Here is a 189950-nt window from a genome sequence, read left to right as displayed (position 1 = left end):
CGATCCAGCAGCTTGCGGAACATTTCAACACCGGTACAGGTGGTTTTCTTGGTGTCGCGGATGCCGACGATTTCGATCTCGTCGCCAACATTGATCACGCCACGCTCAACACGACCGGTCACAACTGTACCACGGCCCGAGATCGAGAACACGTCTTCGACCGGCATCAGGAACGGCTGGTCAACAGCACGCTCAGGCGTCGGGATGTACTCGTCCACGGCAGCCATCAGCTTGCGGATCGATTCTTCGCCGATTTCCGGGTTGTTGCCTTCCATCGCAGCCAGTGCCGAACCGGCAATGATCGGAATGTCGTCGCCAGGGTAATCATACGAGCTCAGCAGCTCGCGGATTTCCATTTCAACCAGCTCCAGCAGCTCTTCGTCGTCAACCTGGTCAACTTTGTTCATGAACACGACCATGGTCGGGATACCAACCTGGCGGCCCAGCAGAATGTGCTCGCGGGTCTGAGGCATCGGGCCGTCAGCCGCGTTCACAACCAGAATCGCGCCGTCCATTTGCGCCGCACCGGTGATCATGTTCTTGACGTAGTCGGCGTGGCCGGGGCAGTCAACGTGGGCGTAGTGACGCGCATCGGTCTCGTATTCCACGTGGGCCGTCGAGATGGTGATGCCGCGGGCCTTCTCTTCCGGCGCGCCGTCAATCTGGTCATACGCTTTGAAGTCACCGAAATACTTGGTGATTGCTGCGGTCAGCGTCGTCTTGCCGTGGTCAACGTGGCCAATCGTGCCGATGTTGACGTGCGGCTTATTACGCTCAAACTTTTCCTTTGCCATGATGGCCTCCTTTATCGGTAATGAAGGGAGCCCGCTAATCGAGCTCCCTCAAATTTTCGCTTATGCGTATTTCGCCTGGATCTCGTCCGAGATGTTCTGCGGAACCGGATCGTAGTGGTCGAACTGCATGGTGAACTGGGCACGGCCAGACGACATCGAACGCAAGGTGTTGATGTAGCCGAACATGTTGGCCAGCGGCACAAACGCGTCAATCGCGATGGCGTTGCCACGGTTTTCCTGCCCGGAAACCTGTCCCCGACGCGATGTCAGGTCACCAATGATGCCACCGGTATATTCTTCCGGTGTGATCACTTCGACCTTCATGATCGGTTCAAGCAGTTTCGCACCCGCTTTGCGCATGCCTTCGCGCATACCCATACGAGCGGCGATTTCAAAGGCCAGAACCGAAGAGTCCACATCGTGGAATTTACCTTCGATCAGGGCAACCTTGAAGTCGATCACAGGGAAGCCAGCCAGCGGGCCGCTATCCATGACGGATCTGATGCCTTTTTCAACGCCCGGGATGTATTCCTTGGGCACCGAACCACCAACAACACGAGATTCGAACGAATAACCTTCGCCCGGCTCTGTTGGGGTGATGATCATCTTCACCTCGGCGAACTGACCCGAACCACCCGACTGTTTCTTGTGGGTGTAAACGATCTCGGCTTCGTGACCGATGGTTTCGCGATAGGCCACCTGCGGCGCACCAATATTCGCTTCAACCTTGAATTCACGCTTGAGACGGTCAATCAGGATGTCCAGGTGAAGTTCGCCCATGCCCTTCATGATGGTCTGACCCGATTCCAGATCAGTTTCCACACGGAAGGACGGGTCTTCGGCGGCCAAACGGCCCAGACCCTGGCTCATTTTTTCCTGGTCAGCCTTGGTTTTCGGCTCAACCGCGATCTCGATCACCGGATCGGGGAAGGTCATGGTTTCCAGAACCACCGGATCGCCGGTCGAACACAGAGTGTCGCCCGTGGTGGTGTCTTTCAGACCTGCCAGCGCAATGATGTCGCCCGCGAACGCTTCGGTGATTTCCTCACGTTCGTTCGAGTGCATCATCATCATCCGGCCGATACGCTCTTTCTTACCCTTGGTCGAGTTCAGAAGCGTGTCGCCCTTGGACAGAGTGCCCGAGTAGATGCGGGTAAAGGTCAGCGAGCCAACAAAGGGGTCGTTCATGATTTTGAACGCCAGACCCGAGAACGCCATATCATCATCCGCACGGCGGGCGATGTTACGGGTTTCTTCTTCGTCACCGGGTTTGAAGCCCATGTAATCGACAACGTCCAGCGGGCTGGGCAGATAGTCGATCACAGCGTTCAGCAGCGGCTGAACACCTTTGTTTTTGAACGCCGAACCACCCAGAACCGGAACAAACGCGATTTCCAGAGTACCTTTGCGCAGCAGGGCGCGCAGGGTTGGAACGTCGGGCTCATTGCCTTCCAGGTATTCCATCATCGCGTCGTCGTCCATTTCGACGGCCGCTTCGACCATTTTACCGCGCCATTCGTCAGCCATGTCCTTCAGGCTGTCGCGGATCGGTGCTTTGACCCAGCTTGCGCCTAGGTCTTCGCCCTGCCACAGCCATTCTTCCATGGTGACCAGGTCGATCAGGCCTTCCAATTCGGTCTCTGCGCCGATCGGAATACCAACCGGAACAGCGCGTGCGCCGGTACGGTCTTCGATCATTGCAACGCAGTTGAAGAAGTCCGCGCCGATCTTGTCCATCTTGTTGACGAACACCATCCGTGGAACCTTATAGCGGTCAGCCTGACGCCACACGGTTTCGGTCTGAGGTTCAACACCGGCGTTTGCGTCAAGAACGCAGACGGCACCGTCGAGAACCGCCAGCGAGCGTTCAACTTCGATGGTGAAGTCAACGTGGCCGGGGGTGTCGATGATGTTCAGGCGGTGCTTGGGCGAGTCAGCAGTTACACCGTCTTCGGTGCGTTCCCAGAAAGTGGTCGTCGCAGCCGAGGTGATGGTGATCCCGCGTTCCTGCTCCTGCTCCATCCAGTCCATGGTGGCTGCACCGTCGTGCACCTCACCGATGTTGTGGGATTTGCCGGTGTAGTACAGGATGCGTTCCGAGCAGGTCGTTTTACCTGCATCGATATGCGCCATGATACCGAAGTTACGGTAATGGTTGAGTGTATATTCGCGTGCCATTTCAATAAGCCTCTGGAATTACCAACGGTAGTGGCTGAAGGCTTTGTTCGCCTCGGCCATCTTGTGGGTGTCTTCACGCTTCTTCACAGCGGTACCGCGGGACTGTACAGCGTCCAGCAGCTCACCGGCGAGGCGTTCTTCCATGGTGTTTTCGTTGCGGCCACGCGCAGCAGTGATCAGCCAGCGGATGGCCAGTGCTTCGCGGCGCTCGGGGCGCACTTCGACCGGAACCTGATAAGTTGCACCACCAACCCGGCGCGAGCGAACCTCGACCGACGGCTTGATGTTGTCGAGTGCTTCGTGGAACACTTCGACAGGGGCGCGCTTGATCTTGCCTTCAACGCGGTCAAAGGCGTTGTAAACGATGCGCTCTGCAACCGACTTTTTACCGTCGATCATCAGGTTGTTCATGAATTTAGTCAGTACCTTGTCGCCAAATTTGGCGTCAGGCAGGACTTCGCGTTTTTCGGCGGCGTGACGACGTGACATATCAGCCTCTCCTTCTTATTTGGGACGCTTCGCGCCGTATTTCGAACGACGTTGCTTACGGTCTTTGACGCCTTGGGTATCCAAAACACCACGCAGAATGTGGTAACGGACACCGGGAAGGTCTTTTACACGGCCGCCACGGATCAGAACAACCGAGTGTTCCTGCAGGTTGTGGCTTTCACCGGGGATGTACGAGATGACCTCGAACCCGTTTGTCAGGCGCACTTTGGCAACCTTACGCATCGCCGAGTTCGGCTTTTTCGGTGTGGTTGTGTAAACACGTGTGCAGACGCCGCGTTTCTGCGGGCACTGCTCCAGGTGCATGGACTTCGAGCGTTTTACTTTCGGCTGCCGCGGCTTGCGGATCAGCTGTTGGATCGTTGGCATTCCGGTTATATCCCCGTTTTGCAACACACATGACATGCACGCGTGATGCGTGCGGTTAAATTCGCTGCACTCGTGCGTCCACAAGCGCAAAACCCGCGAGCGTTCCCATTCCGAGGTGAACGTCGCGGTTTGTTATCAGAGGGCGCGAACGATAAAAGAGTTCGGGCCTTGACCAGTTCATTACTGAAATCGGTTTTGGGGCGGCCCCCGGTACCGAGATGTGGCGCGTAATAGGGGGAGTCGGACCCAGTGTCAACAGTACAGCTAATCCGTTCCACATCAGGCCGTTTCGCGCTGGAACAAAAGCTCATCCAGTCTTACCGCCCGTTGCAGGAACAGGTCCGTGCAGGCATAGTCAGCCCATTGGTCTGGACCACGGATGAATCATGCAAATACTTGGCCTGTGTCGTTTTTCCTATCCCGCCCATGGCGGCTTTCAGATCGAACACGAAACGATCGAGGACCGGCGCTCCTATCTGTATCAACCTGACCGGCTGGAAGAGCGGTTTCGCCTGTTTGAAACTACTAGCCTGCCCTGCATAAAAGAGCAAACCGACGAGGATTTTCAGTTTCTCATCGTGATCGGTACATGCCTGCCAAACACGGCACGCGAACGTCTTTACGACTTAACAGCGGGCATGCCTCAGGTACAGATCATCGCGCGCGAACCAAAGCGTCATCGCAGGGTCATGAAAGAAATCCTGAATTCAGCACGCACCAAACCGGACGCCCCCTGCATCCAGTTCCGCCACGATGATGACGATGCGGTTTCGGTCGATTTCGTTGAGCGCTTGCGCATCGCCGCAGATGAGTGTCAGGGCTTAATGCAGAACCACAAAACCGTTGCGATTGACTACAATCAGGGGTTCCTGGCCCGTTTCGATGCAGATGGCATCAAGGCGGCACAGGTGTATCAACCTTTGTTGGGGGTGGGCTTTGCAATGTACTCCGCCGGGGGAAGTGACTTGACGATCATGAATTTCGCACATCACCGGATCGGAAATTTCATGCCCGTTATCAGCTATCCGGATGCACCTATGTGGGTCCGCACGCTTAACCAGTTCAACGATTCTCCGCATGCGCGAAACAGTAAGACCGAGCTGTCCCCCCTAACCTCTGAACAGGAAGGCGAATTCATCGCACGGTTCGCCATCGACCAGGACGCCGTTCGCCGCATTCATTCGGCAGATTGACGCGTCCTTTCACGGAACAGCATGAACATTCCTGCCCCAACCACTAAGGCCGCGCCCGCCATCGTAATCCTGTCGGGCCAGTCCCCAAATACGGCCCAGCCCAAACCCAACGCCCAGATCAGACTGGAATAACGAAACGGCGCGATAAAGCCGATCTCACCAGCGCGCATGACAATGACGCTGAACAAATATCCCGTCAGAACAAAGACTGCAGCACACGCTACCATCGAACCGGCGGCTGCCGGAACCGGAACCCAGCCCGAGACAGAGGTGACAAGAACCGCCGTCAATGTAATCGTCGCGGTTGTTGCCAGCGTTACTGCAAGTGATGGCACATGCACTGACATGCGTCGCGTAATCAAATCCCGGGCAGTTACCGAAGCAACTGCGATCAAAGCATATATCGCGTAGATGCTGAAACCGTCCGTGCCCGGGCGAACGATCAGCAACATACCGGCGAACCCGAAAACGATGGCAAGAATCCGACGCCAACCGATATGCTCTTGAAAAAACAACGCGGCTCCAAGTGTTACGGTTAATGGCAAGGCCAGCAGAATGGCAGTCACGTTTGCCAACGGCATATGAAGCAGCGCGACCAAAAAGAAAATTGTCGCCAACAATTCGGCGAGACAACGTGCCGCGACCAACCACTTGTCATGACGCGGAAAGTTCAGATGCAACGCCCCATAGTACCGTGCCAGAAGATACACCAGAATGGTCGCCAAAACCCCGCGGATGGCAACCATCTGAAACAGCGGTAACTGGGCTCCGGCGGCCTTGATCAAAGTGTCATTGATGGTGAAGGCAGCCATGCTGCCCATCATCAGCAAAGCACCCCTGAAATTCGGCGTCACTCTTTTTGAACTCCGCATTTGGCCACGAAGTGCATTTGGCGGCGTTCAAGAAAGAGATGTCAATATGGCTCCGCCCGCCAATGCTCTGCTAGCATGACATTTCCAATGGCGCTTCATGCAGAGCCACACCCGAGCCTGAAATGAAAAGGCCCCGCGAAATCGCGGGGCCTGATCTTTGGAATTTAGGATCGCTTATTCGCGACTTTCCGGTGTTTCCACCAGAACATCCAGCTCATCCCCGACCATATCGTCATCCATCATCGGCGCAGCCAGAGCAGCGGCGGCTTCGGCCTCTTCCCGGCGGGCTTCGATGACAACGTTGTCACGCGACTGCGCGACGCGCTGTACGCTTTGCGTTGCGCCACCGGTACCGGCAGGGATTAGACGACCGACGATCACGTTCTCTTTCAGGCCAACCAGCTTGTCTTTCTTGCCCTGAACCGAAGCCTCGGTCAGAACCCGTGTGGTTTCCTGGAACGACGCCGCCGAGATGAACGAACGCGTCTGCAGCGAGGCTTTGGTGATCCCCAAGAGGATCGGCTCGCCCTGAGCCGGACGTCCACCGCGGGCGAGGGTCTTCTCGTTGGCCGCGTCGAACTCCTGCTTGTCGACATGTTCGCCTTTCAGCAGGGTGGTGTCACCTGAATCCAGGATCTCCCACTTCTGCAGCATCTGGCGCACGATCACTTCGATGTGCTTGTCGTTGATCTTCACGCCCTGCAGACGATAAACATCCTGCACTTCGTCGATCATGTAATCCGCCAGCGCTTCGACACCCATGATGGACAGGATGTCATGCGGGGCCGGGTTACCGTCCATCAGGTATTCACCCTTCTGGATGAAGTCACCTTCTGCAACCGGGATGTGCTTACCCTTGGGCACCATATACTCGATGGTCTCCATGGACTCGTCAGCCGGTTCGATGCTGATGCGACGCTTGTTCTTGTAGTCGCGACCAAAGCGCACGTAACCATCGGCTTCTGCGATGATCGCGTGATCTTTCGGGCGACGGGCTTCGAACAGTTCGGCAACACGCGGCAGACCACCGGTGATGTCCTTGGTCTTGGCACCTTCACGCGGGATACGCGCGACAACTTCACCAGCTTCGATCTGCTGACCGTCTTCGATCGACAGGATCGCGTCCACCGACATCGGATAGTGAACCGGGTTGCCCGCATCGTTACGGACTGGTTCGCCATCTTCGCCAACCAGAATGATCTCAGGCTTGAGGTCGCTGCCTTTGGGGGCCGCGCGCCAGTCGATCACGATCTTCTGGGTCATACCGGTTGCATCGTCGGTCACGTCGCGGACAGCAATGCCCGAAACCAGATCAACATATTTCGCGGTACCGGACTTTTCGGCGATGATCGGCAGGGTGTAAGGATCCCATTCGAACAGCTTGTCGCCACGGTTCACCTTGGTGCCATCCTTGACGAACAGCTTCGAGCCATAACCCAACTTGTGGTTGGCACGCTCTTCGCCATGTTCGTCTTTGATCACCATCTTCATGTTCCGGCCCATGACCAGGCTTTCGCCCGCGGAATTGACCAGGATCTGCGGGTTCTCAAACGAAACGACACCGTCGTGGCTGGCTTCCTGGAACGACTGCTGACCACCTTGCGCAACACCACCGATGTGGAAGGTCCGCATTGTCAGCTGCGTACCGGGTTCACCGATGGACTGGGCGGCGATGATGCCGACAGCTTCACCCGTGTTGACCATAGTACCGCGTGCAAGGTCACGACCGTAGCAGGTTGCACAGACGCCTTCCTCGGACTCACAGGTCAGAGGCGAACGGATGCGCATCGACGCAACAGCGGCCTCATCAATGATATCAGCCATGCGTTCGTCGATCAGCTGACCCGCAGCGACCAGAACCTCATCGGTACCGGGACGCAGAACGTCATCGGCAGAGACACGGCCCAGCACACGTTCGGCTAGCGAAGCAACAACTTCACCGTCGTTTACCGCGGCTTCCGCAGTGATCGCACGCTCGGTTCCGCAATCGAGCTCACGCACGATGCAGTCCTGTGCGACGTCCACCAGACGGCGGGTCAGGTAACCCGAGTTCGCCGTTTTCAGAGCGGTATCCGACAGACCCTTACGGGCGCCGTGGGTCGAGTTGAAGTATTCAAGAACGGTCAGACCTTCCTTGAAGTTCGAGATGATCGGAGTCTCGATGATGTCGCCGTTCGGCTTGGCCATCAGGCCACGCATACCGCCCAGCTGTTTCATCTGAGTGACCGAGCCACGCGCACCCGAGTGGGCCATCATGTAGACCGAGTTCGGTTCCTTTTCAGACCCGTCCTCTGCCCGATCCGAAGATGAGATCGTGCTCATCATCGCTTCGGTTACACGATCGTTACACTTCGACCAGGCATCAACAACTTTGTTGTACTTTTCACCCTGAGTGATCAGGCCGTCCATGTACTGCTGTTCAAAATCCTTCACCTGACCACGGGTTTCATCGACGATGCCCCATTTGTCATCAGGGATCACCATGTCGTCCTTACCGAACGAGATACCGGCGCGGAACGCTTCCTTGAAGCCCATCGACATGATCTGGTCACAGAAGATGACCGACTCTTTCTGACCGCAGTAACGGTAGACGGTGTCGATCACTTGCTGCACTTCTTTCTTCCGCAGCAGGCGGTTGACCAGTTCGAACGGGGCCTTGTTGTTCATCGGCAGCAGGGCCCCCAGACGCACACGGCCCGGAGTGGTTTCAAACCGCTGTTGAACTTCGTTGCCTTCGCTGTCGATCTGAGTAATCCGCGCAGTGATCTTGGTGTGCAGATGCACTTCACCTGCGTCCAGCGCGTGCTGAACTTCGTCGATCGAGCCAAAGACCTTGCCTTCGCCTGGCATACCTTCGCGTTCCAGGGTCACATAGTACAGACCCAGGATCATATCCTGCGACGGAACGATGATCGGCGCGCCGTTTGCTGGCGACAGAACGTTGTTTGTCGACATCATCAGAACGCGGGCTTCCAGCTGGGCCTCAAGGCTCAGCGGCACGTGAACGGCCATCTGGTCCCCGTCGAAGTCGGCGTTAAAGGCCGAACAGACCAACGGGTGCAGCTGGATGGCTTTACCTTCGATCAGAACCGGTTCAAACGCCTGAATGCCAAGACGGTGCAGTGTTGGCGCACGGTTCAGCATGACAGGGTGTTCGCGGATCACCTCGTCGAGGATATCCCACACTTCGGGACGCTCTTTCTCGACCAGTTTCTTCGCCTGTTTCACGGTCGAAGACAGACCCTTGGCTTCAAGGCGCGAGTAGATGAACGGCTTGAACAGTTCCAGCGCCATCTTTTTGGGCAGACCACACTGGTGCAGCTTGAGTTCCGGACCGGTCACGATGACCGAACGGCCCGAGAAGTCGACGCGCTTACCCAGAAGGTTTTGACGGAAGCGACCCTGCTTACCCTTCAGCATGTCCGAAAGCGATTTCAGCGGACGCTTATTGGCGCCGGTGATCACGCGGCCACGACGGCCATTGTCGAACAGAGCATCGACGGATTCCTGCAGCATCCGCTTTTCGTTGCGGACGATGATGTCAGGTGCGCGCAGTTCGATCAGACGCTTCAGGCGGTTGTTCCGGTTGATGACGCGGCGATACAGATCGTTCAGATCCGAAGTCGCAAAACGACCACCATCCAGTGGAACCAGCGGACGCAGTTCCGGCGGAATCACCGGGATCACGGTCATCACCATCCACTCAGGCCGGTTGCCCGACTCAAGGAAGGATTCAACAACCTTCAGACGCTTGATGATCTTCTTGGGCTTCAGTTCACCAGTTGCTTCGGCCAGATCAGCACGCAGCTGTTCGGCTTCGGCTTCCAGATCGATCTGGGCCAGCATCTCACGGATAGCTTCGGCACCGATGTTCGCGGTGAACGCGTCCATGCCATAGGCATCCTGCGCGTCCATGAACTCTTCTTCGGTCAGCATCTGACCATAGGAGAGGTCGGTCAGACCGGGCTCGATGACGACATAGTTTTCAAAGTACAGAACGCGTTCCAGATCGCGCAGCGTCATGTCCAGCATCAGACCGATGCGGGACGGCAGCGATTTCAGGAACCAAATGTGTGCGACGGGCGCGGCCAGCTCGATATGACCCATACGCTCGCGGCGGACTTTCTGCAGGGTGACTTCCACACCGCATTTCTCGCAGACAACGCCGCGATATTTCATCCGCTTATATTTACCGCACAGACATTCGTAATCTTTGATCGGGCCAAAGATACGCGCGCAGAACAGACCGTCACGTTCGGGTTTGAACGTCCGGTAGTTGATGGTTTCGGGTTTCTTGATCTCGCCATAAGACCAAGAGAGAATCCGTTCCGGGCTGGCCAATGAGACCTTGATCTCGTCAAAGACCTTAGGCGGCGTCAGCGGGTTGAACGGGTTATTGGTAATTTCCTGGTTCATTTTGCGTCCTTACAAATTGGGATGGGATGAGTTTGGGGCGTTGCCGCCCCTACTCTTCCTCCGCATCCAGGAGTTCCATATTCAGGCCGAGGCCACGGACTTCTTTCACCAGAACGTTAAACGATTCCGGTACGCCCGCTTCAAAGTTATCCTCGCCCTTGACGATCGACTCGTACACTTTGGTCCGGCCGGCGACGTCATCCGATTTCACGGTGAGCATTTCCTGCAGGGTGTAGGCGGCGCCGTAAGCTTCCAGAGCCCAGACTTCCATCTCACCAAAGCGCTGACCACCGAACTGCGCCTTACCACCCAGCGGCTGCTGGGTAACCAGGCTGTAAGGCCCGGTTGAACGCGCGTGGATTTTGTCATCCACAAGGTGGTGCAGTTTCAGCAGGTACTTGATGCCCACGGTCACCGGACGTGCAAACTGCTCACCCGTACGACCGTCGAACAGAACCGACTGACCGCTTTGCGAGAAGCCCGCGCGCACCAGAGCGTCATTGACGTCTGCCTCTTTGGCGCCATCAAAGACCGGAGTCGCGATCGGAACACCACGGGTCACGTTGCCCGCAGCCTCGATCAGGTGACCCTCGTCCATGCCAGTGATGCCTTCTTCATAGACATCGTCGCCATAGGCCAGCTTCATTGCTTCGCGAACCGGGGTCAGGTCGCCAGAGCGGCGATATTCACCCAGCGCGTCGTCGATGTTCAGACCCAGACCGCGCGCGGCCCAACCCATGTGGGTTTCAAGGATCTGACCAACGTTCATACGCGAAGGAACACCCAGCGGGTTCAGACAGAAGTCAACCGGCGTACCATCGGCCAGGAACGGCATGTCTTCCATCGGAACAACCTTGGAAATTACACCTTTGTTCCCGTGACGACCGGCCATCTTATCGCCCGGCTGCAGCTTGCGCTTCACGGCGATGAAGACTTTGACCATCTTCATCACACCCGGCGGCAGGTCGTCGCCACGACGAACCTTCTCGACCTTGTCTTCGAAACGGGCGTCCAGAGCACGCTTTTGCACTTCGTACTGCTCGTTCAGAGCCTCAACGATCTGTGCGTCCTGCTCATCTTCCAGCGCCAGCTGCCACCACTGACCACGGGTCAGGGTTTCCAACAGGTCCTCGGTGATCACCGACCCTGGCTTGACGCCTTTCGGGCCTTTGACCGCGGTTTTACCCATGATCAGGCCTTGCAGACGCGCATAGATGTTGCGGTCCAGGATCGCCAACTCGTCGTCCCGGTCACGAGCCAGACGTTCGACTTCTTCCCGCTCGATCTGCAGCGCACGCTCGTCTTTCTCGACGCCGTGACGGTTGAAGACGCGGACCTCAACGACCGTACCGTAATCGCCCGGCTTCACGCGCAGCGAAGTGTCGCGCACGTCAGATGCTTTTTCGCCAAAGATAGCGCGCAGCAGCTTTTCTTCCGGGGTCATCGGGCTTTCGCCCTTCGGAGTGATCTTGCCGACCAGGATATCGCCCGGTTCAACATCCGCGCCGATGTAAACGATGCCCGCCTCGTCAAGGTTACGCAGCGCTTCTTCACCGACATTCGGAATATCGCGGGTGATCTCTTCCGGACCCAGCTTGGTGTCACGGGCGGCGACTTCAAATTCCTCGATATGGACCGAGGTAAAGACGTCGTCACGCGCAATACGTTCCGAGATCAGGATCGAGTCTTCGTAGTTGTAACCGTTCCACGGCATGAACGCGACGACCACGTTCTTACCCAGGGCCAGTTCACCCATATCGGTCGACGGACCATCAGCAATGACTTCGCCCTTCTGGACGGTGTCACCCACTTTGATCAGCGGACGCTGGTTGATGCAGGTGTTCTGGTTCGACCGCTGGAATTTGCGCAGACGATAGATGTCAACGCCAGCGTCGCCCAGTTCCAGATCCTCAGTCGCGCGGATAACGATACGCTGGGCATCGACCTGATCGATGATACCGGCGCGTTTCGCCTGAATCGCAGCACCTGAGTCAATCGCAACCTTTTCCTCGATTCCGGTACCAATCAGCGGTGCCTCGGCCCGCAGCAGCGGAACCGCCTGACGTTGCATGTTCGAGCCCATCAGAGCGCGGTTAGCATCGTCATTTTCAAGGAACGGGATCAGCGATGCAGCAACCGATACCAGCTGTTTTGGGCTGACGTCGATCAGGTCCACATTCTCGCGCGGGGCCAGAGTGTAGTCACCTGACTGACGGGTCGAAACCAGATCGTTGATGAACTTGCCATCCGAATCCAGTGTCGCGTTCGCCTGTGCCACCGTGTGACGCATTTCCTCGGTCGCGGACATGTAGTGAACCTCATCGGTCACCTCGGCGTCTTTGACGACACGGTACGGTGTTTCGATGAAGCCATACTTGTTCACACGGGCAAAGGTCGCCAGCGAGTTGATCAGACCGATGTTCGGGCCTTCCGGCGTTTCAATCGGGCACATCCGGCCATAGTGTGTCGGATGAACGTCGCGCACCTCAAAGCCCGCACGCTCGCGTGTCAGGCCACCGGGGCCAAGCGCCGAAAGGCGGCGTTTGTGGGTAACTTCCGACAGCGGGTTGGTCTGGTCCATGAACTGCGACAGCTGCGACGAGCCGAAGAATTCGCGGACAGCAGCAGCAGCCGGTTTCGCATTGATCAGGTCCTGAGGCATGACGGTGTCGATCTCGACCGACGACATACGCTCTTTGATCGCGCGCTCCATGCGCAGCAGGCCAACGCGGTACTGGTTTTCCATCAGTTCGCCGACCGAACGCACACGACGGTTGCCGAGGTGGTCGATATCGTCGATGTCCCCTTTGCCGTCACGCAGTTCAACCAGAGCCTTGATGCAGGCCACGATGTCTTCGCGGCGCAGGGTGCGCAGCGTATCGGGCGCATCCAGAGCCAGACGCATGTTCATCTTTACACGGCCAACGGCGGACAGGTCATAGCGCTCGCTGTCAAAGAACAGCGTTTCGAACAGCGCCGAGGCCGCTTCGACGGTGGGCGGCTCACCCGGGCGCATGACGCGATAGATATCCATCAGCGCTGTGTCGCGGCCCATGTTCTTGTCTGCCGCCATGGTGTTGCGCATGTAGGGGCCGACATTGATGTTGTCGATATCCAGAACCGGAATATCAGTGACGCCCGCGTCGATCAGCTCTTTCGCGGTGCCTCCGATCAGCTCGCCGTCTTTGTCGTATTCCAGCGTCAGCTCATCACCAGCTTCGACATAGATCGCGCCGGTTTCTTCGTTGATGATGTCCTTGGCGACAAACTTCCCGACGATGTGATCGAACGGAACCAACAGCTCGGTGACGTTGCCTTCATCGATCAGCTTCTTGACCGCGCGCGGGGTAACTTTCTTGCCCGCTTCGGCAATCACTTCACCGGATTTGGCGTCGATCAGGTCATAGGTCGGACGCGTACCGCGTGCACGCTCGGGGAAGAACGGTGCTATCCAGCCCTTCTTCTTGTCCAGCTTGTACGACACCGTGTTGTAATAGGCGTCCATGATCGCTTCTTGATCCAGACCCAGCGCATACAGCAGCGTTGTCACAGGCAGTTTGCGGCGACGGTCGATACGGGCGAACACGATGTCCTTGGCGTCGAACTCAAAGTCCAGCCAGCTGCCGCGATACGGGATGATGCGGCAGGCAAACAACAGCTTGCCCGAGGAATGGGTCTTGCCCTTGTCGTGGTCAAAGAACACACCGGGCGAACGGTGCATTTGGGACACGATCACACGCTCGGTACCGTTCACAATGAACGTCCCGTTTGGTGTCATCAGGGGCATATCCCCCATGAACACGTCCTGTTCCTTGATGTCTTTGACCGACTTGGCGCCAGTGTCCTCGTCGACATCAAACACGATCAGACGCAGAGTGACTTTCAGCGGCGCGCTGTAGGTCATGTCGCGCTGCATGCACTCTTCGACGTCGTATTTGGGTTTTTCCAAATCGTATTTCACGAACTCCAGAACGGAGGTTTCGTTGAAATCCTTGATCGGGAAAACCGACTGGAACACGCCTTTGATGCCTTCGCCGTCTGTCGGCACATCTGCATCGCCGGAGCGCAGGAATAGATCATATGAAGATTTTTGTACCTCAATGAGGTTCGGCATCTCCAGCACTTCGCGGATTTTGCCGTAATATTTCCGAAGACGTTTCTGGCCAAGGAACGATTGAGCCATGTCAGATGTCACCTTTCGATGTTCTCAGCGGACAAAGACACCGTCGGGCCCCGGTGCCTTGCACATTAGAGACAACACGTCCGGATCAATTCGTGGCCACCGTCCCGAATGGCGGCCTCCCGATCCATGAACCGCGTCTTAGAAAACACCCCAATCCATGAGGTCCTTTCTAAGACAGGTTCGGCTGGACCCGGATTTCTCCGGGACCAGCCAAATTTCCGGTGCATCTGCGATGCACCAAAAGACTGACTTAGGCCAGTTCGACCTCGGCGCCAGCTGCTTCCAGCTTGCCTTTGATGTCTTCGGCTTCGTCTTTCGACACAGCTTCTTTGATCTTGCCGCCAGCTTCGACCAGCTCTTTGGCTTCTTTCAGGCCCAGACCGGTGATGCCGCGAACTTCTTTGATCACGTTGATTTTCGAAGCGCCGGCGTTCTTCAGAACGACGTCGAATTCGGTTTTTTCTTCCTCAGCTGCGCCACCGGCGTCGCCACCGGCTGCCATGACAACTGCGCCGCCTGCTGCGGGCTCGATGCCATATTCGTCTTTGAGGATGGTTTTCAGTTCTTGTGCTTCCAGCAGGGTCAGACCCACGATGCTTTCTGCGAGTGCTTTCAGATCAGCCATTTTATCAGCTCTTTCCGTTTACAGTGTGTGTTCCAACGTCAGGGTGACTACCCTACGCAGATCATTCAGTGCCAACCGCTTACGCAGCTTCCGCCTTCTCTTCGATGGTGGAAAGGATGCTTGCGATGTTGCTTGCAGGTGCGCCAATTGCGCCAGCGATGTTCGAAGCAGGTGCGCCCAGCATGCCCGCGATAGTAGCAATAAGCTCCTCGCGCGAAGGCATTTTGGACACGGCTTCAACGCCGGCACGATCCAGAGCGTTCTCACCCATTGCACCGCCAAGAATTTCGAACTTTTGGTTCTCTTTGGCGTAGTCCTGGGCCACTTTGGCTGCTGCCACAGGGTCCTCAGAATAGGTCAGAACGGTCATCCCCGTCAGCAGGTCGGCAATGCTTTCACATGGCTTTCCGTCGAGGGCGATTTTGGCGAGCCTGTTCTTGGCAACACGCACGGCACCACCCGCGTCACGAGCACGTGCGCGAAGGTCCTGCATCTCGGCAACTGTCAGACCGGCGTAGTGTGCAACCACTACGACGCCAGAGCTTTCGAAGATTTGGCCGAGCTCGTCGACCACTTTCTCTTTCTGGGCTCTATCCACAGTTTTCTCCAAGTTAGGGGTGATATCTCACCCCGGCTCATATTTGCCGCAGCTTACGCTCCGGCGTTCAGGTCCGTTGTTACGGGATTAGCCAAAATTCGCCCGAGGATCGAAGCCCTCAGAATTCTTTGGTCTTACCCGTCTCAGGCAGGGAATTAAGGGGTCAGATGACACCACCCACCGTCTTGGACGAAACAAAATAAAGCGCACGACGAATCGCACGCTTTACTTCGCAGCTCTCTTTATGGCAGTTACGCCGGGTTTCCAAGGGGTAAATTGGGCCGAAACCGGAAATGATCGAGCAGCGCAGCCGGCATCGGAACAGTGTCCTAGATTGACATGTTCCATACGCTGAGGTCCAGTCTGGCTAAGCCCCTTTCTTCTTAGGTATCCATCCCTGAATGCTGACCCTCACCACAGACGAATACGAACGCGCGCGCGGCTTTGTTCAGGAGTTCCTGGATCAAACGCCAGAGGATGGACCGGCGGGTTTCGAGTGCGTCTATCGTTCTCATGATTTTGCGGGCTCGCGTATAGTGCTCAGGGTCCGAGGTGCGCGCCAGGACTATGCCCTAAAGATCGATACGGAATCGCCCGGGACGGGACGTTTGCGCGATGAGTTTGATATGCTCAGAAAGCTGACCGACCACTTTGCGCAGTACGAAACCGCGGGGGTTGTCGATCCGGTCTATATGTCACCGGGTGAGGCGTTTTTTGTGACGCAGTTTATTGACCGCCCCACCGCTGCGGATCTTATCCATAACAGCCTGGATGACGACCAGATCGGCCGCATCTATCGCCGCGCCGGATCGTGGCTGAACGAGCTGCACAGCTTTCAACCCATCAAGACCTATGATTTCCGCCCTAGCTGGATGATCGACAGGCTTCAGGCTTTGCTACGTCTTGCCCCGGACATAGCACAGCCCTGGGGGCGGAATATGGTCCAGCATCTGACTGACGAGGCATTACAGCTAAAAGGCACCCCTGAACTGCTGGTCCTTGCACACGGAGATTGTCACAGTCAAAATCTGATCGTCGGGCAAGGCGAAATGATCGGCCTGGATTTTACCGAAACGCGGGAAAAGCTGGCTGTATATGATATTGTCGACTTTCTAAAGTCCGATATCTTTCGCGATGGCACTGATGATCAGGTTGATCAAAGCGGCATCCTGAAAACGAACAAAGACATGTTCTTTCGCAAATATCGCCATCCAATTCAGATGGACGTTCTGGATATGTGCATGCGCGCACGTCTGGTGATGGATTGGCTGGACTTATGGCGATTGGACAGATCCTGCAGCGAATACGAGAGCTTTCGCAGAGACCGCCTGAACCTGCGCCTGCAAGCCGTGTATGAGTGAGGGCTGAAAAAGAAAGACCCGAACAGCCTTTACCGTTCGGGTCTAGTCATTTTAGCTATAGGCTAGGGGCTTATTCGCCCGCAGCAGCAGCCACATCCAGAGTCACGCCTGGGCCCATGGTCGAGCTCAGCGCGATTTTCTTCATGTAAGTGCCTTTGGCGCCTGTTGGCTTGGCTTTGGCAACAGCGGTCACAAATGCACGAACGTTTTCTGCCAGCTTGGCTTCGTCGAAGGACGCTTTGCCAACGCCAGCGTGCACAACGCCGCCTTTTTCAGCTTTGAACTGAACTTCGCCGCCTTTAGCTGCTTCTACGGCCGCTTTCACGTCCATGGTCACAGTGCCAACCTTGGGGTTCGGCATCAGGTTGCGGGGGCCCAGAACTTTACCAAGACGACCAACGATGGGCATCATGTCCGGGGTTGCTATGCAACGATCGAATTCAATGGTGCCGCCCTGAATGGTTTCCATCAGGTCTTCTGCGCCGATGATGTCCGCGCCTGCTTCTTTCGCTTCGTCAGCCTTGGGGCCACGAGCGAATACAGCAACGCGCATTGTTTTACCGGTGCCATTCGGCAGGCCAACAACGCCACGAACCATCTGGTCCGCGTGACGGGTGTCAACGCCCAGGTTCAGAGCGATTTCGATGGTCTCATCGAATTTCGAAGTTGCGTTGGCTTTGACCAGGGCAACTGCTTCTTCGACCGACAGGTTTTCCTTGCCAGCGACAGCTTCGCGCGCAGCGCGGGTACGTTTACCGAGTTTTGCCATCTTACTTCACCTCGATGCCCATAGAGCGGGCCGAGCCCAGGATGATCTGCATTGCGCCTTCGACGTCGTTGGCGTTCAGATCTTTCATTTTGGCTTCGGCGATTTCGCGAACCTGCTTCGAGGTCACGGATGCCACGGTCTCACGACCTGGGTTTTCCGCACCACGGGGGCGATTACGCTTGCCAACCGGCTTCAGGCCAGCTGCTTTCTTCAGGTAATAAGACGCTGGTGGCGTCTTGATGTCCATGGTGAAGGACTTGTCCTGATAATAGGTGATCACGGTCGGGCAAGGCGCGCCTTGCTCCATGTCTGCGGTCTTGGCGTTGAACGCCTTGCAGAATTCCATGATGTTGATGCCGCGCTGACCCAGCGCCGGACCAACTGGCGGCGACGGGTTCGCCTGACCTGCAGGAACCTGCAGTTTCATTGTACCAGCAAGCTTCTTGGCCATTTGGTTTTCCTTTCAACTAAAGTGAAACGCGTTTCACCCAGATTATGTTGCGTGGTCCGATCCGGGATCGCGATCCCGGTAATCTCCCACGAGAGAATCTCGCCCAAAGACGATAGAGGCGGCATTTACAGGGGAACGGAAGTGTTGGCAAGGGTTTGAATCACGGCCTGAAGCAGCCACATCGAACCCAAACCGACCCTCGCACAAAAGCTAAGCAACAGCAAACCAGCATCTGTCATCGCCCAATGAGATTGCACCCGCTACATGCACAACCTTGCGGGCTATCAGAGCAACTTAGCAGCCGCCATAATTCTTGTTTCCACTCGCCGTGATTGTGTAGGTTCCGCCTCTTGGACCCGTGTAGCATCGTGAGGTCACGCGCCTAACGCTGGCAACCGGTCGGCGGTACGAAGATACTTTCCTGATCTGAGCACCCCACTCACACGCGAGACCATCGCCATCAAGATCCATATTATGTGGATCAGATACAGGTCCACCAGAGGCTAAGAAGAACCTTTGCGCTGCTGCGCCATTCGGAAAGTCATCACAATCATAGTCACCCCCTGCTGCCTCGGATGAAAACGGTCGCTCGTAGGATTTGGTCCCAGCTGTAGACAGGCTGTACTGACCATAATTGCTATAACCACATTGGTTTACTTTTCGAGCAGCCAGCTCTGCTTCGATCATCAGTTTCCCCCGCAATGTCGTACTTGGGAGCCGATATGCGGAACACAGCTCTGCGGACGATGCGCGCGCTACTTTCGAGGACAACACTTCGGGTGACAAAACATCAGCGGTACACGCAGCCAAAATCAAGAAAACAAAATAGATGAACGCACGCATGAAAAACGCCTTGTGGTCACTTTTCGAAAAAAACATTCGGTCAAATCAATAGGGCAGTTTTGTACCAAGCCAGATCATCAATGTAAACGTTCAGCCAGCCAAGATGCTGCACTGGCTAGGGCAATGCGACGCCTCAAAATCCACCGAAAAAATTTTGCCTCCTGCCTCTGGTCATCCACGCCCTCGACCATCCCGTCGAAATCCACGAATGGACCAGAGTAGGCCGTGATCTACTCGCCGATTTCAAACGAGATCATCAGCTTGGGCGCTTCGCCACCTCGCCGAGTGATGTAGAAAACCTGGTGCACCTCTGCCTTGCTTGCCAGTTGTCGCGCAAAGGCTAATCAGGACTGTGTGATTGCCAATATCCCGAGCGCGATCAGGCTGGCCCAGCCGATGCGGTGAAGAAAACGCGGCTCTTTCAGGACGAGCGCGGCAAGGACTACGGATACCGGAATCGAGGCCTGCCGGACCGCGCTGACAGGTGCGGCCTCGGCGCCTAACTGGAAAGCTTTCAGGATAAAAAGATAGGATAGATAGGACGCAATCCCTGCGAATACGATCCGCCACGGGGCGAGTGTCCAGCCTCGTACCACGCCTAGAAATGGGGTCGACATATGGCGATCTTCCCAGGCCCGGATGCCGGCAAGGGTCGATGTCACCAGGATATAACAGTAGAACAGGAAAGGCGCGGGGGTTGTTTTTTGCATAGCGCTCGCATCGCTCAGCGAATAGGCGGCCGAGCCCAGCATCGCCATGACAGCCAGCGCAAAAGCCTTGTGATCATGCAGCAATCCGCCCGGAGATTTCTGGATCATCAGGCTGCCCATCAAGACCAGCGAAATCCCCACAAGGATGAGCCACGAATACTGCTGATCCAGCGCAAGCCAGCTAAAGGCAACGATGGCAATCGGCGAGGACCGGATGATCGGATAATACACCGAAAGGTTGCCCCGGCGCAGGGCTGAAAGCGTGCCATAGTAATAAAAACTCAACCCCAGGGAAGAGACCAGCACCAGAGGCCAGACCTCGCGGCTGACGATCAGGGGCTGGCCAACCAGTCGAGCGTGAAGCGCCGCAAGAATGACCCAGGTCAGCGCTACACCGACATAACAGGACACCGGATGCGCCGTGTCTTTCAACAACAGATCCCGCAGCGGATGTGTCGCCGCCGAAATCAGAACCAGAACAATCAGGCCAAGTTCCATATCTCAGGTCTGATGAAGCGGATTGCGCTGCAGAAAGGTGTTATAGTGCACAGTCATCTGGTCGTCCGCAATCTGCACAACTCCATAGGCTGGCGGTTCATCACAGAATTCCCCGTCAACGCTGTCGGCAGTCAGAGGGATTTGGTGATTGAGGCTGGGCAGACTGGTGAACGGGATGCCACGCCAATTCACATAGGTCATGCGATGGACATGCCCATAGAAGACGTGGCGAATGTTACGCCCGTGACCGAGTGTTTCAAAAAACACTTCGGCTTCGACCAGGCGGATGTCGTCCACATAGGGAATGCCGATGTCAAAAGGCGGGTGGTGCATGAACAAATAGCAGGGCTTATCCCCCGCCGAGATCAGCTGTTCTTTCAGCCAATTCAAACGCAAGGTGCACAGCTGGCCTTCATGCATATCCGCACCGTCTTTTGTCGTATCCAGAAAGATAAACTTTCCCGCGTCGGTCTCGATGCTGTGCTGAACAAAGCCATTTGAATCCACTGGGTCATCCGTAAAGACCGTTCTGAAAACCTTACGATCATCATGGTTGCCGATCATCAGGTGACAAGGAAGCTGGAAACCGTCCAGATGTGACTTGAGCACCTGATAGGCTTCAGCCCTTCCAAACTCGGCCAGGTCGCCGGATATCACGCAAAACGCTGCATCCGAATGCCATTTGGCGATATCCTCAAGGCAACGGGAAAATTGGGTCGAAGGAACGCCGCCATTCAGGTGACCGTCTTGGTCAACAAGGTGGATATCTGTGATATGTATGAATTTCATCTACCTGCCCACTTGCCTTGTATGGGTGTCCAAATATGCCAGGCGGCCGGGTTCCATCCCGATTGGTTACGACAAAGATTATCCCGATTTCGACAGATCAGTTCCGCCCTGATTTGCCCGGGTCAGATAACGGGCTGAAGGCTCCAAAACAAGAAACGCCGCAGTGCCCAGGGCAACGCGGCGTTGTCAAATTTCGCTAATTGGAAATTAGCTTTGTTTGGTGACCTGAGTGAAGTCCAGCTCGACCGGGGTTTCCCGACCAAAGATCGAGACCGAGACCTTCAGCTTCTGGTTATCGTCATCCACACCTTCGACCATGCCGTCGAAATCCTCGAACGGACCGTCATTCACCTTGACCTTCTCGCCAATTTCGAACGAGATCATCAACTTGGGCGCTTCTTCGCCCTCCTGGACACGGTTGAGGATCTGGTTCACCTCGGCATCGCGCATCGGCATCGGGCGGCCTTGCGGACCCAGAAAACCAGTGACCCGGTTGATCGAGTTGACCAGGTGATACCCTTGATCCGACATTTCCATATGTACCAGCACGTAACCCGGCATAAAGCGACGTTCGGTTGTGACTTTCTTGCCCCGGCGCACTTCGATCACCTCTTCGGTGGGCACCAGAACTTCGTCAATGTCATCCTCAAGGCCCTGCTCGGCCACCGACGTGCGGATCTGCTCTGCGATCTTCTTTTCGAAATTCGAAAGAACGCTGACCGAGTACCACCGTTTCGCCATGAACCTGTCGTCCTTGTTTGCCTTCGGCTGCATTCCATGTACCGGAAAAGCCGTTATTGAAAATCTGTCGCGTCATCCGGAATAAAAAGCGGCGCACAGCCCGAATCGCCGCACGCCCATTCCGAATAGTACCGCGTCACCTACTCTGACATCGCAAGCTGTGCAAGGGGGCAGCGACGTTTCCGACCTGCCCGGCCCGGTTTAACCGAACATGCCCAGAATCAGCTGCAGGCCACCACGAATACCAAGATCGACCAGCGCAAAGAACACAGCCGTCAGTGCTGCCATGATGAACACCATGACCGTGGTCAGCAACACCTCGCGGCGGGTTGGCCAGACGACCTTTGAAACCTCGGCACGGACCTGCTGAATAAACTGGATCGGATTCATAGTTGCCATTTGGCTTTGTTCTCTCTGCTAGCGGATGGGCCGGACATAACCGGGCATTGAGGCAATTTCAAGGGGGCCGTCAGGGCTTGGGCTTATCGTCCCATTCGTCGCTTAGAATGCGGCGCGCATCGCCTTCGGGGTCGTCATATTGGTTCGACCGAACGGTATAGATGAACGCAAACAGGCCAACCCCTCCCAAAAGCAGGGAAATCGGTATGAGATAGGCCAGAACTTCCATTCAGATCACCTTAGCCGCAGCGCGTTCAGAGAAACGGTAATGGACGAGGTCGACATTGCCAATGCCGCGATCAGCGGCGTGGCTAGGCCCGCAACCGCCAGTGGCACTGCAATGATATTATAGATGGTTGCAATACGGAAGTTCTCGCGAATCCGTTTCGTTGCCTTAACCGCAGTATCGCAGGCACCCGCAATCGGCGACAGGTCGTTACCCAACAGCACGATATCGGATGCCACGCGCGCAGCATCTAGCGCCGAGGCCGGTGAAATCGACACATGCGCCGCGGCCAGCGCCGCCGTGTCGTTCAGCCCGTCACCAACCATCAGGACGTGGCAGCCTTGATCCCGCAGGCTTTGCACATGGGTTGCCTTGTCCTGCGGCAGGGCCTGCGCAATCCATGTCTCAATCCCCAGCTTACCGGCCAGCGTCTCAACCGCGCCTTGCGTATCGCCCGAGATCAAAATGACCTTTTTCCCCTCATCGCGAAACGCCTGAACCGCCTCAGCCGCACCGGCGCGCAATGTGTCCGAGAACAAGAACACTGAAGGCGCCCGCCCTGCTAACGACAGCCAGGCCGCAGTTTGTTCAGCCTCTTGCCCACCGGTCCATTCGGCGCGTCCCAGACGCACGGGATGGTCCTGAAAGATGCCTTCGGTGCCGTACCCCGGAACTTCAGAGATCCCCTCGACATTTGCGGGCGTGACCCCCGCTTGACGGGCAGCCTGCGCCAGCGCAACAGAGAGCGGGTGCGACGAGGCCTCGGCCAGTGCCAGTGCGATTTCCAGATCGCCGGGCGCATGATCCGCAAGATTGGTCAGCTCCGGCGTTCCCGAGGTCAGCGTTCCCGTCTTGTCGAACACAACCGTATCCACCTCGGCGAGGCGTTCCAGCGCTGTGGCGTGTTTGATCAGCATCCCTTTGCGGAACAACCGGCCCGAGGCCGCCGTCGTCACCGCCGGTACGGCCAGACCCAGCGCACAGGGGCAGGTGATGATCAGCACCGCCGCTGCGATATTCAGCGCGGTGCGGATATCGCCGGAATAGATATACCAGCCAAGAAAGCTCAGCGCCGACAGGATATGCACGCCCGGTGCATAAAGCTTGGCTGCCTTATCCGCCAGCGAAGTATAACGCGACCGCCCAGATTCCGCGATGGCCACAAGATCGGCCATGCGGTGCAGCGATGTATCCTCACCCACAGCTGTCGCCCGTACGGTCAATGGACCCGTTAGATTTACCTCGCCAGCACTGACCGTCAGACCGGTTTCCGCAAATACCGGCAAGGTTTCACCCGTCAGCAGCGATCGGTCGAGCTCGGATTGCCCGGAAACGATTTCGCCATCCACCGGCATTCGGCCTCCGGGACGTACCAGGATCAGATCACCCACGCTCAGCGTTGCGACGGGCACCTCAACTTCTTGACCATCGGCCAGCCTGATCGCGCGCGGAACTTCCAACGCGGTCAACTCCTCGGCTGCGGATCGGGCGGCGGCGCGGGTACGGTAGTCCAGATAGCGTCCGGCCAGCAGAAAGAACGTCAGGGTCAGGGCGGCGTCAAAATAGGCGTGCTCACCACTCAGCGCGGTTTCCCACAGCGATGTGGCCAATGCCAACAGGATTGCCAACACGATCGGCACATCCATATTCAGGCGACCGACGCGCAAGGCGCTCCAGGCATTGGCAAAGAAGGGCTGCGCCGAAAACGCGATCGCAGGCAAAGCAATCGCTGCCGAAATCCAGTGGAACATGTCCCGCGTTGCATCGGTCGCCCCTGACCAGACAGAGACAGACAGCAACATTACATTCATCGAGGCAAAACCAGCCACCGCCAACCGCATCAACAGGTCGCGACCAGCCTTGTCGGACTGCGTGGCAGACAGGGATCCAGGGTCCAGCTCGTGCGCCTCAAAGCCTGCGCGTTCAAGCACCGGGATCAGATCGGCGGCCCGCAGATCGGGCGCGGCTTTGACCATCGCGCGTTTCAAGGTCAGGTTCACGCGCGCGTCCTCGACTCCGGGCTGGGCATTCAATTCACGCTCGACCGTGGCAATACAGGCCGAGCAGTGAATTCCCGGCAATGACAGCGCGATCTGCACATCCTGCGGGATCGGCCTTGCGGGCTCTGCCGGGGCGGCGATACAGCCGGGGCAAGCTGCGGTGCCGGAGGACATCTGCGCAGACATCCCCTAGCCCTTCACATAAAGCGGCACGCGCTGTGCAAACTCGGCCCCGCTGTGATCTTTGGCAACCAGCCGAATGTTCCAGTTGCCCGGACCCAGCGATGCCGGAGTCGCATATGCAGTCCCGTCGAATGTGAAATCAGGAGCAAAATCATCTTTGACATGGGTCGCGCGGCCCACAACGGCCTGCAGGTCAGCCACCTTGACCGGTGCGCCCGTCTGATCGGTTATATGCAGGATCAGCAAGCCGCCCGACATCTCGGCGCGGATAAACCAGCCCAGCGCCTGATGTTCCTTCAGGCGTTCGTTGAATTCCTGGCTGGCCACATAAGAATTCTTGACCTCGAGCCCCGGAAAGGTCTTCACCGCGCTATAGGCCAGAACCAGGTTCACCGTGATGATCACGCCAAAGGATGCAACGAACACAGCCAGCGCATGTTTGCCGGTGAATTTACGTTCAGCCATGTTCAGTTCCCTCGTCCGTTAAACGTGGTGTCCTTATAGGCGCGCTCACCGCTCTGCAGGTCTTCGACCCAGATGCGGACCGGCGTCGTATCCAAAGTTGCTGGCCCGGTGTCGCCCGATGCGACGATGTAAACACGGGTCAACTGTGCCGTATCCGCCGTCACATTGACAGTCTCACCTTCAACCCCCTCGATCTGTATCTTCAGGGCCGGATCACCGGACAGGGTCAGTTGGAATGGGCGGTCCTCGCCATGTTTGTTCCGCAGTCGTACATCATAAGTGTTACGGATAGTGCCGTCAGAAAGGGTTACAAATGTCGGGTTTCGCACCGGCGCTACGGTCAGATCAATGTCAGACCGGATGAACAGGGCGAACAAAAGCGCGAAGCCAACCGCAGACCACATACCCGTATACATAATGGTCCGAGGCCGCAGGATGTGTTTCCAGACATTCTTGGGCGGATGACCGGCGCGTTCACTCGATTCGTCGCTCAACGCCATGTAGTCGATCAAGCCACGCGGCTTGCCAATTTTGGCCATCATGTCATCGCAGGCGTCGATGCACAGCGCACAGGTGATACATTCAAGCTGCTGACCGTCGCGGATGTCGATACCGACAGGGCAGACATTCACACAGGCCATGCAATCAATGCAGTCCCCAAGATCGGAATCCGCGGTCCGCTTGCCTTTGCCGCGCGGTTCACCGCGCCATTCGCGATACCCAACCACCAGAGTATCCTCGTCCATCATCGCGGCCTGAATGCGCGGCCAGGGACAGGCGTAAATACAGATCTGCTCGCGTGCGAACCCACCGAACAAAAAGGTCGTCCCCGTCAGGATCAATATGGTTGTATAGGCGACCGGATGTGCATTTCCGGTCACTAGATCACGGACAAGCGTTGGCGCATCCGCGAAATAGAACACCCAGGCACCACCCGTTGCCAGACCAATAAACAGCCAGGCGACCCATTTGGTGACGCGCAGCCTTGCTTTGTGGAAATCCATCTTTTTCTGACGATGCAGGCGCAGACGGGCGTTTCGATCACCTTCGATCCAGCGCTCGACCAAGATATACAAATCAGTCCAGACGGTCTGCGGGCAGGCATAGCCGCACCACACGCGCCCCAGCGCCGATGTAAACAGAAACAGGCCCAGACCGGCCATGATCAGCAACCCGGCCACGAAATAGAACTCGTGCGGCCAGATCTCGATCCAGAAAAAGTAAAAGCGCCGGTTGGCCAGATCCAGCAGCACCGCCTGGTCCGGAAGGCTGGGACCGCGATCCCATCTGATCCAGGGTGTGACGTAATAGATCCCCAGCGTTACCGCCATGATGAACCATTTCAGGTTGCGAAACGGGCCGGACACGCGGCGGGGAAAGATCGGTTCGCGCGCTGCGTATAGGCTGGGGGCGGGGTCGGAATCGCTCACGGGCTGGCTCCAGATGTAGCTGTTCTACGGCGTCTTCTTCCAGATCATACGGGCAGCCACTTTGACATGGGTCAAAAGCGCATCGTAAAGACACCTTTTGTCACATCTTACCAGCTTGCCGCCTGAGCCACCTGATAAATATCTTCACCCCAGGACGAAGCGGCATATTTCCGGTGACAATATGGTATCCGCGCCCGTCGGGTTCGCGGAACAGTTCGACCAATCGACCCGCAATGATATCCGCTTCGACAAAATGCCGCACGGTGGCTGTTACACCCTGCCCGGCGCGCACTCCCTCAAGCAGCAGGTTTCCCGGCAAGGCGATGCGGCCAGCGCCGGGGCTGTGGTCCACGCCGTGACGGGCCAGCCATTGCGTTGCCTCCGTTGTGCCGAACTCCTCAAGCCAGGGCAGACGGCTGAGTGCTTTAGGTGTCACAGGTGCCCGCCCAGTCAACAGGGATGGCGCAGCGACAATCACGATCGGACTTTGCAACAGCAGTTCGGCCGTCACATCGGGCCAGTCCCCTGCCCCATATCTGATCGCCAGATCCACGCCGCCCGGGCGCAGATCGACCAACCGGGGCGAAGGATCCAGCGCAAGGTGAATGCCTGGATGCTCGGCCTGAAATGCGGGCAAGCGCGGCATAAGCCACGAAGCTGCGAAAGAGGCCGTCAGCGATACGTGGACCGGGCGATCCTCGGTTGTACGCTTCAGGTCAGTGACCGCCGCACCTATGGCCCCAAATCCCAAATGCAGGGCACGCGCCAGAACCTTGCCCTCGGCCGTCAGGGTCATGGATTTACCGGATCGGTCCAGAAGGGCCAGATCCAGGTGTTTTTCAAGCGCACGCAGTTGTTGGCTGATCGCTGCGTGACTGACATTCAGCGACGCCCCTGCCTGAACAACATTTCCAGTCTCAGCAAAGGCAGAAAAGGCGCGCAAAGCCGCAAGCGGCGGCATATCCATCCAGTTCATCTGTAAGTCCTACTTACATATTGGAATGGTAATTGAGTCGCATTTATCAGGCTAAAGATCAATCCTGATAACAGCGGCAACACAATCCAGGAGGGATCAGATGCTTGCGATACTGGCACGAAGTTTCATGGTAGCCACCAAAACAGAGGCTAACGGCAAAGGCACTGGCACAGATAGCCGTGACCTTGCGCGCGGCAGTTGGCTGCCGGACCATCACTGGTGGATTGAAAAGTCTGGCCCGCGCGAAAAGGCGCATCTGGACTGCACCAATGGGGGCCTGTAGTCTGAAAATAGTAGCACCGGCTGTTCAGGAAACGCGCGAACAGAGAGAACAGCCGGTGCCTTAACCTTCGGGCGGCGAACCGTCCGAAGGTATTCTTTTGGCCTTACTGACCGCCACCCAACTGGTGGACATAGGCCGTCACAGCGCGGATCTGCGCGTCGGTAAGGCGGTTTTCCCAAGCAGGCATTACACCGAAACGGCTATTGGTCACGGTCTCAGTCAATGCCTCTGCGTCGCCACCATAGAGCCAGATCGCATCGGTCAGGTTGGGTGCGCCCTGAAAGACGTCACCAGTGCCATCCTCGCCATGACAGGACGAACAGTTATCTTCGAAGACGACCTTGCCTGCCTGCGCAGCTACGTCATCAGTCTGCGCATTGGTCAGGGACATCACGTATTGAACCACTTGGGTGATCTCGTCATGTTCCAGGATTTCGCCAAATGCAGGCATTTCGGAATAGCGCGCATCGTCGCTTTCCTCGTTGCGAATGCCATAGGCGATTGTGGTCTCGATATCCTCAAGCGAACCGCCCCACAGCCAGGCGTCATCCAGCAGGTTCGGGAATCCTGGTGCACCCTGCGCGCCTGAGCCGTGGCATTGCGCACACCAGGTACGGAACACCGCGCCCCCGGCATTCGCCGCGTATTGCTGCAGTTCGGGATCTGCCGAGATATCTTCAAGCGATGTTTCCACAAGCTTGGCGTTCCAAGGGGCATTCGCCTCTTCAAACGCAATCATCTCTTCTTGTACCAGAGCGCGAGAGGACCAGCCCAAAACGCCAGCAGTGGCGGATTGAACCAAGGGCCATGCGGGATACATGATCGTATAGATCACCGCCCAGAAGATGGTGGCGTAGAATGTCCACAACCACCAGCGCGGCATCGGGTTTTCGAATTCTTCGATACCATCCCAGCTGTGGCCGGTTGTACTCGGATCACCCGGCTGTTTTTCAGGTGTCTTGCTCATTGCCGCGCCTCCTTGGATGTGGCGGGATTGTCGTCGCCCCGCAGGGGCGCTGGTGCATCATCATGCCGAAACGGGATATTCGCGGTGTCCTTGTATTCCTTGCTGGAACCCGGGCGAAAAACCCAGATTATGATCCCAACAAAGAAAACAAAGAGCAGCAGCAACATCCAGCTATCCGCGAATTGCCGTAAGAGTGTATATTCTTCCATCACACCCTCCTTTACCGGTTCGCGTCTGGGGTGAAGGTCGAGAAATCGACCAGCGTTCCCAGCATCTGCAGATAAGCGACCATCGCATCCGCTTCAGTCAGCTCGGGCTGACCATCGAAGTTCCGCACGCTGACCTTGTCACCATAGCGTTCCAGCAGGCCGTCATAGTCACTGTCGGGATCGGCCTGCGCCCGGAAATCCGCCACGGCGTTCTCCAGCATCTCTTCGGTATAGGGCGTGCCTACCAGCGCATTCGCCTTCATGACATCACCGATATACTTACCGTCAATCTTGCGATGCTCGAGGAAGCCGTATTTCGGCATTACAGATTCAGGCACCACCGACTGCGGGTTGCGCAGGTGATCCACATGCCACTGGTCAGAATAACGACCACCGACACGGGCCAGATCAGGGCCGGTGCGTTTGGACCCCCACTGGAACGGATGATCATACATTGATTCAGCCGCCAGCGAGTAGTGGCCATAGCGCTCGACCTCATCCCGCATCGGGCGGATCATCTGACTGTGGCAGACATAGCAACCTTCGCGGATATAGATGTCACGGCCCGCCATTTCCAAGGGGGTGTAAGGGCGCATGCCCTCCACCTTTTCGATGGTGTTCTCAAGATAGAACAGCGGGGTGATCTGCACGATGCCACCGATGGTCACGACCAGGAAGCTGAAGATCAGCAGGAGGGTCGCGTTGGTCTCGAGGATCTTATGTTTGTCGAGAATTGCCATTGCTCCGGCCCTCCTTATTCAGCCGGGACCGCGACGGTCAGGCTGGCCTCTTTGGCCGGCGCTTTCCGCACAGTCATCCACAGGTTGTAGCACATGATCAGCGCCCCAGCGAGGAACATGACCCCACCCAGAGCTCGCACCACATACATCGGGAACTTGGCAGCCACGGTGTCGGCGAACGAGTTCACAAGGAAACCGTTGGCATCCACTTCGCGCCACATCAGGCCTTCCATGATACCTGTCACCCACATCGACGCGGCGTAGAGCACGATGCCGATAGTGGCGAGCCAGAAGTGCCAGCTGACCATCTGCAGCGAATACAGACGCTCACGCTTCCACAAGACGGGCACCAGGAAGTACAGCGCACCAAAGGTGATCATGCCGTTCCAACCCAGCGCACCCGAATGCACGTGACCAATGGTCCAGTCGGTATAGTGGCTCAAAGAGTTAACCGCTCGGATCGACATCATCGGGCCCTCAAAAGTGGACATGCCATAGAAGCCGACCGAGATCACCATCATCCGGATCACCGGGTCCGTACGCAGCTTGTCCCACGCACCCGATAGGGTCATCAGGCCGTTGATCATGCCACCCCAGGACGGCATCCACAGCACGATCGAGAACACCATGCCCAGTGTCGAGGCCCAGTCAGGCAGCGCGGTATAGTGCAAATGGTGCGGACCAGCCCAGATATACAGGAAGATCAGCGCCCAGAAGTGGATGATCGACAGCTTGTAACTGAACACCGGTCGCTCGGCCTGTTTCGGGATGAAGTAGTACATCATACCCAGAAAGCCGGCTGTCAGGAAAAAGCCCACAGCGTTGTGGCCGTACCACCACTGGATCATTGCGTCCTGAACGCCTGACCAGACGATGACAGATTTCGAACCCCAGATGCTGACAGGGATAGTCATGTTGTTGACCAGATGCAGCATGGCGACGGTAACAATAAAGGCCAGGTAGAACCAGTTCGCCACATAAATGTGCGGCTCTTTCCGCCTGACAATCGTCCCAAGGAACACAGCCAGATAGGCCACCCAGACGATGGTCAGCCACAGATCGACATACCACTCCGGCTCGGCGTATTCCTTGGACTGGGTTCCACCCAGCACATACCCGGTCGCAGCCAGCACAATGAACAGCTGGTAGCCCCAGAAAACGAACCATGCCAGATTGCCGCCCCACAGGCGCGCGGCGCTGGTCCGCTGGACGACGTAGAAGGACGTTGCGATTAGTGCGTTGCCGCCAAAGGCAAAGATAACCGCCGATGTATGTAGCGGACGCAATCGGCCAAAATTCAGATATCCTTGTGCCCATTCAAAGTTCAGCACCGGATAGGCCAGCTGAAAGGCGATGAATGTCCCGGCAAGAAAACCAACCACGCCCCAAAAGGCCGTCGCGATTACGCCGTAACGGACCACATCGTCCATGTACTCGCCTGAACGATCTATGAGGATATCTGGCTCATCCGTGTTTCTAAGCGTCCAGATGAACAATCCCGCGGCGATCAACATCACCAGAATTGCATGCACCTGATACGCCAAATCGCGTGCATAATTGGTCCCGATCGCTGCAAACAGCACGATCAGACCAAGCACGATCAGCTTGATGTAATTTGACATATTGCGTCCCTTTGCCATGCTCCGCGCGATTCTTTTTTGTCGCGGAACCCATTTGACTGGTTGTTGTTTTGTCCGAGGACAGCCCAAACTGCTTTGATCTGTATCAAGACAGAATAGCGAATATTGTGACAAGGCTACAGAAATGATTTGGCCGGAATGTCGCGGACGGAACGGCCCTGGAGGCAAGAGGTCAAGATGGCGTATAAATCCCTTCTCACAGTTCTAACGGAAACGGAACAATCGGCCCCGGCGCTGGCACAAATGGCAGCCCTGGCCACAGCCCAGGATGCGCATGCCGAAGCCCTGTGCCTGGGGGTCGATCGCAGTCAGACCGGTTATTACTATGCTGGCGCCAACGCGCTGATTCTGCAGGAGACCCTGTCCCGCGCCAAAGCAGAGGCGGAGGACACCCTGCACTATGCAGAGACCTATCTGAACAGTTCCGGCGTACGCTGGTCTGCAGAAAGCGGCGTGGCCCAGATTGCCGATATTGGTCGCCACGTTGCCCATCGGGCGCGGTTCTCGGACCTTGTTATTCTGCCGCAACCTTACGGAAAAGACCGCAGCGTCGAAGCAGAGCCTATCGTCGAGGCAGCCATGTTCGAAGGTCACGCTCCGGTTCTGGTCATACCCGAAAACACGACGCCTTTTGACAAGCCCGGTACTGTCTTGGTCGGCTGGAACGAAAGCGTCGAGGCCATGCGCGCCATTCGCTGCGCCCTACCCTTCCTGATCGAGGCCGATCAGGTGCGGATCGTGGTGATCGACCCACCAACGCATGGGCCGGATCGCTCGGACCCCGGTGGGTTGTTGTCCCAGATGCTGTCACGCCACGGAGTTAAGTGCGAAATCGACGTGCTCAGCAAAACAATGTCGCGTGTATCGGACATCCTGAACCGCCATGCGACGGATACCGAAACAGATATGATCGTCATGGGCGCCTATGGGCACTCCCGATTCCGAGAAGCCATCCTGGGCGGCGCGACACGTAATATGCTGGAACAATCGACTGTTCCGGTGTTCATGGCACATTGAAACGGCAGAGCCGCCCAGCGGGCGGCTTTTATCCGCGTTTCACAAGGCCGATCAGGAAAAGCAGAATGATTGCCCCAATGGTGGCGAAAATAATTGACGAGACCAGACCGCCGCCGACGGCAAAACCAAGGGCTGGGAAAATCAGCCCGGCCAGAAATGCCCCGACAACGCCAACGATGATGTTACCAATCAAGCCGAATCCCCGGCCTTCCATGATCTTTCCGGACAACCATCCCGCGATGGCACCAATAAGCAGCATGGCCAAAAGGCTGCTGAATCCCATGACTTACTCCTGACGCAGTTTCACTGGTCCCACTAAACCACGGTTAAGACAACGGGTCACGCCGTATGTGAATCACACCAGATATCCGCCATCGGAATCGTCGCCTGCCTCTTCCATCAACCGGCCCATATCCGGAACAGATACACGGCGCTTTCCTTCTAGCAAGATGATCTCGTCTTTCTTCAAGGCGGATATCTGACGGCTGACAGTTTCCAGTGTAAGGCCAAGGTAGTCTGCCATCGCCTCGCGCGTCAGCGGAAGATCAAAAACGATTGGGCTGGAACTCCCGTTCTGCCCAATCGACGCATCCCGGCGCGCGATGATGGACAACAGGCTTGCGATTTTTTCGCGCGCAGTCTTGCGCCCCAGCACCAGCATCCATTCACGGGCAGCGTCCAGCTCATCCAATGTCATCTGAAGCAAACGATGCGCGATATGCGGAGTCGCACCCATCAGTTCTTCGAACGGCTTCTTACGGAAACAGCACATGACAATGTCAGTCGTTGCCACGACGTCGTAAGGCGCTGAATCTCGACCGGGACGACCGACGAAATCGCTGGGCAGCAAAAGGCCAACCATCTGCGTGCGCCCATCTTCCATGGTCTGAGTCAAAGAAGCGATCCCCGACACGACCGAGCCCACGAAATTCATCTGATCACCGGACCAGATGATTGTCTGCCCAGCCTCGAAGCTGCGATAATATTTAATACCTTCAAGAAGCTCCAGCTCATGAACATCGCAATGCGCACAGACTGCTCTGTGGCGGATTGGACAATCTTCACAGTTTGTATGATCGATTTTGAAAATCTGTGTCATGCGCGTTCCCACTTGATCTCTATCAAGGTTGCTAGGCGTGCCGTCCTCTAACGGTATCGCCATGATAGTTAAACCACAACTTGCAAAGCTTGGACTATTTGACGCGAAAGTACCGCGCTACACAAGCTATCCAACAGCCCCTCACTTCAACAATGATGTGGGGGTAAACCTTTACGAAGACTGGATTACCGGCATTAAACCCGGCAGCTCCGTCTCGTTGTACATACACGTGCCCTTCTGCCGCAGGCTGTGTTGGTTTTGTGCCTGCCGAACACAGGGGACGCAAACTGACAACCCGGTCATCGCCTATGTCGACGTCCTCAAGGCCGAGCTTGATCTGCTGGCCGCGCGCCTGCCTCAAGGCGTCACCCTCTCGCGTCTGCACTGGGGCGGCGGCACACCAACGCTGTTGAATCCCGATCTGATGCGGGATCTGGCCACACGCATTCTGGATGTTGTCCCGCTGGGCCCGGGTGCTGAATTCTCGGTCGAAATCGACCCGAACGAGATTGACCAAGCCCGACTGGACGCGCTGGCCGAAGCGGGCATGAACCGTGCCTCGATCGGCGTGCAGGATTTCGACGATGAGATTCAGAAAACAATCGGTCGCGTCCAAAGCTATGACACCACGCGCGCAGCTGTGGACATGATCCGTGCCCGCGGCATTACTAGCCTGAACGCTGATATCCTGTACGGTCTGCCGCATCAGACCAAATCAAGGATGACAGAAAGCGTACAGAAACTGCTGTCACTGAACCCCGACCGCGTTGCGCTGTATGGATACGCCCACGTGCCGTGGATGGCCAAGCGGCAACAGTTGATTCCTTCGGACGCATTGCCCACGCCCGAGCAACGTCTGGAGCTGTTCGAAACGGCGCGTCGACTGTTCCTCTGGGATGATTACGCCGAGATCGGAATTGACCACTTTGCCACGCAGGATGATGGTCTGACACATGCGCTCAGGGCCGGGCGACTGAAACGGAACTTTCAGGGTTATACGGATGATCAGGCCGAGGTGCTGATCGGTGTGGGCGCAAGCTCGATCTCGCGGTTTCCTCAGGGCTACGCCCAGAACGCACCGGCAACATCGGCCTATACGAAAGCCATCCGCGAGGGGCGCTTTTCGACCTCGCGCGGGCATTTGTTCAAAGGGCAGGACATTTTGCGCGCACGTCTGATCGAAGCGCTGATGTGTGATTTTCAGATCAATTCGGCTGAGATTCTGCGTGACCACAACATATCCGCCCAAGAGCTGAACGAGATGTATCAGAGGGCCAATGCCGACTTCAACAATCTGCTACACGTCACCAAGGATGGCCTGTTCATTCCACCCGAGGCCCGGCCGCTGACCCGAATGATTGCCCGCAGCTTTGACGCCTATGACCTGAGCAAGGCAGGCCACAGCTCGGCGATCTGATTGCTTACAGGTAGGCCCGGTTGTGCGGCCCGCCGCTTAGATACCAGTACAGGGGCTTGACGCGAGCCTCTGGTTGTCTTCACACTTGGGCGGAACGATCCGAACCCTGAGGCAGGTGAATTCGCAGTCAATTCTCGCCCACGCAGCCGTGTGGGTCGACCCTTTTCGTGCAGGTATTACTGCAACCTGAAAAGAGGGACATCACTCATGCGCGTATTCACCGTCCTCGGCCCCAGCCAATCTGGCAAGACAACCCTGGTCGAGGCCATAAGCCGCCTCGACAACCGACCCACCACATTCGATGTCTCCGGAACCGTGCACTTGCACGGTTTTTCTTACTTGGACGAGCCCTGGTGCGCGATCGATGTGGACGGGGGCAGCGACAATCTGGGTTATGTCGGACCAGCCATGGCGATTTCGGATGCGGCGGTTGTGGTTGTCCCGCCGGACCCAGACGCGGCTGTCTTGTGCGCGCCCTATCTGCGGCTGGTTGAAGAGGCGGGCATTCCCTGTTTCCTGTTCATCAATCGGATGGATGCCCCAAATGGCCGTATCCGGGATATCATCGCCGCGCTACAGACCTACTGCACCCACCACATCGCCCTACGTCAGGTCCCTATTCGCGACGGCGAGACAATAGTCGGCGCGGTCGATCTGATCTCGGAGCGGGCTTGGAAATATCAGGAAGGCCAGCCCTCGGCCCTGATCGAACTGCCGCTCTCGGTCGAGGACCGCGAACAAGAAGCCCGCACCGAGCTGCTAGAGACGCTGTCGGATTTTGACGATCACCTGTTGGAGCAGCTGATCGAAGACAAACAGCCCGCAAGTGCCGAGATCTACGATCTGGCCGCGCAGGTTTTGCAGAACCACCAGTTGATCCCCGCCTGTCTGGGCGCGGCCAGCCATGGCAATGGCCTGACCCGCCTGATGAAAGCCCTGCGGCACGAAGCCCCTGAGTTTAACATTGCCGCCAACCGCGATGAGGCCACCGAGACTGCCCGCGCCATTGCGGGATTCGCGGACGTGAAGAAACATATCGGCAAGATCATCGTCCTTCGTGGCCTGGGAGATGGCGTGCGTGCGCATGAAGCTTTGGGAGGTGAGACAGTCGGCAATCTGACGACACTTGACGCCAAGACCCAGATTTCCGGGCTGGAGGCAGGTCAGATCGGGCTGGCCGTGAAATCCGATCACCTGATCCCCGGCAATATTTACGACAGCAAATCCGAATCTCCGTTACCGGAATGGGCATCATCACATCCAGCCGCCCAACGTCAGATCGTATCACCCGCGCATGAGCGAGATGACGTGCGCCTGTCGAATGCCCTGACCCGTCTGGTCGAGATCGACCCCGGTCTCCATCTGGAGCAGGATGAGCTGAGCGGCCATGCGGTGCTGGGCTCTCAAGGCCCGCAGCACATGCGCAGGATCACCGCCAAACTGGCTGAAGATTTCGGGATCGAAATCGTGGCCGACCCGATCGAGACCGCCTATCGCGAAACCATCCGCGCGCCCATCGAACACCGCCACCGTCACCGCAAGCAATCCGGTGGTGCGGGTCAGTTTGCAGATGTCGTGATCTCGGTCACGCCCATGCCGCGCGGATCAGGGTTTCAATTCGAAGAGATCGTGAAAGGCGGTTCGGTGCCGCGCAACTATATTCCCTCAGTTGAACACGGGGCCAAGGACGCGCTTGAGCAGGGGCCTGAGGGCTTCCCTGTTGTTGATGTCAAAATCACGCTGAGTGACGGCAAACACCACAATGTGGACAGTTCCGATTATGCTTTCCGCACCGCAGGCAAGAACGCCGTACGCGAGGCGCTGCCTCAGGCCAAACCGGTGGTCCTGCAACCCATTCTGAACGCAGAGATTCACCTGCCATCCGATTTCGTCGGTGATCTTGTCCCGACGATCAGTTCCTTACAGGGTCAAGTGCTGGGATTCGAAGGCAACCCCAACGCTTCGGGCTGGGAGATTTTCAATGCCCAACTTCCTGCCGTGGCCGAGGATGAGTTGCATCGCACCCTGGCCAGCGCCACACGCGGCACCGGTTGGGTAAAGTTAAGCTTTGATCACTATGAAGAACTGCGCGGCCCGATACCGAAAGCGGCAACACGGGAAACCGCAAACGCGTGAAAAACACGGCGAGCGGGCTTCAGCCCGCTGCCGCAATCAATTCGCGGGTGTAATCTGTCTGCGCGTTTTCGAACAGGTCTTCGGCAGCGCCCATTTCAATCACGTCACCGTTCCGCATAACGATGACATTATGTGACATCGCCCGGACCACTTTTAGGTCATGGCTGATGAACAGATATGCCAACCCGTATTTCCGCTGCAGATCTCGCAGCAAGTCTACGATCTGCACCTGAACCGTCATGTCCAGCGCGCTTGTCGGCTCATCCAGCACCAGAAGTTTGGGACGGAGCACCATCGCCCGTGCGATGGCGATACGCTGCCGCTGCCCGCCCGAGAACTCGTGCGGATACCGGTCCATCGACGCCGGGTCCAGCCCCACTTCGGTCATCACATCCGCCACCAGATCACGCGGGGAGCGGTGTGGATCAACCTTGTGGATTGCCAGACCTTCGGCGATGATTTGCATACAGGTCATGCGCGGGCTCAGGCTGCCAAACGGGTCCTGAAACACAATCTGCATATCCTTGCGCAAACGGCGCAATTCGCGTGTGGACCAACGGCGCACATCCTGGTCGCGAAAGGTGATACCACCCTCGGACGCGATCAGCCGCATGATGGCCAGCGCCAACGTGGTCTTGCCCGACCCGCTTTCGCCCACGATCCCCACGGTTTCGCCGGCGCGCACGCTGAGGCTGGCGTCATTCACCGCCTTAACATGGCCGACAGTTCGCTTGAGAAAGCCGCGCTGGATCGGGAACCAGACTTTCAGATGATCAGTGCGGGCGACCTCTTCTGCATCCGCGGCGACCGGATCGGGTTGGCCCGACGGTTCGGCCGCCAGCAATTTCCGGGTATAGGGATGCTGAGGGTTCTCGAAGATGTCCGCGGTTGCACCGGCTTCGACAATCTCTCCGTCCTTCATGACGCAAACTCGATCGGCGATCCGGCGCACGATGCCAAGGTCATGGGTGATGAACAGCATCCCCATGTTTTCGGCTTTCTGCAGGTCTGCCAGCAACTCGAGTATCTGTGCCTGAATGGTCACGTCCAGCGCCGTGGTCGGTTCATCTGCGATCAGTATGTCCGGCTTATTGGCAAGCGCCATGGCGATCATGACGCGCTGCCGTTGTCCGCCCGAAAGTTGGTGCGGATAGCTGTCCAACCGATCCTTCGGGTCCCGGATACCAACCTTCGTCAGCAACTCGACAATCCGATCACGGGCCGCGTCGCCCACCACCCCCTGATGCAGCGCCAGCGACTCTGCCATCTGCTTCTGGATCGTGTGCAACGGGTTCAACGATGTCATCGGTTCTTGAAAGATGAAACTGATGTCGTTGCCGCGCACATCCATCAGATGTTGCTCGGACGTCCCGATCATCTCTTGCCCGTCATATTTCACCGAACCTTCGACAATCGCACTGTCTCCCAACAGCGAGACGGTCGACAAGGCGGTCACAGATTTTCCGGACCCGGATTCCCCTACCAAAGCCACGGTTTCCCCACGATCCACGGTGAAGGACACGCCCTTGACCGCCGCACTGACCTGCCCGTCCTGCCGGAACGAAACCTTGAGGTTGTTTACATCCAGCAGGCTCATGAGAAGGTCTTTCTGGGATCAAACGCATCGCGGACGCCTTCGAAAATGAAGACCAGAAGCGACAGCATGATGGCAAAGGTGAAAAAGGCGGTAAAGGCCAGCCAAGGGGCCTGCAAGTTCTGTTTTGCCTGCAAGGTCAGCTCGCCAAGTGACGGGGCCGAGGACGGCAGGCCGAAGCCCAGAAAATCCAGCGAGGCCAGCCCGCCAATCGTTCCGGTGACGATGAAGGGCATGAAGGTCAGCGTGGCGACCATTGCATTGGGCAGCATGTGGCGGAACATGATCGTCCGGTTGCTGACGCCCAACGCCCGCGCCGCCCGGACATATTCAAGGTTTCGCGCCCGCAGGAACTCAGCTCGAACAACGCCAACCAATCCGGTCCAGCTGAACAGGATCATAAGCAACACCAGCAACCAGAAACTGCGCCCTAGAATAGCGAACATGATGATGATCACATAAAGCGATGGGGTGGCCGACCAAATCTCGATGATCCTTTGAAAGATCAAATCCAGCCAGCCGCCGAAAAAGCCCTGAATTGCGCCTGCGAAGATACCGATCAGGCTGGCGACACCTGTGACCATCAGCGTGAACAGAATGGACAGACGGAACCCATAGATCACCCGTGCAAGCACATCGCGCTTGGTGTCATCGGTGCCCAACAGGTTCTGACCATTGGGCGGCAGCGGGGCGGCGCCCGGCCGATCAACGCTGGTTTTGAAAGAGTATGGGATCAGCGGCCAGATGGCCCAGCCGCGCTCGAACCCGTCGGCGGCAAAGGATCCGGCCTCGATCTGTTCGATAATACCGTCAGGATCGTCAAAGCACTGATCCAAACCGCCACTGTCTATCAGACAACGCACTTCGGGGTCGCGATAGATTGCTTCGGTTTGGAAATCACCGCCAAACTCGGTCTCTGGGTAGAAATTGAAGATCGGCGTATAAAGCTCACCGCGGTATTTCACCAGGATCGGTTTGTCATTTGCGATAAATTCAGCAAATAGCGACAGGCCGAACAGGATCGAGAAGATGATCAGCGACCAGAACGCCCGGCCATTGCGACGGAAGTTGCGCCACCGGCGCTGATTCAGGGGGGAAAGCGCCATTTACCCCTCCCGCTTTTCAAAGTCGATGCGCGGATCAACCAGCACATACATCAGATCACTGATGATGCCGACCACCAGCCCCATCAGGCCAAAGATGAACAGCGTTCCAAAGATAACCGGGTAGTCGCGCGCGACCGCCGCCTCGAACCCAAGGCGACCCAATCCATCCAGCGAAAAGATGGTTTCGATGATGATTGACCCTCCGAAAAACACACCGATGAAGACGGCCGGAAAACCCGCAATTACGATCAGCATCGCATTGCGGAATACGTGGCCATACAGCACCCGGCTTTCGCTCAGGCCCTTGGCGCGGGCGGTCATGACATATTGCTTTTTGATCTCGTCCAGAAACGAGTTTTTGGTCAGCAAGGTGAGCGTTGCGAAGGCCGATATGGTCAGCGCCAGGATCGGCAACGCGATATGCCAGAAGTAATCGGCAATCTTGCCAAATACACTCAGGCTGTCCCAGTTGTCCGAGGTAAGCCCCCGCAGCGGAAAGATTTGCCAATAGGACCCACCGGCAAATAGCACCAGCAGCAAAATGGCGAACAGAAATCCCGGGATAGCATAGGCCACGATGATGGCGCCACTGGTCCAGGTGTCAAAGCTTGATCCGTCCCTGATCGCCTTGCGAATACCCAGAGGGATCGACACCAGATAGGCAATCAGCGTCGACCAAAGCCCCAGCGAAATAGACACCGGCATCTTTTCCAGCACCAGATCGGTCACACTGATCGACCGGAAATAGCTCTCGCCAAAATCCAGAGTCAGGTAATTACCCATCATATTCAGAAACCGTTCCAAGGGCGGTTTGTCGAACCCGAATTCTTTTTCCAGTTCTTCGATGAATTCAGGCGGCAGGCCACGCCCGCCGATATAGCGGTCATTTGTTCCGCCGGTCTGCTGCTCAATATCGCCACCACCGCCAGCGATACCTTCAAATACATCTCCACCACCCTCCATCTGGGCGATGATCTGTTCAATCGGGCCGCCTGGCACAAACTGCACAAGGGTGAAGTTGACGATCATGATTCCCAGCAGTGTGGGAATGACCAGCAGCAGGCGTCTTAGAATATATGCTCCCATTTGGGCGGATTACCTCAAGGCGCCGGAGGATTTCAACTGGGCTTCCTGCTCGGCGTTGATCCACCACAGGTCTTCGACTCCCAATGAATAAGGCGGCAGGTTTTCCGGGTATTCATACATGTCCCAATAGGCAACCCAGTATTTGCCCAAATACCAAGTGGGCACCATGATCCGCTTGGCCCGCAGAACACGGTCCAGGGCGCGAACATTGGCAAACAACTCTTCGCTGTTGGTCGCTGCCACGATGTTGTCGATCAGTGGTTCAATATCCGGGCCGTGCGCGCCGGACGGGTTGAATACGGAATACGAGGCCGCCTCGGTTCCGAATTGCTGGTACAGTCCCGTCGAAGGTTGCAGCGAACTTGGGTACCCGCCGAAAATCATGTCGAAATCCCGGTCACGGCGGCGCAGGGTGAATTGCGCATTGTCCACACGATTGTAGGTCGCATCGATACCCATCGTCCTCAGGTTAGCGACAAATGGCTGGATTATACGATCAAGAGTCGGCTGGTCTGACAGAAATTCTATGGCTAGTACTTCACCGTTTTGATTGCGGCGGATACCGTCTTCGCCCACCTGCCAACCGGCCTCATCCAGCAGCTTCATCGCGGCGCGCAGATTGCGACGATCGTTCTGACGCTCGGCGCGGGATTCATGGGCAACGACCGGTTGGTCGGTCAGTACCGCAGGGTCCAGCGCATCGCCCAGGCTTTGCAGAACCTCCAGTTCACGCCCCTCGGGCAGCCCCGTCGCCTCTAGGTGAGTTCCCTGCCAGAATGAGTCGCGCTGCTGAAACAGGCCATATTGCAAGCTTTCATTCGTCCATTCGAAGTTGAACCCTAACTGGACGGCTTCGCGCATCTTGGGATCCTGAAATTGCGGCCGGTCCAGGTTCATGACAAAGCCCGAAGCGTTGGGGACATCCCCGTCTTCCAGCTCTACCCGAACCACTGTTCCGTTTGCTATGGCAGGAAAATCATAGGCCGTTGCCCAGCTTTTCGAGTTGTTTTCCTGGCGCAGTGTGAACGTGCCCGCTTTGAACCCCTCCATCGCAGCAATCGAGTCCGCGAAATATTCGATCCGGATGGAGTCATAGTTGTTGCGGCCAATATTCACATTAACGTGGTCGCCCCAATAGTCCGGGTTGCGCTTGTAGACGATGCGCCGGTTGATGTCATAGCTGTCCAAAACATAAGGTCCGGATCCGATACCGGGCTCAAGCCGGGATTTGTCGAGCCGCCGGTTTTCAGGGTCTGCCTCAAACCAGGCCTTGGAAAACACAGATGTCCCGGCAACCTGACTTATTAGGCCACGGCGCGGGATATCCGGTGCGAAGTAGAATTTAACCCGATGATCATCCAGCGCTTCGGCACGCGGAATCATCTCGCGGACGGCGTCGGCATAGGATTTTAACCCCTGTTCCAGCAGCAGATTATGCGAAAACACAACATCTTCGGCAGTCACCGGGGTTCCATCGGAAAACCGCGCCTCAGGTCGCATGTTGAAGATGACCCAATCCTGGCTTTCCGGGTATTCAAGGCTTTCTGCCAGCAGACCGTAGTAAGTGGCCGTTTCATCATAGGACGCGACCATCAGGGATTCATACTGATCCGCAGAACGCGCACCCGCGCGGCCCTGCCGCGTGTAGGGGTTGAAACTGTCAAATGTCCCTTGCGCTGCATAAGACAACTCTCCGCCGCGCGGCGCATCAGGATTTACATAATCGAAATGGGCAAACCCTTCAGGGTACTTCAAATCGCCAAATTCCGAGAATCCGTGGCTTTTGATGATGGTCTCTTCGGCAAACAGTTGAGAGGTCATGAGCGCAAGCAGCAAAAAGCCGGTAATCGGTATGGTCAACCAACCTCTGAAATCCAATGCACGTGCCTGAACAATCTGTCGGTTGGATTCCATTTGGCTCATCCCCTGTTGCGTCACTTCTTATAGTCTTGCGCCTGAACGAAGCTAAAGGTCCAGCGTTGACTGATTCAAGTTTAGAATGCGTGAGCGCATTGTGAAGGTTTCTTCATACAAAAAAAGCCGCTGCACGGGGCAGCGGCTTTGAATTTCAGATGTGCCGGTGTGGCATCAGTTGCCGATTGTCTGCAGATAGGCAATCAGATCGGCACGGTCCTGCGGTTTTTTCAGGCCAGCAAAACTCATGGATGTGCCCGAGATATAGCTGCTTGGCTTGGTCAGGAAGGCATCCAGTGCTTCGGGTGTCCAGTTGCCGCCATGGGCCTGCATCGGTGGCGAATAGCCGGTAAAACCGCTGGCCGTTGCGACAGGGCGGTCAACGACACCATACAGATAGGGGCCTGTGCCGTTTGCACCGTCTTCCAGCTTGTGACACGCGGTACACTTGCGGAAAACTTTGGCGCCTTTTTCAACGTCGGCGGCGGCCAGCAGCTCTTCAAATACTACCTCTTCACCGTTGGCGCTTTCGCCTGCGCTTTCGGTTTCGATGATGTACGAAGCCGTCTCGCCATGGGCATCGGCGTGGTAAAGCTCTTCTGCGGCCCATTTGGCCAGAAGCAGCACCAGGAAGGTGCCAAACAGGCCTGCTGCGGCCTTGGTAACTGTCATCGTGTCGAACATTGATCGCGAGTCCATTTCAGCTGTCTGCGGGGTGTCTAAGGCTTCCCCTTACAAGAGGCAAGGTATAGACACCGCGACTAAACGCCCAATTCTGGAACTTGTTGCACGGAATCGACCAAATGACAAAACGTATCGCATTTCAGGGAGAACCCGGTGCCTATAGCCACGAGGCATGCCGAAACGCTCGTCCCGATATGGAGGCCCTGCCCTGCCGCACATTTGAGGATGTTATCGAATCAGTTCGGTCCGGCAAAGCAGACCTGGCGATGCTTCCGGTCGAAAATACGACCTATGGGCGGGTGGCCGATATTCACCGCCTGCTGCCCCATAGCGGGTTGCATATCATCGACGAAGCTTTTGTTCGCGTACACATCAATTTGTTGGCAGTCCCCGGTGCCAAGCTGAGCGACATCACCGAAGCGCATTCGCATCTGGTGCTGCTGCCACAATGCGCTGGGTTCCTGAAGCAGCACGGCATTCAGGGACGCGTCAGCCCGGACAATGCCCGCGCCGCGCGCGAGGTTTCCGAGGCCGCCGAACTGCATTCTGCCGCGCTGGCCAGCGAGTTGGCCGGAGAGATCTATAACCTGAACGTCCTGGCCCGCCATATCGAGGACAGCGACGACAACACCACGCGCTTTTTGATCATGTCACGCGACGCGGATCTGTCGCGGCGCGGGGCGCATGGGATGATCACCAGTTTTGTGTTTCAGGTCCGCAACATCCCGGCCGCGCTGTATAAGGCGATGGGCGGCTTCGCCACCAATGGTGTCAACATGACCAAGCTGGAAAGCTATATGGTCGACGGGTCGTTCACGGCCACGCAGTTCTATGCGGATATTGTCGGGCACCCGGATGACCGCAATGTACAACTGGCCTTGGAAGAGCTGGAACATTTCACCACCAATGTCGAGATTCTGGGCGTGTATCCAGCCGTCCAGCCGCGCGGCTAGCTCAGGCTAACTGGTATTTCTTGCACACCGCACCTTCATGTGACCGGTAACCGACAAATCCCATGGCCGCGTAATAGGCCAGGCCTTCGGCATTTTGCGCTCCAATGGTCGCGTCTATTGCAGGCAGACCTGCGGCTCGGGCCGCCAGCAGCGTTTTCTGAAACAGGGCCCGCCCGACCCCCATGCGCGCGGCTGACGGGCGTATATGTGTTCCGATGATGCCCCAACCGGCTGTTACGCCATAAGTGTTTCCGTCGACGGACAGTTTCAGCGCCTGAAAGCCCAATACCTGTGAACCCTGCACCGCCACGGTGCATTGGATGCTGCCGCAGTGGCTGATGTAATGCTCTTTGGCAAAACTCTCATCGCTGGGTTTGGTGCGCTTACCGGCGGTCACGATCTCTTGCAGGACCTCGGAAATACCTTTGGCGTCATCCACAACTGCGCTGCGCAATATCACATCAGACATTCAAGGCCTCTTGTCTCGGAATTCTCATGAACCGTGCAGATGACGTTCTTCCATTTCCCGCGCGAATTCGCTGAGGCGGGCCTGAAACTGTCGCCGGAACCGCGACTGACCCAATCTGAGCGATTGCAGCAACAGCCGTGCAGGCAGGGATTTGGCCGATAGCGACATATCCACGGTCAGCCGGGTTCTACGTTGCGACAGGGCCAGAAACTCGACCCTGGTTGAGCCATTCATTCCCTTGCTTGCCGCCTCGAACCGCATATGGGTCGGTGGATCACATTCGGCCATATTGATTTCCACGCGCCGAGGCTTTCCGCGCATACGGAACTCGGTCTCCCAGGATGTACCGGGCACAACGCCCATATGCCCTGACAAACGCCGGACCTCGATCCCGCGGCGCATTGCCATCCGCTCGAACCGTTCGAAATCCGCAAACATTTCGAACACTGCGTTGACAGGGGCCTGAATATCTTCACGTGCGGAGAATTGCATGGTGGGTTATCGTTCTCTTGCCTATTCGCCCAGTATTTTGTCAGTCGAGCGTATCTGCAAGCCAGTTTTGCAGCAGAAAATGCGCAATCGCGCCTTTGCGCGCTGGCAGAAGGCTGGGATGTTCCCCAGCAAAGACCTGCATCATTTCAGCCTTATCCACCCATATCGCGTCTTCGATTTCAACCGGATCTATAGTGATTTCTTGCGACAATGCCTCGCCTGCACAGCCAAACATCAGTGACGCCGGAAAGGGCCAGGGCTGGCTGGAAAGATAGGTTACTTGCCCGACGGGGACACCGGCCTCTTCCATCACCTCTCTGCGCACCGCCGCTTCCAGCGTTTCTCCGGGTTCGACAAATCCGGCCAGTAGCGAATACATGCCTTCAGGCCATCCCGGGGATCGCCCCATCAGCACCGAATTCCCATATGTGATCAACATGATGACGACCGGGTCGGTGCGTGGGAAATGCTGCCCCCCACACGACGGGCAACTGCGTTGCCATCCTGCTTGCGACATCTCGCTGGCGGCGCCGCAACGGGCGCAAAACCTATGGGTTTCATGCCAGGCGATGACCGCCTTGGCGGAAGCCGAAAGTTCGGCATCACGTGGGGAAAGGCGCGCCATGATGCGGCGCAATTCGACAAAAACCTGACCTTCAGGCAAATCCGGGTGCTGTTGCTCTGATCGGTCGAAGAATGCCCCAAGCTCGGACAGGTCAACGCCCTCGGGCATCCAATCGGATATATCAAAGGCAAAAACCGGAACTTCATCCGAGAGACCAAGCAATACTGGCGCTGGGACGATCCCACCGGGACCATTTGCGATCAGCTCATGCAAGACAGGTAACAAGCAGAGTTGATCAAGGGCCTCTCCTTGAACCAGCAGCTTTCCGCGCCACAGCAACAGGCATTTCGCTTTCGGATGTGCTCGCGCTGCTGCCATCGTGTCGACGTCTCCGCGAAGATGTGCGGCACGATCCAGCCCTGATCCACCAAACGTTACCTGTTCCGCGTTCTTCATTTAAATTCCTCTGGTTCGCCTGCACAGGGCTGCCATGACAGCTTCGGTGTTGCAACGACAATTCCACGACCGAAAACCGAGGCGATCCCGTCAAATTACCGCAAGTGCATAAAAAAATTTGCACTTACTATGCTTTTTGTTGAAGTTGTTATTCATAAAACTGCCAAAAGTAGAGTATTAAAAACAATTTCGCATTTGTCTGATCAGTCTGTAGGTATCCGGATTTTGGCGACCACCGATCTGCACATGAACCTGTGCAGTTTTGATTATTACGCGGATCAAGACGAACCTACGATCGGATTGACCCGAACGGCCAGCCTGATCCGGCAGGCGCGGAACGAGGCTGAGGCAGACGGAGATATCGTCTTGCTCTTCGACAACGGAGACGCTCTGCAGGGTACACCGTTGGGGGATTGGGCTGCCGATCCCGCCAATGCGCCGCACATCCTGATGCAGGCCTTCGGCAGCCTGGGATATGACGCGATTGGCCTGGGAAACCACGACTTCGGATTCGCGCTTCAATTCTTACAGCACGTTATCTCTGACGCCCCCTGCCCTGTGCTCAGCAGCAATGCCTTGCGCACGAATGGGCCTCAGATCTGGCAAGATCATGTCATTTTGCACAAAGAGATCCCTGGCTCGCCGACACCTATGGCTTTGAAAATTGGGGTTTTTTCGGTCCTCCCGCCTCAGACAGCGCAATGGGAGGCGCACAAGCTGCACGACACCCTTACCACTCAGGACATCCTGACTTGTGCGGCAAACAAAGTCAGAAAGCTCCAAAACGAAAATTGCGACCTGATCATCGCGTTGGCCCATACCGGTTTCGGACCGGACAGGTCACAACGGAATATGGAAAACGCGATTATTCCGCTAGCCGAAATCGAAGGTATCGACGCAATAATTGCTGGTCATTCCCATTTGACCTATCCCGCCAAGGCCGGCTCTGAAAACACTCTGGTGCATGGCAAACCAGTTGTCCTACCCGGAACGGCCGGATCACATCTGGGGGTGATTGACTTGAAACTTCACTCGGCAGAGCGCGGCGGCTGGACCGCTGGCGAAGCCCGGGCGACGCTGCGACCGATATCTGCGGGGCGTCCCGACGAAATCGTATCACTGGCGCCTGAAGATCCAGAATTGTTGCATCTGTTTTCCTCTGGTCATGCCGAAACCCGCAGGCGAGCGGGCCAGCCGGTCGGCCGCACCCCGCACCATCTGCACAGCTATTTCAGCTTTTGCGCCGAGGACCGTGGGCTGAGGCTGGTCGCCGCCGCCCAGGCTGCCGCGTTACGTCTGTGTATGTCCGATACCGACCTGGCAGATATTCCGATTTTATCGGCGGTTTCACCTTCGAAATTCGGCGGTCGGGCCGGGCCGCGATTCTATACGGATGTTAAGCCTGGCGAGATATTCCTGCGTAACGTGGTTGACCTGCATATTTTTCCAAACGAATTGCAGGGTGTCATTGTATCCGGTGACCAAATCGTGGACTGGCTTGAGATGTCCGCAGCTGTTTTCAACCAGATTTCGACCGGATCTGCATCCGAACTTATTTGCGAAAATCGGGTGGGTCACAACTTTGATGTGCTATACGGGCTGTCCTGCAGAATTGATCTGACACAACCTCCGCGTTTCGACGATATGGGCACCTTGATCAATGCCGAAAACCGGCGTGTTTCAGAGGTTCTGGTCGGTGCCACCCCCATTGCGTCGGATCAGCAATTTGCCGTCGCGCTTAACAATTATCGCGCCAGCGGGGGCGGGCATTTCCCATTTGCGGGTAATGCGCAACGTATCGACATGCCCATCCTGCCGGTCCAGCAAGCCCTGCTGGATTATCTGTCAGGCACCTTGGTCAGCGATCCGCTGGAAGAGGCCCAGGAACCCTTCAGAATCACTAGTAACACGGGTACGCAGGCGATCTTACGCACCGGTCCAAATGCCCACCGACATCTGCAGGACATTCAGGAATTTGATCCACATGTCCTTGGAACTGACGGAAATGGCTTTTTACGGATTCTTCTGACCTTCTGACGGGTTGTGTTTTTCCGGCCAACTGCCTATATCCACCCTCGAGAGGTTGGCGCGGGCGAGCGCCTCGCCAACCTGGTCAGATCCGGAAGGAAGCAGCCACAACGAGCCCCGCTTGGGTCGATGTCCAACCTCTCACTTACGCGCAACGACTGCCGCAGGAGGGACTTTATGATTGTAGCAATGACCCTTCGGGCAGAGCGTTTCCGGGACTAACCCCCGCTTTTGCCTGAACACGTTACCGATGGGTGCGCGCCTGCCACCCTGATGGTTTCCTGTATCTGAACACAGGCAGAACAATGTCCAAAACACTTTCGGACCTGGGATGGTCCTCTCATTTTGCAGCCCAACATGCTGTGAACCCTACCTGCACACCGCATCGCATCAACGCCGTCCATCGTGATCGCCTGATCGGCCTGAATGCGCTTGGCGGCACATCTGATCTGACCCCTGACCGATCAACCGGCGAATTTGCGGTTGGCGATTGGGTCCTTGCGGATGATCAAAACCGCATTCGGCATCTTTTGGAGCGCAAAAGCCTCTTGCAACGCCGGGCCGCAGGCACCGGTGCGCAGGTTCAGCTGATCGCGGCGAATGTGGATGTGCAGTATATCGTCAGTTCCTGCAATGCCGATTTCAATCTGGCACGGCTTGAGCGTTATCTGGCGCTGGCGCATCAGGCCGGGTGCTATCCGGTTGTTGTCCTGACCAAGGCCGACAGCTGCCCTGACCCAGAGAGCTATGCCAGTCAGGCCAGTTCGCTGGCTCGGTTTCTGACCGTTCTAACCGTCAACGCGCTGGAGGCGTCAGAGATTCATCCGATCCTGTCCTGGTGCCCTGCCGGGCAAACTGCTGCTTTGGTCGGCTCATCCGGTGTCGGCAAAACCACATTGGCGAACGCCATGACTGGTCAGGCCGGGGCAACGGCGGGGATCCGCGAGGATGACGCACGGGGTCGCCACACCACGACCCATCGTGCGCTTCACCCGATGCGAAACGGGGGGTGGCTGATTGATACGCCAGGAATGCGCGCCCTGCGTTTGATGGATGCCCAAGACGGCGTGGATGAGGTTTTCTCAGACCTTCTGGAATTGGCTGCGACCTGCCGGTTTTCAGATTGCCAGCATCAGGCCGAACCCGGTTGCGCCGTGCAAGAGGCGATTGCCGATGGCCTGCTCTCGCCGGACCGGCTGGAACGCTGGAACAAGCTGCGGCGCGAGGATCAGAGGAACTCTGAAACCCTTGCGCAATCCCGGGCGCGCGACAAAGCCTTTGGTAAAATGGTGCGGTCTGTCATGCATGACAAAAAGTCTCGCAACAGACCCTAACGGGGACGGAAAAGCGCGTCTTCAGGCAATCAACCGGGGCCAAAGCGCCTGATTTCTGCGGGCAAAGGCACCGATATGACCGATCTCGGGCACTCCGATCTCTTTCGGAGACAGCAGATGCCGCCGCGCCTTTGGTCCATACAGATCGGCAAGCCGCCAGACAGCGTCTGGCGGCACCATCTGGTCGTCCTCGAAGGTGAACAGGTCCACCGGCGTATTCGATTGCGCCCATCTCGCTTCGGGCAGAGCGTCACCGATCTGCGGCACATAATTCTGCGGCGCCGTGCACCAGCTACGCCATTGCCAATAGACCGGACCAGGCAAATCGGCACCGATCCCCACAGCTTTGCCCGGCAGATACCCCAGTGCATTCACTGCCAGACGCCCATGCACATGCCAGAACATCCACGCCAGCCCGCGATAGGGCCAGGGATGGTCGGACAGAGTAACCAGCCCCGAACATACACAGATCATCCGGTCGATCTGATCAATGTCTGGCTGCACCGGCCCCAGCAAGCCGCCAAGGGAATGACCGATGCTCCACTGCAAAGCGTCCGGGAACCGCCTGCGCATCTCAGCCCGTGCGGCGGGCATGTCGACCAAGGCCCAATCCGCCATGGTCACCTCGGAGGTTTTGAGTTTGTCGCGCAGCGAATGCCCGAAATCGCTGTAGTCATAGGTCAAACAGGCAATACCCTGTTCGGCGGCCAGCCAACGGGCAAAATGCTGGTAATATTCGCGCGGCACTGCAGTTGCGCTGTGAATCACCACGGCGATCTTCGGCTCGGTTGCAGGCAGATACAGCCGTGCCGACAGGCTGGCAGAGCCTGAGGCAAAGTCAAAGTCAAAGTCCTTAGTCTGGACGCAGGGCGTGGTATCAAGCATGGCGCCTCCGACAAATTCTGAACTACTCGGTTCACTCAACAATCGGCCCGATTTCGGCCACCAGAGTCAAGATTTCATCAAGATGACCAAACGTCCGGTTTGCACCCCAACAGGTGGCTTGACTCGGGGTCTGCATAGCCGCTAGCGATGTGGTGATGGTTCTTGCCCCGGAAATGGGGCGGGATGAAAAGGGAACACGGTGCGGTCTGCCCCGGCGATGCCGGAAAGGGCCAACTCCGCGACTGCCCCCGCAACTGTAAGCGGTGAGCAATGCCGAAATACCACTGGCCCCAGGGCTGGGAAGGTCGGCAAAGCGACGACCCGCAAGTCAGGAGACCTGCCATCGTATCGAAACCGAAACTCGGGCGGGGTGTCCGGGCAGGTCGTCAGCGCGCTGTCACACCTGATCCTCACCCTTCGTCCTGCGCGCGGAGGGCGCATTATGATCTGGAAGACAAAAACACACGAATTCACCGCAACCGTCTGTCAGAGGACCGGGAAACCCTGCCCCGCCCTTGCCCGAATGGCACGCGCCATGGCCGAGGCGATGGCGACGGCAAGGCCTGCGACATCCAAAACATTCGAGGTCGAAGGTACCAGCGATCTGACCCATTGCACCGAAGGCTGCACGGCCCGTTTTCGGGCCCAATCAGAACAGATCAGGGTCTATTGCGGCACCAGCACAGACACGCCGACAGAAAAGCTGGACGCCTATGGCGACATGATATTCGGGCCGGAGTTCACCCAGAAATCCGCTGGTTTTCTGTCAGAACCACCCTGTGCGATGCTCGACGTTTCGACCCTGCCGCCGCGCAGCGACAGTATTCCGTATCAAGTGTCTGCCTGATTCAGGGAAGGGTTCGGGCCGGCAACCCGGCCCAGTCCTTTTGCGCGTCGGTTTCCACCGCGCAGGGCCGAACCGCACGCAACCGCCGAAGCGCTTGGTCAGGCGCTTCGCCGCATTCCACCATTAGCCGCATCACAACCATCCCCGAGCGTCCGCACCCACCGCGGCAATGCACCAGCACCTTGCCGCCACTGGCAAGGACATGTTGGGCGGCGGCGCTGGCTTGCGGCCAAAGCGCCTCAACCTCAGGCGTGGGGACGCCGAAATCGCGGATTGGAAGGTGAACCCAGGCAATCCGTTCGCACTGCAGGTCCGCCTCGAATGACAGCCCGCCGGAATGCTGGAACTCATCCGAGGTCGTCATCGAGATGACCAGGTCCGGCGCCCAATCCCGGATTACTGCGAAATCCCCAGCATAATCGCCCGTGACACCCGGCAGTGGGCACAGAGCGATCTGCCCTTTGCCCAATCCAAGAGGGTGAATTACAAAACTCTCCAACACAGCTCCTTTTCCTGCATCACCACATGGGGCTGAAGCCCCTCATGATTTACCGGCTCTGATGCAACTTGCCAAAACGAAATTCCTTTTCGCGCGCGGTGGACGCGGGCGGCGGGGGTCTCTACGCTGCAAACCTGACACGAATCCAACAGAGCAGACATGACCGACACGCCCAGCCCCGCCTATCAGGTTCTCGCGCGAAAATACCGCCCGGAAACTTTTGCTGACCTCGTCGGTCAGGACGCAATGGTGCGCACGCTGAAAAACGCGTTCGAGGCCGACCGGATTGCACAAGCCTTCATCATGACCGGCATCCGCGGTACGGGTAAGACAACCACGGCCCGGATCATCGCCAAGGGCATGAATTGCATTGGCCCCGATGGCGAAGGCAAGCCCACGACCGAACCCTGCGGCCAGTGCGAACATTGCGTCGCCATCATGGAAGGCCGCCACGTCGATGTGATGGAAATGGACGCCGCCAGCCGAACCGGCGTGAATGATATCCGCGAAATCATCGACTCGGTCCGATACCGCGCCGCCAGTGCGCGCTATAAGATCTACATCATCGACGAGGTTCACATGCTTTCGACCAGCGCATTCAACGCGCTGCTCAAGACGTTGGAAGAACCTCCTGCGCATGTGAAGTTCATCTTTGCCACGACCGAAATCCGCAAAGTCCCGGTGACTGTTCTGTCGCGGTGCCAACGATTTGACCTGCGCCGGATCGAACCCGAGGACATGATTGGCCTGCTCAATAAGATCGCAGCGGCTGAGAAGGCACAGATCGCGGAGGATGCCCTGGCGCTGATCACCCGCGCGGCCGAAGGGTCGGCGCGCGACGCAACTTCGCTGCTGGATCAGGCAATCAGCCATGGGGCCGGTGAAACCAGCGCCGATCAGGTGCGCGCGATGCTGGGTCTGGCCGACCGGGGCCGGGTATTGGACTTGATGGAAATGATCCTGCGAGGGGATGCAGCAAGCGCGCTGACTGAATTGGGCGGGCAATATGCCGAAGGGGCCGATCCGCTATCCGTGCTGCGTGACCTGGCCGAAATCACGCACTGGGTTTCGGTTGTGAAGATCACGCCAGACGCAGCCGAGGACCCGACGGTTTCCCCTGATGAACGTGCCCGTGGTCAGCAAATGGCCGAGGCCCTGCCAATGCGCGTTTTGACCCGGATGTGGCAGATGTTGCTGAAAGCGCTGGAAGAGGTATCGGCCGCGCCAAATGCCATGATGGCTGCTGAAATGGCCGTTATCCGCCTGACCCATGTTGCCGACTTGCCCAGCCCCGAAGAGCTGATCAAGCGCCTGCAGGACAACCCGCCACCGCCTCCGAATGGTGGTCCGGGCGGTGGTATGGCCGTGCCCTCTCAGGCTCCGGTACCAGCGGCATCATCTTCTTACGTGTCCGCAACTAGCAGCCCCGCCGGCGCGCCTTCGGCGGCTCTGGCCCATGATATCCAATCGGCGCTGGCACGGTATCCGAGTTTTGACCACGTGGTTGAATTGATCCGCACCAATCGGGATGTGAAACTTCTGGTCGAGGTCGAAAACGGGGTGCGGCTGGTTTCTTACCAACCGGGGCGGATCGAATTCACCCCGACACAGAACGCACCCACAGATCTGGCAGCGAGACTGGGTTCGTCGCTGCAACGATGGACTGGCAACCGCTGGGCTGTGTCGATTGTGGCCGATGGTGAGGTTGCGACCATCGCCGAGATTCGAGACGCCGCCGAGCTGGCGTTGAAAGCAGAGGCTGAGAAACACCCGTTGGTTCAGGCGGTGCTCATGCAATTTCCGAAAGCACGCATCAAGCGGATTGAAACACCGGAAGAACGTGCCGCCAAAGTGGAAACCGAGGCGCTGCCCGAGGTCGAAGACGAATGGGACCCGTTCGAGGAAGACTGAAACCGTCCCATCTGACCCAACTGGAAACCTCCCGGGCCCAACGGGAGGAAAGGTCTGGCCAAAGGCCTTGACGACGGGCGGGAGCCAGCTCGGCCCTTGTGCCGCGCCGACCGCGCCCGTATTTAGGCGTCAAACCGAATATTAGGAGAATACCGATGCTCAAAGGACTCGGCGGCCTGGGTGACATGGCCAAGATGATGAAATCCGCGCAGGATCTACAGACCAAGATGACGGATATGCAGGAAGAGCTGAATACCATCATGGTTGTCGGCGAATCCGGTGCAGGGCTGGTCAAGGCAACAGCCACGGCCAAGGGAGAGCTGAAAGGTCTCGATATCGACCCGTCAATCTTTAACGGCGACGACAAGGAAGTGGTCGAAGATCTGATCCTGGCCGCCGTCAAAGATGCTCAGGCCAAGGCCGCAGAACGGTCGCAGGCTGAGATGGCTAAGCTGACCGAAGGTATGGGCCTGCCCGCAGACATCAAGCTGCCGTTCTGATAGGCACTCCTGACGAAATACCGGCCGGGCCCAACTGCCCGGCCCTTATGCAGGAGCAAGCGCAGTGAGTTCGAACAGCGATATCGACAATCTGATCGACCTGATGGCCAAACTGCCAGGCCTCGGCCCACGTTCGGCCCGTCGCGCAGTGCTGCATTTGATCCGCAAACGCGCCCTTCTGCTGACACCGCTTGCGGACGCGATGCAACAGGTTGCCATCACTGCCCGTGAGTGCCTGAATTGCGGCAATGTAGGCACTTCGGATATCTGCGACATCTGCGATAGCGAAGTCCGCGCGACCGGAGAGCTGTGCGTCGTCGAAGACGTCGCCGACCTTTGGGCGATGGAACGCGCAGCGGTTTTCAAAGGCCGCTATCACGTGCTGGGCGGCACCTTGTCGGCATTAGATGGAGTCGGCCCGGATGAGCTGCGCATTCCTCGCCTCAAGGATCGGGTCACAGCCGAGGGGATCACCGAAGTCATTCTGGCGCTGAACGCCACTGTCGATGGCCAGACCACCGCGCACTATATAGCCGATCAACTGGACGGGCAGGTGCGCCTGACCTCGCTGGCGCAGGGCGTGCCGATTGGCGGCGAGTTGGACTACCTGGATGACGGGACGATTACGGCGGCGCTGAGGGCGCGGAAGGAGTTGTAGTTGAGCTTCGACACTTGGTCGAATTCAAATATCAAGTTTACACAAATACTGTATCCAGCCTAACATTCTACGCATCGATTAAGCAGATTTAGAATGCGTTTTTCATATGTTGAGATATATATTGAAGGCCCTGTTCGGATCATCGCGCAAACGATCTAGGGTGGTGCCTTTCCAACCAACTAAACGACCTGCGATCACCGGAGCACGACCGGTTCCGTCAAAGCAGCCGCCCTCGGCTTATCCAACCACACGGACTCTCAAAGGCAAGTGCCACGTAATCGACGGCGACACGATCGTGATAAGCGGCACCAAGAGCAGGGTTGCCGGAATCGATGCGCCCGAGCTTGAGCATCCCTGGGGCAAGAAATCCAAGTTTGCGCTGATTAAGATGTGCAAAGGCATGGTGATCACAGCCGAAATCAAAGAAGAGGTTTCCTACGATCGGATCGTCGCCAAGTGCACGCTTCCAGATGGTACTGATGTCGCCGCAGAATTGGTTAAACTTGGACTGGCTCTGGACTGGCCCAAGTTTTCCGGCGGTGAATACGCGCATTTAGAGCCAGGCGATGCGCGAAAGAAACTCTGGCGGGCAGCCGCACGCCAAAAGGGAAACATGCGCGCGTTCCATTCCGAAGTAAAACCGAAACGCAATTCCGACTAGCTTTATGGTATCGCAGTGGCCCTGAGGACTTTGGAATAGCAAGGTAGGCCTTAGCCTCGGCACGATCTGGCTATTGAACAGGATGCGGTGGCAACAACGTAGAAGTTGCGATTACCCACCATCTCGCCTTTACCGCAAACCCTAACGAATCGGATCAAAAAGCGCGTCTTTGGCCGCGCAGTCCTTGATCACATCCCGGCCACACGGCACCGGATCAAGATCGCGCGACAGGCACAGGCGCACCTCTTCGATATAGCCCTGTTTGCAGGTGACGGTGATCATGTCGCGCTCCAGCCCCGGATTGGCCATTAGAAACGCCTCTTCCACGACAGATGCGGGCAGTTTCACAGATGCGTCCAACTGGCGGAACACCTTTGGGCGCTCGACCGACCCATAGGCCTGCCGCGACAAGGTGAAATAGTCCGAAGCGCTTAGGCCCGAGCAGGTGCCGTGCTTCTTCCACTGATGCCAGGCAAGACCGGAACTGCCCTGAATATCTTCCATTTCACGGGTCATGGTCCGCGTCGGCGGGGCCTCGGCCGTGCGGCAATAAGATGGCCAGCCCTGATGGAATTGCGGCCAAAGCCCGTGTAGAATCCAGCCGTGATCATGCCGTACATCGCATTGATCGGACCCACGCGCATCGCCTTCGCGCGCGCACCAGTTCGGCGACCAGCTAAGTGCCAGGACATAGTAGTCGAACGCGCCCGGTTTTTCACCCTCGGCAAGCGCCGTCATTGCACTGAAAACCCATAGAACCAGCCAGCGCATTCGCCTCTTCCCTTCTTGCCCTGCCGCGACTATATACAGCCCAAGTTCCCCGACAACGGAAACCTGCCCCAAGATCACGGGGCCGCCGAATTCCGGCGACGGGAAAGATGTATGCATAGGAGACGGGCTGATGGCAAAACCGCTTATGGCCAAGGCAACAGCCGTATGGCTAGTAGACAACACAACGATCAGCTTCAAGCAGATCGCGGATTTCGTAGGAATGCACGAGTTGGAAGTGCAGGGCATCGCCGATGGCGACGTGGCCGCTGGCGTCAAAGGGTTCGACCCGATCGCCAACAACCAGCTTACGCAGGAAGAGATTGATGTGGCGCAGGGCAACCCGCTGCACAAGCTGAAGCTCAAGTTCAACCCCGCTGCTAGTGGCGAGGAAAAACGTCGTGGCCCGCGCTATACCCCGCTGTCCAAGCGTCAGGACCGTCCGAACTCGATCCTGTGGCTGGTCAAGTTCCACCCCGAACTCAGCGACGGTCAGATTGCCAAGCTGGTCGGCACCACCAAGCCGACCATCCAGTCGATCCGCGAGCGGACGCACTGGAACATCTCGAACATGCAACCGATTGACCCCGTCGCTCTGGGCTTGTGTAAACAGTCCGAGCTGGACGCAATCGTGCAGAAAGCCGCCGCCAAGAAAGCCGCTGAAGGTGGCGTCATGAGCGATGATGAGCGCCGCAAGCTGGTTTCGACCGAGCAGTCACTGGAAATGGACGCAGCGCCCAAAATTCCAACGGCGATCGAGGGTCTCGAGACCTTCTCGTTGTCTGATGACTCCCCCGAGGAGAAAGAAGAGCCGATCATCGACGCCGACAGTTTCTTCAACTTGCCCAAAGGCGAGGCCGAGGATGAAGACGAAAGCGATCCGCGTTTCTGATACGCAGACAGCCCCGGTCAAACTGGCCGGGGCTTTTTTGACGAGACTCTGATGCTGAACATACTGTCTGCCATTTTTGGCCCACACCGCGCCGTGACAATCTATGCCTTCCTAAGAACCTGGGGCCTGCTCGCGTTCGGTGTCGTAGGCGTTATCGCGGTTGCCGCAGCCCTGCTGTTGCTGAACGACGACGGCACGCATGAACACGAAGCCTTCATGACCGTCCCGGTTCTGTCCGCCACCGCTATCAACGGCGACCTCAAGAACGGGGTGATTGCCTCGGTACGTTTACCCGACGGGTCCGCGACGTCGATCACTTCGACCGAGGCCCCGATTTCCCAGACCGTCGGCCAAAGCGCCTGTGTCGAAAAGCGGGTCTATGTGGAAAGCGGTGAACCAAGGTATCGCTTCAAACTTCCGCGCTATTGCGAAGCAAGCTGACAAAGCAAAACCGCCCGGTGTCCACACCGGGCGGTTTTTCCTTCAGATCATCTGAAAGATGATCCCTGCGATCACTGCGCCGACTATCCCCAGGCCCAGATAGGTCACAAACACTTTCGGCCTGACCAGCGACCATACCGCAGCCATGGCCGGGATCGAGCTGACCGCACCCGCGATCATAAAGGACATTGCTGCCCCGGCGCTCATCCCCTGCTCCATCAGACCTGCCAATAGCGGCGGCGCGACGTATGAGTTCAGATAGGCCGGCATCCCAACAAGTGCCGCGATGATTATGGGCAACACGCCGTCTCCTCCGACCGCGCGTGCGATCAGATCAGCGGGTACATAATTGATCAGCAACGCCTCGAGAACATAGGCAAGCGCCAGCCATTTCAACAAGAACAGGCCGTTTCGAAAGAACTCGCTACGAAATCTATTCCGGCGCGCAGGGTCATGCCAGAATTTCCAGACCGGTTTGTCCTCTTGCTTAGGTCCACAACTGCCGCATCCAGTTGGTTGGTAGTTCCGCAAAGGTTGGGTCAACACACCGCTGCGCGTCATGGTGCGCACGACGAATCCGCCAAACAGGCCAAGTGCCACTGCGGCTACGGCTTTTCCGATAGCAAAGGGCCATCCCAATGCGCCAGCCGTAATCAATAGCGTCGGCGGGTCGATCAGCGGAGAGCTGAGCCAGAACGCCATAACCGCAGACAGTGGCGCCCCAAGCGCCAGTAAACCAGCAATGAACGGGATGACCTCGCAGGAACAGAATGGGGCCAACCCGCCAAATAGGGCAGCCAAAAGGATCATCCGCGTTTCGCGGCCTTCAAAGGCTCGGGCCACCATGACTTCGGCACCGGTGGCCTTGAGGTATGACAACAGCAGCACAGCAAACAGAATATATTGGCCGGTATGGGCCAGTGCCTTGCCGGCAAATGTTATCACTTCCGTTAGATTCCCAGGGTCGAGTATCGCCACCGCGATCAGAATGGCGACAATCACCGCCCATGGGGTTTTGATCAGGTCGAAGACAGCTTTGAACGGGGCCCGAGGGCTCTGAGTAAGGTCAGCCATCGTTTGCCGCCTTTCCAGTTTCGTCCGCACAACATTCCGACAGAATGAACTGCGCGAGGTTTCTGAGATGGTCATACCGGGCACGGTTGATCGTGGTGCGCCCGATCTTTTCCTGTTCGACAACATCACCGGCCGCAAGAAACCGGAGGTGATGGGCCAGCGTCGACGGGGCAATGCCGGTTCTCTCCTGGATTTCACCTACGGTGAGCCCGGCCTCTCCGGCGCGAACGAGTGTCTTGAGGACTTTCAGTCGCGCCTCTGACCCCATCGCCGAAAATCCTGCTGCAGCGGTTTCCCACATATCCACAACTCCAATAAACTAGATTTCTAGTTATATAGAGATATTGAAAGCTACCGTCAACAAATTCTGATCAGAATTCGTGAAAAGAGCGTGAGTCCAGATTGCTCAATCAATAAGGCCACTCTATAAGGTCTTATGGGGATATCAGTTGATACGTTCTTTCTAGAGCTGAATGGGCAAGGCACCTTGCAGGCCCAGATTCAGCAGATGATTGCAGAAGGCATCCTGTCAGGCCGTTTCCATGTCGGAGAAAAACTGCCCTCGTCGCGTAAACTGGCCACGCATCTGGGTGTCAGCCGGATCACCGTGACATTGGCTTATACCGAGCTGTTGGCCAATGACTACCTGACCGCCCGAGGCCGATCTGGGTATTATGTGTCGGAAAATGCGCCAGTACCGCCTAAATACACGCCCATCCAACGGGGCACTGAGACCGTGGATTGGGACAAGGCGCTGGCCCGCCGGTTTGTAGATTCGGATGTGTTGCCCAAGCCCTGGAATTGGCGGGACTATACCTATCCTTTTATCTATGGTCAGGCGGACCGAACCCTGTTCGATCATGCCAACTGGCGGCTATGCGCAGTGCGGGCATTGGGGCACAAGGATTTCGAATCGCTGACCCGCGACTATGTCGATCAGGACGATCCGTTGCTGATCGAGTTCATCGCCCGCCACACTCTGCCCCGCCGTGGAATCTCGGCCCGCCCCGAAGAAATATTGATCACACTGGGGGCGCAGAACGCACTTTGGCTGGCGTCGCGCATTCTGCTGACTCACAATCACACCGCCGTCATCGAAGACCCCTGTTACTATGCGCTGCGCAGCCTGTTGAACCACTGGGACTGCGCGGTCGTACCCATTGGCGTGGACAAGGATGGCCTGCCACCCGAGGCGCTGCCCGATGAAACGGATGTCATCTTCACCACGCCCAGCCATCAGAGCCCGACAACCGCAACCATGCCGATCACCCGTCGCCGCCAACTTTTGGATCGTGCCCGGGATCTGGACGCAATGGTGGTCGAGGATGACTATGAATTCGAAATGGCGTTTCTGGGGGCGCCCTCACCCGCGCTGAAGTCCATGGACCGGGATGGACGTGTCATCTATGTGGGCAGCTTCTCAAAATCGCTGTTCCCTGGATTGCGCCTTGGTTACATGGTTGGATCCGAGCCGTTTATCCGCGAGGCGCGCGCGCTGCGCTCTTTGGTGCTGCGCCACCCGCCGGGCCACATTCAGCGCACGGCAGCGTATTTTCTGTCTCTGGGACATTACGATGCACAGATCAGGCGCATGTCCAAAGAGCTGTCCAAGCGGCGGGATGCAATGGACAAGGCTATCGACGAATACGGGCTGTCGGTGGCGGGGCGCGGTGTGATGGGCGGATCTTCGATGTGGATGTCCGCCCCCGAACACGTCGACATGTCCCAGCTGGCGCGCAGCCTGCAAAACCAAAGCGTTCACATCGAGCCTGGTGCACCGTTTTTCGCAGGGCCGGATAGGCCACAGAACTTCTATCGGCTCGGATACTCATCCATCGCGCCCGACCGCATCGCTCCGGGCGTGAAGCTGATCGCGGATGCCATCCAAACGCAGTAGCCCGCGTCTGGACCTAATCCGCATTTCGTTTTGGACCTAACGCCATTCCGTCCCTTGGGCCACAACCGTACCCAAAGGCTGGGCTGATAGTCCGGCTTCATCCACAAATCCGCGGAGACAAATCAGATGAAAATGACCACCGAAGAGGCCTTTGTAAAAGTTCTGCAGATGCACGGGATCGAGCATGCGTTTGGGATTATCGGTTCGGCGATGATGCCGATCTCGGATATTTTTGGAAAAGCTGGCATTACGTTCTGGGATTGCGCACACGAAGGCTCGGGCGGGATGATGGCTGACGGATACACACGCGCCACCGGCAAAATGTCGATGATGATCGCGCAGAACGGACCCGGGATCACCAACTTTGTTACTGCCGTCAAAACCGCCTACTGGAATCACACCCCGCTGCTGCTTGTGACCCCTCAGGCCGCAAACAAGACCATGGGTCAGGGCGGTTTCCAGGAGATGGAACAAATGCGCATGTTCGCGGACTGCGTTTGCTACCAGGAAGAAGTACGCGACCCTTCGCGGATGGCCGAAGTTCTGAGCCGCGTTATCACCAAAGCCAAGCGCGCCTCGGCACCGGCACAGATCAATGTTCCACGTGATTTCTTCACTCAGGTTGTCGATATCGAACTGCCTGCCGTAGTTGAATTTGAACTGCCTTCTGGCGGCGCATCAGCCGTTACCGAAGCCGCCGCGCTGCTGTCGGATGCCAAGAACCCTGTCATCCTGAACGGAGCGGGCACGGTTCTGTCTGCGGGCGGCATCGAAGCCTCGAAAGCACTGGCCGAGCGTCTGGACGCCCCGGTTTGTGTTGGCTACCAGCACAATGACGCCTTCCCGGGTTCGCACCCGCTGTTTGCTGGCCCGCTGGGTTACAATGGCTCGAAAGCCGGTATGGAGCTGATAAAAGAAGCAGACGTGGTTCTGTGTCTCGGCACTCGCCTGAACCCGTTCTCGACTCTTCCTGGCTATGGTATGGAATACTGGCCGGCTAATGCAAAGATCATTCAGGTTGACATTAATCCCGACCGCATTGGCCTGACCAAGAAGGTATCTGTCGGTATTGTTGGCGACGCAGCCACTGTTGCAACCAATATCCTGGCACAGCTGTCGGACACCGCAGGTGACGAAGGACGCGATGCACGCAAAGCGAAGATTGCGGAAACCAAGTCACGCTGGGCGCAGGAATTGACTTCGATGGACCACGAGCAGGACGATCCGGGCACAACCTGGAACGAACGCGCCCGAGCAGCCAAGCCCGACTGGATGAGCCCGCGCATGGCGTGGCGCGCCATTCAGGCAGCCCTGCCGAAAGAGGCGATCATCTCGTCCGACATCGGCAATAACTGTGCCATCGGCAACGCCTACCCATCCTTTGAAGCGGGCCGCAAATATCTGGCCCCCGGGCTGTTCGGCCCCTGTGGATACGGATTGCCATCTGTCATGGGTGCCAAGATCGGTTGCCCGGATGTGCCCGTCGTTGGATTCTCAGGTGACGGCGCCTTTGGTATTGCTGTAACCGAACTGACCGCAATCGGCCGCGATGAATGGCCCGCAGTCACCCAGATCGTTTTCCGCAACTATCAGTGGGGTGCGGAAAAGCGCAACTCGACCCTGTGGTTCGACGACAACTTTGTCGGAACCGAACTGGACACCAAAGTGTCCTATGCCGGTATCGCTCAGGCCTGTGGCCTGAAAGGTGTCGTGGCCCGCACACAGGACGAGCTGACTGCAGCCCTGAATCAGGCCATTGAGGATCAGAAGAATGGGATCACCACGCTGATCGAAGCCATGATCAACCAGGAACTGGGCGAACCGTTCCGTCGGGACGCAATGAAGAAACCGGTCGCGGTGGCAGGCATCAGCAATGACGACATGGAACCGCAGGCCGGGGTATAATCCGCGTGAAACCGCTGCGCGCCATTCTCGGGACGGCCAGCGCGTCGGACAAGATCATCGCCCTGTCAGAGGGCGATGATCCCCGCGTCGTGGAAGGTGCGGTCAGGGCCGTAAAAGAGGACGTTGCACGGATCATCCTGATCGGCGACGGGGCCAAAATTTCGGCCCTTCTGGATGCGCATGAAGGATTTGATCCCACTCGGATAGACATTCTTGACCCGGCGCATTCCTCAATTACCACGGAACTGGCTGAAGCGCTGTTTAATCGCCGCAAGCACAAGGGCATGACCCTTGAAGAGGCAGGGCAACAGATCACCAACCGGCTGACCTTTGCCGCCATGCTGGTGCATCAGGGTATCGCTGACGGCACCGTGGGCGGAGCGGTTGAAACCACCTCTGACACAGTTCGCGCGGCGTTGCAGATCATCGGAACAGCGCCGGGTACAACAATGGTATCCAGCTTTTTTCTCATGCTGTTCTGTCAGGATCATCACGAGGTCAAAGGCGCGCGCATCTTTGCCGATTGTGGCCTGGTGGTGGATCCAAACGCCGAAGAAATGGCGGAAATTGCCCGCGCATCAGCCGCATCCTATTCAGCTTTGACTGGAAACACGGCACGTGTGGCAATGCTGTCTTTTTCCACCTCGGGAAGCGCCGAACACCCAAAAGTATCCAAGGTCGTCGAGGCAACCCGGATCGCACGCGAAAAAGATCCGAACCTTCTGATCGACGGAGAGCTGCAGTTCGATGCCGCCTTTGTCCCCGAGGTTGCGGCGCAAAAGGCGTCGGATTCGCCACTGAAGGGCGAAGCGAATGTCTTTGTCTTCCCCAGCCTGAATGCGGGCAATCTAGGCTATAAGATCGCACAGCGCATCGGAGGGGTTGAGGCAATCGGGCCAGTCCTACAAGGCCTGGCCAAGCCGGCAAATGATCTATCGCGCGGCTGTACGGCAGAGGACATCCTTCACATGATCGCCGTGACTGCCGTTCAAGCGCAACATGGCGAAAACGGAATATAAGTCTCGACAAGTCCGTGAAAAACAAATTTTATTCCGGTTCCCGGCGATACTCGGGGGAATACCGGTCTGCAAACTACAGGGGCGCCTATGAACCAGCCAGTGATTGACACCTCGCCCAAAGTCTCGGACGAGATCCGGCAGACCACCTGTTACATGTGCGCCTGCCGCTGTGGCATCAACGTTCACATGAAAGACGGCAAGGTCGCCTATATCGAGGGCAACCGAGACCACCCGGTGAACAAAGGCGTTCTGTGCGCCAAAGGGTCCGCGGGCATTATGCAGGTCAACGCGCCGTCGCGCCTACGCAAACCGCTGCGCCGTGTCGGCCCGCGCGGATCGGGCGAGTTCCGCGAGATCGAATGGGACGAGGCAATCAGCACTGCCGTCGGCTGGATGAACGAGTTGCACGAAACCGCACCGCACAAGCTGGCCTTCTTTACCGGACGCGACCAAAGCCAAAGCTTCACCAGCTTCTGGGCACAGAATTTTGGAACCCCAAACTATGCCGCCCATGGCGGGTTCTGTTCCGTCAACATGGCAGCAGGCGGCATCTATACGATGGGCGGTGCGTTTTGGGAGTTTGGCCAGCCCGACTGGGACCACACCAAACTGTTCATGCTGTTCGGCGTGGCCGAAGACCACGACAGCAACCCGATCAAGATGGGGATCGGCAAGATCAAGGCACGCGGCGCACGGGTGATCGGTGTGAACCCGATCCGATCAGGCTATAACGCTGTGGCCGATGACTGGGTCGGGATCACCCCCGGCACCGATGGGTTATTCATCCTATCGCTGATCCATGTGTTGATGAAAGCGGGCAAGATCGACCTGGATTACCTCAGCCGTTATACCAACGCGCCTGTTCTGGTGAACGCATCCGAAGGCCCCGAGAAGGGTCTTTTCTTGCGCGATAGTGACCGCAAACCGCTGGTGATCGACCGGGCCACAGGCGAACTCACTGCGTTCGACAAGCCGGGCGTGCGCCCGGACTTGTCGGCTACTTACGAAAAGGACGGCGTCACCCATCGCCCGGTTTTCCACCTGATGGCCGAGAAATACCTAAGCGACGAGCACGCCCCTGAGGCCGTGGCTGACCGCTGTGGCATCCCGGCCAGTCGCATTCGCGCCATCGCGGCGGAAATCGCCCGCGTCGCCTTTGACGAGGCGATCGAGTTGGATCAGGAATGGACCGATTTCCGCGGCGAATCCCATGCTAAGATGATCGGTCGCCCGGTCAGCTTCCACGCCATGCGTGGCATCTCGGCCCATGCCAACGGGTTCCAGACCTGCCGCGCGCTGCACGTGCTGCAGATCATCCTCGGCACGGTCGAAGTTCCGGGCGGTTTCCGCTTCAAACCGCCCTATCCCAAACCAGTCGAGGCGCACCCAACCCCGCATGGCGACCGCCGCCCCGGCAGACCCCTGGAAGGCCCGCATCTAGGCTTCCCCCGCGGGCCCGAAGACCTGTTGCTGGACGACTGCGGCACTCCCCAACGGATCGACAAAGCATTCACATGGGAAAACCCGATGTCAGCCCATGGGCTGATGCATATGGTAATCTCAAACGCCGCCGCCGGTGATCCCTACAAGATCGACACGCTGTTCATGTATATGGCGAACATGTCGTGGAACTCCTCCATGAACACCAAAGGTGTGATGGAGATGCTGACCGCCAAGACCGAAGACGGCAAATATGTCATCCCAAACATCATCTATTCCGATGCCTATTCCTCGGAAATGGTGGCCTATGCCGACTTAATCCTGCCCGACACCACCTATCTTGAACGGCACGACTGTATCTCGCTGCTTGACCGCCCGATCTGCGAGGCAGACGCCGCCGCCGACGCAATCCGCTGGCCGGTGATCGAGCCCGACCGCGACGTGCGAGGCTTTCAGTCGGTGCTGGTGGAACTGGCCAACCGCATGAGCTTGCCAGGCTTTACCAACGAAGACGGTACGCCGAAGTGGAAAGACTACGCTGACTATATCGTTAACCATCAGCGAAAGCCCGGTATCGGCCCGCTGGCCGGGTTTCGAGGCGAAAATGGCGACAAAGAAGGTCGTGGCGAGGTCAACCCCGACCAGCTAAATCGCTACATCGAAAATGGCGGCTTCTACGTCGCGCATATCCCCGAAGGGGCGGATTACTACAAACCCTGGAACGCTGCCTATCAGGATTGGGCAGTGGGGATGGGTATCTACGACAGCCCGCAACCCTATCTGTTCCAGCTCTATTCAGAACCGATGCGCAAGTTCCAGCTGGCCGCCGAAGGCCATGGGGACCGGCAACCGCCGGAAAATCTGCGCCAGCGCCTCAAGGACACCATGGACCCGCTGCCGATCTGGTACGAAACCGATCAGCAGGGCAATGAAGGTTTCACAATCAATGCCCTGACTCAGCGCCCGATGGCGATGTATCACTCATGGGGCACCCAAAACGCCTGGCTGCGCCAGCTACACGGGCGCAACCCGCTTTATGTGCCAACCAAACTGATGCGCGAACACGGGATGCAGGACGGCGACTGGGCCAAAGTGACGTCTCCGCACGGGGAAATTACTGTTCCGGTCATGGAGATGGCCGCGCTGAATGAAAATACTGTCTGGACTTGGAATGCCATCGGCAAACGCAAAGGTGCTTGGGCCCTGCAGGAAGACGCACCAGAGGCCACCAAAGGCTTTTTGCTGAACCACCTGATCCACGAACTGCTGCCGTCAAAAGGCGATGGAATGCGCTGGGCCAATTCTGATCCGATTACAGGTCAGGCGGCTTGGTTCGACCTGAAGGTCAGGATCGAAAAGGCGGCGCCACCTTCGGATGCAGAAAGCCAGCCCGAATTCAAACCGATCAAATCACCGGTCGGCACCGGACCAAAAGATCTGGCGTGGAAGGTAGGAAAATGACCCAGCTCCCCCAATCCACAGACAAGAAAATGGGTCTGGTCATCGACCTGGACACCTGTGTCGGCTGCCATGCCTGTGTGATATCCTGCAAAGGCTGGAACACCGAAAACTACGGGGCGCCCCTGTCGGATCAGGACGCTTATGGCGGCAACCCGTCCGGCACCTTCCTAAACCGGGTACATTCCTACGAGGTCCAACCCGAACAGGGTCACGCCCAGCTGATCCACTTCCCCAAATCCTGCCTCCATTGCGAGGACGCGCCCTGCGTCACCGTCTGCCCCACCGGGGCCAGCTATAAGCGGGTCGAGGACGGTATCGTATTGGTCAATGAAAGCGACTGTATCGGCTGCGGGCTTTGCGCCTGGTCCTGCCCTTACGGCGCGCGTGAGATGGATATGGCCGAGGGCGTGATGAAGAAATGTACCCTCTGCGTGGATCGCATCTATAACGAGAACATACCCGAAGTGGACCGCGTGCCATCCTGTGTGCGGACCTGCCCCGCCGGAGCCCGCCATTTCGGTGATCTGGGCGACGCAGATAGCGATGTCAGCAAATTGGTCGCCGAACGTGGTGGCATGGATCTGATGCCTGAAATGGGCACCAAGCCCGTCAACAAATACCTGCCACCTCGCCCTAAAGATCAGATCGAGGACCAGATCGACATTCTCGCGCCCCTTCTGGCCCCGGTAGCCGAAGAGCCCAAGGGCTTTCTGGGTTGGCTCGACAAGACACTGGAGAAGCTCTGATGCATCCGGCCCCATCTGTCATTATCTTCACCACCTTGTCCGGTCTGGGCTTTGGGCTGCTGTTTTTTCTGGGCCTTGGGATGCCGGATGTCACCGGGTGGGTGGCCTTCGTATTCTATGCCATGGCCTTTGGCCTGTCGGTGGGTGGGCTGATGGCCTCGACCTTTCACCTGGGCCATCCTGAACGTGCGTGGAAAGCATTCACCCAATGGCGGTCAAGCTGGCTCAGCCGTGAGGGTTGGTGCGCAGTGATCGCTTTGATTCTTATGGGCCTCTACGCGCTGGGCGCTGTCATCTTTGGTCAGCGTTGGGGTGTTCTGGGCGTCCTTGGCGCGTTGTTTTCGCTGGCAACAGTTTTCACCACCTCAATGATCTACACCCAGCTCAAGACAATCCCACGCTGGAACATGAAACTGACACCAATCATGTTTCTGAGCTTCAGCTTTGCCGGTGGCTCGCTTCTGGCCGGTCAGGTCAGCCTTGCCGTCCCTCTGTTGGTGGTCGCTGCCGTTGCGCAGACATTTTACTGGTGGCAAGGGGATAAGGCATTTGCGAACTCAGGAACAAACCTTGGCACCGCTACGGGTTTGGGGCAGCGCGGGGCAGTGCGTGCGTTTGAGCCTCCACATACAGGTACAAACTATCTTCTGCGCGAATTTGTCCACGTGGTTGGCAGGAAACATGCGGACAAATTGCGGGTCATCTCGTTTGTGCTGGCCTTCCTATTGCCGGTCATCCTGCTGATCCTGCCGTTCAACCACTTCTTCGCTCTTCTGGCTGCGCTGTCGCATGTGGCAGGCGTTGCAGTTTCGCGCTGGCTGTTCTTTGCGCAGGCCGAGCATGTCGTGGGTCTGTATTACGGCAAACGGTAAAGAAGGGGGCCAGCCCCCTTCTTGGCCCAGACAGGCCAATTCATCCCCCGAGGTATTTTTGGCCAGATGAAGATCGGATCAGGCCAAGAACACCCCTGGTTACAGCAGACCTGCGTGGTTCATGGCTGCGTCGATAGTAGTTTTGGTGCTGTCGTCCAACGTGGTCAGGGGCGAGCGAACTTCTTCGCTGCATAGGCCCAGCTTGCTGAGGGCGTATTTGGCCCCGACCAGACCGGGTTCGATAAAGATCGCCTCATGCAGAGGCATCAGGCGGTCCTGATAAGTCAGCGCTTTGGCATAATCCCCCTGCAGGGTGGCCTGCTGGAATTCGGCACAGAGCTTGGGCGCAACATTCGCCGTGACCGAGATACAGCCCACACCACCATGCGCATTGAAACCCAGCGCCGTGGCGTCTTCGCCCGACAGTTGGCAAAACTCAGGCCCGCAAGAGGCGCGCTGTTGGCTGACACGCCCCAAATCTCCGGTTGCGTCTTTAACCCCAACGATCCTTGGCAACTCGGCCAGCTCACCCATCGTCTGGGGAGTCATGTCGATGACGGAACGGCCTGGAATGTTGTAGATGATGATCGGAATATCGGCACAATCATGTAGGGTGCGGAAATGCTGAATTAGGCCCTTCTGGGTCGGCTTGTTGTAATACGGGGTCACCACCAGAGCGGCATTCGCGCCGACTTGCTGCGCAAATTGAACGAATCGGATCGCCTCGACCGTGTTGTTCGAGCCCGCACCAGCGATCACCGGGACACGACCGGCTGCGGCATTGACAACTTCTGCCACCACCGTTTCGTGTTCTTCATGGCTTAGGGTTGGGCTTTCACCGGTGGTCCCCACCGGCACCAAACCGGTCGAGCCTTCCTGAATTTGCCATTCCACCAAACGTTTGAGCGTGCCCAGATCCAACTCGCCATTCGAAAACGGGGTAACGAGGGCTGGCATCGAGCCTTTGAACATGACACGCTCCTTGCTGTGCGGTTAGCAATTTTTGCGCCTTGGGCAATCACATTCCTAGCAATGTGTGTTGATCCCGCCGGCGCAAGGTTTATCCTAAATGGCTCTATCCTTGGTTGGTTGGGAAATGCAAGGCATGACACGCGTTCTGGCGCTTTTGACAGCGGTGATTCTGGCATCCTTCGGGCCGGCCCAAGCCGACTCGGTGGGCGATCTGCGCGCTGGCATGTATGAAATGCGAAAGGGCGATTGGAACGCAGCGCTGCAAGAGGCAGGCCCGCGCGGATCTGTGTCACGTGACATCATCGTATGGCATTGGCTGCGCGAGGGGTTCGGAAGCTCGGGCGATGTGCTGGTATTTCTGAACCGCAGGCCGGATTGGCCGGGGCTGGCATGGTTACGGCGCGAAAGCGAACCCGCCTTTACCGGGGCGGACCCGGACCGGGTGTTGAAATTCTACGCCGACACTGCCCCGCAAACGGCGGAAGGGGCGCTGAATTTCGCCGTAGCGCTGAAGGCTAAGGGACGGCAGGGTGATGCGCAGGCGGATATCGTCACCGCCTGGCGTACGATGCCGATGGGATCGGGCCTGCAGAAAGACTATATCGAGAACTTTGAAACATTGCTGAAACCCCACCACGCGGCGCGGCTAGACCGGATGCTGTGGGACGGTCATCTGATCAGCGCAGGACAAATGCTGCCATTGGTGAATGACGATCAGCGCAAGCTGGCCGAGGCGCGGATTGCATTGCAAAAACGTGCGCCGGGTGTTGATGCCAAAGTAGGGGCGGTTCCCGATTCCGTGGCCGGATCGGCGGGGCTTGCCTTTGACCGCTTTGTCTGGCGAGACAAAAAGGAACTGGATGACAGTGCGATTGATCTGATGCTGGCGCGGTCATCCAGCCCGGATGCTCTGGGCGAGCCAGACAAATGGGCCGAGGGCCGTCGCCGGTTGGCCCGGCTTGAGATGCGCAACGGTGATATGAGCCGCGCATACAAGATTGCCTCTAGTCACCATATGACGCCGGACATGGGCTATGCCTATGCCGATCTCGAATGGCTTTCCGGGTTCCTTGCCCTGCGTCGGTTGAATGATCCCGCAACGGCTGTACGGCATTTCCAAAACTTCTCGGGCGCGGTGCAGTCACCGATTTCCAAGGGACGCGGCGGGTATTGGCTGGGTCGGGCCTATGCCGCGCAGGGGGATGCGGAAAAGGCTTATGAGGCCTATGCCATGGGTGCTGATCACCAGACCTCGTTCTACGGGCTTCTTGCCGCCGAACGGATAGGGCGCCCCTTCGACAGCGATCTGGCAAACCCGCGAAGGGCACCGCACTGGAAACAAGCGGAGTTTGCCGATTCCAGCGTTCTGGAAGCGGGGCTATTGCTGTTGCGCGCAGGTGAGGCAAACCTATCCGAGCGGTTCCTGACCCATCTGGTTGAGGGGCTCGACCCCGTTCAGGCAAGCCAACTGGGCGATCTGGTCATCGAACTGAACGAACCACATCTGGCGGTGATGATCGCCAAGCGCGCCGCGACCACCGGCGTTGTTCTGCCCGCCGCGTATTACCCGGTTCATCCGGTGGCAGATCTAGGCCTACCTATGGCAAAGGAAATGACGCTAGCAATCGCCCGGCGCGAAAGCGAGTTTGACCCGGTTGTCATCAGCGGCGCGGGCGCGCGCGGGCTTATGCAGGTGATGCCCGCGACGGCGAAAGTTGTGGCCCGGAACATGGGCATTCTAAGCAGCCACCAAACCGGAAAACTGACTTCGGACTGGCGATATAACGCCAAATTGGGGGCGAATTACCTGTCCGAGCTGGCAGCAGAATTCAACGGCAATGTGGTGATGATGGCTGCGGGGTATAATGCCGGGCCGGGCAGGCCGATCTCGTGGATGAAACGCAATGGCGACCCGCGCCGGGGTGAGGCCGATATCGTCGACTGGATCGAATTCATACCCTTCAGCGAGACCCGCAACTATGTCATGCGCGTCGCCGAAAGCCTGCCTGTGTATCGCGCACGGTTGGGGCAGCAGGCGTTGCCGGTGCCATTTTCCGAGGAACTGATCGGGTCAACTCTGGCGTCGTTCGCGCCATAAGGTGAACAGTCCGGCGGCAATAACCAATGTGGCCCCTGCAACAACCGCGGGTCTCAAGCTTTCACCAAAGACCGAGATTCCCAGAATGGCGCTCCACATCAGGTGAAAATAGGCAAAGGGCTGAACGGCGCTGGCCTCGGCCATTTCGTAGCACTTAATCAACAACCAATGTCCCAGAACTCCGGTCAGGCAGAGCAGGCCCATCCAAAGCCAGTCACCGCCCTGCATAGGCTCCCAAAACCACACGCCCACAGCCGTCATGGCAACCGCCCCCGCGATGCCGGTCCAGAAAAAACTGGTGGCGGTAGTGTCGCGCCGCGCCGCATAGCGGGTCAGCAGGCCATAGACGGCAAACATCAGGGCCGAGATCAATGGGATCACCGCCCAAGGGTTAAAGACGCCCACACCCGGCTGCAGGATGATCAGCACGCCGATGCAGCCCACGCCGATGGCGGACCAACGGCGCCAACCGACTTTCTCGCCCAAAACCGGGCCGCTGAGTGCCGCCACCAGCAGCGGGTAGCAGATGAACACGGCCTGGCTTTCGATCAGCCCCAGGATGGTGAAGGCATAGACTGCGACGCAGATTTCCCCCGCCAAGAGCACCCCGCGCAGGATTTGCAGCCCAAGCTGGCTGGTGCGGGCCGTGGCCGCGATACCGCCGGGCGCACGCAGCGCCAGAGCGACGACAAATGCTGCGAAGAACCAATAGCGGATCATCACGACCATATAGGTGTTGTACGTCCCGGCCAAATGGCGCGAGATACCGTCCTGCAGCGCAAAAACCACAGTCGCCGCGATCATCAGCGCGATACCGGCGCGAGTGTTGTTCTGCTGGGTCATGGCTTCACCGCCCGGGTCATGTGGCGTTTGCGCCCATAGCCGGGTGCGCGAGTGACGGTGAACCCCGCGTCTTCCAACCCGCGCCGAACGAACCCGGCGGCGGTATAGGTGGCGGTGGTCCCGTTGGGGGCCGTGTGATCGGATACCTGTTGCATCAGGTCCGCACCCCAAAGTTCGGGGTTCTTGGCCGGAGAGAACCCGTCCAGAAACCAGGCATCGGCCTGCCCCGACCATGCGGACAGGGTGGACCGCGCGTCGCCCTCGATAACCTCAAGCTGCAGGGTGCCCAGATCGCAGGTACCGCCCTGCCATTGGGACAGGAACCGGTCGGCCCAAGGGGACAACTCAGGAAAGGCGGCCAGAGCACGCGTCATGTCGTCTGGCGCCATTGGATAGGCTTCGAAACTGGTGAATGTCAGCGGGGTCGTTTGGCCAGCCTTTTCCCATTCGGACCAGACAGTCAGCAAGTTCAGGCCGGTGCCAAAACCAAGCTCGGCAATATGAAACCCCGGCGCAAACCGCGCGGGCAGGTCATTGCCCGCCAAAAACACATGCCGCGTCTCCTCCAGCCCGTTCTGCAACGAGAAATAGGGGTCGTCGAAACGGCCTGAGACAGGTATCTGCCCGTCTTTCCAGGTCAGTTCGGCGCGCTGGTCTGCCATCGGGGAATCCTGTAGCTAAGCGGCGCGACACTGAACAAGGAAAAGGGGAATGGCAATGGTCGATGTGACGGTGCGAGGCGCGGGCATTTTTGGCCTTTCGATCGCCTGGGCCTGCGCTAGACGCGGCGCAAAAGTTCAGGTCATAGATCCTTTTGGCCCCGGTGCCGGGTCCAGCGGCGGCCTTGTCGGGGCTTTGGCCCCGCATGTGCCCGAGAATTGGAATGCCAAGAAAGCTTTTCAATTCGAAAGCCTGATCATGGCCGAACCCTTCTGGAAACAGGTTGAGGCGACCGGAGGCGTCTCAGCCGGATATGCCCGGTTGGGTAGGCTGCAGCCCATCGCAGATAGCCGCACGCTGGATCTGGCCCATGCACGTACGGTCACCGCCGCAGAGCTATGGCAGGGGCGGGCCGAATGGCGCGTTGTTGCAATGGATGAGGTCGGGTCGTGGTGTCCTCCCAGCCCTACCGGCTTTGTGATCCACGACACGCTTAGCGCCCGGATGCACCCAAGGCGGGCATGTTCTGCACTGGTTTCGGCGCTGGCGGTGATGGGGGTTGAGGTCAAAACCGATGCGGCCAATCAAGGGCATATCATTCACGCCACCGGGCTTTCTGGCCTGCTAGAACTGAACGACGCCTTTGGCAAAACGGTCGGCAATGGCGTCAAGGGACAGGCGGCTTTGCTGCGGTTCGATGCCGGGGACGTCTCCCAGCTGTTTGCAGATGCCGTTCACATTGTCCCGCATGCAGATGGTACATTGGCCATCGGATCAACCTCGGAACGGGATTATGACAATCCGACCAGCACCGATGCGGCGCTGGATGATGTCCTGGACCGGGCCACACGGGCGGTTCCGGTCCTGCACGGTGCCGAAGTGATCGAACGCTGGGCCGGGGTCCGACCCCGCAGCAAAAGCCGTGCGCCGATGTTGGGTGCACATCCGCTGTACGCCGGAGAATTCATCGCCAATGGAGGGTTCAAGATCGGATTTGGTATGGCGCCCAAAGTGGCAGAAGTCATGGCCGAACTGGTGCTTGAAGGGCGCGATGAAATCCCCGCAGATTTTCAACCCGAGGCTTCTTTGTGACCTCCCTCGACGACACCCCAGTTCGCCTGCAACCGGACGATCCGATATTGCCACAGGTGTTACGCCTGATCCGCCACAGCTTTGCATTCATGGAGGGGCGTATAGACCCGCCCTCGTCAATGCATCGCCTGACCGAGGAAACGCTTAGGCAACAGGCCCGCGACCACGAGGTTTGGATCATAGGCAATCGCCCGGATGCGGTCGTCTTTTTGACACCCAAACAGGACTGTCTGTATCTGAGCAAACTGGCTGTGGACGAAACCCGACGTGGTCAGGGGCTGGCACAGCGTCTGGTCGATCTGGCATCCGCGCGGGCGGTTGAAATAGGTTTTGCGACGCTGGAACTGAAGGCACGGGTCGAATTGGTCGAAAACCATGCCTCCTTTGCCCGGATGGGCTTTGTCAAAACGGCGGAAACGGCGCATCCCGGGTTCACCCGGGCGACCTCGATTACCATGCAGAAACATTTAGGCTGAGGCTTCGGCAATCATACATTGGCGCCCGTCTGCCGCACGCACCCACAGGGTATTGCCCCTCCGGCACAGGCTCGCAGTTTCGAAATGCATCAATGCCGAGGTTGCGCGGAAAGAAAACTGCGCCAATGGGCCCATCACATCTTCCGCAAACAACATCAGGTGCTGCGCCAAAAGCGGGCCATGCACGACCAGCCCGGCATATCCTTCGACATCACGGGCATAGTCGATGTCATAGTGAATACGGTGTCCGTTAAATGTCAGGGCCGAGTAGCGAAACAGCATTGTGCTGTCGAAGGACAGCTCGCGATGTTCGGTTTCATCCTGCCTGGCCAGTGGTGCCGGAGGGGTGGCCGTATCTGCCGAGGGGTCTTGGCGGTAAACCAGATCCTGCCATTCGGTCAGGCGCAGCGCACCGCTCTGCCAAACCTCGTGGCGCAACGTGACAAAGCCCAAGGGGCCGGTGCGTCCCGATTTCGAACTCGAACTTTCACATAGCGATCGCCGTTCGGCTAACTGACCTGCTATCAGAGGCGCGAAAAACTCCAAGCGTCCGCCTGCCCACATTCTGCGGGGTAGGCCCATATCGGGGATCAGGCCCCCGACTTTGGGATGTCCGTCGCGCCCAAGTTGGCCGGGTGGCTGCGGAGTCCAGAAATACAGGTGATGAAAAAACGGCGGCAACGCAGTGCCGCCCCTCACAGTTGCCTGTTTCCCAAGCGCCACCTGCAACGCGCCAGCACGGGCTGCGTCCATCACATCTGTCTGAATTTCCATCGACATAGCGCAAGATTAGGCGGCCTGCCCCTTACGGGCAAGCAAACCGGCAATTTCAGAAACCGGCCTCTGACCGCAAGTTCTGCATCAAGGTCCGAAGGGCGTTTTCATAGCGTTCGTTAACCAGCTTGCCCTGCGCGTCGAATTCGTTCGAACTGTCGGCCAGATGAATTTCCGGCCCTTGCAAGATGCGCGTCTGGAACGGAACCATATAGCTGCGCAGTATCATCTGTGCACGTTCCCCGCCCGCACGACCCGCAGCGGCAGACATCACCGCAACCGGCTTGTTCGCCCAGGGCTTATCCTTGGTGCGACTTACCCAATCCAGCGCATTCTTCAACACGCCGGACGGCGCTTTGTTATATTCCGGCGTCGAAATGATCACCGCATCCGCACGGGCGATCTGACCGGCCAAAACCTGAACGCCCTTGGGGATGCCCTCGCCTTCTTCAAGATCGCCGTCATAGAGCGGCAAGTTCAAGTCAGCCTCGATATGAGTGCCCGGCTCAAACAGCCGCGCCGCCTCGCGAAGCAGTTTTCGGTTGGTGGCATTTTGGCGCAGCGAACCTGACAGGCTCAGAAGGATCGGTTCGGACATAAAAGGTCTCCGTTCAGGCGTTTTCCAGAAGGTAGCCCCTGATCACCGCCAGCCAAAGCCCAGTTGACGCGCAGTCAATGTGCAATAACGGACACCTTGACGGTGCCCGGTCACATCAGGTGTTGCCGTTGGGGATGATTTCGATATCAACTCGACGATTCCGCGCCTTCCCTTCGGGTGTGAGATTCGAGGCCGCAGGTCGGTTCTCACCCAATCCGATGGTGCTGATACGGGCCCCGTTCACACCATTGGCTTGCAGAACATCCGCCACGGACCTAGCCCGACGCTCAGATAGGGCCTGATTATAAGAGGCTTCGCCATCACTGTCCGTATGGCCAATGACCTGAACGGCCGAGTTGGGATATCTCACCAAATTCTGACCCACCCGGACCAAATCAGAACGCAATGCAGGCCGCACGGTCGAGCTGTCGGTGTCAAAGGTGATGTCGTTGGGGACGGTAACAATCAGGCGGTCGCCCGCGTTGACGATTGTGATGCCGTCATTTGCCAGCTGCTGGCGCAACTCAGCCGCCTGACGGTCCAGTTGATTGCCGATAAGGCCGCCACCTGCCGCACCGATTGCACCACCAGCCAGCGCACCCAAAAGCGGATCCGAGTCGTTCGCAATGGCCCCGACACCGGCACCAACCAACCCACCCAAAAGCGCACCCTGTTTGGTATTTTGATTGGGGTCCGAGGGCAAGTTCAGCGTTCCGGGGTCGGTGCAGCCCGCCAAGAACAAGGCCGAGCAAAGCCCAGCAGAAACAACAAGCTTGGAAATCGTCATGATATCACCTTCTGCTCAGAGGCCCGTTTGCCGGGTCCCATTATTTAGCACAGTATATCGCGCTGCCCCCCCGCAGGCTCAAGCAACAATCAGGTGATATCGGCGAATACCCGCCGCTCAATGGGCCTCGGCAGGGGAACCCCATTGGTTCTGCTCCTGCCAGATCTCCCGCAGCGGCTGCCCTTGGCCGCAGAAATGATCGTCAACCATTTCGCAGGCCCAGACGCGATCGGTCCGAAAATGGCGAAAACCGTTGCGCAATTCGCACCACGCAACCAGCATCGTGCACTCGATGTGATAGATCAGGGCAACCGGACGGACAACCCGTTCGGAGCGAACGTCTTGCGAGCTGACATATGTGAGGCGAAGCTTGCGCTCGTCCCGGATGGCTTCGCGGTAATTCACGACCGGGATACAGCCCTTGGCCGGATCATCAACCGGAGCCCCCCAAGGCGCGACCTGCAACCAGTCGGGACTTGCGCGCAGGCCTTCTATTTTCCGGCAAATGCGTTTGGCGGCCTCTTGCAGGGTACTGTCGCCGGTCCGTGCCAGCATTGACAGACCGACCCAAAGCGCCTCGACCTCTTCAGCGTCGAAGTTCAGTGGTGGCAAGTCATAGCCCCGCCGCATCAGATACCCGACGCCGGCTTCGCCCTCGATCGGTGTGCGTTGGGCCTGCAGTGCCGCGATGTCGCGATACACCGTGCGCACCGAGACTTCGAGCTTTTGCGCCAGCATCTCAGCGGTAACCGGAGCGTCGGCGGCACGCAGAATCTGGATGATTTCAAACAGGCGGGACGAACGGCGCATGGCAAACTCCGGTTTCTCTGCTGACACCTTAGCACACCCCCCTGACAACGCGCTGTCAGGAGTGATGCGGGATGCTGGTTCAACAATTCACAGGAGATTACTGATGCCCAGCCTCGACAATCACGTAATGATGACACTGCAACTGGGACGCTGGTCCCAGGACCATACCCTGCGCGCCTTTGAAATCGAACGCGAGATCATGGCCAGCCGCCAGCCCTGCGCCCCAAAGAAACGCACCAGACGGTTTTCGTTGGGCAATCTCAAGCTGCTTTGGACCAATCCCGCCTGAGCCTAGAACCCGGCCTTGGCGCGAAACTTCATCGACGTCCCGCTATCGGGGCTTTTCAGGCGCAATTCCTCGGAATGCAGCATGAGGCGCGGAAAGGCCCGTGCCTCACCTTTTGCATAGAACGGATCACCCAAAATCGGATGGCCCAGCGCCAGCATGTGAACCCTCAGCTGGTGCGAGCGTCCGGTTTTCGGGAACAGGCGTATGCGGGTGGTGTTGCCTTCGTATTTGACCACACGCCAATCCGTCACTGCAGGTTTACCGGTCTCATGGCACACCATTTGCAGCGGCCGATTGGGCCAGTCGACAATCAACGGCAGATCAACGGTTCCGGTCTTTTCCTCGACCAGACCCCAGACGCGGGCGATATAGGTCTTGCGAGTCTGACGCTGTTCAAATTGCATGCTCAGATTGCGCTGCGCATGGGGCGTCTGGGCAAAAACCATCACGCCCGAAGTGTCGCGGTCCAACCTGTGCACAAGCAGGGCTTGCGGGAACGCCGCCTGCACACGGGTCAACAGACAATCGGCCAGATGCTCTCCGCGACCCGGTACGGACAAAAGCCCCGAGGGCTTGTTCACCACAATCAGATGCGCATCTTCGTGCAGCACATCCAGCGGTGTTTTCGGGGGATCGTAGGTCTCGCTCATGCGGGTCTGCCTATCGCAAGCCACAACCTCCCGCAACGTCGCGCTTGCCTGAACTGAATAGTTCAGCAAATGATGCGACAACTCGGAGGAGAAACCATGCACCCGACAATCGAACAACTCAAAGATGTCATCACAAAAGGCGATGAAAGTCTGATTCACGAGTTTCTGGCCGAAGACGTGCGTTTTCTGCCGCCGACCTACTACAGCACCTGGGCCGGGCGCGAACCCGTGGCGGCTCTGCTGGGGCATGTGGGGCAGGTATTCTCGGACTTCAGCTATCGTCGGATCATGGGTGAAGGCAAAGACTGGGCGTTGGAATTTCATTGCAAGGTTGGTGATCTGGATGCGGTTGGAGTGGACTTGATCCGGCTGAATGATGAAGGCTTGATCGAAAAGTTCGAAGTGGTCATGCGCCCACTTAAAACTATTGCAGCCCTGCGCACCGAGATGATGGCACGCGTGGCAAAAGACCCTCGCTTTATCAATTTTAAGGACGCTTTGGGTTGACCAAGCCTGCCCGGATCGGAGCTGATCAGTTTCTGAGACTACCGCTGTTGCCACTATTGGCGGCACAGGGGATTTCAGTTCGACGAAAGGCGCGGTTCCTGCCCGAACCGACCGGGCCGCGCGAAGGCCGTGAAGGGCGCGGCCCGCGTTTGCGGTTGCTAATCGCAGGCGACAGCTCGGCAGCAGGTGTTGGCGCTGGCACCCAGGCGCAGGCTTTGTCCGGGCAGTTGGTCGCACAGCTAGCAAAAAGCCACAGTGTCGAATGGCGGCTCGAGGCTATGACAGGGCATACAACGCTGGATACACTGAAACGCCTTGACGGTCTGACAGATCAATTTGATGCCGCCATTACGGCGCTTGGCGTCAATGACGTCACCCGTGGCGTCACTAAAAAGCGGTTTGTCGAACACCAATCCCGTCTGATGCACCTGATCACCGACCAGCTTGGAGCCCGGCGTGTCATTGTAACGGCCGTTCCCCAGATAGGTCGGTTTCCCGCCTTGCCGCAACCGCTTGCCTGGGTGCTGGGGCGTCAGGCAGCCCGCCTGGACCAAGGCCTGCAACAGATTGCGACCGGCTTCCCGCAAATCCGCCATCTGTCCATTGATTTACCCGACGACCCGGCGCTGGCCGCCTCGGATGGGTATCATCCCAGCCCCAAAGCCTATGCGATCTGGGCCGAAAAAGCCGCCGAATTGCTGCGTCAGGCCTGAGCGCGTATCTGCCGGATCATCGGGATCGAGTAGACCACAAGTGCGACCCAGATCAGCGGAAACGCAATCATGCGGCCGCGGTCAATCTGCTCTCCAAAAACCGCGATGGCAGTCACAAAAATCATGGTCGGCGCGATATATTGCAGGATGCCCATCGTCGACAGGCGCACCAGCTTGGCGCCATTGGCATAGATCAACAGCGGCACAGCGGTCACTACCCCGGCCCCGGCCAGCAGCATGGTGTCGGTTGCGACCAGCCCGAAATGCCCCGTCCCGTTGACCCCCAGCCAAGTCACATAAACCAATGCGGGGATCAGCAGGATCAGCACTTCCAGCAAGAACCCCTGATTTGGCCCGATGGGGAGCGAGCGTTTGAAGAAGGCGTAGAACCCCCAGCTGAACATAAGCCCCAGCGCCGCCCAAGGCAGGCTTCCGGCCTCTACAACAAGAACCACCACCCCGGCTGCGGCCAACCCAACAGCAATCAGCTGGGTCCGGTTCAAAGGTTCGCGCAGCAGCACCGCGCCCAGCGCGATACTGAACAGCGGATTTATGTAATAGCCCAGCGCTGCGTCCAGCGCATGCCCACTGGCTATGGCCCAGACATAGATCGCCCAGTTCACCGATATCAACGCAGCCGTCAGACAGGCCATGCCCAGCATCTTGGGATCGCGCAAAGCTGACTTCAGATCCCGCGTCCGCCCCAGTGCGATCAGCAATAGCCCGGCCAAAGGCACCGACCAGATGATACGATGCGCCACAACCTCAACCGGCGCGATATGGGCCATCGCCTTCATGTATATGGGCAAGAAGCCCCACAAAACATAGGCCGTAACCGCCAGAACAAGGCCTTTTGGCGTATCGGCATTCTGTGTGGGTGTTGCGTTGGCCATTGCGGGTCTCCCGGGGGGTACCGGTCGTCTTTACGGCAACCCGGACATGCTTGGGAACCGCGAAAACTGTGAAGCGGCTCATCAGAATATTTGATATGTGAGACCAGAACAAAGCCGGAGCGCCGCAGCGCTCCGACAATTTGATTACACTTTGACGCGTTCGGATTTCGGATCGTACATCGGTTTCAACGACGCCTCGGCCTTTACCTTCACGCCGCACACGTCGATCTCATAGGTTGACCCCAGAACATTCGCCGCCTTCTCACCCTCGCAGGGCACATAGCCCATACCGATAGCGCCACCCAAAGTATGACCATAATTGCCCGAGCTGAGATAGCCGACATATTCCCCGTCCCGCACGATCGGTTCATTATGGAACAACAGCGGTTCCGGGTCGGTCAGGCGGAACTGAACCAGACGGTTTTTGGGCCCGCTTTCCTTGCGGGCAATCACTGCCTCGCGCCCGATAAAGTCACAGCCTTTGTCCACCTTGACGGCAAAACCAAGCCCGGCATCCACGACGTTGTCCTCGCACGTGATGTCATGACCAAAATGGCGAAAACCCTTTTCGATCCGGCAACTGTCCATCATGTGCATACCACAGAGTTTCAGGTCCATACTCTGACCGGCCTCATGCAGCGTTTCGAACACATGGCCCGCCATATCGGCGGACATGTAGATCTCCCATCCCAGCTCGCCCACATAGGTCACCCGATGAGCGCGGGCCAGGCCCATGCCAATCTCAATCTCTTGTGCGGTGCCAAACGGGTTGGTCGCGTTCGAGAAATCCGCCGGCGAGACCTTTTCCAGCAAAGCGCGCGCATTGGGGCCCATCACGGCCAAAACGCCTTCGCCAGCGGTAACATCGGTTATGACCACGTTGAAGCTACCCACATGGCGCATCATCCAGGTCTGATCCGCCAGCCGCGTCGCCGCCGGGGTCACGACCAGATAGGCGGTCTCGGTCAGACGGGTCACCGTCACATCCGCCTCGATCCCGCCGGTGCGGTTTAGGAACTGGGTATAGACGATCTTGCCGTTCGGCACCGAATAATCGCCGCCCCCGATATAGTTCATGAACGCCTCGGCATCCGGCCCTTCAACGCGAATCTTGCCAAAAGAGGACATGTCATACATGCCCACATTCTCGCGCACCGCGCGGTGTTCAGCAGCTGAGTTCTCGAACCAATTCTGACGTTTCCAACTATACTGGTATTCGCGCTCCTGCCCAGGATTTGCGTACCAGTTCGCACGCTCCCAGCCCGCCAGTTCACCAAACACCGCGCCCTGCTCTTTCAGATGATGATGGAACGGCGTGCGTCGCACACCCCGCGCGGTGGCCTTCTGGCGATAGGGGTAGTGGTCGGCGTACAGCAGGCCCAGCGTCTCTTTCGACCGCTCAAACAGATACTGCTTATTGCCCTGAAACGGCTGCATCCGGCTGATATCCACATCGCCCAGATCAAACGGTTTCTCGCCGCTATCCATCCATTCCGCCAGCGCCATGCCCGCACCGCCTGCAGATTGAATGCCGATCGAGTTGAAGCCCGCCGCGACCCAGACATTGTCCATCTCGGGCGCGAGACCGAGGTGATAGGCATCGTCGGGGGTAAAGCTCTCTGGTCCATTGAAGAATGTATGAATCCCAGCCTCGGCCAACATCGGCATCCGGTTACACGCAGCTTCTAGAATGGGCTCAAAGTGGTCGAAATCCTCGGGCAGCTGGTCAAACTCAAAGCTCTCTGGGATGCCGTTCATCCCCCAGGGCTTGGCATTGGGCTCAAAAGCACCCAGCAGGATTTTGCCCGCATCTTCCTTGTAATAGGCGCATTCATCCGGCACCCGCAGAACCGGCAGTTGCGACAGTCCGTCAATGCCTTCGGTGACGATGTAGAAATGTTCGCAGGCGTGCAGCGGGACGTTCACACCGGCCATGCGGCCGACCTCGTGCCCCCACATGCCGGCACAGTTCACCACCATGTCGCATTCAATATGACCCGAAGCGCTGCCGTCATCGGCAACCCAGTCCACACCGGTCACAGTGCGACCTTGTTTGGTGATGTCGGTGACCTTCACCCGTTCCTTGGTAATGGCACCGCGTTGCCGCGCGCCCTTAGCCAGGGCCAGCGCGATATTGGCCGGGTCACCCTGCCCGTCCAGCGGAAGATAGACCGCGCCCTTGACGTCTTCGACATTCAGATGCGGATACATTTCCTTGACGCGCTCATTGGAAATCTCTTCGACCTCAACGCCAAAGGCACGTGCCATGGCAGCCAGGCGATAGATCTCTTCACGGCGTTCCTCAGTCAGCGCCACGGTGATCGATCCACAGCGCCTAAGCCCGGTGGACACACCGGTTTCCTCTTCCAGCGCGCCGTAAAGCTCCTGCGTGTATTTCGCCAGTTTGGTCATGTTGGACGAGGCCCGCAGCTGAGCGATCAGACCCGCCGCATGCCATGTGGTGCCGCTGGTCAACTGCTTGCGTTCAAGCAGCACAACATCGCTCCAACCTTTCTTGGTCAGATGATAGGCAACCGAGCATCCGATGACGCCGCCGCCGATGATGACAACTCGGGCTTTGTTTGGAAGATCAACCATCCTGAGGACTCCGCTGAATCAGGTTTTGGGCACGTTGCCATGGAAGATCGACAATAAATGCACCAAAAGCGTCATGTTATGGGCGATTTTCACCTATGTGACGCAGCCCGTCTTTCGCGCCTCAGAACAAAGGGCGTGACCCCGAAAAAGCTTTTGTAAACCGATGAGAAACCGTTCGGAAAGCCGCAGGCCAGACCGATTTCCCGAACGCTCATCGTGGTGTTCAGCAGCAGGTTGTTAGCCTTCGCCAGCCGCATCTCGCGATAGAAACCGTTTGGGCTGGTGCCAAAGAAAGCTTTGAATTTTCGCTCAAGCGATCGGTTCGAAAGATTTAATGCCTCGACAATCTGCTGGATGGGTAAGGGGTCTTCGATATTGGCCTGCATCAGCTTGATACATTGATCCAGCTTGGCGTCCCCAGTAGCTGTCAGTTGCGCCCCCGAGAAAGGCTGCATCGATGAAAAGTCGCGGATATTTTCGTGCAGCATGATATTGGCCACCGTCATCTTGGCAGGCCCCGAGATGTGGCGTCCGATCACGGACAAAGCAACATCGGTTGTCGCCTCCATCCCTGCGCAGGTCACGACCTGGCCCTGTTCTGTGGCTATCGACAGCTTCGCCTCGAACCGGGCCCCGCGTTCACTCAGGAAAGAGGCGTTTTCCCAATGGGTCGCCATGTCTGCGGTGCCAAATTCGTCAATATAGCGGCTGGCAGCTTCGGCCAGCAAAAAGACCTGAGCGCCTCGGAACGTATAGTCCGATACAACCCGTCCGATAGACAGATCGGGGTGGTCAGGGTCGGAATTTCCGATCACAAACAGATAATCCGCCTTGGGATGGGTTGATACGGGTTCAGTTTGGACCGTCGCATCGCTGCTGCTGGCAATGGGCCCACCTTTCAGAGACCGATAGGTAAAGCTGAAGGGCGGGTTGGGGCAGACGCGGTTGGCCAGCCTCAGAACCTCAATCAATGCGGCAAGCTCCAACAGCACATAGCCCGGCGCGACCAGAACATCGAAATGTATCTGCGCCTTGTCGGTCAAGCTATCTGGTCGTTGCCGCATCTTTACCCCCTTCAGACGATGCTGTGGCCAGCAGCGCACAGCCGATCTGCCAGTCGCTGAATGTGATCGGGACCGACTTCGCAGCATCCGCCGATGATAGTTGCACCCTGCGCCACCCACCCCATCGCCTGATCAGCATATTCATCCGGCCCAAGGTCGTGGCGCTGTTGCAGCGCATCGACGGTTGGGGCGTCTTGTAGAAATTCCTGGGTAATCCCGGTGAAGCCATTGGCATATGCCCCAAACGGACGCCCGAAGGTGGCGATAATATTCAGCGCAGCGGGCACCGCCTCGGGGCGCGAGCAGTTGATCAGCACGGCCTCAGGCGTAAAGCGATCAACCAAAGATGCTATTCCCGACAATGGCTCACCCGACCGAAGCCGCGTCCCATCATCATCCATCACGGACAGCGCCAGCCAGACCGGCTTGTCTGCCTGTTCCGTTCCACGCAACGCGCCTTCGGCCTCTTGCACCGACGACACGGTTTCGATCAGGAACAGATCAACGCGATCTGCCATCATCGCCACCAGTTCGGTGAATTTCTCTGCCGCCTCTTCGACCTCTGGATTCAGGTCCGGCCGGTAAGAGGCGAGAAGCGGACCCAAAGCCCCAGCGATGCGCCTACCCGCCGGGCGCGCACGCTCGGCCTGCGACAGGGCCGCCTCGATCAGATCTGGCAGCTGATCACCCAAGCCGACACGGTCCAGACGCGACCGGTGAACAGCATAGGTATTTGTCGTGGCCACAGTCGCACCGCGTGAGAAATAATCCGCATGCACATCCCCGACCAACTTGGGATGGTCCATCATCACCCGGGTCGACCACAAAGGCGTCGGCGCATCGCCGCTGCGTTTGACCAGTTCCTGTCCAATAGACCCATCCAGAAGGGTTATATCTGCCATCAATGAACCTCCTCAGGGAACCAGAACCAGTTTTCCCGGAAACGTTTTTGACTGAAAGTCCTCTTGCGCCGTCGCAATGTCTTTCAGCGGATAGGTTTTTGAAATCAGGGGCTTGATCCGCCCCGCATTCATCAGTTCGACCAGGCGACCGAAGACTTCGAACGGCTGATGGGTGCTGCCGTGAATGGTAATGTCGCGCAGATAGATATCCCGCAGATCGGCTTGAACAATCGGGCCAGCAATCGCACCCGCAACGGCATAGAGACCGCCCGGTTTCAGCGCCAGGATCAGGTCAGCCCATGCAGGTCCGCCCACCACGTCAATGACCACGTCGAACATGTCGGTGGGCAGCGACGCATCCCGGTTGAACGTGGCGGTCGCGCCCTGGCTTTTCACCGCTTCGGCCTTGGCCGCACCGGTCACGCCCCAAACCGAGGCACCGCGCAGCGCCGCCAGTTGCACAGCGGCAAGGCCGACGCCACCGGATGCGCCGGTGATCAGCACCTTTTGCCCGGCAGTCACACCGGATCGGGTCAGCATAGCCTCGGCGGTTCCAAAGGCGCAGGGGATGGCAGCGATTTCATTGTCGGACAGGGGTGAGGCGCTGACATCATAAAGGTCATCGGCCTGCACCAAACAATATTGCGCAAAGGCGCCGTCAATCTCGGACCCAAGCACGATGAAGCCTGTCGGGTTGCCCGGTCGCGGACGTGGCAGGTTGATCGGACAGGTCACGCGCTGGCCCGGGGTGAACCCGGTCTCGGGCCCCGCGATTTCGACGATGCCGCACAGGTCACCGCCCTGAATGCGCGGGAAGTTCAACGCGCCGCCCCAGCCTCCGGCTTCGACCTCTTGATCCACGGCATCTGTGGCGCCGGTCACGTCCGAGGAATACCAGCCGATACGGGTGTTGATATCGGTGTTGTTCACCCCGGCTGCGGCCACACGGACCAGAACCTGCCCCGGCGCAGGGGTTGGGACGGGTATATCGTCACGCCATTCCAGCGCCTCGGGCCCGCCGTGACAGGTCAGGAATACACCGGACATCGTTTTAGGCAGTGTCATGATCAGACCTCGTCATCGGGATGAGGCGGCACAGAGCCCATCGGGACAATGTCATACCGCGCGTTCAATTCGGCCATTTTCACCTCATCGGCGAAGTCCGCCTCGGTCATCTTGGCCAGCTCAGCAAGGAAGCCGTCAAAACCGGCAGGCTGGAAAATCATCAGCATCTTGGCAGGTGCTTTACCAGCAACGCGGCAGGCATGCGGCATACCGGGCGGCACATGCATCGTGCTGCCCGGCCCACAGCGATGCCAGTCGCCATCAACGTAGAAGTCCACTTCGCCTTCCAGAAAATAGAAGCTTTCGGCATGGGTTTCATGGCGATGAAGGCCAAGCGCAAAGCTGGCCTTCAGATTGTCTTCCATGAGCGTATAGGCGCCATCAGTATCCCGGGTCGAAACCTTCACAAATGTGTGGTCATTTTCCCAGTCATAATTGAGGCCCTCTCCGGGCCCCAGTTTTGAATAACGCGTGCTCATGCAGGTCTCCTTCGGGCGATCAGGCGCGCAGCCGCTCGTTTTCTGGATCCCAGAGCGGTTTATCGTCCTGTACCACGGCGCGCCGCTTTTCACCGAAGATTTCGATTTCAAGCTCGGTACCTGCCACCGCCAATTCGGGACGGATCATGCCCAGCGCAATGGATTGGCCAACGCGATACCCCCAAGCGCCCGAGGTGGTTTCGCCAACGATCTCGCCGTTGTGCCAGATACAGGACATGTAGGGTGCATCCGCGTCACCTGCCTCGACCAACATAGTGGCAAACGCCTTTTTCACGCCCTGCTGCTTTTCGTTCAGGATCGCGGCCTTGCCGGGGAAGTCCTGCGGTTTGTCAAGTTTGACGAACCGTTCCAACCCGCCTTCCAACAGAGAGTAATCAGTGGACAGATCGCCTTTCCAAGCCCGATAACCCTTTTCGATGCGCAGAGAGTTCAGGGCGTACATCCCGAACGGTTTGGCACCAGCGTCAAGGATCGCGCCATAGATCGCGGGCATATGGTCGTTCAGCGCGTGAACCTCCCAGCCAAGTTCTCCTGCAAACGAGACGCGGATCAGGAATGCGGGCTGACCTGCAACCGTGGCCGATTGATGGGTCAGCCAGCCACTGGACAGGTCCGCATCGCTCAGCCCCGCCAGAATGTCGCGCGATTTTGGACCTGTCACGATCAGCGTGTCACGAGTGGTGGTGACATCCTCGACGGTGACGCCAGTGGGCATTGCCTCGGTCAGGATATCGCGGTCATGCCATTGCGCTGTAGCGGCCGTGATCATGACGAACTCGTCATCGCCGAGGCGGATACAGGACATTTCGGTCAGGATCCGGCCGCGACCATCTGAGATATAGACCAGGTTGATGCGACCCACCTTGGGCAAACCGCCGGTAACCAGCGACCGCAGCGCCTCGGCGGCACCCTCACCTTTTACGATGAAACGCGAAAATCCGGGCAAGTCCAATACGCCGCAATGATCACGGACAGCCTCACACTCTTCCTTGATCCGCTTCTCCCATGGCCCCGAACGGCCCCAGGTATGAGTCGCTTCTTCAGAGGTATCGTCGCCCGGTTGCGCAAACCAGTTGGCGCGTTCCCAGCCGTTATAGGGCCCCATCACGCCGCCCAATTCCTTGACCTTGGTGTGGACAGGCGACAGCTTTTTGTCGCGCGCGGCGGGCCATTCATGGTGCGGGAAATGCATGGCGTATTCGTTGCCATAGACCTCAAGCCCCTTCTGGTTGCAGTAATCCTGATCGGTGTAATCGGTGTAACGGCGCGGATCGACGGCCCACATATCCCACTCAGTTGCGCCATCGACGATCCATTCGGCCAGCACCTTGCCGGCACCACCGCCCTGCGCGATGCCGAAGGTAAAGGTATGCGCCTCAAACGCGTTGGTCACGCCCGGCATCGGGCCAACCAGCGGCAGCCCGTCCGGCGCGTAGGGGATGGGTCCGTTGATCACCCGGCCCACGCCCGAGGTCCCCATCAGCGGCACCCGCTCCATCGCGTCGGTGACGATGTCTTCGATCCGGTCCAGATCATCATTCCATAGCTGGAAACTGAAATCCTCGGGCATCGGATCATCCTCGGTCATCCAGTGGCCCTTGCAGTTGGGCTCATAGGGGCCGAGGTTGAATCCGTTCTTCTCCTGCCGAAGGTAATAGGAGATATCCACGTCGCGCAGAAGCGGCAGCTTTTTACCGCCATTGGCCTTGGACCATTCCTCGATCTCGGGCACTTCGTCGGTCAGCAGGTACTGGTGGCTCATCACCATGGCCGGAACGGTGCGACCGCCGAAGGGCTTGAACCATTCACCCACACGCTGGGCGTAATACCCGGCGGCATTGACCACGTGGTCCGCTTCGATATCGCCCTTGTCAGTATGCACGATCCAGGTCTTGTCTTCCTTCTGGGTCACACCCGTGGCCGGGCAGAAACGCAGGATCTTCGCCCCCATGTCGCGCGCACCCTTGGCCAGTGCCTGGGTCAACTGCGCCGGGTCGATGTCGCCATCGGTCGGGTCGAACAGAACACCCTCAAGGTCATGAGTTTCCAGGAACGGGTAATGCTCTTTGGCCTGTTCGGGTGTCCACATCTCCATCTCGATGCCCTGATAACGGCCCATCGCCATTGCCCGCTCGAACTCCTGCACCCGCTCTTTCGAATGGGCCAACCGGATTGAGCCGGACTGGTGATAGTTCATCGGATAGTCGACCTCTTCACCCAGCCGCGCATAAAGCTCGGTCGAATAGCGCTGCATGTTCATGATCGCCCAAGAGGTCGAAAAGGTCGGCACGTTGCCAGCTGCATGCCAGGTCGACCCGGCGGTCAGCTCGTTTTTCTCCAGCAGAACACAATCGGTCCAGCCCTTTTTGGCCAGATGATACAGAGACGATGTCCCCACCACTCCGCCACCGATAATAACCACGCGGGCTTTTGTCGGAAAATCACTCATGTCTTTCAGTCCCTGTTACTGTGCCTCTTGAGGCAGATCGTCCGTGATGTCGTAGTAATCGCCTTTGTCAGCCACAAATATATGGCGGGCGAGGGTCAGTCCGGTGGGTGCATCCAGCGCCCCCATAGCAATGGCAATCCGATCTTCGTCCTTATGCTGCCAGAACAGGTAAGAGCCGCAGGCGTTGCAAAATCCCCGTCGGGCGATGTCGGAAGCACGAAACCAGCTCAGCGTATCGCTGGCGGTGAAGGTGATGTCGTCTTGATGGGCCGAGGTCGAGGCCCAGACATGACCCGACTGTTTGCGGCATTGACCGCAATGGCAGGCCGAGGCGGCAGGAAGATCGCCTTCGATCTTGAACGCAACCGAGCCGCACAGACAGGAACCTGTATGCATTTCGCTTATCCCCTTGCTGCTGGCGCGCTGGTGGTGCCCAGCAACACGCCATAAATGATGAAACAGGTGGCCATGACCCGGCGCACCCAGATGTTGAACACGGCCCCCAGCGCGGCCCGCCCCATAAGCGCACCTAGAAGAGTGAACCCGATGTAGCTGAGCGTTGTGATGATCAGCGCCGTTGGCATGATGACCAACATTTGCTCCCAGATCGGCACATCCGGCTGTACGAATTGCGAGAATGCAGCAAGATAACCCGCGACGCTTTTGGGGTTGATTGTCGCGACGGCCAGCGCGTGCAGATAGACATGCCGTGCAGGGCGTTCGGAAATAGGGGCGGGATTTGCTGCAGCCTTCCAGCCTCGGACACCCAGCCAGATCAGAAACCCTGCGCCCACCAGCTTGGCGATGAAGAATCCGGTGGGTGAGGCCGCGATCAAGGCCGTCACCCCAAGCGCCGACAAAACCAAAAAGGCGCTGGCTTGGGTCAGGATCGCCAAGACACCCAGCATCGCTTTTGCGAAGGGCAGGCTCATCCCGTTCGAGATACAGTTCACCGCGTTAGGCCCCGGTGTGGTTACAAACACCACCCAGAACAGCGCGAATATGGTCCAGGCCTCGAAACTCATCAGTACACCGGAGGTGCGATGACCCAGATGACCACAGCAGGCTCATCATGAGGGTTCGCCCAAATATAGGGTTCGTTCTTGATCCGAAAACTGTCACCGGGCCCAACCGAAAAGCTTTGCGCGCCGATGGTCAGATTCAACTGACCGGAAATCACATAGCCAACCTCTTGCGTGGGGCGGTCCGCCGGGTTCTGCATCTTGGAATGCGGCTTAAAGGTGGAATGCACCATCTCAAAATCGTCAGTCAGATCGGGTGACAGCAATTCCTCGATCAGACCTTCTTCGCCCGACCCCATCGGGCGGCGCGACCCGGCGCGCACGACATAGCCTTGTTCATTGGCGGGGGCGGCAGAATGGGCGAACAGCATGGACATCGGCACACCCAGACATTCCGCGATCTGACGCAGGTCTGAAATTGACGGTTCGGACTTGTCGCGTTCAACCTGGCTGAGCCATCCGACCGACCGGTTCAACCGCTCTGCGATCTCGGTCAGCGTCAACCCACGCGCCTTACGCAATGCGCGAATGTCGGCTCCGAGCGTTGCACTGTGGGGGGCTTGGCTGTTCACCGAACTCTCCGATATCTGGTGAAATTTTCCTCGTGTTTTTCACGATGCCGCGAATCGGTGAAAATTCCAAGCATTTTTTCACTTGGGAAAATCGACGCATTTAGCTATCCGTCAGCTATGTGGATTGCGGTTATATACCTGTGGGTCATCAACGGCCTGACTTTGCTGGCCTTTGGTTGGGACAAGCTGCGCGCCAGACGCAGAAAAAGCCGGGTTCCGGAACGCAGGCTATTGTGGCTGGCGGCACTGGGCGGCAGTCCCGGTGCGCTGGTCGGGCGTTGGATTTTCAATCACAAGTCCCGAAAAGGCCGGTTTTCCCTGTCGCTGTTTGCGATCTTTGCGACTCAGGTCGGGCTGGCATATTTCCTAATCACAGACATTCTGTAGTTGGCTTGATCCGCAAGCCACGTAAGATCCCGATGGGATCTAGGAAATGTCGCAGACATACATATCGGTATCGTCGGTGGAGTGAGCTGAGGATCGCGTGAACCCCGATTTCTGTAGCACACGGGCAGAGGCGGGATTGCTGTGCTCGACCCCGGCCAAAAACCGAATGGCGCGGCTCGTGCCGCAGGCCGCGATAAAGCCGGACACAAGTTCGGTTGCATAGCCACAGCCCCAGGCTCGTTCGGCAAACAGATATCCAAGGTGAATGGCTGGTGCGGCCTGATCTTCGGGTTCTGAGGCCAGTATCAGCAGTCCGATCAGCTGATTATTTTGCCTTAGCCGAACAAGAAGAACATCGCTTTCGGTCTTGCGTGCCGCGATCCAGTCGGTCATCCCGCTGGGCGTTTCTTCGACCTGCATCGAAGGCGGCAGGGGCTCAAGAACCGCTGGTGTCAGGACGGTTGCCAACTCGGCCGTCAACGCTGAAAGGCGACCAGCTTCAGAGACTTCCACTTGCCAGTGGCACACGCCAAGCCGCTCTGTGGTGAATTGGTCCGGGATCATGCCTTGGCCAGTCGCAATTAGTGTCCATTCCAGTCTAACAGACGGGCCGATTTTGCGTCAGGCCCCTCTTAACTCGCCCGAGAACGCCTTTGACAATATGGCAGACAGCTTTTCTGCGTCCTCATCCGTGAACGCATCCGGCTGGTCACTGTCGATGTCAAAAACCGCGATGACCTCGCCCGAGGCATTGCGCACCGGAAGCACCAGTTCGGACTGCGTAGACAAGGCGCAGGCGATGTGACCTGGAAACGCATGCACATCCGCCACCAACTGTACCTTTCCGGTCCGCGCCGCGGCACCACAGACACCGCGCCCGAAGGGAATAACCAGACACCCGTGACCACCCTGATAGGGGCCGATTTTCAAAATGCCCGGATCTGTTACGCGATAGAACCCCGTCCAGTCAAACCGATCATCGGCGTGATGAACTTCACAGGCGATTGTCGCCATCAGAGCAACTTGATCTGTCTCGCCTGCGGTTAGGGCGACGATTGTCTTGGTCAGCGTATCGTAGTCAACGGTCATGGGGGGCGGGTCCGGTCAGTGATCTTGTAAACAGGTTCTACAGCACCGGACCTATGGTGGAATCGGCCCCGCGTCAAACACGCTCAATCGCGATTGCAGTGCCCTCTCCACCACCGATGCAGATCGCCGCCACGCCGCGTTTCAGATCCCGCTTTTCCAACGCGTTCAGCAGGGTGACCATGATACGCGCTCCCGAAGCGCCAATAGGATGACCCAGGGCGCATGCACCACCATTCACATTTACCTTGTCACGCGTCAGACCCATCTCATGCATGAATGCCATCGGCACCACGGCAAAGGCTTCGTTTACCTCCCACAGATCCACATCATCATTGGACCAGCCGATTTTGGCCAAAAGCTTTTGCGCAGCGGGAACTGGCGCAGTCGTGAACAATCCCGGAGCCTGCGCATGGCTGGAATGACCCAGAATGCGCGCCCGAACCGAGAGGCCTTGCGCTTCGGCGGCTTCAGCTGACGCCAGAACCAGAGCTGCCGCCCCATCAGAGATCGACGACGCGTTGGCCGCCGTCACCGTTCCACCCTTGCGAAAAGCCGGTTTCAGCGAAGGTATCTTTTCCGGGCGGGCGGTTTTCGGCTGCTCGTCCGCGGACTGCGTGACCTCGCCTTTCCTTGTACGGACGGTTACCGGAGTGATTTCACCGTCGAACGCGCCGCTGTCCTGCGCGGCCAGCGCGTTGGATAGGGACTGCAGGGCGTATTCGTCCTGCGCTTCGCGGGTGAACTGGAACGCCTCGGCACAGTCTTCGGCGAAAGTGCCCATCAGACGACCTTTGTCGTAGGCGTCCTCTAGCCCGTCCAGAAACATGTGGTCGACGACCTGAGCGTGCCCCAAGCGCGCACCCTCACGCATTTTGGGCAACAGGTAGGGCGCGTTCGTCATACTCTCCATCCCGCCCGCGATCATTGTGTTGGCATGGCCCAATGCGATCTGATCGAAGGCCATCATCGCAGCCTTCATCCCTGATCCGCACATCTTGTTGAGCGTCGTGGCCGGGACCTCTTGGCCCAAACCGGCTGCAAACCCAGCCTGACGTGCAGGGGCCTGACCCTGACCGGCTGGCAGAACGCAGCCCATCAGCACTTCGTCAACCGTTTCAGCACCGGCACCCTGCAGCGCGGCCCGGATCGCGGCTCCACCCAGATCGGCGGCAGAAACACCATCGAACATTCCTTGAAATCCACCCATCGGGGTACGTGCTGCTCCGGCGATTACAACTTGCTTCATCTGGGCGCTCCTAAATTCTTGTCATTCAATGGATACCGAATGGTAAGAATTCCCGTCTAGCGTATTTCTACGAGCGATTTCAGTTAAAGGACCGTCACGTATGGGCCTGTCCAGTACTACGACCAACAATATTCAAATAATTACTGTACAATCCAACCGGATTGATGCCGCAATGGCCATTCAGTTCAAAGAAAACATGCGCACGGAAACCGAAGGTGGGGCTGTGCGTGTGGTTCTGGATCTCAGCGGTGTCGAATTCATCGACTCCAGTGGTTTGGGTGCCATTGTCGCCGCCATGAAACAACTCGGGGCTGAACGGCGCCTGGATCTGGCAGGTCTTCAGCCCTTTGTGGAAAAGGTGTTCCGTCTTACGCGCATGGACACGGTGTTCAAGCTTTACCCAACGATGGATGACGCACTGTCCGGTGCGTCGGATTGAACACAAGGAGAAACTGAACAGGCGTAAGGCTAATGTGTAACGGCATCAGTTTCGATTTGAGCTTCGCTGCGACCGAGGTCGAGGCAAGCTCTGGCATTGCCAAGTTGAGCCAGGCACTGTCGTCTAAAGGGCTGCCTGCACACAAAGCGGCTGATGTCAGAATTGCCCTGGCCGAAGCCATTAACAATGTCGTTGAACACGCCTATGCCGGAACCACGCCCGCCAGCGTCAAGGTACACTGCCGCCTGCATCAGAGCTGGTTGGAAATCCTCATCTCGGATACCGGCAATCCCCTTCCCGGCTTTCGCGTACCAGAAGGTGCACCTGCACCTCTGGGGGAAAGACGTGAAGACCTGCCCGAGGGGGGATTTGGATGGTTTCTGATCCACCAACTGACCAGTGAAATCCGCTATGACCGTAGCGAAGGCTGCAACCGGTTGTCACTGCGATTCAGTTTTCTCGACGCGGATTAGGGCCATAAAACGTCACAATAAGGCCCTTTTCGAACCATTGTAGCGCCGCAAACAAAGATCAAAGTCTTAACTGTAGCTCAGATAGCTTCCCTCGGCATCGTATGTCACAGCCCCCACCCAGTGAACGATGCCGAGGAACTTCCCCTTTGATTTGACTGGACAATACCCGGACGCGCGATACCTTCTGCGCGATCACACGGGAAGGCAGCGCAATGCGGGATTTTCAGGCACCAGGCAGATCCGAAGTTTTTTCGACCGAAGGGATGTGCGCCACATCTCACCCGCTGGCAGCCCAAGCAGCCCTTGGCATTCTACAGCAAGGTGGCAACGCGATGGACGCAGCCATCGCCGGGGCAGTGCTTTTGGGATTTTGCGAACCACAAATGACCGGCCTGGGCGGAGATTGCTTTGTTCTGTACAACCGCGCCGGAGAAGATGAGGTTCGGGCCCTCAACGGCTCTGGCCGGGCACCGGCAGCAGCCAACGCTGGCAGCTTGCGCGATAAGGGACTGACTGCAGTTCCGCTCAATACACCGGATGCGGTCACCATTCCCGGCGCGGTCGAGGCGTTCTGCCAGCTGGCCGAAACCGAGGGCAAACTAGGGCTGGGCGCCATCCTGCAACCCGCCATCCGCTATGCAGACCAGGGCGTGCCGGTCGCCCCACGTGTGGCTTTTGATTGGGGCCCGGGTGCTAACACGTTGCAAGGGGCAGCCAGGAACCACTATCTGCTGAAAGGAGACGTTCCAAAGACCGGAGACATGTTCCGGTCCGCCGGGCAGGCAGAAGTGCTGCGCAGAATCGCCAAATACGGACGAAAGGCGTTTTACGCGGGCGAGGTCGCCGAAGATATTATCTCGACCCTGACGGCCATGGGCGGGGTACACACAGCAGAAGATCTGGACGCGACCGCTGCCACACCTACAGTTCCGGTCGCAGGGCACTATCGTGGCTTGGACCTGCTGGAACATCCGCCCAATGGCCAAGGTGCAACCGCCCTTTTGCTGCTGAATATCCTCAAGAACTTTGACCTCGGATCCATGGATCCGCTATCCGTAGAGCGTCTGCATATCGAGGCCGAAGCCTCAAAACTCGCCTACGATGCCCGCAACAGGTTCATCGCCGATCCGGATCATACGACACACGCAGACAGGTTTTGGGACCAGACAACAGCCGATCGACTGGCAGAGCTTATCAATCCAAACCATGCCATGCCCGCTGCTGCCCCACTGACCGAAGCCATTCACAAGGACACGGTTTATATCACGGTGGTCGACAGGGACAGGATGGCGGTATCGCTGATCTATTCGATCTTTCATAGCTTTGGATCGGGTATCGCCTCTGAGAAATTCGGCATTCTGCTGCAAAACCGCGGGTCTGGATTTACGTTGCAATCAGGCCATCCGAACGAGTTTGGCGGCGGCAAACGCCCGATGCACACGATCATTCCCGGCATGTTGAAACAGAAAGGCAAAATCCTGATGCCCTTCGGCGTGATGGGTGGTGCCTTTCAGCCCACAGGACATGCAAAGCTGGTCTCGCTGCTAACTGACGATGAGTTTGCGCTGCAGCAGGCCATAGACGCACCGCGGGCCTTTGCAGACGGACCTGTCTTGAAACTGGAACGCGGAATTTCGCGGAAGGTCGCGCAACAATTATCTGAAATCGGCCACAAAGTTCTGATTTCGGAAACACCTCTTGGCGGGGCTCAAGCGATCCGAATCCAGAAGAGCGGCGTTTTGCAAGGCGCAAGCGATCCGCGAAAAGATGGGTGCGCGCTTGGTTATTGACAGTATGGGCCCGGTTTCACCCGCGCTTCCATTTTTAGTTCAAATGGAAATGCAACGGATATGCGCCGTTTTCAAACGGACCAAACATATCGGGGATATCCGGATGCTCGACCGGTTCTCCGGACTGGTCGGCAATCAGATTTTGTTCAGAAACATAAGCAACATAGAAGGATTGGTCATTTTCCGCCAACAGATGATAAAACGGCTGATCCTTGATCGGCCTGCTGTCTTCGGGAATGGCCTGATACCATTCTTCGGTATTTGAAAACTCTGGGTCCACGTCAAAAATCACCCCTCGGAAGGGATGTTTTTTGTGGCGGACGACTTGGCCCAGCCGGTACTTTGCTTGTGTCTTTAGCATCACGTTTGCCCCCAAAGGTCTTACTACCCGTTTCCTCATAGGAATGCCAATCATTGATCTAAAATAATGGGAAACAGTCTGTGAACCTCTTACTGACAGTACTCGAAATCGTGGCCCCGGTCTTCCTCTTGGCGGGGATCGGGTTTGCCTGGGTCAAACTTGGCTTTGAATACAGGCTGCAATTTGTGACCCGCCTTGCGGTGACGCTCGCCGTGCCCAGCCTGATTTTCGTGGCCCTGATGCAAACCCAGATCCCGCCCGGAGAGCTGACCCGGTTCACTTTGGCCGCCATCATAGGCCATGTCGGGCTGGCGGTCGCATTTGGCGTATTTGTCCGGGCCAGCAAGCTGGAAAGGCGCACCTATCTGGCGCCGCTGATATTCGGCAACACGGGGAATCTGGGCCTGCCTCTGGCCATTTTCGCATTTGGGCAGGCAGGCTTGGGTTTCGCGGTGATATTTCTGGCCGTTACCGCCCTGTTTTCCTTTACTTACGGGATCTACCTGGTGGCGGGAAAAGGCGCTTTCGGCAAGGTAGCACGTGAACCCATGGTTTGGGCTACTCTGCTGGGGGCGCTGTTTCTGTGGCAGGGCTGGCAAACACCTGTCTTCGTGACCAATACGCTGGACCTGCTGGGACAGATGGCGATTCCGATGATGCTGATCACGCTTGGTGTTGCGATTGCGCGGCTGACCACCAGAAAGCTAGGGCAAGCGGTCTGGCTATCGGCGTTGAAACTGGTCGTGTGTTTTGCCCTGGCATGGGCAATCGCAAAAGGGTTTGATCTGGATAAAGTCGCGTTCGGCGTTCTGGTGGTGCAGATGTGTACGCCGGTTGCAGTAACCTCATACCTGCTGGCCGAACGGTTCGAGGCGGATTCTGACGCGGTTGCGGGGCTGGTTATGGTCTCAACCCTGATGTCCGTCGGCGCTTTGCCTATAATTCTAGCTATTGTTCTGTAGCGATTGTGATTTCCTAATCGCTCAATCTGCGCTAGAATGAAGAAAAAAGGCACGAGGCACATGAGCAGAATTCTTATCGTACTCTTCGGGGTGCTGCTTTTGGCATCCTGCGGGGGTGGTTCCAAACAACCGCCCAGCAAGCTGAATGATGCATGCAGCATTGCACGTGAACGGCCGGAATACATCAAGGCGTTCAAAAGCACCGAACGGAAATGGGGCATCCCCGTTCACGTTCAGATGGCGACGATCTATCAGGAAAGCCGCTATAAACACGATGCGCGCACACCGCATCAATATGTTCTGGGTGTGATCCCGATGGGCCGCCAGAGCAGCGCCTATGGCTTCAGCCAGGCGCTGGACGGGACATGGGATGAGTATCAGCGCGAAACCGGCAAACGCCGGGCCAAGCGGGACCGTATCCGCGACGCTTCGGATTTCATCGGCTGGTACATGAACAAAAGCTATGAGCGGAATGGCATCCAGCCAAGCGACACGCGCAATCAGTATCTGGCCTATCATGAAGGCCATACCGGTTATGCCCGCGGCAGCCATTACAGCAAGACGTGGTTGCTGAACGTGGCCAATGATGTGGATGCGCGCGCCCGGATGTACCAGGCGCAACTGTCAGGCTGTCGTTACTGAACAAACAGCGGGTCAGCGATTGCCTGACCCGCTTCTGTTCTTGTTCGAAAACAAGCTGCTGCTTAGATTTTTTTCGGTATCAAGCTGTCCCAGCAGAACCGTTGTCTGTCCGCCTGCATTATCGTGGATCACCCATTTTCGCAGCTCAACCGGATCGCCAGTGAACATCAGCTCAATTCGACCGGAGTCAGGGTTTTTCGGGTCCTGTGCTGTCACGACAGTGGCCGTTCCGTCAAAGTCATGCCCAACCACCATATTAGCCTGACCCAGATCGACATTCCGTGCCAGAACCAGAGACAGAGGTGTTCGCTTTAACGGATACTGCTCGGGCGGTTGATTGGATTTCGGATCGAAAATCTGAACGGTGCCAGCGCGTGCCAACACAACGGCGCTGTCTGGCGGGTCATATTCGAACCGCATCTTTCCAGGTCGCGCGATCCACAGCTTTCCTGTGCTCAGTGAGCCATCATCATTGACCTGTGTAAATGTCGTCTCGACAGTTTTCAGACCATTCAGGTAATTCGATATCTGCGACAGCGGCAACTTGTCCGCAGCCCAGGCGGCGGGTGTGGCCAGTGTCAGTGCAAGGGCAAAAGCAATCTGTTTCATAAGACCCAGATAAGCACTCTGCCCTTGTTATTAAATATCCTATTGCTCTGGCACCAGGATTTCGCGTTTTCCGACGTGATTTGCCGATGAAACAATGCCTTCGTCCTCCATCTGCTCAACCAGACGCGCAGCTTTGTTATAGCCAATGGCAAGTTTCCGCTGGATATACGAGGTCGAGCATTTGCGATCCTTGATCACAATCGCCACGGCCTGATCGTAAAGGGCGTCTTCGCCATTGGTGTTGCCCCCGGTGTTCAAACCCAGAACAGCGTCGATATTATCAGCCTTTTCCTCGGTCGGTCCATCGACCACACCGCTCATATAATCCGGCGGGCCGAATTGCTTCAGATGGTTGACGATTTCCTCGACCTCTTCATCCGAGACAAACGGACCGTGGCAACGTGTGATCTTCGCACCACCCGCCATATACAGCATGTCACCCTGCCCCAGCAGTTGTTCGGCGCCCATTTCACCAAGAATGGTGCGGCTATCGATCTTTGACGTCACCTGGAAGGAAATCCGGGTCGGAAAGTTCGCCTTGATCGTGCCGGTAATCACATCGACCGAGGGGCGCTGCGTGGCCATGATCAGGTGGATACCCGAGGCCCGCGCCATCTGCGCCAGACGTTGGATGCAGGCCTCGATCTCTTTGCCCGCGACCATCATCAGGTCGGCCATCTCGTCGACAATAACAACGATATAGGGCATCGACTCGGGTGCGAATTCCTCGGTCTCGAACATCGGTTCACCCGTTTCGTCGTCAAAACCGGTCTGGACCGTGCGGCTGAACATTTCGCCCTTGGACAGCGCGTCTTTCACCCGGCCATTATAGCCCGCGATGTTACGCACGCCCATCTTGGACATCTTGCGATAGCGATCCTCCATCTCTCCCACGACCCATTTCAAGGCGACAACCGCCTTCTTCGGGTCTGTCACGACCGGAGAAAGCAGATGCGGGATGCCGTCATAGACCGACAATTCCAGCATCTTGGGGTCGATCATGATCAGGCGGCATTCATCCGGCGTCAGCTTATACAGCAACGACAGGATCATCGTGTTGATCGCCACCGATTTACCGGAACCGGTGGTCCCCGCGATCAGCAGGTGGGGCATCTTGGCCAGATTGGCCACAACGGATTCACCGCCAATATCCTTGCCCAGCGCCAAAGGCAGCGCCTGATTGCCGTCTCCGAAGTCACGGCTCGAAAGGATTTCGCGCAGTACCACCATTTCACGGTTTTCATTGGGCAGTTCGATCCCGATGACCGAGCGGCCCGGCAGGGTCGAAACCCGCGCCGAGAGGGCCGACATCGAGCGGGCAATGTCATCCGACAGACCAATAACACGGCTGGCTTTCAAACCCGGAGCCGGCTCAAGTTCGTACATGGTGACAACCGGACCGGGGCGGACGCTGACGATCTCACCTTTGACGCCATAGTCATCCAGCACATTTTCCAACATCCGCGCATTCTCTTCCAGGGCCTCATCGCTCAGGTGATGGCGCTGAATGCTGGAGGGGTTGGACAGCAGGCCCAGCGGAGGCAGTTCGAAATCGGAGTGCTTTTCTTCGAACGACAACGCGGGCTGGGCCTCGGCCTGGGCCCGGCGCGAGGGTGGCGGGGTGCGGCGCACGGGTTGAGCAACCACCGGCTTGCGCGGCTCGGCCACGGGGATTTTCATCGCCGGGCGGGCTTGCGGCATCTCATCGACGTCATCCTCGAAAACGGCCTCGTCATCGAAATCCGGCTCGGGCGCAAAATCCTGATGCAACGGTTCCTGCCATTCTGTTTCAGGCTTCGCTGACAGCATCGGTTCGGGCGGCAGCCCGGTTGATGTCACTGGCGGCTCGGGCGGCAGATCGTCCGCCGGCCCTGCGTTCAGGATCAACGGGTCGGGTCCACGGCCCCGCCCTTTGGTCAGCGGCAGGTCGGGATCGGGCTCAGGAGCCATCTCTCCGACTGCAACCTTACGATTGCGCACGGCGGCAGAAATCTTTGAACGGATACGGTCCTCACCCGGCATTTCCTCATAACCCGCGACAGGTTCACGGTCGATCAACTCGGGTTCGGGCATGGGGTCCGGGCGGCGGATCAGATCAGGAATGCGCGACAGAAGGCCGGTCTTTACCGGTTCGGGCGCTTCCAGAAGTGGCTCGTCGAAAACAGGGTCCGCAAACGCAATCTCGTCGTCGAACACGGCCCCTTCGGCGCGGGCCGTCTTGCGTTCGTCCCATTGGGCACGACGTTCGCGCGCAGCCTCCGCTGTTGCGGCAGCCCCACGGCCCAGCAGATTCATCAATATGTCATAGGACATGACCAGCCCCAGCAGGAAGGCGCGGAACCCCTTGCGCACGTCATCCTTGGTGAAACCAAGAACAAACACGCCCAGCGTCAGCATCCCAATAGCCATCGCCAGAGACATCAGCTTGACAATAAAATGCGAGGATATGGGCAACAAGGTCAGGAAGGCACCCATGACCGTATCCCCAAACAATCCACCCAGACCAAAACTATGCGTTACGCGCCAAGCCTCACCCGGCACTAATGTCGCCGCATAGACCGAGACAATGGCGATCCAGATCGGTGCAAATATCAGGCGGGCGACGGCACGATCTTCACCGAAATGCCCGGCAAAACGCACACCCCAGCCGATCAAGACCAACGCGATGCTCCAACTGCCCCAACCGACAATCATGAACAATGGCGCCGCGATCGAGGCACCAACACGCCCCATCCAGTTCTGCACTGGTGCATCGGTCGACACCATCCAGTTCGGGTCATCCGGTGTGTAGGACCAGATCATCGCCGCCGAAGCCAACCCAAGTAGGATCAGGGCAATGCCGATCAACTCTTTGCTGCGCCTCTCGATGGCGGCCTGAGTCGTGCTGTCCAGCAATGGATCGCGGTTGCGCGCGTTATATGATGCCATTTTGCCCTCGTACCTCACGAATAGATGCAGTCGCGGAGCGTGATCAGCCCCTGCCGCATCTCTGTTTTTGGGGCCACCATCGCGACCCGGATAAATTGCTCGCCCGGGTTTTGCCCCGGATCACCTTGAGAAAGATATGCGCCCGGCAGCACCCGAACTCCGGTCTGCTGCCACAGTTTCAATGCGGTTTCCTCGCCATTTTCAACCGGCAGCCACAGAAAGAACCCGGCTTCGGGCGGCATGTAGCCCTGGATACCTGCAAACACCTCGTCTGCGATGGCGTATTTTTCCTGATAGAGCGCGCGATTCTCGTCCACATGCGCCTCATCGGCCCACAGCCGTGCGGCGGCGGCCTGCAATGGCAGCGGCAATGGCGCGCCCGCATAATTGCGTAACTGCTTGACCCGCTTGATCGTTTCCGGCCCGCCTGCAATCAGACCTGACCGCAGCCCGGCCACATTCGACCGCTTTGACAGCGAGTTGAACAGCGTGACCCGTTCGGGATCAGCGCCCAGTTCCTTTGCGACCGTCAAAACACCCGTTGGCGCTGTGTCGCGGTAAATCTCGGAATAGCATTCATCGGCGAAGATGCGGAAATCATATGTCTCGGCCAGCCGGATCAGCTCGGCCCAATATTCGCGCGTGGCCACTGCGCCCTGCGGGTTGGCGGGGGAGCAGATATAGGCGGCGACGGTGCGGTTCAGCACATCCGCGGGCAAACCGGCATAGTCAGGCAGATGATCTGTGGCGGCCGTGGCAGGGACAAAAACCGGCTCGGCCCCGACCGAAATCGAAGCAACCATGTAGACCTGATAGAACGGGTTCGGGCACAAAATAACCGGCTTTTGCCCGTTTTTCTGCTCGGGGCACAGCGCCATTGCGGCGTTATACAGCCCTTCGCGCGTCCCGTTCAGGGCCATAACCTGCGTGTCCGGGTCCATCGTTACGCCATAGCGGCGTGCAATCCAGTCGGTAATCGCGCCGCGCAGCTCGGCCGAACCCTCATTCGGCGGATATCCCTGAAAACCGGCAGCATTTTCCGCAATCACGTCGCTGACCCAGGCCGGAAAAGCGTGCATCGGCGCGCCAATGGTCATGTGAATCACTTCACCGCCCGGTTGGTGATGATCCAACAGGGTGCGCAGGCGCGGGAATGCGTATTCCGGAAGGTTCGAAAACCGCTCGGGGAAATTCATAACTACTGCCTCAATATCGGGATCATTTCGCCCCGTTTTCAAGCAGGTTACAGGCCGGGCGGGGCTTCGTCCAGACAAAGCGGTGCCGAATCAGGGGATTGTGGCATTCAGGCCAATGCGGCCTCGGCCGCGGAACCAAGCCGCAAAAGCGCCTCTTCGGACCCCGGATAACCCATCATCATCAGCCCGCAGCCCGGTTTTCCGGTCGGTAAGGTCAGCGCTGCCAGCCCCATGAGGTTGCCGATCCGGGTGTTCCGCAAAGCCAGCAGGTTTTCGGTGACGTAATAGTCATGATCGCTCATCAGCCGTTCAAGATTGGGCGGCAGGATCGGTGCAGTTGGGGCCAAAACGGCGTCAAACCCGGCAGTGGCCACGTCCCATGCACCGCGACACGCCTTCAGCCTTGACCAGGCTGCAACATAATCGGGGCCCGAAGCATTTCGTCCAGCACGGAACCGTTCGAGTATTTCGGGATACATCACATCTGGGTTGGCCTCGATCACATCGCGCCACAGGCCATAGGCTTCGGTGGTGTAAAGAACCCCCGACAGCCCCATCGCGTCGGTCAGTTCAGGGACCTCAAGAGGCAGGATATCTGCACCGGCCTCACGCAACCGATCCAGGGCATCCTCGTAAGCGACACGCGGCTCTGCGCGCAAATCATCCTTGGCGACAGTCTGTAAATCCGCAAAACGACGCCCCTCTAGATTGGCTCCGCGCAAATCAGCGGGCGTACCGCCCTCCAGCATGGCCAGCATATGGGTCGCATCCTCGACCGAGCGGGCCAGCGGCCCAACGGTATCAAACCGCAGGCACAACGGGACTGTACCCTCCAGGCTGACCCGCCCGGCAGTGGTTTTCAGCCCGACCAGATTGTTCCAGGCTGACGGTATCCGCACTGACCCACCGGTATCCGAGCCGATCGCGCAAGCTGCCAACCCCCAAGCCACGGAAGCCGCAGCCCCCGAGGATGAACCGCCGGGAACCGCATCCTCATCATCGATGCAGGGCGGTGTTCCGGTGATCGGGTTCAGGCCCAGACCCGAGAAAGCCAGCTCGCTCATATGGGTTTTGCCAAGACATACAGCGCCCATGGCACTGGCATTTCGCAGCACGACTGCATCAGTTTTGGGAACCCGGTCTTTCAGCAGTGCCGTTCCTGCCTCGGTGGCAGTCCCGGCAGTATCGAACAGGTCTTTCCAACTGATCGGCACCCCATCCAACAATGATCGGCGCAATCCCAGCTTGGCCCGCTCCTGCGCCGCCTCAGCCTCGGCTCGGGCGCGCGTTTCGGTCACGCGGGCATAGATTCGGTCGCGATGCGGGTGGGCTGCTATCGCAGTCAGAAAGGTCTCTGTCAGTTCAACCGGGTCAATCTGGCCCATGCCAATGCCCCGACCCAGATCACAAGCCGTCATCGACAACCAATCCTGCATCACTGCCCCCTTCAATTTCTGCATTCCCAGCGACGGTAGCGACAGGACCGCACATGGACAATCCCGAATGGGCGCGCATAGTGCGCAGCATGGAACAGAGCTCGGATATCCTGATCGTCGGCGGCGGCCTGAATGGCCCCGCTTTGGCTTTGGCACTGGCACAAACAGGGCACAGAGTTACCGTCATTGACGCGCTGGCCGAAAAGGTTCGCAAAAATGCGGCTTTTGACGGCAGAGCCTATGCGTTGGCCCTGGCCTCGCAGCGCCTGCTAGAGGCGATTGGGGTTTGGTCACGGGTTGCCAAACACGCCCAGCCAATGCTCGAAATCAAGGTCACCGATGGCCATGCAGGCGCTGGCCCGTCGCCGTTTTTCATGCATTTCGACCATGCCGAGATCGAAGAAGGTCCGATGGGCTTTATGGTCGAAGACCGCCACCTGCGCCGTGCCTTTCTGGACGCGATGGCCGCGGAAAAGGCCATTACCCAGATCAGCGGCAAGACGGTAGTGTCACAGCAGACCTCGGGAACAGGCGTCAGCCTGACATTGGATGATGGCGCGGTCGTCAAGGGTGCGCTGCTGATCGGATGCGATGGGCGTCGCAGCGGCACAGCGGAACGTGCCGGGATCAAACGCACAGGATGGGATTACGGGCAGACCGCGCTGGTCTGCGCCATCGAACATGACTTGCCGCATCACGGCATCGCGCATCAGTTCTTCATGCCACCCGGCCCTTTGGCCATTCTGCCTCTGACCGGCAATCGCAGCTCTATCGTCTGGAGCGAGCGAACAGAAATGGCCAAGCGCATCAACGCCCTGCCCGAGGAGGACTATCTGCAGGTCCTGCGCCCCAGATTCGGCGATTTCCTGGGCGAAATCCGTCTGGCCGGAGATCGGTTTACCTATCCGCTGAACCTGACCATCGCCAACTCTTTCATCGGAGAACGGATGGCACTGGTCGGAGACGCAGCCCATGGAATGCACCCGATTGCAGGCCAGGGCCTGAATGCGGGCCTGCGCGACGTGGGCGCTCTGGCCGAGGTGCTGACCCTGGCCGGACGGCGCGGGGAAGATATTAGTTCGCCACTGGTTTTGGAGCGTTTTCAGGAATGGCGACGGTTTGATACCGCGTCTTTGGCGATGGCGACGGATGTGTTCAACAAGCTGTTTTCCAACGACAATCCTCTACTACGGATCGGACGGGATATCGGGATGGGCGTCGTCGGGTCACTACCCGGCCTGCGTCGCGGTTTCGTGCGCGAGGCCGCCGGCCTTACCGGGGACCTGCCAAAACTACTGCAGGGTCGGGCGATCTAGTCCAGCTCGCGCGCCTCATCCACCAACATGACAGGAATGCCATTGCGGATCGGAAAGGCCAAACCCGCCGCTTTTGACACCAGTTCCTGCTTTTCAGCGTCATAATGCAGCGTTGTATGCGTCTTCGGACAAATTAGCGCCTCAAGCATGTGGCGGTCAAAAGCGTGTTCAACGGTGGTCATTGTAGTGTTTCCTCATTCGCTCCGCCGCGCATGGCGAATTCAATCAGTGTCACCAAAGTCTCGCGCCGGGTGCGCAAACAGGGAGCCTCTAGCAAGGCTTGTTTTTCTTCCGGATCAAAATCCAGCAACATCGACAGCGAATTCACAAGCAGTTCATCATTCGCGTCTTTCAACATATCCCAATCAGCCGACAACTTTCGCGACGAAAAGAACTTTTCCAACAGCTTCAAAAGCCCCACCCGATCAAACCCCTCGTCGTGCTCGACCTTGCCAAGATCACGGTCAAACCCGCGCCAGGTCACGTTACAACGGCGGTATGGGGTAAAAGCATCCAACTCGGCCTGAATACGGAACCGGGAGATGCCAGTCAGAGTGATCAGATAGCGGCCGTCTTCAGTTTCGGAAAACTGCGTCACCCGCCCCGCGCAGCCAATTTGGTGCAGCTTGTTTTCGTTGCTTTGACAGGGATTCGGTTGAACCAACCCGATCAACCGTTCCTGGGTCTTCAAAGCGTCGTCCAGCATCTGCAGATAGCGCGGCTCAAATATATGCAGCGGCAAGCGCGATCGGGGCAGCAACAGCGCCCCGGGCAAAGGGAAAACGGATACCGTTTCCGGCAGATCAGCGGGATGCATCATGTACCCGAGTGTAGCCCTGATCCAGAATTAGGCAAATATCATCGAGCTGAGCTTGCGCCGCCCGTTCAGAACAATCGGATCATTGGGTTTGAGCGCATCAAATATCGTGAACAGCTGAGACTTGGCCGCGCCTTCGTTCCATTCACGGTCACGGCGGAACATTTCCAGCAGCTGCGCCACCGCCTCTTCAACCTCGCCATTGGCATGCAGGGCCTGCGCCAGATCGAACCGTGCCTGATGATTGTCAGGATCGGCCTCAACCGCTGCGGTCAATTCGGCCACCGGGCCGGCATCTGCCGCTTGCTTGGCCAGTTCCAACTGTGCGTTTGCCGCTTCAAGCTCTGGCGATGTGGAAATCTCCGCCGGGGCACCGTTCAAAATTGCCTCGGCCTGCTCCAAATCGCCAGTGGCGATATGCGCGCGTACCAGCCCACCATAAGCGGTGGCGTGGTTCGGATCCTCACCCAGAATGGCAGCAAAGGTCTGAGCGGCATCCGCTGCGGCACCTTCGGTCAGCATTTCCTCGGCAGCCTCGACAGCATCGTCCAGTTGACCACCCGGGCTTTCGCCACCTGTCGCCTCGATCACGCGATCTACAAATGCTTTGATCTCGGATCCGGGCACTGCGCCCTGAAATCCGTCGATCGGTTGGCCTTTGTGAAAGGCATACACGGTCGGGATAGACTGAACGCGCATCTGTGAGGCGATCATCTGCGCCTCGTCCACGTTGATCTTGACCATCTTGACCGCACCCTTGGCGGCGGTCACAGCCTCTTCCAACAGCGGGCCCAACGTTTTGCATGGGCCGCACCACGGCGCCCAGAAATCAACGATGACCGGCACGTCCTGCGAGGCTTCGACCACATCCGCCATAAAAGTGGCTTCGGTCCCGTCCTTGATCAGATCGGTGGCGGGGATGTCTGCGCCGTTCAGAAGGTCCATGGCTGTCACTCTTTCGATTAAACTTGCGCTCTATATGCAGTCGCTTGACCCGGAAACCAAGGGCAGAGTTTTACGTCAGACGTCAAAGGTCGCAAAGACCGGGGCGTGATCACTGGGCTTTTCCCACCCGCGCGCGTTGCGCAGAACGCGGCTGGAATGGCCTGCATTCGAGATATCCGGGGTCGCCCAGACGTGATCCAGCCGCCGCCCCTTGTCGGCCACGTCCCAATCCCGCGCGCGATAGGACCACCAGCTATAAAGCTGCCCTTCGGGGATGTCCTGCCGGGTGACATCGACCCAACCGCCTGCGTCCTGCGTTTCGGCCAAAGCCTCGACCTCGACCGGTGTATGCGAAACGACCTTGAGCAACTGTTTGTGCGACCAGACATCATCCTCACGCGGAGCGATATTCAGATCACCAACCAGAATGGATTTTTCCGGCTTTTCCGCGTGGAACCAGTCACGCATATCGGTCAGGTAATCCAGCTTCTGGCCAAATTTCTCATTCACCTCACGATCCGGCACATCACCGCCCGCAGGGACATAGAAATTGTGAATCGTCACGCCGTTTTCCAGCCGCCCCGCGATATGGCGCGCATGGCCGAGATCTGCGAAATCCATGTCGCCCGCCTCGACCATCGGCAGGCGAGACAGGATCGCAACGCCGTTGTAGCCCTTTTGCCCGCGCGCAACCATGTGAGTGTAACCCAGTTCGGCAAACCCTTCGGTGGGGATCTTGTCCACCGGAGACTTGCATTCCTGCAGGCACAGAACATCCGGTGCCTCTTCGCGCAACAATTTCAGCACGATAGGCTCGCGCAGACGGACCGAGTTGATGTTCCATGTGGCAAGAGTAAAAGGCATAGGGAATTCCTCTGTCGCGGTTGGCGCACCCTAACGCGGTGCTTTCACAGGTACCATCGTAAAAGAAATTATCAGGACGGATGCCCTGAGGATTGGGGCGCATCATCGCAAATCTCGTACCAATGCGGTTTCTCAGATACGGATTCGTGAAACTGGACTTTCAGATCAAACGGAGTGTCCAGCGCATTAGCCGCAATCGGAAAACTGTCCGCATCAGCCAGAATTTCACCAAGCGACGTCCCACAGGTATCGCAGAAACACCTGCCATATTTATAGGGCGGTTCAGGCTGGTAAGTGACAACTCGGTCCTTACCGTCCAGCCAAACAACATCATCTTTCTTGACGAAGACAACAGTGCTTGCACCTGCCTTCCGACAACGCGAACAATGGCATGTTCCCATAACCGAAGGTTCACTGGTAAGTTGGAATTTTACGGCGCCACACAGGCAACTTCCATGAATCACTTTCGCCTCCAATTTTGCACTCCAGAAATAGAACATTACATGAACATATACTTTGTCGCAATCCGCTAGGAGCCGCAAAACATTTTGCAGCACAAACAAAAAAGGCCGGGCCATCAGGCCCGGCAGTCCAACAGGGAGGTACATGTCATTACCCGGACATGTACGGGTTGGGAGTAACTTAAAGATGTCTACAGGGTATCACTTTGATCCAAGTCAATCCACATCAAGTTACGATACCAAGCGATATCCACCCGATTCTGTGACCAAAAGGCGCGCGTTGGATGGATCGGGCTCGATCTTCTGACGCAGGCGATAGATATGAGTTTCCAGCGTATGTGTGGTGACACCGGCATTATAGCCCCAGACCTCATGCAGCAGAATGTCACGGGCGACGACACCGTCGGCGGACCGGTACAGGAACTTGAGGATATTGGTTTCCTTCTCGGTCAGTCGAATCTTGCGGTCTTCGTCGGTGATCAGCATCTTCATCGCCGGCTTGAAAGTATAAGGCCCGAGCACAAATACCGCGTCTTCTGATTGTTCATGCTGGCGAAGCTGTGCACGGATACGTGCCAGAAGAACCGGAAACTTGAACGGCTTGGGAACATAGTCATTGGCACCGGCATCCAGACCCAGGATGGTGTCCGCGTCACTGTCATGACCGGTCAACATCAGGATCGGGCTTTTCACACCTTGCTTGCGCATCAGGCGGCACAGCTCGCGCCCATCCGTGTCGGGCAAGCCAACATCCAGAATGACCAGATCGTAAATCGCCTCGCGAGCTCGCTCCATGGCTGATGCCCCGTCCGACGCTTCGAATACATCAAAATCCTCGGTCATCACGAGCTGTTCGCTCAACGCTTCGCGCAGATCCTCATCATCATCCACTAGCAGGATTTTCTTTAGCTGTGCCATATCCGGTCCTCCTAAGCCCTTTTCCACCACTTGCGCGCGAAAGATGCAATCAACAAGGTTTGCTGCAACCGTTTCACGCCCTCGTGTCTCAGGATGAGGAATTGTTTCACATTTCCTTTTGATCAGGCTACATGAAGGGCTGATCGTTACAGGGTAACAACAGATGAGTCTTATCCCGGATATCTCGGAACTGCTTGCTCGGGCACGGGCTGACCTGCGCATGGGCTTGCCGGTCGCCCTGACGGATGACACCGGCTTTAGCGTACTGGCCATTGCGTCGGAAACGCTGAGCGCACAGCGGCTTGCCGACTTGCAAGGTCTGGGTGGCGATCCTGTAGTCGCAGTGACTGTCCGACGGGCCGAGACATTAAAGGCACGGGCCTATGACGGTGACCTGGCGCGTGTGATCGTTCCGGCAGATGCCGATGTTGCCTGGGTGCAGGCGGTGGCCGATCCCTCGGACGATCTGAACGCGCCTATGAAAGGCCCACTGATGACAGAGCGTCAGGGCAACGCCAATCTGCATCGCATTGCCATTGCTTTGACCAAGTCAGCCCACCTTCTGCCGGCGGCAATCGTTGTTCCTGTTCAAGATGGTCGAACCTTCGCTACTGCACATGGCCTGACATGTATTGACCATACCCGCGCCGCGCCACATCTGTCGGATCGAAGCCTTTTGAATGAGGTCGTGGCCGCCCGACTGCCGATGGAGGTATCCGAAGCCGGGCGCCTGCACGTTTTTCGCCCTGAAGATGGCGGCGAGGAACATTACGCAATAGAGATCGGCCGCCCCGACCGCAGCAAACCGGTATTGGCTCGGCTGCATTCGGCCTGCTTCACCGGTGATCTGATGGGCAGCTTGAAATGTGATTGCGGGCCACAACTGCGTGGGGCTCTGGCCCAGATGGGGTCTGAAGGGGCAGGAGTACTTCTGTATCTGAATCAGGAAGGCCGTGGGATTGGCTTGGCCAACAAGATGCGCGCCTATTTCCTGCAGGATCAAGGGTTCGATACAGTCGAGGCCAATCACCGTCTCGGGTTCGAGGATGACGAGCGCGATTTCCGTCTGGGCTCGGACATCCTGAAATTGCTCGGCTTCAGTTCCGTAAGGCTGTTGACCAACAACCCCGCCAAGATCGCGATGATGGAGAAGACCGGCATCGCCGTCACCGAGCGCGTCCCGCTGAAAGTCGGCGAAACTGCCCATAACCGCGACTATCTGGCCACCAAAGCAGCCAAGTCGGGACATTTGCTGTGACACCCGCAGATCTGGTTCTAACCCGCCGCGGCGTTCGTTTTCGCGGCGGGTATTTTCCCTGTTCGATCGGGAAAGGTGGGTTAAGCAACAGCAAGCGTGAGGGGGACGGCGCCACGCCGACCGGCTGCCTCAACATCGTTGGTATGCTGTACCGGCCCGACCGGCTCGCAAGACCGTCGCCTTGGGCCATCCCAATCGGTCCTCAGGACCTCTGGTCAGATGATGTGCAAGACACGCAGTACAATCATATGGTCAGCGCACCTTATCCTTTCAGTCACGAAAAACTCCGCCGCGCGGACCCGCTTTACGATCTGGTTCTGATCACTGACTGGAACTGGCCCAATGCGGTGGCCGGGCGCGGTTCAGCAATTTTCCTGCATCAATGGCGACGGCCCGGTTTTCCTACAGAAGGCTGCGTTGCCTTTCGGCGCGACCATCTGCGGTGGATCGCACGTCGAATCGAGCCAGGCACGCGGTTGATTATCCCTCAGGCTTAACTCGTTCACCGAAAATGGCCGAGCCGACGCGCACATGGGTAGCGCCAAGTGCAATGGCCTGCTCGAAATCGCTGCTCATCCCCATGGATAGCCCTTTCAGACCATTGCGTTCAGCTATCTTGGCAAGCAAGGCGAAATGCAGAGATGGCTCTTCCTCGACAGGCGGAATGCACATCAGGCCCTGAATCGGAAGGTCGAGCCCGCGGCAATCGGCAATAAATGCGTCTGCCTCAGTGGGCAGAATTCCTGCCTTTTGATCCTCTTCACCGGTATTGACCTGAATGAACAGGTCCGGGCAAGTGCCGACCTCTTGCGCAAGCCGGGCCAGAGTGCTGGCCAGTTTCGGACGATCAACGGAATGGATCGTGCTGAACAGCTCGAGCGCCTGGCGGGCTTTGTTCGTTTGCAAGGGGCCAATCAAATGCAAATCGACATCTGGATATTGCAGCTTGAATTCCGGCCATTTTCCGACGGCTTCTTGAACCCTGTTTTCACCGAAACAGCGATGCCCTAAAGCAAGCACTTCCGCTACACGCTCATTCGGCTGAACCTTTGACACGGCGATCAGCTTCACGGCCCCGACGTCCCGCCCCGAGGCAGTTTCGGCTTTGGTTATCCGGGCAGATATTTCTTGCAGCGACATTTGGGTCCTCGATCAGTTATGGGCGAAGAAAAACACTATGTCGGACAAAAAGAAAAGGGCAGGTCCGAAGACCTGCCCTTAAACCTTGCGGCTCAGATCAACTTAGAAGTTGAACTGTGCACCAAAGTCGGCACGTGTGGTCGAGTCGTCGCAGACGTCACAGTCGCTGACACCTACACCACCGCGCAGCGATACACCGCCACCCAGGTCGTAGATGGCGCCGATGCCGTACTGCTGCGTGTCCGCATCAGCGTTACCGTCACCGTAGGCGAAGGTCAGAGTGGTCGCGGCGCCAACATTGTAGGCACCCGATACACCCCAAGCAGTGCCGTCGGTCAGGTCGTTTTCGGTTTTATCGTCAGCAACAAACAGCGTACCCGAGAAGTCGCCGAATTCTGCACCCAGGGTGAAGACCAGCAGGCTTGGGTCGTCGCCAGCATCGCCCGCGTCAGTTTGACCATAGGCCAGCGCTGCAGTGATGTTGTTGAAGGTGTAAGTCGCGCTTACGTCCCAACGGTCAGCGCTCGTGGTGTTGCCACCGCCCTGGAAGATGGTCGCTTGATCGTACGACGCACCAAAGGCGAAGTCACCAACTGCGTACTGGAAGAACACAGCGTTCGAACCCGAACCGGTCGACGAGTAACCCAGGAAGCCATAGTCAACGGCAGAATACTGACCGATGAAGTTTTCCAGGCCAGGCTCGTTACCGTAGTAGTTTGCCAAGTTGTCGAAAGCACCAGCAACGTTGCCGGCGTCAACACGCAGACCACCGTAGATGACCGAGAAGCGCGCGCCGTTCAGGCCAGCCGAGTTGGCTTCGCCGGTGGACGAGTCTTCGTCAGCCTGCAGACGTACACGAGCCGAGAACTCAACGCCGCCATCGGTTTCGGCTGTGCCGTCGATGTTCAGGCGGAAGCGCGAGACCAGGATTGTGTCGTCAGTGTCGTTCGCGAACACGTTAACGTTCTGAACAGTTGCACTACTTGCAGTAGTGGTGGTGGTAGTGGTGGTGGTGGTGGCCGCTGTGCGGTCCTCCTGATAACCAATACCAAAACGGCCGTAGCCGCTGAACTTAACTTCGGCCGCTGCAACACTTGCGGTTGCAATCAGTGCGGTCGATGCGAAGAGAACTTTTTTCATCTTGTTTCCCTCGGTTTCAAAAGTTTTTTAACTCGACACGTGCTTAGGCACATGTCTCAGCACGGGAACCGTTTCGCCCTTTTTGCCCCTGTCACGCAAGCTTGGCATAAAAACTGACGCGCATTGACCTAGAATTGGTGCAAGGATGCCACAGTCTGATTTACCCACTGAATCAACCCCGAAGCCTGCTCTGGATGTGACAAGATTAAGCTTGTTGACGAACCAGACCTTGTCTAGGAGTAACGTGAATAACCTAAAACCAACGAAACGGAACCTGTCCAACATGCGCCTGCAGACAATTTTCGGTTTGATCATAGTGACAGCCGCGGTGTCGGCTTGCGGACAGAATCGCAACGCAGAACCCAGTGCAACGCCACTCAATGTGGATGGCGGTCGCTCGGACGAGCGTGAGCTGAACGATCCGAATCGCTCAACGATCTGGGATGTATTCAACACCGCAGACGCCGAGCAGGTTACCAATGTGAACCGCTATCTGTGGGCTGCCTCGCTGGATGTCCTTAACTTTCTGCCCGTGCAGGAAGTCGATCCCTTTACCGGTGTAATCGTAACAGGTTACGGCACGCCTCCGGGTGGTGGACGGCAATACAGGGCCACGGTTCACATCAGCGATCCCGCCCTGGCGGCACGATCCTTGTCGGTTGCGCTGCAGACCAGCGGGGGTGCACCGGTCAGCGCGGCAACCACACGCGCAATCGAAGATGCAATCCTGTCCCGCGCCCGTCAGCTGCGCATTGCGGACAACAAGCTCTAGCAACCCGCTTCAAATCACAATATTACCACGCCGGGTTCATGCCCGGCGTTTTCATTACGAAGGACCGCACGATGTCGCGCTATTCGGCCACCGAAATCGAAGCAAAATGGCAAGAGGCCTGGGACAAGGCCGGAATCTTCACCGCCAACCACAAGGCGGACAAGCCGAAATATTATGTGCTTGAAATGTTCCCCTACCCGTCTGGCCGGATCCATATGGGACATGTGCGCAACTATACGATGGGCGACGTAATCGCGCGCCACAAGCTTGCGACCGGCCATAACGTGCTGCACCCGATGGGATGGGACGCGTTCGGGATGCCTGCAGAAAACGCTGCGATGGCTATTGGCGGTCACCCGAAAGACTGGACCTATGGCAACATCGCAGACATGCGCAGCCAGATGAAGCCTCTGGGCCTGTCCATCGACTGGTCCCGCGAATTCGCCACCTGTGACCCAGAATATTACGGCCAGCAACAGGCACTGTTTCTGGATATGCTGCAGGCCGGTCTGGTTTACCGCAAGAACGCGGTGGTGAACTGGGACCCGGTCGATATGACCGTACTGGCCAATGAACAAGTCGAAGGCGGGCGCGGCTGGCGTTCGGGCGCATTGGTTGAACGGCGCGAGCTGACGCAATGGTTCTTCAAGATCAGCGATTACTCTGAGGAATTGCTGGATGCGCTGAACACGCTGGAGAACTGGCCGGCAAAAGTGCGCCTGATGCAGGAAAACTGGATCGGCAAGTCGCGTGGATTGCAGTTTGGCTTTGAACGCGTCGATAGTGGTGAGCCAATCACCGTCTATACAACGCGCCCCGATACGCTGATGGGGGCGTCTTTCGTCGGCATCTCGCCGGACCATCCGATTGCCAAGCAACTTGAGGCCGAAAACCCCGAAGTGGCTGAGTTCGTTGCCGAATGCCGCAAGGGCGGCACCACGGAAGAGGCCATAGAGACCGCCGAAAAGCTGGGCTATGACACTGGTATCAAGGTCAAACACCCGCTGGATCCGAATTGGGAGCTGCCGGTCTGGATCGCCAATTTCATCCTGATGGATTACGGCACCGGCGCCATCTTTGCCTGCCCGGCCCACGACCAGCGCGACCTGGATTTCTGCCGTAAGTACGGTTTGCCCGTCGTCGACACGTTCTTTGCGCTTGATAATGACACACCGGTCGACAAAACCGCATACGTTCCGCCGAAAACCGAAAAAGTCCGCTGGGTAAACCATTTTGCCGGGCTGACCGACGCCACGGGTGATGACGCAATCAACACCACCGTCGATTTCGCCGAAAAAGCGGGTTGGGGCGAAGGCGTTACCAAATACCGTCTGCGCGATTGGGGTCTGTCGCGTCAGCGCTATTGGGGGTGCCCGATTCCCGTGGTGCATTGCGAATCCTGCGGCGTGGTGCCCGAAAAGAACGAAAACTTGCCGATCCGCCTGCCCGACGATGTCACTTTTGACAAACCGGGCAATCCTCTGGACCGCCACCCGACCTGGCGCGACTGCGCCTGCCCGTCTTGCGGTGCGCCATCCAAGCGAGAAACCGACACGATGGATACGTTCGTCGATTCGTCGTGGTATTTCGCCCGCTTTACGGCTCCGCACGCGGAAACGCCGACCGATCTGGCCGAGGCTGAATACTGGATGAATGTCGATCAATATATCGGCGGCATCGAACACGCTATCCTGCACTTGCTCTATTCCCGCTTCTTTGCGCGGGCGATGCAGATCACTGGCCATTTGCCGAAAAAGGCCATCGAGCCCTTTGATGCCTTGTTTACCCAAGGCATGGTCACGCACGAGATTTATCAAACCCGCGACGCCAATGGCCGTCCGGTCTATCACCTGCCCGAGGATGTGACCGACGGCAAACTCGCCGATGGCACGGAGGTCGAAATCATCCCCTCGGCCAAGATGTCGAAATCCAAGAAAAACGTGGTCGACCCGGTCAGCATTATCTCGGCCTTCGGCGCGGATACCGCGCGCTGGTTCGTGTTGTCCGATTCACCGCCCGAGCGGGATGTGGAGTGGACAGCATCAGGCGCAGAGGCTGCATTCAAGCACCTGAACCGTGTCTGGAACCTCTGCGACAAGATCGGCGCGATGGACCCCGAGGCAAAAGGCGACGGGGATCGAGACCTGCTGCGCGAGATGCACAAAGCCATCCATGATGTGACGCTTGGTGTTGAAAGCTTCGGCTTTAATGCCGCCATTGCAAAGCTCTATGCGTTTACCAATACGTTGGCAAAATCCAAAGCGGGTGCAGCGGCCCAAAAGCAGGCGATAAAGACGCTGGCACAGTTGATGTCGCCGATGACACCACATCTGGCCGAAGATATCTGGGCGCATCAGGGCGGCGAAGGTTTGATCGCAACAGCCCCCTGGCCTGTCGCGGACGAAGCTATGCTGGTCGATGACACTGTAACCCTGCCGATCCAGATCAACGGCAAACGCCGCGCGGAAATCAGCGTTCCAAAAGATATGGACAAGGCAGAGGTTGAAAAAATCGCGCTCAGCACCGAAGCTGTGCAAAAGGCACTGGACGGTGCCGCGCCGAAGAAAGTGATCGTTGTTCCAGGTCGGATCGTGAATGTCGTTGTTTAATCGCAGAAGCCTTTTGTTGATGCCGCTGGCTGCTTGCTTGCTGGCGGCCGCATGCGGGTTCCAACCCGTTTACGCGCCGGGCGGAACAGGTGAAGCATTGCATGGTAAAGTTGCTGTTACTGAGCCAAATTCCGTGGAAAGCTATTTGCTTGTCCAGAATTTGGAACAGCGGCTGGGCCGGGATGCGAGCGCACAAAAGCTGTATGATCTGGATGTTAAGGTTGCTACGGCCACGCAATCTGCAGCGATCACAACTACCAACGAGACGAACCGGTATACAATCGAAGGGCGCGCGGAATTTTCCCTCAGGTCCGCTGAAACCGGGCGGATTCTGGTATCAGGAAATGTCCATGATTTCGTGGGCTATTCCGCTGCAGGCTCAACCGTCTCGACGCTTGCGGACGAACGTGACGCGACCGAGCGGCTGATGATCATCCTGTCCGATCAAATCGTGAACCGCCTTTATGCAGCACCGGGCCTGACCCAATGAAGCTCAGCCCGCGCGAGGCTGAGGGGTATTTCGCCAAACCGGACGCGGGCAAGGCAGGGTTGTTGATTTACGGATCCGATGCGATGCGTGTGGCCTTGAAACGGCAACAGGTCTTGTCAGCCCTGCTGGGAGAAGGCGCCGAAGAGGAAATGCGCCTGACCCGAATGCCAGGTGGTGATCTGCGCGGGGAACCGGCACTGTTGCTGGACGCGGTCAAGGCTGTCGGGTTCTTCCCCGGCCCACGTGCAGTTTTCGTCGAAGATGCAACTGATGTCGCCGCCCCAGCCATCATTACCGCATTCGAGGATTGGGCAACGGGCGACGCTCAGATCATCGTGACTGCCGGGCAGCTCAAACCCAGCTCAAAGATCCGTAAGGCATTCGAGTCGCATCCCGCAGCCTATGCCGTTGGGATCTATGACGATCCGCCCTCTAGGGCCGAGGTTGAACGGGTTCTGGCACAGGCCGGAGTCAATAACATTCCACCGGATGCAATGTCGGCCATCACCGAACTTGCCACGGCCATCAGCCCCGGGGACTTTACGCAAACCATTGAAAAATTGTCTCTTTACAAGCGCGGAGACGATACTGAATTGGCTCTCGAAGATATCGAGGCCTGTGCACCCAGCTCGACCGAGGCCGCTCTGGACGATGTCCTGAACGTGGTCGCCGAAGGCAGAGCCGGAGAGATTAGCCCGCTGATACGACGGCTGCAATCGCAAGGTACAAATGCGGTCAGCCTGTGTATCGGAGCAACCCGGCACTTTCGAACGCTTTACGCCTGTGCCGCCGATCCCGGTGGTGCGGCACAGGGCGTCGGCAAGCTGCGCCCACCCGTCTATGGAAAGCGGCGTGATCGTATTCTGCGGCAAGCACAGGGATGGGGGGCACCCAAACTGCAGACCGCTTTGACCGTTCTGACTGATACGGATCTGTCATTGCGGTCAGCTGGGCAAACGGCCCCAGCCATGGCTTTGGTCGAACGTGCCATGATCCGTCTGGCGATGCTGGCAAAGTCGCGTTAAGCGGTCCGCGCCAGCCAGTTTGCAGCTGATCGCCCGGCCCATCGCCCTGTCGCCAGACAGGCAGTTAGCAGATAGCCACCGGTCGGAGCTTCCCAATCCAGCATCTCGCCGGCGCAGAACATTCCGGGCCTGGATTTCAGCATCAACCCTTCGTCCAAAGCGCCTTGCCGAACACCTCCGACGGTTGAGATTGCCTCATCCATTGGCCGCAACCCCGCGTGGCTGAGGGGCAGAGATTTCAACGTTTCGACACTCAGACCGCTTCCCCTGTTCATCTCGTGATACAGAGCGATCTTTTGCGGAGACAGATGCAGAGATTTCTTCATCCATTGCGACTGCGTCGTCTTGGATTTCTTGGCTGCAATTTTCTGCTGCAAGGTAGCTGCATCCAGATCGGGAACCAGATCAACACTCAACGGCGCACCTTCTCGCAAAGCGGGCGTCAGGGAATAGAGCCCTCCGCCTTCAAGGCCTTTGGATGAAATCGTCGCCTCGCCGCGACTGATCACATCCCCGGCAGTCCACCCAACGGATTTGATCGCAGCGCCGAAATGCGGCTGCATATGTGCGCTCCAATCCACTGACAGGGCCGAGTTCGCCGGGGCAAATGGCGACAGGTCGACACCCGCCCCTTGCAACAGTGGGGCCCAAGCTCCATCCGATCCCAATCGCGCCCAGCTTGCGCCGCCCATGGCCAGAATCGTCGTGTCAGCCTCAATCTGCCGGTGACCTTTCGGAGTATCGAATTCCAGAGCATCGCCGTTCCATCCGGTCCACCGCCATCGGGTTTTGATATGCACACCAGCCGCATCAAGACGCCCCAGCCAAGCCCGCAACAGTGGTGAGGCCTTCATCGCCTTTGGAAACACCCGCCCGGTTGAGCCTGTAAACACCTCTTGCCCCAGATCGCGCGCCCAGTCCTGAACGGCGGTGGCATCAAACTCCGCCAGCATGGGGCGCAGCCACTCAGCACCGGGGCCATAAGACAACAGGAATGTTTCCAGCGATTCATCCTTGGTCAGGTTCAGGCCGGACTTGCCCGCCATCAAAAGCTTTCGGGCGACCGAGGGTTTGGCCTCGGCCACCAGCACATCATGACCTGCGGCGGCCAGTTCACCCGCCGCCATCAGGCCCGCTGGCCCGCCTCCGATCACGACGGCTTGTGCCATTGCTGTCCTCTTGCCTTTCGCGCCCTACGGCGCGACGTTACGCTGATATGACCGACCGCGACCCGATCTGCCCCCTCTGCGACCGGCCGATCCCCGATGGGAACGGCAGCCAGCACCATCTGATCCCAAAACTGAAAGGGGGCAAGGGCGGCCCCACGGTTTTTCTGCATGTGATCTGCCACAAAGAGATCCACGCCACCCTGACCGAAGCGGAACTGGCGCGGGATTTCAACACGGTCGAAGCCTTGCGCGCCCACCCTCGTCTTGAGAGATTCCTGGACTGGATTCGCAAACGGCCCCCTGATTTTCGATCGAAAGTGCCGCGAAAACGACGTGGCCAGTGATCAGCCCGGCAGGACCGGGTCGCCAAATGCATCATGGCCGGGCTGGGCCAGGCCCTGCATCTCAAGCCCCCGAAAATCGGGGGCCCGAGCAAACGTAGCACCTGCGCTGTGCTGAAACTCGAGCGTGGTATAGGGGCGTTTCCAAAGCCATTCGCGGTTCTCAACAGACCACAGGTCGGCATTAGGGGGAACCTCGTCGGTGAAAGCATAAAAGTGCAGATCGAACCCATATTGTGCCACATCCTGCACAGATAGCAGCTGCATCCCCTGTGCACGACAAAAGGCATCCTCGACCGCGATATTCCCGGTGCGCAGGGTGATTTGTCCAATACGCGCATCCGCGAAAGGGGCCTTGGGATCGGCGATACCGTCCGGGCGATTGCCACGGAAATCGTGTTGCAGCAGTTCGATCACGAAACCCTCGGGATCAGTCAGGTGGCACATATAGCCGATATCCAGAAACTGGTCCGGCTCTGAAACCTCGATGCCTTTTTCGCGCAAATAAGCGGCAGCCAGATCAACATCCGGCAGGGTGATGCCGATCTTCCAATATCTCTGGCCCCGATCATGTGTGTACCCGCCGCCGCCCGGCATCAAAAGCAGATCGGCATCCTGCCCGGCATATCCCAATCGCAGGCTTGCGCCCTGCCGGCGTGCAGTCATACCCATTGCATCCCCGTAAAACTCGGCAAGACGATCCGTGTCAGCCACGCGCAGACGCAGGGCAGACAACCTCATGAACATAACCGCGCAATACCGGTCGCAATTTCAGGATTGGCGGCGACACTGTCAGCCACCAGATCAAGGGAGGTCTGCATCAGGTCTTCAGGTGCAACCACGCGATCGACCAGCCCAAAGGCATAAGCCTCATCCGCAGTGATCTTTTGCCCGGCCATCAAGATCATCTTTGTCCGAGCCGGACCGATCAGGGCCGCCATGCGTGCGGGATCAGAGGGTTGTGGCAGAAAACCCAGCTTCATCACCGGATAAAAGAACTTGGCTTCCGGTACGGCGATGCGGATATCGCAGGCCAGAACCATGCCATTGGCTCCACCAGCCAGCGTTCCGTTCAGTGCGGCAACCGTCAGGCAGGGTAACGCGGCGATAGCAGCCGACAACCGCTCCCACAGATCCGAGGTCGCCAGGCCGGCACGCGCCTCTTCCAGATCGGCGCCGGCGCTGAACACTTTGCCAGCCCCGGTCAGGATCAGCGCACTTGCGTCGGTCGCGGCCTCGGCAATCTCGCACAGCTCGGTCAGCATCGCACCGGTCAGCGCATTTGCCTTGTCGGGGTTGTTGAGCGTGACTGTCCACAGCCCGTCTGCTTTGTTCAATTCAATCACGTCAATCCAACCCTTTGCCGAATATCCTCACGCCGCAGCGAAATTTCGGTGCCTAGAAACTCATCCGCGTCTGACGAACACATCCACAACAGCGCCCGCGCCGGCCAATCGGCGGGGATATGATCGGTCCAATCCAACTGGCTGACGGCGTTGATCCCGCTGGCCTTGATGACCCGCTGCATATCGGTTGCAACCGTGCCGGGCGACAGGCCCATGGCGCGGATCCCATTTGAGGATTCCTCAAGATGCAGACATTCCGTCAGCATCTTGGCCCCTGCCTTCGAGGCGCAATAATGGCTCCAGGCCTCGACTGGGTTCGACGCCGCACCGGAAGAGACCGTCAGGACAGTGCCGCCGCCCGCGGCACGCATGACCGGCAGCGCGGCGCGCATTCCATGAAATACGCCTTTGAGGTTGATGTCGATCGCTTTACCCCAAGACGCGACATCGGCGCTGGATAAATGGAAAATCGGGTCAATGACACCAGCATTGCCTATCAGAACATCCAGCCCGCCAAACTTGTTTACGCACTCTGCCACGGCCAGCTCGACCTGGGCGAAGTCACTGACGTCGCAGGCCAGTGCAATAGCGTTTTCACCAAGCGACGACGCCAGTACCTGAATTTGATCCCGATTACGCGCCACTAGCACGACATTAGCCCCTGCTGCGGCAAATACGCGCCCTGCCTCGGCCCCGATGCCGCGACTGGCCCCAGTGATCAGTACGGTTTTCCCCTGCATAAGGTTCCAGTACCTCCATTGTCCTGAGAATTAATGAACCTCTATCCTGCGAACGGGGAATGGGTCCAGCCCTTCCCCCTTGACGCCCGCCGCCACCGGCATCACCATGCGCGCAAATTTGATCAAGAAGGGTTCTATGATGTCCGTTTTTCTCCGCCGCACCTGCGGCGCAGTTCTGGCCTACACTGTCATTTCGCAGGGGGCGCTTGCCGACGTTACCCCACAGGAAGTCTGGGATGACTGGCAGTCCTATCTGGCGCAGATGGGCTATACTGTTTCAGGTGACCAGACAGATACCGGCAATGGTATCACCATCGAAAACCTGACGATGTCGATGGACCTCCCGGAAGAAGAGGGATCGTTCAGCATGGCCATGCCTGAAATGACCCTCACCGACAATGGCGACGGTAGCGTCAATATTGGTGTCCCGGAAAGTTTCCCCATGACCGTCACCGGCAATGTCGATGGTCAGGACGAGTCATTTTCAGTCGATATCGAATACGTCCACAGCGGGCTTGTTATGACCGTCTCTGGCGATCCGGATGATGTGACTTACGATTACTCTGCAGACAGCCTTGGAATCAAACTGGGTAACATCGAAGTCGACGGTGAAACGTTGCCGCCCGAAGTGGTTGGTGGCTACCTTGAAATGGCGGATGTGAGCGGCACCTCGCAAATGAAGATCGGCGAAAACCGCGATATCGACCAAAGCTTTACCGCATCAGAGATGACCTACAGCTTGGCATTTCAGGATCCCGAAAGCGAAGACGCCGGGAAATTCGACGGCACGCTTGGCGATCTGGCCTTCGACGGCACCAGCATCATCCCTTCGGATTTCGATATCTCTGACCCGCAGGCATTCTATGACGCTGGTTTTGCCTTCTCGGGTCTCTTTACTTACGGATCGGGCCAGTCTTCGATGGCGGGCAGCAGCGAAGGCGAAGACTTTTCGATGGCCAGCGAATCCGAAGGCGGACGGCTTTCCGGCAGCATCGACGCGAACCGAATTGCTTATGACGTCGAACAAAACAGCGCCAAAATTGCTGTAACCACTGCGGAACTGCCCTTTCCAATCGAAATTGCCATGGAAAGTGGCGGTTTCAAGTTCGAATTCCCGGTACAGGAATCCGAAGAGATTCAACCCTTTGGGCTGGCGATAAACTTGACGGACTTCACTATGTCAGACGTTCTGTGGAGCATTTTTGACCCCGCAGCCGCCCTGCCACGCGATCCGGCCACGATTGCGCTGGATCTTTCCGGTACGGCCAAAGTGCTGACCAACTTCTTTGACCCCGAGGCCGTAGAGGCGCTTGAGTTTGCGGACGAAGCGCCGGGTGAATTGCACTCTCTGACGATCAACGAGTTGCTGGTCTCTATGGTCGGTGCGGAACTGTCCGGCGATGGCGACTTCACCTTCGACAATTCCAACACTGAGGAACTGGGCGGTCTGCCGACACCCGCTGGCGTTGCGAACCTGCAACTGGTTGGTGCGAATGCCCTGATCGACACTCTGATCGGTATGGGTCTGATTGCCGAGCAAGACGCAATGGGCGCGCGAATGATGATGGGTCTCATGGCAGTGCCAGGGGAAGAGCCCGACACGCTGAATTCGACAATCGAGTTCAAGGAAGATGGTCAAATTCTGGCCAATGGACAGCGCATCAAATAAAAGAAACAGGGAAGGCGGCCCGGCTGCCTTCCCTTTTACGACGAGCGCCGGCGAACACGCCGGAACAGCACCGACCCACCGCTGCTGACACGTTGATCGTAGGCAAACCCAAGTGCCGAAAGATGATCGAAACAAGCCTTGATCCCATGCAATCCGATCTTACGGGTGTGGACCTCAAGATAGACTTTCTGGACATTCACAAGATCGACCCCGTCGAACAGAAACTTCTCGCCCCCTTCGATATCGACGATCAGCACGTTGGCTTCAAAGTCCCGCAGAATTTCTGACAGAGGACGTTCCGGCACGCTGACCTCACTGACATAGTCCGGATCAGGGTCCAGAGATGAGGACCAGAACGGTTCACGTATGTAAAATCGGGCGGTTCCGGGAACCCGTGTATCGCCGAGAGCAACCGCGTTCACCACCTCGACATTCGCAATGTCATTTGCCTTGTGGACACGGCCGATGAATTCACACAGCGTCGGGTTCGCCTCGATGCACTTTGCGTGGCGTACACCAAGTTGTGTCACCAGATAGGACGAGATGAAGCCGATCCCAGCGCCCAGCTCTACCACGCGATCCTTCGGGTCGATAAATTTCGGCAGACCGGTCACTTCGTCTTTTTCGTAACGCTCGGCCAGGATTGAACGCTTGACCTTAGGCGTAATGATCTGCGGATCATCGGGGATCGTAACCCCGCGCAGCGATAGATTGTTCTGCATGTTCTGGCCTGCCCGTTCTTCCTGCCCAGTCGTCTCATTCTCATCCACTTGGATCAACTACTAACCTACGGCTACGGACAAAACAGCGGAATTATTGCAGCCACATGCGAAATTCGCCTTTCTGGCCTTTCTGCAAACCCCCGAAAATGACCGCAGGTCTTGCGGGACGGACGGGCGGACGATAGGTCCAAAGAAACAAGACCGGAGGCCAGATGATGCGCACACCCGAAGAGATCAGCCAACACCTGCTGGATGCGGCTCGTAAGGCCGGGGCCGAGGCCGCGGATGCCATTGTGCTGGACGAGTCTTCGGTCTCGGTCGAGGTACGCTCCGGTGCGCTTGAGGCCGCCGAACGGTCCGAGGGTACCGATCTGGGGCTGCGGGTGTTTCTGGGCCAAAGACAGGCCATCGTCTCTAGTTCCGACAGCCGGTCCGAAACTCTGACAGCCATGGCCGAACGCGCCGTCGCTATGGCCCGCGAAGCCCCCGAAGACCCGTTTACCGGCCTGGCGAATGAGGCTCAGTTGATCCGGGATTGGGACATTCAGGCACTGGAACTGTGCGATCCCGCGCCGGAGCCCACAGCTGAAGATCTTCTGAATGATGCGCTGGCGGCGGAATCTGCGGCGCTGGCGGTTGAAGGCGTCTCACAGGTTTCGGACGCGGCGGCCGCCTATGGTACCCATCGGGTGCATCTGGCAGCCACAAACGGCTTTTCCGGCGGGTACGAGCGCAGCAGCCGGTCAACCTCCTGCGTAGCGATCTCGGGCCAGGGTACCGGGATGGAGCGCGATTATGACGGCGACAGCCGCACATTCCAAAACGATTTGCGCAGCCCGGACCAGATTGGTCGGACCGCAGGCGAACGTGCTGTGGCGCAGGTTGGCGCGCGCAAGCCTGCAACAGGCGTCTATCCGGTTCTGTTCGATGAACGGATTTCATCTTCGTTGATCGGGCATCTTCTGGGCGCCAGCAACGGTATCTCCATCGCGCGCGGCTCGTCCTGGTTGTCGGATTGTCTTGGACAACAGGTTCTGCCGGAACATCTTTCGCTGATCGAAGACCCACATCGCCCGCGCATGTCAGGGTCGCGCCCCTTTGATGCCGAAGGCCTGCCCACACAACACCGGGCGATCATCGAAAACGGTGTATTGACGGGCTGGACATTGGACCTGGCCAGCGCACGAAAACTCAAGATGTCCTCGACAGGAAATGCTACGCGGGGCGTGTCTGGGCCTCCGTCGCCAAGCAACTGGAACCTCAGCCTGACACAGGGCGAGCGCAGCCGTGCAGAGCTGCTGCGCGATATGGGCACCGGACTGTTGGTAACGTCAATGATCGGATCGACCATCAACCCCAATACCGGGGATTATTCCCGTGGTGCCTCGGGGTTTTGGATCGAGAATGGCGAGATTACCCACCCGGTCAACGAATGCACCATCGCCGGGAACCTGCGCGATATGCTGCTGCGGATCATTCCGGCCAATGACGCCCGCCCCTATTTGTCGCGTGTGGTCCCATCGTTGCTGATCGAGGGAATGACACTTGCCGGCAACTGACCTACCCCTGCTGATTGACGCCGCGCGCGAGTCTGGAAAGATCGCAACACGGTATTCCGGGGCAAAAGCACAACGCTGGGATAAGCCCGATGGTGCAGGCCCGGTAACCGAGGCTGATCTGGCCGTGAACGCGATGCTCGAACAGCGCTTGCCCTCTGCGCGACCGGGTTACGGCTGGCTCAGCGAAGAGACCGAGGACACCCAGCATCGCCTGTCCCGGGACCGGGTTTTTATCATTGACCCGATCGACGGCACCCGCAGCTTCACCGAAGGTTCCTCGACCTGGGCGCATTCCCTGGCTGTGGCGGAACATGGTCAGGTGACGGCGGCGGTTATTTACCTGCCCTTGCGTGACCTGTTGTATGCGGCGGCCAAGGGCCAAGGGGCCACACTAAACGGCGCGCCGATTGTCGTATCGGACACCCAAGACATCACGACGGCCGAGATCCTGGCCGCGAAACCCAATCTGGACAGCCGGCACTGGTGTCAGGGCCGGGTTCCTCAATTCCGTCGAAACTATCGCCCGTCGCTTGCCTATCGGTTGGCATTGGTCGGGCAGGGTCGCTTTGACGGAATGTTGACACTGCGCCCCAGCTGGGAATGGGACATCGCGGCAGGGGATTTGATCGTCCAAGAGGCAGGTGGCATATGTACGGACCGGCTTGGCGCCCCACTGCGCTTTAACAACCCACATCCGCGCCTGAATGGTGTCATCGCGGCAAACCCGCCATTGCACCGGCAACTGGCGGATCAGATTGACCCAGACAGTGCGGGCATTGCGCCATGAGCAAACCGCGATCCCTTAGTCTGGCGGCCTATCGCGTGCTTTCGTGGGGCGTACCCGGCAACGGGGACCAACCCTATGTGCCCCGACCATCAGGAGATCTGATCTGGATTCACATCGCCAATCCGGGTCGCCTTCACGCGATGATGGATTTCTGCCACAGACTGCTGCAGTCGCGCCCGGGCCTGTCGGTTGTCCTGTCGGCCCCACCCGAAGCGGACCTGAGTCAGTGGGACTGCGCGAAATACATACTTGTGAACCTACCTTCGGAACAAACCGGCGCCGCGCGGGTGTTTCTGGACCATTGGCGCCCGAATATTGGCATTTGGGTTGGCGGCGGGCTGATGCCCAATGTGATTACCCGTGCCCACGAGCGCGAAGTGCCGTTGATCCTCATCGAAGCTGAAATCGACCTGAACACCGCGCGTGGGACCCGGTGGCTGCCCGATATCAGCCGGTACACTCTCGATTGCTTTCAACGAATTCTGGCTACCAGCAACGAAACGGCCCGGCAGATCCGCAAACTGGGAATCGCCTTCACCAAGGTCAGCGAGGCGCCTCCTCTGCTGATAAGTCCGAACCCTTCTCCGTGGCCCGAAGACGAACTGATCGAAACCAATCACGCCTTTTCAAGCAGACCCATCTGGCTTGCGGCCTGGGTGAAGGATAAAGAGTTCATCTCGGTCCTCAGCGCCCACCGTCAGGCCATGCGGATGCTGCCCCGGTTGACCCTAATCCTGCATGTCGCCGACATACAGGAAGCCGCCCCACTGCACAGGCGGCTCGAAGCCATGGACTTGCGCTGCATCAACTGGGACGATGGCGGCATGATTGAAGATACCACACAGATCGTCTTGTCCTCGGACCCAGAGGATTTGGGCTTGTGGTACCGTGTTTCGGCAGTGTCCTTTATCGGCAACTCGCTCGAACGGGGCGACGGGGGACAGGAACCGTTTGGTGCGACCGCCCTGGGATCGGCTGTCATACATGGCCCGCATGTTGACCAGCATCAGACAGCCTACGATCAGCTGGACCAGGCAGGCGCCGCTTTGACGGTCAGAACCGCAACCGAACTTGGGGATGCCGTGGTAGAATTACTTGCGCCTGACCGCGCGGCGGATATGGCTTTGGCAGGCTGGCAGATCGTGACCGACGGCGCGCCGCAATCAGATCAGCTGATCGAACTGGTACAGGACTATCTGGACGAACGGAGCACCGACGATGCGGGCACCTGACTTTTGGAATACTGCTCCGGATCAGTTGGACCTCAGAGCCCGGCTGCTGTCCCCGTTAGGACGGGTTTATGCGGCGGCGACAGCCCGTAGGCTGGCCTCGGAAACAGGTTTCAACCCAGGCGTCCCCGTTATCTGCATTGGAAACCTGAATGCAGGCGGGACCGGCAAAACGCCAACCGTGATCTGGATGATCGAACAGCTGCGGGACGCGTGGCATCAGACCCATGTTGTCACCCGAGGCCACGGCGGCGCACTGACAGGACCTGTGCGCGTCGATCCTGGCAAACATACGGCGGCAGAAGTCGGGGATGAACCGCTGCTGCTGGCCGCATTTGCGGATGTCTGGGTGGCCAAGGACCGCGCCGCGGGCGCAAAAGCCGCTGCCCAGGCCGGGGCAACGGTAATCCTGTTGGATGACGGGTTTCAGAACCCCTCGGTCGCCAAGGATTTCTCGGTCATCGTTGTGGATGCCGAGCGGGGGTTCGGCAACGGATTGTGCCTGCCTGCGGGTCCACTGCGGGAACCGGTCGATGTGGGGCAGCAACGGGCCGATCTGGTGCTGTCGCTGGGCGGCACAGACGCGCAGACACAGTTCGCCGCCCGCTGGGGGGGAAATCTGACGGTTCCACATGCGACCGGTGCGGTCGAACCGCTGCAGACAGGAATGGATTGGACGGACACGCCGGTTCTCGCCTTTGCCGGTATCGGCCATCCGGAGAAGTTCTTTGCCACCCTGCGCCAACAGGGCGCCACCCTGCTGCGGGCCGAGGCGCTGGACGATCACCAGCCCCTGACACCGGCCCTGATGACACGGCTAGAGAATGAAGCGCACCTGCTCGGCGCTCAGATGGTCACGACGGAAAAAGATGCGGTCCGCCTGCCAGCCGCCTTTCGCAGCAAAGTCATCACCCTGCCCGTCCGGCTGAATATGGACGAGGGCGACCGGGTCAAACAGTTGCTACTGCAGGTCGCGCCTTCGCCCTGAAGGCGACCGGCCCTGACAGGCCGGTCGTGTTTGGATTTAGCTGCCCAGTTCGGCGTCGATCAGCTTTTTGAATTCTTCGTAAGACTGATTGTCGACCTTCTTGCCGTTCACAATAAAGGATGGGGTTGCTCTGATGTCGTCGCGCTCGGCGTTTTCCTGATACCAGGCCACCAGCGTCTGCGCACGCGTTCCGTCCTGCAGGCAGGCATCAAGCTGGTCGTTGCTGATTCCGGCCAAACGTCCGATCTTGCGCAGCTCGTCCACGATTTCCGCAGGTCCTCCGGCGCGAGTCCATTTGGACTGATCCTTGTAGATCAAGTCGGAGATGCCGAAGAACTTCTCGGGGCCGCCACAGCGCGCAACCATCGAGGCCCAAAGACCATATTTGTCAAAATACACCTCACGGTAGGTGAATTTGACCTTGCCGGTGTCGATATAGTTCTTCTTCAGCTCTTTATACGTCCCCTGATGGAAGGTCGCGCAATGGGGGCAGGTGTAGGACGCATATTCGACGATCTCGACCGGCGCATCCGCCGAGCCCTGAACCATTTCGATGATGGTCGAGGTATCCAGATCGGTCTGTTGTGCCTCGGCGCTGCCAACCAGCGGGTTGGACGGAGTAGAATTCGACTGCGTCAGCCAATAGCCGCCTGCGGCTATGGCGATGGCGGCGCAGATTCCGGTTGCAATACGGCTCATGAATCAGCCCTTTCTCAGCATTTTTGCTTGGATAAAACGTTACGGCCCAGACGTTCAAGGGCTGCGCGCAGATCGCCATCATGGACACCCTGCGCGGCCCGGTCTGCCTCGGCTATGATTTCTGGTTTGATTGTGGGTTTCGCCTGTTTCGGCTTGTGATCGAAACTGGCCTGCCCCTCGGCAAATCCTGTCGGAGCTGTCTGGGTGATGCGCACCCGGCTGATGGCATTATAGCCATAAACCGCATTCACCTTGCCGCGCAGCTGTTCCTTTTGCATCTCAAGCATCGGCGCCTGCGGACCGGTGGTCAGCACCGTCAGCGTGGCCCCCATACCGCCCTTGCCATAGCCCACTTTCACCGGCCGCGCGATCGAGGCCACATCCTGCCCCACGATCTCGGCCCAATGGGTCAATAGACGAGAGACAGCGAATCCCCGGCTTTCCCCGGCGCGCCTGATCTGGCCGTTCAGCAATGTCGCAGTACGTTTAAAGCCGCGTGTCGAAGAACGTCTGGGCTGCATCTGGTTTCCAACTCCTGTCTCTCTATTGTAAAGGGCAGAACACCGGGCACCAGCGAAACCCGACAAGGAGATATGTAAAACTTGCGTGACACCCACGAAATTGACTTCAGCGATGAGTTGCTGGCCTGGTACGACCGCAATGCCCGTGAAATGCCATGGCGCATTAGTCCTGCCGATAGGTCTTCCGGAATGCGTCCTGACCCCTATCGGGTTTGGCTGTCTGAAATCATGCTACAGCAGACAACTGTGGCAGCGGTGCGCGACTATTTCCTGCGGTTCACATCTCGGTGGCCGACAGTTGAATCACTGGCCGCAGCGCCTGACGAGCAGGTCATGGGGGAATGGGCCGGTCTGGGATATTATGCCCGCGCCCGCAATCTGCTGAAATGCGCGCGCGTTGTGGTTGAAAGCCATGATGGCTGTTTTCCCGACTCACACGATGAGCTGCTGAACCTGCCGGGCATAGGCCCGTATACAGCCGCCGCGATTGCAGCCATTGCCTTTGATCGTCCGGAAACCGTGTTGGACGGCAATGTCGAACGTGTCATGGCCCGCCTATACGACATTCACGATCCGCTGCCGGGGTCAAAACCACAACTCAAGCAACGGGCAGCTGCATTGACCCCAGCGGTGCGTCCGGGCGACTATGCACAGGCCGTGATGGATCTGGGTGCGACTGTCTGCACCCCAAGATCCCCGGCATGCGGGATATGTCCAATGCGCACGCGTTGCCGCTCCCACGCTGCGGGTACCCAGGCCGATCTGCCCCGCAAAACACCGAAAAAGCCAAAACCCACACGTTATGGCCATGTCTACATCACCCAGACAGCGGACGGGGCGATGTTGCTTGAACGCCGCCCAGACAAAGGGCTTTTGGGCGGTATGCTGGGATGGCCGGGATCCGAATGGTCCGATGCGCCGTCTGACACCGCGCCGTTTGCGGCGGACTGGCGCGTTCTACCGGGCGAAGTGCGCCACACGTTCACGCATTTCCACCTGATCCTGCAGGTTTGGGCAACCTCTTTACCGCCCTGTGCGGCACCGGAGGACATGATCTTGCTTGATAAACATGCCTTTCGGCCCAGCGATCTGCCGACGGTCATGCGCAAGGCATTTGACCTCTGGCGCAACCAGTAACACATTATGCTGAAACACGACCTACGGATAGTCTGTCCCGCGTCGACCGGAGCTTTTGATGATCGCATCTGAAACATTGACTCGCTGGCAATCCACCCTTCCATTCTGGGTCTCGTTTTTGCTGATTCCATTGATTTGGGCCACGGCCTTTGTGGGTGGCTGGTGGGTCTTGCTGGTGCCGCTTTCAACATGGTGGATATTTGCCGCGCTGGATCAGCTCACCGGGCTCGACCTCGAAAATGCGGACCCAGATACGCCGGACAGCATGTTGCGCTGGTATATCCTGCTGACCAAAGCCTGGATTCCGGTACAGTTCCTGACCCTTTACGGGCTGCTTTGGTATGTGACGCACAGCTCTCACCTGTCTTCACCAGAAAAGATCGGCCTGTTCTTTGGCATGGGTGTGGTCTCGGGGACGATTGGGATCAACTACAGCCACGAACTGATGCACCAGAAGGGCCGACTGGAGCGCGGGCTTGGCGACATCCTGCTGGCTATGGTCTTGTACTCGCACTTCCGGTCCGAACATTTGCTGGTTCACCACCGCTATGTCGGAACCCCGCGCGATCCGGTAACAGCACGATACAACGAAGGCTTTCATCGCTTCTATCCGCGTGTTCTGTGGCAATGCCTGGCCTCCGCCTTTCATGCCGAGCGCGAGAAACTGGCGCGCAAGAACCAACCCTGGACGGACCGCGCAAACCCGTTCTGGCGGTATTGGATATTACAGTGTGGTATGCTGACCCTGGCAGGTTTGATTGGAGGATGGTCCGGCCTTGTCCTGTTTCTGATTCAGGCCGGCGTCGCCATCTGGCAGCTTGAACTGGTGAACTATGTCGAACATTACGGGCTGACCCGAAAATATCTGGGCCAGGGGAAATACGAACACGTCCTGCCCTGTCATTCGTGGAACGCGTCGCAAAAAGCGTCGAACTGGCTGCTGATCAATCTACAGCGCCACTCGGACCATCACTACAAACCCAACCGTCGATTTCCACTGCTTCAACATCACGATCAGAACACCGCACCGCAACTGCCCTACGGATACCCAGTGATGACGATCGCCGCGATGGTCCCACCGCTCTGGCGGCGTGTCATGAACCCCCGTGTGCGGGATTGGCGCCGCCGGTACTACCCCGAAGTCACAGACTGGCAACCCTACAACAAGTCACAAAACCCGATGCCAGGGTCCTGACCGCAGCGTGCCTCGGCGCGCTGCCCGGCCCAACGACTGGCCCTGCGTCTTTGATGCATGGTCCATCGACGATAGAGCCTTAAGCTACATCACCCAGATATCCATCGGGTATTCAACACCGCGCACAGGGTGGCCCTTGTTTTCGGTAAATTCGGCTGTCAGTTCGGAGGCACTGCTCCCTTCCTGCTCAAGCTGCAGGCGCACCGCATCACTCAGCACGATCCGGGCCTGCAGCTCGCGGGTCATTGCCTCAAGTTTCGCAGCGACATTTACCGCATCACCGATCACAGCAAATTCCAGACGGTTGGCGCCAATATCCCCCAGAACAACCGAGCCATAATGGACACCGATGCCAACATGAATTTCGGGCTCTCCGGCACGTCTACGTTCTATGTTCCACCGGTCAATCACAGTCACCATGCCGCGCGCGCAGGATACCGCGTTGGTCGCATCCAACGGTGTCGTCACCGGGGTCCCGAAAGTTGCCATAAGACCATCGCCCAAGTACTTGTCCAATGTCCCATGATGGCGGAACACTTCGGCCTCCATCCTGGCGTGAAATCCACGCAGCACCTCGATCACGTCATAAGGATCACGACCCGCCGCATATTTGGTGAACCCCACAATATCTATGAAGAGCACTGCGACATTCTCTTTTCGCACCTGTTTGAGCGGATCATCATTTTGGCTCAGTTCCTCCACCACATTTGGTGAGAAATATCGCGACAGGTTCGCTCGTTCCCGTTCCAACCCAGCATTGGTCATCAGCAGATGATTGAGCCGCCGCATCGACACGCCCAGCGTCACCGCCACCATCAGGAACACAATCACTTGCTGGATTCGGATCGAAGATCTGAAACTATTTGGATCCAACATCTCGGCTACATCCGGATACCCCTGCAAGGCCTCGGCCACTTTCTCACTTATGCCGGGAATCGGAACCGCAACCCACCAGGCAATCACCCATCCGGTAGTCCAGATTATTGCAGTCCATGTGCCTATGGCAATCACCGTGCGCCAGGAATAGGCCATGGTTCCTGCTGCAAGAATGACGAAGAAATACTGAAAGTTGTCAAACCGGAATTGCATTGCCAATGGGCGCACATCATCGCTGAACGGGTTGGGAATGATCATTCCCAAAGTCATAATCAAAAGGTCAACAAAGATAAGCAGCAACTCTGTCCGAGATTGCCCCACACGGCCTGCCCGTCGGATCATCCAACCATTTGCGCAAATCAGCAAAAGGATGAAATGATACCAAAGGACCTCCCAATGCGGGTTCAGGAAGATCAACAAAAGGCCAGTCAGACCCATTGCGATCCAGCGGGCCCGGACAGCAAGCTCCAGCCCCTCGCGCTTGTGCCGTTCCAGCGCAGCTTCGGTGTATTTATTCTCGATTTCTACTTCGTTCGGACGGGTGAAAAAGAACCACCTAGCCCGAGGTTCGCTGGCTGCTGTGTCCGACATTGCGAAAGCTCCTACACTGCGCCGATTGCTTCAATAGGCTCATATCGGAACTCATCAGGGAAAGAAACAAAAGACCCCGCCGTTGATCGGCGGGGCAAGGCTTAGTGCCTTGTGTCAGGCCACAGGCACCGGCGGTATTGGTCTATCAGTTGTGCATCTCGGACCGGATCTGCTGACGCAAGACGTCGATCGGCACGGTTTTGCCGTCGCGCTTGAAGCACCAGTAGGTCCAGCCGTTGCAGGAGGGCGCATTCTCGAGATGGGCACCAACCTGATGGATCGAACCCTTGATATTTTGCCCCACCAGTGTCCCATCGGCGCGGACCTTGGCCTTGTGACGCTGGTTCATGGAATAGAGTTCCTCGCCCGGGCGTAGCATGCCGCGTTCGACCAACTGGCCAAAGGGCACGCGTGGCTCGGCGCGTTTGCTGGTGCTGACCTCCAGCGCCTCGCGGTCGAATTTACGCACTTTCGCGATGCGCTTTTCGGCCACTTTGCGATAACTTTCTTCGCGCTCAATCCCGATGAATTCGCGACCCAGCATCTTGGCCACGGCCCCTGTAGTCCCGGTGCCAAAGAACGGGTCCAGAATAACGTCACCCGGATTGGTTGATCCAACCAGCACGCGGTGCAGCAATGATTCCGGTTTCTGCGTCGGATGCGCCTTGTCGCCGTTTTCATCCTTGAGCCGTTCATGGCCAGTGCAGATCGGCAGCACCCAGTCGCTGCGCATCTGGACGCCTTCGTTCAACGCTTTCAGTGCCTCATAGTTGAAGGTGTATTTCGCCCCTTCACGCTTGGAGGCCCAGATCATTGTCTCATGCGCATTTGTGAACCGCTTGCCACGGAAATTCGGCATCGGGTTCGATTTACGCCAAACTACATCGTTGAGGATCCAATACCCAGCATCCTGCAACGCAGACCCAACACGGAAAATGTTGTGATACGATCCAATCACCCAGATCGCGCCATTGGGCTTCAGCAGACGATGGGCCGCCTTCAGCCATTCCCGCGTGAACTGGTCGTAGACGCCAAAGCTGGAAAACTGGTCCCAGTGATCATCGACTGCATCCACTTGGCTGTTATCGGGGCGGTGCAGTTGCCCTTTCAACTGCAGATTATATGGGGGATCGGCAAAAATCAGGTCAACCGAAGCCTCGGGCAGACTGTTCATCACTTCGATGCAGTCCCCGGATAGGATCGTGTTTACAGGGAGCGCTGTCGCGCCCTTTTTGGTAGTCGTTGTCATATCGCTGCCTCAAGTTCCACGGCGCTTATGCGCTCATTTGGTTGAGACAAGGATGAGTCAAAGACGATTCGCCGTCAATTTCTTTTTTGAATCAGCGGCTTACGATTTACTCTTGATACAACATATTGTGGACGGGCTTGAACGAAACTCTATGGTGAGGGGTCACACCAAGATTTCGCAGCGCATCCTTGTGTTGTTTTGACGGATAACCGGCATTTGTCTCCCAGCCGTATCCCGGATGCTGTTGCGCCAAATCCACCATCAGTTGATCGCGCCAGTTTTTGGCAAGGATCGAAGCTGCGGCGATCGACACGGAATGGGCATCGCCTTTGACCACTGCCTGCGCCGGAATGGCCAGTCCGCGCGGAATCATATTTCCGTCGATCAACAGATAATCCGGGGGGGGATCCAGCGCCGCCACCGCGCGCTCCATCGCCAGATGCGAGGCACGCAAGATGTTGTGCTCATCAATCTCGGCCACCGAAGCCTCGGCCACCGCGAATTCGGCGCAGCCACGCAGGGCAGTATCCAATGCGGCCCGGCGCTTGGCCGACAATTTCTTTGAATCATTCAATCCTTCGGGCATGTTCGCAGGATTCAGGATCACCGCAGCAGCCACAACAGGACCGGCCAGCGGCCCCCGCCCAACCTCATCGACGCCGGCAATCCGCAGATATCCCTGCGCAAGCGCGGCTTTTTCAATCTCATAATCCGGTGTGGTCATGTTTTGGGAAAATCCTGTTTTCCCCCATTGCGCAAGAAAAAAGAGAGGACAGCAATCGCTGCCCTCTCCGACGTGATGCTTCTAAGGCACCACTCCTGCTCGAACCGTATTACTTGTAAACGACGCGGTATCCCTGTTGGCGCAGGCAGGCGGGTTCATAGGCCCGCTTGACTTTATTGCCATTCCAGAAACCGACCTTGCACTTTTTGGGCAGGCTATTGGCGTATTTGTAGTGCTTATCCAGGCAGCGCGTCCCCAGAAGCGGGCGCTTTTTGCCATAGCCCTTGAAGGTTTCCAGGCACCTTTGCGGCAGACTATAGCGCGCAACGCGCTCGGGCAAGGGACGGATATGGTTCGGCCGATGCCTGGGGGTCCTCTGGATGTGCTGTTTGGGGGCCTGATACACGTGGTTGTAGTTGCGGGTAACCTTTTTGCTGTCACCTTGCTTGTCAAAATGATGGATGGCAGCGCCAATCAAGGCAATCGCCGCCAGCCCGCCAAGAATATCTTCTGCATCAGCGGCACGGGCCTGGGATGCAGAAACGCCGGTAATTGCGACTGCAGAGGCAATGATCAGAGCGATGAATTTCTTATGCATGGTGCTGTCCTTTCGGGTACTCGGTGGACGTGATGACAGTCCGTAAATTCGATGACCCGACATTGGGGATGTCCCCTTCAGACAAGCAATAACGCCGTTTTGTTATCTGATATCAGACCGCGAAACCCCTTTGCGTTATTGAATATCAACCAAAGCCATGCGCAGGATGCGGCCTATGAAACAGATCCTCTCTTCTCTGGCCATCGGGGCCCTGATATCGCTTGGTTCCATGGCGTCAGCAGCGGACTGCTATGCCGATTACAAGGCCAAGCAGGACAATCCGTTGCGCCTGCATTATGGCGTCATGCAGGTTTCGTCCTGCGGCAAAGGAAAAGCCAAAAAAGAGGTCGCGCAACGGCTGCGCGGCTCGGGCTGGACCCTGCTGAACGTCATGTCCGTTTTTGGACCGGAAGGGTTGGATAAAAGGAAGGCCAATGCCGGAAAATTCTATCTCCGTTACTGAGGCACGGCGCTCGGGCGTCAGGTTGGTTGGCGCGGGCATCACGGTAATCGTTGTCATACTTGTGGCCTCTGCCGCCTTTCTGTTCTGGACATTGCCAGATGCAAACGCGTTCAATGCCCGCGTCGAACGTCTGTTCGTCGAGAGTGATCTGACCTCGCAGACCGAGATTCGCCTACTCGAGATTCTGGCCCAGTCCGGCACTGCCTTTGCCGATACATTGTCCAGTTACCGCATGGTTATCTTTGTTTTGCTGGTTTTCGCCACTGCAATGCTGATTGCTGCGCTGGTGTTTCTGGTCATGCTGGTGCTGTTGAACCGACGCATGGCACAGATTGAGCGCACTGGGATTCAGGTCACTTCACTTTTGATCAGCCGGGAAGAGAATACCGTCTATCTCAATAACATGGATTTCAAACTGACAGCGTCGGCGATGGAAACCCTGTCAGTTCTTGCCGAATCCCGGTTGGATGACGAGGTTCTATCCGGCATTCAGATCGAGGCGATGATTTCCGGCAAAAGCACAGCTGATTGTGACGAGGCTGCTGGCGCGACGCGGATCAAGCGCCTGCGCGATGCTTTGGGCAATCAGATGGTCAGCGAGTTGCTGGTCAAGAACATTGCTAAAAAAGGCTATATGTTGTCGATCGAAAAAGACGTCATTCAGATGATTTGATATTGGGAAAATCCTGCTCTGCCCCTTGGAAAACACGGATCAAACGCCCATCCTATAAAGACCCGTGCCGGGGAGGATGATTATGAACGTTCACGTGACTCCAAATATCAAAGGCTATGGGATCTCGGTCGAACCACTTGTCGGCCGTATCGCAATCTACCGGGATGAGATCCTTCTGGCTGAAAGCTTTGATGCCAAGGTAATGTACGAAACTCGGTTGCCGCCGATGATCTACATCCCCCGTCAGGATGTACATGTCGATCTCAGCGATGAGACCGAACTTCAGACATTCTGCCCGTTCAAAGGCACCGCCACTTACCACGATGTCGTTCTGGCGGATCAACGATTGGCCAACTCCGTCTGGGCTTACGAGAACGCCCTGCCCGAAAGCGCCGCGATCCAGGGCCATATCGGCTTTATGCCCACCGCATATACGCGGATTGAGCTGGGTGAAAACAACCTGCGCAACCCGGAAGACGGCAATATCAGCGGGCCGCTGATTGATTGGCTGATGCGGGGGGCCAGTGATCTAAGCACGCCCGAAGCATTCACCAAAGCGCTGGCCGAGAAGATGCTGGAACATGGAATTGCCATTCAGCGCCTCAGTATCCTTGCCTGGTCCCTACATCCGTTGATCGCGGGCAAACACTATATTTGGGAAAAGGATGAGGCCGAGATTTCGACCAATGTGCCCACCTATGAAATCCACGACCACCCCGCCTATATCAACAGCCCTCTGCGCCACGTGTCCAACGGTATGGGCGGCGTGCGCCAAAGGCTGAATGACGAGAACCCTCAGCACAGCTTTCCAATCATGGAAGACCTGCGCGCCAAAGGGGCGACTGACTATGTCGCGATGCCCCTGCCATTTTCAGACGGGCGCACCAATGTCTTGACGCTGACTTGCGATCACCCCGACGGGTTCACAACGGCCAATCTTGGGCTGGTGTTCGAATGCTCCTCGGTGATTGCCCGGTTCTACGAAGTCTTCATGCAGCGCGAAAACGCCCAGGTATTGCTGGAAACCTATGTCGGAAAGCGGACCGGCGCGCGTGTCCTGGGCGGAGAAATCCGTCGTGGCGACGGGGATGAGATTGATGCAGCCATCATGTTCTGCGACTTGCGCAATTCTACCCTGTTAGAAGAAAAGCTGGGCCGCGCCGCCTATATCAATCTGCTGAATGACTTCTTTGAAACGGTCTCGGACATCGTCGACGAAAACGGTGGTGAAGTTCTGAAATTCATCGGGGACGCTGTTCTTGCTGTATTCCCGGCAGGCGAAGATTCTGCTTTAGCCCGCGAAAACGCGCAGCGATCAGCAGTTGGAATCGTTGAAAGGTTAGGAGAGCTGCGCAAGTCTGGGTCCGACATGCATTGCGATTGTTCGATTGGCGTCGCCTATGGGCGCGTAACCTACGGCAATATCGGGTCGCGCGAACGGTTGGACTTCACCGTGATCGGACAAGCTGCGAACGTCGCCGCCCGACTTGGGGAATACAGCAAGATCGTAAATCACAGGATTGTTGTGACCAAAGACATCGTGCCGGCCTGTACAGACGCTTTGCCACTTGGAGAGGTCAAGCTGCACAACGTGTCACAACCCGTGTGCTCATACGCGCTCAAAACCTCGGCGGACGCGATTCTGAACGGATAGTCGCGCGAAGTTGCGTTTGATACTCACGCATCTTGCGATAGGGACAGCATTATCCGCCCAGCAGAAGCAACGCGGTTTGGGCCGGGGAAATTGTGCTTTGAAGCTGCGTGATCTGACTGCGCGCAAGGTATCTGTCGGTCAAATCCCCGATCGCCTCTTCATCCGCGAACTGCGCTAAATCGTCAGATCCAGTCAGGTTCGACAACCTATCCTTGAACACCTCAAGCTGCTTGTCGATGTCCAACTGACCAAAGCTTGAGGGCAACCCAAGCGCCGTCTCCATCATCTTTCGCAACGGCGGAAGGCCCATCAAGTCGAACCATTTCGTGTCACCACTGCTGGCTTGCGATGCCAACTCAGCCAGCGCATGTTGTGCATACAGGGATATGCGCATTGACTCGTCCTGTTCACCCACGGCGACCTCAAAGCGCGAGGTCACGTTGCCCCGGGCAATATCCTCCATAAATGTCGAAAGAATGGTTCTTCGAATTTCGCCAGGGCCCAGTCCAAATGCCTCAGAGAATTCACGGTATCTTTTGTCAGATAGGCGATTGGACAAAGCATCATCTGCGCTCGTTCCATCTGACAGGATTTTCTGGATGAAATAGCGGTTGTCGATGTCGCCCTCCAGACCAAATGCGCCCAAGGCAACCTGTAGCAGCCGGCGGTCAGAAACCAGATCTTCAGCCGTCTGAACCTTGCCGATGTTTTCCCGGAAATACGTCGCCTCACGCTCATTGACCGTCGAAGAGGAAAAGCTGTTCAACTGGCCTTCGTAGGTGCGCTGAAGGAACCGCCAGCCAACAATGCCACCTGAGGGTATGACCGGCTGAAAGGTCATTGCTGGTAAGCCATGAGGCGCTCTTCTCGCGGTAGCAGAGCACGCAGGGATTTAAGGCATTTGTAATACTGCTCGGCCAACAAGGCTTCGGTTGCCTCGGCCAAAACTCTGCGGCTGTCCGCATCCGTAAACACTTGGCTCAACTCTTCCACCCGACGCAGCAGTTGTTGGCGGGCGCTTTCAGCTTCCATGTCTCCAGACAGAACCAGTTGCGTCGCATAGCACACTCTGCGAACGGGTGTGTTCACCTCGTCAGGATGTATCGCATCGCGCAAACGCAGGACATTTGCCTGTGGTGTCATGATTGAAAACCGACTTCTACGATCGCCGTTTTCCACAACTACACCATTAATCAGCACCCGTTCTTTTGGGGCAAGCTTCAATACCAAACCCGCCATCAGTTCGCACCCATTTGCCGAAGGCCTTTAAGAACGGCCATGTTTATTTCCAGAAGGGGCTCTACCGAAGCCTTATTGCTGAGTATCTGGCTGCTGTGCTGTTCGGTGAACTCAGCAAGATAGAAAATCCGGGCGCGAAGGTCATTCGGCAAGGCGTTATTGGAATCGGCGACCCCGTTTGCCAACACAGACCAAAGCCTCCGGTTTTCATGCAAAGCCTGAACAAACGCTCCAAAGTCGGTTTTGTGCCGCGCGGCCGCAGCCTTCAACCGATGCGTGATCTTGGAAATCGCCTCATATTCCGTATCACGCGGTGTGCGCGTCGGAGCAGCGGCCTGCGCATAGACGCGTTGTGCAAGAGTTTGCGGTGTCACTTGAAATCCTTCCAAAAGGCCGTCTTACGGCGGTCAAAGCCGGGGCGCGTCTCCACGCCCCGGCCAGGGTCCTGAACTTAGCGGAACAGAGACAGGATCGACTGCGGCGCCTGGTTGGCAATCGACAACGACTGCGTTGCCAGTTGCTGCTGTACCTGCAGGGCCTGCAGACGGGCCGAAGTTTCTTCCATATCGGCGTCAACCAGCGCTCCGATACCGGACTTGAACGAGTCAGAAAGATTCGAGATGAATTCTTTCTGCGTTTCGATCCGGCCCTGAGACGAACCAAACGCCGCAGATGCATCAATGGACGTGTCGATCAAGGTTTCGATAGTGCCCAGCGCCGCCTGAGCACCAGCATCTGTCGAAACATCAATCGAAGCCAACGCCCCCAGGCCACCTGCATTGGCATTGGTGAACTGCGCCGAGACAGTAACGTCCCGATCAGCGTCGGCGCCAGCCGTCGCAGCACCGGTTACAAATGTCAAAGTGCCCGGGTTGGCCGAGTCATAGTCGATTGCGACACCCGTGATCCCCAAGGAATCGATCTGATTTTTCAGGCCAACGGCAACAATGGCATCCGTATAAGCGGCGTCATATGTTCCAGATGGGTCCAGATCAGCAGCTTGCACCGTGTAGGACGCAACCTTGTCACCAATAGTGATCGAGATCTTGTCACCAGCAGCAAAGTTGTCCGTTGAACTGTCCACCACGATATCGCCGGTTCCACCAGCTTTGTCCATCGTGAAGCCCGCGGCGTCATTGTCGGTTGTGACGTTGTCCGAGCCGGCCAGAACACCTTTGCTGGCATACCCACCTGTGGACAGGTTCTGCGAGGCCACCGAAATCGAAGATGCGGTTACGTTGCCACTGGAGTCACGATCCAGAGACGACAGGATCGAGGCTGTACCCGCCGAACCGTCAACCAGGTTAAGCCCGTTAAACTGCGCCGCTCCAACCACCGATGCGATCTGATCTTTAAGAGCAGTCACGTCGTCATTGATTTTGCCGCGGTCAACGTTGTCTTCCTGTGCCGCAACGATCTTCTCTTTCATCTGGGACAGCAGGTCAGTGACTGTCTCGGACGCATTCCGGGCCACCGCAACGGTCGATTCACCCAGTGCCAAACTGTCTTTGATGGCGTTGAACCCCTTAACGTCCGACTCCATGACTTTGGAAATCGCCCAGACGGCTGAATTGTCCTTGGCTGTGGCGACGTCCTTACCAGTTGAAATCGCGTTCTGGGTCTGCGCCAGGTTCCTGTTGACCGATTTCAGGGTTTGCAGCGCAACCATTGCGCCGTTGTTTGTCAGAATGCTGGACATAGCTTTCTTCCTTTTCCGTTCGGGCCTTTTGCGCCCTTGCTTACCCCGCAACATGTACGGGCTTTGACGTCTTTCTGATCACTGCGACCCGCCGTCGGGCTTTTCGCGCCATCTGAGTTTCCAGATGCAGGATCACCTTTGACGCCGATCTCCTAACGGAGTGCTAAGACTCGAAAATCAGAAAGCTCGGATTTGATTCAATCCTCGCGCTAGGCCCGCTTTTCCAGCTTTGCGTGACTGCGAACGGTAAAATCGCTGCGTTGCCCATCCGCTCCATAAGTACTGAATTCCTGACGCACTCGGCGCAGTTCAGCCATGCGCCCGGCAACCGCCCGAATCCCTTCGGCCGCGCTGTTAAGCAGAGCCTGATTCCGGTCGACTTTCTTTTGAACCCCGATCAGTTCATCACTATCAATCACCTCAAGATCATTGATCGCACCGATCAGCTTTTCCTTTTCCGGGACCATGTGATTCAACCGATCCAGATCCCCGGTCACCAAGGCGTTGCGTTCAAGGTCCAGAACTTCTTCAAGAGATTTGATCAGGTCATGTTCAGACTTGTTAGGCATTGGTATTCTCCATCATGGACTGAAACAGGATTTCGGACAGGCCAACACCGCCGGACCTGGCAAGCTGCAGTGCCTGCTGCTGAACAAGAAACGATGAAAACTGGTCTTCACCCGCACCGCCGCCGAACGAATCTCGGGATTCGCCCAGACCTGCGGACTTAAGCATTTCAGACAGGAACGCCGCCTCAAGCTCTACCGCAGCATCTTTCAGCTTTTGCTCAACAGACAAGGGCTGCGGCGCCGCTGGAATACCAGATAGCTTCATAGCTTTCTCCAAAAATTGCATCGAACTTTCTGGATCAAAGATGAAAGCGGTTAAAATAAACGTAACTTCCTGCGGGCAAATTCCTGGTTACGCAAACCGGAGCCGGAGCAAAATGCCCAACCCTCTTATATTGTCCACACCCTCGACCGCCAGCGCCGCAAAATCTGAAACTGCCGCCAAGGGACACCCAATCTCGGAAGCGGCTGACACCTTTGCTGAGGTAATGGAGCAGGAATTGCAGCGTTCCGAAGGTGACAGCTTGAATGAGGACGTGCCCGAACTGACCAATAATGCCGAGGTGCAGGTTGAAGAGGATGTGGTCGAAGAAGACTCTGTTGATCTTGCGACCAGCCTGTCGGGAAAACCTGTAACTGACCCGCCCACCCGCGCGCCGGCGCAGGACGAAGATATGGCACCTGAGGAAACGCCGGCATCGCTGCCCGAACCTGACAAGGCCGTAATACTCGCAGCGCCAAACAATGCGACCCCCGATCCTCGGGGGGATGCGCTTGGAAACGCGGCGCAGCGCGCCCGATCTGAGGTTCCGGCTTTGTTGCAGGCGAAAACCGCTCAGCAAAACCCGGAACACAATCTGACGCAAACCGCTATTGCAAAGGGCTATCGGACCAAGGCGTCGATACCCTCGGATTCTGCGCCCGGAAAACCCGAAGTGCCAGAACCAAAGCTGGTTTCGCGAGATACACCCGATGCGGCTCAGGCTCCCAAAGCCACCGGTTCACCGCCGACAACACAATCCATTCCGACATTTGTTCAAATGCAACTGATGGCGTCTGCCAAGGTGCAGGACGTTGAATTGGTATCAGACCCGGACGCCGAGGGGATTCTGCCCGCGCGCGAAAGCCAGCCATTTTCAACGGCACGGGATACGTCGGCAAGCCATCAGCACTTTTTAACCTCAGCACGGGCAGAAACGGCGCGGGCAATCGCGGGGCAGATGGCCGCTGCGATACATGCAAGACCACAATCCGGCACGATTGAACTGACCTTGAATCCGGAAGAGCTGGGCAAGATCTCAATCGTCATGAATGGCCGGGATGACGGGTTGCAGATGACGATCGCAGCCGAGCGGCCGGAAACTCTGGAAATGATGAGGCGACATCTTTCGGTTCTTGAGGCTGAGTTCAAAAACCTCGGGCTTGGCGATCTGTCTTTCAATCTGGGTGGTTCGTCAGGCGGCCAGTCCGAAAGCGCGGATAGACACGCGGAGTCCGGTCTGAATACAACCCAGACCGAAATGGATCAGGCCAGCGAGCCGGTCTTAACCCGGATCGGCCATAGTGGCCGCGTTGATATGAGGCTTTGAGCATGATCACACCCGCACAGAATACAGGCGCTAACGCCACACAGACCCAATCTTCGGCGCAATCTGGAACGTCCGGTCTGGCCTCGGATTTTGAAACCTTCCTTCTGATGCTGACCGCCCAGGCCCGCAACCAAGACCCGCTGGAGCCGCTGGATTCATCGGAATACGCCTCGCAACTGGCTCAATTCTCGATGGTCGAGCAGCAGGTTCAAACCAACGATCTGCTTACTGCGCTTGCCTATTCACTTGGTAGCGTCAACCTTGAAGAGCTTGCCAGCTGGGTCGGGATGGATGTGCGAACCGCCTCGGCCTTTCATTTCGACGGTTCGCCAGAAACGCTGTATGCGCAGGCCGACCCCGGGGCGGACAGCGCCTATATGGTGATCCGCAACGAGTCCGACGAAATCGTTGAACGCATCGCTGTTTCAACGACGGAATCCGAGTTTGTCTGGGCCGGAACCGATGACGATGGCGCCCCGTTACCGGCAGGAAATTACACTGCAACGATAGAAAGTTATGACGGCGATGAGCTGCTGTCTGAACGTCTCGCCTCAGCCTATAATCAGGTGCTCGAGGCGCAGGTGGGCACGGATGCCGTTTTGCTGACGCTCGCTGGCGGAGAGGTGGTGCCAGCAGGAATAGTCACTGCGGTGCGAACAGGAGCTTGATCTACGGTTAACGACAGGCGAAACCAAGGCAACGCCCGACTCGTTGACTGATTGGTGATCTCCCTGCCTCAAATACCGTCCCCACCGCGCGACCTTGTTGCTCAACTTGTCAGGCTCGGATTTGCCAGCGCTGGGGCACAGTTCGAAACTCTGTATGGTGGCAGGACAAACCAGGTGTGGAAGGTGCTGGGCGACGACAGTGATCAAGTATTGAAACTGTACCGCTCGGACCTGGAAAATCCATTGTTTCGCAACGATCCCGCATTGGAAGCCGCCTGTCTGCGGGCACTGGCTTCTTCTGGGGTTGTGCCGCGATTGCGGGCAACGGGACAACATGACAACGGATATTGGGTGTTCTACGACCACGCACAGGGCACCCCCTGGCGGTCTGACCCGGCCCCAGTGGCCCGGTTGCTGCACCGCCTGCATTCGCTCAACCCAAACATAGAGAACGCACCCACCGGTAAAAACGGTAGCGCAGATCTGGCCGAACATGGTCAAAGCATTCTGGCGATGTGCACATCGGATCGACGGGCTCAGCTGGAAAAGATGCAACCACAGCATCATATTTTGCGGTCGGATCATACTTGCCTGATTCACGGCGACCCGGTGGCGGGAAACATCCTCGTCGCATCCTCTGGCCTGACGCTGATTGACTGGCAATGCCCAGCCGTTGGTGACCCTTGCGAGGACCTTGCGCTGTTCCTGTCACCCGCCATGCAATATCTTTACAGAGGTGCGGTTTTGACCGTCGACGAGCAACAGTCCTTTCTTTCGGCCTATGACCGGCAGGAAACCGTAAACCGCTACCGGTCTTTGCGCCGCTGGTACGGGTGGAGGATGGCGGCCTACTGCCTATGGCGCGCAGAACATGGGGCACCGGATTATGAACAAGGGCTCGAGCTGGAACTGGCCGCTTTGTGAATGTCAGAGGTCGGCCAGTGCCATTAACGCATAGGCTGGCGGCATCAGCGCCCGCCGCCAGGACCCAAGTGGAAAACGCCGCGGGGGTCGGGCCATTGGCTCAGGCAATTCCGCATCCTGTCCAAGCACCATGCGACTAAGCGCCCGCCCACAATAGGTACCCATCGCGACACCGTTTCCATGATAGGCCAGCCCGGCAAACATCCCATTCTGACCCGGAACGGGCCCTGCGAACGGCGTCAGATCCTGGGTAAGGCACACCATCCCTGACCACATATTGGTCACGTCCACATCGGCCCATGCCGGAAACATGGCCTTGAAATCACGCTGCACCTTTTGCCGGATCGCAGCCTCGGCCTTAGGTGATGAGCGCAGGCCACCGCGCATCCCAAACAGAAACCGCCGATCCGGCATAAGACGAAAATAGTGCAGAAGATTTCGTGTATCGTAAGACATCTGATCCGAGGTCCAGCCCTGCGCCGACACCTCAGCCTCGGTCAATGGGCGGGTCACCAGAACGGTTGATTGCGCTGGCATATAGCGCCCAGACAGCCATTCAGGCATGTTTTCACTGGAATATCCGTTGGTGCAGATCAGTACATTCGACGCTTTGATCCGCCCTGACCCGGTTCGAACATCAAAGCTCGCGCTGGTTTTGGTAATGTCTCTGGCCATGGTTTTCTGAAAAAATCGGGCCCCAACGGAAGCGGCCGCATTTGCAATGCCGAACAGGTATTTCCGGGGGTTCAGACCAAATCCGACCGGCACGCTATAGCCCCCGAAAAAATCCCCACCCAACCCGAGCCCGGGCAGGTCGGCTGCCTCATGCAAGCAGCCCCCGTCATCCGCAGAGCGTCGCAATTTCTCCATGGCGCGGGCGGTGTGGGCCAGGGCGGTCTCGCCCTTGGAATGAACGTCCGCTTCGATCTGATGCGCCTCAAGCAGGTCGGCGACAAGATTGACCGCATCCACTTCGGCCTGGGCAAAGCTTTCGGCCCCCTCGACCCCATATCGCCGAGCCATGCCACGATCGCTCAGCTTTGACCCACCTCGGCAGCAAAACCCACCATTGCGACCCGAGGCACCCCACCCCGGCGTCTCCGCCTCGAGAACTGCGACGGATAGGCCTGCCTGCCCCAGGAAAAGCGCGGCTGTAACACCTGTGAACCCGCCGCCGATGATGGCGACATCCACGCTCAGATCATCCTGCAACACCGGCCAGTCCGGTGCTGCGATAGTTTCATCCCACCAGCACCCTGATCGCGGTCCAGATCCATAGGTGAACTCAGGGAACAGGCGTTTCATTCCGCACGCACTGCCGCCATCTCATCCTGTTTCTGCCGGACCATCGCGCGCTTGGTGACCAAAGATGCTGCTATGACACCGACCGTCACGACCGCAATCATGATCGTGGATAGCGCATTGATTTCTGGGCTGACGCCCAACCGCACAGCTGAGAAAATCTTGATCGGCAGAGTCGTGGCTGACGGGCCCGATGTGAATGATGCGATCACCAGATCATCCAGCGACAGCGTAAAAGCCAATAGCCAGCCTGAAATCACCGCCGGGGCGATGATCGGCAGGGTGACAAGACGGAAGGCTTGTGCGGGTGAGCACCCAAGATCCAACGCTGCCTCTTCCAGAGACTGATCAAACGTGACCAGACGTGAGGATACAACAACCGACACGAAGCACATTGAAAAGGTCGTATGTGCCAGCACGATGGTCAAAATACCCCGGTCCAGTCCAATTCCGATGAACAGCAGCAAAAGCGACAGGCCAGTGATCACTTCGGGCATCACAAGAGGCGCATAGATCATGCCCGAAAACAGAGTCCGGCCAAAGAACCGCCCACCGCGTACCAGCACATAGGCCGCCGCCGTACCCAGAATGGTAGCCAGGGTCGACGAGAATACTGCAACCCGCAAGGTGACCCAGGCAGCATCAAGAAACGCTTCGTTCTGGACCAACTCACCATACCATTTGGTCGAAAATCCAGCCCAAACCGTGACCAGTTTGCTTTCGTTAAAAGAGAAGATGATCAAAATGAGCATCGGGATATAGAGAAACGCGAAACCAAGCGTCAACGAGACGACGTTGAACCAGCTTAACCTGTTCATTGCTCAGCCTCCGTCTGTTTCTGCTGGTTGCGCTGGAACAGCACGATGGGAATCACAAGGATCAGCAACAGCACAACTGCCACGGCACCGGCCACCGGCCAGTCGCGGTTCGAGAAGAACTCCTCCCACAATACTTTGCCGATCATCAATGTCCCGGATCCTCCGAGCAATGATGGGATCACAAATTCGCCGATCACCGGAATCATCACCAGGAAACAACCCGCGATGATACCCGGGCGTGACAAGGGGATCGTTATCAGCCAGAAGGCCTGAATACGCGAACAGCCCAAATCCTCTGCGGCCTCGATCAGCGACTCGTCCATTCGTTCAAGCGCGGAATAGATCGGCAGAATCATGAAGGGCAGATAGGTATAGACGATACCGATATAGACAGCTGTGTTGGTGTTCAGAATGGTCAGCGGGGTCGAGATGATGCCCGTCCACAGCAGCAGTTGGTTCAGGTAACCTTCGTTGCTGAGAATACCCATCCAAGCATAGACCCGGATCAGGAACGACGTCCAGAACGGCAGGATTACCAGCATCATCAACGTCGGGCGCCACTCAGCTGGTGCGCGGGCCATGCCATACGCGATAGGATACCCCACCAGCAAAGTCAGTATGGTTGAAATCAACGCGATTTTGACGCTGGACAGGTAAGCTTTCCAATACAGGTCATCTTCGGTTAGCCAGACGAAATTCTCAAAATCCAGCTGGCTGAAGAAATCCCTGAGCCCGGCCCAGCCCTGAGATAAATCCAGTGTCGGCGTGTAAGGCGGGATGGCCAGTTCCGTGTCCGAAAGCGAGATTTTCAGAACGATGAAAAATGGCACCAGAAACAGCGCCAAAAGCCAGACATACGGGACGGCGATCAGAAGGGCGCGGCGCATCAATCCGCCAACAGAACCGCGGCGGTGGCTGTCCAGGACAGCCAGACCGGGTCTTCCCATGTAAAGGAACGACGCGAAATGCGACGGGTATTTGCCGTCTGCGCCTTGATAATCGTGCCGTTATTCAGTTCGACGTGATAAGTGGACAGATTGCCCAGATAGGCAATGTCAAGCACCTTGCCCTGCACTGCGTTGATTGCATCCGCAGGACGATCAACCGAGATCGTCACCTTCTCGGGGCGGATCGCCAGATGACATAGCTGGCCGTTCGAAAACTCTGTGGTCGAGGACGCAGTCAAAGGTGCCTGACCTTCAGCCCAGTCAATCTGATAGGTCTCATCGGCGCTTGCCGTGGCTCGGCCCTGGATGATGTTCACGTCGCCAATGAAATCGGCCACATAGACCGAACTGGGATTCTCATAAATCCGGTCGGGTGTCGCCACTTGTATCAGATTACCCTGATCCATTACCGCAACCCGGCTGGCCACGGTCATCGCCTCTTCCTGATCATGGGTCACGATCACAAAGGTGGTGCCGGTCTTTTCCTGAATATCCATCAACTCGAATTGCGTATCCTGTCGCAATTTCTTATCCAGCGCCCCCAAAGGTTCGTCCAGCAACAGCAGCTTTGGCGCTTTGGCCAGGGATCGCGCAAGCGCCACGCGCTGACGCTGACCACCCGAGATCTGGTGCGGTTTGCGACGGGCGAATTGTTCAAGCCGGGTCAGGCGCAACATCTCTTCGACACGATCCATAAGATCATGCTTTGGCATATTGTCCCGACGCAGACCAAAGGCGATGTTTTCCCAGATAGATAGATGCGGAAACAGCGCGTAGGATTGGAACATCATGTTCACAGCCCGTTTGTTCGGCGGAATGGGATCTATATCCTGCCCGCCCAGCAAAATATGCCCTTCGGTCGGTTTTTCAAACCCGGCCAACATTCGCATCATCGTGGTCTTGCCGCAGCCCGAGGGCCCTAGCAGAGCAAAGAATTCTTTCTCAAATATATCCAAGGACAGATTGTCGATGGCCGTGAACTCACCAAACCGTTTGGTGACATTCTGGAACTGGATCAGAGGTTTCGCCTGTGGGTCTTCCCACGGCACAAAAACAGTAGAGTTCAAAACGGCCCCCGTTCGGCAATCTGAAAAGAATGGCAGGGCGGTTGGTCCGCCCTGCTGAAACAAGCCGGATCAGGTGCCCGATTTGATCTTGGTCCACAAACGGGTCACGACCCGCTGTATCTTCGACGGGTAAGGCGTCGTGATATAGAGGTTTTGCATGGTCGCATCATCCGGATAGATGGCCGGATCACCGATCACGTCTTCCTCAAGAAATTCTTGCGAAGCCTTGTTGCCATTGGCGTAGTAAACATAGTTCGAGGCCGCAGCCATATTGTTGGCATCCAGAATGAAATTCAGGAATTTATGCGCACCCTCCGGGTTCGGAGCATCAGCCGGAATCGCCATCTGGTCGAACCACATCAACGACCCTTCAGCAAAGGGATGGTACTCAATTTCAACACCATTATCGGCTTCGGCCGCACGATCGCGGGCCTGCAGGATATCACCCGACCACCCCACGGCGACACAGATGTCGCCATTGGCTAATGCGTTGATATATTCCGAGCTGTGGAACTTCTGAATGTGCGGTCGAACGCTGGTCAAAACCGCCTCGGCCTTGCCAATAACATCTTTGTCATGGCTGTCCGGATCTTCACCCAGATATTGCAGGACCATCGGAATGATTTCTGCCGGAGCATCCAGGAAATGAACGCCGCAGGATGCAAGTTTCTCCATATTCTCGGGTTTCAGAACCAAATCCATGCTGTTCAGCGCAACATCCTCGCCCAACGCTTCCTGCACTTTTCCAACATTTACACCAAGCCCGGTTGTGCCCCACATGTAGTTGATAGAATAGGCGTTGTCCGGATCATACCCGGCAGTACGTTCCTGAATCACATCCCACAGATTGCCTGAATTCGACAGCTGTGCAGCGTCAAGCGCCTGAAAGGCTCCAGCCTGGATCTGACGCTGAAGGAAAGTACCCGAAGGCACCACCACGTCATAGCCTGATCCACCGGCCAGCATCTTGGTCTCCAATACCTCGTTGCTGTCAAAAACATCATAAATCAGAGTCAGACCGGTATCTTCCTCGAACTTTGTCAGAAGCTCTTCGTCGATATAGTCGGACCAGTTGTAAACACGCACCTCTTCAGCGAAGGCCGCCGAAGTCCCCAATGCGATGACCGCTGTCATGGTCAGCGTTTTGATTGTCATATTATTCTCCCTGCAAGTGTACGCGCTATTTTCCCGTTTTTTTGGATTTGATCAAGTTTTGCGTTTTCGCACGATCCGTCGTATGGTTTCACGAGGTCAGAAACCTGACAAGTCAACATAGCGGGAAACAGGGCAAACCACTTGGATTTGATCAAAAATAAGGCATCCAGCACTGACGGTGCGCGTGAAAAACGACCTGCGCATGAACAGGTCTATAATACCCTCAGATCACAAATCATGTACGGCGAATTGGTGCCGGGGCAACCCGTCACGATCCAGGGTCTCACTGATTCGCTGGGTGTTGGAATGACCCCTGTGCGGGAGGCGATCAGGCGCCTGATATCCGATGGTGCTCTGGTGTTTCAGGGCAACCGCCGAGTGAGTGTTCCTCTTCTGACCGACGGCGACGTCGAACAGATGATTTATTCAAGAATCAAAATAGAATCAGAGCTTTCGAGGCGTGCAACTGCGAATGTGACACCTCAGGACATTGATCATCTTGAGCAGATCGACCAACGTCTGGATCGCACTATCAGCGATGGAGACGTCAGCGGCTATCTGCGCCTCAACCACCGGTTTCACGAAACGCTTTACGGCCATGCAAACGCCCCGATTCTCAATGATCTGGCCGAGCGCCTGTGGCTTAGATTCGGGCCGTCTTTGCGCGTTGTATGTGGTAGATTCGGCACTCAGAGCCTGCCGGACCGCCACAAGGATATCATTTCGGCGTTGCGCAATCAGGACGCGGATATGGCAGCAAAAGCAACCGCACAAGATATCGAACAGGGCATGGAGCTGATGGCAGACGCCTTAGTCAACGCTTAGATCTGTCCGATTCGATTGACAGGAAAAAATTTGATCATATTGTAGCTGCCAATCGCTCTTGCAGGAGATTTTCCGATGTCGACCATCACAAACCATTTGCCCACGGCCCAGCTGCAGGCCTTGGACGCCGCCCACCACATGCACCCTTTTTCGGCCAATGGCGCCCTAGGGAAAGAAGGCGCGCGTGTGATCACCCGTGCGAAGGGCGTCTACCTTACGGACAGCGAGGGTGAAGAAATACTCGATGCAATGGCGGGCCTGTGGTGTGTCAATATCGGCTATGGTCGCGATGAACTGGCCGAGGTCGCAGCCCGCCAGATGCGCGAACTGCCGTATTACAATACCTTTTTCAAAACGACCCACGTCCCTGCCATCGCGCTGGCCGCGAAGATCGCGGAACTTGCGCCGGGCGATCTGAACCATGTGTTCTTTGCAGCCGGCGGGTCTGAGGCGAATGACACAAACATCCGTCTGGTTCGGACCTATTGGGCCGAAAAAGGCCAGCCCGACAAGAACATCATCATCAGCCGCCATAACGCCTATCATGGCTCTTCGGTCGGCTCGGCGTCGTTGGGCGGCATGGCAGGGATGCACGCGCAGGGTGGAATCCCGATCCCGAATATCAACCATATCAACCAGCCAAACTGGTGGGCCGAAGGTGGCAGCATGTCACCCGAAGAATTCGGCCTGGCCCGCGCGCGTGAGCTGGAAGAAGCAATCGAGGAGCTGGGCGAAAACCGCGTCGCGGCCTTTATCGCCGAACCCGTTCAGGGCGCAGGTGGCGTGATCGTTGCACCGGATACCTACTGGCCTGAAATTCAGCGCATCTGTGACAAATACGATATCCTGTTGATCGCGGATGAGGTCATCTGCGGCTTTGGCCGCACCGGCAATTGGTTCGGGTCACAAACCGTCGGCATTCGCCCCGATATCATGACCATCGCCAAAGGCCTCAGCTCGGGCTATGCGCCGATTGGCGGATCCATCGTAAGCGATGAAATCGCCGAGGTCATTGGTGGCACCGAGTTCAATCACGGCTACACCTATTCCGGCCATCCGGTCGCCGCCGCCGTGGCACTGGAAAACCTGCGCATCCTCGAAGAAGAAAAGATCGTCGAGCATGTCCGCGATGTGGCCGCGCCGTATCTGAAGGAAAAATGGGAGGCGCTGGCCGATCACCCGCTTGTGGGCGAGGCCAAGATCGTCGGCATGATGGCCTCGATTGCGTTGACCCCGGACAAGGCCAGCCGCGCCAAATTCGCCTCCGATCCGGGTACAGTCGGCTATATCTGCCGCGACCGCTGCTTTGCGAATAACCTGATCATGCGCCATGTGGGCGATCGGATGATCATCTCTCCTCCGCTGGTTCTGACACCCGCGGAAATTGATGAGATGCTCGTACGCATCCACAAATCTCTGGACGAGGCACAGGCCGAGATCATCGCACAGGGCCTGATGAAAGCGGCCTCCTGACCCGCGCAGCTTCATCTGGCTGAAAATACCTCGGGGGAGGCGCCGTCAGGCGACGGGGCAGAGCCCCCTCCCCTACCTCAACCGCTCTAACAGCGGCGCGGACGCATAGCCGTCCGGCAAAAGCCCCTGTGCCAGTTGATAGGCCCGAACCGCCTCGGTGGTGTTCGGGCCGGTGCGCCCGTCGATCCCCTGTGTATCGAACCCGGCTTCGGTCAGCCGGAGCTGCAATTCCTTCTTCTCAGCAAAGCTCAACGCCCGATCACCCCGAGGCCACTCGGCCTGAAACGCCGCGCGGCCCGCCAGACGGTCGGACAAATGTCCAATGCCGATCACATAGGCATCTGCACCGTTGTATTGCTCGATCACGCGGAAATTTTCGAAGACCATCAATGCAACGCCTTCACCACCCGCTGGCAACAAGATCGCTGCCTGACCATGATCCGCAAGCGGCTGTCCATCCCACGCAACCACGCCCAGCGCCGCCCAGTCTGACGGCAGCAGCGTGTAATCGCGTCTCGCGGCCGCAAAATCGAACCCAGCGGGCAGGCGCACTTCAACACCCCATGGCTGTCCCTTGGTCCACCCATGACGCGCCAGATAGGCCGCTGTCGAGGCCAGCGCGTCGGTCGGGTCATCCGCCCATATATCCCGCCGCCCATCACCGTCGAAATCCACGGCGTGATCCAAAAACGAGGTCGGCATGAACTGCGTATGCCCCATTGCTCCGGCCCAGCTTCCGATCATCGTTGCGGGGCTGACATCGCCTACCTGAATGATCCGCAAGGCGGCAATCAGTTGCGTTTCAAAGAACTCAGCCCGTCGGGCATCAAAGGCCAGCGTCGCAAGCGAACGGATCGTCTGATCCGACCCCCGAAATGTGCCGAAAGATGTCTCAAGCCCCCAAATCGCGGCCACGACCTCTTTTTCGACGCCATACTGCGCCTCAATCCGGGTCAGCACCGCGGCATGGCGTTCCAACCCCGCGCGACCGTCCGCGACGCGCCGATCAGAAACGGCCGCATCCAGATAGTCCCAGATGGGCTTGGTAAACTCAGCCTGATTACGATCGCGCTTGATGATGTCCTTGTCATAGGCCAGCCCCGCAAGCGCGCGGTCCAAAGTCCCGGGCAGGATGCCCTGCGCCTGTGCCCTCGCCCAAAAATCACCAAGCCACGCCTGAAACCGGGCGCTTCTTTCCTCTGACACGCGATACATTTCCTCCGATGGTCGGACGACCGGTCGGATTGAGACTGTAAGATCAGCCGACGCCAATTGTATCGGCTGTGGCCCTTCCGGGCTTTTGATGGACTCCGCCTGTACGATGGATGCCCATAATGCTGCGGTCATAACGCCGCTTACGCATCTACGCATTCCGAATTTCCTGATAACTGCTCAACCACAGGATAGCGCAAAAATGGCGAATTTCAAAGCGCTCAGCTTTCCGAGTCGCGGTCTCTCGCCTTTCGCTCGGATCGCAGCCGGTTCAGAGCTTCGCGCAGCAGAGGGACCCGGTTGGGCCGGAACGAGGCCCCGGTCGTCTGCATCTCTTGCATGCGATCCAACCGAAACACGCGGAAATCCTGCCGCAACAGGCACCAGCTGATCAGCACGCTGGCGCGATCCATGTACACAATGCTCAGCGGGTTTACACTGCGACGGGTCTCGTCGCCTTTGGCATCCCAATAGGAAAATTCGATCGTCTGTTCGTCCCAGGTGGCCCGCCGCAGTTCAGCGACATCCACCGTTGGTTTCGCCGGCCGGTCAAACCGTGTAGCGGTCAGCACCGCATGGCTGAGGCGCTGAGACTGGCGCGGTGGCAAACGACCCTGCAGCTTGCGCAGAACTTCGCTGGCAGCCTCTGAGAGGCCGGGATCACCAATGGATTGTACCTCGCGCAGGCCAAGCACCAGGGCCTCAAGCTCATCATCGGTGAAGCCAAGCGGTGGCAGGGTGGCGTCCTCGATCAGGGTGAACCCGAACCCCGCCTCTCCGTCGATCACGGCGCCGAGGCTGCGCAATGAATCGATGTCTCGGTGAATCGTGCGCGGCGAAACGCCCAGATCCTGAGCCAGCTCAATCGACGTTCTTGGCGACGGGCCAGAGCGCAAGGATTGCATTAATTGGAACAAACGGGCGGTGCGGGTCATAATGCAGGTTACTTTATCTCTAATGACAGAAATTGTCATTAGCTCGGCATACCCATCACCTATACCCATGATGGAGCCCAAGATGCTGACCCTTTTGACCTACCCCTCTGCCTTTGGCCTGTTCAGCGCCAGCCCGTTTTGCGTGAAGACGGCACTAATGCTGCAAACATCGGGCCAACGCTGGCAGCGATCTGACCTCCTTGATCCGCGCAAGATGCCGCATCAGAAGCTGCCGGTTCTGCGCACGCCGCAGCGTCTGATCCCCGACAGCGACCTGATCCGCGACTGGCTTGAGGCGCAAGGCAGTGATTTTGATCACGGGCTGAGCGATCTGCAAAAAGCTCAATCGCGCGCATTGATCCGTTTGGCCGAAGAGCATCTGTATTTTCAGATCGTCCAAGACCGCTGGGCCAATGACGAGGTCTGGCCGATTCTGTATAAGACCTTTTTCACTGGCATCCCCGCCCTGATCCGCAAACCAGTTGCCAATTCTATCCGCAAGAACGTTGTTAAAGGATTGGGGTTTCAGGGCGTCTCTCGATTCTCAGATGCGGAACGTCAGGACAGGCTGGAACGCGATCTTGAGGCGATCTCGGCCTATCTATGGCAGTCGACCTATTTGATGGGAGAAACCCCGACCTCAGTGGATATGAGCGTGGCCCCCATGCTTGCCGCGATGCGCGCGACACCGGCCAATACACCGCTGACCCAGCGGATCAAACAGGATAAGCTGTTGAGCGACTACATAGACCGGATGGAGCAGGCGATACCGCTGTCATGACACAATTTGACGATCCCGCAGTGGCAGCGGCCTATCATTCCCTGCCCGAAGGCACACGTGCCGGGGCGCTTGCGCTTCGTCAGTTGATCCTGGAAACCGCCACTTCGTTGCCCCGCGCGCAGCCGTTGCAAGAGGCATTGCGCTGGGGGCAGCCCGCCTATCTAGCGCCCAAGGGATCCACGATCCGATTGGGCGGGCACAAAGCGGCCCGCTTTGCCCTGTTCGTGCATTGCCAAAGCCGGTTGATGGGCGATTTCACCTCGGCCTTTCCGGGCGAAGATCGGATAGACGGCAACCGGGCAGTTCTGTTTGATGATCCGGATCAGATCGACGCCACCCGCCATGGCTGGCTGATAGCCCGCGCGTTGACCTATCACCTTCCCGCAAAAGGCTGACTTACATGCGCCTTGTTCCCGAGATGCGAACTCACTTCTGACGGCGTTTGCGTTCCACCTTGCGTTTGATCTTGTCCTTCTTGCGCTTGGTGCTGACTGCCTTGCGTCGCGTTGGGCGCTTGGATGCCCCTCCGCGCCCCGTCGGCAGGGCCTGATCGTCGATCGACAACAGCTCCAACTCCAGCCCGCCCGTCACAGGTGTCGCCTCGGTCAGACGCACGGTGACGCGTTGGCCGATGGCTATGATCAGCCCGGTGTCCGACCCCATCAGGGTTCCGGCCTCGCGGTCGAAATGGAAGAACTCGCGCCCCAAGGATCGCACCGGTACCAGACCGTCCGCGCCGGTCTCGTCCATTTTCACGAAAGCCCCAAACCGGGCGATACCACTGATCCGACCCGAGAACTCAGTCCCAACACGCTCGCTCAGATAAGCCGCCAGATACCGGTCGGTCGTATCCCGTTCCGCCATCATCGAGCGGCGTTCGGTATCCGAGATATGAGTGGCAGTTTCGTCCAGCCGGGCGATCTCATCCTCGGTCAGCCCATCGGCACCCCAGCCATGGGCCGAGATCAGCGCGCGGTGCACGATCAGGTCGGCATAGCGCCGGATGGGCGAGGTGAAATGCGCGTAATTCCGCAGCGCCAGCCCGAAATGGCCGAAATTTTCAGCGTTGTAATAGGCCTGCGCCATCGACCGCAGGGTGGTCAGGTTGATCAACTCTGCATCCTCGGTGCCCGCAGCCGCATTCAGCAGTGCGTTCAGGTGGCGGGTCTGCAACACCTGCCCCTTGGCCAAATTCAACCCCGCCGCCTGAGCCGTTTCCCGCAGGCTTTCCAGCTTCTCGGGTGCTGGTTCTTCGTGGACACGGAACAGCAGCGGGCGGCGCTTGGCGATCAGGGTTTCAGCCGCAGCGACATTGGCGAGGATCATGAACTCTTCGATCAGCTTATGCGCGTCCAGACGGTCGCGGAACGCCACGCTTTGAACATCGCCCGTATCGCTCAGGATAATCTTGCGTTCCGGCAGGTCCAGTTCCAGCGGTTGCCGCACACCCCGCGCCTTTTTCAGTGCAGCATAAGCAGCATAGAGCGGCTTCAATACGGTCTCTAACAGAGGCCCGGTGCGGTCATTGGGGGCACCATCGATGGCCTCCTGCACCTCGGCATAATGCAGCGAGGCGGCGGAGCGCATAAGCCCCCGCACGAACCGGTGGCCGATCTTGTTGCCCTCGGCGTCGATCTGCATCCGCACGGCGATACACGCGCGCGGGACGCCTTCGTGCAACGAACACAAATCACCGGACAACCGGTCCGGCAGCATTGGCACCACACGGTCAGGGAAATAGCTGGAGTTGCCGCGCTTGCGCGCCTCGCGGTCCAGAGCGGTACCGGGCTGCACATAGGCGGCAACATCGGCGATAGCGACCCAGATGACATGTCCACCGGGATTCTTCGTATCCTCATCCGCATGCGCATAACAGGCGTCATCATGATCGCGCGCATCCGAGGGGTCGATGGTCAGCAGCGGCATATCGCGCAGGTCTTCGCGCCCTTTCAGACCAGCGGGTTTGGCCTTGTCGGCCTCGGCAATCACCGTGTCGGGGAAGTCATCGGGAATGCCATGCTGATGAATGGCGATCAGCGACACGGCCTTGGGGGCTGACGGGTCGCCCAGCCGTTCGACAATGCGGGCACGTGGCAGGCCCATGCGGGTTTTGGGCCCGGCCTGTTCTGCCTCGACCAGCTCACCGTCTTTTGCACCAAGCAACGCACCTTCATTGACCAGCCACTCGTTCTGTCCGGCCTTGTCGATGGGCACGATCCGTCCGCCCTCGGTCCCTTTGCGGAAGATACCAACGATCTTGCGCGGGTTGGTTCCGATCCGGCGAATCAGGCGGGCCTCGTAATTATGGTCTTCCTCATGCACCACGGTCAGACGGGCCAGAATGCGGTCGCCATCACCCAGCGCAGGATCGCTGGCGCGGGTGATCATCAGAACAACCGGCTCGACCCCTTCGCCATGCCACTCCAAGGGCCGTGCGAACAGATCACCATCGGCGTTCGGGGCCTTCACCTGCAGCACGCTGACAGGCGGCAACCGGTCCGGGTCTCGATAGCTGCGATTGCGCTTTTCCAGATGCCCTTCGGCCTCAAGTTCCTTGAGGATCCGTTTCAGGTCGATCCGATCCGCGCCCTTGATGCCAAAGGCTTTAGCAATGTCGCGTTTCGAGGTCAGGGTGGGGTTCGCCGAGATCCAATCGACGACCTCTTGCTTGGTAGGGATGCGAGTCATGATTTCGGCCTATCACGGAGATGCGGCGGCGTCATGACCAAAAAGGGTCAGGCTCGCAGATCGGCAACCGTATCGACATCACGCAGCTGATCCAGCATCGCCACCCGGCATCCGGGGATCGAGGCCAGCGTGTCGGCCAGCGCATGTTCCGTCGACCAGCGCACGTTTTGAAACAGGCTGTGCGGCAGGGCACCAATGCGTTGCGCCCCGGCCAGCCAATATCCGCCATCCGGGGCCGGACCAAACACCATCTGGTTGCGCCCCAATGCCCGGAACGCGCGCGCGATATGCCCCCGTGTAACCCCTGGGATATCCGCACCGATCAGGCAGACTGGCCCTGTTGGCATTTCCCGCAGCATCCGCCCCATACGATCGCCTAGATCCCCACGCCCCTGTGGCGCACGTGGCAGATCAGCGGGCCAGATGCGGCTGGTCAGCCCTTCGCGGTCCGGCGAGACCGCCAGCACGATCTGCCAGCGCGGATCGCGCAGGCGCCGGATCAAAGAGCGGGTCTGATGCCGAAACCACCACGCCGCACCGACCATACCGATATCGCGCCCCAACCGGGTTTTGACACGGCCCGGGCGCGGTTCTTTCACCATGATCACCAGGGTGCGCTGCATGAATCAGGAAAAATAGTCGGTCAGGATACGGGTATAGACCGCCTTGAGCTGTTCAATCTGCGCCACCTCAACGCATTCATCCACCTGATGCATGGTTTTGCCGACCAAACCAAATTCGACAACCGGACAATGATCCTTGACGAAACGCGCGTCCGAAGTACCCCCGGTTGTTGACATCTCGGGCGTGACCCCGGTTTCAGCCGCAACCGATTTGGCCACCAATTCCGACAGAGGGCCAGGAGGGGTCAGAAAGCTTTCGCCCGATATCTTGATACGCACATCAACATCAACGCCAAACGCGGCGGCTACATCGCGCGCCTGCGCTTGCAGCCAATCGCTGAGGCTGGCGCCGGAATGCAGATCGTTGAACCGGATGTTCACGGTCCCGCTGCACTGTGCCGGGATGACATTTGTGGCGGAATTACCCGTGTCGATCGCCACAACCGCCAGTGTCGAGGCGTCAAAATGATCTGATCCCCGGTCCAACTCGTGACTGGCCAGCCTGTCCATCAGCCGGGCCATGGCGGGCAGTGGGTTCTTTGCCCGGTGTGGATAGGCCGAATGGCCCTGCACACCTGTTACGGTAAACCAGGCTGTCATCGAGCCGCGACGGCCGATCTTCATCATTTCACCCATCCTGTTCGGGCAGGTGGGTTCACCGACCAGGCAGACGCTCATCCGCTCGCCGCATTGATCCATATGGTCAAGCAGGGCGGTGGTGCCATGCAGCGCATCAGCCTCTTCGTCACCCGTGATCGTCAGGATGATCGCCCCGTCGGGCGGCGTGTCGCGTACAAAATCCACTGCCGCCGCTGCAAAGGCCGCCACACCTGATTTCATGTCAGTGGCCCCGCGTCCATACATGAACCCTTCCCGGATTTCTGCCCCGAAAGGCGGTGTGGTCCAAGCGGCCTCGTCGCCCACCGGAACAACATCGGTGTGACCGTTGAACCCAAAGCTTCGGGCGTGACCTTTTGCACCCCATCGCGCAAACAGATTGCTGATGCCGGCGCGATCAACACGGGTACAATCAAACCCCGCCTGTGACAGGACATCCTGCAGCAGGACAAGGGCACCGCCTTCTTCAGGTGTGACCGATGGGCAACGGATCAGGTCGGCCGTCAACGCAATCGGATCTGTCATGGTGGGCCCTTTCCATAAAATTTCTTTCAGGTTCGTGCACAGATTCAACGAATTGGCCCGATTGCCAACCCCAACAGGCCAGAAACCGCGGGCTTTTTCCACCTTGTATCGAACTGACACCCCCGGAAAACATGGGGCCTTACGCTGCGATTGCCTTGTCTGCCGGTTCGAATATGCGCTAGAGGGCCGCGAAACAGGTGATTTTACGATGACACGTGCTCTTTTCGCATTGATCTGCCTGACTTTCGCCGTTCTCGGCCAGCAAAGCCAGGCCCAGACGCTGACGGTTTCGACCGTGACACGGCCTCCGTTTTCTTTTGTCGAAGATGGAGCCCAAACCGGATTCTCGATGGACCTGCTTGAGGCGTTGGCTGAATCCCTGAATTGGGACTATTCCATCCAACGTTCCGACGCCTTTGGCGACATGCTGGGCGCAGTGCAGAACAGATCCGCAGATCTGGCCATCGCCAATATCTCGATCACTGCCTCGCGAGAAACGCAGATGGACTTCAGCCAGCCGATTTTCGAGGCTGGTTTGCAGATCATGGTGCCATCGGACGCGGTGCGCCGCCCGTCACTGCTACATGCGTTACTGTCGCGCGAATTGTTCATTGCTATCGGGCTTGCCTTTGCCATCCTTCTTGGCGGCGGCATGCTGATGTGGGTGTTCGAGCGCCGCTCGCAGCCCTATTTCGACCGCAAGCTAGACGAGGCCTGGTTCCCCTCATTCTGGTGGGCCTTGAATCTGGTGGTCAATGGCGGGTTTGAGGAACGAATGCCGCGCACGCCATTTGGTCGAATTCTGGGTGTAGTGCTGGTTGTATCTTCGCTGTTTATCGTCTCGGTCTTCACTGCGCGGATCACCTCGGTCATGACAGTGGATGCAATCAGTGGCAGCGTGAATTCGATAAATGACCTTTACGGCAAAGAGGTCGGAACAATCTCGAATTCAACCGCTGCTAACTTTCTGAACCGCCGCGAGATCGAGTTTACCAACTATGATGGGCTCGACCCCATGCTTGAAGCTTTTCGCAACGAGGAACTGGACGCCATCGTGTTCGACGCGCCGATCCTGTCCTATTTCGCCGCCCATGAAGGCCGCCGGATTGCCTCGATGACAGGCGGTATATTCCTGCGCGAGAATTACGGCATTGCCTTCCCCACCGGGTCCCCGCTGGTCGAAGACGTCAACCAGGCGCTGCTGGCGCTGCGCGAAGACGGCACCTATGACGAGATTTATCGCAAGTGGTTTGGGGCGCGGAACTAAGCCGTCTCTTCATCCCCGAAAAACGGGGTCATCTGCGCCACGATCACTGCATTTTCATCCAGCGCGCGCTGCATCAGGGCCCGTTCATCCGGGTCGATCTCGTGACCTTGCGCTTCACGTTCAGCCAAAGTGCCATAGCCTGTGACATCCAAAGGCGCGGTATCTGCCTGTTTCAGGATCGCCACCGTTTCGCGCACGGCCTCGGCCTCGTCGACGCCGCTGGCAAAACACATCAATGCCGCCCCGGTTGCGCCGTCGGGCAGGCCATCGCCATCCTTGCGACCGATCAGCACAAGCAGGGTATAGACCTGCTGACGCGAAGGTTTCTTTTGCTTTTCCATGCAAGGGGCCATAGCCGCGCACCTGCCTGCGGTCAAGCAGCCGGGGAATTGCAGTGGATCGCCTGTGCCGCCATAGTGCCCGCAGTAACCTGACACCGATCACAAAAGGACGTTGCCATGACTTATCCGGATTTCATCACAGGATTCCCAAGCCTCGACGTGCCCTTCCCCGAAGATGTGGTGCAAACGGCCGTGATCAGATCAGACGCGGGGCTGGTGGCGTTTTTTACCTTTCTTCAGGATTTCGAACTGCCCCTTCATTCCCATCTGGCACAATGGGGAACTGTGGTCGAAGGTGAGATTGAGCTGACCATTGGCGATGAAACCAAGAGCTATGGCCCCGGTGACAGCTATTCGATCCCCGCAGGAGTGGAGCATGGCGGCAAGATCAAAGCCGGGTCGCGCGTCATTGATGTGTTCGAAGAACCGGACCGCTATCCGGTCAAAGGGTAAGCGATAACAAAAAAGGGCCGCAGCGGATCGCGCTGCAGCCCCCTTGTTTGATCCGCGCCCAGTATTAGTCGCGCAGCAGCTCGTTGATCCCGGTTTTCGAGCGGGTCTTTTCATCCACCCGTTTCACGATCACGGCGCAGTAGAGGTTGATGTTGTTCTTGGACGGCATCGAGCCCGCAACAACCACCGAATAGGGCGGAACTTCACCATAGGTGACCTCGCCGGTTTCGCGGTCGACGATCTTGGTCGATTTGCCGATGAACACGCCCATGCCCAGAACCGAGCCTTCGCGCACGATGCAGCCTTCGACCACTTCGGACCGGGCGCCGATAAAGCAGTTGTCTTCGATGATGGTCGGACCCGCCTGCATCGGTTCCAGAACGCCGCCGATCCCAACACCGCCCGACAGATGGACGTTCTTGCCGATCTGCGCGCATGAACCGACGGTGGCCCAAGTATCAACCATTGTGCCCTCGTCCACATAGGCACCCAGGTTCACAAATGACGGCATCAGAACCACGCCGGGCGCAATAAAGGCGGATTTGCGAACGACGCAATTCGGCACCGCGCGAAAGCCAGCGGCCCGCCATTGGTTTTCACCCCAACCCGCGAACTTGCTGTCCACCTTGTCCCACCAGCCGCCGTCCTGAGCGCCGCCGGTCTGGATTTCCATATCCTTGATGCGAAAGCCCAGCAGAACCGCTTTTTTCGCCCACTGGTTCACATGCCAGTCGCCGCTGTTCTGCTTTTCCGCCACCCGCAGCGACCCGCTGTCCAGCGCGTTCAGCGTATCTTCGATCGCTTCGCGAGTCTCGCCGGTGGTGGCGGGGGTGATGGCATCTCGCGCCTCCCAGGCGGCTTCGATGGCGGCTTCCAGTTGCGCGTTGGACATTTGGCGGCTCCCTGCAGATTCTGTTCACGCTTGTGTTGCCTATACGCAAGCGACGGACTGGCTGCAATGCGACGCTGAGCGCACGCTTTGCGGCTGTTTGTTGCGGTTTCAGCCGTTCAGAGGGTCCGGTGAGATATTTCCGCCGCAGATCAGCACCGCCACCCGCTCGCCCGGCTCTGGCGTGTAAGCCCCCGAAAGCAGCGCAGCCAAGGCGGTTGCGCCTGCCGGTTCCACCAGAATCCGATGCGCCCGCCACAGGGCCTTCTGCGCCTTCGCGATGGCCTCATCACTGACCAGAACTGATTGTACGCCCTGTGCCAGATCGAAACAAATCGAGCCGATCCGCCGCGCGCCCAGCGCATTTGCCGCAATGCCCGAGACGGATACATCCACCGGTTCTCCCGCCTGCAGGGCTGCATTCAGCGCGCAGGAGGTTTCTGGCTCAACCGCCACGACCTTGCGCGTGCCTTGCAGCCAGGCCAGCGCCCCGGCGATCAGGCCGCCACCGCCCACCGCGATCAATACGGTATCGGCCTGCAGGCCCTGCGCCTCCCACTCGGCAAAGCAAGTGCCCTGTCCAGCAACGGTTGCAGGCGCGTCATAGGCATGGATCTGCATCGCGCCCGACGCATCCTCATACGCCTGCGCCGCAGCAAGAGCGTTGGCATATTCTCCCGGCACCACGCTCAGATCTGCGCCTGCCTGTTCAATCAGCGCAATCTTGGACGGCCCTGCCAGTTCCGGGACAAAAATCTTGGCCGGATAGCCTAGCGCCTGTGCCGCATAGGCTGCGGCTGCGCCATGATTGCCGCCCGATGCGGCCACAACACCAGCCTCGGGCACATCCGAACTGATCAGAGTGTTAAACGCCCCGCGCGCCTTGAAACTGCCGGTGTGCTGCATATGCTCCAGCTTCATTTCCACCGAATAATCGAGACCCAAGACACGGCTTTCCGTGACTGGCGTCACTTGTGCATAGCCGGTTATGCGGTGCTGTGCCGCCAGTATTTCGCTCTTCCAATTCATTCTCATCTTTCCGTGACTGGCACTCTGCGCCCGAACCCTATAGCTGTTTGGAAAACACGCAAGCAGGGATCGTTACCCCATGAGAGAAGACCGCCTCAGCCCGTTTCGCGACGCGCAGACCGACCGTTCGACCGCAAGCGAGGTACCCGACACCCCGCAAACCCGCTCACCCGCCTATCGCCTTGCCTTTGCCGATGAGGATTTCCTGTGCCGGGATGAGCTGCGCCCTGTGCGCCTGCAGCTGGAACTGCTCAAGCCCGAGATGATCATGACGGAGCGTGAGATCACCTCGACCATCGTCATGTTCGGCGGCGCGCGTATCCCTGAGCCGTCACAGAAACACACCGCGCGGACGGAAACGCTGGCCGGGCTGTCGGAATATTACGACGAAGCGCGCGAGTTTGCCCGGTTGATGACCGAGAAATCGAACGAAACCGGCGGGCGCGAGAATGTAATCGTCACCGGCGGTGGCCCCGGCGTGATGGAGGCTGGCAACCGCGGCGCGCAGGATGCGAACGGCTGTTCCATCGGCCTGAACATTGTGTTGCCGCATGAACAGGCACCGAACCTGTACGTTACGCCCGAGCTCAGCTTTAACTTCCACTATTTCGCCATCCGCAAGATGCATTTCCTGATGCGCGCCCGCGCCATCACCATCTTCCCCGGCGGCTTTGGCACCATGGATGAGCTGTTCGAGTCCCTGACCCTGATTCAAACCGGCCGTATGGAGCGTGTGCCCTTCCTGCTATTCGGTCGCGCGTTCTGGGAAAAGGTCATCAACTGGGAGGCGCTGGCCGACGCCGGCACCATCTCGGACGAGGATCTGGACCTGTTCCGGTTCGTCGATACCGCGCAAGAGGCGGTCGACATAATCGAGAAATGGGAACCCACCCCGCCCCGTGACGAAATACCGGGGCGCTAAACGATGGGGCGCAAGACCGGCGAGATGCTGCATCTGCGGGGCAACGCACTGACCAAGGGCGAGCCCGTGGCCCTGCCCCTGACCCAAAGCAGTATGTTCCACCTGCCCGGCGCGCCGGACGGGCATGATTTCTACGGTCGCGTCAACAACCCAACCTGGGAACATCTGGAACAGGTTCTCGCCCATCTTGAAGACGCCCCCTGCCTGGCTTTCCCGTCGGGCATGGCGGCGATTTCGGCCGCGTTGTTTGCCACGGTCAAAGCCGGGTCGCGCATCCTAATCCCGTCGGATGGCTATTACGTCACCCGCGTGCTGGCCGACCGATTTCTGTCAGGTCTGGGTGTCATAGTGACAGAACGCCCGACAACCGCCTTTTCCGAAGGTGGGTTCGACGGCTTCGATGTGGTCTTTGTCGAAAGCCCCTCGAACCCTGGCCTGGATATGATGGACCTGCCAGCCATCGCGTCGTCCGTGCGCGCAGCTGGTGGGATCACCATTGCTGACAACACAACCATGACACCACTGGGCCAGCGTCCTTTGGATATGGGCGTAGATATCGTCGTGTCCTCTGACACCAAGGCCATGGGCGGGCATTCCGATCTGCTGATGGGCCATGTGGCCAGCCGCAATACAGATGTCATGGAGCGGGTCGAGGAATGGCGGCGTGTCTCTGGCGCGATCCCCGGCCCGCATGAGGCTTGGTTGCTGCATCGTGGGCTGGAAACACTGGATGTTCGGTTCGACCGGATGTGCAGCTCGGCCCAGGTGTTGGCAGAACGGTTGGCGGCGCATCCGTATGTGAAAGACATCCGCTATCCCGGCCTGCCAGGTGACCCATCCTACACCTTGGCACAGGCTCAGACCACGCGGTTCGGATTCCTTCTTTCGATCACGTTGGAAACCCAGGCCAAGGCCGAAACCTTCATCAACACCTGTCCAATGCTGCGCCCTGCGACGTCTTTTGGCGGCGTCCATAGCTCGGCCGAGCGCCGCGCCCGTTGGGGCGACGACGTTGACCCCGCTTTTGTCCGTCTGTCCGTGGGATGCGAGCCGGTGGTTGAGCTTTGGCAGGCAATCGATGCCAGCCTGAACGCACTGTAATTACTTTTTGGGCGTGCGCAGCTCGGTGAACACGTAGATCGGCAGCACGACGCTGGCGATCAGCGCGCCCAGCCAGACCAGCAGTGTCGCAGCCAGCAGGTTGGAAATTCCGCCAACCGTCAGCCCATTGGTCACCAGATCGGTCACAAGCAGGCCGACAAAGGTCACGATCAACGCGATCCCGCCTTTCAACGAAGGCGCCCTTTTCTCACCCAACTTCAGGATCAGCGGCTCGGCCACCACCTGCACCAGCGTGAATACGATCACCACAACGATGAATGAAATCGGCTTGATTGCAAAACCGGTCAGTAGCAAAGCGGCCAACATTAACCCAATGGCATTGCCCGCCAGCAAGGCCAGAACCGATTTAAGTCTGCGCGTCATCGGCTAATCTCCGTCAATGAACAATATGAAACAGCCTGATAGTATCAGAGATTACGAAACTTGCGAACCAATTTAGCCACCGGTTCTTTTTGACCTGTTGAAATCACGTGATAAAATACCTTCATCATGATCAGCCCTTCCCCCATCCATGAGAGGTGAGATGAGCGACGATCCCTATGCCGCACTTGGCGTGGCCAAAGATGCCAGCGACGCTGAAATCAAAAAAGCGTATCGGCGCATTGCCAAGGAATGCCACCCGGACTTGAAACCCGGGGACGCCGAGGCCGAAGCCAAGTTCAAGGCCGCCGCTGCAGCCTATGATCTGTTGAAAGATCCTGAGACGCGCAAACGCTATGACAATGGTGAGATTGATGCCTCGGGACAGGAACGCCCGCAACAGCAATACTATCGCGATTACGCCGAAGCCGCCGGCAACCCCTATCGCGGGCAGGCGACGGACCCGGACGACATGTCGGACATTTTTGCTGAATTCATGCGGGGTCGCGGCGGATTTGGTGGGCAAGGCGGCCGCGAGTTTCACGCGCCCGGCCACAATCTGAACTTCACGCTTCAGATCAGCTTTCTGGATGCGGTATTCGGCGCCAGCCAGAAACTGACCCTGCCGGATGGGGACCGGATCGAGGTCAAGATACCCGCAGGGATCACAAGCGGTCAGACCATTCGCCTGCGGGGCAAGGGTGCCGCTGGCTATGGTGAGGGGCCGCGCGGCGATGCGCTGGTGACAGTATCAGTCGCGGATCATCCGGTATTCGACCGTCAGGGAAATGACATTCACATCACGCTGCCCATCACGATTGATGAGGCGGTGCTGGGCGGCAAAGTGGCGGCGCCCACGATCGATGGGGGTGTAAACGTGACCGTCCCGGCGGGAACCAGCAGCGGCAGAACCCTGCGCTTGCGGGGTAAGGGCGTGAAGAAGCGCGGCTCGGCCGAACGGGGCGACCAGTTGATCGAGCTGACCATTTCAATGCCCGATCAAATCGATGATGAGTTGAGGCAATTTATGGATTCATGGCGAGAAACCCACCGCTATGACCCACGCAAAGGAATGCCGTCATGACCCGCACTCTGACCGAAGAGGAACTGATCACCGCCGTAGCCCGGCTGACTTCGACCCGATTGACAGAATATCTGGCCGCCGAAATCGTGATCCCCGAACAAACAGATCGCGGATTGGTCTATCACAGCCTCGACGTTGCCCGGCTGGAGTTGGCCTGCGAGTTGCACGACCAATACGAAATGGAGGCAGACGCAGTGTCGATGATGATTTCCCTGATCGACCAGATGCATGGGTTGCGCGCAGAACTTCGAGAGGTCCTGAACGCCGTCGCAGCGCAGCCAGATCCGGTTCGTCAGCAACTGATCAAAGTGATCGGCACCGCGAGATTTGGGTGAGAGAGGCCTAATTGTCGACCAGATATTCTTCGGGAACGAAGAATGTGTAATCTCGGTCGGCAACCGCCTCGTGGCAATCGTGGCAATACGCAACTGCGTTGGCGCGATCCCCCATCGTGTCCCCAAACAATGACCCATCCGGCATGACCATGATATAACGCCAATCAGCCGTAGCAGGGTTGGCGCCCTCGGCCAGTTTCTGCATGACGAACATCGCGCCGGGATGGCTTTTCCCCTCATCCGTAACGGTCACGCTGTCCTTGGCCAGCACAGACCCCACCGGAAGCTTTTCGCCTTCCGTCAGGGTTGCATAATTATACGCCATCCGGTTTGCATAGCTGTTCACAAATCGCCGACCATGGGTTTCAGATATATAGGGCGCATCGTTGTACAGCGGCCAGTTTTGGTAATTCAGAAGCAGATCCAACTGCGCTGCGGCATAGCCGCGTGCCATCCGGCGCTGCAACGAGTCATAAATTTCACGCGCGTCGTCCTTGGTCAGATCAGCCGGATTTTCGATAGCCAGATGAGCATCCTCATCATTTGACTGCGCAACAGCATCAGTTACGGCGACGGCCGCACAAGCCAAAACTAAAACAAAATTAAAGTACGGAATTTTCAATCGAAACATCATCGAGATAACCCAACTCGTAACCTGTTATGCCGCAATCGGCACACGGAGCTGAAATACAAGGTAGCCGCCGTGAACGAATTTGCCACATGCCAGCCACCGAACTCACCCTATTGTGCGCAAGTGAGCCTGGTGCATCCACACCTAGCCAATGAAACATATCAAATTTTGCATTCGATAGACAGCGCCCCAAAAATTAATTTTGCGACGCCCTTCTATTCAGCCGCTTATCCGCGGTCGAGACCGGCCTCGGCCTCAATCTGCTTGCGCGATTTACGGGCGCGTTCGGTGGCCGATTTCAGCTGACCGCAGGCCGCCATAATGTCCTCGCCCCGCGTCTTGCGGATGGGCGAGGCATACCCGGCCTGATAGATGATATTGGCAAAAGCCCGAATACGATTGTTTGAGCTGCGCTTATACGGCGCGCCGGGCCATTCGTTGAACGGGATCAGATTGATCTTGGCCGGGATTTTGTAGCGCTTGATATGTTCGATCAGACGATGCGCATCCTCATCGCTGTCATTCACACCATCAAGCATCACGTATTCAAACGTAATCCGTTCCGAATTGGAAACCTTGGGATAGCTGGCCAAAGCCTGCAGCAACTCTTCGATATTCCAGCGTTTGTTGATCGGCACCAGCACATCGCGGACTTCATTGGTCGTCGCGTGGAACGAAATTGCCAGCAGGCAGCCGATTTCCTTCGCGGTACGCGCAATCTCGGGCACCACGCCCGATGTCGACAGGGTAATCCGGCGGCGAGACAGCGAGATACCTTCGGGGTCCATCGCGATTTTCATCGCGTCGCGGACGTTCTCAAAATTGTAAAGAGGCTCGCCCATACCCATCAGAACGATGTTCGACAGCAGGCGGGTTTCGTCCTTGGGCGCACCCGGTACCGGCCACTCGTCAAGATCATCCCGCGCCATCATCACCTGACCGACAATTTCCGCCGCCGTCAGGTTGCGCACCAGTTTCTGCGTGCCTGTATGGCAGAAGGAACAAGTCAGCGTGCAACCGACCTGAGACGAGATACACAGCGTGCCGCGATCGTCCTCGGGAATATAGACCACCTCGACCTCATGGCCGCCAGCAATACGGACCAGATACTTGCGTGTGCCATCCTCGGACACCTGTCGGGTCACAACCTCGGGGATTTCGATCACGAAATGCTCGGCCAGCTGGGTGCGATAGGCTTTGGCCAGATTGGTCATCTCGGCAAAGTCGCGCACACCCCATTGGTAAATCCACTGCCAGATCTGGCCCGTGCGCATCTTGGCCTGTTTTTCAGGCGTGCCGTGTTCGATCAGGGTCTCGCGCAGGCGATCCCGGGTCAACCCGACAAGGTTCAGCTTCCCCTCCGGCAATTTGCGGGGGATGGTCATGACGTCTTGAGTGATCGGCGCTTTGGGCGACATAGGTGGGTCTCGAAGATTCTGGCTTGGAATGCGCCTCTATATAGGACTGCTCGCAAAGATCAAAAGAATTCGTCGCGCCTAATTTGCAAAACGCAGCAATTCGTCAATCCGCAGGCGCCCCAATTCAATCCGGCAAGAGGTGATACCAATGCCGGTTCCCGACCCACCACCAAAAGACGCGCCGACCGCCTCGCACTGCGCATCACGATACCCGACCCAGGCGCTTTGCGCCGCCTCCATCGCAGGCGCCGCGCTTGGCCGTCCGGTCACCTCGTCCAACGCGTTGGCTGCATCCATGGCAAAGCCAAAACTATCGGTCAGCGCGGCCTCAACTCCCGCTTCCATACTGGCAACGCAAGATCCGATTTCGACTTGTGAACTTGCGTTCGTGCATTCCATTGCAGGATCCGCCACAGCCAACGTGGGGGTTAAAACAGCCAGTATCACCAAACGCATGACATACTCCTCGAAGGGTCGTTAGACTAACGCGTTCAGCTTAGCACAGCGACGCCAGAGGTTACAAAAAACCGCGGGGATCAACCCCGCGGTCATTCGTACTCTTATGCCGCCCGGACGTTTCCAGGCCAGCCGTATTGGATCACGCACCTGCTGGTGGAATAAAGCAATCCTCGGCGTCCAGCGTTTTGACCGGATCGTTTGGCCCACATTGCTCTCCCGAAACCGGGTATGTCTCAGCGGATTTATCACAAGCGCTCAGCAATACGACGGCGGTCAGCACAAACAGGCCCAAAACTTTCTTCTGCATCGATGCTCTCCTTTTCTCTCTGCTTGAACCGATTAGTTCAGTATTTCAGAGCGCGGAGCATTGACGCAGATCAAATTTATAGATGACGTTAAGTTAAGCTATGAAGGAGGGCGGTCCTATCCTGCGAAACTGGCACCACTTTGCGAGCCTGGCCAATGCCCGAGCGCTGGCGCGCTCAGTTGGTACAGCGTTTCTCGGCGTCGTCTAAAGCGGCTGTGAAGCCCAGCAATGAGAAAGTATCTTTGGTCTGAGTGCCGCGTTCGGACCGGGCGGTCAGCACTGCTTCGGTACCGCTTTTCATGGCAGCGATTACTTTTTGGTCATCACCCTCTGACGCGGGCCAGGCCCATTCGCCTTCGGTGCTGAATTCGAAGCTGTTACCGTCGATGGATACAGATACGGTCGATCCCGCGGCAAACGGATAGCCCCCGGTGAATGAAACGCGCCCCTTCACATCGGGATCAGGTCTGAATACGACAAACAGCAGGATGTCGCTGCGCCTCACCGAAACAACGCGCCCGCCGCGCGTGTTGACGGTTTCATCCGGCGTTGCAACGCTCCAGCATTCGGTTGGGTCCTCTTCCACAAACACACTCCAGTCGGTGTTTACGGATACTCTATTGGTGCTGTCTGCCTGCTGAGCGGTTGCAGCCGTTGTCATCCCTGCCACGCACAGGCCCGCGATTACGCGGACGAGCTTTGATCCCATCTGTCCAGCCTCCTAGCTCGACCTAATACCTCATACCCACCGGAATGGCTCGCGAACCCTGACGGTTCGTCTGTAAGTTGCGTCTTCCGGTGATTGCCGACATACACACACTATCGCAAGTTTCGCCATAGGCGAAAGGGCGGTTGGCAGTTTTTTGCGCATGTTTAGGAGGGTCCCGATGACGCAGCCTGTAGCAATGACCGAACTATGGCGGGGGCCTTTACTGGAAAGCCTGCATATGGGACATGCGGTTATCTGTGATGACACTGGTCAGATCGTGCGCAGCTGGGGCGACCCGGAGGCGATAATCTACCCCCGGTCTTCGGCCAAGATGATACAGGCCCTGCCGTTGATTACATCGGGGGCGGCCGCGAAATACGGGCTGAACAGCGAGCATCTGGCATTGGCCTGTGCCTCGCATAACGGCGCGCATATTCACACAGACAGGGTAACGTCCTGGTTGGACCATCTGGGCCTGGCTGAACCCGATTTGCGCTGTGGGCCGCAAGAGCCTCAGGATATGGCGGCGCGCGACGGGCTGATACTTGCCGACGACACGCCCTGTCAGATCCACAACAACTGCTCGGGCAAACATTGCGGGTTTTTGACGGTAGCACAGCATATGGGCGCCGGGCCGGAATATCTTGAAATCGACCACCCGGTTCAACAGGCCTGTTTGTCCGCGCTGGAAGAAACCACCGGCGAAACCAGCCCTGGCTATGGCATCGATGGCTGTTCCGCCCCGAACTTTGCCACCTCGCTGGTGGGGATGGCACGGTCGATGGCGTGGTTTGCCTCGGCGGCGGACCGGTCGGACCGGGCCAGCGATGCGGCACAACACCTGACCGCGGCGATGATCAAACATCCCGAGCTGGTGGCCGGAGAGACGCGCGCCTGTACCGAGCTGATGCGCGCCATGAACGGGCGCGCCGCGATCAAGACCGGGGCCGAGGCCGTATTCATCGCCATCATCCCTGAAAAACGCATGGGCGTCGCGCTGAAGATCACCGATGGCGCCACCCGTGCCAGCGAATGCGCCATTGCTGCCATTCTGGTCAGCCTCGGCGTACTGGAGGCCGATCACCCGGCCACCCGCACCTTTATGAACGCCACGCAATACAGCCGTCGCGGGCTGGAATGTGGCGTGATCCGACCCGCGCCGGGTTTCCCCGGCTAGGGCCGCTACATCTCAATCTCGTGAATCTCGGCCACCTCGACCGAGCCTGACCCGTTTACGACCATGGGGCATCCCTTGGCCATTTCATTGGCGGCGTCGATGCTGTCGGCCTTGATCACGGTAAAGCCGGATACCGGGTTGGCACCGCCATTGTCGACCACACCGCCCGAGCTGACGGTATAGGACTGGCCCACCGGGTTGCCGGGTATTTCTAGTGACGGGCCCATATTCTGAAACCACGCGCCCCAGGCGGCCATGGTTGCTTCGACTTCGGCCGGGTCCGATGGCGTGGTCCCGCCGTGATAGACAAACAGAAACTGTGGCATTTCTTTCCTCCCAGATGAAAACTTATTGCACCAGACCGGCCAGCTTATTCAGCGTCGAGGTCCAGCCTTTCTCGTGGTTTGCGGCGATCTCGTCATCGCCCAGGTCGCGGTGATCGACCACCAGCCGAGCGCCGCCGCCTGCGGCTTCGATCCGTAGCGTTACATGGCTTTCGGCCCCGCGCTGATCCTGATCGTCATGCCAGCCCCAGGTGAAGCCAACCGAATTGGGCGGATCGACATGGGTCACATGGCCCGAGACCTTGAACCGCTGGCCCTCGCCATTCTGCATGACAGAATACCACGGACCAACGCGCGAAAAATCGAGAGTATGTTCGGGCACATGCACCCCTTCGGGGCCCCACCATTGCAACAGCCGTTCTGCGACACTGATCCACGCAAACAGATCCTCTGGCGGTATCGGGAACGTGCGCTCCAGCTTTAGATCGGCCATGAGGTATCCCTTTCAATAGCATCGCCCAGACGATCCAGACTGCTTTCCCAGAATTGTCGTTTCGAAATGGTCCACTCCGCGATCGCGTACAGACCTTCGGGGCGGATCGAATACATCCGCTGGGTGCCCTGCACCCGTTGCCGAACCAGCCCGGCCTCACGCAAAACCTTCAGGTGGCGCGAGACCGCAGCACCCGACATGCCGCGCCCTTCGATCAGGTCGCCCGCGGGCTGCTCTCCGTCCTGCATCAACTGTTCAACGATGGAAAACCGCGTGGCGTCGGACAATGCGGAGAATGTGGTCAGAAGCGTATTCATGACCACTGTTTAACATTTTTGTTAAATAAAGGAAAGCCCCGGTTTTCAGGCTTGGGCAAATTCCTGCCGCGCATAGCCCTGCAGATACAAAAGCGCGGTCAAATCGCCATGGTTGACGCGCACTTCGCATTGTTCCGCGACCGAAGGCTTTGCATGCAGCGCAACCCCGGTTCCGGCCCGGCCCAACATGCCCAGATCATTTGCCCCGTCACCCACAGCGATCACATCGTTTTCGGACAGGCCCAGACGCGCGGTGATCTGTTCCAAAGCATCAACTTTGGCCTGTCGTCCCAAAATCGGTCGCTGCACATCGCCGGTCAGTTTGCCGTTTTCGGCCAGCAGAGTGTTGGCACGGTTTTCGTCAAACCCCAATTCACTGCCCACCTTGGCAGTAAACGCCGTGAACCCGCCCGAGACCAGTGCCGCATAGCCGCCATTGGCGCGCATCGTCGCGACCAGCTCCTTCCCACCGGGCATCAAGGTGATGCGTTCGGCCAGAACCTTGCCGATCACGGCCTCATCCAACCCTTTCAGCAACCCGACCCGTTCGGTCAGCGCGCCTTCGAAATCCAATTCGCCATTCATTGCGCGGGCGGTGATGTCCTTGACGCGGTCGCCGACACCGGCCTCATCCGCCAATTCGTCGATGCATTCCTGCTGGATCATGGTGCTGTCCATATCCGCCAACAGCATCTTTTTGCGCCGCCCCTCGGCAGGCTGCACGATCAGGTCAACGCCAAGCTTCTGCAAATCACCCCAGACATCCCACTGGTTGCCCGGAAGGTCCTGCAGCGCGAACTCTGCCGCCTCATCCGGGCTGAGCCAGATGATCTCGGCCCCGCCCCAGGCATTCCGCAACGACTCGACCAGCGCCAAATCCAGCGCGCGCGTTTCGGGATTGGTCAACAGGGTGGCAACATACATAGTCTATCTCCGGCGAATTCACCTGCGATTAACGCAGATAGCCCCCGATCGCCAGAAGACAGTTTGTCCGCAGCAACCTCTGGCACATCATGCGGACAGAACGGCGACCGATTGCGCCATTCAGGGCTTTACCAGCACGCCATTCCAAGACAGATTCGCCGGGACTGGACAGAAAGGACCTTGGTAGATGGGCAACCCGCTTTACGATCGCTTGTTTGGCATACACGCGGGCAAAGAGACGCCTTTCCTGCATCTGCCCAACGGTCAGGTGCTGACCCATTCTGATTTCCTGGACATGGCATCTCGGTTGGCCAATACCCTAATCGGCTTTGAGCTCGAACCCGGACAACGAGTTGCGGTTCAGGTGGAAAAGTCGCCCGAAGCGCTTGCGCTGTTTGCTGCTTGTGTGCAGACCGGTCTGGTTTTTCTGCCACTCAACACTGCCTATACGGTCAGCGAACTGAGCTATTTCATCGAAAACAGCGGCGCTGCGCTGGTGGTCTGCGATGATGTAAATAGGGCTGGTTTGGCACCCGCCGCCGCCGCCCAGAAGGCACGGCTTGAAACGCTAAACGCTGATGGATCCGGCAGCCTGATGCGGCGTGCGCTGGGTATGCTGCCTGCTTTCGAGCCGGTCAACCGCACCGAGGATGATCTGGCCGCCTTCCTGTACACGTCCGGCACGACCGGCCGATCCAAGGGCGCGATGTTGTCACAGGCCAATCTGCTGTCGAATGCCGAAACATTGGTACGGGAATGGCGGTTTACCGACGATGACGTGTTGCTGCATGCTCTGCCAATCTTTCACACTCATGGGCTGTTCGTGGCAACCAACGTGGTACTGGCTTCGGGCGGGTCGATGATCTTTCTGCCGAAATTCGATCTGGATGAGGTACTGCGGCATTTGCCTGATGCAACCGCGATGATGGGGGTTCCGACCTTCTACACCCGTCTGTTGGATGACGACCGGTTCACCGGCGATCTGGCATGTCATATGCGGCTGTTCATCTCGGGTTCGGCGCCAATGCTGGCCGAAACGCATCAGCAGTTTGAGGCCCGCACCGGGCACCGCATTCTTGAACGCTACGGTATGACCGAGACCAACATGAACACCTCGAACCCCTATGACGGTGAACGCCGCGCCGGATCCGTGGGGTTCCCCTTGCCGGGCGTTGAGCTCAAAGTGACCGACTCTGAGACGGGTGAAACCTTGCCACAGGGCGAAATCGGCATGATCGAGGTGCGTGGCCCCAACGTCTTTCAGGGCTATTGGGAAATGCCCGAGAAGACCGCAGCAGAGTTGCGCGAGGACGGGTTCTTTATCACCGGCGACCTTGGACGTGTGGACGCGGACGGCTATGTCCATATCGTCGGACGCGGCAAGGACCTGATCATCTCGGGCGGGTACAACATCTATCCCAAAGAGGTCGAACTGGTGCTGGACGACCAGCTCGGTGTTCTGGAAAGCGCAGTTATCGGCGTGCCCCATCCGGATTTCGGCGAAACCGTGTTGGGCCTGTTGGTAGCCGAACCAAACAAGTCGCCCGACCTCGAGGCCATCATGGCAAGCGCGCAGACCCAACTGGCGCGATTCAAACATCCCCGCAAGCTGATCGTGCTGAACGAATTGCCGCGCAATACGATGGGCAAAGTGCAAAAAAACGCGCTACGCGAAGCTTACAAAGACCTGTTTACCGAAGACTAGGTCTCAGCGGCGCGCGCCCCTGTGCGGTCAGCAACCAGCAATCACGGCCCTCGAACACGGCAGTGGCCAACGGATGACCATAGCCCGCGCCCGCATCCAAATTGATCCGATTGCCGCAATGTTCCGCCGTATCCACAGGGGTGTGACCATGCACGATCAGCCAGGGGTGCGGGCCAGATTCAACCAAAAATTCCTGCCGTATCCAAACCAGGTCATCTTCGGATTGCTGCGACAGTGGAAGACCGGGCCTGATGCCAGCGTGGACGAACAGCAGTTCATCCTCCTGATGGTAAACTGGCAAAGCGTTGATAAAATCCAGATGTGCTGGCGGTACGGCGGCACAGGCCCGTTCATGGACCTGATAGATGCGGTCATTGTCCGTGACTTCAACCCCATAGGAGGCCAGCGTATCCCGACCACCCAGCCGTGGGTTCAGCCAGTTCAGCGTGACGGGCAGTTGCTTATCTGCAATCTCGCGCTCTTGCACGAAGCGAGTCATCATGCGGTCGTGGTTACCCTTGACCATGACCCAGTTCCGCCCCGTCTGTTGGCCTTCGATCAGCAGGTTCAGAACACCACGACTGTCCGGGCCTCGATCGACATAGTCACCCAGAAACACAATCTTTGCATCTGGCCCGCCATCGGCCTCGATCCGCGACAGCGCAACCTGCAGCATGCCGAGCTGGCCGTGGATGTCACCGATTGCATAAATTGGCGAGGACATGGAAAACCCTAAATCAACAGGAACACCCTGCTTGTGACGCGTCTTGGCGGCCGGGAAAAGAAAATACCCACGCCTTGGAAGACGCGGGTATGAAGTGTCTCAGATATTCAACACCGCCTCAGGCAACGTCGAACTCCAGCGGTTTGATTTGCGTGAACAGGCCGGTTTCGGCCAGCTTTGCCCGCGCTTCGGCTGGCACCGGTTCGTCGACATACAGCAGCGCAATCGCTTCGCCGCCCGCTTCGGACCGGCCAAGGGTAAAGTTGGCGATGTTCACATCGCTTTCACCCATGGTCTGGCCCAACGCACCGATGATACCCGGAACATCCTCGTTGGTGGTGTACAGCATATGCGCGCCGACCTCGGCGTCGATATTGATGCCTTTGATCTGGATGAAGCGGGGTTTGCCGTCGCTGAACACCGTGCCACCGATGGAACGCTCGCGCTTTTCGGTCACGACAGTAACCTTGATGTACCCCTCGAAGGCACCCGATTTATCCTGATTGGTGGTCGAGATCTTGATGCCACGCTCTTTGGCCACCACAGGGGCAGAGACCATGTTAACCTCGGGGTTGAACTTTTTCATGATCCCGGCCACGGCCGAACAGTTCAGAGCCGCAAGGTTCATCTCAGCCGCGACACCGTCATAGAGAATGTTGATCGCCTTGATCGGCTCATCCGTCATTTGACCGATGAAGCTGCCCAGATGTCCGGCCAGTTTGATCCACGGCCCCATGACCTTGGCTTCTTCGGCGGTGACGGACGGCATGTTCAGCGCGTTCTCAACCGCGCCGGTCAGCAGGTAGTTCGAGATTTGCTCGGCCACCTGCAGCGCCACGTTTTCCTGCGCCTCGGTCGTTGCGGCCCCCAGATGCGGCGTGCAGACGACGTTGGGCAGGTTGAACAGCGCATTGTCCTTCGCGGGCTCTTCGCTGAACACGTCAAAGGCCGCACCCGCCACGTGACCGGATTGCAGAGCCTCGGCCAGCGCCTCTTCATCGACCAGACCACCGCGGGCACAGTTGACGATGCGCACGCCAGGCTTGGTCTTGGCCAGATTTTCGCGGCTGAGGATGTTGCGAGTCTGATCGGTCAGCGGCACATGCAAGGTGATGAAATCGGCACGCGACAGCAGCTCATCCAGTTCAACCTTTTCAACACCCATCTTGGCGGCTTTCTCTTCGCCCAGATAGGGATCATAGGCGACAACCTTCATTTTCAGGCCCAGGGCGCGTTCGCAGACGATCCCGCCAATATTGCCCGCACCAATGACGCCCAAGGTTTTGTTGGTCAGCTCGATCCCCATGAACTTGGACTTTTCCCATTTGCCCGCATGGGTCGAAGTGCTAGCCTCGGGGATCTGCCGCGCCACGGCGAACATCATCGCAATCGCGTGCTCGGCTGTGGTGATCATGTTGCCAAAGGGCGTGTTCATCACGATGACGCCCTTCTTGCTGGCGGCATCCTTGTCGACATTGTCGGTGCCGATGCCGGCGCGACCTATGACTTTCAGCTTGTCCGCATGTTCCAGCAAGGTCGGCGTGACCTTGGTGGCCGAGCGGATGGCAAGGCCGTCATATTGGCCAATCACTTCGGCCAGTTTATCTTTGTCCTTGCCCAGATCGGGCATGAAATCCACGTCGATGCCGCGGTCGCGGAAAATCTGAACAGCGGTTTCACTGAGTTTGTCAGAAACGAGTACTTTGGGAGCCATGTCTGTGGTCCTTGAATGTAATGAGATGTCCGGGCCTGAGGCGGCCCGGTGAAGATTGCGAAAGATCAGGCGGCTTCAGTTTGTGCTGCGAGCTCAGCCTCGAAGGCCCAGGCTAGCCAGGGCAACATCGCTTCGATATCCGAAGTTTCGACCGTGCCGCCGCACCAGATACGCAGACCCGCAGGTGCGTCGCGATAAGCCCCGATATCCAACGCGATATTCTCGGCCTCCAACCGCTTTGCAACGGCCTTGGCAAAGGCTGCGCCGTCCCGAATGCGCGCATCGGTGAATTTCAGACAGACAGACGTATTCGACTGCGTCGCCGGGTCGTCAGCCAGGTTGGCGATCCAGCCATTCTGCTCGCAGAACGCATGCACCGCACCGGCATTCGCATCGGCCCGGCCAATCAATCCCTGCAGACCACCAACTGAGCGCGCCCAGTCCAATGCAAACAGATAGTCCTCAACCGCCAGCATCGACGGGGTGTTGATCGTGGCGCCAGTAAAGATACCATCGATCAGCTTACCGCCCTTGGTCAGGCGGAAAATCTTGGGCAATGGCCATGCGGGGGTATAGCTTTCAAGCCGCTCCACAGCGCGTGGGGAAAGGATCAGCATCCCATGCGCCGCCTCTCCGCCCAGAACTTTCTGCCAGCTAAACGTGGTCACATCCAACTTGTCCCACGGCAGGTCCATCGCGAAGGCCGCCGAAGTCGCATCGCAGATCGTCAAACCCTGACGGTCATCCGCAATCCAGTCACCGTTTGGCACCCGCACGCCCGAAGTCGTGCCGTTCCATGTAAAGACCACGTCATGGAAGAAGTCGACCGAGGCCAGATCGATGATCTGCCCATAATCGGCTGTTTTCACTTCGGCGTCGATTTTTAGCTGCTTGACCACATCCGTGATCCATCCCGCGCCAAAGCTTTCCCAGGCCAGCATCTCGACCTTGCGTTCACCCAACAGCGACCACAGCGCCATCTCAACCGCGCCGGTGTCAGACGCGGGAACGATGCCGATCTTGTAATCTGCTGGAATGCCCAGCACTTCACGCGTACCTTCGATGGCCGCTTTCAGCTTGTCCTTGCCAACAGCAGCGCGATGCGAACGGCCAAGTGCTGCGTCAGCCAGTTTGGTCAGGTCAAATGTGGGGGGTTTGGCGCAGGGCCCCGAGGAAAAGCGCGGATTTGCCGGCCGCGTTTCAGGTTTGCGCACGGCGTCATTCGATGCCGGTTGTTCGATAGTCATGTGTATTACCCTTCCAGATACACGCCCCTCGTTGGGGAGGGGTGTCCCACGGACAGAGCTAGGGTGCAGATGCAGCATCAACAAGCGAAAAAGACCCATTAGAAATCAAAAACGACAGGTTTTTATGCGCAAGTTGGGGGAGCGCGTTTCCGATAGGCGCAATTTCGTCACCGGCTCAGCGCATCGTCCTTGTTGCCTATCAGGTCAACCGAACGGCTTCACCCGTTGCCAGCGCCTGTTGTGCCGCCAACCCCATACGAACGGCCCACAGACCATCCTGCAGCGTCACATCCGGCGCGGCCCTTTCGCCGCGGACAAGCGCAAGGAACCCCTGATGCTGGTAATAGGTCGAGCCATTGTGATCCCCGGCGGCCAGCAAGCGCGGGTCAACGGGGATGTCCTGTGACACCGGCCCCTTCGGATTACGCGGGCTGACAATCACCTGCGGCACCGGCGGCTCACCCAGATGATCGGGCCAAAAGCGCCCCGGCCCCGGCACCAGCGCCTCGATCTTGGCCAGTTGTCCTGTGGCCGAGATTTCCTCTTGGTACCGCGATCCTTCGGCGAACATGCACAGTTCCAGCATCGCCCGCGTGCCGTTGGCGAAATCAACCAGAACATAACCGTGATCCAGAATATCCGGCGTTTCCCCATCATAGCTTTCGTCCAGATGGTTTACCGCCTGCCCACCGCTGGCGGTGATCCGCACCGGATCGGACCCAAGGATCAGCCGCATCAGGTCGAAGAAATGGCAGCATTTCTCGACAAATGTGCCGCCGGTATTGCGGTTGAACCGGTTCCAGTTGCCGACCTTTTCCAGAAAGGGAAATCGATGTTCTCGGATCGTCAGCATCTGCACCCCGCCGGTGGATTGGAGCCCTTTGATCAAAGCGGCAATCGGAGGCATATAGCGATATTCCATCGCCACCCAGATTGGATGGGGATAGTCACGCTGCACCGTTTCCAGCCGCGCCGCATCCTGCGGATCGGTAAAAAGCGGCTTTTCCACCAACAGGGGCAGTGGGCGCATCGCCGCGATGTCGCAGATCTGATCCACATGCAGGTGGTTCGGGCTGGCGATGACTAGGCAATCCAGATCCTCGACCGCCAGAAGGTCAGCCACCGACCCCACCATCACAGCCTCGGGCGCGATCTCTTGCGCGGCGTGGGCCATCTGCGGGTCGGGCTCATAGATTGCCGCCACGCGCGTGCCATCCAGCAGAGCGATATTATGCAGGTGCTCCTGCCCCATCATGCCGCATCCGATCAGCCCGTAATTGATGGTCCGGGTCATGCGCGTTTCCTTTTACTTCAAGCGTTGAACATAGGTGGCCCGATCCGGATCGAACCAAGTTTTAGAGAATTCGACGGGTTCGACCTGTTCTGACCAGCTGAACCGCTCGATATACCCGACCGTCTGCCCGAAGGGCTTGGTAAAGCCCGTCGGTGTCCAATCGGGCAGCGCGGCGATTGAAACCCTGTCTACGGCCCGCGTGATCCAGAACCCCAACTGCTGCTGATAATAGCGATACAGCGAGTCAGACAGCAGGTTGCCGTCGATCAAACCCACTGATTCGTCGAGCCATATCTCTTCGACCGCGATGATTGTGTCATTCAAATAGCGCATCCGGCGCACGCGCGACCCCGTGGCGGCGGCTCCGAACCCGGGCAGATTGGCAGGCTTTTCCAGATGATCGACCGACAGGATATCCGCGCTTGGCAAACCGCCCCCTTCGGGCAGCTCAAGCCGGAACATCGCATAGACGCTGTTCTGCGTTCCGGTCTCACGGATGTAATTGCCCGAGCCCTGAATGCGTTCCAACATCCCTTTTTTCTCAAGCTCGGACAGCGATTTTCGCAGGGTTCCGACCGAGACATTCAGGTCCGCCGCCATGTCCCGTTCCGGCGGTAGACGCTCACCGTCAATCAGACGGCCGGCCGCAATATCGCGGATCAGCAGTTCTGCAATCTGAACATATATCGGAAGGGCATTGGGGTTTCGGCTTGTGGGGGGCACGTCGGGGCGCTTCGATTGGTCACAGGAAAAATTGATACACTATTGATCTACATCAATGTGATTGCTACGCAAGAGAAAAAGCAAATCCATTGCGGAGACCGACTCAGATGACGATCGTCCCAATCACCTCCCCCGATCTGAATGCGGCCGAGGTCTCGTGGTTTTCGGCTCTGTGTTCGGATGACTATCAGTTTCTGGGGATGCCCGATGGCGATCTGCGGTCCAGCTGGGACCATTGTTCCGCCATCGTGAAAGAGGCCGAGGCACAGGGGTTTCGCAACATCCTGTGCCCGTCATCCTATCAGGTCGGTCAGGACACGCTCAGCTTTGTTGCTGGATGCGCACCGATCACCGACAAGATCAACCTGCTGGCCGCGGTGCGTTGCGGTGAAATGCAGCCCATCATGCTGGCCCGCACCATCGCGACGCTGGATCACATGTTGCGGGGGCGTTTGACGGTCAACATCATCTCGTCCGATTTCCCTGGTGAAAAGGCAGACAGCGCGTTCCGTTATCAACGCTCGCGCGAAGTCGTCGAAATCCTGAAACAGGCTTGGACGCGGGATGAGATCAACCATGCGGGCGAGGTCTATAATTTCTCGGGCCTGACCACCGATCCAGCCAAACCCTATCAGACCGGCGGACCACTGTTGTATTTCGGCGGCTATTCCCCATCTGCGCTCGAACTGTGCGGAGAGCATTGCGATGTCTACCTGATGTGGCCAGAAACCGAGGATCAACTGGCCGGGCGGATGCAGGCGGTTCATGCGGTAGCCGAGAATTACAACCGGACTCTGGATTACGGCTTGCGCGTTCACATGATCGTTCGCGATACCGAGACCGAAGCGCAGGAATACGCTGATTACATCGTATCCAAGCTGGACGACGAATACGGTCGCGCCATCCGCGAACGGGCGCTGGATTCCACCTCGCTGGGTGTGGCGCATCAGGCCAAAAACCGCGATCTGGCGGATGAATACGGCTATGTCGAACCTGGTCTCTGGACAGGCGTGGGCCGGGCGCGGTCTGGCTGCGGCGCAGCGCTTGTGGGCTCCACCGATCAGGTCATGACCAAGATTGAAAACTATCAAAAGATGGGCATCCGCGCCTTCATCTTCTCGGGCTATCCACATCTGGACGAGGCCCGCCATTTCGGTGCCCGCGTGATGCCCAACCTGAAAACCTGCTCGCTTCCCGAGGAATACGGACGCGTGCCCAAAACCATCCCAGCCACCCCGCTGGGCAACGGAGTTCGCCGCTAATGCAACGTGTAAAGCTTTCAGACACGCTGGAAATGAGCCGCCTGGTATACGGCATGTGGCGCTTGGGTGATGACAGTGACACCTCGGCGGATCATGTCGAAGCCAAGATACAAGCCTGCCTGGATCAGGGCATCACCACATTCGATCAGGCCGACATCTATGGCGGTTACGCAGCCGAGGCGGTTTTGGGCAACGCCCTGCGCGCCAACCCGGCGCTGCGCGCGCGGATGGAGATCGTCACCAAATGCGACATCGTTGCGCCGATGGGCCGATACGCAGACGCCATGGTCAAATATTATGACACATCGCGCGCGCATATCCTGAAATCGGTTGAAACCTCGCTGTCCGAAATGGCAATCGACCATGTCGACCTGCTCCTGATCCACCGCCCTGATCCCTTCATGGACCACCATGAGACCGGCGCAGCGCTGGACGAGGTCGTGGCCAGCGGCAAAGTGGGCGCGGTTGGCGTATCGAATTTCCGCCCGTGGGACTGGACGCTTCTGCAATCAGCGATGAAGACCCAACTGGTCACCAACCAGGTCGAGATCTCGCTGGGCGAAATCCGCCCCTTCACCAATGGCGACCTAGCGTTTCATCAACAGCATGGGCAGCCGGTGATGGCGTGGTCGCCGCTGGGCGGCGGACTGCTGATGGCCGGGAACCCTCCGGTCGGCGTGGTCGCGGATGAGATCGCCGCCGAATTCGGAGTGGACCGGGCCGCAGTGGCCGTGGCCTTCCTTCTGGCACATCCTGCAGGCATCCTGCCGGTGCTAGGCACCAACAATCTGGGCCGGATCAAACAGATTTCGGACGCCTTGAAAGTCAATCTGGATCGCGAGAGTTGGTACCGCCTTTATGAGGCGGCACTGGGCCATGAGGTACCATGATGAATGCAATGTCACAGGACATGAACCATACTTTCATCCCACACAAGGATGACACCCGAACCCTGCGAGATGCGTTTGGCCGCTTTGCCACCGGAGTTACCATCGTCACCTGCAACAGCACGGACGGCCCGGTCTGCATCACCGCCAACAGTTTTTCGTCCCTATCGCTGGACCCGCCCCTGATCATGTGGGCCGGCGACCGCAACTCGCGCCGCTTCCCCTATTTCCACAAGGCGCGCCATTTCAGCGTTCATGTATTGTCCTCTGAACAGGCCGAGCTGTGTTTCGGCTGCTCGAAAAACGCCTTTGCGCTGCGAGACATCGCCCATGGGCATTGCTCAAATGGTACCCCTCTGCTGCCGGATTGTCTGGCACGGTTTGAATGTGAACAACACGCTTATCACGACGCAGGCGATCATGTGATCGTGGTGGGCAAAGTCCTGAAGGCCAGCATAAGCGATGGAGACGCGCTGACCTTCTATGCCGGAAAACTCGGCCAATTCGCGCAGTCCTAAGCGCGCTCTGACGACTGCGGGACAAACCCGCGGCTGACATAGGGAGGAAACGCATGGGCGGACTGGCAACGATGCTGGCGCCGATTGCATTCGTGAACGAAACCGTGCTGCGATTGGGCCGCGCGGTTGGCGTCGTTGCGATTGCATTCATGGTGACTGCAATCCTGATTCAGGTATTCTTCCGATATGTGCTGGGCAACGCACTGCCCTGGCCGGATGAGGCCGCCCGGTTCTGCATGCTCTGGATGACGGGTCTGATGGCCCCGACCGCGTTTCGCCGCGGCGGGTTCGTGGCCATCGACATGGTGCCCCTGATGCTTCCGCGCGTATTGGGACAGGTACTGATGCTCGCGCTGCTGTTCGTGTCACTGGCGGTGCTGCTGGTGGCGGTTAAGATCGGCTGGTCCGAAGTGACCGGGTTCGGGGGCAAATTCGCAACCGCCGCTTTGTATATTCCCACCTCATTTGGCTTTGACGAATGGTACCGCGTCCCGCGCAGCTGGATGATGGCCTCGCTGCTGGTGGGGGTGGCCCTTCTGATCGTAGTAAATGTCGAGCTGATCCTGCGCGCGATTGTCTCGCTATTGGGGGGCGCAGACCTGCTGCCTGAAATTGCCGACGCACCGGTGGGGGCTGAATAGATGTTGATTTGGTTCCTGCCCACTTTCCTTGTCTTTCTGATGATCGGCCTGCCGGTCTTTTTCGCCCTTTTGGCCGCCCCGGGTATCCTGCTGTGGCTGAATGGCCAATCCAATGACATCACCCTGCTGTACCGCAATGTTTATAACGGCATGGACAGCTTTCCCCTGATGGCAATCCCTTTCTTCATGCTGGCCGGAGAGCTAATGAACCGCGGCGGGATAACCATCCGTCTGGTGGAATTCAGCCAAGCCTTGATGGGCCATTTTCGCGGCGGGTTGGCGCATGTGAACGTGCTCAGCTCGATCCTGTTTGCGGGACTCTCGGGCTCTGCCGTGGCGGATACATCAGCGCTGGGTTCAATGCTGATCCCGGCGATGGAGAAGCAGGGCTATACCCGCAAATTTGCCGCGGCAATCACGGCGGCCAGTTCGGTGATCGGTCCGATCATTCCCCCTTCGGGCATCATGATCATCTACGCGTATGTGATGGGCGAAAGCGTTGCGGCGCTGTTTCTGGCTGGGATCGTGCCGGGCGTCATGGTTGGCGTTGGCCTGATGCTGATGATCAAATTCATGGCCGACAAGTATGATTTTCCCGTTGCCAGCCGCAAATACACATGGGGTGAACGGGGTCAGGCCAGCCTCAAGGCGTTCTTTCCACTGCTGACTCCGGTGATCATTCTGGGTGGTATTCTGGGCGGTATCTTTACACCTACCGAAGCCGCAGCGGTGGCCGTCGGCTATGCCTTTCTGATCGGCTTTTTCATCCTGCGCACCCTGACGCTCAAAGAAGTGCCCGAGATCCTCAGCAATGCCGGCCTAACCTCCGCCGTCGTTCTGCTGCTGGTGGGGGCGGCCATGGCGTTCAAAACCGTGGTCAGCCTCAGCCATGCGCCAGAACAGCTGGCCTCGCTGATCCTCAGCCTGTCGGAAAACCCGCTGATCCTGCTGTTTCTGATCAACCTGCTCTTGTTCGTTGTCGGCATGTTTTTGGATGCCGGGCCTGCGATCATCATTCTTGGGCCGATCCTGGGACCGATCTTTACCAGCCTCGGCGTCGACCCGATCCACTTTGCCATCATCATGAGCGTCAACTTGACCGTTGGTCTGGCCACACCCCCCATGGGGCTAGTGCTGTTCGTGGCCGCCGCCGTGTCGCGCGAAAAGGTTGAAACCATTGCCAAGGCGATCCTGCCGTTTCTGGCCGTTGAAATCATCGTGATCTTTCTGATCACCTACATCCCCGCATTATCCATGACGATCCCGAGGATAACGGGATTTGCCAACTAACTGAGTTCCACAGGGAGGAAACGCATGCTCAGAACCTTTATCAAAACCGCAGCGGTGGCCACGTCGCTGGTCGCCGCATCAGCCATCGCGGCCACGGCAGCGGATTATACGCTGCGCGCCACGGCCAACTCGAACGAAAATGACGAGGATTATGACGGTCTAATCGTTTTCAAGAACTATGTCGAAGCCGCTTCGAACGGCGCGATCGAAGTCGAGCTGTTCATCGGTACGCAGCTGTGTTCGAACGGCGCGGAATGCCTGCAGGGTGTGGCCGATGGAACCATCGACATCTATATCTCGACCTCGGGCGGGGCGTCAGGCATCTTTCCCTATGTCCAGGTCCTCGACCTACCCTACCTTATGGCGGATGACCGGATTGCCGAGCATGTTCTATCCGGCGATTTCACCCGCACCATGCGCGACATGGCGCTTGAGGATTCCGGCGGCGCGATCCGTCTGATGACCATCGGCAACACTGGTGGCTGGCGCAACTTTGCCAACACCCAGCGTCGCGTGGCTGAACCAGCTGATATGGAAGGGTTGAAAATCCGCACCGTGGTCGCTGACCTGCCACAAGAGCTGGTTAAAGCCTTGGGTGCATCGCCCACCCCGATCCCGTGGCCGGAACTGTTCACCAGCTTTCAAACCGGTGTGGTTGAAGGGTCCAAGAACGGCATCACCGACATCATGGGCATGAAATTCCCCGATGCAGGCCTGCAATATGTCACCCTGGACGGCCATGCCTATATGGGCGCTCTGTGGTGGATGAATAACGCCAAGTTCCAGGAGATGCCCGAAGACATGCGCCGTGTCGTGGTCGATGGGTTCTATGCGCTGCAGCAGGCCACCTTTGCCTCACCCAAGCGCAAGTCGATCCAGGCCTATGAGGATTTCGTCGCCGGTGGCGGTGATCTGTACGTGCCGACCCCCGAGCAGAAAGCCGCGTTCAAAGAGGCGGCAACCCCGGTCTACGAGTGGTTCCAAACCAACGTCGGTCGTGGTGATGAGGTCTTCACCGCGCTCACCGAAGCCGTTGCAGCGGCCGAGGCAGACGTCAACGCATCGCGTGACGCGGACCTGAACTAAGCCATTTAGGGTCGGGCGTTTGGCCCGACCCTCACCGAAACGGGTACATCCACCCTTTATAGTCGTTGACCAGAACATGGGCTCTTTCAATCTGCTCCTGCGACATTTTCTTGACCACTTCCTCAAGGCTGATTGCCGCGTCGGGATCGCCGCCAATGGCGCTGAGCGTGTACCACATGTAAGCCCGCACAAGATCGGGCGCAGGCATGCCCAGACCCAGTTCGTAATACCAGCCGATCCCCGATTGTGCGCCCGGATGCCCCTTCATCGATGCGCGCAGATACCATTCAAAGGCCCGTTCATAATCCTGCTCGACTCCAAGACCCAACCCGTACATCACGCCGATCAATTCCTCGGCCTCGGCATTGCCGGATCGGGCGGCGGGCAGCAGTTCCTCGCGCGCGGCCTCGAACGCGCCGGCCTCCATCATGTCACGCGCCTGTTCCAGCTCGGCCAGCGCAGGGGTCGCAAGCATACACAGGGCAAATATAATCTGGCGCATGGGATTGCTTTCCTTTTTGCCGGCGCGGCCGCAGCGCAAGAGCTGCCACGCCCGCTGACCGATGATGATTTCCTGTCCTTTGATATGGAACAGGCAGCCATCGGTCATCAACTGTTTTACGATCCAATCCTGTCGGGCAATCAAAACATCGCCTGCGCCCATTGCCACCATCCCGATTTCGGAACATCCGACGGCCTGTCGCTGGGTATTGGCGAAGGCGGTCAGGGGTTAGGCCCCGATCGCACGCCGGGCACTGGGTCCGACAAAATCCGCAAGCGTATTCCCCGAAATTCGCCCGGCCTTTGGAACCTCGGGGCAAAGGACATCCATACTGTTTTCCATGACGGACGACTGAGTATCTCGGATGTCTATGGCAACGGCTTCAACTCTCCGGCGCAGGAATGGTTGCCCGCGGGATTGAATTCTCTGCTGGCCGCGCAGGCGCTGTTCCCGCTGACCTCGCAGTTTGAGATGGCAGGAAATGTGGCTGAAAACGAGGTGACCGGCGCGGTACATGACCGGATAGACAAGGGCTGGCCGATCCTTGCCAAGCGTGTGCGCACCGACCCCGCCTACGGTCCGGCCATGATCGCAGCCTTCCCTGAAGTCGAGACATCCGAAGACATAACCATCACCCAGATCGCCAATGCTCTGGCCGCCTTCATGGCTATCGAATGGCGCAGTATCGACAGCCCTTTTGATCATTATCTGGCAGGGAACACCGATGCGCTGTCACCGGTTCAGAAGGCTGGGATGACCCTTTTCTATGGCAAGGCGCAATGCTCCACCTGCCACGCCGGGCCCCTAATGTCGGATCAGAAGTTCCACGCGCTGGCCTTGCCGCCCTTTGGCCCGGGCCGCACCCGGCAATGGGATCCCAATGTCCGCGATGTTGGCCGCATGGGCGAAAGTGATCGGCTTGAGGATGCCTACCGCTTTCGAACGCCGATGCTGCGCAATGTCGCTCTAACCGCACCATACGGCCATAACGGGGCCTTTCCCGATCTCGACAGCGTGATCCGCCATCACCTCAACCCTGAACGCAGCCTGTCGCGTTGGACCCGTGACATGGCCGCCCTGCCCGAAATTCCGTGGCTGGAACAGATTGATTTCGCGGTATGGGGCGATCAGTTCGAAATGGCGCGCCTACGCAGCCGGATCGACATCCCAGAGATTGACCTGACAGATGCAGAAATCACCAGTCTTGTGGAATTCCTGCATGGTCTGACCGGGACCAGCATCAAGACGCCGCCATTTGGGATTCCTGGCAATTTCATCCCATAAGATCAGCCCCTGGCCATTGCGGGGGCTGATCTGGTTGTCGTCTGTTTACTCTGCGGCTTCTTCGTAAGCGTCCATTG

At 57.9% G+C, this 189950-nt stretch carries 193 protein-coding genes, 1 other RNA gene and 1 riboswitch; of the genes, 75 read left to right on the top strand and 119 right to left on the bottom strand.

Features of this window, described 5'->3' with window-relative positions:
* From AC2FFF_RS11380 to rpsL, 4 genes are all read right to left on the bottom strand, one after another.
* A partial coding sequence (locus AC2FFF_RS11380; protein WP_496882945.1) for an elongation factor Tu occupies positions 1 to 794 on the bottom strand: 794 nt, incomplete at its 3' end.
* A 60-nt stretch (positions 795 to 854) separates the two neighbouring features.
* Entirely contained in the window at positions 855 to 2972 is a 2118-nt protein-coding gene (gene fusA / locus AC2FFF_RS11375; protein ID WP_142636902.1) for an elongation factor G, read from the bottom strand.
* Positions 2973 to 2990: 18 nt separating this feature from the next.
* Positions 2991 to 3461 carry a 30S ribosomal protein S7 gene (gene rpsG / locus AC2FFF_RS11370; RefSeq protein ID WP_008756926.1) on the bottom strand — a complete coding sequence of 157 codons (471 nt, stop codon included), beginning with the start codon at positions 3459 to 3461 and terminating at the stop codon, positions 2991 to 2993.
* Positions 3462 to 3476: 15 nt separating this feature from the next.
* Entirely contained in the window at positions 3477 to 3848 is a 372-nt protein-coding gene (gene rpsL, locus AC2FFF_RS11365) for a 30S ribosomal protein S12 (protein ID WP_005621086.1), read from the bottom strand.
* A 386-nt stretch (positions 3849 to 4234) separates the two neighbouring features.
* Between rpsL and AC2FFF_RS11360 the strand changes: the two genes are divergently transcribed.
* Positions 4235 to 5041, top strand: coding sequence for a putative rhamnosyl transferase (locus tag AC2FFF_RS11360; protein WP_281973112.1), 807 nt, complete (start codon positions 4235 to 4237; stop codon positions 5039 to 5041).
* On the opposite strand, the gene AC2FFF_RS11355 is transcribed toward AC2FFF_RS11360, so the two are convergent.
* The 5 genes from AC2FFF_RS11355 to rplJ form a co-directional block, all read right to left on the bottom strand.
* On the bottom strand, positions 5026 to 5895 hold the full coding sequence (locus AC2FFF_RS11355; protein WP_496882944.1) for a DMT family transporter: 870 nt from the start codon (positions 5893 to 5895) through the stop codon (positions 5026 to 5028). The genes AC2FFF_RS11360 and AC2FFF_RS11355 overlap by 16 nt on opposite strands.
* A gap of 192 nt (positions 5896 to 6087) precedes the next feature.
* Positions 6088 to 10329 (bottom strand): DNA-directed RNA polymerase subunit beta', encoded by a 4242-nt coding sequence (gene rpoC / locus AC2FFF_RS11350; protein WP_142636908.1) that lies wholly within the window; start codon positions 10327 to 10329, stop codon positions 6088 to 6090.
* Between the two features lie 49 nt (positions 10330 to 10378).
* Complete coding sequence (gene rpoB / locus AC2FFF_RS11345) at positions 10379 to 14512, bottom strand: DNA-directed RNA polymerase subunit beta (RefSeq protein WP_142636910.1); 4134 nt, start codon at positions 14510 to 14512, stop codon at positions 10379 to 10381.
* A gap of 250 nt (positions 14513 to 14762) precedes the next feature.
* Complete coding sequence (rplL, locus tag AC2FFF_RS11340) at positions 14763 to 15137, bottom strand: 50S ribosomal protein L7/L12 (RefSeq protein WP_142636911.1); 375 nt, start codon at positions 15135 to 15137, stop codon at positions 14763 to 14765.
* Positions 15138 to 15216: 79 nt separating this feature from the next.
* On the bottom strand, positions 15217 to 15735 hold the full coding sequence (rplJ, locus tag AC2FFF_RS11335; RefSeq protein WP_142636913.1) for a 50S ribosomal protein L10: 519 nt from the start codon (positions 15733 to 15735) through the stop codon (positions 15217 to 15219).
* A 401-nt stretch (positions 15736 to 16136) separates the two neighbouring features.
* On the opposite strand from rplJ, the gene AC2FFF_RS11330 reads away from it, so the two are divergent.
* Positions 16137 to 17096, top strand: a complete 960-nt coding sequence (locus tag AC2FFF_RS11330) for a phosphotransferase (protein ID WP_281973110.1) — start codon at positions 16137 to 16139, stop codon at positions 17094 to 17096.
* A 70-nt stretch (positions 17097 to 17166) separates the two neighbouring features.
* Here the strand turns inward: AC2FFF_RS11330 and rplA are convergent, their stop codons facing one another.
* From rplA to AC2FFF_RS11275, 11 genes are all read right to left on the bottom strand, one after another.
* Positions 17167 to 17865 (bottom strand): 50S ribosomal protein L1, encoded by a 699-nt coding sequence (rplA, locus tag AC2FFF_RS11325; protein ID WP_142636917.1) that lies wholly within the window; start codon positions 17863 to 17865, stop codon positions 17167 to 17169.
* A gap of 1 nt (position 17866) precedes the next feature.
* Positions 17867 to 18316 (bottom strand): 50S ribosomal protein L11, encoded by a 450-nt coding sequence (gene rplK, locus AC2FFF_RS11320; RefSeq protein ID WP_085823307.1) that lies wholly within the window; start codon positions 18314 to 18316, stop codon positions 17867 to 17869.
* Between the two features lie 1187 nt (positions 18317 to 19503).
* Positions 19504 to 20367 carry an EamA family transporter gene (locus tag AC2FFF_RS11315; protein WP_281973109.1) on the bottom strand — a complete coding sequence of 288 codons (864 nt, stop codon included), beginning with the start codon at positions 20365 to 20367 and terminating at the stop codon, positions 19504 to 19506.
* A 3-nt stretch (positions 20368 to 20370) separates the two neighbouring features.
* Positions 20371 to 21156: a phosphodiesterase gene (locus AC2FFF_RS11310; RefSeq protein WP_281973108.1), complete on the bottom strand. Its 786-nt coding sequence runs from the start codon at positions 21154 to 21156 to the stop codon at positions 20371 to 20373.
* A gap of 207 nt (positions 21157 to 21363) precedes the next feature.
* The gene (gene nusG / locus AC2FFF_RS11305) at positions 21364 to 21897 is read right to left on the bottom strand and encodes a transcription termination/antitermination protein NusG (protein WP_142637254.1); all 534 of its coding nucleotides are present in this window, start codon (positions 21895 to 21897) and stop codon (positions 21364 to 21366) included.
* A 201-nt stretch (positions 21898 to 22098) separates the two neighbouring features.
* On the bottom strand, positions 22099 to 22296 hold the full coding sequence (secE, locus tag AC2FFF_RS11300) for a preprotein translocase subunit SecE (protein WP_142636925.1): 198 nt from the start codon (positions 22294 to 22296) through the stop codon (positions 22099 to 22101).
* 70 nt (positions 22297 to 22366) lie between these two features.
* Complete coding sequence (ccoS, locus tag AC2FFF_RS11295) at positions 22367 to 22525, bottom strand: cbb3-type cytochrome oxidase assembly protein CcoS (protein WP_142636927.1); 159 nt, start codon at positions 22523 to 22525, stop codon at positions 22367 to 22369.
* 5 nt (positions 22526 to 22530) lie between these two features.
* Entirely contained in the window at positions 22531 to 24708 is a 2178-nt protein-coding gene (locus AC2FFF_RS11290) for a heavy metal translocating P-type ATPase (RefSeq protein WP_496750788.1), read from the bottom strand.
* 3 nt (positions 24709 to 24711) lie between these two features.
* Complete coding sequence (locus AC2FFF_RS11285) at positions 24712 to 25170, bottom strand: FixH family protein (RefSeq protein ID WP_281973106.1); 459 nt, start codon at positions 25168 to 25170, stop codon at positions 24712 to 24714.
* Positions 25171 to 25172: 2 nt separating this feature from the next.
* Entirely contained in the window at positions 25173 to 26600 is a 1428-nt protein-coding gene (gene ccoG, locus AC2FFF_RS11280; protein WP_281973105.1) for a cytochrome c oxidase accessory protein CcoG, read from the bottom strand.
* A gap of 100 nt (positions 26601 to 26700) precedes the next feature.
* Entirely contained in the window at positions 26701 to 27576 is an 876-nt protein-coding gene (locus tag AC2FFF_RS11275; RefSeq protein ID WP_496703370.1) for a LysR family transcriptional regulator, read from the bottom strand.
* A gap of 100 nt (positions 27577 to 27676) precedes the next feature.
* Here AC2FFF_RS11275 and AC2FFF_RS11270 point away from each other — a divergent pair, with 100 nt between their 5' ends.
* Positions 27677 to 27859 (top strand): hypothetical protein, encoded by a 183-nt coding sequence (locus AC2FFF_RS11270; protein WP_142636937.1) that lies wholly within the window; start codon positions 27677 to 27679, stop codon positions 27857 to 27859.
* Between the two features lie 103 nt (positions 27860 to 27962).
* Here AC2FFF_RS11270 and ccoP read toward each other — a convergent pair whose 3' ends face one another.
* The 4 genes from ccoP to ccoN are packed head-to-tail and all read right to left on the bottom strand — an operon-like array spanning position 27963 to position 31397.
* Positions 27963 to 28826, bottom strand: coding sequence for a cytochrome-c oxidase, cbb3-type subunit III (ccoP, locus tag AC2FFF_RS11265; RefSeq protein ID WP_142636939.1), 864 nt, complete (start codon positions 28824 to 28826; stop codon positions 27963 to 27965).
* The gene (locus AC2FFF_RS11260; protein ID WP_142636941.1) at positions 28823 to 29035 is read right to left on the bottom strand and encodes a cbb3-type cytochrome oxidase subunit 3; all 213 of its coding nucleotides are present in this window, start codon (positions 29033 to 29035) and stop codon (positions 28823 to 28825) included. Before AC2FFF_RS11260 ends, ccoP begins: the two co-directional genes overlap by 4 nt.
* Positions 29036 to 29046: 11 nt before the next feature.
* Positions 29047 to 29775: a cytochrome-c oxidase, cbb3-type subunit II gene (ccoO, locus tag AC2FFF_RS11255; protein ID WP_142636943.1), complete on the bottom strand. Its 729-nt coding sequence runs from the start codon at positions 29773 to 29775 to the stop codon at positions 29047 to 29049.
* A 14-nt stretch (positions 29776 to 29789) separates the two neighbouring features.
* Positions 29790 to 31397 (bottom strand): cytochrome-c oxidase, cbb3-type subunit I, encoded by a 1608-nt coding sequence (gene ccoN / locus AC2FFF_RS11250; RefSeq protein WP_142636945.1) that lies wholly within the window; start codon positions 31395 to 31397, stop codon positions 29790 to 29792.
* Between the two features lie 195 nt (positions 31398 to 31592).
* Between ccoN and AC2FFF_RS11245 the strand changes: the two genes are divergently transcribed.
* Complete coding sequence (locus AC2FFF_RS11245) at positions 31593 to 32432, top strand: universal stress protein (protein ID WP_271949806.1); 840 nt, start codon at positions 31593 to 31595, stop codon at positions 32430 to 32432.
* 28 nt (positions 32433 to 32460) lie between these two features.
* On the opposite strand, the gene AC2FFF_RS11240 is transcribed toward AC2FFF_RS11245, so the two are convergent.
* Positions 32461 to 32715, bottom strand: a complete 255-nt coding sequence (locus AC2FFF_RS11240) for a GlsB/YeaQ/YmgE family stress response membrane protein (RefSeq protein WP_142636950.1) — start codon at positions 32713 to 32715, stop codon at positions 32461 to 32463.
* 72 nt (positions 32716 to 32787) lie between these two features.
* Positions 32788 to 33531: a transcriptional regulator FnrL gene (fnrL, locus tag AC2FFF_RS11235; RefSeq protein ID WP_281973102.1), complete on the bottom strand. Its 744-nt coding sequence runs from the start codon at positions 33529 to 33531 to the stop codon at positions 32788 to 32790.
* Positions 33532 to 33592: 61 nt separating this feature from the next.
* On the opposite strand from fnrL, the gene hemN reads away from it, so the two are divergent.
* Positions 33593 to 34948 (top strand): oxygen-independent coproporphyrinogen III oxidase, encoded by a 1356-nt coding sequence (hemN, locus tag AC2FFF_RS11230; RefSeq protein ID WP_281973101.1) that lies wholly within the window; start codon positions 33593 to 33595, stop codon positions 34946 to 34948.
* Between the two features lie 207 nt (positions 34949 to 35155).
* Positions 35156 to 37084: an elongation factor G gene (locus tag AC2FFF_RS11225; protein ID WP_496750790.1), complete on the top strand. Its 1929-nt coding sequence runs from the start codon at positions 35156 to 35158 to the stop codon at positions 37082 to 37084.
* A gap of 19 nt (positions 37085 to 37103) precedes the next feature.
* Here AC2FFF_RS11225 and AC2FFF_RS11220 read toward each other — a convergent pair whose 3' ends face one another.
* The 5 genes from AC2FFF_RS11220 to AC2FFF_RS11200 form a co-directional block, all read right to left on the bottom strand.
* Entirely contained in the window at positions 37104 to 38681 is a 1578-nt protein-coding gene (locus AC2FFF_RS11220) for an ABC transporter ATP-binding protein (protein WP_142636958.1), read from the bottom strand.
* Complete coding sequence (locus AC2FFF_RS11215; RefSeq protein ID WP_142636960.1) at positions 38678 to 39784, bottom strand: ABC transporter permease; 1107 nt, start codon at positions 39782 to 39784, stop codon at positions 38678 to 38680. The genes AC2FFF_RS11220 and AC2FFF_RS11215 overlap by 4 nt, the downstream gene beginning before the upstream one ends.
* On the bottom strand, positions 39785 to 40870 hold the full coding sequence (locus AC2FFF_RS11210; RefSeq protein ID WP_142636962.1) for a microcin C ABC transporter permease YejB: 1086 nt from the start codon (positions 40868 to 40870) through the stop codon (positions 39785 to 39787).
* A gap of 9 nt (positions 40871 to 40879) precedes the next feature.
* Positions 40880 to 42784 carry an extracellular solute-binding protein gene (locus tag AC2FFF_RS11205; protein WP_281973099.1) on the bottom strand — a complete coding sequence of 635 codons (1905 nt, stop codon included), beginning with the start codon at positions 42782 to 42784 and terminating at the stop codon, positions 40880 to 40882.
* A gap of 174 nt (positions 42785 to 42958) precedes the next feature.
* Positions 42959 to 43468: a c-type cytochrome gene (locus AC2FFF_RS11200; protein ID WP_281973121.1), complete on the bottom strand. Its 510-nt coding sequence runs from the start codon at positions 43466 to 43468 to the stop codon at positions 42959 to 42961.
* A 119-nt stretch (positions 43469 to 43587) separates the two neighbouring features.
* Between AC2FFF_RS11200 and AC2FFF_RS11195 the strand changes: the two genes are divergently transcribed.
* Positions 43588 to 44421, top strand: coding sequence for a prephenate dehydratase (locus AC2FFF_RS11195; protein WP_142636966.1), 834 nt, complete (start codon positions 43588 to 43590; stop codon positions 44419 to 44421).
* A 1-nt stretch (position 44422) separates the two neighbouring features.
* On the opposite strand, the gene AC2FFF_RS11190 is transcribed toward AC2FFF_RS11195, so the two are convergent.
* From AC2FFF_RS11190 to nudC, 3 genes are read right to left on the bottom strand one after another with little or no spacing between them, the layout of a single operon-like run.
* The gene (locus AC2FFF_RS11190; protein WP_281973098.1) at positions 44423 to 44890 is read right to left on the bottom strand and encodes a GNAT family N-acetyltransferase; all 468 of its coding nucleotides are present in this window, start codon (positions 44888 to 44890) and stop codon (positions 44423 to 44425) included.
* Positions 44891 to 44914: 24 nt separating this feature from the next.
* A complete protein-coding gene (locus AC2FFF_RS11185; protein ID WP_142636970.1) occupies positions 44915 to 45382 on the bottom strand; it encodes an SRPBCC family protein in 468 nt (155 codons plus the stop codon).
* A gap of 40 nt (positions 45383 to 45422) precedes the next feature.
* Complete coding sequence (gene nudC / locus AC2FFF_RS11180) at positions 45423 to 46403, bottom strand: NAD(+) diphosphatase (RefSeq protein WP_281973097.1); 981 nt, start codon at positions 46401 to 46403, stop codon at positions 45423 to 45425.
* A gap of 195 nt (positions 46404 to 46598) precedes the next feature.
* Between nudC and AC2FFF_RS11175 the strand changes: the two genes are divergently transcribed.
* The 3 genes from AC2FFF_RS11175 (at position 46599) to rsgA (ending at position 49765) form a co-directional block, all read left to right on the top strand.
* On the top strand, positions 46599 to 48440 hold the full coding sequence (locus AC2FFF_RS11175) for a 5'-nucleotidase C-terminal domain-containing protein (RefSeq protein ID WP_496882943.1): 1842 nt from the start codon (positions 46599 to 46601) through the stop codon (positions 48438 to 48440).
* 39 nt (positions 48441 to 48479) lie between these two features.
* Positions 48480 to 48578: signal recognition particle sRNA small type (gene ffs, locus AC2FFF_RS11170), an RNA gene on the top strand.
* Positions 48579 to 48736: 158 nt separating this feature from the next.
* Positions 48737 to 49765, top strand: a complete 1029-nt coding sequence (gene rsgA, locus AC2FFF_RS11165) for a ribosome small subunit-dependent GTPase A (protein WP_496882942.1) — start codon at positions 48737 to 48739, stop codon at positions 49763 to 49765.
* A 21-nt stretch (positions 49766 to 49786) separates the two neighbouring features.
* Here the strand turns inward: rsgA and AC2FFF_RS11160 are convergent, their stop codons facing one another.
* On the bottom strand, positions 49787 to 50650 hold the full coding sequence (locus AC2FFF_RS11160; RefSeq protein WP_496709403.1) for an alpha/beta hydrolase family protein: 864 nt from the start codon (positions 50648 to 50650) through the stop codon (positions 49787 to 49789).
* A 139-nt stretch (positions 50651 to 50789) separates the two neighbouring features.
* A riboswitch (cobalamin riboswitch) is annotated at positions 50790 to 51009 on the top strand.
* Positions 51010 to 51092: 83 nt separating this feature from the next.
* On the opposite strand from AC2FFF_RS11160, the gene AC2FFF_RS11155 reads away from it, so the two are divergent.
* Positions 51093 to 51497 (top strand): hypothetical protein, encoded by a 405-nt coding sequence (locus AC2FFF_RS11155; protein WP_496882941.1) that lies wholly within the window; start codon positions 51093 to 51095, stop codon positions 51495 to 51497.
* Position 51498: 1 nt separating this feature from the next.
* Here the strand turns inward: AC2FFF_RS11155 and AC2FFF_RS11150 are convergent, their stop codons facing one another.
* The gene (locus AC2FFF_RS11150; RefSeq protein ID WP_496882940.1) at positions 51499 to 51999 is read right to left on the bottom strand and encodes a protein-tyrosine phosphatase family protein; all 501 of its coding nucleotides are present in this window, start codon (positions 51997 to 51999) and stop codon (positions 51499 to 51501) included.
* Between the two features lie 156 nt (positions 52000 to 52155).
* On the opposite strand from AC2FFF_RS11150, the gene AC2FFF_RS11145 reads away from it, so the two are divergent.
* The 4 genes from AC2FFF_RS11145 to AC2FFF_RS11130 all read left to right on the top strand — a co-directional run bounded on the left by AC2FFF_RS11145 (position 52156) and on the right by AC2FFF_RS11130 (position 55726).
* Positions 52156 to 53907 carry a DNA polymerase III subunit gamma/tau gene (locus tag AC2FFF_RS11145; RefSeq protein ID WP_281973092.1) on the top strand — a complete coding sequence of 584 codons (1752 nt, stop codon included), beginning with the start codon at positions 52156 to 52158 and terminating at the stop codon, positions 53905 to 53907.
* A 155-nt stretch (positions 53908 to 54062) separates the two neighbouring features.
* The gene (locus AC2FFF_RS11140) at positions 54063 to 54407 is read left to right on the top strand and encodes a YbaB/EbfC family nucleoid-associated protein (RefSeq protein ID WP_142636987.1); all 345 of its coding nucleotides are present in this window, start codon (positions 54063 to 54065) and stop codon (positions 54405 to 54407) included.
* 64 nt (positions 54408 to 54471) lie between these two features.
* The gene (recR, locus tag AC2FFF_RS11135) at positions 54472 to 55065 is read left to right on the top strand and encodes a recombination mediator RecR (protein WP_142636989.1); all 594 of its coding nucleotides are present in this window, start codon (positions 54472 to 54474) and stop codon (positions 55063 to 55065) included.
* 163 nt (positions 55066 to 55228) lie between these two features.
* Complete coding sequence (locus tag AC2FFF_RS11130) at positions 55229 to 55726, top strand: thermonuclease family protein (RefSeq protein WP_281973091.1); 498 nt, start codon at positions 55229 to 55231, stop codon at positions 55724 to 55726.
* 141 nt (positions 55727 to 55867) lie between these two features.
* Here the strand turns inward: AC2FFF_RS11130 and AC2FFF_RS11125 are convergent, their stop codons facing one another.
* The gene (locus AC2FFF_RS11125) at positions 55868 to 56497 is read right to left on the bottom strand and encodes a ribonuclease T2 family protein (RefSeq protein ID WP_281973120.1); all 630 of its coding nucleotides are present in this window, start codon (positions 56495 to 56497) and stop codon (positions 55868 to 55870) included.
* Between the two features lie 130 nt (positions 56498 to 56627).
* On the opposite strand from AC2FFF_RS11125, the gene AC2FFF_RS11120 reads away from it, so the two are divergent.
* Both AC2FFF_RS11120 and AC2FFF_RS11115 read left to right on the top strand, forming a co-directional pair.
* On the top strand, positions 56628 to 57386 hold the full coding sequence (locus tag AC2FFF_RS11120; protein ID WP_142636995.1) for a DUF1013 domain-containing protein: 759 nt from the start codon (positions 56628 to 56630) through the stop codon (positions 57384 to 57386).
* 51 nt (positions 57387 to 57437) lie between these two features.
* Complete coding sequence (locus tag AC2FFF_RS11115; protein ID WP_281973090.1) at positions 57438 to 57827, top strand: hypothetical protein; 390 nt, start codon at positions 57438 to 57440, stop codon at positions 57825 to 57827.
* A gap of 42 nt (positions 57828 to 57869) precedes the next feature.
* Here AC2FFF_RS11115 and AC2FFF_RS11110 read toward each other — a convergent pair whose 3' ends face one another.
* Together AC2FFF_RS11110 and AC2FFF_RS11105 are read right to left on the bottom strand one after the other, a co-directional pair.
* A complete protein-coding gene (locus AC2FFF_RS11110; protein WP_271949736.1) occupies positions 57870 to 58901 on the bottom strand; it encodes a permease in 1032 nt (343 codons plus the stop codon).
* A complete protein-coding gene (locus AC2FFF_RS11105) occupies positions 58894 to 59202 on the bottom strand; it encodes an ArsR/SmtB family transcription factor (protein ID WP_142637001.1) in 309 nt (102 codons plus the stop codon). The genes AC2FFF_RS11110 and AC2FFF_RS11105 overlap by 8 nt, the downstream gene beginning before the upstream one ends.
* A gap of 135 nt (positions 59203 to 59337) precedes the next feature.
* Between AC2FFF_RS11105 and pdxR the strand changes: the two genes are divergently transcribed.
* The 6 genes from pdxR (at position 59338) to AC2FFF_RS11075 (ending at position 68241) form a co-directional block, all read left to right on the top strand.
* Entirely contained in the window at positions 59338 to 60798 is a 1461-nt protein-coding gene (gene pdxR / locus AC2FFF_RS11100) for a MocR-like pyridoxine biosynthesis transcription factor PdxR (protein ID WP_281973089.1), read from the top strand.
* A gap of 126 nt (positions 60799 to 60924) precedes the next feature.
* Positions 60925 to 62703 carry a sulfoacetaldehyde acetyltransferase gene (gene xsc, locus AC2FFF_RS11095; protein ID WP_142637005.1) on the top strand — a complete coding sequence of 593 codons (1779 nt, stop codon included), beginning with the start codon at positions 60925 to 60927 and terminating at the stop codon, positions 62701 to 62703.
* A 5-nt stretch (positions 62704 to 62708) separates the two neighbouring features.
* Positions 62709 to 63722: a phosphate acetyltransferase gene (gene pta, locus AC2FFF_RS11090; protein WP_281973088.1), complete on the top strand. Its 1014-nt coding sequence runs from the start codon at positions 62709 to 62711 to the stop codon at positions 63720 to 63722.
* Between the two features lie 87 nt (positions 63723 to 63809).
* The gene (locus AC2FFF_RS11085; RefSeq protein WP_281973087.1) at positions 63810 to 66623 is read left to right on the top strand and encodes a molybdopterin oxidoreductase family protein; all 2814 of its coding nucleotides are present in this window, start codon (positions 63810 to 63812) and stop codon (positions 66621 to 66623) included.
* Positions 66620 to 67369: a 4Fe-4S dicluster domain-containing protein gene (locus tag AC2FFF_RS11080; protein WP_271949727.1), complete on the top strand. Its 750-nt coding sequence runs from the start codon at positions 66620 to 66622 to the stop codon at positions 67367 to 67369. Before AC2FFF_RS11085 ends, AC2FFF_RS11080 begins: the two co-directional genes overlap by 4 nt.
* Complete coding sequence (locus AC2FFF_RS11075) at positions 67369 to 68241, top strand: dimethyl sulfoxide reductase anchor subunit family protein (protein ID WP_281973086.1); 873 nt, start codon at positions 67369 to 67371, stop codon at positions 68239 to 68241. The genes AC2FFF_RS11080 and AC2FFF_RS11075 overlap by 1 nt, the downstream gene beginning before the upstream one ends.
* A gap of 99 nt (positions 68242 to 68340) precedes the next feature.
* On the opposite strand, the gene dapA is transcribed toward AC2FFF_RS11075, so the two are convergent.
* Positions 68341 to 69213 carry a 4-hydroxy-tetrahydrodipicolinate synthase gene (dapA, locus tag AC2FFF_RS11070; protein ID WP_142637014.1) on the bottom strand — a complete coding sequence of 291 codons (873 nt, stop codon included), beginning with the start codon at positions 69211 to 69213 and terminating at the stop codon, positions 68341 to 68343.
* A 133-nt stretch (positions 69214 to 69346) separates the two neighbouring features.
* On the opposite strand from dapA, the gene AC2FFF_RS11065 reads away from it, so the two are divergent.
* Positions 69347 to 71311, top strand: coding sequence for a lytic transglycosylase domain-containing protein (locus AC2FFF_RS11065; protein ID WP_281973085.1), 1965 nt, complete (start codon positions 69347 to 69349; stop codon positions 71309 to 71311).
* Here AC2FFF_RS11065 and AC2FFF_RS11060 read toward each other — a convergent pair.
* Positions 71285 to 72154: a DMT family transporter gene (locus tag AC2FFF_RS11060; RefSeq protein ID WP_281973084.1), complete on the bottom strand. Its 870-nt coding sequence runs from the start codon at positions 72152 to 72154 to the stop codon at positions 71285 to 71287. The two genes, AC2FFF_RS11065 and AC2FFF_RS11060, sit on opposite strands and share 27 nt — an antisense overlap.
* Complete coding sequence (mnmC2, locus tag AC2FFF_RS11055; protein WP_281973083.1) at positions 72151 to 72816, bottom strand: tRNA (5-methylaminomethyl-2-thiouridine)(34)-methyltransferase MnmC2; 666 nt, start codon at positions 72814 to 72816, stop codon at positions 72151 to 72153. Before mnmC2 ends, AC2FFF_RS11060 begins: the two co-directional genes overlap by 4 nt.
* A 49-nt stretch (positions 72817 to 72865) precedes the next feature.
* Between mnmC2 and AC2FFF_RS11050 the strand changes: the two genes are divergently transcribed.
* Together AC2FFF_RS11050 and AC2FFF_RS11045 are read left to right on the top strand one after the other, a co-directional pair.
* On the top strand, positions 72866 to 73906 hold the full coding sequence (locus AC2FFF_RS11050; RefSeq protein ID WP_281973082.1) for an NAD(P)/FAD-dependent oxidoreductase: 1041 nt from the start codon (positions 72866 to 72868) through the stop codon (positions 73904 to 73906).
* Complete coding sequence (locus tag AC2FFF_RS11045; RefSeq protein ID WP_271949719.1) at positions 73903 to 74382, top strand: GNAT family N-acetyltransferase; 480 nt, start codon at positions 73903 to 73905, stop codon at positions 74380 to 74382. Before AC2FFF_RS11050 ends, AC2FFF_RS11045 begins: the two co-directional genes overlap by 4 nt.
* On the opposite strand, the gene AC2FFF_RS11040 is transcribed toward AC2FFF_RS11045, so the two are convergent.
* The 4 genes from AC2FFF_RS11040 to AC2FFF_RS11025 all read right to left on the bottom strand — a co-directional run bounded on the left by AC2FFF_RS11040 (position 74374) and on the right by AC2FFF_RS11025 (position 77351).
* Positions 74374 to 75162, bottom strand: coding sequence for an HTD2 family dehydratase (locus tag AC2FFF_RS11040; RefSeq protein ID WP_271949717.1), 789 nt, complete (start codon positions 75160 to 75162; stop codon positions 74374 to 74376). The two genes, AC2FFF_RS11045 and AC2FFF_RS11040, sit on opposite strands and share 9 nt — an antisense overlap.
* 49 nt (positions 75163 to 75211) lie before the next feature.
* Positions 75212 to 75754: an NADPH-dependent FMN reductase gene (locus AC2FFF_RS11035; RefSeq protein ID WP_271949716.1), complete on the bottom strand. Its 543-nt coding sequence runs from the start codon at positions 75752 to 75754 to the stop codon at positions 75212 to 75214.
* Positions 75755 to 75869: 115 nt separating this feature from the next.
* Complete coding sequence (locus AC2FFF_RS11030) at positions 75870 to 76541, bottom strand: YiaD family glycine zipper/OmpA-like lipoprotein (protein ID WP_142637036.1); 672 nt, start codon at positions 76539 to 76541, stop codon at positions 75870 to 75872.
* 117 nt (positions 76542 to 76658) lie between these two features.
* The gene (locus AC2FFF_RS11025; RefSeq protein ID WP_271949714.1) at positions 76659 to 77351 is read right to left on the bottom strand and encodes a helix-turn-helix transcriptional regulator; all 693 of its coding nucleotides are present in this window, start codon (positions 77349 to 77351) and stop codon (positions 76659 to 76661) included.
* 103 nt (positions 77352 to 77454) lie between these two features.
* On the opposite strand from AC2FFF_RS11025, the gene AC2FFF_RS11020 reads away from it, so the two are divergent.
* Entirely contained in the window at positions 77455 to 77640 is a 186-nt protein-coding gene (locus AC2FFF_RS11020) for a hypothetical protein (protein ID WP_142637040.1), read from the top strand.
* A gap of 2 nt (positions 77641 to 77642) precedes the next feature.
* Here the strand turns inward: AC2FFF_RS11020 and AC2FFF_RS11015 are convergent, their stop codons facing one another.
* Positions 77643 to 78314 carry an RluA family pseudouridine synthase gene (locus AC2FFF_RS11015; protein ID WP_281973119.1) on the bottom strand — a complete coding sequence of 224 codons (672 nt, stop codon included), beginning with the start codon at positions 78312 to 78314 and terminating at the stop codon, positions 77643 to 77645.
* A 72-nt stretch (positions 78315 to 78386) separates the two neighbouring features.
* Between AC2FFF_RS11015 and AC2FFF_RS11010 the strand changes: the two genes are divergently transcribed.
* Both AC2FFF_RS11010 and AC2FFF_RS11005 read left to right on the top strand, forming a co-directional pair.
* Positions 78387 to 78797 carry a nuclear transport factor 2 family protein gene (locus AC2FFF_RS11010; protein ID WP_281973080.1) on the top strand — a complete coding sequence of 137 codons (411 nt, stop codon included), beginning with the start codon at positions 78387 to 78389 and terminating at the stop codon, positions 78795 to 78797.
* Complete coding sequence (locus AC2FFF_RS11005; RefSeq protein ID WP_246097232.1) at positions 78794 to 79510, top strand: SGNH/GDSL hydrolase family protein; 717 nt, start codon at positions 78794 to 78796, stop codon at positions 79508 to 79510. The genes AC2FFF_RS11010 and AC2FFF_RS11005 overlap by 4 nt, the downstream gene beginning before the upstream one ends.
* Here AC2FFF_RS11005 and rarD read toward each other — a convergent pair.
* The 10 genes from rarD to AC2FFF_RS10955 all read right to left on the bottom strand — a co-directional run bounded on the left by rarD (position 79501) and on the right by AC2FFF_RS10955 (position 90575).
* Positions 79501 to 80403: an EamA family transporter RarD gene (gene rarD, locus AC2FFF_RS11000; RefSeq protein ID WP_281973079.1), complete on the bottom strand. Its 903-nt coding sequence runs from the start codon at positions 80401 to 80403 to the stop codon at positions 79501 to 79503. The genes AC2FFF_RS11005 and rarD overlap by 10 nt on opposite strands.
* A 144-nt stretch (positions 80404 to 80547) precedes the next feature.
* Entirely contained in the window at positions 80548 to 83001 is a 2454-nt protein-coding gene (locus AC2FFF_RS10995; protein ID WP_281973078.1) for a GcvT family protein, read from the bottom strand.
* Between the two features lie 89 nt (positions 83002 to 83090).
* Positions 83091 to 84065, bottom strand: coding sequence for a GlxA family transcriptional regulator (locus tag AC2FFF_RS10990; RefSeq protein ID WP_142637047.1), 975 nt, complete (start codon positions 84063 to 84065; stop codon positions 83091 to 83093).
* Between the two features lie 11 nt (positions 84066 to 84076).
* A complete protein-coding gene (locus AC2FFF_RS10985; RefSeq protein ID WP_281995411.1) occupies positions 84077 to 84967 on the bottom strand; it encodes a homocysteine S-methyltransferase family protein in 891 nt (296 codons plus the stop codon).
* A 12-nt stretch (positions 84968 to 84979) separates the two neighbouring features.
* Positions 84980 to 86032, bottom strand: a complete 1053-nt coding sequence (locus AC2FFF_RS10980) for an alcohol dehydrogenase family protein (RefSeq protein WP_425471984.1) — start codon at positions 86030 to 86032, stop codon at positions 84980 to 84982.
* Between the two features lie 2 nt (positions 86033 to 86034).
* Positions 86035 to 86511, bottom strand: coding sequence for a cupin domain-containing protein (locus AC2FFF_RS10975; RefSeq protein WP_281973075.1), 477 nt, complete (start codon positions 86509 to 86511; stop codon positions 86035 to 86037).
* A 19-nt stretch (positions 86512 to 86530) separates the two neighbouring features.
* On the bottom strand, positions 86531 to 88981 hold the full coding sequence (locus tag AC2FFF_RS10970; RefSeq protein WP_142637053.1) for a GcvT family protein: 2451 nt from the start codon (positions 88979 to 88981) through the stop codon (positions 86531 to 86533).
* Positions 88982 to 88996: 15 nt separating this feature from the next.
* The gene (locus AC2FFF_RS10965; RefSeq protein ID WP_142637055.1) at positions 88997 to 89377 is read right to left on the bottom strand and encodes a GFA family protein; all 381 of its coding nucleotides are present in this window, start codon (positions 89375 to 89377) and stop codon (positions 88997 to 88999) included.
* A 5-nt stretch (positions 89378 to 89382) separates the two neighbouring features.
* Positions 89383 to 90006 carry a LysE family translocator gene (locus AC2FFF_RS10960; RefSeq protein WP_281973074.1) on the bottom strand — a complete coding sequence of 208 codons (624 nt, stop codon included), beginning with the start codon at positions 90004 to 90006 and terminating at the stop codon, positions 89383 to 89385.
* Positions 90006 to 90575 (bottom strand): helix-turn-helix domain-containing protein, encoded by a 570-nt coding sequence (locus tag AC2FFF_RS10955; protein ID WP_281973073.1) that lies wholly within the window; start codon positions 90573 to 90575, stop codon positions 90006 to 90008. The genes AC2FFF_RS10960 and AC2FFF_RS10955 overlap by 1 nt, the downstream gene beginning before the upstream one ends.
* A gap of 117 nt (positions 90576 to 90692) precedes the next feature.
* On the opposite strand from AC2FFF_RS10955, the gene AC2FFF_RS10950 reads away from it, so the two are divergent.
* Positions 90693 to 90962: a DUF1294 domain-containing protein gene (locus tag AC2FFF_RS10950; RefSeq protein WP_142637060.1), complete on the top strand. Its 270-nt coding sequence runs from the start codon at positions 90693 to 90695 to the stop codon at positions 90960 to 90962.
* 39 nt (positions 90963 to 91001) lie between these two features.
* On the opposite strand, the gene AC2FFF_RS10945 is transcribed toward AC2FFF_RS10950, so the two are convergent.
* From AC2FFF_RS10945 to AC2FFF_RS10935, 3 genes are all read right to left on the bottom strand, one after another.
* A complete protein-coding gene (locus AC2FFF_RS10945) occupies positions 91002 to 91526 on the bottom strand; it encodes a GNAT family N-acetyltransferase (RefSeq protein ID WP_281973071.1) in 525 nt (174 codons plus the stop codon).
* A gap of 57 nt (positions 91527 to 91583) precedes the next feature.
* The gene (locus AC2FFF_RS10940; RefSeq protein WP_281973070.1) at positions 91584 to 92051 is read right to left on the bottom strand and encodes a GAF domain-containing protein; all 468 of its coding nucleotides are present in this window, start codon (positions 92049 to 92051) and stop codon (positions 91584 to 91586) included.
* Positions 92052 to 92124: 73 nt separating this feature from the next.
* A complete protein-coding gene (locus AC2FFF_RS10935) occupies positions 92125 to 93297 on the bottom strand; it encodes a thiolase family protein (RefSeq protein WP_281973069.1) in 1173 nt (390 codons plus the stop codon).
* A gap of 100 nt (positions 93298 to 93397) precedes the next feature.
* Here AC2FFF_RS10935 and AC2FFF_RS10930 point away from each other — a divergent pair, with 100 nt between their 5' ends.
* The 3 genes from AC2FFF_RS10930 (at position 93398) to AC2FFF_RS10920 (ending at position 95999) form a co-directional block, all read left to right on the top strand.
* Positions 93398 to 93736, top strand: a complete 339-nt coding sequence (locus AC2FFF_RS10930) for an STAS domain-containing protein (RefSeq protein WP_496882939.1) — start codon at positions 93398 to 93400, stop codon at positions 93734 to 93736.
* 32 nt (positions 93737 to 93768) lie between these two features.
* Positions 93769 to 94209: an ATP-binding protein gene (locus tag AC2FFF_RS10925; RefSeq protein ID WP_142637069.1), complete on the top strand. Its 441-nt coding sequence runs from the start codon at positions 93769 to 93771 to the stop codon at positions 94207 to 94209.
* 212 nt (positions 94210 to 94421) lie between these two features.
* Positions 94422 to 95999: a gamma-glutamyltransferase family protein gene (locus tag AC2FFF_RS10920; RefSeq protein ID WP_496882938.1), complete on the top strand. Its 1578-nt coding sequence runs from the start codon at positions 94422 to 94424 to the stop codon at positions 95997 to 95999.
* Positions 96000 to 96033: 34 nt separating this feature from the next.
* Here AC2FFF_RS10920 and hspQ read toward each other — a convergent pair whose 3' ends face one another.
* On the bottom strand, positions 96034 to 96360 hold the full coding sequence (gene hspQ / locus AC2FFF_RS10915) for a heat shock protein HspQ (protein WP_142637073.1): 327 nt from the start codon (positions 96358 to 96360) through the stop codon (positions 96034 to 96036).
* 80 nt (positions 96361 to 96440) lie between these two features.
* Between hspQ and AC2FFF_RS10910 the strand changes: the two genes are divergently transcribed.
* Entirely contained in the window at positions 96441 to 97322 is an 882-nt protein-coding gene (locus AC2FFF_RS10910; protein ID WP_281973067.1) for an AEC family transporter, read from the top strand.
* Positions 97323 to 97382: 60 nt separating this feature from the next.
* Complete coding sequence (locus AC2FFF_RS10905) at positions 97383 to 97964, top strand: transglycosylase SLT domain-containing protein (RefSeq protein WP_142637077.1); 582 nt, start codon at positions 97383 to 97385, stop codon at positions 97962 to 97964.
* A 12-nt stretch (positions 97965 to 97976) separates the two neighbouring features.
* Here the strand turns inward: AC2FFF_RS10905 and AC2FFF_RS10900 are convergent, their stop codons facing one another.
* The 4 genes from AC2FFF_RS10900 to AC2FFF_RS10885 form a co-directional block, all read right to left on the bottom strand.
* Positions 97977 to 98573: a LolA family protein gene (locus AC2FFF_RS10900; protein ID WP_142637078.1), complete on the bottom strand. Its 597-nt coding sequence runs from the start codon at positions 98571 to 98573 to the stop codon at positions 97977 to 97979.
* Between the two features lie 39 nt (positions 98574 to 98612).
* Positions 98613 to 101501 carry a DNA translocase FtsK gene (locus AC2FFF_RS10895; RefSeq protein WP_281973066.1) on the bottom strand — a complete coding sequence of 963 codons (2889 nt, stop codon included), beginning with the start codon at positions 101499 to 101501 and terminating at the stop codon, positions 98613 to 98615.
* Positions 101502 to 101515: 14 nt separating this feature from the next.
* Positions 101516 to 102697, bottom strand: a complete 1182-nt coding sequence (locus AC2FFF_RS10890; protein ID WP_281973065.1) for an aminotransferase class I/II-fold pyridoxal phosphate-dependent enzyme — start codon at positions 102695 to 102697, stop codon at positions 101516 to 101518.
* 107 nt (positions 102698 to 102804) lie between these two features.
* Positions 102805 to 104133 (bottom strand): amidase, encoded by a 1329-nt coding sequence (locus AC2FFF_RS10885; protein ID WP_281973117.1) that lies wholly within the window; start codon positions 104131 to 104133, stop codon positions 102805 to 102807.
* Positions 104134 to 104222: 89 nt separating this feature from the next.
* Between AC2FFF_RS10885 and AC2FFF_RS10880 the strand changes: the two genes are divergently transcribed.
* Positions 104223 to 105449 carry an FAD-dependent monooxygenase gene (locus AC2FFF_RS10880; RefSeq protein ID WP_142637272.1) on the top strand — a complete coding sequence of 409 codons (1227 nt, stop codon included), beginning with the start codon at positions 104223 to 104225 and terminating at the stop codon, positions 105447 to 105449.
* On the opposite strand, the gene AC2FFF_RS10875 is transcribed toward AC2FFF_RS10880, so the two are convergent.
* The 6 genes from AC2FFF_RS10875 to AC2FFF_RS10850 all read right to left on the bottom strand — a co-directional run bounded on the left by AC2FFF_RS10875 (position 105446) and on the right by AC2FFF_RS10850 (position 109454).
* Positions 105446 to 105631 carry a Trm112 family protein gene (locus tag AC2FFF_RS10875; RefSeq protein ID WP_142637084.1) on the bottom strand — a complete coding sequence of 62 codons (186 nt, stop codon included), beginning with the start codon at positions 105629 to 105631 and terminating at the stop codon, positions 105446 to 105448. The genes AC2FFF_RS10880 and AC2FFF_RS10875 overlap by 4 nt on opposite strands.
* Entirely contained in the window at positions 105628 to 106269 is a 642-nt protein-coding gene (locus AC2FFF_RS10870; protein WP_142637086.1) for an LON peptidase substrate-binding domain-containing protein, read from the bottom strand. The genes AC2FFF_RS10875 and AC2FFF_RS10870 overlap by 4 nt, the downstream gene beginning before the upstream one ends.
* A 27-nt stretch (positions 106270 to 106296) precedes the next feature.
* The gene (gene trxA, locus AC2FFF_RS10865; RefSeq protein WP_142637088.1) at positions 106297 to 107211 is read right to left on the bottom strand and encodes a thioredoxin; all 915 of its coding nucleotides are present in this window, start codon (positions 107209 to 107211) and stop codon (positions 106297 to 106299) included.
* Between the two features lie 75 nt (positions 107212 to 107286).
* Positions 107287 to 108075 (bottom strand): exodeoxyribonuclease III, encoded by a 789-nt coding sequence (locus AC2FFF_RS10860; protein WP_142637090.1) that lies wholly within the window; start codon positions 108073 to 108075, stop codon positions 107287 to 107289.
* A 71-nt stretch (positions 108076 to 108146) separates the two neighbouring features.
* Entirely contained in the window at positions 108147 to 108539 is a 393-nt protein-coding gene (locus AC2FFF_RS10855; RefSeq protein WP_271949675.1) for a GFA family protein, read from the bottom strand.
* A gap of 228 nt (positions 108540 to 108767) precedes the next feature.
* Positions 108768 to 109454: a response regulator transcription factor gene (locus tag AC2FFF_RS10850; RefSeq protein ID WP_142637092.1), complete on the bottom strand. Its 687-nt coding sequence runs from the start codon at positions 109452 to 109454 to the stop codon at positions 108768 to 108770.
* A gap of 163 nt (positions 109455 to 109617) precedes the next feature.
* Here AC2FFF_RS10850 and ribA point away from each other — a divergent pair, with 163 nt between their 5' ends.
* Together ribA and AC2FFF_RS10840 are read left to right on the top strand one after the other, a co-directional pair.
* Complete coding sequence (ribA, locus tag AC2FFF_RS10845; protein ID WP_271949672.1) at positions 109618 to 110712, top strand: GTP cyclohydrolase II; 1095 nt, start codon at positions 109618 to 109620, stop codon at positions 110710 to 110712.
* Positions 110709 to 111209 (top strand): L,D-transpeptidase family protein, encoded by a 501-nt coding sequence (locus tag AC2FFF_RS10840; protein ID WP_142637097.1) that lies wholly within the window; start codon positions 110709 to 110711, stop codon positions 111207 to 111209. The genes ribA and AC2FFF_RS10840 overlap by 4 nt, the downstream gene beginning before the upstream one ends.
* On the opposite strand, the gene AC2FFF_RS10835 is transcribed toward AC2FFF_RS10840, so the two are convergent.
* Entirely contained in the window at positions 111193 to 111852 is a 660-nt protein-coding gene (locus AC2FFF_RS10835; RefSeq protein WP_271949668.1) for a YggS family pyridoxal phosphate-dependent enzyme, read from the bottom strand. The two genes, AC2FFF_RS10840 and AC2FFF_RS10835, sit on opposite strands and share 17 nt — an antisense overlap.
* Positions 111853 to 111954: 102 nt before the next feature.
* Positions 111955 to 112992 carry a porin gene (locus AC2FFF_RS10830; protein WP_281973064.1) on the bottom strand — a complete coding sequence of 346 codons (1038 nt, stop codon included), beginning with the start codon at positions 112990 to 112992 and terminating at the stop codon, positions 111955 to 111957.
* A 283-nt stretch (positions 112993 to 113275) separates the two neighbouring features.
* On the opposite strand from AC2FFF_RS10830, the gene AC2FFF_RS10825 reads away from it, so the two are divergent.
* The 4 genes from AC2FFF_RS10825 to holA all read left to right on the top strand — a co-directional run bounded on the left by AC2FFF_RS10825 (position 113276) and on the right by holA (position 117888).
* On the top strand, positions 113276 to 113764 hold the full coding sequence (locus AC2FFF_RS10825; protein WP_142637277.1) for a DUF3576 domain-containing protein: 489 nt from the start codon (positions 113276 to 113278) through the stop codon (positions 113762 to 113764).
* Between the two features lie 71 nt (positions 113765 to 113835).
* Positions 113836 to 116373 (top strand): leucine--tRNA ligase, encoded by a 2538-nt coding sequence (gene leuS, locus AC2FFF_RS10820; protein ID WP_281973063.1) that lies wholly within the window; start codon positions 113836 to 113838, stop codon positions 116371 to 116373.
* Entirely contained in the window at positions 116360 to 116863 is a 504-nt protein-coding gene (gene lptE, locus AC2FFF_RS10815; protein WP_142637105.1) for an LPS assembly lipoprotein LptE, read from the top strand. Before leuS ends, lptE begins: the two co-directional genes overlap by 14 nt.
* The gene (holA, locus tag AC2FFF_RS10810) at positions 116860 to 117888 is read left to right on the top strand and encodes a DNA polymerase III subunit delta (RefSeq protein ID WP_271949662.1); all 1029 of its coding nucleotides are present in this window, start codon (positions 116860 to 116862) and stop codon (positions 117886 to 117888) included. Before lptE ends, holA begins: the two co-directional genes overlap by 4 nt.
* On the opposite strand, the gene AC2FFF_RS10805 is transcribed toward holA, so the two are convergent.
* Entirely contained in the window at positions 117885 to 119057 is a 1173-nt protein-coding gene (locus tag AC2FFF_RS10805; RefSeq protein ID WP_281973062.1) for a TIGR03862 family flavoprotein, read from the bottom strand. The genes holA and AC2FFF_RS10805 overlap by 4 nt on opposite strands.
* A 47-nt stretch (positions 119058 to 119104) precedes the next feature.
* On the opposite strand from AC2FFF_RS10805, the gene AC2FFF_RS10800 reads away from it, so the two are divergent.
* A complete protein-coding gene (locus tag AC2FFF_RS10800) occupies positions 119105 to 119401 on the top strand; it encodes an HNH endonuclease (protein WP_281973061.1) in 297 nt (98 codons plus the stop codon).
* Here the strand turns inward: AC2FFF_RS10800 and AC2FFF_RS10795 are convergent, their stop codons facing one another.
* The 3 genes from AC2FFF_RS10795 to AC2FFF_RS10785 are packed head-to-tail and all read right to left on the bottom strand — an operon-like array spanning position 119402 to position 121484.
* Positions 119402 to 120139 (bottom strand): VOC family protein, encoded by a 738-nt coding sequence (locus AC2FFF_RS10795; protein ID WP_142637111.1) that lies wholly within the window; start codon positions 120137 to 120139, stop codon positions 119402 to 119404. It abuts the gene before it with no gap.
* A complete protein-coding gene (locus tag AC2FFF_RS10790; protein WP_142637113.1) occupies positions 120136 to 120744 on the bottom strand; it encodes an enoyl-CoA hydratase/isomerase family protein in 609 nt (202 codons plus the stop codon). Before AC2FFF_RS10790 ends, AC2FFF_RS10795 begins: the two co-directional genes overlap by 4 nt.
* Entirely contained in the window at positions 120741 to 121484 is a 744-nt protein-coding gene (locus AC2FFF_RS10785) for an SDR family oxidoreductase (protein ID WP_142637115.1), read from the bottom strand. The genes AC2FFF_RS10790 and AC2FFF_RS10785 overlap by 4 nt, the downstream gene beginning before the upstream one ends.
* Before the next feature lie 139 nt (positions 121485 to 121623).
* Between AC2FFF_RS10785 and AC2FFF_RS10780 the strand changes: the two genes are divergently transcribed.
* Positions 121624 to 123153, top strand: coding sequence for a DUF2125 domain-containing protein (locus AC2FFF_RS10780; protein WP_281973060.1), 1530 nt, complete (start codon positions 121624 to 121626; stop codon positions 123151 to 123153).
* Between the two features lie 35 nt (positions 123154 to 123188).
* Here the strand turns inward: AC2FFF_RS10780 and AC2FFF_RS10775 are convergent, their stop codons facing one another.
* Complete coding sequence (locus tag AC2FFF_RS10775) at positions 123189 to 123923, bottom strand: FkbM family methyltransferase (protein WP_281973059.1); 735 nt, start codon at positions 123921 to 123923, stop codon at positions 123189 to 123191.
* A gap of 164 nt (positions 123924 to 124087) precedes the next feature.
* Between AC2FFF_RS10775 and AC2FFF_RS10770 the strand changes: the two genes are divergently transcribed.
* Genes AC2FFF_RS10770 through lpxK form a run of 4 tightly spaced genes read left to right on the top strand, consistent with a single transcriptional unit; the run spans position 124088 to position 128438 of the window.
* Positions 124088 to 125434 carry a TldD/PmbA family protein gene (locus AC2FFF_RS10770; RefSeq protein WP_281973058.1) on the top strand — a complete coding sequence of 449 codons (1347 nt, stop codon included), beginning with the start codon at positions 124088 to 124090 and terminating at the stop codon, positions 125432 to 125434.
* Complete coding sequence (locus AC2FFF_RS10765; protein ID WP_281973057.1) at positions 125421 to 126221, top strand: inositol monophosphatase family protein; 801 nt, start codon at positions 125421 to 125423, stop codon at positions 126219 to 126221. The genes AC2FFF_RS10770 and AC2FFF_RS10765 overlap by 14 nt, the downstream gene beginning before the upstream one ends.
* Positions 126218 to 127453 (top strand): 3-deoxy-D-manno-octulosonic acid transferase, encoded by a 1236-nt coding sequence (locus AC2FFF_RS10760; RefSeq protein WP_281973056.1) that lies wholly within the window; start codon positions 126218 to 126220, stop codon positions 127451 to 127453. Before AC2FFF_RS10765 ends, AC2FFF_RS10760 begins: the two co-directional genes overlap by 4 nt.
* Positions 127440 to 128438, top strand: coding sequence for a tetraacyldisaccharide 4'-kinase (gene lpxK / locus AC2FFF_RS10755; protein ID WP_281973055.1), 999 nt, complete (start codon positions 127440 to 127442; stop codon positions 128436 to 128438). Before AC2FFF_RS10760 ends, lpxK begins: the two co-directional genes overlap by 14 nt.
* Positions 128439 to 128474: 36 nt before the next feature.
* Here the strand turns inward: lpxK and AC2FFF_RS10750 are convergent, their stop codons facing one another.
* Together AC2FFF_RS10750 and AC2FFF_RS10745 are read right to left on the bottom strand one after the other, a co-directional pair.
* Positions 128475 to 129137 (bottom strand): DsbA family protein, encoded by a 663-nt coding sequence (locus AC2FFF_RS10750; protein ID WP_271949636.1) that lies wholly within the window; start codon positions 129135 to 129137, stop codon positions 128475 to 128477.
* Between the two features lie 14 nt (positions 129138 to 129151).
* Entirely contained in the window at positions 129152 to 129658 is a 507-nt protein-coding gene (locus AC2FFF_RS10745; protein WP_142637130.1) for a DUF721 domain-containing protein, read from the bottom strand.
* Positions 129659 to 129739: 81 nt separating this feature from the next.
* Between AC2FFF_RS10745 and mutY the strand changes: the two genes are divergently transcribed.
* Together mutY and AC2FFF_RS10735 are read left to right on the top strand one after the other, a co-directional pair.
* The gene (gene mutY, locus AC2FFF_RS10740; protein ID WP_281973054.1) at positions 129740 to 130795 is read left to right on the top strand and encodes an A/G-specific adenine glycosylase; all 1056 of its coding nucleotides are present in this window, start codon (positions 129740 to 129742) and stop codon (positions 130793 to 130795) included.
* Between the two features lie 58 nt (positions 130796 to 130853).
* Positions 130854 to 131990: an alkane 1-monooxygenase gene (locus tag AC2FFF_RS10735; protein ID WP_281973053.1), complete on the top strand. Its 1137-nt coding sequence runs from the start codon at positions 130854 to 130856 to the stop codon at positions 131988 to 131990.
* An 84-nt stretch (positions 131991 to 132074) separates the two neighbouring features.
* Here AC2FFF_RS10735 and AC2FFF_RS10730 read toward each other — a convergent pair whose 3' ends face one another.
* The 4 genes from AC2FFF_RS10730 to AC2FFF_RS10715 form a co-directional block, all read right to left on the bottom strand.
* Complete coding sequence (locus AC2FFF_RS10730; protein ID WP_496750804.1) at positions 132075 to 133457, bottom strand: adenylate/guanylate cyclase domain-containing protein; 1383 nt, start codon at positions 133455 to 133457, stop codon at positions 132075 to 132077.
* 145 nt (positions 133458 to 133602) lie between these two features.
* Positions 133603 to 134706 (bottom strand): site-specific DNA-methyltransferase, encoded by a 1104-nt coding sequence (locus AC2FFF_RS10725; protein ID WP_496882937.1) that lies wholly within the window; start codon positions 134704 to 134706, stop codon positions 133603 to 133605.
* A gap of 106 nt (positions 134707 to 134812) precedes the next feature.
* Positions 134813 to 135430: a ribonuclease HII gene (rnhB, locus tag AC2FFF_RS10720; protein WP_281973051.1), complete on the bottom strand. Its 618-nt coding sequence runs from the start codon at positions 135428 to 135430 to the stop codon at positions 134813 to 134815.
* Positions 135431 to 135539: 109 nt separating this feature from the next.
* Entirely contained in the window at positions 135540 to 136028 is a 489-nt protein-coding gene (locus AC2FFF_RS10715) for a hypothetical protein (protein WP_142637143.1), read from the bottom strand.
* Between the two features lie 175 nt (positions 136029 to 136203).
* On the opposite strand from AC2FFF_RS10715, the gene AC2FFF_RS10710 reads away from it, so the two are divergent.
* The 3 genes from AC2FFF_RS10710 to AC2FFF_RS10700 all read left to right on the top strand — a co-directional run bounded on the left by AC2FFF_RS10710 (position 136204) and on the right by AC2FFF_RS10700 (position 138818).
* The gene (locus AC2FFF_RS10710) at positions 136204 to 136491 is read left to right on the top strand and encodes a hypothetical protein (RefSeq protein ID WP_142637145.1); all 288 of its coding nucleotides are present in this window, start codon (positions 136204 to 136206) and stop codon (positions 136489 to 136491) included.
* Positions 136463 to 137164 carry a winged helix-turn-helix domain-containing protein gene (locus tag AC2FFF_RS10705; RefSeq protein ID WP_142637147.1) on the top strand — a complete coding sequence of 234 codons (702 nt, stop codon included), beginning with the start codon at positions 136463 to 136465 and terminating at the stop codon, positions 137162 to 137164. Before AC2FFF_RS10710 ends, AC2FFF_RS10705 begins: the two co-directional genes overlap by 29 nt.
* 82 nt (positions 137165 to 137246) lie before the next feature.
* Positions 137247 to 138818: a DUF427 domain-containing protein gene (locus AC2FFF_RS10700; RefSeq protein ID WP_496750806.1), complete on the top strand. Its 1572-nt coding sequence runs from the start codon at positions 137247 to 137249 to the stop codon at positions 138816 to 138818.
* 49 nt (positions 138819 to 138867) lie between these two features.
* On the opposite strand, the gene AC2FFF_RS10695 is transcribed toward AC2FFF_RS10700, so the two are convergent.
* From AC2FFF_RS10695 to AC2FFF_RS10670, 6 genes are all read right to left on the bottom strand, one after another.
* A complete protein-coding gene (locus AC2FFF_RS10695; RefSeq protein ID WP_496750808.1) occupies positions 138868 to 139659 on the bottom strand; it encodes a DUF1217 domain-containing protein in 792 nt (263 codons plus the stop codon).
* Positions 139656 to 140057 carry a flagellar biosynthesis repressor FlbT gene (gene flbT / locus AC2FFF_RS10690; protein ID WP_271949613.1) on the bottom strand — a complete coding sequence of 134 codons (402 nt, stop codon included), beginning with the start codon at positions 140055 to 140057 and terminating at the stop codon, positions 139656 to 139658. The genes AC2FFF_RS10695 and flbT overlap by 4 nt, the downstream gene beginning before the upstream one ends.
* On the bottom strand, positions 140057 to 140431 hold the full coding sequence (gene flaF, locus AC2FFF_RS10685; RefSeq protein ID WP_281973049.1) for a flagellar biosynthesis regulator FlaF: 375 nt from the start codon (positions 140429 to 140431) through the stop codon (positions 140057 to 140059). The genes flbT and flaF overlap by 1 nt, the downstream gene beginning before the upstream one ends.
* Positions 140432 to 140508: 77 nt before the next feature.
* Positions 140509 to 141756, bottom strand: a complete 1248-nt coding sequence (locus AC2FFF_RS10680) for a flagellin N-terminal helical domain-containing protein (RefSeq protein WP_271949609.1) — start codon at positions 141754 to 141756, stop codon at positions 140509 to 140511.
* A 209-nt stretch (positions 141757 to 141965) separates the two neighbouring features.
* Positions 141966 to 142325, bottom strand: a complete 360-nt coding sequence (locus AC2FFF_RS10675; protein WP_281973048.1) for a flagellar biosynthesis protein FlgN — start codon at positions 142323 to 142325, stop codon at positions 141966 to 141968.
* A complete protein-coding gene (locus AC2FFF_RS10670) occupies positions 142318 to 142590 on the bottom strand; it encodes a rod-binding protein (protein WP_142637161.1) in 273 nt (90 codons plus the stop codon). Before AC2FFF_RS10670 ends, AC2FFF_RS10675 begins: the two co-directional genes overlap by 8 nt.
* A 112-nt stretch (positions 142591 to 142702) precedes the next feature.
* Between AC2FFF_RS10670 and AC2FFF_RS10665 the strand changes: the two genes are divergently transcribed.
* The 3 genes from AC2FFF_RS10665 to AC2FFF_RS10655 are packed head-to-tail and all read left to right on the top strand — an operon-like array spanning position 142703 to position 145506.
* On the top strand, positions 142703 to 143914 hold the full coding sequence (locus tag AC2FFF_RS10665; RefSeq protein WP_496882936.1) for a flagellar hook-length control protein FliK: 1212 nt from the start codon (positions 142703 to 142705) through the stop codon (positions 143912 to 143914).
* A gap of 2 nt (positions 143915 to 143916) precedes the next feature.
* Positions 143917 to 144582 carry a flagellar hook capping FlgD N-terminal domain-containing protein gene (locus tag AC2FFF_RS10660; protein WP_281995442.1) on the top strand — a complete coding sequence of 222 codons (666 nt, stop codon included), beginning with the start codon at positions 143917 to 143919 and terminating at the stop codon, positions 144580 to 144582.
* A gap of 54 nt (positions 144583 to 144636) precedes the next feature.
* The gene (locus tag AC2FFF_RS10655) at positions 144637 to 145506 is read left to right on the top strand and encodes a phosphotransferase family protein (RefSeq protein WP_425595594.1); all 870 of its coding nucleotides are present in this window, start codon (positions 144637 to 144639) and stop codon (positions 145504 to 145506) included.
* Positions 145507 to 145509: 3 nt separating this feature from the next.
* Here AC2FFF_RS10655 and AC2FFF_RS10650 read toward each other — a convergent pair whose 3' ends face one another.
* The 5 genes from AC2FFF_RS10650 to AC2FFF_RS10630 form a co-directional block, all read right to left on the bottom strand.
* Positions 145510 to 146811: an NAD(P)/FAD-dependent oxidoreductase gene (locus AC2FFF_RS10650; RefSeq protein ID WP_496708042.1), complete on the bottom strand. Its 1302-nt coding sequence runs from the start codon at positions 146809 to 146811 to the stop codon at positions 145510 to 145512.
* Positions 146808 to 147626 carry an ABC transporter permease gene (locus AC2FFF_RS10645; protein WP_142637169.1) on the bottom strand — a complete coding sequence of 273 codons (819 nt, stop codon included), beginning with the start codon at positions 147624 to 147626 and terminating at the stop codon, positions 146808 to 146810. The genes AC2FFF_RS10650 and AC2FFF_RS10645 overlap by 4 nt, the downstream gene beginning before the upstream one ends.
* Positions 147623 to 148513 carry an ABC transporter permease subunit gene (locus tag AC2FFF_RS10640; protein WP_142637171.1) on the bottom strand — a complete coding sequence of 297 codons (891 nt, stop codon included), beginning with the start codon at positions 148511 to 148513 and terminating at the stop codon, positions 147623 to 147625. Before AC2FFF_RS10640 ends, AC2FFF_RS10645 begins: the two co-directional genes overlap by 4 nt.
* Positions 148513 to 149640, bottom strand: a complete 1128-nt coding sequence (locus tag AC2FFF_RS10635; RefSeq protein ID WP_142637173.1) for an ABC transporter ATP-binding protein — start codon at positions 149638 to 149640, stop codon at positions 148513 to 148515. The genes AC2FFF_RS10640 and AC2FFF_RS10635 overlap by 1 nt, the downstream gene beginning before the upstream one ends.
* Before the next feature lie 69 nt (positions 149641 to 149709).
* Positions 149710 to 150795, bottom strand: a complete 1086-nt coding sequence (locus tag AC2FFF_RS10630; protein WP_142637176.1) for a polyamine ABC transporter substrate-binding protein — start codon at positions 150793 to 150795, stop codon at positions 149710 to 149712.
* Positions 150796 to 150936: 141 nt separating this feature from the next.
* Here AC2FFF_RS10630 and AC2FFF_RS10625 point away from each other — a divergent pair, with 141 nt between their 5' ends.
* Both AC2FFF_RS10625 and AC2FFF_RS10620 read left to right on the top strand, forming a co-directional pair.
* Positions 150937 to 151620, top strand: a complete 684-nt coding sequence (locus tag AC2FFF_RS10625) for a GntR family transcriptional regulator (protein ID WP_271949594.1) — start codon at positions 150937 to 150939, stop codon at positions 151618 to 151620.
* A 75-nt stretch (positions 151621 to 151695) separates the two neighbouring features.
* Positions 151696 to 153093 carry an aspartate aminotransferase family protein gene (locus tag AC2FFF_RS10620; protein WP_281973044.1) on the top strand — a complete coding sequence of 466 codons (1398 nt, stop codon included), beginning with the start codon at positions 151696 to 151698 and terminating at the stop codon, positions 153091 to 153093.
* Positions 153094 to 153165: 72 nt separating this feature from the next.
* Here AC2FFF_RS10620 and AC2FFF_RS10615 read toward each other — a convergent pair whose 3' ends face one another.
* Positions 153166 to 154464 (bottom strand): lytic murein transglycosylase, encoded by a 1299-nt coding sequence (locus AC2FFF_RS10615; RefSeq protein ID WP_281973043.1) that lies wholly within the window; start codon positions 154462 to 154464, stop codon positions 153166 to 153168.
* Between the two features lie 62 nt (positions 154465 to 154526).
* The gene (locus AC2FFF_RS10610; RefSeq protein WP_142637184.1) at positions 154527 to 155240 is read right to left on the bottom strand and encodes a helix-turn-helix transcriptional regulator; all 714 of its coding nucleotides are present in this window, start codon (positions 155238 to 155240) and stop codon (positions 154527 to 154529) included.
* A 67-nt stretch (positions 155241 to 155307) separates the two neighbouring features.
* On the opposite strand from AC2FFF_RS10610, the gene AC2FFF_RS10605 reads away from it, so the two are divergent.
* Entirely contained in the window at positions 155308 to 156021 is a 714-nt protein-coding gene (locus AC2FFF_RS10605) for a glutathione S-transferase family protein (RefSeq protein WP_345741810.1), read from the top strand.
* On the top strand, positions 156018 to 156416 hold the full coding sequence (locus tag AC2FFF_RS10600) for a DUF1801 domain-containing protein (protein ID WP_281973042.1): 399 nt from the start codon (positions 156018 to 156020) through the stop codon (positions 156414 to 156416). The genes AC2FFF_RS10605 and AC2FFF_RS10600 overlap by 4 nt, the downstream gene beginning before the upstream one ends.
* 31 nt (positions 156417 to 156447) lie before the next feature.
* Here the strand turns inward: AC2FFF_RS10600 and rnr are convergent, their stop codons facing one another.
* From rnr to dapE, 3 genes are read right to left on the bottom strand one after another with little or no spacing between them, the layout of a single operon-like run.
* Positions 156448 to 158709 (bottom strand): ribonuclease R, encoded by a 2262-nt coding sequence (rnr, locus tag AC2FFF_RS10595; protein ID WP_496882935.1) that lies wholly within the window; start codon positions 158707 to 158709, stop codon positions 156448 to 156450.
* Positions 158710 to 158756: 47 nt separating this feature from the next.
* Positions 158757 to 159332, bottom strand: a complete 576-nt coding sequence (locus AC2FFF_RS10590; RefSeq protein ID WP_281973040.1) for a TIGR04282 family arsenosugar biosynthesis glycosyltransferase — start codon at positions 159330 to 159332, stop codon at positions 158757 to 158759.
* Between the two features lie 3 nt (positions 159333 to 159335).
* Positions 159336 to 160475, bottom strand: a complete 1140-nt coding sequence (gene dapE / locus AC2FFF_RS10585) for a succinyl-diaminopimelate desuccinylase (protein WP_142637192.1) — start codon at positions 160473 to 160475, stop codon at positions 159336 to 159338.
* A 208-nt stretch (positions 160476 to 160683) separates the two neighbouring features.
* Between dapE and AC2FFF_RS10580 the strand changes: the two genes are divergently transcribed.
* Positions 160684 to 161742: a transporter substrate-binding domain-containing protein gene (locus tag AC2FFF_RS10580; RefSeq protein WP_142637194.1), complete on the top strand. Its 1059-nt coding sequence runs from the start codon at positions 160684 to 160686 to the stop codon at positions 161740 to 161742.
* Here the strand turns inward: AC2FFF_RS10580 and AC2FFF_RS10575 are convergent.
* A complete protein-coding gene (locus AC2FFF_RS10575; protein WP_281973039.1) occupies positions 161739 to 162083 on the bottom strand; it encodes a DUF8846 family protein in 345 nt (114 codons plus the stop codon). The two genes, AC2FFF_RS10580 and AC2FFF_RS10575, sit on opposite strands and share 4 nt — an antisense overlap.
* Before the next feature lie 117 nt (positions 162084 to 162200).
* Here AC2FFF_RS10575 and AC2FFF_RS10570 point away from each other — a divergent pair, with 117 nt between their 5' ends.
* Positions 162201 to 162536, top strand: a complete 336-nt coding sequence (locus AC2FFF_RS10570) for a cupin domain-containing protein (RefSeq protein ID WP_142637196.1) — start codon at positions 162201 to 162203, stop codon at positions 162534 to 162536.
* A 64-nt stretch (positions 162537 to 162600) separates the two neighbouring features.
* Here AC2FFF_RS10570 and dapD read toward each other — a convergent pair whose 3' ends face one another.
* On the bottom strand, positions 162601 to 163428 hold the full coding sequence (gene dapD / locus AC2FFF_RS10565) for a 2,3,4,5-tetrahydropyridine-2,6-dicarboxylate N-succinyltransferase (protein WP_281973038.1): 828 nt from the start codon (positions 163426 to 163428) through the stop codon (positions 162601 to 162603).
* A 108-nt stretch (positions 163429 to 163536) separates the two neighbouring features.
* Entirely contained in the window at positions 163537 to 164454 is a 918-nt protein-coding gene (locus tag AC2FFF_RS10560) for a serine/threonine dehydratase (RefSeq protein WP_496882934.1), read from the bottom strand.
* Positions 164455 to 164533: 79 nt separating this feature from the next.
* Between AC2FFF_RS10560 and AC2FFF_RS10555 the strand changes: the two genes are divergently transcribed.
* Together AC2FFF_RS10555 and AC2FFF_RS10550 are read left to right on the top strand one after the other, a co-directional pair.
* Positions 164534 to 165376, top strand: a complete 843-nt coding sequence (locus AC2FFF_RS10555) for an LOG family protein (protein WP_142637203.1) — start codon at positions 164534 to 164536, stop codon at positions 165374 to 165376.
* 3 nt (positions 165377 to 165379) lie between these two features.
* The gene (locus AC2FFF_RS10550) at positions 165380 to 166477 is read left to right on the top strand and encodes a cystathionine gamma-lyase (RefSeq protein ID WP_496882933.1); all 1098 of its coding nucleotides are present in this window, start codon (positions 165380 to 165382) and stop codon (positions 166475 to 166477) included.
* Here the strand turns inward: AC2FFF_RS10550 and AC2FFF_RS10545 are convergent, their stop codons facing one another.
* On the bottom strand, positions 166478 to 166861 hold the full coding sequence (locus tag AC2FFF_RS10545) for a hypothetical protein (protein ID WP_142637207.1): 384 nt from the start codon (positions 166859 to 166861) through the stop codon (positions 166478 to 166480).
* A gap of 160 nt (positions 166862 to 167021) precedes the next feature.
* Here AC2FFF_RS10545 and AC2FFF_RS10540 point away from each other — a divergent pair, with 160 nt between their 5' ends.
* Together AC2FFF_RS10540 and AC2FFF_RS10535 are read left to right on the top strand one after the other, a co-directional pair.
* Positions 167022 to 167942: a DnaJ C-terminal domain-containing protein gene (locus AC2FFF_RS10540; protein ID WP_271949567.1), complete on the top strand. Its 921-nt coding sequence runs from the start codon at positions 167022 to 167024 to the stop codon at positions 167940 to 167942.
* Positions 167939 to 168277 (top strand): hypothetical protein, encoded by a 339-nt coding sequence (locus AC2FFF_RS10535; protein WP_281973035.1) that lies wholly within the window; start codon positions 167939 to 167941, stop codon positions 168275 to 168277. Before AC2FFF_RS10540 ends, AC2FFF_RS10535 begins: the two co-directional genes overlap by 4 nt.
* A gap of 7 nt (positions 168278 to 168284) precedes the next feature.
* Here AC2FFF_RS10535 and AC2FFF_RS10530 read toward each other — a convergent pair whose 3' ends face one another.
* The 5 genes from AC2FFF_RS10530 to AC2FFF_RS10510 form a co-directional block, all read right to left on the bottom strand.
* Complete coding sequence (locus AC2FFF_RS10530) at positions 168285 to 168911, bottom strand: cytochrome P460 family protein (protein WP_496702772.1); 627 nt, start codon at positions 168909 to 168911, stop codon at positions 168285 to 168287.
* A 224-nt stretch (positions 168912 to 169135) separates the two neighbouring features.
* The gene (gene rlmN / locus AC2FFF_RS10525; RefSeq protein ID WP_281973034.1) at positions 169136 to 170326 is read right to left on the bottom strand and encodes a dual-specificity RNA methyltransferase RlmN; all 1191 of its coding nucleotides are present in this window, start codon (positions 170324 to 170326) and stop codon (positions 169136 to 169138) included.
* A 78-nt stretch (positions 170327 to 170404) separates the two neighbouring features.
* Positions 170405 to 170782, bottom strand: a complete 378-nt coding sequence (locus AC2FFF_RS10520; RefSeq protein WP_281973033.1) for a lysozyme inhibitor LprI family protein — start codon at positions 170780 to 170782, stop codon at positions 170405 to 170407.
* A 142-nt stretch (positions 170783 to 170924) separates the two neighbouring features.
* Complete coding sequence (locus AC2FFF_RS10515) at positions 170925 to 171092, bottom strand: hypothetical protein (protein ID WP_185956689.1); 168 nt, start codon at positions 171090 to 171092, stop codon at positions 170925 to 170927.
* A gap of 175 nt (positions 171093 to 171267) precedes the next feature.
* Positions 171268 to 171801 (bottom strand): invasion associated locus B family protein, encoded by a 534-nt coding sequence (locus AC2FFF_RS10510; RefSeq protein ID WP_142637215.1) that lies wholly within the window; start codon positions 171799 to 171801, stop codon positions 171268 to 171270.
* A gap of 178 nt (positions 171802 to 171979) precedes the next feature.
* On the opposite strand from AC2FFF_RS10510, the gene AC2FFF_RS10505 reads away from it, so the two are divergent.
* A complete protein-coding gene (locus AC2FFF_RS10505) occupies positions 171980 to 172978 on the top strand; it encodes an asparaginase (RefSeq protein ID WP_281973032.1) in 999 nt (332 codons plus the stop codon).
* A gap of 5 nt (positions 172979 to 172983) precedes the next feature.
* Here AC2FFF_RS10505 and AC2FFF_RS10500 read toward each other — a convergent pair whose 3' ends face one another.
* Genes AC2FFF_RS10500 through serB form a run of 4 tightly spaced genes read right to left on the bottom strand, consistent with a single transcriptional unit; the run spans position 172984 to position 174996 of the window.
* Entirely contained in the window at positions 172984 to 173304 is a 321-nt protein-coding gene (locus AC2FFF_RS10500; protein ID WP_142637219.1) for a YciI family protein, read from the bottom strand.
* Between the two features lie 22 nt (positions 173305 to 173326).
* Positions 173327 to 173755 (bottom strand): SRPBCC family protein, encoded by a 429-nt coding sequence (locus AC2FFF_RS10495; RefSeq protein ID WP_271949551.1) that lies wholly within the window; start codon positions 173753 to 173755, stop codon positions 173327 to 173329.
* The gene (locus AC2FFF_RS10490) at positions 173743 to 174072 is read right to left on the bottom strand and encodes an ArsR/SmtB family transcription factor (protein WP_142637223.1); all 330 of its coding nucleotides are present in this window, start codon (positions 174070 to 174072) and stop codon (positions 173743 to 173745) included. The genes AC2FFF_RS10495 and AC2FFF_RS10490 overlap by 13 nt, the downstream gene beginning before the upstream one ends.
* Before the next feature lie 45 nt (positions 174073 to 174117).
* A complete protein-coding gene (serB, locus tag AC2FFF_RS10485; RefSeq protein ID WP_281973031.1) occupies positions 174118 to 174996 on the bottom strand; it encodes a phosphoserine phosphatase SerB in 879 nt (292 codons plus the stop codon).
* A gap of 187 nt (positions 174997 to 175183) precedes the next feature.
* Between serB and AC2FFF_RS10480 the strand changes: the two genes are divergently transcribed.
* Positions 175184 to 176701, top strand: coding sequence for a malonate--CoA ligase (locus tag AC2FFF_RS10480; protein WP_281973030.1), 1518 nt, complete (start codon positions 175184 to 175186; stop codon positions 176699 to 176701).
* Here the strand turns inward: AC2FFF_RS10480 and AC2FFF_RS10475 are convergent.
* From AC2FFF_RS10475 to AC2FFF_RS10455, 5 genes are all read right to left on the bottom strand, one after another.
* Positions 176688 to 177425: a metallophosphoesterase family protein gene (locus AC2FFF_RS10475; protein WP_281973029.1), complete on the bottom strand. Its 738-nt coding sequence runs from the start codon at positions 177423 to 177425 to the stop codon at positions 176688 to 176690. The two genes, AC2FFF_RS10480 and AC2FFF_RS10475, sit on opposite strands and share 14 nt — an antisense overlap.
* A 118-nt stretch (positions 177426 to 177543) precedes the next feature.
* Positions 177544 to 179139 (bottom strand): phosphoglycerate dehydrogenase, encoded by a 1596-nt coding sequence (gene serA / locus AC2FFF_RS10470; RefSeq protein ID WP_281973028.1) that lies wholly within the window; start codon positions 179137 to 179139, stop codon positions 177544 to 177546.
* A gap of 65 nt (positions 179140 to 179204) precedes the next feature.
* The gene (locus AC2FFF_RS10465; RefSeq protein WP_271949543.1) at positions 179205 to 180386 is read right to left on the bottom strand and encodes a phosphoserine transaminase; all 1182 of its coding nucleotides are present in this window, start codon (positions 180384 to 180386) and stop codon (positions 179205 to 179207) included.
* A 199-nt stretch (positions 180387 to 180585) separates the two neighbouring features.
* Positions 180586 to 181680: a Gfo/Idh/MocA family protein gene (locus AC2FFF_RS10460; RefSeq protein ID WP_281973027.1), complete on the bottom strand. Its 1095-nt coding sequence runs from the start codon at positions 181678 to 181680 to the stop codon at positions 180586 to 180588.
* A 12-nt stretch (positions 181681 to 181692) separates the two neighbouring features.
* Positions 181693 to 182403 (bottom strand): GntR family transcriptional regulator, encoded by a 711-nt coding sequence (locus AC2FFF_RS10455; protein WP_142637238.1) that lies wholly within the window; start codon positions 182401 to 182403, stop codon positions 181693 to 181695.
* 107 nt (positions 182404 to 182510) lie between these two features.
* Between AC2FFF_RS10455 and AC2FFF_RS10450 the strand changes: the two genes are divergently transcribed.
* From AC2FFF_RS10450 to AC2FFF_RS10425, 6 genes are read left to right on the top strand one after another with little or no spacing between them, the layout of a single operon-like run.
* Positions 182511 to 183665 (top strand): LLM class flavin-dependent oxidoreductase, encoded by a 1155-nt coding sequence (locus AC2FFF_RS10450; protein WP_271949539.1) that lies wholly within the window; start codon positions 182511 to 182513, stop codon positions 183663 to 183665.
* Positions 183665 to 184555 carry an aldo/keto reductase gene (locus tag AC2FFF_RS10445; protein WP_281973026.1) on the top strand — a complete coding sequence of 297 codons (891 nt, stop codon included), beginning with the start codon at positions 183665 to 183667 and terminating at the stop codon, positions 184553 to 184555. The genes AC2FFF_RS10450 and AC2FFF_RS10445 overlap by 1 nt, the downstream gene beginning before the upstream one ends.
* Positions 184555 to 185070, top strand: coding sequence for a flavin reductase family protein (locus AC2FFF_RS10440; RefSeq protein ID WP_185956692.1), 516 nt, complete (start codon positions 184555 to 184557; stop codon positions 185068 to 185070). Before AC2FFF_RS10445 ends, AC2FFF_RS10440 begins: the two co-directional genes overlap by 1 nt.
* 53 nt (positions 185071 to 185123) lie before the next feature.
* The gene (locus AC2FFF_RS10435; protein ID WP_142637246.1) at positions 185124 to 185711 is read left to right on the top strand and encodes a TRAP transporter small permease; all 588 of its coding nucleotides are present in this window, start codon (positions 185124 to 185126) and stop codon (positions 185709 to 185711) included.
* Positions 185712 to 187001 carry a TRAP transporter large permease gene (locus AC2FFF_RS10430; protein WP_142637247.1) on the top strand — a complete coding sequence of 430 codons (1290 nt, stop codon included), beginning with the start codon at positions 185712 to 185714 and terminating at the stop codon, positions 186999 to 187001.
* Positions 187002 to 187025: 24 nt separating this feature from the next.
* A complete protein-coding gene (locus AC2FFF_RS10425) occupies positions 187026 to 188087 on the top strand; it encodes a TRAP transporter substrate-binding protein (protein ID WP_142637250.1) in 1062 nt (353 codons plus the stop codon).
* A gap of 31 nt (positions 188088 to 188118) precedes the next feature.
* Here the strand turns inward: AC2FFF_RS10425 and AC2FFF_RS10420 are convergent, their stop codons facing one another.
* Positions 188119 to 188589 carry a tetratricopeptide repeat protein gene (locus tag AC2FFF_RS10420; RefSeq protein ID WP_142637252.1) on the bottom strand — a complete coding sequence of 157 codons (471 nt, stop codon included), beginning with the start codon at positions 188587 to 188589 and terminating at the stop codon, positions 188119 to 188121.
* Between the two features lie 84 nt (positions 188590 to 188673).
* Between AC2FFF_RS10420 and AC2FFF_RS10415 the strand changes: the two genes are divergently transcribed.
* Entirely contained in the window at positions 188674 to 189873 is a 1200-nt protein-coding gene (locus AC2FFF_RS10415; protein WP_281995461.1) for a cytochrome-c peroxidase, read from the top strand.
* Positions 189874 to 189950: the final 77 nt, after the last annotated feature.

This window comes from Ruegeria sp. YTSA226 (assembly GCF_059609905.1).
This window is presented reverse-complemented; position numbering and strand designations above follow the sequence as displayed.

What these genes read in the sequence shown, in the direction of transcription:
- fusA (WP_142636902.1), bottom strand. Translation starts at nt 2,972, where the DNA reads ATGGCACGCGAATATACACTCAACCATTACCGTAACTTCGGTATCATG.
- rpsG (WP_008756926.1), bottom strand. Translation starts at nt 3,461, where the DNA reads ATGTCACGTCGTCACGCCGCCGAAAAACGCGAAGTCCTGCCTGACGCC.
- rpsL (WP_005621086.1), bottom strand. Translation starts at nt 3,848, where the DNA reads ATGCCAACGATCCAACAGCTGATCCGCAAGCCGCGGCAGCCGAAAGTA.
- AC2FFF_RS11360 (WP_281973112.1), top strand. Translation starts at nt 4,235, where the DNA reads ATGCAAATACTTGGCCTGTGTCGTTTTTCCTATCCCGCCCATGGCGGC.
- rpoC (WP_142636908.1), bottom strand. Translation starts at nt 10,329, where the DNA reads ATGAACCAGGAAATTACCAATAACCCGTTCAACCCGCTGACGCCGCCT.
- rpoB (WP_142636910.1), bottom strand. Translation starts at nt 14,512, where the DNA reads ATGGCTCAATCGTTCCTTGGCCAGAAACGTCTTCGGAAATATTACGGC.
- rplL (WP_142636911.1), bottom strand. Translation starts at nt 15,137, where the DNA reads ATGGCTGATCTGAAAGCACTCGCAGAAAGCATCGTGGGTCTGACCCTG.
- AC2FFF_RS11330 (WP_281973110.1), top strand. Translation starts at nt 16,137, where the DNA reads ATGCTGACCCTCACCACAGACGAATACGAACGCGCGCGCGGCTTTGTT.
- rplA (WP_142636917.1), bottom strand. Translation starts at nt 17,865, where the DNA reads ATGGCAAAACTCGGTAAACGTACCCGCGCTGCGCGCGAAGCTGTCGCT.
- rplK (WP_085823307.1), bottom strand. Translation starts at nt 18,316, where the DNA reads ATGGCCAAGAAGCTTGCTGGTACAATGAAACTGCAGGTTCCTGCAGGT.
- AC2FFF_RS11315 (WP_281973109.1), bottom strand. Translation starts at nt 20,367, where the DNA reads ATGGAACTTGGCCTGATTGTTCTGGTTCTGATTTCGGCGGCGACACAT.
- AC2FFF_RS11310 (WP_281973108.1), bottom strand. Translation starts at nt 21,156, where the DNA reads ATGAAATTCATACATATCACAGATATCCACCTTGTTGACCAAGACGGT.
- nusG (WP_142637254.1), bottom strand. Translation starts at nt 21,897, where the DNA reads ATGGCGAAACGGTGGTACTCGGTCAGCGTTCTTTCGAATTTCGAAAAG.
- secE (WP_142636925.1), bottom strand. Translation starts at nt 22,296, where the DNA reads ATGGCAACTATGAATCCGATCCAGTTTATTCAGCAGGTCCGTGCCGAG.
- ccoS (WP_142636927.1), bottom strand. Translation starts at nt 22,525, where the DNA reads ATGGAAGTTCTGGCCTATCTCATACCGATTTCCCTGCTTTTGGGAGGG.
- AC2FFF_RS11290 (WP_496750788.1), bottom strand. Translation starts at nt 24,708, where the DNA reads ATGTCTGCGCAGATGTCCTCCGGCACCGCAGCTTGCCCCGGCTGTATC.
- AC2FFF_RS11285 (WP_281973106.1), bottom strand. Translation starts at nt 25,170, where the DNA reads ATGGCTGAACGTAAATTCACCGGCAAACATGCGCTGGCTGTGTTCGTT.
- AC2FFF_RS11275 (WP_496703370.1), bottom strand. Translation starts at nt 27,576, where the DNA reads ATGAACTGGATGGATATGCCGCCGCTTGCGGCTTTGCGCGCCTTTTCT.
- AC2FFF_RS11270 (WP_142636937.1), top strand. Translation starts at nt 27,677, where the DNA reads ATGCTTGCGATACTGGCACGAAGTTTCATGGTAGCCACCAAAACAGAG.
- ccoP (WP_142636939.1), bottom strand. Translation starts at nt 28,826, where the DNA reads ATGAGCAAGACACCTGAAAAACAGCCGGGTGATCCGAGTACAACCGGC.
- AC2FFF_RS11260 (WP_142636941.1), bottom strand. Translation starts at nt 29,035, where the DNA reads ATGGAAGAATATACACTCTTACGGCAATTCGCGGATAGCTGGATGTTG.
- ccoO (WP_142636943.1), bottom strand. Translation starts at nt 29,775, where the DNA reads ATGGCAATTCTCGACAAACATAAGATCCTCGAGACCAACGCGACCCTC.
- ccoN (WP_142636945.1), bottom strand. Translation starts at nt 31,397, where the DNA reads ATGTCAAATTACATCAAGCTGATCGTGCTTGGTCTGATCGTGCTGTTT.
- AC2FFF_RS11245 (WP_271949806.1), top strand. Translation starts at nt 31,593, where the DNA reads ATGGCGTATAAATCCCTTCTCACAGTTCTAACGGAAACGGAACAATCG.
- AC2FFF_RS11240 (WP_142636950.1), bottom strand. Translation starts at nt 32,715, where the DNA reads ATGGGATTCAGCAGCCTTTTGGCCATGCTGCTTATTGGTGCCATCGCG.
- fnrL (WP_281973102.1), bottom strand. Translation starts at nt 33,531, where the DNA reads ATGACACAGATTTTCAAAATCGATCATACAAACTGTGAAGATTGTCCA.
- hemN (WP_281973101.1), top strand. Translation starts at nt 33,593, where the DNA reads ATGATAGTTAAACCACAACTTGCAAAGCTTGGACTATTTGACGCGAAA.
- AC2FFF_RS11225 (WP_496750790.1), top strand. Translation starts at nt 35,156, where the DNA reads ATGCGCGTATTCACCGTCCTCGGCCCCAGCCAATCTGGCAAGACAACC.
- AC2FFF_RS11220 (WP_142636958.1), bottom strand. Translation starts at nt 38,681, where the DNA reads ATGAGCCTGCTGGATGTAAACAACCTCAAGGTTTCGTTCCGGCAGGAC.
- AC2FFF_RS11215 (WP_142636960.1), bottom strand. Translation starts at nt 39,784, where the DNA reads ATGGCGCTTTCCCCCCTGAATCAGCGCCGGTGGCGCAACTTCCGTCGC.
- AC2FFF_RS11210 (WP_142636962.1), bottom strand. Translation starts at nt 40,870, where the DNA reads ATGGGAGCATATATTCTAAGACGCCTGCTGCTGGTCATTCCCACACTG.
- AC2FFF_RS11205 (WP_281973099.1), bottom strand. Translation starts at nt 42,784, where the DNA reads ATGGAATCCAACCGACAGATTGTTCAGGCACGTGCATTGGATTTCAGA.
- AC2FFF_RS11200 (WP_281973121.1), bottom strand. Translation starts at nt 43,468, where the DNA reads ATGTTCGACACGATGACAGTTACCAAGGCCGCAGCAGGCCTGTTTGGC.
- AC2FFF_RS11195 (WP_142636966.1), top strand. Translation starts at nt 43,588, where the DNA reads ATGACAAAACGTATCGCATTTCAGGGAGAACCCGGTGCCTATAGCCAC.
- AC2FFF_RS11190 (WP_281973098.1), bottom strand. Translation starts at nt 44,890, where the DNA reads ATGTCTGATGTGATATTGCGCAGCGCAGTTGTGGATGACGCCAAAGGT.
- AC2FFF_RS11185 (WP_142636970.1), bottom strand. Translation starts at nt 45,382, where the DNA reads ATGCAATTCTCCGCACGTGAAGATATTCAGGCCCCTGTCAACGCAGTG.
- nudC (WP_281973097.1), bottom strand. Translation starts at nt 46,403, where the DNA reads ATGAAGAACGCGGAACAGGTAACGTTTGGTGGATCAGGGCTGGATCGT.
- rsgA (WP_496882942.1), top strand. Translation starts at nt 48,737, where the DNA reads ATGTCCAAAACACTTTCGGACCTGGGATGGTCCTCTCATTTTGCAGCC.
- AC2FFF_RS11160 (WP_496709403.1), bottom strand. Translation starts at nt 50,650, where the DNA reads ATGCTTGATACCACGCCCTGCGTCCAGACTAAGGACTTTGACTTTGAC.
- AC2FFF_RS11155 (WP_496882941.1), top strand. Translation starts at nt 51,093, where the DNA reads ATGATCTGGAAGACAAAAACACACGAATTCACCGCAACCGTCTGTCAG.
- AC2FFF_RS11145 (WP_281973092.1), top strand. Translation starts at nt 52,156, where the DNA reads ATGACCGACACGCCCAGCCCCGCCTATCAGGTTCTCGCGCGAAAATAC.
- AC2FFF_RS11140 (WP_142636987.1), top strand. Translation starts at nt 54,063, where the DNA reads ATGCTCAAAGGACTCGGCGGCCTGGGTGACATGGCCAAGATGATGAAA.
- AC2FFF_RS11125 (WP_281973120.1), bottom strand. Translation starts at nt 56,497, where the DNA reads ATGCGCTGGCTGGTTCTATGGGTTTTCAGTGCAATGACGGCGCTTGCC.
- AC2FFF_RS11120 (WP_142636995.1), top strand. Translation starts at nt 56,628, where the DNA reads ATGGCAAAACCGCTTATGGCCAAGGCAACAGCCGTATGGCTAGTAGAC.
- AC2FFF_RS11115 (WP_281973090.1), top strand. Translation starts at nt 57,438, where the DNA reads ATGCTGAACATACTGTCTGCCATTTTTGGCCCACACCGCGCCGTGACA.
- AC2FFF_RS11110 (WP_271949736.1), bottom strand. Translation starts at nt 58,901, where the DNA reads ATGGCTGACCTTACTCAGAGCCCTCGGGCCCCGTTCAAAGCTGTCTTC.
- AC2FFF_RS11105 (WP_142637001.1), bottom strand. Translation starts at nt 59,202, where the DNA reads ATGTGGGAAACCGCTGCAGCAGGATTTTCGGCGATGGGGTCAGAGGCG.
- pdxR (WP_281973089.1), top strand. Translation starts at nt 59,338, where the DNA reads ATGGGGATATCAGTTGATACGTTCTTTCTAGAGCTGAATGGGCAAGGC.
- xsc (WP_142637005.1), top strand. Translation starts at nt 60,925, where the DNA reads ATGAAAATGACCACCGAAGAGGCCTTTGTAAAAGTTCTGCAGATGCAC.
- AC2FFF_RS11085 (WP_281973087.1), top strand. Translation starts at nt 63,810, where the DNA reads ATGAACCAGCCAGTGATTGACACCTCGCCCAAAGTCTCGGACGAGATC.
- AC2FFF_RS11080 (WP_271949727.1), top strand. Translation starts at nt 66,620, where the DNA reads ATGACCCAGCTCCCCCAATCCACAGACAAGAAAATGGGTCTGGTCATC.
- AC2FFF_RS11075 (WP_281973086.1), top strand. Translation starts at nt 67,369, where the DNA reads ATGCATCCGGCCCCATCTGTCATTATCTTCACCACCTTGTCCGGTCTG.
- dapA (WP_142637014.1), bottom strand. Translation starts at nt 69,213, where the DNA reads ATGTTCAAAGGCTCGATGCCAGCCCTCGTTACCCCGTTTTCGAATGGC.
- AC2FFF_RS11065 (WP_281973085.1), top strand. Translation starts at nt 69,347, where the DNA reads ATGACACGCGTTCTGGCGCTTTTGACAGCGGTGATTCTGGCATCCTTC.
- AC2FFF_RS11060 (WP_281973084.1), bottom strand. Translation starts at nt 72,154, where the DNA reads ATGACCCAGCAGAACAACACTCGCGCCGGTATCGCGCTGATGATCGCG.
- mnmC2 (WP_281973083.1), bottom strand. Translation starts at nt 72,816, where the DNA reads ATGGCAGACCAGCGCGCCGAACTGACCTGGAAAGACGGGCAGATACCT.
- AC2FFF_RS11050 (WP_281973082.1), top strand. Translation starts at nt 72,866, where the DNA reads ATGGCAATGGTCGATGTGACGGTGCGAGGCGCGGGCATTTTTGGCCTT.
- AC2FFF_RS11040 (WP_271949717.1), bottom strand. Translation starts at nt 75,162, where the DNA reads ATGTCGATGGAAATTCAGACAGATGTGATGGACGCAGCCCGTGCTGGC.
- AC2FFF_RS11035 (WP_271949716.1), bottom strand. Translation starts at nt 75,754, where the DNA reads ATGTCCGAACCGATCCTTCTGAGCCTGTCAGGTTCGCTGCGCCAAAAT.
- AC2FFF_RS11030 (WP_142637036.1), bottom strand. Translation starts at nt 76,541, where the DNA reads ATGACGATTTCCAAGCTTGTTGTTTCTGCTGGGCTTTGCTCGGCCTTG.
- AC2FFF_RS11025 (WP_271949714.1), bottom strand. Translation starts at nt 77,351, where the DNA reads ATGCGCCGTTCGTCCCGCCTGTTTGAAATCATCCAGATTCTGCGTGCC.
- AC2FFF_RS11020 (WP_142637040.1), top strand. Translation starts at nt 77,455, where the DNA reads ATGCCCAGCCTCGACAATCACGTAATGATGACACTGCAACTGGGACGC.
- AC2FFF_RS11010 (WP_281973080.1), top strand. Translation starts at nt 78,387, where the DNA reads ATGCACCCGACAATCGAACAACTCAAAGATGTCATCACAAAAGGCGAT.
- rarD (WP_281973079.1), bottom strand. Translation starts at nt 80,403, where the DNA reads ATGGCCAACGCAACACCCACACAGAATGCCGATACGCCAAAAGGCCTT.
- AC2FFF_RS10995 (WP_281973078.1), bottom strand. Translation starts at nt 83,001, where the DNA reads ATGGTTGATCTTCCAAACAAAGCCCGAGTTGTCATCATCGGCGGCGGC.
- AC2FFF_RS10990 (WP_142637047.1), bottom strand. Translation starts at nt 84,065, where the DNA reads ATGCGGCAACGACCAGATAGCTTGACCGACAAGGCGCAGATACATTTC.
- AC2FFF_RS10985 (WP_281995411.1), bottom strand. Translation starts at nt 84,967, where the DNA reads ATGGCAGATATAACCCTTCTGGATGGGTCTATTGGACAGGAACTGGTC.
- AC2FFF_RS10980 (WP_425471984.1), bottom strand. Translation starts at nt 86,032, where the DNA reads ATGACACTGCCTAAAACGATGTCCGGTGTATTCCTGACCTGTCACGGC.
- AC2FFF_RS10975 (WP_281973075.1), bottom strand. Translation starts at nt 86,511, where the DNA reads ATGAGCACGCGTTATTCAAAACTGGGGCCCGGAGAGGGCCTCAATTAT.
- AC2FFF_RS10970 (WP_142637053.1), bottom strand. Translation starts at nt 88,981, where the DNA reads ATGAGTGATTTTCCGACAAAAGCCCGCGTGGTTATTATCGGTGGCGGA.
- AC2FFF_RS10965 (WP_142637055.1), bottom strand. Translation starts at nt 89,377, where the DNA reads ATGCATACAGGTTCCTGTCTGTGCGGCTCGGTTGCGTTCAAGATCGAA.
- AC2FFF_RS10960 (WP_281973074.1), bottom strand. Translation starts at nt 90,006, where the DNA reads ATGAGTTTCGAGGCCTGGACCATATTCGCGCTGTTCTGGGTGGTGTTT.
- AC2FFF_RS10950 (WP_142637060.1), top strand. Translation starts at nt 90,693, where the DNA reads ATGTGGATTGCGGTTATATACCTGTGGGTCATCAACGGCCTGACTTTG.
- AC2FFF_RS10945 (WP_281973071.1), bottom strand. Translation starts at nt 91,526, where the DNA reads ATGATCCCGGACCAATTCACCACAGAGCGGCTTGGCGTGTGCCACTGG.
- AC2FFF_RS10940 (WP_281973070.1), bottom strand. Translation starts at nt 92,051, where the DNA reads ATGACCGTTGACTACGATACGCTGACCAAGACAATCGTCGCCCTAACC.
- AC2FFF_RS10935 (WP_281973069.1), bottom strand. Translation starts at nt 93,297, where the DNA reads ATGAAGCAAGTTGTAATCGCCGGAGCAGCACGTACCCCGATGGGTGGA.
- AC2FFF_RS10930 (WP_496882939.1), top strand. Translation starts at nt 93,398, where the DNA reads ATGGGCCTGTCCAGTACTACGACCAACAATATTCAAATAATTACTGTA.
- AC2FFF_RS10925 (WP_142637069.1), top strand. Translation starts at nt 93,769, where the DNA reads ATGTGTAACGGCATCAGTTTCGATTTGAGCTTCGCTGCGACCGAGGTC.
- AC2FFF_RS10920 (WP_496882938.1), top strand. Translation starts at nt 94,422, where the DNA reads ATGCGGGATTTTCAGGCACCAGGCAGATCCGAAGTTTTTTCGACCGAA.
- hspQ (WP_142637073.1), bottom strand. Translation starts at nt 96,360, where the DNA reads ATGCTAAAGACACAAGCAAAGTACCGGCTGGGCCAAGTCGTCCGCCAC.
- AC2FFF_RS10905 (WP_142637077.1), top strand. Translation starts at nt 97,383, where the DNA reads ATGAGCAGAATTCTTATCGTACTCTTCGGGGTGCTGCTTTTGGCATCC.
- AC2FFF_RS10900 (WP_142637078.1), bottom strand. Translation starts at nt 98,573, where the DNA reads ATGAAACAGATTGCTTTTGCCCTTGCACTGACACTGGCCACACCCGCC.
- AC2FFF_RS10895 (WP_281973066.1), bottom strand. Translation starts at nt 101,501, where the DNA reads ATGGCATCATATAACGCGCGCAACCGCGATCCATTGCTGGACAGCACG.
- AC2FFF_RS10890 (WP_281973065.1), bottom strand. Translation starts at nt 102,697, where the DNA reads ATGAATTTCCCCGAGCGGTTTTCGAACCTTCCGGAATACGCATTCCCG.
- AC2FFF_RS10885 (WP_281973117.1), bottom strand. Translation starts at nt 104,133, where the DNA reads ATGCAGGATTGGTTGTCGATGACGGCTTGTGATCTGGGTCGGGGCATT.
- AC2FFF_RS10880 (WP_142637272.1), top strand. Translation starts at nt 104,223, where the DNA reads ATGGAACAGAGCTCGGATATCCTGATCGTCGGCGGCGGCCTGAATGGC.
- AC2FFF_RS10875 (WP_142637084.1), bottom strand. Translation starts at nt 105,631, where the DNA reads ATGACCACCGTTGAACACGCTTTTGACCGCCACATGCTTGAGGCGCTA.
- AC2FFF_RS10870 (WP_142637086.1), bottom strand. Translation starts at nt 106,269, where the DNA reads ATGATGCATCCCGCTGATCTGCCGGAAACGGTATCCGTTTTCCCTTTG.
- trxA (WP_142637088.1), bottom strand. Translation starts at nt 107,211, where the DNA reads ATGGACCTTCTGAACGGCGCAGACATCCCCGCCACCGATCTGATCAAG.
- AC2FFF_RS10860 (WP_142637090.1), bottom strand. Translation starts at nt 108,075, where the DNA reads ATGCCTTTTACTCTTGCCACATGGAACATCAACTCGGTCCGTCTGCGC.
- AC2FFF_RS10850 (WP_142637092.1), bottom strand. Translation starts at nt 109,454, where the DNA reads ATGGCACAGCTAAAGAAAATCCTGCTAGTGGATGATGATGAGGATCTG.
- ribA (WP_271949672.1), top strand. Translation starts at nt 109,618, where the DNA reads ATGAGTCTTATCCCGGATATCTCGGAACTGCTTGCTCGGGCACGGGCT.
- AC2FFF_RS10835 (WP_271949668.1), bottom strand. Translation starts at nt 111,852, where the DNA reads ATGTCGCTGCAAGAAATATCTGCCCGGATAACCAAAGCCGAAACTGCC.
- AC2FFF_RS10830 (WP_281973064.1), bottom strand. Translation starts at nt 112,992, where the DNA reads ATGAAAAAAGTTCTCTTCGCATCGACCGCACTGATTGCAACCGCAAGT.
- AC2FFF_RS10825 (WP_142637277.1), top strand. Translation starts at nt 113,276, where the DNA reads ATGCGCCTGCAGACAATTTTCGGTTTGATCATAGTGACAGCCGCGGTG.
- leuS (WP_281973063.1), top strand. Translation starts at nt 113,836, where the DNA reads ATGTCGCGCTATTCGGCCACCGAAATCGAAGCAAAATGGCAAGAGGCC.
- lptE (WP_142637105.1), top strand. Translation starts at nt 116,360, where the DNA reads ATGTCGTTGTTTAATCGCAGAAGCCTTTTGTTGATGCCGCTGGCTGCT.
- holA (WP_271949662.1), top strand. Translation starts at nt 116,860, where the DNA reads ATGAAGCTCAGCCCGCGCGAGGCTGAGGGGTATTTCGCCAAACCGGAC.
- AC2FFF_RS10805 (WP_281973062.1), bottom strand. Translation starts at nt 119,057, where the DNA reads ATGGCACAAGCCGTCGTGATCGGAGGCGGGCCAGCGGGCCTGATGGCG.
- AC2FFF_RS10800 (WP_281973061.1), top strand. Translation starts at nt 119,105, where the DNA reads ATGACCGACCGCGACCCGATCTGCCCCCTCTGCGACCGGCCGATCCCC.
- AC2FFF_RS10795 (WP_142637111.1), bottom strand. Translation starts at nt 120,139, where the DNA reads ATGAGGTTGTCTGCCCTGCGTCTGCGCGTGGCTGACACGGATCGTCTT.
- AC2FFF_RS10785 (WP_142637115.1), bottom strand. Translation starts at nt 121,484, where the DNA reads ATGCAGGGGAAAACCGTACTGATCACTGGGGCCAGTCGCGGCATCGGG.
- AC2FFF_RS10780 (WP_281973060.1), top strand. Translation starts at nt 121,624, where the DNA reads ATGTCCGTTTTTCTCCGCCGCACCTGCGGCGCAGTTCTGGCCTACACT.
- AC2FFF_RS10770 (WP_281973058.1), top strand. Translation starts at nt 124,088, where the DNA reads ATGATGCGCACACCCGAAGAGATCAGCCAACACCTGCTGGATGCGGCT.
- AC2FFF_RS10760 (WP_281973056.1), top strand. Translation starts at nt 126,218, where the DNA reads ATGAGCAAACCGCGATCCCTTAGTCTGGCGGCCTATCGCGTGCTTTCG.
- lpxK (WP_281973055.1), top strand. Translation starts at nt 127,440, where the DNA reads ATGCGGGCACCTGACTTTTGGAATACTGCTCCGGATCAGTTGGACCTC.
- AC2FFF_RS10750 (WP_271949636.1), bottom strand. Translation starts at nt 129,137, where the DNA reads ATGAGCCGTATTGCAACCGGAATCTGCGCCGCCATCGCCATAGCCGCA.
- AC2FFF_RS10745 (WP_142637130.1), bottom strand. Translation starts at nt 129,658, where the DNA reads ATGCAGCCCAGACGTTCTTCGACACGCGGCTTTAAACGTACTGCGACA.
- AC2FFF_RS10735 (WP_281973053.1), top strand. Translation starts at nt 130,854, where the DNA reads ATGATCGCATCTGAAACATTGACTCGCTGGCAATCCACCCTTCCATTC.
- AC2FFF_RS10730 (WP_496750804.1), bottom strand. Translation starts at nt 133,457, where the DNA reads ATGTCGGACACAGCAGCCAGCGAACCTCGGGCTAGGTGGTTCTTTTTC.
- AC2FFF_RS10725 (WP_496882937.1), bottom strand. Translation starts at nt 134,706, where the DNA reads ATGACAACGACTACCAAAAAGGGCGCGACAGCGCTCCCTGTAAACACG.
- rnhB (WP_281973051.1), bottom strand. Translation starts at nt 135,430, where the DNA reads ATGACCACACCGGATTATGAGATTGAAAAAGCCGCGCTTGCGCAGGGA.
- AC2FFF_RS10715 (WP_142637143.1), bottom strand. Translation starts at nt 136,028, where the DNA reads ATGCATAAGAAATTCATCGCTCTGATCATTGCCTCTGCAGTCGCAATT.
- AC2FFF_RS10710 (WP_142637145.1), top strand. Translation starts at nt 136,204, where the DNA reads ATGAAACAGATCCTCTCTTCTCTGGCCATCGGGGCCCTGATATCGCTT.
- AC2FFF_RS10705 (WP_142637147.1), top strand. Translation starts at nt 136,463, where the DNA reads ATGCCGGAAAATTCTATCTCCGTTACTGAGGCACGGCGCTCGGGCGTC.
- AC2FFF_RS10700 (WP_496750806.1), top strand. Translation starts at nt 137,247, where the DNA reads ATGAACGTTCACGTGACTCCAAATATCAAAGGCTATGGGATCTCGGTC.
- AC2FFF_RS10695 (WP_496750808.1), bottom strand. Translation starts at nt 139,659, where the DNA reads ATGACCTTTCAGCCGGTCATACCCTCAGGTGGCATTGTTGGCTGGCGG.
- flbT (WP_271949613.1), bottom strand. Translation starts at nt 140,057, where the DNA reads ATGGCGGGTTTGGTATTGAAGCTTGCCCCAAAAGAACGGGTGCTGATT.
- AC2FFF_RS10680 (WP_271949609.1), bottom strand. Translation starts at nt 141,756, where the DNA reads ATGTCCAGCATTCTGACAAACAACGGCGCAATGGTTGCGCTGCAAACC.
- AC2FFF_RS10675 (WP_281973048.1), bottom strand. Translation starts at nt 142,325, where the DNA reads ATGCCTAACAAGTCTGAACATGACCTGATCAAATCTCTTGAAGAAGTT.
- AC2FFF_RS10670 (WP_142637161.1), bottom strand. Translation starts at nt 142,590, where the DNA reads ATGAAGCTATCTGGTATTCCAGCGGCGCCGCAGCCCTTGTCTGTTGAG.
- AC2FFF_RS10665 (WP_496882936.1), top strand. Translation starts at nt 142,703, where the DNA reads ATGCCCAACCCTCTTATATTGTCCACACCCTCGACCGCCAGCGCCGCA.
- AC2FFF_RS10660 (WP_281995442.1), top strand. Translation starts at nt 143,917, where the DNA reads ATGATCACACCCGCACAGAATACAGGCGCTAACGCCACACAGACCCAA.
- AC2FFF_RS10650 (WP_496708042.1), bottom strand. Translation starts at nt 146,811, where the DNA reads ATGAAACGCCTGTTCCCTGAGTTCACCTATGGATCTGGACCGCGATCA.
- AC2FFF_RS10645 (WP_142637169.1), bottom strand. Translation starts at nt 147,626, where the DNA reads ATGAACAGGTTAAGCTGGTTCAACGTCGTCTCGTTGACGCTTGGTTTC.
- AC2FFF_RS10640 (WP_142637171.1), bottom strand. Translation starts at nt 148,513, where the DNA reads ATGCGCCGCGCCCTTCTGATCGCCGTCCCGTATGTCTGGCTTTTGGCG.
- AC2FFF_RS10630 (WP_142637176.1), bottom strand. Translation starts at nt 150,795, where the DNA reads ATGACAATCAAAACGCTGACCATGACAGCGGTCATCGCATTGGGGACT.
- AC2FFF_RS10620 (WP_281973044.1), top strand. Translation starts at nt 151,696, where the DNA reads ATGTCGACCATCACAAACCATTTGCCCACGGCCCAGCTGCAGGCCTTG.
- AC2FFF_RS10615 (WP_281973043.1), bottom strand. Translation starts at nt 154,464, where the DNA reads ATGCGTAGATGCGTAAGCGGCGTTATGACCGCAGCATTATGGGCATCC.
- AC2FFF_RS10610 (WP_142637184.1), bottom strand. Translation starts at nt 155,240, where the DNA reads ATGACCCGCACCGCCCGTTTGTTCCAATTAATGCAATCCTTGCGCTCT.
- AC2FFF_RS10605 (WP_345741810.1), top strand. Translation starts at nt 155,308, where the DNA reads ATGATGGAGCCCAAGATGCTGACCCTTTTGACCTACCCCTCTGCCTTT.
- AC2FFF_RS10600 (WP_281973042.1), top strand. Translation starts at nt 156,018, where the DNA reads ATGACACAATTTGACGATCCCGCAGTGGCAGCGGCCTATCATTCCCTG.
- rnr (WP_496882935.1), bottom strand. Translation starts at nt 158,709, where the DNA reads ATGACTCGCATCCCTACCAAGCAAGAGGTCGTCGATTGGATCTCGGCG.
- AC2FFF_RS10590 (WP_281973040.1), bottom strand. Translation starts at nt 159,332, where the DNA reads ATGCAGCGCACCCTGGTGATCATGGTGAAAGAACCGCGCCCGGGCCGT.
- dapE (WP_142637192.1), bottom strand. Translation starts at nt 160,475, where the DNA reads ATGACAGATCCGATTGCGTTGACGGCCGACCTGATCCGTTGCCCATCG.
- AC2FFF_RS10580 (WP_142637194.1), top strand. Translation starts at nt 160,684, where the DNA reads ATGACACGTGCTCTTTTCGCATTGATCTGCCTGACTTTCGCCGTTCTC.
- AC2FFF_RS10575 (WP_281973039.1), bottom strand. Translation starts at nt 162,083, where the DNA reads ATGGAAAAGCAAAAGAAACCTTCGCGTCAGCAGGTCTATACCCTGCTT.
- AC2FFF_RS10570 (WP_142637196.1), top strand. Translation starts at nt 162,201, where the DNA reads ATGACTTATCCGGATTTCATCACAGGATTCCCAAGCCTCGACGTGCCC.
- dapD (WP_281973038.1), bottom strand. Translation starts at nt 163,428, where the DNA reads ATGTCCAACGCGCAACTGGAAGCCGCCATCGAAGCCGCCTGGGAGGCG.
- AC2FFF_RS10560 (WP_496882934.1), bottom strand. Translation starts at nt 164,454, where the DNA reads ATGAATTGGAAGAGCGAAATACTGGCGGCACAGCACCGCATAACCGGC.
- AC2FFF_RS10555 (WP_142637203.1), top strand. Translation starts at nt 164,534, where the DNA reads ATGAGAGAAGACCGCCTCAGCCCGTTTCGCGACGCGCAGACCGACCGT.
- AC2FFF_RS10550 (WP_496882933.1), top strand. Translation starts at nt 165,380, where the DNA reads ATGGGGCGCAAGACCGGCGAGATGCTGCATCTGCGGGGCAACGCACTG.
- AC2FFF_RS10545 (WP_142637207.1), bottom strand. Translation starts at nt 166,861, where the DNA reads ATGACGCGCAGACTTAAATCGGTTCTGGCCTTGCTGGCGGGCAATGCC.
- AC2FFF_RS10540 (WP_271949567.1), top strand. Translation starts at nt 167,022, where the DNA reads ATGAGCGACGATCCCTATGCCGCACTTGGCGTGGCCAAAGATGCCAGC.
- AC2FFF_RS10535 (WP_281973035.1), top strand. Translation starts at nt 167,939, where the DNA reads ATGACCCGCACTCTGACCGAAGAGGAACTGATCACCGCCGTAGCCCGG.
- AC2FFF_RS10530 (WP_496702772.1), bottom strand. Translation starts at nt 168,911, where the DNA reads ATGATGTTTCGATTGAAAATTCCGTACTTTAATTTTGTTTTAGTTTTG.
- rlmN (WP_281973034.1), bottom strand. Translation starts at nt 170,326, where the DNA reads ATGTCGCCCAAAGCGCCGATCACTCAAGACGTCATGACCATCCCCCGC.
- AC2FFF_RS10520 (WP_281973033.1), bottom strand. Translation starts at nt 170,782, where the DNA reads ATGCGTTTGGTGATACTGGCTGTTTTAACCCCCACGTTGGCTGTGGCG.
- AC2FFF_RS10515 (WP_185956689.1), bottom strand. Translation starts at nt 171,092, where the DNA reads ATGCAGAAGAAAGTTTTGGGCCTGTTTGTGCTGACCGCCGTCGTATTG.
- AC2FFF_RS10510 (WP_142637215.1), bottom strand. Translation starts at nt 171,801, where the DNA reads ATGGGATCAAAGCTCGTCCGCGTAATCGCGGGCCTGTGCGTGGCAGGG.
- AC2FFF_RS10505 (WP_281973032.1), top strand. Translation starts at nt 171,980, where the DNA reads ATGACGCAGCCTGTAGCAATGACCGAACTATGGCGGGGGCCTTTACTG.
- AC2FFF_RS10500 (WP_142637219.1), bottom strand. Translation starts at nt 173,304, where the DNA reads ATGCCACAGTTTCTGTTTGTCTATCACGGCGGGACCACGCCATCGGAC.
- AC2FFF_RS10495 (WP_271949551.1), bottom strand. Translation starts at nt 173,755, where the DNA reads ATGGCCGATCTAAAGCTGGAGCGCACGTTCCCGATACCGCCAGAGGAT.
- AC2FFF_RS10490 (WP_142637223.1), bottom strand. Translation starts at nt 174,072, where the DNA reads ATGAATACGCTTCTGACCACATTCTCCGCATTGTCCGACGCCACGCGG.
- serB (WP_281973031.1), bottom strand. Translation starts at nt 174,996, where the DNA reads ATGTATGTTGCCACCCTGTTGACCAATCCCGAAACGCGCGCGCTGGAT.
- AC2FFF_RS10480 (WP_281973030.1), top strand. Translation starts at nt 175,184, where the DNA reads ATGGGCAACCCGCTTTACGATCGCTTGTTTGGCATACACGCGGGCAAA.
- AC2FFF_RS10475 (WP_281973029.1), bottom strand. Translation starts at nt 177,425, where the DNA reads ATGTCCTCGCCAATTTATGCAATCGGTGACATCCACGGCCAGCTCGGC.
- serA (WP_281973028.1), bottom strand. Translation starts at nt 179,139, where the DNA reads ATGGCTCCCAAAGTACTCGTTTCTGACAAACTCAGTGAAACCGCTGTT.
- AC2FFF_RS10465 (WP_271949543.1), bottom strand. Translation starts at nt 180,386, where the DNA reads ATGACTATCGAACAACCGGCATCGAATGACGCCGTGCGCAAACCTGAA.
- AC2FFF_RS10460 (WP_281973027.1), bottom strand. Translation starts at nt 181,680, where the DNA reads ATGACCCGGACCATCAATTACGGGCTGATCGGATGCGGCATGATGGGG.
- AC2FFF_RS10450 (WP_271949539.1), top strand. Translation starts at nt 182,511, where the DNA reads ATGACGATCGTCCCAATCACCTCCCCCGATCTGAATGCGGCCGAGGTC.
- AC2FFF_RS10445 (WP_281973026.1), top strand. Translation starts at nt 183,665, where the DNA reads ATGCAACGTGTAAAGCTTTCAGACACGCTGGAAATGAGCCGCCTGGTA.
- AC2FFF_RS10440 (WP_185956692.1), top strand. Translation starts at nt 184,555, where the DNA reads ATGAATGCAATGTCACAGGACATGAACCATACTTTCATCCCACACAAG.
- AC2FFF_RS10435 (WP_142637246.1), top strand. Translation starts at nt 185,124, where the DNA reads ATGGGCGGACTGGCAACGATGCTGGCGCCGATTGCATTCGTGAACGAA.
- AC2FFF_RS10430 (WP_142637247.1), top strand. Translation starts at nt 185,712, where the DNA reads ATGTTGATTTGGTTCCTGCCCACTTTCCTTGTCTTTCTGATGATCGGC.
- AC2FFF_RS10425 (WP_142637250.1), top strand. Translation starts at nt 187,026, where the DNA reads ATGCTCAGAACCTTTATCAAAACCGCAGCGGTGGCCACGTCGCTGGTC.
- AC2FFF_RS10420 (WP_142637252.1), bottom strand. Translation starts at nt 188,589, where the DNA reads ATGCGCCAGATTATATTTGCCCTGTGTATGCTTGCGACCCCTGCGCTG.
- AC2FFF_RS10415 (WP_281995461.1), top strand. Translation starts at nt 188,674, where the DNA reads ATGGAACAGGCAGCCATCGGTCATCAACTGTTTTACGATCCAATCCTG.